This window comes from Paenibacillus oleatilyticus, assembly GCF_018998565.1.
GTDB lineage: Bacteria > Bacillota > Bacilli > Paenibacillales > NBRC-103111 > Paenibacillus_G > Paenibacillus_G oleatilyticus.
In genome coordinates this window covers 1-230,686 of record NZ_JAHNZO010000004.1, presented here as the reverse complement: position 1 = coordinate 230,686, position 230,686 = coordinate 1, and the positions used below count along the sequence as shown (strand labels likewise).

The 230,686-nt window shown below is 50.6% G+C and carries 209 protein-coding genes and 4 pseudogenes (1 of these 213 cut by a window edge); 138 read left to right on the top strand and 75 right to left on the bottom strand.

What is annotated here, in order from left to right; all coding sequences use genetic code 11:
* The 8 genes in view from KQX66_RS07395 to KQX66_RS07360 are tightly spaced (at most 40 nt apart) and all read left to right on the top strand, a layout consistent with a single transcriptional unit that may run on beyond the window.
* Positions 1-559: the 3' portion of a carbohydrate ABC transporter permease gene (locus tag KQX66_RS07395; RefSeq protein ID WP_216791526.1), read on the top strand. The gene continues 320 nt to the left of window position 1, outside the view; the window shows 559 of its 879 coding nt (coding positions 321-879); the start codon falls outside the window, past its left edge; it ends in the stop codon at positions 557-559.
* Positions 560-596: 37 nt separating this feature from the next.
* A complete protein-coding gene (locus tag KQX66_RS07390; protein WP_216791524.1) occupies positions 597-2,054 on the top strand; it encodes a hypothetical protein in 1,458 nt (485 codons plus the stop codon).
* Positions 2,051-2,776: a Yip1 family protein gene (locus KQX66_RS07385; RefSeq protein WP_216791522.1), complete on the top strand. Its 726-nt coding sequence runs from the start codon at positions 2,051-2,053 to the stop codon at positions 2,774-2,776. The genes KQX66_RS07390 and KQX66_RS07385 overlap by 4 nt, the downstream gene beginning before the upstream one ends.
* Positions 2,769-4,982: a DUF5696 domain-containing protein gene (locus tag KQX66_RS07380; protein WP_216791520.1), complete on the top strand. Its 2,214-nt coding sequence runs from the start codon at positions 2,769-2,771 to the stop codon at positions 4,980-4,982. Before KQX66_RS07385 ends, KQX66_RS07380 begins: the two co-directional genes overlap by 8 nt.
* A gap of 1 nt (position 4,983) precedes the next feature.
* Positions 4,984-5,886, top strand: coding sequence for a carbohydrate ABC transporter permease (locus KQX66_RS07375; protein ID WP_216791518.1), 903 nt, complete (start codon positions 4,984-4,986; stop codon positions 5,884-5,886).
* An 8-nt stretch (positions 5,887-5,894) separates the two neighbouring features.
* A complete protein-coding gene (locus KQX66_RS07370; RefSeq protein WP_216791516.1) occupies positions 5,895-6,818 on the top strand; it encodes a carbohydrate ABC transporter permease in 924 nt (307 codons plus the stop codon).
* Positions 6,819-6,858: 40 nt separating this feature from the next.
* Complete coding sequence (locus KQX66_RS07365) at positions 6,859-7,878, top strand: Gfo/Idh/MocA family protein (protein WP_216791513.1); 1,020 nt, start codon at positions 6,859-6,861, stop codon at positions 7,876-7,878.
* A 20-nt stretch (positions 7,879-7,898) separates the two neighbouring features.
* Positions 7,899-8,906 carry a Gfo/Idh/MocA family protein gene (locus KQX66_RS07360; RefSeq protein ID WP_216791510.1) on the top strand — a complete coding sequence of 336 codons (1,008 nt, stop codon included), beginning with the start codon at positions 7,899-7,901 and terminating at the stop codon, positions 8,904-8,906.
* Between the two features lie 61 nt (positions 8,907-8,967).
* On the opposite strand, the gene KQX66_RS07355 is transcribed toward KQX66_RS07360, so the two are convergent.
* Positions 8,968-9,864: an AraC family transcriptional regulator gene (locus KQX66_RS07355; protein ID WP_054974225.1), complete on the bottom strand. Its 897-nt coding sequence runs from the start codon at positions 9,862-9,864 to the stop codon at positions 8,968-8,970.
* Between the two features lie 286 nt (positions 9,865-10,150).
* Between KQX66_RS07355 and KQX66_RS07350 the strand changes: the two genes are divergently transcribed.
* Positions 10,151-10,579, top strand: coding sequence for a hypothetical protein (locus KQX66_RS07350; RefSeq protein WP_216791508.1), 429 nt, complete (start codon positions 10,151-10,153; stop codon positions 10,577-10,579).
* Positions 10,580-10,653: 74 nt separating this feature from the next.
* On the opposite strand, the gene KQX66_RS07345 is transcribed toward KQX66_RS07350, so the two are convergent.
* Positions 10,654-12,681, bottom strand: coding sequence for a Kelch repeat-containing protein (locus tag KQX66_RS07345; protein WP_216791506.1), 2,028 nt, complete (start codon positions 12,679-12,681; stop codon positions 10,654-10,656).
* Positions 12,682-12,890: 209 nt separating this feature from the next.
* Between KQX66_RS07345 and KQX66_RS07340 the strand changes: the two genes are divergently transcribed.
* On the top strand, positions 12,891-13,664 hold the full coding sequence (locus tag KQX66_RS07340; RefSeq protein WP_054974221.1) for an RNA ligase family protein: 774 nt from the start codon (positions 12,891-12,893) through the stop codon (positions 13,662-13,664).
* A gap of 41 nt (positions 13,665-13,705) precedes the next feature.
* Complete coding sequence (locus tag KQX66_RS07335) at positions 13,706-14,035, top strand: hypothetical protein (protein WP_216791504.1); 330 nt, start codon at positions 13,706-13,708, stop codon at positions 14,033-14,035.
* Here KQX66_RS07335 and KQX66_RS07330 read toward each other — a convergent pair.
* Positions 14,032-14,562, bottom strand: a complete 531-nt coding sequence (locus tag KQX66_RS07330; protein ID WP_253957009.1) for a hypothetical protein — start codon at positions 14,560-14,562, stop codon at positions 14,032-14,034. The two genes, KQX66_RS07335 and KQX66_RS07330, sit on opposite strands and share 4 nt — an antisense overlap.
* Before the next feature lie 3 nt (positions 14,563-14,565).
* Here KQX66_RS07330 and KQX66_RS37300 point away from each other — a divergent pair, with 3 nt between their 5' ends.
* Positions 14,566-14,727: an EamA family transporter gene (locus KQX66_RS37300; protein ID WP_253957000.1), complete on the top strand. Its 162-nt coding sequence runs from the start codon at positions 14,566-14,568 to the stop codon at positions 14,725-14,727.
* 1 nt (position 14,728) lies between these two features.
* Here KQX66_RS37300 and KQX66_RS07320 read toward each other — a convergent pair whose 3' ends face one another.
* A complete protein-coding gene (locus KQX66_RS07320; protein ID WP_054974219.1) occupies positions 14,729-15,205 on the bottom strand; it encodes a MarR family transcriptional regulator in 477 nt (158 codons plus the stop codon).
* Between the two features lie 287 nt (positions 15,206-15,492).
* Here KQX66_RS07320 and KQX66_RS07315 point away from each other — a divergent pair, with 287 nt between their 5' ends.
* Both KQX66_RS07315 and KQX66_RS07310 read left to right on the top strand, forming a co-directional pair.
* Entirely contained in the window at positions 15,493-15,894 is a 402-nt protein-coding gene (locus KQX66_RS07315) for a RidA family protein (RefSeq protein ID WP_216791500.1), read from the top strand.
* A gap of 24 nt (positions 15,895-15,918) precedes the next feature.
* Positions 15,919-17,415: a monooxygenase gene (locus KQX66_RS07310; protein WP_216791498.1), complete on the top strand. Its 1,497-nt coding sequence runs from the start codon at positions 15,919-15,921 to the stop codon at positions 17,413-17,415.
* Between the two features lie 145 nt (positions 17,416-17,560).
* On the opposite strand, the gene KQX66_RS07305 is transcribed toward KQX66_RS07310, so the two are convergent.
* The 6 genes from KQX66_RS07305 to KQX66_RS07280 form a co-directional block, all read right to left on the bottom strand.
* Entirely contained in the window at positions 17,561-18,304 is a 744-nt protein-coding gene (locus tag KQX66_RS07305) for a stalk domain-containing protein (RefSeq protein WP_216791495.1), read from the bottom strand.
* A 190-nt stretch (positions 18,305-18,494) separates the two neighbouring features.
* Entirely contained in the window at positions 18,495-18,947 is a 453-nt protein-coding gene (locus KQX66_RS07300) for a hypothetical protein (protein ID WP_216791493.1), read from the bottom strand.
* 12 nt (positions 18,948-18,959) lie between these two features.
* Positions 18,960-19,658, bottom strand: coding sequence for an ABC transporter ATP-binding protein (locus KQX66_RS07295; RefSeq protein WP_216791490.1), 699 nt, complete (start codon positions 19,656-19,658; stop codon positions 18,960-18,962).
* The gene (locus KQX66_RS07290) at positions 19,659-20,951 is read right to left on the bottom strand and encodes an ABC transporter permease (protein ID WP_216791487.1); all 1,293 of its coding nucleotides are present in this window, start codon (positions 20,949-20,951) and stop codon (positions 19,659-19,661) included.
* Positions 20,952-20,955: 4 nt separating this feature from the next.
* Positions 20,956-22,080, bottom strand: a complete 1,125-nt coding sequence (locus KQX66_RS07285; protein WP_216791485.1) for an ABC transporter permease — start codon at positions 22,078-22,080, stop codon at positions 20,956-20,958.
* A gap of 160 nt (positions 22,081-22,240) precedes the next feature.
* A complete protein-coding gene (locus KQX66_RS07280) occupies positions 22,241-22,645 on the bottom strand; it encodes a hypothetical protein (protein ID WP_216791482.1) in 405 nt (134 codons plus the stop codon).
* A gap of 1,921 nt (positions 22,646-24,566) precedes the next feature.
* On the opposite strand from KQX66_RS07280, the gene KQX66_RS07275 reads away from it, so the two are divergent.
* Genes KQX66_RS07275 through KQX66_RS07265 form a run of 3 tightly spaced genes read left to right on the top strand, consistent with a single transcriptional unit; the run spans position 24,567 to position 27,398 of the window.
* The gene (locus KQX66_RS07275) at positions 24,567-25,823 is read left to right on the top strand and encodes a sensor histidine kinase (RefSeq protein ID WP_216791479.1); all 1,257 of its coding nucleotides are present in this window, start codon (positions 24,567-24,569) and stop codon (positions 25,821-25,823) included.
* The gene (locus KQX66_RS07270; RefSeq protein ID WP_054972538.1) at positions 25,820-26,446 is read left to right on the top strand and encodes a response regulator transcription factor; all 627 of its coding nucleotides are present in this window, start codon (positions 25,820-25,822) and stop codon (positions 26,444-26,446) included. Before KQX66_RS07275 ends, KQX66_RS07270 begins: the two co-directional genes overlap by 4 nt.
* Before the next feature lie 34 nt (positions 26,447-26,480).
* A complete protein-coding gene (locus KQX66_RS07265; protein WP_216791473.1) occupies positions 26,481-27,398 on the top strand; it encodes a polyprenyl synthetase family protein in 918 nt (305 codons plus the stop codon).
* Positions 27,399-27,574: 176 nt separating this feature from the next.
* Here KQX66_RS07265 and KQX66_RS07260 read toward each other — a convergent pair whose 3' ends face one another.
* Entirely contained in the window at positions 27,575-28,030 is a 456-nt protein-coding gene (locus KQX66_RS07260) for a YflT domain-containing protein (protein WP_216791471.1), read from the bottom strand.
* Positions 28,031-28,288: 258 nt separating this feature from the next.
* Between KQX66_RS07260 and KQX66_RS07255 the strand changes: the two genes are divergently transcribed.
* The 4 genes from KQX66_RS07255 (at position 28,289) to KQX66_RS07240 (ending at position 35,287) form a co-directional block, all read left to right on the top strand.
* The gene (locus tag KQX66_RS07255; RefSeq protein WP_216791469.1) at positions 28,289-29,446 is read left to right on the top strand and encodes a PP2C family protein-serine/threonine phosphatase; all 1,158 of its coding nucleotides are present in this window, start codon (positions 28,289-28,291) and stop codon (positions 29,444-29,446) included.
* A gap of 64 nt (positions 29,447-29,510) precedes the next feature.
* Complete coding sequence (locus KQX66_RS07250) at positions 29,511-33,161, top strand: response regulator (RefSeq protein WP_216791467.1); 3,651 nt, start codon at positions 29,511-29,513, stop codon at positions 33,159-33,161.
* Positions 33,158-34,078: a CheR family methyltransferase gene (locus KQX66_RS07245; RefSeq protein ID WP_253956984.1), complete on the top strand. Its 921-nt coding sequence runs from the start codon at positions 33,158-33,160 to the stop codon at positions 34,076-34,078. The genes KQX66_RS07250 and KQX66_RS07245 overlap by 4 nt, the downstream gene beginning before the upstream one ends.
* 12 nt (positions 34,079-34,090) lie before the next feature.
* On the top strand, positions 34,091-35,287 hold the full coding sequence (locus KQX66_RS07240) for an ATP-binding protein (protein WP_216791465.1): 1,197 nt from the start codon (positions 34,091-34,093) through the stop codon (positions 35,285-35,287).
* A 128-nt stretch (positions 35,288-35,415) separates the two neighbouring features.
* Here the strand turns inward: KQX66_RS07240 and KQX66_RS07235 are convergent, their stop codons facing one another.
* Entirely contained in the window at positions 35,416-36,414 is a 999-nt protein-coding gene (locus tag KQX66_RS07235) for an alpha/beta hydrolase (protein WP_216791462.1), read from the bottom strand.
* A gap of 38 nt (positions 36,415-36,452) precedes the next feature.
* Complete coding sequence (locus KQX66_RS07230; protein WP_216791460.1) at positions 36,453-37,346, bottom strand: MBL fold metallo-hydrolase; 894 nt, start codon at positions 37,344-37,346, stop codon at positions 36,453-36,455.
* A 260-nt stretch (positions 37,347-37,606) separates the two neighbouring features.
* Here KQX66_RS07230 and KQX66_RS07225 point away from each other — a divergent pair, with 260 nt between their 5' ends.
* The 4 genes from KQX66_RS07225 to KQX66_RS07210 all read left to right on the top strand — a co-directional run bounded on the left by KQX66_RS07225 (position 37,607) and on the right by KQX66_RS07210 (position 40,578).
* Positions 37,607-38,152 (top strand): helix-turn-helix domain-containing protein, encoded by a 546-nt coding sequence (locus tag KQX66_RS07225; protein WP_216791458.1) that lies wholly within the window; start codon positions 37,607-37,609, stop codon positions 38,150-38,152.
* Positions 38,153-38,379: 227 nt separating this feature from the next.
* The gene (locus tag KQX66_RS07220; protein ID WP_438804179.1) at positions 38,380-39,558 is read left to right on the top strand and encodes a glucose-1-phosphate adenylyltransferase; all 1,179 of its coding nucleotides are present in this window, start codon (positions 38,380-38,382) and stop codon (positions 39,556-39,558) included.
* Positions 39,559-39,594: 36 nt separating this feature from the next.
* Entirely contained in the window at positions 39,595-39,936 is a 342-nt protein-coding gene (locus tag KQX66_RS07215) for a YflT domain-containing protein (protein ID WP_216791454.1), read from the top strand.
* Between the two features lie 54 nt (positions 39,937-39,990).
* Complete coding sequence (locus KQX66_RS07210; RefSeq protein ID WP_216791452.1) at positions 39,991-40,578, top strand: hypothetical protein; 588 nt, start codon at positions 39,991-39,993, stop codon at positions 40,576-40,578.
* Positions 40,579-40,729: 151 nt separating this feature from the next.
* Here the strand turns inward: KQX66_RS07210 and KQX66_RS07205 are convergent, their stop codons facing one another.
* Positions 40,730-40,891, bottom strand: coding sequence for a hypothetical protein (locus KQX66_RS07205; protein WP_216791449.1), 162 nt, complete (start codon positions 40,889-40,891; stop codon positions 40,730-40,732).
* Positions 40,892-41,058: 167 nt separating this feature from the next.
* On the opposite strand from KQX66_RS07205, the gene KQX66_RS07200 reads away from it, so the two are divergent.
* Together KQX66_RS07200 and KQX66_RS07195 are read left to right on the top strand one after the other, a co-directional pair.
* Positions 41,059-41,394 carry an STAS domain-containing protein gene (locus tag KQX66_RS07200; protein WP_216791446.1) on the top strand — a complete coding sequence of 112 codons (336 nt, stop codon included), beginning with the start codon at positions 41,059-41,061 and terminating at the stop codon, positions 41,392-41,394.
* Positions 41,391-41,855 carry an ATP-binding protein gene (locus KQX66_RS07195; protein WP_216791443.1) on the top strand — a complete coding sequence of 155 codons (465 nt, stop codon included), beginning with the start codon at positions 41,391-41,393 and terminating at the stop codon, positions 41,853-41,855. The genes KQX66_RS07200 and KQX66_RS07195 overlap by 4 nt, the downstream gene beginning before the upstream one ends.
* Before the next feature lie 362 nt (positions 41,856-42,217).
* On the opposite strand, the gene KQX66_RS07190 is transcribed toward KQX66_RS07195, so the two are convergent.
* The 5 genes from KQX66_RS07190 to KQX66_RS07170 all read right to left on the bottom strand — a co-directional run bounded on the left by KQX66_RS07190 (position 42,218) and on the right by KQX66_RS07170 (position 48,175).
* Complete coding sequence (locus KQX66_RS07190; RefSeq protein WP_216791440.1) at positions 42,218-43,180, bottom strand: ABC transporter permease; 963 nt, start codon at positions 43,178-43,180, stop codon at positions 42,218-42,220.
* A gap of 4 nt (positions 43,181-43,184) precedes the next feature.
* The gene (locus KQX66_RS07185) at positions 43,185-44,261 is read right to left on the bottom strand and encodes an ABC transporter permease (protein ID WP_216791437.1); all 1,077 of its coding nucleotides are present in this window, start codon (positions 44,259-44,261) and stop codon (positions 43,185-43,187) included.
* Complete coding sequence (locus tag KQX66_RS07180) at positions 44,254-45,813, bottom strand: ABC transporter ATP-binding protein (protein ID WP_216791434.1); 1,560 nt, start codon at positions 45,811-45,813, stop codon at positions 44,254-44,256. Before KQX66_RS07180 ends, KQX66_RS07185 begins: the two co-directional genes overlap by 8 nt.
* Complete coding sequence (locus tag KQX66_RS07175) at positions 45,810-46,862, bottom strand: BMP family lipoprotein (protein ID WP_216791431.1); 1,053 nt, start codon at positions 46,860-46,862, stop codon at positions 45,810-45,812. Before KQX66_RS07175 ends, KQX66_RS07180 begins: the two co-directional genes overlap by 4 nt.
* A gap of 416 nt (positions 46,863-47,278) precedes the next feature.
* Positions 47,279-48,175 (bottom strand): LysR family transcriptional regulator, encoded by an 897-nt coding sequence (locus KQX66_RS07170; RefSeq protein ID WP_216791429.1) that lies wholly within the window; start codon positions 48,173-48,175, stop codon positions 47,279-47,281.
* Positions 48,176-48,302: 127 nt separating this feature from the next.
* Between KQX66_RS07170 and KQX66_RS07165 the strand changes: the two genes are divergently transcribed.
* Together KQX66_RS07165 and KQX66_RS07160 are read left to right on the top strand one after the other, a co-directional pair.
* Positions 48,303-49,010 (top strand): ankyrin repeat domain-containing protein, encoded by a 708-nt coding sequence (locus KQX66_RS07165; protein WP_216791427.1) that lies wholly within the window; start codon positions 48,303-48,305, stop codon positions 49,008-49,010.
* A gap of 30 nt (positions 49,011-49,040) precedes the next feature.
* Positions 49,041-50,336: a purine/pyrimidine permease gene (locus KQX66_RS07160; RefSeq protein WP_216791425.1), complete on the top strand. Its 1,296-nt coding sequence runs from the start codon at positions 49,041-49,043 to the stop codon at positions 50,334-50,336.
* 73 nt (positions 50,337-50,409) lie between these two features.
* On the opposite strand, the gene KQX66_RS07155 is transcribed toward KQX66_RS07160, so the two are convergent.
* Positions 50,410-50,910, bottom strand: a complete 501-nt coding sequence (locus KQX66_RS07155) for a Dps family protein (protein WP_216791422.1) — start codon at positions 50,908-50,910, stop codon at positions 50,410-50,412.
* A 181-nt stretch (positions 50,911-51,091) separates the two neighbouring features.
* Between KQX66_RS07155 and KQX66_RS07150 the strand changes: the two genes are divergently transcribed.
* From KQX66_RS07150 to KQX66_RS07135, 4 genes are all read left to right on the top strand, one after another.
* Complete coding sequence (locus KQX66_RS07150; protein WP_216791420.1) at positions 51,092-51,571, top strand: DUF948 domain-containing protein; 480 nt, start codon at positions 51,092-51,094, stop codon at positions 51,569-51,571.
* 146 nt (positions 51,572-51,717) lie between these two features.
* Positions 51,718-52,071: an STAS domain-containing protein gene (locus KQX66_RS07145; RefSeq protein ID WP_216791723.1), complete on the top strand. Its 354-nt coding sequence runs from the start codon at positions 51,718-51,720 to the stop codon at positions 52,069-52,071.
* A gap of 27 nt (positions 52,072-52,098) precedes the next feature.
* Positions 52,099-52,548 (top strand): anti-sigma B factor RsbW, encoded by a 450-nt coding sequence (gene rsbW, locus KQX66_RS07140; protein ID WP_216791418.1) that lies wholly within the window; start codon positions 52,099-52,101, stop codon positions 52,546-52,548.
* Positions 52,545-53,333, top strand: a complete 789-nt coding sequence (locus tag KQX66_RS07135) for a sigma-70 family RNA polymerase sigma factor (RefSeq protein WP_216791416.1) — start codon at positions 52,545-52,547, stop codon at positions 53,331-53,333. The genes rsbW and KQX66_RS07135 overlap by 4 nt, the downstream gene beginning before the upstream one ends.
* Before the next feature lie 15 nt (positions 53,334-53,348).
* Here the strand turns inward: KQX66_RS07135 and KQX66_RS07130 are convergent, their stop codons facing one another.
* Complete coding sequence (locus KQX66_RS07130; protein ID WP_216791413.1) at positions 53,349-53,957, bottom strand: pyridoxamine 5'-phosphate oxidase family protein; 609 nt, start codon at positions 53,955-53,957, stop codon at positions 53,349-53,351.
* 223 nt (positions 53,958-54,180) lie between these two features.
* Here KQX66_RS07130 and KQX66_RS07125 point away from each other — a divergent pair, with 223 nt between their 5' ends.
* A complete protein-coding gene (locus tag KQX66_RS07125) occupies positions 54,181-54,498 on the top strand; it encodes a hypothetical protein (RefSeq protein ID WP_216791411.1) in 318 nt (105 codons plus the stop codon).
* A 254-nt stretch (positions 54,499-54,752) separates the two neighbouring features.
* Here the strand turns inward: KQX66_RS07125 and KQX66_RS07120 are convergent, their stop codons facing one another.
* Positions 54,753-55,430, bottom strand: coding sequence for a CPBP family intramembrane glutamic endopeptidase (locus tag KQX66_RS07120; protein ID WP_253956983.1), 678 nt, complete (start codon positions 55,428-55,430; stop codon positions 54,753-54,755).
* Between the two features lie 192 nt (positions 55,431-55,622).
* Here KQX66_RS07120 and KQX66_RS07115 point away from each other — a divergent pair, with 192 nt between their 5' ends.
* Both KQX66_RS07115 and KQX66_RS07110 read left to right on the top strand, forming a co-directional pair.
* Complete coding sequence (locus tag KQX66_RS07115; RefSeq protein ID WP_216791408.1) at positions 55,623-56,237, top strand: helix-turn-helix domain-containing protein; 615 nt, start codon at positions 55,623-55,625, stop codon at positions 56,235-56,237.
* Between the two features lies 1 nt (position 56,238).
* Positions 56,239-56,769, top strand: coding sequence for a cysteine hydrolase family protein (locus KQX66_RS07110; RefSeq protein ID WP_216791406.1), 531 nt, complete (start codon positions 56,239-56,241; stop codon positions 56,767-56,769).
* Positions 56,770-56,869: 100 nt separating this feature from the next.
* On the opposite strand, the gene KQX66_RS07105 is transcribed toward KQX66_RS07110, so the two are convergent.
* From KQX66_RS07105 to KQX66_RS07085, 5 genes are all read right to left on the bottom strand, one after another.
* The gene (locus KQX66_RS07105) at positions 56,870-57,310 is read right to left on the bottom strand and encodes a YtxH domain-containing protein (protein ID WP_216791404.1); all 441 of its coding nucleotides are present in this window, start codon (positions 57,308-57,310) and stop codon (positions 56,870-56,872) included.
* A 58-nt stretch (positions 57,311-57,368) separates the two neighbouring features.
* The gene (locus KQX66_RS07100; protein ID WP_216791402.1) at positions 57,369-57,626 is read right to left on the bottom strand and encodes a GlsB/YeaQ/YmgE family stress response membrane protein; all 258 of its coding nucleotides are present in this window, start codon (positions 57,624-57,626) and stop codon (positions 57,369-57,371) included.
* 108 nt (positions 57,627-57,734) lie between these two features.
* Positions 57,735-59,219, bottom strand: a complete 1,485-nt coding sequence (locus tag KQX66_RS07095; protein WP_216791400.1) for a glycoside hydrolase family 26 protein — start codon at positions 59,217-59,219, stop codon at positions 57,735-57,737.
* Positions 59,216-60,121 (bottom strand): phosphatase PAP2 family protein, encoded by a 906-nt coding sequence (locus KQX66_RS07090; RefSeq protein ID WP_253956982.1) that lies wholly within the window; start codon positions 60,119-60,121, stop codon positions 59,216-59,218. The genes KQX66_RS07095 and KQX66_RS07090 overlap by 4 nt, the downstream gene beginning before the upstream one ends.
* A gap of 20 nt (positions 60,122-60,141) precedes the next feature.
* Positions 60,142-61,593, bottom strand: a complete 1,452-nt coding sequence (locus KQX66_RS07085; protein WP_216791398.1) for an ABC transporter substrate-binding protein — start codon at positions 61,591-61,593, stop codon at positions 60,142-60,144.
* Positions 61,594-61,804: 211 nt separating this feature from the next.
* On the opposite strand from KQX66_RS07085, the gene KQX66_RS07080 reads away from it, so the two are divergent.
* From KQX66_RS07080 to KQX66_RS07065, 4 genes are all read left to right on the top strand, one after another.
* Positions 61,805-62,350 carry an RNA polymerase sigma factor gene (locus tag KQX66_RS07080; protein WP_216791396.1) on the top strand — a complete coding sequence of 182 codons (546 nt, stop codon included), beginning with the start codon at positions 61,805-61,807 and terminating at the stop codon, positions 62,348-62,350.
* The gene (locus KQX66_RS07075) at positions 62,347-63,933 is read left to right on the top strand and encodes an ABC transporter substrate-binding protein (RefSeq protein ID WP_216791394.1); all 1,587 of its coding nucleotides are present in this window, start codon (positions 62,347-62,349) and stop codon (positions 63,931-63,933) included. Before KQX66_RS07080 ends, KQX66_RS07075 begins: the two co-directional genes overlap by 4 nt.
* A 10-nt stretch (positions 63,934-63,943) precedes the next feature.
* Positions 63,944-65,353, top strand: coding sequence for an ABC transporter substrate-binding protein (locus KQX66_RS07070; protein ID WP_216791392.1), 1,410 nt, complete (start codon positions 63,944-63,946; stop codon positions 65,351-65,353).
* A 161-nt stretch (positions 65,354-65,514) separates the two neighbouring features.
* Positions 65,515-67,272 carry an endo-1,4-beta-xylanase gene (locus KQX66_RS07065; RefSeq protein WP_216791390.1) on the top strand — a complete coding sequence of 586 codons (1,758 nt, stop codon included), beginning with the start codon at positions 65,515-65,517 and terminating at the stop codon, positions 67,270-67,272.
* 276 nt (positions 67,273-67,548) lie between these two features.
* Here KQX66_RS07065 and KQX66_RS07060 read toward each other — a convergent pair whose 3' ends face one another.
* Entirely contained in the window at positions 67,549-68,745 is a 1,197-nt protein-coding gene (locus tag KQX66_RS07060) for an alpha/beta hydrolase family protein (RefSeq protein ID WP_216791388.1), read from the bottom strand.
* Positions 68,746-69,056: 311 nt separating this feature from the next.
* On the opposite strand from KQX66_RS07060, the gene KQX66_RS07055 reads away from it, so the two are divergent.
* Entirely contained in the window at positions 69,057-69,593 is a 537-nt protein-coding gene (locus tag KQX66_RS07055) for a PadR family transcriptional regulator (protein ID WP_216791386.1), read from the top strand.
* 37 nt (positions 69,594-69,630) lie between these two features.
* Positions 69,631-70,485 carry a helix-turn-helix domain-containing protein gene (locus KQX66_RS07050; RefSeq protein ID WP_216791384.1) on the top strand — a complete coding sequence of 285 codons (855 nt, stop codon included), beginning with the start codon at positions 69,631-69,633 and terminating at the stop codon, positions 70,483-70,485.
* 65 nt (positions 70,486-70,550) lie between these two features.
* On the opposite strand, the gene KQX66_RS07045 is transcribed toward KQX66_RS07050, so the two are convergent.
* The 3 genes from KQX66_RS07045 to KQX66_RS07035 all read right to left on the bottom strand — a co-directional run bounded on the left by KQX66_RS07045 (position 70,551) and on the right by KQX66_RS07035 (position 73,379).
* Positions 70,551-71,231, bottom strand: coding sequence for a DUF2238 domain-containing protein (locus KQX66_RS07045; RefSeq protein WP_216791382.1), 681 nt, complete (start codon positions 71,229-71,231; stop codon positions 70,551-70,553).
* A gap of 136 nt (positions 71,232-71,367) precedes the next feature.
* Positions 71,368-72,219, bottom strand: coding sequence for a 23S ribosomal RNA methyltransferase Erm (erm, locus tag KQX66_RS07040; protein ID WP_216791380.1), 852 nt, complete (start codon positions 72,217-72,219; stop codon positions 71,368-71,370).
* A gap of 263 nt (positions 72,220-72,482) precedes the next feature.
* Positions 72,483-73,379 (bottom strand): AraC family transcriptional regulator, encoded by an 897-nt coding sequence (locus KQX66_RS07035; protein WP_216791377.1) that lies wholly within the window; start codon positions 73,377-73,379, stop codon positions 72,483-72,485.
* Between the two features lie 116 nt (positions 73,380-73,495).
* Here KQX66_RS07035 and KQX66_RS07030 point away from each other — a divergent pair, with 116 nt between their 5' ends.
* The 3 genes from KQX66_RS07030 (at position 73,496) to KQX66_RS07020 (ending at position 77,985) form a co-directional block, all read left to right on the top strand.
* Positions 73,496-75,997 carry a glycoside hydrolase family 2 protein gene (locus tag KQX66_RS07030; RefSeq protein ID WP_216791374.1) on the top strand — a complete coding sequence of 834 codons (2,502 nt, stop codon included), beginning with the start codon at positions 73,496-73,498 and terminating at the stop codon, positions 75,995-75,997.
* Between the two features lie 22 nt (positions 75,998-76,019).
* A complete protein-coding gene (locus tag KQX66_RS07025) occupies positions 76,020-77,171 on the top strand; it encodes a glycoside hydrolase family 88 protein (protein ID WP_216791372.1) in 1,152 nt (383 codons plus the stop codon).
* A gap of 148 nt (positions 77,172-77,319) precedes the next feature.
* Positions 77,320-77,985 carry a DNA-binding response regulator gene (locus KQX66_RS07020; protein WP_216791370.1) on the top strand — a complete coding sequence of 222 codons (666 nt, stop codon included), beginning with the start codon at positions 77,320-77,322 and terminating at the stop codon, positions 77,983-77,985.
* 296 nt (positions 77,986-78,281) lie between these two features.
* On the opposite strand, the gene KQX66_RS07015 is transcribed toward KQX66_RS07020, so the two are convergent.
* On the bottom strand, positions 78,282-79,223 hold the full coding sequence (locus KQX66_RS07015; protein ID WP_216791368.1) for a helix-turn-helix domain-containing protein: 942 nt from the start codon (positions 79,221-79,223) through the stop codon (positions 78,282-78,284).
* Positions 79,224-79,446: 223 nt separating this feature from the next.
* Between KQX66_RS07015 and KQX66_RS07010 the strand changes: the two genes are divergently transcribed.
* Positions 79,447-80,184 (top strand): ThuA domain-containing protein, encoded by a 738-nt coding sequence (locus KQX66_RS07010; RefSeq protein WP_216791365.1) that lies wholly within the window; start codon positions 79,447-79,449, stop codon positions 80,182-80,184.
* 359 nt (positions 80,185-80,543) lie between these two features.
* On the opposite strand, the gene KQX66_RS07005 is transcribed toward KQX66_RS07010, so the two are convergent.
* Positions 80,544-80,969: a carboxymuconolactone decarboxylase family protein gene (locus tag KQX66_RS07005; protein WP_216791363.1), complete on the bottom strand. Its 426-nt coding sequence runs from the start codon at positions 80,967-80,969 to the stop codon at positions 80,544-80,546.
* A 23-nt stretch (positions 80,970-80,992) separates the two neighbouring features.
* A complete protein-coding gene (locus tag KQX66_RS07000) occupies positions 80,993-82,225 on the bottom strand; it encodes an MFS transporter (RefSeq protein ID WP_216791361.1) in 1,233 nt (410 codons plus the stop codon).
* A gap of 123 nt (positions 82,226-82,348) precedes the next feature.
* On the opposite strand from KQX66_RS07000, the gene KQX66_RS06995 reads away from it, so the two are divergent.
* From KQX66_RS06995 to KQX66_RS06970, 6 genes are all read left to right on the top strand, one after another.
* Positions 82,349-83,227 carry a helix-turn-helix transcriptional regulator gene (locus KQX66_RS06995; RefSeq protein ID WP_216791716.1) on the top strand — a complete coding sequence of 293 codons (879 nt, stop codon included), beginning with the start codon at positions 82,349-82,351 and terminating at the stop codon, positions 83,225-83,227.
* 212 nt (positions 83,228-83,439) lie between these two features.
* Positions 83,440-83,916 (top strand): PH domain-containing protein, encoded by a 477-nt coding sequence (locus tag KQX66_RS06990; RefSeq protein WP_216791359.1) that lies wholly within the window; start codon positions 83,440-83,442, stop codon positions 83,914-83,916.
* Positions 83,903-85,351, top strand: coding sequence for a PH domain-containing protein (locus KQX66_RS06985; protein WP_216791357.1), 1,449 nt, complete (start codon positions 83,903-83,905; stop codon positions 85,349-85,351). The genes KQX66_RS06990 and KQX66_RS06985 overlap by 14 nt, the downstream gene beginning before the upstream one ends.
* 94 nt (positions 85,352-85,445) lie before the next feature.
* Positions 85,446-85,886: an N-acetyltransferase gene (locus tag KQX66_RS06980; RefSeq protein ID WP_216791354.1), complete on the top strand. Its 441-nt coding sequence runs from the start codon at positions 85,446-85,448 to the stop codon at positions 85,884-85,886.
* A gap of 198 nt (positions 85,887-86,084) precedes the next feature.
* A complete protein-coding gene (gene gap / locus KQX66_RS06975; protein ID WP_216791352.1) occupies positions 86,085-87,131 on the top strand; it encodes a type I glyceraldehyde-3-phosphate dehydrogenase in 1,047 nt (348 codons plus the stop codon).
* On the top strand, positions 87,110-87,316 hold the full coding sequence (locus KQX66_RS06970; RefSeq protein ID WP_308647173.1) for a GapA-binding peptide SR1P: 207 nt from the start codon (positions 87,110-87,112) through the stop codon (positions 87,314-87,316). Before gap ends, KQX66_RS06970 begins: the two co-directional genes overlap by 22 nt.
* 146 nt (positions 87,317-87,462) lie before the next feature.
* On the opposite strand, the gene namA is transcribed toward KQX66_RS06970, so the two are convergent.
* Both namA and KQX66_RS06960 read right to left on the bottom strand, forming a co-directional pair.
* Positions 87,463-88,470 carry an NADPH dehydrogenase NamA gene (namA, locus tag KQX66_RS06965; RefSeq protein ID WP_216791350.1) on the bottom strand — a complete coding sequence of 336 codons (1,008 nt, stop codon included), beginning with the start codon at positions 88,468-88,470 and terminating at the stop codon, positions 87,463-87,465.
* 264 nt (positions 88,471-88,734) lie between these two features.
* The gene (locus tag KQX66_RS06960) at positions 88,735-89,286 is read right to left on the bottom strand and encodes a hypothetical protein (RefSeq protein ID WP_216791348.1); all 552 of its coding nucleotides are present in this window, start codon (positions 89,284-89,286) and stop codon (positions 88,735-88,737) included.
* A 285-nt stretch (positions 89,287-89,571) separates the two neighbouring features.
* On the opposite strand from KQX66_RS06960, the gene KQX66_RS06955 reads away from it, so the two are divergent.
* The 4 genes from KQX66_RS06955 (at position 89,572) to rlmD (ending at position 93,384) form a co-directional block, all read left to right on the top strand.
* Positions 89,572-89,862, top strand: a complete 291-nt coding sequence (locus KQX66_RS06955) for a YerC/YecD family TrpR-related protein (RefSeq protein ID WP_010494821.1) — start codon at positions 89,572-89,574, stop codon at positions 89,860-89,862.
* A 154-nt stretch (positions 89,863-90,016) separates the two neighbouring features.
* The gene (locus KQX66_RS06950; RefSeq protein ID WP_216791712.1) at positions 90,017-90,808 is read left to right on the top strand and encodes a sirohydrochlorin chelatase; all 792 of its coding nucleotides are present in this window, start codon (positions 90,017-90,019) and stop codon (positions 90,806-90,808) included.
* A 76-nt stretch (positions 90,809-90,884) separates the two neighbouring features.
* Entirely contained in the window at positions 90,885-91,874 is a 990-nt protein-coding gene (locus KQX66_RS06945) for a diacylglycerol kinase (RefSeq protein ID WP_216791346.1), read from the top strand.
* Positions 91,858-93,384: a 23S rRNA (uracil(1939)-C(5))-methyltransferase RlmD gene (rlmD, locus tag KQX66_RS06940; RefSeq protein WP_216791344.1), complete on the top strand. Its 1,527-nt coding sequence runs from the start codon at positions 91,858-91,860 to the stop codon at positions 93,382-93,384. Before KQX66_RS06945 ends, rlmD begins: the two co-directional genes overlap by 17 nt.
* 248 nt (positions 93,385-93,632) lie before the next feature.
* Here rlmD and KQX66_RS37295 read toward each other — a convergent pair.
* Positions 93,633-93,754 (bottom strand): annotated as a pseudogene (locus tag KQX66_RS37295) (transposase); the annotation flags it as partial.
* A gap of 360 nt (positions 93,755-94,114) precedes the next feature.
* Between KQX66_RS37295 and dndB the strand changes: the two are divergent.
* The 6 genes from dndB (at position 94,115) to KQX66_RS06910 (ending at position 101,155) form a co-directional block, all read left to right on the top strand.
* Complete coding sequence (dndB, locus tag KQX66_RS06935; protein WP_216791710.1) at positions 94,115-95,212, top strand: DNA sulfur modification protein DndB; 1,098 nt, start codon at positions 94,115-94,117, stop codon at positions 95,210-95,212.
* A gap of 23 nt (positions 95,213-95,235) precedes the next feature.
* Positions 95,236-96,597: a DNA phosphorothioation system sulfurtransferase DndC gene (gene dndC, locus KQX66_RS06930; RefSeq protein ID WP_216791707.1), complete on the top strand. Its 1,362-nt coding sequence runs from the start codon at positions 95,236-95,238 to the stop codon at positions 96,595-96,597.
* The gene (gene dndD, locus KQX66_RS06925) at positions 96,594-98,579 is read left to right on the top strand and encodes a DNA sulfur modification protein DndD (protein WP_216791341.1); all 1,986 of its coding nucleotides are present in this window, start codon (positions 96,594-96,596) and stop codon (positions 98,577-98,579) included. The genes dndC and dndD (KQX66_RS06925) overlap by 4 nt, the downstream gene beginning before the upstream one ends.
* Positions 98,563-98,964 (top strand): DndE family protein, encoded by a 402-nt coding sequence (locus KQX66_RS06920; RefSeq protein WP_216791339.1) that lies wholly within the window; start codon positions 98,563-98,565, stop codon positions 98,962-98,964. Before dndD (KQX66_RS06925) ends, KQX66_RS06920 begins: the two co-directional genes overlap by 17 nt.
* Positions 98,948-100,081, top strand: coding sequence for a cysteine desulfurase family protein (locus tag KQX66_RS06915; protein ID WP_216791337.1), 1,134 nt, complete (start codon positions 98,948-98,950; stop codon positions 100,079-100,081). The genes KQX66_RS06920 and KQX66_RS06915 overlap by 17 nt, the downstream gene beginning before the upstream one ends.
* A gap of 66 nt (positions 100,082-100,147) precedes the next feature.
* Positions 100,148-101,155, top strand: coding sequence for a nuclease-related domain-containing protein (locus tag KQX66_RS06910; RefSeq protein ID WP_216791335.1), 1,008 nt, complete (start codon positions 100,148-100,150; stop codon positions 101,153-101,155).
* Here the strand turns inward: KQX66_RS06910 and KQX66_RS06905 are convergent.
* Together KQX66_RS06905 and KQX66_RS06900 are read right to left on the bottom strand one after the other, a co-directional pair.
* Positions 101,152-103,218, bottom strand: a complete 2,067-nt coding sequence (locus tag KQX66_RS06905) for a UvrD-helicase domain-containing protein (protein ID WP_216791333.1) — start codon at positions 103,216-103,218, stop codon at positions 101,152-101,154. The genes KQX66_RS06910 and KQX66_RS06905 overlap by 4 nt on opposite strands.
* Positions 103,215-106,127 (bottom strand): PD-(D/E)XK nuclease family protein, encoded by a 2,913-nt coding sequence (locus KQX66_RS06900; protein ID WP_216791330.1) that lies wholly within the window; start codon positions 106,125-106,127, stop codon positions 103,215-103,217. Before KQX66_RS06900 ends, KQX66_RS06905 begins: the two co-directional genes overlap by 4 nt.
* Positions 106,128-106,234: 107 nt before the next feature.
* Between KQX66_RS06900 and KQX66_RS06895 the strand changes: the two genes are divergently transcribed.
* The 8 genes from KQX66_RS06895 to KQX66_RS06860 all read left to right on the top strand — a co-directional run bounded on the left by KQX66_RS06895 (position 106,235) and on the right by KQX66_RS06860 (position 115,316).
* On the top strand, positions 106,235-106,444 hold the full coding sequence (locus KQX66_RS06895) for a DNA modification system-associated small protein (RefSeq protein ID WP_216791328.1): 210 nt from the start codon (positions 106,235-106,237) through the stop codon (positions 106,442-106,444).
* On the top strand, positions 106,441-108,438 hold the full coding sequence (dndD, locus tag KQX66_RS06890; RefSeq protein WP_216791326.1) for a DNA sulfur modification protein DndD: 1,998 nt from the start codon (positions 106,441-106,443) through the stop codon (positions 108,436-108,438). The genes KQX66_RS06895 and dndD (KQX66_RS06890) overlap by 4 nt, the downstream gene beginning before the upstream one ends.
* Before the next feature lie 12 nt (positions 108,439-108,450).
* The gene (locus KQX66_RS06885) at positions 108,451-108,834 is read left to right on the top strand and encodes a hypothetical protein (RefSeq protein WP_216791324.1); all 384 of its coding nucleotides are present in this window, start codon (positions 108,451-108,453) and stop codon (positions 108,832-108,834) included.
* A 245-nt stretch (positions 108,835-109,079) separates the two neighbouring features.
* A complete protein-coding gene (locus KQX66_RS06880) occupies positions 109,080-110,459 on the top strand; it encodes a DUF4062 domain-containing protein (protein WP_216791322.1) in 1,380 nt (459 codons plus the stop codon).
* 85 nt (positions 110,460-110,544) lie between these two features.
* Positions 110,545-112,656 (top strand): DEAD/DEAH box helicase family protein, encoded by a 2,112-nt coding sequence (locus KQX66_RS06875; protein WP_216791320.1) that lies wholly within the window; start codon positions 110,545-110,547, stop codon positions 112,654-112,656.
* Between the two features lie 18 nt (positions 112,657-112,674).
* Positions 112,675-112,854 carry a hypothetical protein gene (locus KQX66_RS06870; protein WP_216791318.1) on the top strand — a complete coding sequence of 60 codons (180 nt, stop codon included), beginning with the start codon at positions 112,675-112,677 and terminating at the stop codon, positions 112,852-112,854.
* Positions 112,855-112,867: 13 nt separating this feature from the next.
* Complete coding sequence (locus KQX66_RS06865) at positions 112,868-114,880, top strand: AAA family ATPase (protein ID WP_216791316.1); 2,013 nt, start codon at positions 112,868-112,870, stop codon at positions 114,878-114,880.
* The gene (locus KQX66_RS06860; RefSeq protein WP_216791314.1) at positions 114,864-115,316 is read left to right on the top strand and encodes a DNA phosphorothioation-associated protein 4; all 453 of its coding nucleotides are present in this window, start codon (positions 114,864-114,866) and stop codon (positions 115,314-115,316) included. Before KQX66_RS06865 ends, KQX66_RS06860 begins: the two co-directional genes overlap by 17 nt.
* A gap of 559 nt (positions 115,317-115,875) precedes the next feature.
* On the opposite strand, the gene KQX66_RS06855 is transcribed toward KQX66_RS06860, so the two are convergent.
* From KQX66_RS06855 to KQX66_RS06840, 4 genes are all read right to left on the bottom strand, one after another.
* A complete protein-coding gene (locus tag KQX66_RS06855; RefSeq protein ID WP_216791311.1) occupies positions 115,876-116,331 on the bottom strand; it encodes an SMI1/KNR4 family protein in 456 nt (151 codons plus the stop codon).
* Between the two features lie 200 nt (positions 116,332-116,531).
* Positions 116,532-116,759: a hypothetical protein gene (locus tag KQX66_RS06850; protein ID WP_216791309.1), complete on the bottom strand. Its 228-nt coding sequence runs from the start codon at positions 116,757-116,759 to the stop codon at positions 116,532-116,534.
* A gap of 185 nt (positions 116,760-116,944) precedes the next feature.
* Positions 116,945-117,760 carry a sigma-E factor regulatory protein RseB domain-containing protein gene (locus KQX66_RS06845; protein ID WP_216791307.1) on the bottom strand — a complete coding sequence of 272 codons (816 nt, stop codon included), beginning with the start codon at positions 117,758-117,760 and terminating at the stop codon, positions 116,945-116,947.
* Between the two features lie 21 nt (positions 117,761-117,781).
* Positions 117,782-118,309: a hypothetical protein gene (locus KQX66_RS06840; protein ID WP_216791304.1), complete on the bottom strand. Its 528-nt coding sequence runs from the start codon at positions 118,307-118,309 to the stop codon at positions 117,782-117,784.
* A 408-nt stretch (positions 118,310-118,717) separates the two neighbouring features.
* On the opposite strand from KQX66_RS06840, the gene KQX66_RS06835 reads away from it, so the two are divergent.
* From KQX66_RS06835 to KQX66_RS06825, 4 genes are all read left to right on the top strand, one after another.
* The gene (locus KQX66_RS06835; protein ID WP_253956980.1) at positions 118,718-119,989 is read left to right on the top strand and encodes a helix-turn-helix domain-containing protein; all 1,272 of its coding nucleotides are present in this window, start codon (positions 118,718-118,720) and stop codon (positions 119,987-119,989) included.
* A gap of 28 nt (positions 119,990-120,017) precedes the next feature.
* Entirely contained in the window at positions 120,018-120,140 is a 123-nt protein-coding gene (locus KQX66_RS37770; RefSeq protein WP_284439789.1) for a hypothetical protein, read from the top strand.
* 164 nt (positions 120,141-120,304) lie between these two features.
* Positions 120,305-120,523 carry a hypothetical protein gene (locus KQX66_RS06830; protein ID WP_216791302.1) on the top strand — a complete coding sequence of 73 codons (219 nt, stop codon included), beginning with the start codon at positions 120,305-120,307 and terminating at the stop codon, positions 120,521-120,523.
* A gap of 54 nt (positions 120,524-120,577) precedes the next feature.
* Positions 120,578-121,054: an AbrB/MazE/SpoVT family DNA-binding domain-containing protein gene (locus tag KQX66_RS06825; RefSeq protein WP_216791299.1), complete on the top strand. Its 477-nt coding sequence runs from the start codon at positions 120,578-120,580 to the stop codon at positions 121,052-121,054.
* A gap of 126 nt (positions 121,055-121,180) precedes the next feature.
* Here the strand turns inward: KQX66_RS06825 and KQX66_RS06820 are convergent, their stop codons facing one another.
* Positions 121,181-121,630, bottom strand: coding sequence for a hypothetical protein (locus KQX66_RS06820; protein WP_216791297.1), 450 nt, complete (start codon positions 121,628-121,630; stop codon positions 121,181-121,183).
* A 238-nt stretch (positions 121,631-121,868) separates the two neighbouring features.
* On the opposite strand from KQX66_RS06820, the pseudogene KQX66_RS06815 reads away from it, so the two are divergent.
* Positions 121,869-122,207: pseudogene (locus tag KQX66_RS06815) on the top strand (nuclease-related domain-containing protein); the annotation flags it as partial.
* Positions 122,208-122,247: 40 nt separating this feature from the next.
* On the opposite strand, the gene KQX66_RS06810 reads toward KQX66_RS06815, so the two are convergent.
* Positions 122,248-123,392, bottom strand: a protein-coding gene (locus KQX66_RS06810; RefSeq protein ID WP_216791295.1) for an IS3 family transposase whose coding sequence is annotated in 2 segments (ribosomal slippage) — positions 122,248-123,119 and positions 123,119-123,392 — 1,146 coding nt in all. Because the reading frame shifts where the segments join, the coding sequence is not laid out codon by codon here.
* A gap of 97 nt (positions 123,393-123,489) precedes the next feature.
* On the opposite strand from KQX66_RS06810, the pseudogene KQX66_RS06805 reads away from it, so the two are divergent.
* The 6 genes and pseudogenes from KQX66_RS06805 to KQX66_RS06780 form a co-directional block, all read left to right on the top strand.
* Positions 123,490-125,067: pseudogene (locus KQX66_RS06805) on the top strand (DEAD/DEAH box helicase); the annotation flags it as partial.
* A gap of 574 nt (positions 125,068-125,641) precedes the next feature.
* Positions 125,642-126,814 carry a hypothetical protein gene (locus KQX66_RS06800; RefSeq protein ID WP_216791293.1) on the top strand — a complete coding sequence of 391 codons (1,173 nt, stop codon included), beginning with the start codon at positions 125,642-125,644 and terminating at the stop codon, positions 126,812-126,814.
* 62 nt (positions 126,815-126,876) lie between these two features.
* Positions 126,877-127,299, top strand: a complete 423-nt coding sequence (locus KQX66_RS06795) for a hypothetical protein (protein ID WP_216791291.1) — start codon at positions 126,877-126,879, stop codon at positions 127,297-127,299.
* A gap of 198 nt (positions 127,300-127,497) precedes the next feature.
* Positions 127,498-128,318 (top strand): annotated as a pseudogene (locus tag KQX66_RS38680) (transposase); the annotation flags it as partial.
* A 378-nt stretch (positions 128,319-128,696) separates the two neighbouring features.
* Positions 128,697-129,368, top strand: coding sequence for a type A chloramphenicol O-acetyltransferase (catA, locus tag KQX66_RS06785; RefSeq protein WP_216791287.1), 672 nt, complete (start codon positions 128,697-128,699; stop codon positions 129,366-129,368).
* Positions 129,369-129,771: 403 nt separating this feature from the next.
* Entirely contained in the window at positions 129,772-131,859 is a 2,088-nt protein-coding gene (locus KQX66_RS06780) for a TerD family protein (RefSeq protein WP_216791285.1), read from the top strand.
* 163 nt (positions 131,860-132,022) lie between these two features.
* On the opposite strand, the gene KQX66_RS06775 is transcribed toward KQX66_RS06780, so the two are convergent.
* Positions 132,023-133,336: an MFS transporter gene (locus KQX66_RS06775; RefSeq protein ID WP_216791283.1), complete on the bottom strand. Its 1,314-nt coding sequence runs from the start codon at positions 133,334-133,336 to the stop codon at positions 132,023-132,025.
* A gap of 14 nt (positions 133,337-133,350) precedes the next feature.
* Positions 133,351-133,962, bottom strand: coding sequence for a TetR/AcrR family transcriptional regulator (locus tag KQX66_RS06770; RefSeq protein ID WP_216791280.1), 612 nt, complete (start codon positions 133,960-133,962; stop codon positions 133,351-133,353).
* Between the two features lie 176 nt (positions 133,963-134,138).
* On the opposite strand from KQX66_RS06770, the gene KQX66_RS06765 reads away from it, so the two are divergent.
* The 10 genes from KQX66_RS06765 (at position 134,139) to uidA (ending at position 147,124) form a co-directional block, all read left to right on the top strand.
* On the top strand, positions 134,139-134,633 hold the full coding sequence (locus KQX66_RS06765) for a hypothetical protein (protein WP_216791277.1): 495 nt from the start codon (positions 134,139-134,141) through the stop codon (positions 134,631-134,633).
* A gap of 133 nt (positions 134,634-134,766) precedes the next feature.
* Positions 134,767-135,819: a Delta(5) desaturase DesA gene (gene desA, locus KQX66_RS06760; RefSeq protein ID WP_216791275.1), complete on the top strand. Its 1,053-nt coding sequence runs from the start codon at positions 134,767-134,769 to the stop codon at positions 135,817-135,819.
* 30 nt (positions 135,820-135,849) lie between these two features.
* Positions 135,850-136,986, top strand: a complete 1,137-nt coding sequence (locus tag KQX66_RS06755) for a sensor histidine kinase (protein WP_216791273.1) — start codon at positions 135,850-135,852, stop codon at positions 136,984-136,986.
* A complete protein-coding gene (locus KQX66_RS06750; RefSeq protein ID WP_216791270.1) occupies positions 136,983-137,582 on the top strand; it encodes a response regulator transcription factor in 600 nt (199 codons plus the stop codon). The genes KQX66_RS06755 and KQX66_RS06750 overlap by 4 nt, the downstream gene beginning before the upstream one ends.
* A gap of 31 nt (positions 137,583-137,613) precedes the next feature.
* The gene (locus KQX66_RS06745; protein WP_216791268.1) at positions 137,614-138,174 is read left to right on the top strand and encodes an SLOG family protein; all 561 of its coding nucleotides are present in this window, start codon (positions 137,614-137,616) and stop codon (positions 138,172-138,174) included.
* 150 nt (positions 138,175-138,324) lie between these two features.
* Positions 138,325-140,112, top strand: coding sequence for a cache domain-containing sensor histidine kinase (locus KQX66_RS06740; protein ID WP_216791266.1), 1,788 nt, complete (start codon positions 138,325-138,327; stop codon positions 140,110-140,112).
* Between the two features lie 3 nt (positions 140,113-140,115).
* Positions 140,116-141,732: a helix-turn-helix domain-containing protein gene (locus KQX66_RS06735; RefSeq protein ID WP_216791264.1), complete on the top strand. Its 1,617-nt coding sequence runs from the start codon at positions 140,116-140,118 to the stop codon at positions 141,730-141,732.
* A 283-nt stretch (positions 141,733-142,015) separates the two neighbouring features.
* Positions 142,016-144,043 (top strand): CBM96 family carbohydrate-binding protein, encoded by a 2,028-nt coding sequence (locus KQX66_RS06730; protein ID WP_216791262.1) that lies wholly within the window; start codon positions 142,016-142,018, stop codon positions 144,041-144,043.
* A 111-nt stretch (positions 144,044-144,154) separates the two neighbouring features.
* Positions 144,155-145,219: a peptidylprolyl isomerase gene (locus KQX66_RS06725; RefSeq protein WP_216791260.1), complete on the top strand. Its 1,065-nt coding sequence runs from the start codon at positions 144,155-144,157 to the stop codon at positions 145,217-145,219.
* A 138-nt stretch (positions 145,220-145,357) separates the two neighbouring features.
* Entirely contained in the window at positions 145,358-147,124 is a 1,767-nt protein-coding gene (gene uidA / locus KQX66_RS06720) for a beta-glucuronidase (RefSeq protein WP_216791257.1), read from the top strand.
* Between the two features lie 37 nt (positions 147,125-147,161).
* On the opposite strand, the gene KQX66_RS06715 is transcribed toward uidA, so the two are convergent.
* The 5 genes from KQX66_RS06715 to KQX66_RS06695 all read right to left on the bottom strand — a co-directional run bounded on the left by KQX66_RS06715 (position 147,162) and on the right by KQX66_RS06695 (position 153,051).
* Positions 147,162-148,442 carry a transcriptional regulator gene (locus KQX66_RS06715; RefSeq protein WP_216791255.1) on the bottom strand — a complete coding sequence of 427 codons (1,281 nt, stop codon included), beginning with the start codon at positions 148,440-148,442 and terminating at the stop codon, positions 147,162-147,164.
* Positions 148,443-148,512: 70 nt separating this feature from the next.
* The gene (locus KQX66_RS06710) at positions 148,513-149,307 is read right to left on the bottom strand and encodes a serine hydrolase (protein ID WP_216791252.1); all 795 of its coding nucleotides are present in this window, start codon (positions 149,305-149,307) and stop codon (positions 148,513-148,515) included.
* 23 nt (positions 149,308-149,330) lie between these two features.
* Positions 149,331-150,647, bottom strand: a complete 1,317-nt coding sequence (locus KQX66_RS06705; protein ID WP_036689482.1) for an SLC13 family permease — start codon at positions 150,645-150,647, stop codon at positions 149,331-149,333.
* Between the two features lie 24 nt (positions 150,648-150,671).
* Positions 150,672-151,919, bottom strand: coding sequence for a Zn-dependent hydrolase (locus KQX66_RS06700; RefSeq protein WP_216791250.1), 1,248 nt, complete (start codon positions 151,917-151,919; stop codon positions 150,672-150,674).
* Between the two features lie 13 nt (positions 151,920-151,932).
* Entirely contained in the window at positions 151,933-153,051 is a 1,119-nt protein-coding gene (locus tag KQX66_RS06695; RefSeq protein ID WP_216791247.1) for a mandelate racemase/muconate lactonizing enzyme family protein, read from the bottom strand.
* Positions 153,052-153,353: 302 nt separating this feature from the next.
* Here KQX66_RS06695 and KQX66_RS06690 point away from each other — a divergent pair, with 302 nt between their 5' ends.
* The 9 genes from KQX66_RS06690 (at position 153,354) to rbsK (ending at position 163,631) form a co-directional block, all read left to right on the top strand.
* Positions 153,354-154,058: a FadR/GntR family transcriptional regulator gene (locus KQX66_RS06690; protein WP_216791245.1), complete on the top strand. Its 705-nt coding sequence runs from the start codon at positions 153,354-153,356 to the stop codon at positions 154,056-154,058.
* Positions 154,059-154,170: 112 nt separating this feature from the next.
* The gene (locus tag KQX66_RS06685) at positions 154,171-155,538 is read left to right on the top strand and encodes an acyclic terpene utilization AtuA family protein (RefSeq protein WP_216791241.1); all 1,368 of its coding nucleotides are present in this window, start codon (positions 154,171-154,173) and stop codon (positions 155,536-155,538) included.
* A 4-nt stretch (positions 155,539-155,542) separates the two neighbouring features.
* Positions 155,543-155,854 (top strand): DUF4387 domain-containing protein, encoded by a 312-nt coding sequence (locus tag KQX66_RS06680; protein WP_054972102.1) that lies wholly within the window; start codon positions 155,543-155,545, stop codon positions 155,852-155,854.
* 20 nt (positions 155,855-155,874) lie between these two features.
* Entirely contained in the window at positions 155,875-156,777 is a 903-nt protein-coding gene (locus KQX66_RS06675; protein WP_108534966.1) for an ABC transporter permease, read from the top strand.
* Between the two features lie 12 nt (positions 156,778-156,789).
* Positions 156,790-157,674, top strand: a complete 885-nt coding sequence (locus tag KQX66_RS06670) for a carbohydrate ABC transporter permease (RefSeq protein ID WP_010496619.1) — start codon at positions 156,790-156,792, stop codon at positions 157,672-157,674.
* A gap of 30 nt (positions 157,675-157,704) precedes the next feature.
* Positions 157,705-159,156: an extracellular solute-binding protein gene (locus tag KQX66_RS06665; protein WP_216791238.1), complete on the top strand. Its 1,452-nt coding sequence runs from the start codon at positions 157,705-157,707 to the stop codon at positions 159,154-159,156.
* A 58-nt stretch (positions 159,157-159,214) separates the two neighbouring features.
* Positions 159,215-160,375, top strand: a complete 1,161-nt coding sequence (locus KQX66_RS06660) for an ADP-ribosylglycohydrolase family protein (protein ID WP_216791235.1) — start codon at positions 159,215-159,217, stop codon at positions 160,373-160,375.
* Between the two features lie 217 nt (positions 160,376-160,592).
* Positions 160,593-162,698, top strand: coding sequence for an ADP-ribosylglycohydrolase family protein (locus KQX66_RS06655; RefSeq protein ID WP_216791232.1), 2,106 nt, complete (start codon positions 160,593-160,595; stop codon positions 162,696-162,698).
* A gap of 42 nt (positions 162,699-162,740) precedes the next feature.
* Positions 162,741-163,631, top strand: a complete 891-nt coding sequence (gene rbsK, locus KQX66_RS06650; protein ID WP_216791230.1) for a ribokinase — start codon at positions 162,741-162,743, stop codon at positions 163,629-163,631.
* Between the two features lie 50 nt (positions 163,632-163,681).
* Here rbsK and KQX66_RS06645 read toward each other — a convergent pair whose 3' ends face one another.
* A complete protein-coding gene (locus KQX66_RS06645) occupies positions 163,682-165,379 on the bottom strand; it encodes a methyl-accepting chemotaxis protein (protein ID WP_216791227.1) in 1,698 nt (565 codons plus the stop codon).
* 361 nt (positions 165,380-165,740) lie between these two features.
* Here KQX66_RS06645 and essC point away from each other — a divergent pair, with 361 nt between their 5' ends.
* The 7 genes from essC to KQX66_RS06610 all read left to right on the top strand — a co-directional run bounded on the left by essC (position 165,741) and on the right by KQX66_RS06610 (position 173,961).
* A complete protein-coding gene (gene essC, locus KQX66_RS06640; protein WP_216791223.1) occupies positions 165,741-170,360 on the top strand; it encodes a type VII secretion protein EssC in 4,620 nt (1,539 codons plus the stop codon).
* Positions 170,353-170,604: a ubiquitin family protein gene (locus KQX66_RS06635; RefSeq protein WP_216791220.1), complete on the top strand. Its 252-nt coding sequence runs from the start codon at positions 170,353-170,355 to the stop codon at positions 170,602-170,604. The genes essC and KQX66_RS06635 overlap by 8 nt, the downstream gene beginning before the upstream one ends.
* Before the next feature lie 28 nt (positions 170,605-170,632).
* Positions 170,633-170,935: a WXG100 family type VII secretion target gene (locus tag KQX66_RS06630; protein ID WP_010496611.1), complete on the top strand. Its 303-nt coding sequence runs from the start codon at positions 170,633-170,635 to the stop codon at positions 170,933-170,935.
* Between the two features lie 26 nt (positions 170,936-170,961).
* Entirely contained in the window at positions 170,962-171,264 is a 303-nt protein-coding gene (locus tag KQX66_RS06625) for a pore-forming ESAT-6 family protein (RefSeq protein WP_216791218.1), read from the top strand.
* A gap of 81 nt (positions 171,265-171,345) precedes the next feature.
* Entirely contained in the window at positions 171,346-171,537 is a 192-nt protein-coding gene (locus KQX66_RS06620) for a hypothetical protein (protein ID WP_216791216.1), read from the top strand.
* A 52-nt stretch (positions 171,538-171,589) separates the two neighbouring features.
* Positions 171,590-172,372: a hypothetical protein gene (locus KQX66_RS06615; RefSeq protein ID WP_216791214.1), complete on the top strand. Its 783-nt coding sequence runs from the start codon at positions 171,590-171,592 to the stop codon at positions 172,370-172,372.
* Positions 172,373-172,386: 14 nt separating this feature from the next.
* Positions 172,387-173,961: an Mbeg1-like protein gene (locus KQX66_RS06610; protein WP_216791212.1), complete on the top strand. Its 1,575-nt coding sequence runs from the start codon at positions 172,387-172,389 to the stop codon at positions 173,959-173,961.
* Positions 173,962-174,007: 46 nt separating this feature from the next.
* On the opposite strand, the gene KQX66_RS06605 is transcribed toward KQX66_RS06610, so the two are convergent.
* From KQX66_RS06605 to ybiA, 3 genes are all read right to left on the bottom strand, one after another.
* Positions 174,008-174,295: a hypothetical protein gene (locus KQX66_RS06605; RefSeq protein ID WP_216791210.1), complete on the bottom strand. Its 288-nt coding sequence runs from the start codon at positions 174,293-174,295 to the stop codon at positions 174,008-174,010.
* A 108-nt stretch (positions 174,296-174,403) separates the two neighbouring features.
* On the bottom strand, positions 174,404-175,270 hold the full coding sequence (locus KQX66_RS06600) for a TIGR02452 family protein (RefSeq protein WP_216791208.1): 867 nt from the start codon (positions 175,268-175,270) through the stop codon (positions 174,404-174,406).
* A gap of 24 nt (positions 175,271-175,294) precedes the next feature.
* Complete coding sequence (gene ybiA, locus KQX66_RS06595) at positions 175,295-175,786, bottom strand: riboflavin biosynthesis intermediates N-glycosidase (RefSeq protein WP_216791702.1); 492 nt, start codon at positions 175,784-175,786, stop codon at positions 175,295-175,297.
* Positions 175,787-176,309: 523 nt separating this feature from the next.
* Here ybiA and KQX66_RS06590 point away from each other — a divergent pair.
* From KQX66_RS06590 to KQX66_RS06550, 9 genes are all read left to right on the top strand, one after another.
* Complete coding sequence (locus KQX66_RS06590; RefSeq protein WP_216791206.1) at positions 176,310-177,575, top strand: class I SAM-dependent methyltransferase; 1,266 nt, start codon at positions 176,310-176,312, stop codon at positions 177,573-177,575.
* 3 nt (positions 177,576-177,578) lie between these two features.
* Entirely contained in the window at positions 177,579-180,164 is a 2,586-nt protein-coding gene (locus KQX66_RS06585; protein WP_216791204.1) for a metallophosphoesterase, read from the top strand.
* A gap of 153 nt (positions 180,165-180,317) precedes the next feature.
* Complete coding sequence (locus KQX66_RS06580) at positions 180,318-181,196, top strand: Rpn family recombination-promoting nuclease/putative transposase (RefSeq protein WP_216791202.1); 879 nt, start codon at positions 180,318-180,320, stop codon at positions 181,194-181,196.
* Positions 181,197-181,373: 177 nt separating this feature from the next.
* A complete protein-coding gene (locus KQX66_RS06575; protein WP_216791199.1) occupies positions 181,374-181,829 on the top strand; it encodes a DIP1984 family protein in 456 nt (151 codons plus the stop codon).
* Between the two features lie 481 nt (positions 181,830-182,310).
* Positions 182,311-182,529: a hypothetical protein gene (locus KQX66_RS06570; RefSeq protein WP_216791197.1), complete on the top strand. Its 219-nt coding sequence runs from the start codon at positions 182,311-182,313 to the stop codon at positions 182,527-182,529.
* 42 nt (positions 182,530-182,571) lie between these two features.
* On the top strand, positions 182,572-183,687 hold the full coding sequence (locus KQX66_RS06565) for a slipin family protein (protein ID WP_216791195.1): 1,116 nt from the start codon (positions 182,572-182,574) through the stop codon (positions 183,685-183,687).
* 265 nt (positions 183,688-183,952) lie between these two features.
* Positions 183,953-184,675: an amino acid ABC transporter ATP-binding protein gene (locus KQX66_RS06560; RefSeq protein WP_216791192.1), complete on the top strand. Its 723-nt coding sequence runs from the start codon at positions 183,953-183,955 to the stop codon at positions 184,673-184,675.
* A gap of 46 nt (positions 184,676-184,721) precedes the next feature.
* On the top strand, positions 184,722-185,516 hold the full coding sequence (locus KQX66_RS06555) for an ABC transporter substrate-binding protein (protein WP_216791190.1): 795 nt from the start codon (positions 184,722-184,724) through the stop codon (positions 185,514-185,516).
* A 28-nt stretch (positions 185,517-185,544) separates the two neighbouring features.
* Positions 185,545-186,261, top strand: a complete 717-nt coding sequence (locus KQX66_RS06550) for an amino acid ABC transporter permease (protein WP_063188100.1) — start codon at positions 185,545-185,547, stop codon at positions 186,259-186,261.
* On the opposite strand, the gene KQX66_RS06545 is transcribed toward KQX66_RS06550, so the two are convergent.
* Complete coding sequence (locus KQX66_RS06545) at positions 186,228-187,883, bottom strand: PucR family transcriptional regulator (protein WP_216791187.1); 1,656 nt, start codon at positions 187,881-187,883, stop codon at positions 186,228-186,230. The two genes, KQX66_RS06550 and KQX66_RS06545, sit on opposite strands and share 34 nt — an antisense overlap.
* Before the next feature lie 197 nt (positions 187,884-188,080).
* Between KQX66_RS06545 and KQX66_RS06540 the strand changes: the two genes are divergently transcribed.
* The 8 genes from KQX66_RS06540 (at position 188,081) to KQX66_RS06505 (ending at position 197,640) form a co-directional block, all read left to right on the top strand.
* A complete protein-coding gene (locus KQX66_RS06540; RefSeq protein WP_216791185.1) occupies positions 188,081-189,346 on the top strand; it encodes a Glu/Leu/Phe/Val family dehydrogenase in 1,266 nt (421 codons plus the stop codon).
* Between the two features lie 25 nt (positions 189,347-189,371).
* Positions 189,372-190,736, top strand: coding sequence for an aspartate aminotransferase family protein (locus tag KQX66_RS06535; RefSeq protein WP_216791183.1), 1,365 nt, complete (start codon positions 189,372-189,374; stop codon positions 190,734-190,736).
* Positions 190,737-190,754: 18 nt separating this feature from the next.
* Complete coding sequence (locus KQX66_RS06530; protein ID WP_216791180.1) at positions 190,755-191,450, top strand: CoA transferase subunit A; 696 nt, start codon at positions 190,755-190,757, stop codon at positions 191,448-191,450.
* On the top strand, positions 191,435-192,100 hold the full coding sequence (locus KQX66_RS06525) for a CoA transferase subunit B (protein ID WP_216791178.1): 666 nt from the start codon (positions 191,435-191,437) through the stop codon (positions 192,098-192,100). The genes KQX66_RS06530 and KQX66_RS06525 overlap by 16 nt, the downstream gene beginning before the upstream one ends.
* A 15-nt stretch (positions 192,101-192,115) precedes the next feature.
* Complete coding sequence (locus KQX66_RS06520) at positions 192,116-193,300, top strand: thiolase family protein (RefSeq protein WP_216791176.1); 1,185 nt, start codon at positions 192,116-192,118, stop codon at positions 193,298-193,300.
* A 208-nt stretch (positions 193,301-193,508) separates the two neighbouring features.
* A complete protein-coding gene (locus tag KQX66_RS06515) occupies positions 193,509-194,786 on the top strand; it encodes a peptidase (protein ID WP_216791173.1) in 1,278 nt (425 codons plus the stop codon).
* 28 nt (positions 194,787-194,814) lie between these two features.
* Positions 194,815-196,185, top strand: coding sequence for a 4-aminobutyrate--2-oxoglutarate transaminase (gene gabT / locus KQX66_RS06510; RefSeq protein WP_216791171.1), 1,371 nt, complete (start codon positions 194,815-194,817; stop codon positions 196,183-196,185).
* Between the two features lie 30 nt (positions 196,186-196,215).
* Positions 196,216-197,640: an aldehyde dehydrogenase family protein gene (locus KQX66_RS06505; protein WP_216791169.1), complete on the top strand. Its 1,425-nt coding sequence runs from the start codon at positions 196,216-196,218 to the stop codon at positions 197,638-197,640.
* A 268-nt stretch (positions 197,641-197,908) separates the two neighbouring features.
* On the opposite strand, the gene KQX66_RS06500 is transcribed toward KQX66_RS06505, so the two are convergent.
* On the bottom strand, positions 197,909-200,284 hold the full coding sequence (locus KQX66_RS06500; protein ID WP_216791167.1) for a S8 family peptidase: 2,376 nt from the start codon (positions 200,282-200,284) through the stop codon (positions 197,909-197,911).
* Between the two features lies 1 nt (position 200,285).
* Positions 200,286-201,380 carry an AAA family ATPase gene (locus KQX66_RS06495; protein WP_253956990.1) on the bottom strand — a complete coding sequence of 365 codons (1,095 nt, stop codon included), beginning with the start codon at positions 201,378-201,380 and terminating at the stop codon, positions 200,286-200,288.
* A 279-nt stretch (positions 201,381-201,659) separates the two neighbouring features.
* On the opposite strand from KQX66_RS06495, the gene KQX66_RS06490 reads away from it, so the two are divergent.
* Together KQX66_RS06490 and KQX66_RS06485 are read left to right on the top strand one after the other, a co-directional pair.
* Positions 201,660-201,860, top strand: a complete 201-nt coding sequence (locus KQX66_RS06490; protein WP_216791163.1) for a hypothetical protein — start codon at positions 201,660-201,662, stop codon at positions 201,858-201,860.
* The gene (locus KQX66_RS06485) at positions 201,847-202,674 is read left to right on the top strand and encodes a hypothetical protein (protein ID WP_216791161.1); all 828 of its coding nucleotides are present in this window, start codon (positions 201,847-201,849) and stop codon (positions 202,672-202,674) included. The genes KQX66_RS06490 and KQX66_RS06485 overlap by 14 nt, the downstream gene beginning before the upstream one ends.
* Before the next feature lie 181 nt (positions 202,675-202,855).
* Here the strand turns inward: KQX66_RS06485 and KQX66_RS06480 are convergent, their stop codons facing one another.
* Positions 202,856-203,209 (bottom strand): helix-turn-helix domain-containing protein, encoded by a 354-nt coding sequence (locus tag KQX66_RS06480; protein ID WP_127459402.1) that lies wholly within the window; start codon positions 203,207-203,209, stop codon positions 202,856-202,858.
* Positions 203,210-203,497: 288 nt separating this feature from the next.
* Here KQX66_RS06480 and KQX66_RS06475 point away from each other — a divergent pair, with 288 nt between their 5' ends.
* Together KQX66_RS06475 and KQX66_RS06470 are read left to right on the top strand one after the other, a co-directional pair.
* Positions 203,498-203,689: a hypothetical protein gene (locus KQX66_RS06475; RefSeq protein WP_216791158.1), complete on the top strand. Its 192-nt coding sequence runs from the start codon at positions 203,498-203,500 to the stop codon at positions 203,687-203,689.
* Between the two features lie 136 nt (positions 203,690-203,825).
* The gene (locus tag KQX66_RS06470; RefSeq protein WP_216791156.1) at positions 203,826-204,263 is read left to right on the top strand and encodes a hypothetical protein; all 438 of its coding nucleotides are present in this window, start codon (positions 203,826-203,828) and stop codon (positions 204,261-204,263) included.
* A gap of 18 nt (positions 204,264-204,281) precedes the next feature.
* On the opposite strand, the gene KQX66_RS06465 is transcribed toward KQX66_RS06470, so the two are convergent.
* Entirely contained in the window at positions 204,282-204,857 is a 576-nt protein-coding gene (locus KQX66_RS06465; RefSeq protein WP_216791154.1) for a hypothetical protein, read from the bottom strand.
* Positions 204,858-205,059: 202 nt separating this feature from the next.
* Between KQX66_RS06465 and KQX66_RS06460 the strand changes: the two genes are divergently transcribed.
* Genes KQX66_RS06460 through KQX66_RS06450 form a run of 3 tightly spaced genes read left to right on the top strand, consistent with a single transcriptional unit; the run spans position 205,060 to position 209,930 of the window.
* A complete protein-coding gene (locus KQX66_RS06460; RefSeq protein WP_216791151.1) occupies positions 205,060-207,273 on the top strand; it encodes an MrcB family domain-containing protein in 2,214 nt (737 codons plus the stop codon).
* The gene (locus tag KQX66_RS06455) at positions 207,245-209,659 is read left to right on the top strand and encodes a restriction endonuclease-like protein (RefSeq protein WP_216791148.1); all 2,415 of its coding nucleotides are present in this window, start codon (positions 207,245-207,247) and stop codon (positions 209,657-209,659) included. The genes KQX66_RS06460 and KQX66_RS06455 overlap by 29 nt, the downstream gene beginning before the upstream one ends.
* Positions 209,660-209,672: 13 nt before the next feature.
* Complete coding sequence (locus KQX66_RS06450; RefSeq protein WP_216791145.1) at positions 209,673-209,930, top strand: hypothetical protein; 258 nt, start codon at positions 209,673-209,675, stop codon at positions 209,928-209,930.
* Between the two features lie 164 nt (positions 209,931-210,094).
* Here KQX66_RS06450 and ablB read toward each other — a convergent pair whose 3' ends face one another.
* Positions 210,095-210,964, bottom strand: a complete 870-nt coding sequence (gene ablB / locus KQX66_RS06445) for a putative beta-lysine N-acetyltransferase (RefSeq protein ID WP_253956978.1) — start codon at positions 210,962-210,964, stop codon at positions 210,095-210,097.
* A 377-nt stretch (positions 210,965-211,341) separates the two neighbouring features.
* On the opposite strand from ablB, the gene KQX66_RS06440 reads away from it, so the two are divergent.
* Positions 211,342-211,608 (top strand): YokU family protein, encoded by a 267-nt coding sequence (locus tag KQX66_RS06440; RefSeq protein ID WP_216791142.1) that lies wholly within the window; start codon positions 211,342-211,344, stop codon positions 211,606-211,608.
* Positions 211,609-211,910: 302 nt separating this feature from the next.
* On the opposite strand, the gene kamA is transcribed toward KQX66_RS06440, so the two are convergent.
* Together kamA and KQX66_RS06430 are read right to left on the bottom strand one after the other, a co-directional pair.
* Complete coding sequence (gene kamA / locus KQX66_RS06435) at positions 211,911-213,332, bottom strand: lysine 2,3-aminomutase (protein ID WP_216791698.1); 1,422 nt, start codon at positions 213,330-213,332, stop codon at positions 211,911-211,913.
* A 110-nt stretch (positions 213,333-213,442) separates the two neighbouring features.
* Positions 213,443-214,879 (bottom strand): sigma-54 interaction domain-containing protein, encoded by a 1,437-nt coding sequence (locus tag KQX66_RS06430; protein WP_216791140.1) that lies wholly within the window; start codon positions 214,877-214,879, stop codon positions 213,443-213,445.
* A gap of 277 nt (positions 214,880-215,156) precedes the next feature.
* On the opposite strand from KQX66_RS06430, the gene KQX66_RS06425 reads away from it, so the two are divergent.
* Both KQX66_RS06425 and KQX66_RS06420 read left to right on the top strand, forming a co-directional pair.
* Positions 215,157-215,363: a hypothetical protein gene (locus KQX66_RS06425; protein ID WP_216791138.1), complete on the top strand. Its 207-nt coding sequence runs from the start codon at positions 215,157-215,159 to the stop codon at positions 215,361-215,363.
* 55 nt (positions 215,364-215,418) lie between these two features.
* On the top strand, positions 215,419-215,568 hold the full coding sequence (locus KQX66_RS06420; protein ID WP_216791136.1) for a hypothetical protein: 150 nt from the start codon (positions 215,419-215,421) through the stop codon (positions 215,566-215,568).
* A 55-nt stretch (positions 215,569-215,623) separates the two neighbouring features.
* On the opposite strand, the gene KQX66_RS06415 is transcribed toward KQX66_RS06420, so the two are convergent.
* On the bottom strand, positions 215,624-215,917 hold the full coding sequence (locus KQX66_RS06415; protein ID WP_216791133.1) for a DUF5316 domain-containing protein: 294 nt from the start codon (positions 215,915-215,917) through the stop codon (positions 215,624-215,626).
* Positions 215,918-215,961: 44 nt separating this feature from the next.
* The gene (locus KQX66_RS06410; RefSeq protein WP_216791131.1) at positions 215,962-216,624 is read right to left on the bottom strand and encodes a DUF2625 family protein; all 663 of its coding nucleotides are present in this window, start codon (positions 216,622-216,624) and stop codon (positions 215,962-215,964) included.
* A gap of 186 nt (positions 216,625-216,810) precedes the next feature.
* On the opposite strand from KQX66_RS06410, the gene KQX66_RS06405 reads away from it, so the two are divergent.
* Positions 216,811-222,999 (top strand): OmpL47-type beta-barrel domain-containing protein, encoded by a 6,189-nt coding sequence (locus tag KQX66_RS06405; protein ID WP_253956977.1) that lies wholly within the window; start codon positions 216,811-216,813, stop codon positions 222,997-222,999.
* Between the two features lie 64 nt (positions 223,000-223,063).
* Here the strand turns inward: KQX66_RS06405 and KQX66_RS06400 are convergent, their stop codons facing one another.
* Positions 223,064-223,276: a hypothetical protein gene (locus KQX66_RS06400; protein WP_216791129.1), complete on the bottom strand. Its 213-nt coding sequence runs from the start codon at positions 223,274-223,276 to the stop codon at positions 223,064-223,066.
* 345 nt (positions 223,277-223,621) lie between these two features.
* Here KQX66_RS06400 and KQX66_RS06395 point away from each other — a divergent pair, with 345 nt between their 5' ends.
* The gene (locus KQX66_RS06395; protein ID WP_216791693.1) at positions 223,622-223,972 is read left to right on the top strand and encodes a DoxX family protein; all 351 of its coding nucleotides are present in this window, start codon (positions 223,622-223,624) and stop codon (positions 223,970-223,972) included.
* A 103-nt stretch (positions 223,973-224,075) separates the two neighbouring features.
* Here KQX66_RS06395 and KQX66_RS06390 read toward each other — a convergent pair whose 3' ends face one another.
* The 4 genes from KQX66_RS06390 to KQX66_RS06375 form a co-directional block, all read right to left on the bottom strand.
* A complete protein-coding gene (locus KQX66_RS06390) occupies positions 224,076-224,597 on the bottom strand; it encodes a hypothetical protein (protein ID WP_216791126.1) in 522 nt (173 codons plus the stop codon).
* Positions 224,598-224,699: 102 nt separating this feature from the next.
* Positions 224,700-225,044: a hypothetical protein gene (locus tag KQX66_RS06385; RefSeq protein ID WP_216791124.1), complete on the bottom strand. Its 345-nt coding sequence runs from the start codon at positions 225,042-225,044 to the stop codon at positions 224,700-224,702.
* 431 nt (positions 225,045-225,475) lie between these two features.
* Positions 225,476-225,643: a hypothetical protein gene (locus tag KQX66_RS06380; RefSeq protein ID WP_216791122.1), complete on the bottom strand. Its 168-nt coding sequence runs from the start codon at positions 225,641-225,643 to the stop codon at positions 225,476-225,478.
* Between the two features lie 299 nt (positions 225,644-225,942).
* Entirely contained in the window at positions 225,943-226,347 is a 405-nt protein-coding gene (locus KQX66_RS06375; RefSeq protein WP_216791119.1) for a hypothetical protein, read from the bottom strand.
* 188 nt (positions 226,348-226,535) lie between these two features.
* On the opposite strand from KQX66_RS06375, the gene nfi reads away from it, so the two are divergent.
* A complete protein-coding gene (nfi, locus tag KQX66_RS06370) occupies positions 226,536-227,198 on the top strand; it encodes a deoxyribonuclease V (protein ID WP_216791117.1) in 663 nt (220 codons plus the stop codon).
* Positions 227,199-227,277: 79 nt separating this feature from the next.
* Here nfi and KQX66_RS06365 read toward each other — a convergent pair whose 3' ends face one another.
* Genes KQX66_RS06365 through KQX66_RS06355 form a run of 3 tightly spaced genes read right to left on the bottom strand, consistent with a single transcriptional unit; the run spans position 227,278 to position 228,577 of the window.
* A complete protein-coding gene (locus tag KQX66_RS06365) occupies positions 227,278-227,559 on the bottom strand; it encodes a hypothetical protein (RefSeq protein ID WP_216791115.1) in 282 nt (93 codons plus the stop codon).
* Between the two features lie 17 nt (positions 227,560-227,576).
* Positions 227,577-228,038, bottom strand: coding sequence for a DUF2269 family protein (locus KQX66_RS06360; protein ID WP_216791113.1), 462 nt, complete (start codon positions 228,036-228,038; stop codon positions 227,577-227,579).
* A 2-nt stretch (positions 228,039-228,040) separates the two neighbouring features.
* Complete coding sequence (locus KQX66_RS06355) at positions 228,041-228,577, bottom strand: PadR family transcriptional regulator (RefSeq protein ID WP_216791111.1); 537 nt, start codon at positions 228,575-228,577, stop codon at positions 228,041-228,043.
* A 214-nt stretch (positions 228,578-228,791) separates the two neighbouring features.
* Here KQX66_RS06355 and KQX66_RS06350 point away from each other — a divergent pair, with 214 nt between their 5' ends.
* The gene (locus KQX66_RS06350; protein WP_216791109.1) at positions 228,792-229,349 is read left to right on the top strand and encodes an NADPH-dependent FMN reductase; all 558 of its coding nucleotides are present in this window, start codon (positions 228,792-228,794) and stop codon (positions 229,347-229,349) included.
* Between the two features lie 425 nt (positions 229,350-229,774).
* Here KQX66_RS06350 and KQX66_RS06345 read toward each other — a convergent pair whose 3' ends face one another.
* Positions 229,775-230,506 carry an alpha/beta fold hydrolase gene (locus KQX66_RS06345; protein WP_253956975.1) on the bottom strand — a complete coding sequence of 244 codons (732 nt, stop codon included), beginning with the start codon at positions 230,504-230,506 and terminating at the stop codon, positions 229,775-229,777.
* Between the last annotated feature and the right edge of the window lie 180 nt (positions 230,507-230,686).

Genomic DNA, 230,686 nt, shown 5'->3' with positions numbered 1-230,686 from the left:
CGCCTATGCGCTGTCCAAGCACCGGTTCATTGGGAAAAAGTGGATGTTTTCCGTCATTATCGTATCGCTGATGTTCGCCCCGGAGACGGTGCAAATTCCGCGTTATTACGTGATCAGCAAGCTTGGCCTGATCAATACGTATTGGGCGCACATTTTGCCTGTGATCGCGCTACCCGTCATCGTCTTTCTGTTCAAGCAGTTCATCGATCTGCTGCCCGACGAATTGCTGGAAGCGGCTCGGCTGGAGGGAGCAAACGAATTCACCCTGTTCGGCCGGATCATATTGCCGCTGTGCATGCCGGCGGTGGCGACCGCAGGCATTCTCATCTTCCAGTCGACCTGGGGGAACATGGAGACGTCCACGCTGTACGTCGAGGACGAGACGATGAAGACGCTGCCGTTCTTTGTCAGCACGCTGACCAGCGGACTTGCGAACAGCGTGGCGCGTCAAGGGGTAGCGGCTGCGGCGGGGCTGCTCATGTTCCTTCCGAGCTTCGTCCTGTTCCTGCTGCTCCAACGAAAAGTCATTTCGACAATGGCGCATTCGGGATTGAAATGACCGGCTGCGACGTCCGGACGAGGAAAGGGGGAGAGGGATGGCGATGAGAAGGCGGGGGATTCGCTGCTTGACTGCGCTGCTTGCGCTTGTTTCGTTCGGCTTATGGAGCGGTGGGATCGCCAGCGCCGATGTGCAGTACGGCACGTTCATCTACGATTTGGAGGGCCAGGAAATTCCGGTTCAACCGGCTTATGTGCCGGATACGTTCATGCACGGCGGACTGAAAAATCCGGAGGATTTGTACATTGACGCGAACGATCATTTGTTCGTCGCCGATACCGGTAACAACCGAATCGTTCATTTGGACGAACGGGGCCAGACGGTGCGCATCATTCAGCCTGACGGGGACGGGAAGCTGAACGAGCCGAACGGCGTATTCGTGCGTCCCGACGGCATGATCTATGTGGCCGATACGAAGAACGAGCGCATCGCGGTCTTCGACGCCGAAGGGCGGTATATCCGCACGATCCGGCGGCCGCAATCGGCGATATTGCCGCCGAATTTCGTCTACCAGCCGACGAAGCTGGCCGTCGACGAGCGGGGGTACATATATGTTGCGACGCGAAACGGCTATCAAGGGCTGCTGCTGCTCGATCCGGAGGGAGCTTTCGAAGGGTTTTTCGGCGCCAACAAAGTCGACTTCGGCTTGACCGACGCGCTGAAACGGCTCTTTTTCACGAAGGAGCAGCTGCAGAAGGAACTGCTCAAGCTGCCGGGCTCCGTATCGAACGTGTCGATAGGGCCGAACGGTTTGCTGTATACGACCTCCATGCAGGTGACGAAAGGCCAGGTCAAGAAGCTCAACTACGACGGCAAGGACCTGCTCGGTGAAAAAGACTACGGCGTCACGAAGCTGCTCGCCGGACAGCAAAAGCAATTCACCGACGTTGCCGTCGATTCGCTGGGCAACATCACCGCGGTCGATGCGCAGTTCGGCATGTTGTTCCAATATAATTCGAACGGCGATCTGATGTTTGCCTTCGGCTCCAAGGACGAAGGGTTTCGGAAGCTCGGCTTGTTCCAATACCCGTCGGCGCTGGCGATCGATTCGACCGGCAAGCTGTTCGTGCTCGATAGGACGGCGAACGTGATCCAGACGTTCAAGCGGACCGAGTTCGGCGCGCTCGTCCAACAGGCGACCGACCTGTTCATCCAAGGACATTACGAAGAGAGCGCAGGCCCGTGGCGCGAAGTGCTGAACAGGAACAGCAAATATTTCCGCGCCCATCTCGGCTTGGCGAAAGCGTACTACAAGAACGGCGATTACGCGCAGGCGATGCGGGAATTCCGGGCGGGCGGCGATCTTAACGGCTACTCCGACGCTTTCTGGCAAGTACGGCTGCTGTGGATGCAGAAGCATTTTGCGCAGTTGGCCTTCGGCGGCGCCGTGCTGCTGATTGCGGCTGCGCTGGGGCGGAGGCTGAAGAACAAGCTCGGGAACCGGCAGCGCAAGCTGTGGCTTACGCCGCGAAGCATCGAGGGGGAAGAACGATGACCGCGTTACATGTGTCGCCCGATGACAAGCGTCCCGTCTCAGGGTCTGCCGGGCCCGCCAAGTCGCTGCGCTCTTCTCCGTACCTTGCGCAGCTGGCGAAGGACGTGAGGTTTCAATGGAAGCAGGCGCTGCGGGTGCTGAAGCATCCGTTCGACGCGTTCGGGGAGCTGCGCTACCGCAGCGAAGGCAGCTTTCCAGCAGCCGTGCTGCTGCTGATCGCCGCCTTCGCGGTACTGCTGCTCAGCAAGCTGGCGACGTCGTATTTGTTCAACCCGTCGGGCGTCGAGAACGTCAGTCCGCTGACGCTGCTGCTGCAATTCGTCGTGCCGTGGCTGACGTGGGTTGCCGCCAACTATTGGATCGGTTCGATCATGAAAGGGCAGGGCCGATGGACGGAGGTGTTCGTCGGCAGCGCGTATGCGCTTATGCCGTTCCTGCTCCTTTCGCTGCCGCTCGCGCTGCTGTCCAACGTGCTGACGCTGAATGAGAAGGTCGTATACGATTTCGGCAACGGGGTGATGATCGGCTGGACGCTGCTGCTCTTTTTCATCATGGTCAAAGAAATTCACAATTACGATATCGGCGAGACCGCGGTCAACGTCGTGCTGTCGGTGCTTTTCATGTTCGCGATCTGGATTCTGCTGTTCATTCTCGCGGGCTTGACGTTCCAGCTTTACGACTTCGTCGCGCAGATCGTGAAGGAGGTGGCCTACCGTGTTTAGACGCATCGTAACGGGCCTGCTCCTGCTGGCGGCGGTGGCCGGAGCCGCGTATGCGCTCGGCTTCGCAGGGCCCCTCGTCGGCAAGCCGGAGCTGCGGCAGGCGGGTTCGCCGCCCGCGATCAACCCGGCCTCGATTCAGCGGATCGACTACAACCCGGACAGCTACCGGCGAATGGCCGAGGACGGCCGGCTGGAGCTGCTCGTGAACGACGCCGGGCATATCCGGGTCCGGGACAAACAAGGTGATTTCGTCTGGCGAAGCGATCCGGACACGAGGCTGGAGCCGGATTTGAAAGGGCTGTGGAAAAGCAACGCCGATTCTCCGTTCATAGTCGACTATGTCGATGCCGCAAAGCAAAGTACGGGCGTGCTGATCAACACCGCGAACGGGAGCGACGCCAAAACGAGAACGACGATCGCCCCGGTCGAGGGTGGAGCGGAGCTGATGTTCGACCTGCAGACGCTCGGCATCCGCTTCAAGACGGTCGTCCGGTTGAAAAACGGGTACCTGGAGGTGAGCGTGCCGAGCGACCAAATCGCCGAAAGCGCGGGCAAGCAGGTCGTCTCGATCTGGCCGTTCCCGTTCTTCGGCGCGGTCCAGAAGCAGGCGATTCAGCGGGACGGCTACATGCTGGTGCCGCTGCAGATGGGCGCGCTCGTTCCGATGAAGGCGGAGCATCAGCTGCAATCCCGCGTCTCCGCGAAAATTTATGGCAGCGACGACGCGATTCCAGGCCAGCCGGGCACCTATACGATTTTTCCGGCGTTCGGCATGAAGCGGGACGATCATTCGTACCTGGCCGTCATCGAGGAAGGGGAAGCAACGTCGACCGTGCATGCGACGCCCGCCGGGCTGTACACATCGTTCCACTGGATTGCGCCGCAATTCGTGTACCGGAACGAGTATTTCCGCCAGACGAGCAAGCTCGGGGCCGGATATAAGACGGTGGAAAAGATGAGGTCGACGGAAAACCGACGCATTCGCTACTACTTCCAGAACGGCAGCAAAGCCGATTACGCCGGAATGGCGGCCGATTACCGCAGCTACTTGATGGAAACGCAAGGGATGAAAAAAATCGCGCCCGATGCGAACGGACTTCCGCTGTTTGTGACGCTCTACGGCGGCGCCGAGGAAAAAGGCTTGTTCTCGCCGAATTTCGTGCCCGTCACGACGTTCGGGCAGGGGATCGACATTTTAAAAGGGCTGCACGCCTCGGGAATCGGACCAATTCATGTACTGTACAACGGCTGGGCGAAAGGCGGGGACCGCAGCGTCATGCCCGACGTGCCGCCGGCGGAGAAGGGGCTCGGAGGCGACGAAGGGCTACGGGCTTTTGCCCGCGAAGCGCGGAAGCAGGGCGACCGCGTCTACTTGCAAGCCGACTTTACGCGTTCGCGGCTGAACGGCAGCTTCGTTCCGTCCCGCGACGTGATGCGGGACATCAACAACAAGGCGCGGTACGACGAGAGGCTTGGCGAGACCGAATATGTGAATCCCGCATCCGTCGCCCTGCGGTTGTTCGAAGAGCACGTCGGGAGCTATGAGGCACTCGGCATCGACGGCATGTACTTCGAAGGGCTCGGCAGCCTGTACTCGGATTATCGTTCGTCCCACCCTGCGACGCGCGCCGATGCGGCGGAAAGCTACCGCAAGCTGCTCCGGCTCGCCAAGGAGCGTCTTGGCTTCACCGGGGCGGCGGAAGGCAATAGCTACCTCATCGGTCAGCTCGATTTCGTCCAGCGGATGCCGATCGGCGTCAGCTATGATCTGGTCGCCACCAAGGCGGTTCCGTTCCTGCCGATTGCCGTTCATGGTCTGGTCGATTATTCGGGGGAATGGGGCAACTTGCGGGAAACGGGAACGACCGAGTTTTTGCGCTCGATCGAGTTCGGCGCCGTTCCGCACTATTTGCTCACCTACGAAGATCCCGCGCTGCTGCGCCATACGCCGGGAGATTTTATTTACAGCAGCCAATACGACGTGTGGAAGCAGCAGATCGCCTCGGAGTACAAACGCTGGAACGAAGCGCTCGGCCCGGTGCGCGGCCTGTTTATCTCGGGGCACCGCGAGCTGGCCGACGGCGTGTTCGAAACCCGCTACGAGAACGGGACGGCGATTGTCGTCAATTACAACGATACGGCCTATTCGGCGGGCGTCATCACGGTCAAGCCGCGCGAGTTCGCCGTCGTCGGCAAGGAGGGATAAGATGCAGCCTTCGTCTTTCACGCGTCCCAAGCGATCCCGCCTCTCGATCGAGACGCAGCAGGCGATATCCGGTTACTTGTTTCTCATTCCGTGGCTGGCCGGACTCGGGCTGTTCGTCCTGTTCCCGCTCGGCTTCTCGCTTTACATGAGCTTTCAGAAGGTGCGGTTTACCGGGGAGGGGATGAAGTTTGAGTTCAAGGGCTGGGAAAATTATTCGTACGCGTTTTTATCCGACAACACGTTTGTGGCGGCGCTTGTCGGCATGATGAAAAACACGCTGCTCGTCATCCCGATCATCGTGCTCTTTTCGCTGTTTGTGGCGCTTCTGCTCAACTTGAAATTCCGCGGGCGGATGGCGTTCCGCGCCGTCTTCTTCCTTCCGGTTATTTTCAGCACCGGCCAGGTGCTGTCGGAAATTTTCAACCAGAAGGCGGGCAGCCTCGACATGCTGAACAAATACGATATCGCCGGCTTTATCTCGGCTAACGTGCCGACGTTCTGGGCCGATCCGATCCTGACCGTACTGAACTTGTTCGTCGTCATTTTGTGGTATTCCGGCGTACAGATTTTGCTTTATTTGGCCGGTCTTCAGACGATCGGGGCGAGCGTGTACGAGGCTTCGCTCATCGACGGGGCGACCCCTTGGGAGATGCTGTGGAAAATTACGCTGCCCGCGCTGACGCCGTTTATTTTGCTCAACGTCATTTATACGATCGTCGACATGTTTACGGTTCCGCTGCTCAATCCGGTGCTGAATATGATCGTCACGAACATGACGACGGCCAATCTCGGCTACGGCTACGCGAGCGCGCAGGGGTGGATCTATTTCACGGCCGTATTCGTCCTGCTGCTCGCCGTGCTCGGCTTGTCGCGCAAATTCGTTCATTACTCGGGAGAAAGGTAGGGGAGGCCATGGTATGGAGACAGTGGGTGGACCGGACGCGCGTCTTGCTGTTCGGCGACCGGGAGCGCAAGGGGATCATCGTGCTGGCGCTGCTGTACCTCGTCCTGATCGACGTGGCGCTTATGTATTTGACGCCGTTCCTGTATATGCTGTCGACGATGTTCAAGACGACGGCCGATCTGCTCGACCCGACGATCAAGTGGGTGCCGAGCTCGCTGAGTTGGGACAATCTGAAGCTGGCCTGGCAGGGGCTCAAGTTCCCGGACGCGTTGAAAAACTCGCTGATCGTGTCCGGCGGCTCGGCCGTGGGACAGGTGTTCTTCTGCTCGCTTACCGGCTATGCCTTCGCCAGACTGAAGTTTCCGGGCAGAAACACGCTGTTCTTGCTGCTCATTTTCAGCTTCCTCATTCCGCCGCAGACGCTTATCATTCCGCTTTACGTGCTGTTCAAAAATTTGGGCCTGCTCGGCACGCACTGGGGCATCCTGCTGCCCGCGCTGCTCGGGCATGGGGTGCGGGGCGCGCTGTTCGTGATCATTTTCCGCCAGTTTTTCCTGACGCTGCCGAAGGAGCTGGAGGATGCGGCGCTGATCGACGGCGCGGGACCGTTCCGGGTGTACTGGCGGGTCATGATCCCGCTTGCGAAGCCGGCTATCCTGGTCGTGTTTCTGTTCTCATTCGTCTGGCATTGGAACGAGACGTTCGTCACCGGGATGCTGCTTGGCGGCAAAGACGTGCCGCTGTCGCTCAGCCTGTTCAATCTGAACAAGGTGCTGACGGGGATGTACCCGGAAACGGAGGGCAGCTTCGACTTGAACGAAACGGTCCGCATGGCGGCCAGCTTCCTGATCATCATGCCGCCGCTCCTCGTCTACATGATCGCCCAGCGGTGGTTCGTGGAAGGCGTCGAGCGGACGGGGCTCGTGGAATGAGGAAGCGGTGACGCAGTTAAAAAAGGAAAGGAGCTGTCCTATGTCCATCCGATTTGCGTTATACGGTTGCCAGCACGGCCATATCACGACGTTCGTCGACGAGATGATCGCGGAGGGAGCCGAGTGCGCGGGCATTTACGAGCCGGAGCGCAACGCGCTCGCCCGGTCGCTGGCACAGAAGCACGGCATTCCGCTGCTCGACAGCGCAGCGGCGCTGCAGGACGAGTCGATCCGGATCATCGGGTCGTCCGCCGTCAACGGCGACAAAATCGACGTGATCGAATGGTGCGAGCGCCATGGCAAGCATGTCATGCTCGACAAGCCGGCCGTTACCGGAAGAGGCGGCCTTGACAGGCTGGAGGCGGTTGCCGGACGCGGGCGCATCCAGATCGGCTTGCTGTTGACCGAGCGGTTCCGCCCGGCGGTGGCGGCTTTGAAGCGTGAGATCGATGCCGGAACGCTCGGCCGCATCGTCGGCATCACGATGCGCAAGCCGCACCGGCTGCTGCCGGCCACCCGTCACTCCTGGCACTTCTCCAAGGAACGGAACGGCGGCATTATCATCGACCTGTTCGTGCACGACTTCGATCTGCTGCGCTGGCTGACCGGACAGGAGATTGCGTCGGTGAACAGCCTGGTGGGCAAGCATACGTTGCCCGAACACCCGACGTTCTACGATACGGCATGTGCGCAGGTGCTGCTGGACGGCGGCACGATGGCGCAATTGTACACGGACTGGCATACGCCGGAGAGAAGCTGGACGTGGGGCGATTGCCGCCTGTTCGTGACCGGAACGGAAGGCTGCGCGGAGCTGCGCTTAAACGGAGATCCTTCCTGCGATGCGATCGGCGAGCTGTACTACCGGATAACGCACGGGGAGGCTTTCGTCCGCGTGGAGCCGGAGCCCGTAAAGGTTACGATTACGCGCGATTTTCTGAACCGGATCGAAGGGAAGGCGAGCCTCCTGACGCACCGGGACATTATCGCGACGGGCCGGGCTACCGTCCTTGCCGACGAGCATGCGACGCTGATTCATACCGTGAACGATGAATATGAATAATTGAAAAGCGAGGATACGAAATGAGCGATCAACCACGCAAGGTGCGGTTTGCCGTCGTCGGCTGCGGCGGCATATCGTCGAGTCATTTTACCGGCATCGAGCGGGCTCCGGAAGCGGAGCTTGTAGCCGTCTGCGACGTCGATGCAGGCCGGGCGGAGCAGTATGGGGCGAAGTACGGGGTGAAGGCTTACACCGATTACGGAATGCTGCTGGCGGACCCTGACGTCGACGTCGTCTGCTTGTGCACGCCAAGCGGCATGCATGCCGGGCAGACGATTCAGGCGGCCGAGGCGGGCAAGCATATCGTCTGCGAGAAGCCGATGGCCATCCGGCTGTCGGATGCCGAGCGGATGATCGAGGCGTGCGACGTCATCGGCGTGAAGCTGGCGACGATCTTTCCCCGGCGCATGTCGCCCGCTTCGCAGTTCGTCAAGAAGCTGCTGGACGACGGGAAGCTCGGCCGGTTGAGCCTGTGCTCCGGCTACGTCAAGTTTTACCGCGACCAAGCGTACTACGACAGCGCAGGCTGGCGCGGGACGTGGGCGATGGACGGTGGCGGGGCGATGATGAATCAGGGCATCCACACGATCGATTTGCTGCAATGGCTGGCCGGGCCGGTCGATTCGCTGCACGGCTACGCGCGCAATGTCCTGCGGGATATCGAGGTGGAGGACACTGCCGTCGCCTCGCTGCAATTCAAAAGCGGCGCGCTCGGATCGATCGAAGCGACGACAACGGCTTACAATCAGCCCGACCACCGGATCGTCCTTCACGGCGACAAGGGCACGATTGTGTTGACCGGCGACGAGATTACGACGCTTGACGTGATCGGGGAGCGGGTGGACATTCCGAGGTTCGAGCCGTTTGCCGTCATTCCCGACGGTCACGCCGCACAGATCCGAGATATGGCGCTGGCGGTGCTGCACGATCGCGAGCCTATCGTGACCGGCCATGACGGGAAGCATTCGCTGGAGATCATTCTTGGCACGTACGAATCGTATCGGAGCCGCCGCGAAATTTTATTTTAACGGTCCGGCCCTCCTTCCCCGCTTGCTCGATGGGGATGGAGGGCCGTCTGCGTTCGGGCGCTTATTTGACGATCCGGGCGTATCCGGCGGATAGCGTCTTCGCATATTCCGACGGCGTCATGCCGGTCGCTTTCTTGAAGTGGCGGGAGAAGTAATGGACGCTGCTGTAGCCGAGGAGCTCGGAGATTTCGGTTAAATTGTACACGTCTTCGCGGATGTAGGTTTTGGCGCGGTCGATTTTGAGCTGGTTCAAATATTCCATGACGCCGCAGCCGACCCGTTTTTTGAACATAATGCTCATTTGGGTCCGCCCGATGGCGAAGTGGTCGCACAGCATATCCAGCGTCAAATTATCGCCGATATGCTCGTTCATGTAGCCGATCACTTTGTCGGCCATGCCGCTTTCTTGCTTGCTGCGGGGGACGGGGGGCGATTTGATGTCCCGCTCTTCGTGGCTTGCGCGGATCAGGTAGATCAACAGCGTTTCCAGATGCAGCTTGAACAACTGCTCGCTCCCGAACGGGGCGTTATCCCGCGGATACAGGATTCTGCCGCTGCCTGCGGGGCTTGGCCCGAAGGCGTTCCAGCCTTCCTCGATCAGCCGGGCGAGCACCGGACGTATTTTGTCGTCCAGATGGAACAGCTTTTGCTTGAGAAAGAACGACATGGGCTCGGATTCGCATTCGAAGGTGACGATGAAGACGTTCGGGGACACTTTTCCGTTGCTTTTCGGACTGTGGAATTCGTCGGGCTCGTGGAACAGCAGGTCGCCCTGCTTCAAGTTGAAATGGCCGGAATCGGTGTCGATTTCGATCTCGCCCTTGTCCACGTAAAAGATTTCCCAAAAGTCGTGCTTTTCGCCGGCGTACCTGTAGTTTTTGGATAACTCGAAATAGAAGCAGGAAATCAGCTTGCCGATTTGAATTTCTTCGCGAACCTCGTAGCGTGGAAACCGCATCCGAAAACCGCCCCCTCTGTGAAAACGTTATCTTTCCTCCGTATTATCAACATTCAACGTTAACTGTTAAATTCCTGTTTCTTTTCATAAAAGATCCTTTAGCGAATAAAAATGCAAATTCATCGGCCGACGATCGACCATTTGAACCGCTGGCCGCTTGCTTGATACGGCCGCAGCCCGCGTGGTCCCTAGGTTCCTGCGGACCGGACCTTCAGCCGAAGCATGTTCCGCCCTTGAAGCGCATATCTAATGATATAAGACAACTTGTCTGCTAAGGGGGGATACGGTGCTTCAGCGAACAATGAATATCGTTCATAAGAAATCGGTATGGATTTCTATTGTTGTGTTTTTGAATATGCTGCTGGCTCTGCTCATTATGGTGGACAGGAAACATAGCTTTCCTTTTTTATCTGATGGGGCGATGAGCCTGTTAGGCAAAATTGAGGTCGGCGGTGAACCGGCTATCGCTACTACCGGCGCATTCACCGCTTCCGCTTCCGGTTCCTCCATAAACGGAGCCAAGCAATACTCGGTATACACGCAGTGGAAATTAGCCGATCAGTATCAAGATGGAAGCTACTTGGTGGAAGCTTATCGGCAATACGAGATCTATAAAGATCGGAATGGCAAGACGGTCAAAACCGTGCCGACCGAAAACTTCAACTACATCCGCTATTGTCCCGGATGCGAGGTGAAGGGGCTTCCTATGGAGTGAAGACAAAAAAGCGGTTCCGATCCAATCGGGCCGCTTTTTGTCTGCCTCCTGTCGTTCCAGCGGACGGATTTCGCCTAAGTTGTTTTCTTTCCCTGCTTGACGACTTCCTCGACCGACCATGCCACGCACCACGGCCGCTGCTCTTCTTTGCCCTCCGGAATCCAATAGCATGGCTTGGTCTGATTCTCGCCGGGCACCAGCAGGTGCATGCGAAGCACATATTTTTTGACGTCTTCCGGGTGATCGGGTCGTGGGAACGGGAAATTCAATTTCACGCCGACCTTCTCCGACACGTCGGAGCGGTGAGAGAATTCATACTCGTAGGATAGATTGCCGCCGATGTCGAAGATGTTTTTGATGCCCTCCGCAAATTCGGCCGACACTTTGCTGCTCTCAATCTCGACGGCCGAGGTCTTCTTTTGGAAAAAGACGCTGGTCTCGCCCGGGACCCAGGTGACATCGAGCGAAAGGCTGCGCTCGGTGTCGGCATACGGAGCCAAGTCGCCGGAACGGAGAAGGAAGGTCTCGTAATTGTGCGTGTTCGGGTTGTTCACGTAGGTATGGAGAATATCGTGCATGTCAAAATCGACACTAGCCTTCTTCGCATGGAATAAACAGCTCTGAATGCCGAACGGTCTTTCTCCTTTCCAGTCGTACATCTCATAGGTTGTCTTGAAGACATGAGGCGCGAGGTAAATGTAGGTCACGGCATTCTCCCCCGGGACAGGGACGATACTTTTGTCAAACAGGGTGGTCACTTCCGAGGCTTGTGTCGCTTTGTACGAATGCTCGGTGGTGAATTTCAAAGTGGCCTCCACGCCGGCAGGCAGACTGCCGCCCGCTTTGACATACGCGCTGAACTTGAACTGGGTGGAAATCGCCACCTGACTGGTCTCGGTACGGCCATAATAGAAGGTAGACCCGTAGTTGCCGGATTCGCTGCCGTTCCGCACATAGGGCGGAGCGCCTTCCACTACGCCGATCAGAGCCCGGAATTCTTTGCTGACCGTGCCGTCTTCCGTCTTTACATATTTCATCTTGTCCGACTTGTAGCGGCAGAGCACCAGTTGGCTCCTCCCCTGCTGCACGACGCTGTCGTCGTTATAGCACATGTAGAGCCAGATTTCTTGCTGCATCTCGCCCTTATCCCCGAATGGTGCGAAGTATTGCAGGGCACCCATGTATTTCCAGGTCGGGTATTTCGTATGACCGTGCGAACGGGTCATTTTCGGTCCCCATACGCCTGTACGGATGTTGTATTCTTTCTTCTGGTTGTTTTTGTACCCGGCCCAGACGTGAGGTCGGTGCCAGCCATTGATGAACAACTGGATCGCAGGATCTTGGATGCTGTCCTGAACGGTGCCGGTCTCCAAGGCGAGGAAGTCGACAAGTCCGTCGTATTCGTTATGCCGCTGGCTGCTGACCTCCCGCAGCCCGCTGCCTTCGATGTTCGAGTCGATGCTGCAGCGATACACTGCCGTCCACAGATTCGCGTTGGTGGTCACGATGCCGATCATGATGCTGAGGCTGCCGTTTGCGTCATGGTAGGCGCAGGCGCACACGTTCCGAATATTTTTCCAGTTGAGATGGTTCTCGGAACGCCACGTTTTTCCGTCGTTATCGAGGAAAACCACAACCAAAGTGTCCTTGTTGTCCACATGGCGTCCGCCGATGAGATACAGTCGTCCGCCCAATGACACAGCTGCGAATTGCGTGCGCCGATTGAAGGCGAAGCCGATCTGTTCGGCCGTTGTCCACGTCTGGCCGTCCGCCGTTTTCTTGTGCCAGAGGTGGCCGTCCTCCGTCCAAAATACATACAATGCTCCTTGGTGCACGACGCTGGCAATGTTGGAGATTTCACTATGGCCGTTGACGTTGTAGTTTTTCTTATTATGCATCACCGTATTGGCATCGTACGTTTCCAAGCTTTCCTTGCCCTTTTCGTTTTTGAGGATGACGCGGGAGTACACGATACGATCTCCTTGGGTCGTGGATCTTTTGTGATAAAACAAATAAGCGGCGCCATTAAAATACGTTCCGTTGACCCCGTCAAAATCAAGATCGGCTTTTTCGATTCGATGGTTGGCATAAGTATTTGACATCAGGACACCTGTCTTTCGGAAATAGTTAACAGGCATCATAGCACATTTTGGTGGATATGGAAGCTTACTTTAGTTAACATCCGGGACATTTGCCCCGAATTCGCCCATCCCAAAATAAAAATAACAATTTCACCCAAAGGAGACGATAATGAATCTATAGAAACCTTATTATGGTAAAACATACGAGATATTCAGGGGGACAACCATTCATGGACTTAAAGAAAATGAACTCTTTGACGAAATATCCGAGCATTCTTACTTATCATCAATTGGGGGAAAGAGGCCGTTTAACTGACGAATTATCGGAAGGCAGAGGCTTCTCCGAGGCCGACGATGTATTTGTTTACGAAAAAGTGGATGGGGAGAACGCCAGGATCATTTTGTTCAAAAATGGGAACGACATCGATTATCTCATCGGCTCAAGAGAGGAGCTGTTGTTTGCCAAAGGAGACAGGATAGGTAACCCTTACGGGAATATTGCCGAATTTCTGCGCCCGTTGGCCGATCAATTGATTGACCGGATTTGTTCGGACGAGGATTGGGCATTGACCGTCATCTACCAGGAATCGTACGGAGGGAAAACGAAGGCGGCTAAAAACTACACGGAAAATAAGACGCAAGCGTACAGAGTTTTTGACGTGTTTTCATTGGATAAGAAGCAATTGGAGCATCTCCTTACGCTGCCGCAAGAAAAAATAGCGGAATGGCGCGATCATGGAAACCAGCCTTTTTATCATGAGGCGGAGAGGCTCGATTTTGTTAAAACGATGGAGCTGGCGTATGCGCCGCTGTTGACTAGCGTGAAGGGCTCCGCTTTTCCGCAGTCGCTGGAAGAGACGTTTTCATTTTTGAAGCAGTTTGAGCAAACCCAAGTCGGGATCGACGCCAGAGGCAAATCCGAAGGCATTATCGTTCGCACCTCGGACCGCAAGCAGATTAGAAAAATCCGCTTTGAGGATTACGAAAGAACGTTTAGAAAGTGAGCTGCGCGCACCCATATGTCTGAACAGCAAGAAAAAGTGCTATGAACTGGCGGCTATCGAAAAGGACTGGCCGTTTATTCCCGAAACATACGGGTATCAGCCTGTTGAAGGTTTTTCAGGATGCTGGAGAGGCTTTTATGCTCTCTATGAAATGGATGACCGGCGGCTTGTTCTCAATTGGCTTTCGGGAGATGAATGAGATTAGGGGCTTCACGGATTTAAGCTTCCTTGAGCAAAAAGAGCTGATGGCTGTTTTCGTCGTACTCGAACAAGTGGATAAATTATTACAAACTATGACACGGAAGATCGTCCCTGCCGCAAATGATGCGGACAAGGGGCGATCTTTTTGTATGGTGGGGAATATTTTTTAATTTGGCATGGAAAGTGAAAATTCGTCATTGTATGTAGAAATATATAATTTTTTACCGTCATTTTTTTCGAAAACAAATAGTGCCCCTTCGCTCTCTATTCCCGAATAGTTCCATCCTGATAGTTTGAGTCGAATTTTATAACTTTCCGGGAAACCGTCTGTTTGTTGTAACCCGTCTAATCTATAAATATGCATCACTCTTTCAGTTGAAACGATTTTTTCTTTTAAAATTGCCTTGTTAGGTATTGGAATACCGTCTACATTTTTTTGATAGCAGAATGATACCCAATAGAAACATAAAAAACCAATAATTAGTACAAAAGACATAAGAATAAAAAATCTTTTCATGCCAGTCACCTGTTTCCTTAATTGGGTCCATTTTGGCTGCCAATGTGTAGTTTCAGGAATGCATGGCGTTGTCATGGTTGGGAAGCTTTTGGGGAATGCTTGCTGCATTAACCATTTCCACATTCGTTTTTTTGAGTAGTTCTGTTGAAAAAGCAGCCCCCCCCCCCTTTTGTTTTCCATGGCATGCCGCATGTTGGTTCAGGACTCGGAACCATTCCGACAGCATCCGAACTGCTGGTTGTCATTACAATATCCTCTTTAGTGCTAGCTGAACCAATAAGCTTGCCTCAGTGGATGGGAGTGATCATTATTTTAGGCGGGATTGTTAGTAGTAACCTTCGGTAAGTTAGCGATAGAAGTCAACCATATCTCCAAACAGCCGTTTGATAAATTCAAGCTCGCTTTCGTTGTATCTTTCCAAAAATTCGTACATTCTTTGCTTTTCCTTCGTATGGAGCTCATCATGAGCAGCAAATAGCTTTTTGCCGACAGGCGTTAGCCGAAAGTACACTTCCTTTTTGTTATCGTTGAGTTGGGCTTTTCGCACCCAACCTGCCTTTAGTAATTTATTTGCGATCTTGGAGGTATTCCCTTTGCTTAAATTTATCCTTTCCGCGATGGAAGTGACATTGATCGGCTCCTGCTCTCCGATGCACGCAATGGTGTGCAGTTCCGTCATGTTCAATCTGAATTCCGGTTCGATATGCTTCCGGATATCCTCGAGGTATGCTGCAGTTATTCGGGTTTCATATTGCTCTTTTTGCTGAAGAAACTGAACGAAAAATTCATGAATTGCGGTTTTGTTTTTATTGGCAGTATCCATGATTATGCTGACTCCTCGACTCATTTGTTTCATTATAGCATAGATTATTTTCTGAGAAACAAACGGGCATGCTCATATTGGGGTTGACAGGATAAGGAATGACCCAGTACAATAGTATTGTTTCATATGAAACAAAAATTATATATTATTTTTATTTTTTTCTTTATTAACAATTATTAAAAAGAGTTCTAACGAAACAATAATTTTGATGGAGGAGGTTCTACCGGAAACACTTATCCACTTTTCAAGAGAAGATTTATAAATATGGAAATGGAGCATGCTTGCCTATGGAAATCGTGAATCCAAAGACATTGACGGACAAGGTCACATCTGTAATTTCTCATGTCGTGGTAACTACTGCCTCTAAACTGGCCTTCATCTCAGGTCAGGTTTCTGTAGATGAAACAGGAGCATTGGTCGGTTCAGGGGACTATTACGCGCAAGCGATTCAAGTGTTCACCAATCTAAAGTATGCATTGGAAGCCGCACGAGCGGATCCATTGAACATTGCAAAAATGAATATTTTTGTGGTAAACCACAACCCGGAATTGATTTCGATTATTTTTGACGCCGGATTTCATGTGTTTGGCCCTAACTGGCCGAAGACAGCAAGTACCTATATAGGCGTTCAAGCACTAGCTGATCCTGAATGGCTTATCGAAATAGACGCTATCGTGATCTTCCCATAATGTTTAAGAAAAGAGGTTATTTATATGAAATATGAAGTCATCCTTATCGGTGGCGGACCTGTCGGCATGATGTTGGCTGGAGAATTGGCATTAGCCGGTGTAAAGGTCTGCGTCATTGAGCGATTAAAAGAGACAACTCCATATTCACGTGCGCTTACAGTACATCCACGAACCCTTGAAATATTAGATATGCGTGGAGTGAAATCAAAATTAATCGGCAAAGGCCGCTTACTTTCACGAGGGCATTTTGCCGGATTAGAAACTCCTTTGGATTTCTCAGTGTTGGATTCTTCTTCCAATCACACGCTCTTTTTACCGCAGAGTGAGACGGAGAAGGTGCTGGAGGAATGGGCTCTTAGCCTTGGCGCAGAGGTCTGGAGAGAGGTTGAGGCTCTATCTGTGCATCAGGATGAGGGTGGGGTCGACGTTAAGATCGCGGGACCTAATGGAGAAACAACGTTAAGATCAGCTTATGTGGTAGGTACGGACGGAGCCAGAAGTTTGGTTCGCAAACATGCAAATATATCATTTGAAGGTACAGACGCGACCTTCACGGCTATTCTGGGGGATGCCGTTCTATCTGATTTGGCTCCTATGAGTGTCATATCCCGGATTACAGAAAAAGGTTTGGTCAGCATCATGCCGATCAATGATCATATGTATCGGGTCTTAATTATCGATATGGAGAGACGCAACATCTCTAAGGATGAGACCGTTACATTTGAAGAGTTTCGTTCATCGATCATCCGTACGACCGGAAGCGACCTGGGATTGAACGATGTGAAATGGATGTCCCGTTTCGGAAATGCGACGCGGCAAGCGGGACGCTATCGGAATGGTCGATTGTTTTTGGCGGGAGATTCGGCGCACATTCATTTTCCGGCTGGTGGACAGGGAATGAACGTCGGCTTACAAGAAGCGATGAACTTAGGCTGGAAGCTTGCAGGAGCAATCAAAGGCTGGGCTCCGGACTGGCTATTGGACAGTTATCATACCGAACGTTTCCCATGGAATACGGCCTTGCTCCGGAATACCGAGGTCCAAACCCTGCTTCTGGACGTGACTCCTCCCATCACGGAACTGCGAAGGATGCTGGCTAATCTGATTCAGATACCGGAGGCTAATTATCAAATCGCCGCACAAGTTTCCGCAATTGATGTACATTATACTCCAGACGCCGAAGCGCCTCCCCATCCTTTAAACGGGAAACGTTTCAAGGATCTAAGCTTAAAGCTGAAAGACGGGCAATTGATTAACTCCTATCCGTTCCTGCACAAAGGTACTTTTCTTCTGTTGCACTTCCATTTTAACGAACAGAATAGCGGTCAATGGGAAACGTATAGCAACCTTCAAGTTGTACATGCATCTTTGGCTGAGGCAGACGCGGATTGGAACGACGTCCACACGGCACTTATTCGGCCGGATGGACACATTGCCTGGGCGATTTCTCTATCAGATCCGAATCCAATGCAAACAATAAATGAAGGAATCACTCGCTGGTGCGGAAACATTACGGATTAGTAATGCACTGTCCTTTACATCAATGGAATCAAGTCTTGTCCTCAGGTTGGGATAAAACTTGATTCCTTAAATCCCCCTACGTTATGGCTATCTTAGCTTTGAAAACATGCTCTAACACATTTTCTGGATTTCGGTTGTTGTTGGTTCACTGTGGTTCGACTTGTATCGTGATTTCACTTTTCATGATTTTGTCTTTTTTATCCCCATCGATACTAAAATCCGCCGTTACCCTGACCGTATATTTTCCCGGCGATAGCAGCCAAGGCCGCCGCTCTTTCTCCAAAAATTTCTTAATGTCGGGACGTCCTTTTTTATTATAGTTGTAAGATTCTATTACATTTAGAGGGAGAGTGGCTTTATACTCGTTATTTTTCTTGATTTGATCTCTTATTAAAACAGTCTCTATATATTCATCAGAAGAAATTCCTTCCTCGTCCCGAACCGAAAAAAGGATGATGGGGTTCCCATGACCAACGGTGATCTCTTCATCCCCTAAATAAACAAGGGAGCTCCATAGATGAATGATTTCGTTCGATTTGTAGGCTTCTTTTTCACTGTGAAGATTTAGCATAAAATTATCTGCTTGTTTGGATACGCTAATTTCGGCTTTCGTCAAGTTGTTAACGCGCCGATCGATATAAATGTCTTTGTTTGCTTCGTCATAATGAATTTTGCCGCCCATATTTTCGGCAATGTAGCGTAGGGGCACATAAACGGAACCGTTATAGTTGAGAAGCTCAAAAGCTCCGCTCTGCTTATTGGCGGGTTGATTATTGAAGTAGATAGATCCGGGGAATAAATGCGCCTGTATCAAATCGGAACTGCTTGCTGCGGAAGCGGCTGAAATGCAGCTGCCCACGATAAACGCTAAAAGTAACTTTTTCCTCAAATTCACTTCATCTCCTAGTTTATGGGATGCCGAGAAGGCTAAACGGTTACCTGTTAGATGTTTAGGGCCATTGGTATGAAGTAAAGGTGAAAGCCAATCCGGACAGTACAAGATTGTCTGTACTGCAGGAACACTGTCAGGAAAGGCTCCATATTGTAGGAGGAATTACTGAGTGACGATTACAGACCCATCAATTACCTGCTAGCTCTTGATTGTTCCAATTTACTAAGGAGGCAGAATCACTTTGGAAAATCCCTTGATACTTACCCTCAGTTTCGGGAGTAGTAATAAGTTTTATTTTCCAAACTCCTTTCATTGGCGAGGTCTTAAAACTGTTCATATAAGTATGCTCACTGGTTACTTGGTCAAAAAAAACTTTCTCTTCCTTTGGATTCCACACTTCGATAGCTAAATCACCCGAACTTAGCTCAATCAAAAACTTCGTTTGTAAATTTAAGAAAAAAGTATTGTTTACCGAAAATTCCTTTTCGATCACTTTAAATTTTTCGTTGTACTCCGCCTTACTAATTGTCCCTCCCCATTTTCTTTCTATCACATCGTCAATTAATTTATAGAACACGCCAATGCCGCATAAAATCAATACACCTACTACGGATAAAACGATAATAGATTTTTTTGTCACGATTATAATCTCCTATGCTTCTTTTTGGGCTATCGCGGGCTCGTCAAAAGTAATGTTCCCATCTTTCATAAACAACTTTCTATTGGCATATGAGGCCACATGAGAATCATGGGTAATAACAATGATCGTTTTTCCCTCATTGTTCAGAGTGCATAGTATTTCCATAAGTTTATCTGCATTCGTTGAATCAAGAGCCCCGGTAGGTTCATCGGCGAAGATAATTTCTGCTTCTGATGCTAATGCTCTCGCAATAGCTACGCGCTGCTTTTGGCCGCCTGACAAATTCTTTACTTTTTTGTGGAACAAATCCTCTATTCCCAGCTTGCTTAAATATTGCTTCGCCTTCTCCATTTTCTCATGCTTACTCATCTTGCGTTCTGCAAAAGGCAGCGTTACATTATCATAAACACTATAATTATTGAGCAATGCATAATGTTGAAAAATGAAACTCACTACGCGATTACGAATATGAATCAATTGAGAGTCTTTTAAACCAGTTGTGGGTCTGCCCATTATTTTACACTCGCCTCTTGTTGGTGAATCCATACATCCCATAATATTTAATAATGTCGTTTTTCCAGAACCGGACGGTCCTACAATCGCTAAGAAATCCCCCTGTTCGATTGTTAGATTAATATTGTTAAGCGCTGTAAACTTATTTTTATGATTCCCGTATACTTTTGATACGTTAGATAGTTCAATCACTGGCATTTAATTCTCAACTCCGCTTATTAGTTTGTAGGGAGATTCTCTGTACAGTACCCGAATAGGGTATAAAACTGATAAAAAAGTGAGCAATAAGACCAAGATTATTACTTTAGCGAATAATGCGATTCCAAAGAGATCTTTAACCGACGACATATCGGCGATGATTGACGTTGCACTATTATAATAATTCCAGAATACACCAAAGCATGCGCTTAGCAAAATGAGCAAAAATACCTCAATGATGATGGAGCGAGCTATACTAATAATCGATTCTCCGAATACCCTTCTTATACCAAATTCATAAAATCGAATTCGAATAGAAGAAAGGGTGGAAGTAATAATCCCAATCGAGGTGGTAAGCAGAAAAAATACTCCGGCATATAGATTTAATTTAACCAATTCTATTTTGCTTTTTTTGTAAGCATCCAACTCTTCTTTTATAGAGCGTACAATGGGTGAAGGCAGACCAAGTTGAGTCGCTGCTTGCTTTATTTTCTCCGATAATATTTTACGATCGTCTGTATCCTGGACGCTCACAAAAGTACTTTTTTGCAAGGAACTAATAACAAACGGCGAGGAGTTTTTTTGATAATCCAAGAAAGGGGTGACAATTGCTGCATTCAGATCTCTTACCCCCATTGAAATATAATCATTTTTATCGAGCCACTTGCTCTCTCTGTCCATTACGCCTACAACTCGATAATTCAGTTTTTCGCCAAACCAATAAATGGAAAATGTATCTCCGATGTCAAATATACCCTCGTAATCTTGCCCAACCAATACAGGAATCTGCTCATGGTGTTCAGCGGCAAAGTCTTGTTTAGCAAGCGACCGTCCCTTAAGTATTTTGATCTTCGAACTGCTGAATATGGACTCATCGAAATAAACCATATAAGATAGCTTTTCTTTCCCTCTCAATGGACTGTTTTTATATAAAACTTGATTCTTTGCCTCATATAAATCACTATTTTTTAGATCGGATAGAATGAAATAAGCCGTGGAAAATGAACCGTAATTGCTGACTTCATTCATGCCGCTAACTTCTTTTCTTAATTTAAGGTAGCGTTCAATAGACCATGTATTATCACTTGTTAAATCTGGAACGGAGAACGTCAAAGTTTTTTCGAGAGCCAAATTGGAATATTTTTTAATGGTTTCACTTGCATAGTCAGGTATACTTAATTGAATAAAACCATTGCTTATTAAGTAAAACGAAATGACTAACTGAAGCATGATAAAGAGCGTTGCTAACTTGCGTTCCCACAATGACTTCCAGGCAATCTTTATGCTCCTCATCTGATCAAACCTTTCTCATCAACTCAACAGGTTGGATATTCCTCGAACTGATTAATGGGATAATCACGACTAACAGTGAAGTTATGAAGACGAAAGCCGCATGATTAATAATATCCGTTAACGTTATTTTATATGGGTATCCAACCCACTGTTCAATGATAGGGCTCATCCAAATCTGCACAATACAAACCAACAACGAGGAGAAGAGAAATACGACTAACATTTCGCTATAAAATGAAAAAGCAATTGTAGAATTGCTAATGCCAAATGCTTTTTTGATTGCAATTTCAACTCTTCGTTCTTTGATCCAATATACAGCGATATTGACGGCGTTGATCAAAGCCAGCACATATACAGTGATGATAAAAGTAATTTGATTCCCGAGATTACCTAAATGTGTATATGGAGAGGAACCTCTCAGGGAAGAGAAGTCTGCGTTATTGACTTTAAATATCGACACCTGATTTTTTACGGTATCGTAATCTTTTAATAAGCGTGTCTGATCTCCATATAAAACGACAGGGATACTTTTTTGGCTCTGTAGCTTGGATTCCGCTCGCTCAGTCAAACTTGTAATAGGTATAACTATTTTGTGGTCGAGATAAGGCGAGTTGCCTTTATTCGTTCCTATGATTCCCGTAATCTCATATTTCTCATGATCTATTTTGACGTATTGTTTCCCGTTCTCTTTAATGATATAGGGAATAAAAGCTCTTCCTACCATGCATAATTTATCCCCGCGATCCAAGGAACTTTTCCGGATAGATTCTCCTTCTAACAAAGGAAGTTTATTGTATTCATCTGCTTTCCAATATTCAATCATAGGATTGACCATGCCTAGGTCTGTTTCTACGCTAAGTGAATTTATAAGCAGATTACTATTCACACTCATCGTGCTGAACGCTTTGATAATGGCCTTCATGTCTACTTGCTCTTCAAAGTCTAAGGAGAAGGAAATTTTATTGTTAATTTGATATTTGTCCAAGTAGCGCTCGATTTCAACTGCCTTATTGATGGAATATAAAGTAGTTGTAATTAAACCGATGGATAGGCTAATGCTAAAAACCAGTATGAAGAAAGTAAACGGGTATGCTTTAATCTGGCTAAGGACGCGATTCAGTGTGTTCACATTTCCTCCCGAAATTATCCCAAAATAATATTTATACGCACAAATTAACTGTGATACAACGAATTCCTAAGTCGCTGTAATACACAAAATATAGCACCACAATGGTTAACTATGAAAAGTTTACCATTGTGGTGCATATTTCACCCTTCTTACGACCTTATTACCATCTGCTCGTCAGGGATTCGATGGTTCGTACGGTCGCTGTATTATATCGATCAAGAATCTTGTGGTCACTTTGGAAAGCCCATACTCCCCCTTTTGATGCCGATACATGTGCCCAGTTACCATAGTCCGAGCCATGGATTTCATAGGCGGCACTAATATTTTCTGCAGATTTAAGTGTCACCCCAACGACAAGATACTGCCAAGTTTGATTATTTTGCCAATCGGTTCTTGCATTAGCCTTATCATTTTCAAAAACGGAGAAATCTGTAACTAAACTTCCAGTTGCCTTTGCATCTTGATAGGCAAGGTTTATAGCATCGTTAGCAGCATAGGCTGCGGAAGCGATGGTGAGGGTTGCTAGAATGGATAACATTGGGATGGATTTTTTGAAAGTGAACATAGAAAATATTCCTCCTTAAATGATTATAAAATATGTAGAACTAAGGTGAGTGCTTGATACTTAATGTGCTAGGATTTGAATTTCGGATAAGTGAAAGTTAACAGCAATAACTTTACCTTTTGGTCACAGTTTGGTTTTATGGTGCCCTCCTTTCACATCCTACATTGTACAAGTTAATTAAAGTAAAATTTTTGTAATATATGGGAAATTAACTTGGTATCCATTATCCTAGCGAATAACAGAATAGATTGTCAACTATTTTTTGGAAGATGCAGGACTATGAAAAGGGGTGCCACGGTATCTTATGGTTTAGTTATGAACGGATTATTTGAAAAAAGGAGTTGTGGTGGGTTCGATTTAAGAAACGATAGTATGGCGAAGGGAATTAAGAAGAACTTGTCTACAAGAACTGGTTACAAAAAATGGATAGTTTCGTCATATTTATGATTTTCATTTTAATGTAATTGTCGCATTTTATCGAAATAATGCGGAAAATCTAAAAAGAGATTGTATACTAGAAAAGACCTAATATACAATCTCTTATTTATTTGGTAAAATAATACTATAGATTAGGACCATTCAGTAAGAGGTTCTTTTGGTTGTTTCAATTTACCATGAACTATTCGGGCGAATGTTTCAGAAACCGCTAGAGATTCGGCATCAGATAGGAATGAGCATTTCAAGGAAGTGCTTACATTTTTTTGAAAATCGACACCTTTTAACATGTGAACGACATGATGTAACTGCGGCGTTACCCGAATGGTTAGCATGTAGAATATCCCCTTTTATGAGACGATTTTACTAGAGATAGTATATCAAGAAAGTATAATAAAAGTAAGCATCTAGGGAGAATTTTATGAAAAAAAAGATTGCAATATTGCTATTTTTGTCGATTTTTGTTGTATTGCAAGTTTGGTGTACTTACATTACGTTCAAATATCCTTATATCGGAATTTATTTAAAATTAAATCAACAGAATCAATGGGAAATCAAGGAGTTGGATGAGGACGGTGCTAGTGTTAAACTTAATTTAAAAGTGGGAGATATCATCAAACAAGTCGATGGTAGATCCCCGCACGAGAATCCGATGATTTACAAATGGAAAACAATCGAACAGGCTCATGAATTGGTTATATCAAGGGGTGGACTTGAGGATAGAATCATAATTGATTCGCGGAGCGAGCTAACTTTCGATATTATTCCACTGTTCGAAGGATTATTGTGCTTATTTTTGGCTGGTTTACTGTATACGAGGATAAATCATTCCTCTTCGGCACGGTTACTTGCAACTGTTTTTTTAACTTGTGGCATCATTTACATAAACCAAGGCGCTTCTGTTAGAGGGGACGCCATTGGAAAGATTCAAATCACTAGTCTGGTGATGGTATTACCTTTTGTTTTTTTTCATTTCCTAGTGATCTTTTTCAAAGAGAAGGGAAATATACAGTTACCTAAAAAGATAATAAAATACTTATATGCTATAGCTGTGATAGGATTTGGGGTAAGACTTCTAATGCTATATCCTCCAACAGCTTATATGATTCACCGTCATAATGGTACTATGACCTTGTTTTTCTTCATTATTGGATTTCTGTTCAATATAATTGTTTTAACATTTATTTACTTTAAAATTCGAAAAGAAAAATCTTATTTGTCGAGTATTGTTAGAAGTGTATGGTTTTCTCTTTTTCTATCTTTTTTACCTTCAATTTGTTTATCGTTTATTCCGCAAATCCTTACCGGACAGCGATTTATTAATGCCGTTTACACGAGCTGGTTTATCTTATTCTTCCCGATCTCATTCGCGTACTTAATTGCTACGAACCAGTTGTACGACATTGGCTTAGTACTTCGGCGTTTTGCTTTTGCCGCTATGCTTGCGATCATTCCGTCTACTATTTTTACAGGAAGTTTTGTCTTCTTGTTTAAAGACTTAATTGATGCAAGAGAAATTATTTTTATGTTTTTCGGCTCCGTCATCATGCTGTCCACCGTCATGTACTCGGCCGAATACTTCACAACTCGGCTGGAACGGTTCTTGTTCCCGAGGAAGTATGTGCTTCAGACGGCGCTCAAGAAAATTTCCAAGAGTCTCGGAGCCATCTCCAGCTTCCGCGATCTGAAAGAAATTGTCCTCGTGGACATCGTTAAGACGCTCCAGGTAAGGGGCGGTGCGATCGTGTTCCAGTACGAGAACGATACCGAGATCATCGACGAAGGCGAGATCGATACGACGGAGATCAAGGAGATGATCCGCTCATCGACTTGGCTTCACCATCCGATATACACCTGTATCGAGATTAACCGTCATGAAGAATACGCCAGCTACCTCGTCATCACGAGCAACAAAGCGAACACCTTGCTGGGCAAGGAAGAGGTTCAATGGCTCCACTTGATTACTTCCTACCTGGAGGTCAGTCTGGAGAACGTCCACCTGATCCGCAAGCTGACGGCGAAGATGCAGCTGCTGGCGGCGCAGTTGCCCGACGAGCAATCGGCGCAGGATATTCAATGGTTCCGCAAAATCATGTTCGAGCTGCAAGAGGAAGAACGGCTCCGGATTGCGGCCGATCTTCACGATACGACGATGCAGGATTTGTTTTTCCTTAAACGGCGATTCGTGGCACTGCTGGACAAGTATGCGATGAACAAGGAAGACAAGGAGCACTTGAACAACATTATCAATTTCGTAGAAATGATCAACAACAGCTTGCGGCAAAGCTGCTTCGAATTGAATCCGTTCCTGCTGAAGGAGATCGGGCTGATCGAAACCGTACGGACGTATCTGGACAAGGAAGCGTACCATACGCCGTTCGAGATCGAGTTCAAGGAAGAGGGTGCTTCCTCTATCGAATCGAAGGATTTGACGACGAAAAGGCATATTTTCCGCATTATACAAGAGCTGCTTAACAATGCGAAGAAGCATTCGCAGGCTTCGAAAGTATCTTTTGCCATGACAGTGAAGGATCACAGGTTTTGCCTGACTTATGAAGACGACGGCGTCGGGTTTGACAGCACGCAAGTACCTCGCATGGAGATTGGAGCATCTGGGATGGGAGTGGAGCAAATGAGAGGTCGTATCTTGCATTTGAACGGAAAGCTGGAGTGTGATTCACGGCGAGGCGCCGGTGTGAAGTTCTTTATTACGATTCCGGTGCGGGAGGTGATGTCCGTATGAACGAAACGGTCAAAGCTCTCGTGATCGATGATCATCCTCTCGTTGCCCATGCGACGAAGGAATTATTGGAGGACACGGACTGCATTGAAGTGGTCGGTATTGCCAGCAGCGCCGAGGAAGGCCTGGAGCAGATCAAGAAGCACCAGCCGGGGCTCGTTTTTCTGGATTACCAGCTTCCCGATCTGTCGGGGACCGATGTCGCGGCGCAAATCAAGAAGGAATATCCGCACATTCATATTGTGATTTTTACCGGTCACGACTTGACGGGGGCGATGAATCGGCTCATCGAGCTGAAAGTTAGCGGCGTGCTTTCGAAGGAATCCAGCATCAGAACGATCAAGAACATGGTGAACTGCATTCTGGACAACCATACGATGCTGCCGCTGTCGCTGTATCACCAGATTCAATTGAGCGGCTCGCCTTCGTATGAAGATTTGAACGATGAAGAAGTGATGATGATGGGCATGGTCGTCAAAGGGGCTACGCACGATCAGATTGCCGATCACATCCATATGAGCAAACGTACCGTCGATAATTACCTGCGCCGAATCTACGACAAGCTGGGCGCGAAGTCGAGAATGGAAGCGATGGAGAAATTTATTAAGAGCAGGCATTATACGTAGACATTCGATAAGGACAACTAGGGGGACGGGCGGATTGGATCGGGAGACAGTAGAGCATATGTACCGGATGGTAGACGATCATGTGGGCGCGGAGGATCTCAATGCTTTGCTCAAAGCGTTCATCGAGGAGAAGGCGCAGGAACAAGGGTCGTGGTCGAGTATTACACACTGCACCCATGACATGCTGGGAGGAGCTTCGCCGCATATCGGTCGGTTGGCCGCGGCGACGGAATTGATTCTTCTCTGCTTCGATATTGTCGACGACCTGCAGGATCAGGATCACGAGAGCAAGCCATGGATGCAGTGTCCGCCGGCGGTGGCGTTAAATGCGGTGCTCGTCCTACTGACGGGATTCGTCGGAGAGCTCGGCCAATGCGGAGTGACCGGGCGTTCGCTTTATGAGATCAGCAAGATGCTGTCCCGATCGGTCAGCGGACAGCATAAGGACGTCACGAATCAGGTGGTATCCGAGGTTGACGATTATCTCACAATGATTCAGGAGAAATCGGGGTCTCTGTTCCGGTTCGCTTGTCTGATGGGGTACTGTCTGACGGATTGCAGCGAAGAGACGATGGAGCGGATCGACGATCTGGCGGATTGCGTCGGGATGATTCACCAGATCCAGAACGATCTGAAGGACATTGCCCAATTCGATGTGAAGAGCGATTTGCTGCTTCGCAAGCGGACGCTGCCTGTACTGTATCTGCTCAATGTAGATAGCGAAGCGTTTCGCCCGGTGAAGGACTATTATGAAGGAAAAATCACCGCAGACGCTCTTGTACAGGATAAGGAGCAGTATATGCGGCTGATCGTGGATTCCGGCTGCATCGAATATACCAAGATCGTGCAGTCCGTATGCGTTCAAAAAGCTGAGGAGCTATGGACCGATCTCCAGGTCCCGTCCCCGTGGAAGGAAAAGTTCCGGGAGCTCACGTATGCCGCTTTTGCCTAGCGGCCGGTCCTTTTCACCCGGCCCCAAAAAAGATAAAGAAGCACCTTGAGACCCGCAAAAGGATCGAGGTGCTTTTTGGTTTGGGCGGAAACGTTCAGTGCCCGTCGGCCCCGGTCAGGAACGGCTTACCTCAAGCGGGGGGAGCTTCAGGCCTGCCGTGACAGCCGACAAGCGCTCTACACGGTGCCGCCCGGGCCGCCTGGACCCGACATGTAAATGCCGCCCATCGGAGGAATTGCCACGTCCTCGGGGTGCTCGCGGCGGCGGACCAGGTCTTCGTCCGTCCGCTCGAAGGTGCGGGTATCGTCCTCGTACCAGACGAGCACCATAATGCGCCCCTTGTCCAGCTCCTTCTCGTACCGCTCCGCCTCCAGCGCGGAGATGCCGAGCGATTCCATCTTCGCCCGGAGCTGATCGCCGCGGGAGCGGAACAGGTTGGCGAAGGCAGTCGCCATCCCTTCCTCCATCACGCCGATCGTATTCGTATCGGTCAAGCGGCTGAGCCCTTCGGTCCGGTCATCGTCATGCGCCAGCACATAAATTTCATTTAGGGAATGGCCTTCCTCACGAAAGCCCCGAATGGCGCGGATGGCGTACTCTTCACCTTCTACCAGCTTCACTTTTGTCCTCATGAGTCGTCCCTCCTCGAATCGGTTCAGATCATGCGTTCGGACTTCGCCGGGCATGTCTGCCATGGAGTTGGCCAGCCGTCCGGATCGGTCCGGCTTATGCTTCATTAACCCGGATTTTCTGGACCGAAACAATTCTCGGGCTGATTCAAACGTTCCGTTTTCGGTTAATTAAGCTTAAAAAAAAGCTATAATGGTAAGAACGGACCTTTGCCATCGAGGGCAAAGGATGCACACGGACAAGGGAGAGACGAATAAGGTATGAACATTGCCATCGTGGACGACAACCCGGTCAATCTCATTGTGATCGAAAAAATATTGAAAAGCGCAGGATACGACTCGTTCTGGAAAGCCTCTTCGGCGGTGGAAATGATGCAGCGCCTCACCGAGTATGCGGACGGAGGCAAGGTGCCGGTCGACTTGATCCTGATGGATATGATGATGCCGGAGATGGACGGGATCGAAGCGTGCCGTCGCATTCAGCAGGATGAACGCCTCAAGGATATCCCGGTGATTATCGTGACGGCGCTTGGCGATTCCAACAAGCTGGCGGAGGCGATGGAGGCCGGGGCGATGGATTACGTGATGAAGCCGGTGAACAAAATCGAGCTGATCGCGCGGATTCGTTCGGCGCTGCGCCTCAAATACGAGAAGGATTGGCACAAGGAGAACGATGCCCGTATCCGCGAGGAGCTGGAGCTGGCCAGACAAGTGCAGGGCAGCGTGCTCAGCCCGCCCCTCAAGAAGGACCGGCTGGAAATCAGCGCCGCGTATTACCCGTCGTTCGAGCTGGCGGGTGATTTTTACGCATGGTACCGGATTGACGAGGACCGGCACGGCGTCATCATCCTGGACATTATGGGCCACGGGATTTCATCTTCGCTGGTGTGCATGTTCATCTCCTCGGTCATGCAGGACACGATCACACGCTTCGTTTCGCCGGAGTTCGTCGTGACGGAGCTGAACCGGTACATGAACCAGCTCAATCATAAAAATCCGTCGGTCAGCTATTATTTTACGGCGATTTATTTGCTGATCGATACCCAGAGCAAGACAATCGAATATGTGAACGCGGGCCATCCGCCCGGGTTTCTTTTTGAAGAGGGAAAAGCGCCGGTGGCGCTCAATCAGGGAAGCTGCGCCGTCGGCTTCTTCGATCAGATGGAGATTACGAAGAGCATCTTCACCTATGAACAGCCGATCCGGATCGCCTTGTATACGGATGGGCTATTGGAGGCGCTACCGCTGCCGGACGCTTACCCGGAGGACGCAGCGGAGTCGGATCTGCTGGCGCTGCGTCTGCAAAGCTGCATTCATCAGGCGCCAAGCCCCGAATGCCTGGTCGAGACCCTGCTGCCGCAGGATGTAAGGGAGGCGCAGAGCGACGATATTTGCATGGTGCTGATCACCGCTACGTAGATGGCGGCCATGAATAAAGATAATACGAAGAGAGAGAGAAAGGGACGGGAGAGGGAATGAGCTGATGAAGATGAAAACGAAGCTGTTTATGGGATTCGGCATCCTGCTGGTGCTGATTTTTGCTTTGGCGGGCGTCGGCCTGAACCGGCTGACAGGCACGGATTCCAGTATTAAGGAAATTTATGAGAACCGGTACCAGAAGGTGCGGATCAGCACGCAGGTGCGCAATGACGCGGCGGAGCTTGCCAAGGGCATCGTGAATTTGCTCTTGATCGACTCGGACGACAGCGATAAGAAGAATGCCGAAGTCGTCAAGACGGTCAGCGGCAAGGTCATGCAAGGCCTTCAGCAGATTGACAACTTTTCCAAGGAAGGGAAGGAACGGGAGCTGGCCGACGAAGTTCTGCTGCACGGCAAACGCTTCTTGGACTTTAAGGACCAAGTCGTCCGTCTGAACCAAAGCGGCAAACAAGCGGAGGCCAACGCGCTTCGCACGAACGTGGGGATTGAGCTGCAGGATAATTTTACAAGCAGCATGGGCAATTTGACGAATTTCCACAATGAAGCGATGGATGCGGCTATCACGCAGGCGCTGAGTGACAACCAACAGACGTTGACGTATACCGGGCTGCTGACGCTGGTCGGCTTGATGCTGAGCGTGGCGATTGTGCTGTGGATCGTGCTCGGGTTTAGCCGGGGGCTGAACATTCTCTCGGCGATGCTTACGAATTTTGCGAACGGGAAATGGGGGGAAGCGGCTTACCGGGTGCCCATTACGTCCAATGACGAATTCGGCAAGCTTGCGGGTGTGTTCAATCGGCTGGCGGACGATCTGGAGCAAGCAACGGCAAGCGAGCGGGCGCTGCATAGAATGAATGAAGATATGCTGTGGCTGCAAACTCAGATCGCGCATATGTATGCGATGCTGGAGGATTCGCGGAAGGTCGAGGAGATGGCGCAAACGTTCATCGGCGAGCTGGCCCGGATCGTCGGCGCGCAGGACGGGGCGCTCTATGTGCTGAAGCAGACGCCGAACGGCAACAAGCTGGTGCTTGCCGGCACATACGCCCGTTCGGAAAGCACGGCCGCTGCCGAGCTTCCGCTCGGAGAAGGGCTCGTCGGGCAGTGCGCGAAGGACGGCAAGCCCATCACGGTAGAAGGCGTCGCCGGACAATACGGTGCGATCCGCTCCGCCTTCGGCGAGCTGGAGCCGCTGACCCTGACGGTGCAGCCGATCGAGTATGACGACGAAGTGATCGCGGTGTTCGAACTGGTGTCGCTGAAGACGTTCTCGGAGCTGGAGCAGAAGCTGATCAAGCAGACGAGCGAAAACTTGGGCGTGACATTGAACGCCTTAATGGGACGACTGAGGATCGAGGAGCTGCTGCGGATTCATCAGGCGCTGACCGACGAATTGCAGACCCAGTCGGAAGAACTGCTGTCCCAGCAGGATGAGCTCAAGGCTTCCAATGAGAAGCTTGAGGAGCAGACGCGGGCGCTGCGGGTGTCAGAGGAGCAGCTGCAGCGGCAGCAGGAGGAGCTGGAGCAGAGCAATGACGCTCTGGTCCGCAAGACCGCGGAGCTGGAAGAGCAAGTCCGGGAGACGGAGGAGATCAACCGGCAGATCGAGCTGGCCAAGGAGAAGCTGGAGAAGCAGACGCTGGAGCTGGCACTGGCTTCCAGGTACAAGTCGGAATTTTTGGCGAACATGTCGCACGAGCTGCGGACGCCGCTCAACAGCTTGCTGATCCTTTCCCAACTGCTGAAAGAGAACAAGGAGCGTAACTTGACGGGCAAGCAGGTGGAGTACGCCGAGACGATCTACTCGTCCGGCTGCGACTTGCTTAAGCTGATCGACGATGTGCTCGATTTGGCCAAGGTCGAATCCGGCCGCATGGAGCTGCATGAGGAGACGGTCTGCCTGCAGGAGACGGCCGAATCGATGAGAAAAGCGTTCGGACCGCTGGCCCGGTCCAAGGGGCTGTCCTTCGAGGTGGATTTTGGCGGTAAGACGCCGGGACAGATACAAACGGACAGCGGACGGCTGAAGCAAATTTTGAAAAATTTGCTGTCCAACGCCTTCAAGTTCACACATTCCGGGAGCGTTCGCCTCACCATACGGCAGCTCGCGGAACCTCGGCCGATGGTTGCCTTCGAGGTCGAGGATACGGGCATCGGGATTTCTCCCGATAAGCAGCAGCTGATCTTCGAAGCATTCCAACAGGCGGACGGAACAACAAGCCGCAAGTACGGCGGGACGGGACTCGGCCTCTCGATCAGCCGACAGCTGGCTTCGCTGCTCGGCGGAACGATTGAGCTGGAGAGCGAGGAGGGCCGCGGCAGCCGGTTTACGCTGTACTTGCCGCACGACGTGCGGCTGGCGTCCGGCGCGGCCGAAGCGGCGCCAGCCGCTATGCCGCCCTCGGCGGAGGCCCCGGATAGGTGGCCGCTGCCTTCGCCGCTGTCGCTCGCACAAGCGGCCGAAAGCGGCGCAATGCCGGTGACTGCCTTCGCGGACGACCGCGACAGCATTGCGGAAGGCGACCGGGTGCTGCTGATTATCGAGGACGATGCGCATTTTGCCGCGATCCTGCTGGACATGGCAAGGAGCCGGGGCTTCAAGGCGGTCGTCGCGCTGCAGGGGGATAAGGGACTTCAGCTCGCCAAGACCCTTCAGCCGGATGCGATTCTGCTCGATATCCAGCTGCCGGTCATGGACGGCTGGTCCGTGCTCGTGCAGCTCAAGAACGACGCTTCCACCCGCCATATTCCGGTTCATGTCATTTCCGTCGTGGACGAGGTGCATCAGGGACTGTCGATGGGAGCGATCGCCTGGCTGCGCAAGCCTTCCGGCAAAGAGCATTTGGAGCAGGCGTTTACGCATATTTTATCGTTCCTGAACCGCGACCTGCGTAATCTGCTCATTGTCGAACCGGACGAAGAGCAGCGCGAGAGCTTGGTGAACCTGATCGCTCATGACGACGTCCGAATTACGGCCGTCGCGGGCGGCGCGGAGGCGCTTGAGGTGCTGGCGGCGCGGCCGTTCGACTGCATGGTGCTCGATTACGGAATGACGGAGCCGTCCGTCTACGAACTGCTCGACCGGGTCAAAGCGGACGAGGCGCTGCGGCGGCTGCCGATTGTGATTTATACCGGCAAGACGCTCGATAAGAAAGAGCAGCTGCGTTTGAAGAAATATGCGGAATCGATCATCATCAAGGATGTGAAGTCGCCGGAGCGGCTGCTTGACGAGACGTCGCTGTTCCTGCACCGCGTCGAGGAGAACCTGCCGGAAGAGAAGCAGCAGGTGCTTCAGAAGCTGCACAGCATCGAAACGGTATTCAAGGGCAAGAAGGTGCTGCTCGTCGACGACGACATCCGCAACGTGTTCGCACTTTCCAATCTGCTCGAGGGCCTCGGTATGCAGGTAGCGTTCGCCGAGACCGGCAGGCAGGCACTCGATTCGCTGGACCGGGAGCCGGACTTCGATCTCGTGCTGATGGACATCATGATGCCGGAGATGGACGGCTACGAGGCGATGCGCGCCATCCGCGGCGACGAGCGGTTCGACCGGCTGCCGATCATCGCCCTGACGGCCAAGGCGATGAAGGACGACCGCGATAAATGCATTCAAGCCGGAGCCTCCGATTATATTACCAAGCCGGTTCATACCGAGCAGCTTCTCTCGCTTATGCGGGTGTGGTTGTACAAATGAGCGGCGGATTGTACGATCAAAAGTCCGGGGACTTGAGGGTGCTGCGCAAGCTCGGCTCCGTCTATTCGGAGGCGGACGGAGGCCGGGGCACCCGGGAAGAAGAGGAGCGGGAGCGCATCGAGATCGCATTGCTGCTGGAGGGGCTGTACCGGCTGTACGGCTTCGACTTCCGCAATTACGCGTATCCGTCCGTCCGCCGGCGCATCTGGCACCGTGTCTACGCGGAGAAGCTGATCACCGTATCCGGCCTGCAGGAGCGGGTGCTGCACGATCGGAGCTGCGCGGAGCGTCTGGTGGACGATCTGGTCATTCACGTGACCGAGATGTACCGGGACCCGAGCTTGTTCGCGGCGTTCCGGGAGCGGGTCGTGCCGCTGCTGCGGGAGCTGCCTTCCTTCCGTATCTGGCATGCGGGCTGTTCGACGGGGGAGGAGGTATACTCCACCGCCATTTTGCTGTACGAGGAAGGGTTGTACGACCGGGCGCGCATCTATGCGACCGACATTAACGAAGAGGTGCTGCATGTGGCGGAGCGCGCTGCTTACCCGCTCAAGAAAATGCAGGAATATACCAAAAATTACATGCTGTCCGGAGGCAAGGATGCGTTCTCGGGGTATTATGGCGCATCCGGGAATGTAGCCGTGTTTCATCCTTTTTTGCGGGAGCGGATCGTATTTGCGCAGCATAATCTGGTGACGGACCGGTCGTTTAACGAGTTTCACGTCATCTTTTGCCGCAATGTCATGATATATTTCGATTCGATCCTGCAAAACCATGCGCACGATCTGTTCTACGAAAGCTTATGCCCGCAGGGGATTCTCGTCTTGGGGCATAAGGAGTCGATTACGTTTACGAAGCATGCGGGGCATTACGAGACGCTGGATCCGCAGGAGAAAATATTTCGCAAGATTGAATGAGGTGGGGTTTGTATGGATGTGCCGATCCGCATCTTGCTGGTGGACGATCAACCGGAGAACCTGCTTGCGCTTGAGGCGGTGCTGGAGGACCAGAACTATATTCTGGAAAAGGCGACCTCCGGGGAGGAGGCGCTGCGCTGTCTGCTCAGGCACGAATTCGCCGTCATCGTACTCGATGTGCACATGCCGGGGATGGACGGGTTCGAGACGGCCCAGTGGATCAAATCGCGCGAAAAAACGCGGGCGGTGCCGATCATCTTCATCACCGCGGCTCCGGACGAGCAGGATCAGGCGTTCACGGCATACTCCGTCGGAGCGATCGATTATATCGTGAAGCCGTTCGTGCCGCGCACGCTGAAGTCGAAGATCGAAGGGTTCGTCAGCATCTATTTGGCACAAAAAAAGCTGCAGCAGCAAACCGAGCTGCTGAACGAGCGGACCCGGGAGCTGCAGCGGGCGAAGGAAGCGGCCGAGCAGGCGGCCATGGCCAAAGCGAATTTTTTGGCGATGATGAGCCATGAAATCCGGACCCCGCTGAACGGGGTCATCGCCATGGCGGATCTGCTCGTGGAGACAGACCTGAACGCGGAACAGCGCGAGTATGTCGATACGATTCGTCGCAGCGGCGCCGCGCTGCTCTATGTCATCAACGATATTTTGGACCTGTCCAAGATCGAGTCGGGCAAAATGGAGATCAAAGAAGAGCCGCTGAACCTGAGGACGAGCCTGATCGAAACGTACGAGGTGTTCCACGCCGAAAGCCGCAGCAAGTCGCTGGAGCTTACGTACGATGTCGATCCGGCGATCCCCGAGTGCATCATCGGCGACGAATCACGGCTGCGGCAGGTGCTGATCAACCTGGTCGGCAATGCCGTCAAGTTTACCGAGCAGGGCGGCGTGCACGTCTCGGTCGCGGTGCTAAGCTACTCGGAAGAGCAGCTGGAGCTGGAGTTCCGCGTCTCCGATACGGGCATCGGCATCCCGGAGGAGAAGCGCGGCATGCTATTCCAGCCGTTTACGCAGGTGGACTCGTCCTTAACCCGCAAATACGGCGGGACGGGGCTGGGGCTGGCGATCTGCAAAAATCTCGTACAGCTCATGGGCGGCCACATCGCGCTTGCGCCGGGAAGCCGCCGGGGGGCGGAGTTCGTTTTCACCATCCGGGTTAAGGGCTGCGTCGAATACGATTGCATAAGCGTCGTCAAATAAAGGGGATTCACCATCCCGGATGAAAGAGCTCTCCCGCAGATTCCGCATAATAACGGCCCGCGGCAACAAGCCGCAGGCCTTTTGTTAGGCAAGCGATATCATGAAAACTCGCTGTTGTTGAGACTTCCTCATTTCGCCGGTGTGTAGGCTTCATCCAAAAAACCACGGATGGCCTGGAAAGCCTGAAGCCTGTTTTTCTCCAGCATAACCATGTGCGTTCCTTCCCCGATTTCGACCCAGCGGCGATAAGCGGCTCCGGTTAGGGAAGTGAAGAAATGCTGGGCCAGCTCCAGCGGAACGTCGATATCCCACTCTGCATGGACAAGGAGGACAGGAACAGTAATGGCCCCAGGATCGTAGAAAGCATTGCCTGCCGTCCAGTATTCACGGATGTCTAGGATAGGGCCATTGGTCGCCCGGATATATCCGGGATGAACGCTTTGGCTTCCGGGATCGGAAGTAAGCGTTGATTCAACCCATTGTTCAAACCAGCCTTCCGGAATCAAATCGCTGCGCTTATGTTCAGGAGCGGCGCTCAGCCAGCGTTCTTTCATGCCGCCGACAGCGACAAGGCGATACGAGTCAAGCGGGCCGCCGGTATCGATAGGAACCGGTCCGGAGCTTAACCACTGCGGCGCGATAAGCGAAAGCTTGTTAACCTTATCATTGTTCCGGCTCGTATAGGCTCCCGCAACCGTACCTCCCCAAGACATCCCCAAAATATTGACTTTTGATAAATTTCGGCGCTTCAGAACGAAGTCAACCGCAGTGCCAAAATCTCGAACCCCTGTTTCCGTACGGACAAGCGGCGGATTAAGATCAGCGGGCTGCTGCATCTCGGAAGGCCTGGTCGACCCGCCGTAGCCGCGGACATCCACGGCGTAAACGTCATAGCCATGTCTAGCCAGATAGTCCAGGAAAGTGAACCCGTCCAACTCCACGTCATACAGGCTGCCAATCGGATAAGTAGCGCCATGAACCATGACAATCGTTTTTTCGTTAGAGAAGGTATCCATGGAAGCCGGACGTTTATTGCGTATAGATAGCTCGATGCCCGGCGTATCGCTGGGGATAAGCAGATCTTCAGTCAAGATGTCAATTTCGCTGGAAAAACCATGATTTGTCATAAGGTCAACGCCTCTCACAAGTTAAATTGGTAGAAGGATTATACAAAGTCCCATTTGAAACCGTCGCCGCTGCGAATGACATACCCCGCCGCGCTTTCCGGAAAATGCGAGCTGAAATAAATGACTGGGCGATCCGCTATGGACTCCAACACCCGGCGCCGTGAAATACGGGCTTGCTCGGTGAATTCGCAATACATGGAATTCCATTCAGGGTTAAAAACCTGGAACGGGTGGTGCATCACATCAGCGCCAAATAAAGCTTCTTCTCCGCCGGAAGTAAGGCTGATGGACATTTGTCCGATGCTGTGGCCGGGAGTAGGAATGAACTTGAAGATATCGAGAAGTTCTCCACCCTCGGGACCGATGGTTTGCGTTAATCCGGCTTCGACAACAGGAAGGACGCTTTCCTCGTAAACGTTAAAGTTCGCTTCGTTTTCTTTGTTATGGCTCGCCTCGCTGGAATAATATTGCTGCTCCGCGAGAGGGAAAACATAGGTAGCATTCGGAAATGTCGGCACCCATCGTCCGTCAACAAGTTTCGTATTCCAACCGACATGGTCTACGTGCAGATGCGTCAGCAGGACATAGTCCACTTCTTCCGGCGAAACCCCTGTCTCTTGGAGGCGCTCAAGATAAGGCAGCTGAAGATTGGCAAGAGCCGGGTTTAACGGCAAGTTTTTATCGTTTCCAGTAGCTGTATCGATAAGAATCGTATGCTTCGGAGTTTTCACAACCCATGTTCCTATGCTAACGATAAGCTGAGAATTGCCGTCGATCAGACCAGTCGGAAGGCAGTTCCGATTCTTCTCCAGAAACGCCGGATTCCACGATCCGGCGAAATAAATTTCTGGCGAAATACCGCCTAGCACCATTTCGGTGACACGAGTAATGCTAACGTCTCCTACGTGATAGACCTTGGGGATTTTGGTCATTGACAGTACACCTTTCTGTCTTTGGAAATTTCGCTACTACTGAAAATTGTTCTGGGAAGAACGATGAATGAATACCCGGGTGAAAAAATTGGTTAGTCGACCTACATAAAATAGTAAGCCAATCATAGCGAAGAATCAACGTTTTTACACCGTAATTCCGGCTCTGTGAAAGTGCTTGATCAATCGCGTTTTTTTACTTATGATAACAACATAAATTTCGGTGTCAGCGAAATATTTTTCGGAGTTAAGGAGAGGGACATATGAATTCAATCGGCGAAGTCATCCGAAGCACGCGGAAAAAACAAAAATTAACGCTCAAAGAAATAGCAAAAGCAGCAGCCATATCGTTGTCTTTTCTCAGTGAAATCGAGCGCGATAAAGCGAATCCGTCGATTAGCGTTCTGAAGCGCATAGCGAACGCGTTGAACGTAAATTTTACCGATTTGTTTGGTGAGGAAAAGCGAAGCATCGTCGTCAGGAACAACGAACGCAAGCCATTGGTGCATTCGGAGAGTTCGCGGATTACTTGGTATGCCCTTAGTCAAGGTAGCAACAACAAGATGGGGCCGATATGGGGAGTTCTGGAAGAAGGCGCAACCTCCGGCGACATAAGCGTAGGCCATAGCGAGGGTGAGGAATTTCTTTTTATTCATTCCGGATGCTTGGAGTTTGTGCTTGGCAATGAACGTTACATCCTTAACGAAGGAGACAGCATCTATTACGATGCCAGGGTACCTCACAGTTATAAGAATATATGGAAGGGCGAAACGCTGCTGATCGCGGTATCTGCTCCGCCTACCTTTTAACGGGACGAAGGTGGAGATGCTTATGGTCGTGACGTCGCAAAATTTATAAATTTGTTAAAAAATTATAAAACTAAAGATCAAACGATCCGTTCGACTCACCTTGAAAACCGATGGCTCGTGCTATGAAAGCTGCCAGTTTATGTTTCATAGACCGGGCGCCCGGTTAATCATAGGTATCGGACGAAAGCGACGAAACACTAGACCAACAGAGAGGTGCAGGTGAAATGATGAATTCCCAAGCATGTGTAGCTTTGCTGCTTGCCGGCGGGGAAGGCCGTCGGTTGGGCGTATTGACCGCATCCAAAGCGAAACCGGCGGTTCATTTCGGCGGTGCTTACCGGATCATCGATTTTGGCTTAAGCAATTGCAAAAATTCGGGGATTCGCTCGGTTGGTGTCGTGACTCAATATCAAGCGGCGTCCCTGCATGAACATATCGGCAGCGGGGCGGTCTGGTCGAACGCCGCGGACGGCGTAACCTTGCTGCCGCCGCAGGACAGCGAATATACGGGCACGGCGGATGCGGTGTACAAGAATCAAGCGTTCATCCAGCGGCACGAACCAAAGCACGTGTTGATCTTGTCGGGCGATCATATATATCGGATGGATTATCGGCGGATGCTGAAGCAGCATGAGGACAGCGGTGCCGATGCGACGATTGCGGTAACGCCGGTCGCATGGGAGGAAGCCCCCCGCTTCGGCATTATGCGGACGGACAGCCAAGGGCGGGTCGTTGAATTTGCGGAAAAGCCGGCCCAGCCGAAAAGCAATCTCGCGTCAATGGGCATTTATATATTCAAATGGTCTTATTTGAAACGGATGCTGGACAGCGACGCGAGCGATCCGCAGTCCTCCCGGGACTTCGGCAAAGACGTCATACCGGCCATGCTGCGCTCCGGAGGCAAGCTGTACGCACACTCGTACGAAGGGTATTGGCGCGATGTCGGAACCGTAGAGAGCTTGTGGGAAGCGCATATGGATCTGATCGGCGAGCAGCCCCGATTCCGCTGCAGCGAAGCCGCTTGGCCGATGCATACGCCCGCATGCGTAGCCGGACACTCTTACGTCGATCCCGCGGCCCGCGTCACGTATTCGCTGATCGCCGGCAACAGCCATATTTTCGGCCAAGTGGAACGCTCGGTCATCTCGCACGACGTGTACGTCGGGCGGGGCAGCGTGCTCCGCAACTGCATCGTGATGCCGAATGCGCATATCGGACGGGGCGTCTTCGCCCGCAACGCGATCATCGGAGAAGGCGCCGTCCTGATGGACGGGGCCACCGTCGGAAGCTTGTCGAAGTCCTCGATCGCCGTCGTCGGCGACGCGGAAATGGTCATGAAGCCAAGCGACAAAAAGCCGAAAGTGTACATGCCGCTCGGGCAGCTTCAACTGGAGCACGTCCGGTAAGAAGCTTGATTATACGACCTGGAGGAGGCGTTTCCGATGTATCATTCGATCGTAGTAGCCAAGGGAGAGCAGGAAGTGAAGCAGGCGGTCCGCGATTTTCAATCGGCCGGCCGCGGCGTGGATCAGATTCAAATTTTGGCTCATGAGAACGTGCGGACGGAGGAAATGTTTAAGCCCAAGTATACAAGCCGGATCGGGTTCGTCGGAGAAGCGATGGCGCATACGGTAGCGCCGCTGTACAAGTGCGAGGGCATGGCGCTGCGGGAGAAGCTTCTGTCTCTCGGGCTGTCCATGTCGGCGGTCGAATACTACGAGAAGGAGATGGCGAGCGGGCGCATTGTCATTGCCGTCGATGAGAATGACATTTTAAATCAATAACTAAACGTGTGAACTCGATCCGTTGCCTGACACAACACGGGAGAGGTGATTCCAATGAAACGGTTAAGCAAATGGTGGTTGATCGGCGCGGCTGCAATCGGATTGACCGGGGCTTCCTGGAGCTCCGCCGAAGATTCGCCTGCGGCATTGGACAAGCTGTCTCATCCGTCTTCGCTGGCGGCAACGGAACAGACGTTCACCGTAAATACCGCCGTCTATGAAGAAGCCGGAACTGGAGCCGAAATTGGAGGACCTGTCAAATGGCTGCTGGAACGGGTCAACGGGATCTCGGTTACGGACGATCTGAAAACGCTTTACGAAATGAAAGGCAAGCCGAATGCCGAGGAAACCGATCCGCTGTTCAAGGACGAGCGCATCTTCGTATACGATGATTGCCGGATTGGCCTTTACGATCAGTTCGTTCAATACGTCATGGTTCCCGTCCAGGCGGGTACGATCGAGATCGACGGCAAGAAGCTGGAGATGAATGCGGACAAGCTGCGGCAAACGCTCGGCACGCCGGATTGGACGAGCGAGGACGGGATCGTCTACAAGCGGGGCCAGCGGGCGCTCAAGCTGTTCTTGGACGAGCACAACGGGAAGCTGCTGTCCGTTCATTATTTCCATACGGCAACCGATTGACACGGAGGATACGAAGTAATGGAAAACCGCATGCGGGAGAGAGGTCAGGCTTCGGTCTGGCCTTTATTTTGTTGTTCAAGCCCGGAGAGGCTGCCGACACCGCAAAAAAGCGCACGCGGCGGAGCCGGTGCGCGTATCGTAACCGGGCACATTAGAACATGGGCAGGATGTAACGGACCAGGAAATAGAGAAAGCCGAAAAAGATGACGACGTAAGCCGCGTATTTGATGAAGGTGGAAGCGACCATGCCGGAATCCATCCGTTTCTCGACGCTTTTCTTCTCGATGTCCACGCTTTTCATAGGATCATCCATCTTCAATCACTCCTTGTCTGAGCTGAAATTATTGGGTGCCTCGTTAGTGATGATTACCCCGGCTGCTTTTCGGTGAATCAGCAGCTTTCGCTGCGGAGTGCCGTGAAAAACTTCCTGAAATCTGCTATTCTACAAATAATCATGGTTTCAGGGGGAGGTAAAAGCGGATGGACAGAGACGCGCAGAAGTTCCATGTCAAAGTGCTGAATACGCCGGAAGCGAACGTGTTGTTCTTATCCGGCGAGCTTGATTTGAGCACGGCCGAGCAATTCCGTTCCGTCGTGGAGCCGCTGGCGGGTCAGCGGACGGTGCCGCTCAAGCTGAACTTGCGTGAGTTGACTTACATTGACAGCACGGGGATCGGGATTTTCGTCTCCGTGCTTAAGAAACGGCAGCCGGAGGAGGCGTCGTTTGCTGTACAAGAAGTGCCGGCCAAAATCAGGCGGCTGTTCGACATGACCGGATTGTCCCGTTACCTGACGTTTGAAGGGGGCGGACTATGAAGGGGCAAACGGAAGCCGGCTCGAAAACCGTCGTCTTGTGTGTGCCGCTTCGGGCGGACGATCTGGTCACGGTCCGCTTGGCGCTGTATGGCGTGGCTGTCCGGATCGGATTTTCGTACGAAGCGATCGAGGACTTGAAGGTAGCGGTAACCGAAGCGTGCAATTACGCGATCCTGCAAGCCGGAGATAGAGAACCGCTGCCGATGCTGCGGCTGGTGTTCACGCTGAGGGAGACGGGGCTCCAGATCCGGGTTGGAACGGATTCGCCGAATGTTACGTTCGGGGAAGCGCTGTACCCCGTGAAGCTGCCGCAGGAGGGGGCGGAGGCCTTGGAGCGTCTTGGGAACTCGCCGATCGGCCTTTATTTGCTGCAGGCGTTGGTGGATGAGCTACGGGTGGAGCCCGGAGGCGAGGGCGCGTCGGAAGCTATCGTTCTGATCAAACGGCTTACGGCCGGGTGAGCGGGGTTTCCGTTCCGATCATGGAGCGGAGATTCCCAGGCTGCATGGAATGCAGTTGAGAAAGTGGTCTTTTATAAAAATAGAGATGCAAACGGAGGTGGGGTATCCATTGGAGAAGCGATAGCGGCCGCCTTTGTCTTCGGGAAATGTCCGCTGTTAAGCGGCTTCCAATCAAATTTCCCGAGGACAAGAGCGGTCGGAAGTGGATACCCCACCCCTTCGTAACCTCTAAAATCCCCTCAGGCCACTTTCTCAACAAGCTGCCTTGCATGGAATGCAGTCTTAATCGAAAAGCCGCATCCCGGAGGCGCGGATCGCAGCAACGATCACAGCGCGGGGATGCGGCTTTTTCGCGTGCTTGGTCATCGTTTGCCCGGGTCGTACGGCTCGCCGAGCGACGCGGGAGGATAGGCGCGGCCGACGGCGCCCGCCAGCACCAGAATCGTAAGAATGTAGGGGAGCATGTAGATAAACTCCATCGGAATCGCTTGGGAGACCGGGAACAGCTGCACAAAGTTTCGGATCGCCTGCGCGAAGCCGAAGAAGATCGCCGCTCCCAAGGCGCCGAACGGGTGCCATTTGCCGAAAATCATCGCGGCTAGCGCAATGAAGCCCTGCCCCGAAATCGTATTGTGCGAGAAGTTGCTCGTCGTCGTGAGCGTGATCGTCGCGCCGCCGAGCCCGCCCAGCGCGCCGCTCAGCAGCACTCCGATATATCGCATGCGGGTAACGTTCACACCCAGCGTGTCCGCGGCTCCCGGATGCTCGCCGACCGCGCGCAGGCGGAGGCCGAACGGGGTTTTGAACAGCACGTACCAGCCTAGAGCGACGGCAGCCAAGGCCAAATATGTCGTCGGGTAAGCGGTGAATACGCCGTAGCCCAGCAGAGGGACGGACGCCAGTCCGGGAATGGCGACATTGTGAAACACGGCGTTCAGCGTTTCCGTCTGTCCGGAGCCTGCGAACAAAATTTTGACGAGATAGACCGTAAACCCGGCGGCCAGAAAGTTAATGACGACGCCGCTAACGACTTGATCGGCTTTGAAAGTAATTGAGGCGACCGCGTGAATAAGCGAGACGAGCATGCTGATCAGGATGGCCGCCAAGAGGCCGATCCAGGGCGAGCCGTCCGCAAAGCCCGCCTGCTCGGCGTACCAGGCCGCGACCGCAGAGGCGAATGCGCCGGAGATCATCAGGCCCTCCAGGCCGATGTTGACGACGCCGGAGCGTTCGGAGAAGATGCCGCCCATGGCCGTAAAAATAAGCGCGGTCGAGAAGACGAGCGTCGTATGGATCAGCTCGCCGAGTATGCGAAACGCATCCATCCGCTTAGGCCACCTCCCCCGGCTTGCGCCCGGCCCGCAGCGGCTTCAGAAGCCAGCGGATAATCCCGTGCGAGGCCACGAAGAAGATGACGGTGCCGATGATCACGCGGATGATTTCCGGCGGCACGTCCGCGCCGAAGCTCATCCCGGCCGAGCCGTACGTCAGCGTGCCGAACAAGACGGCGGCGAGCACAACGCCGAGCGGATGGTTACCGCCGAGCAGCGCGACGGCGATGCCGTCGAACCCGTAGCCGGGTGATGCGGCGCTGATCACTTGATAGTGGAAGACGCCGAGTACCTCGAACACTCCGGCAAGCCCGGCGAAGACGCCGCCGATAAACATTGCCCGCACGATGCCCGCGTTCACGTTCATCCCGGCGTACTCCGCCGCAGAAGGGCTGTGTCCGACCGCGCGGAGCTCGTAGCCTTGGCGTGTCTTCCACAGGAGGACATAGAACGCGACGGCGGCGAGCAGCGCAATCGGGATGCCGAAATGCAGCCGGGCGTTGCCGAACAGCGCGCTGAGCGCGTTCAGACTGATTGAGGCGGTGTCGTGAATCAGATACGAGCGCTGCTGGCCGGGCTGAAGCAAATAACGGCTGACGATGTAGTTGCCGAGATACAGCGCAATCCAGTTCAGCATGATCGTCGTAATCACCTCATTGACGCCGCGCCGCGCTTTCAGGTACCCGGCGATGCCTCCCCACAATCCCCCGAGCACAGCCCCCGCTACGATGGCAAGCGGCGCATGAAGCCAGAACGGCAGGGTCAGCTTGACGCCGACCCACGTAGCCCCGGTCATGCCCATAATAAATTGTCCTTCGCCCCCGATATTGAACAGACCCGTCCGGAACGCGAAGGCGACCGACAGCCCGGTCAGCAGAAGCGGGGTAATCTCGCGGACGGTCTCCCCGATGCTGTACGGATCGCCGACGACTTTCTCGATCAGCGACGCGTAGGCGGCGAGCGGATTATAGCCGCCGGCCAGCATGATCAGGGCGCCGACCAGCAATCCGAGCACGATGGCGACCAGCGGAACAAGCGCCGATTCCTTGGTCATGACACGAATGGCTTTAGCCATGCTTTTCACCTCCGGAGGTTGAAGGAACCGCCGCTTCCGTTGCGCGTCCGGAACCGGACATCATCAGCCCGAGCTCGCGGTCGGATGTGTGAGCCGGATCGGCTTCCCCGACGATGCGGCCTTCATAGATGACGGCGATGCGGTCGGACAGCTTCAGAATCTCGTCCAGCTCCAGCGAGAGGAGCAATACGGCTTTGCCTTTGTCCCGCTGCTCCAGCAGCCGCTTATGGATGAACTCGATCGCTCCGACATCGAGCCCGCGCGTCGGCTGCGCCGCGATCAGCAGATCCGGGTTCAGATCGATCTCGCGCGCGATGATCGCCTTCTGCTGATTGCCCCCGGACAACGCCCGCGCCGGAGTGCGGAGGCCCGGCGTCCGCACGTCGAATTCCGAGATCAGCCGCTGCGCCTGCCGATCGATCGCGGCATAGCCGAGAAAGCCTCCGCGGTTGTAGGCGGAGGTATAATAAGTCTTGAGCACCATGTTCTCGCTCATGGAAAAGTCCAGCACGAGCCCGCGCTTATGCCGGTCCTCGGGGATGTGCCCGAGCCCCGCCTCCGCGATGTCGCGGGGCGAGCGGTTCGCGATCTCCCGGCCGCCGAGCGCGATGCGACCGCCGTCGATCCCGCGCAGCCCGGTCAGCGCTTCGATCAACTCGCTCTGGCCGTTGCCGTCGACGCCGGCGATGCCGAGAATTTCCCCGGCGCGCACCTCGAAGGTGACACCGCTGAGCACGGACAGGCCGCCAGGCCCCCGGGCGGTCACGTTCTCTACGCTCAGGACCGGCGCACCGATGGCGGCAGGCTTCTTATCGAGCCGGAACGAGACTTCCCGGCCGACCATTTTGGCCGCGAGCTCGTCCGGGTTCGTATCCTTGACGGCGAGCGTATCGATGACCTTGCCGCGGCGGATGACGGTGACGCGATCCGCGATCGCCATAATTTCCTTCAGCTTGTGCGTGATCAGAATGATCGACTTGCCCTCGGCCACCAGCTTGCGCATGATGTCCATCAGCTCGCGAATTTCCTGCGGCGTCAGCACGGCGGTCGGCTCGTCGAAGATGAGGATGTCCGCCCCCCGGTACAGCGTCTTCAGGATTTCGACGCGCTGCTGCATGCCGACGGAGATGTCCCTTACCCGCGCACGCGGATCGACGCGCAGTCCGTATCGGGCGGACAGCTCGGACACTTGACGCGCCGCTTTCCCGTAATCGACCTGAAGTCCCCGCCTCGTCTCCTGACCGAGAATAATATTTTCCGTCACCGTGAACGGCTCCACGAGCTTAAAGTGCTGGTGCACCATGCCGAGACCGAGCTGAATGGCCGTTTTCGGATTGACGATCGCGACTGGTTCGCCGTTGATAAGGATTTCGCCTTCGTCCGGCTGATACAGTCCGAACAAAATGTTCATCAGCGTCGATTTGCCTGCGCCGTTCTCGCCGAGCAGGGCGAGAATCTCGCCTTGACGGAGCGTCAAGCTGATACCGTCGTTGGCAACGATGCCTGGAAACCGCTTGGTGATGCCGCGCATTTCCACTTTCACGCCGCTCATTTTTCGGGAACCTTGATTTCGCCTTTAATGATTTTTTGCTTGTATTCTTCGACCTTCTTGAGCACGTCCTCCGGCACGTTCTTCTTCGACGTGTCCGGCAGGCCGACGCCGTCGTCCTTGAGGCCGAGCACGATCGTTTTGCCGCCCTCGTATTTCCCGGCGATCAGATCGTTCGAGATGCGGTAGACCGCCTGATCGACGCGTTTGATCATCGAGGTCAACGTCACGTCGTCGCCGAACAGCTTCGACTGGTCCTGATCGACGCCGATGACCCATACTTTCTTGCCGGCCTTCAACCGGTCCTTGGCTTCGTTGAACACGCCGCTTCCCGTGGCGCCCGCCGCGTGAAAAATAATATCCGCGCCGTCGTTATAGAGCGTGGAAGCGGCGGCTTTGCCGAGATCGGGCTTGTCGAACGCCCCGGTATAGTTAATCGTCAGCTTGGCGTTCGGATTGACCGCGGCCACGCCGGCCTTGAAGCCGGCTTCGAAGCGCTTGATGACCGGAATGTCCATCCCGCCGATAAAGCCGATTTTGCTCGTCTTGGTCATCAGTCCCGCGACGACGCCGACCAGATAGGAGCCTTCGTTCTCCGCGAATGTCACGGACTCCACGTTCGGCGCGTCGACGACATTGTCGATAATCGCCAGCTTGGCGTTCGGATTTTGCGTCGCTACCGTCTTCATCGCATCGCCGATGATGAAGCCGATGCCCCACGTCAGGTTGAAATTGCCCTTGACCATTTGGGTCAGGTTCGGGATGTATTCCGAATCGCTCTTGCTCTGCAAATATTTCACCTGTGCCCCGGTATCTTTTGCAAGCCGCTGCAGCCCTTCCCAGGCGCTCTGGTTAAAGGAGTTGTCGTTGACCCCGCCGAGATCCGTAACCATGCCGATATTGAACTTCGCGCCCGCCAGCGTGTCGCCGCCCGCCGCCGGCGCGCCGCCGGCTCCCGCGTTGTTAGGCGGCGCGGGCTTCTGACCGCACCCGCCAAGCGTAAGCCCCGCCGCCAACACGCCGGTCAAGCCAAGGGATATCCATCGTTTCATCGTTCATCCGTCCTCCCGTAATGGAATGCCAAATAAGCAAAGCATGGGGTATAGTATTCTCCAAGCTTTGCTTCCTTATGTCATTGCTGGAAAAACGGACGGGTGGCCGAAAAAACATTACCCGCTAGTCCTTACAGGAAAAAGGCGCTTCGCCCGTCAGGGCGATGAGCTTGTTGAGGAAGAGGGCTTTTACAAAAATAGAGATGCAAACGGAGGTGGGGTATCCACTGGAGAAGCGATAGCGGCCGCCTTTGTCTTCGGGAAATGTCCGCTAACAAGCGGCTTCCAATCAAATTTCCCGAGGACCCGGGGTCCCCGCAAAGTATTCGGACTAAGCTTCCCTGATTCAACTTCACTTTGCGGGGTGGGGCAGCGGTCGGAAGTGGATACCCCGCCCCCTCGTAACCTCTATTACCTCAATTGATCACTTTCTCAACACTCTGTTCGCCCGTCAGCTCGATGAAGTTCTGCGCCGCCTTGGACAAGTAATGGTCCTTGAGCCAAATCAGCACGGATGACGAGGCGATATGCGTTCCCGCCAGCTCGTACACCTGCACGTCGAAGCCGCGGTGCAGCCGGAGCACCGATTCCGGCACCAGCGTGGCGGCGAAGTCCGAGGAGACCAGCTCCAGCAGCATCGCGATGTCGGAGCATTCGGACAAGACGTTCGGCTTCACCCCGTGCCGGGCGAACTCCTCCACGATCATCTGGTACACGCCGAGTCCTTCCGTGCTGGGGAGGATCAGCGGCTCCTGCCCGATCTGCTCGAACGAAACCGCCTTCCCTTCCAAGGGGCTGCGGCGCCGGGAGGTGACGTAATAGAATCGTTCTTCCCGCAAATGCCGGATCGAGAAATCGCCGAGGTCCAGCGGAAATCGGACAATCGCCAGCTCGATCGCCCGTTCCTTGACCAGCTTGCAGAGCTGGGCCGATTCGTTCTGTTGAATTTTGTACGTAATTGCCGGAAACTTCTCGCGAAACCTCCGAAGCAGCTCCGGCAGCCTTCCGTCCGATAACGTGTTGACCCCGATGCTGAGCTTGCCGGTCAGTCCGTTTCCGGCTTCTTTGACTTCGATCTGCGACTCCTCGAACAGCTTCGTGATGTGCAAAGCGTGCTTGTACAGCATGCGTCCCGCTTCCGTAAGCTCAAGCTGTCGTCCCTGCCGCTCCAGCAGCGTCACGCCAAGCTCCCGCTCCATCAGATGAAGCTGCTGGCTGAGCGGCGGTTGGGCCATATGAAGCCTTTTGGCCGCCGCCGTAATTTGCCGTTCCTCCGCAATCGCAATGAAATAGCGCAGCTGTCTGATATCCATCCGGAACCACCCGCCTAACTATATGATGATCATATGAAAAATCAATAATATTAATATTTTTCGTATAGTTAAAGCTCATGTTAGCATAAGGAAGCAGAGAAGCAAAATAGGAGGCAGAAGTGGACCGATGCGATGGATATGCTTGGTAATCCCCGTCATGCTGCTGACCGGCTGCCAGGAGTCTGCGAAAGCGCCTGCAACCGGAATTGTTCAAGTCCAACCTAAAGGAGATGTGAGGCAGATGAATGAAGCGCTGATCGCCGCCGCGGAGCGGGGAGATACGAATGAGCTCCGGAGGCTGCTCAAGGCAGGAGCCGATAAAAACGCGAAGGACCCACAGGGCCGCACGCCGATGATGGCGGCGACTTACGCGAACAAGCCGGAGGTGGTGAAGCTGCTGATCGAAGCGGGAGCGGACGTCAATGAACGCGACAACCGGCTGAACAATCCGTTCTTGTACGCCGGTGCCGAAGGCTTGCTGGACATTTTGAAGCTGACCATCGAGGCGGGGGCCGACCCGAAGCTGACGAACCGGTATGGCGGTACTGCGCTCATTCCCGCCGCCGAACGCGCGCACCTGGACGTGATTCAGGAGTTGTTGACACGGACCAAAGTCGATGTCAATCACATTAACAATCTGGGCTGGACGGCGTTGATGGAAGCGGTCGTGCTCGGCAGCGGGGGCGAGAAGCATCAGCAAGCCGTCCGGCTGCTCGTGGAGCATGGGGCGGATGTGAACATCCCAGATAAGGACGGCGTGACGGCGCTTACGCATGCGAAGCAGCGCGGCTTCGGCGAGATCGAACAAATTTTACGGAAAGCGGGGGCGCGCTAGCCCCTTTCTTTACATCCGGGAGGAAACATCATGAGAAAGCTTGCCCTCGGCGGCAGCTTGAGCACCTTGCAGTGGCTTATGTTTTTGCTTGCGAATTCGATTGCTTTGCCGGTCGTCATTGGCGGCATGTTTCATTTACCCCCGGAGGAAATTTCCTCGTTGATGCAGCGGACCTTTCTGATCGTTGGCCTCAGCTCGTTTCTGCAGGGGTGGATCGGCCACCGGTACCCGATTGCCGACGGTCCGGCGGGCTCATGGGTCAGCGTCTTCGTCATCATGGCGGACGTGGCCGTTAAGCAGGGCGGGAGCGCGCAGGACATGCTGCCGCTGCTCGAGGGAGGCATCGCCATCGCCGCTCTGCTGCTGGTCGTTCTAGGTCTGACCGGCTGGGTTCACAAGTTGCTGTTTTTGTTCACCCCGCTTGTCACGGGGACGTTCTTGTTCCTTCTGGCTTTGCAGCTTAGCGGCGTCTTCGTGAAGGGCATGCTCGGACTGCAAGGGGCGGCCGTTCGCCCGGACCCGGCAACGGCGCTGGTGTCCATCGCGATCTTCGGCCTTGTGGTCCTGCTGTCCGTCAAAGGCCGGGGCTGGGTGAAGCAGTACGCCGTGATGATCGGCATCGTCTCCGGCTGGGCCGGTTACGGCCTGCTCGGCCTTAACGCCGGATCGCCGGCCGCCGCCGCTCCGCCGGTTCAACTGCCGGAGCTCTTCGCTTGGGGAGCGCCGCAGTGGGACGCGGGAATCGCGTTGACCGCGGCCCTGTTCACGTTTATCCTGCTGTCCAACACGATCGCCGCCGTAACGGCGGTTCGCGATGCGATGCCGGAGCCCGCCCGGGACCCGAAGCGGACGCTGAACCGCGGCGTCTTCGCAGGGGGCTTGTCCCACGGCATCGCCGCTCTTTTCTCGACGATTGCTGTCGTTCCGCTGCCCGTCACGGCGGGCTTTATCCGCATCACGGAGCAGACGCGTCTGCGCCCGTTTCTCGCCGCGGCGCTGCTGTTCGCGGGGATTTCCTTCGTCCCCGCCGCCGTGCGGGCCGTCGCTATGCTTCCCGGGCCGGTAGCGAGCGCCGCGCTGCTTGCTTCCTTCGTGCAAATGATCGTCATCGCTATGCAGTCGATCTCGAAGGAAGCGCTGGACCTGCGTCGGCTGACAATCTTCGGCATCACGCTGGTATGCAGCGTTGGATTGATGTTCTTGCCTGCGGAGGCTTTTCAGGGGCTGCCGCCGATGCTGGCGTACGTGTTCGGCAACGCGCTGCTGTTGGGAACGATGCTGGTGACGCTGCTTGAGCAGCTGTGGAGACCCGTGAAGACGGAGTGAAGTGAAGGTTCCCATCGCAATGTCTATAAAAATGAGTAAGGACGGAGGTCGTGCGCCTCCGTCCTTGCTGTTTTTATTCGTTTAAATATGCGTTCAGCATCCAGACATGCTTCTCCAGGCGCGTCTTCAGCTCCAGCAGCATATCGTGGGTGCCTTCGTCGCCTTCCTGCTCCGCAAGCTCCATCGCTTCGCCCGTTTCTTCGATCACCATCGAGAAGTCGTCGCGCAGGCACTGCACCATATCGCTTGCCGAGGCGAACGGCTCGTGCTCCTTGATCGTGGCGGCCGCGGCAATCTCCTTCGTCGTCGATACCGGCTGGCCCCCGACCGACAGCAGCCGCTCCGCGAGCTGGTCCATCGTCAGAGCCGCTTCTTCGTACAGCTCTTCGAACTTCACATGCAGCGCATAGAAATTCGGGCCTTTCACATACCAATGATGCTGGTGAATTTTGATATGAAGCACGGCCCAGTTGGCGACCTGTCGATTGAGGAGCGCGTGCAGTCCGCTTTTTTTCGTATCCTTCGCGTTCTTGGTCGTTTTCGTTTCCTTTTCCTTCTCCATTACGTTAGCCATGTTGGTTACCTCCGCTTCGTCATGTATTGTCCTGCCTGTGCCTTCTTACCCCGCCGCAGCGGCAGATGAAACACGACCAGATTTGCTTAGGGCCCCAGGTTTCAAGCAGGACCGTGCCGGGTAAAAACATTCCAAGCTAGGCGCGAACCGCATTCACGAAAGGGTGGAGGAGATGAACGATATGATTATTGAAATCAGTGTGGCCGTCATTGCGCTGGCCTTCGCGGCGTTGGTCGTCTTTTTGATTATGACTCTGCGTTCCTTGTCAACCGTGCTGATGCAGACCAACGAGACGATCCGGGAGCTGCAGCAGCAGGTGAACGGAATCAGCAAAGAAGCGACGGAGGTGCTGCGGCATACGAACGAAGTGACCGTCGATGTCCGCAACAAGCTGCACTCGATCGATTCGGTCGTCTACTCCGTCAAAAATATCGGCGATGCGGTACAGGAGATCACCTCCTCGATCAAGCAAGCCTCGGCCTCGGTAGCGGGGAGCATCCGCACCAAGGCGGTGAAGGAACGGCCGGCAGCCGGAGGCGGACCTGGCAAGGATAAGGTCGCGACGGTCATGCAGGCGGTGCCTGTGGCGATCGAGCTATGGCAGGCGTTCCGCAGCCGTAAGCCGCAAGCGGGGCAGCGGGCTTATCCGCAGCAGACCTGAGCCGGGGTCCGGCCCCAGCCGGCAGAAAATTCCGGCCGCTCTGTTTCAAGCGTCCGCCCCCGGGGTAAATAACATACAAATTCGTAGAATGCAGCACGGCTCTTGGAGCAGACAAGCTGCGAACGGGGAGGAACCACGCGGGTATGATGAATAAACCACAATCGTTTCATGTCGACACGCAACGAACCGAACACGCCAATACCGTTTATTTGCACGGTGAGCTCGATTTATCCAAAGTCGCGGATTTACGCTGCGCACTGGATATGTTCATCGCGGATACGAACCGCAAGCTCGTGCTGAACCTGAACGGCCTGCAATATATTGACAGCACCGGCATCGGTGTGATTGTATCGGTATTAAAAGCCCGAGACGTGCTGAAAGCGCCGTTCGAGGTGCAGGAGATTCCGCCGAAAATCAAGCGGCTGTTCGATCTGACGGGCATCACCCCGTTTTTGCAGCCGAACGAGGCCACCGGGAAGTCCCAAGCACGCGTCCATTAACGGATAGGAAAGGAAAGAAGAGACCGTATGAAACCCGAATCCCATGTTGTTAGTCTCACTGTGCCAGCGGAAGCGGAATTTATCGACTTGGTCCGCTTGACGCTTTACGGCATCAGCTCCAAGCTCGGCTTCTCTTACGAGGAAATCGAGGATATGAAGGTGGCCGTCGCCGAAGCGTGCAATAATGCGGTGGTTCATGCTTATGAACCGGGCAGCCCGGGCCTGATGGAGGTCCGCTTCGAGCGAGTCGAGGACGGGCTCCGCATTGTGATCAAGGATCAGGGACCAAGCTTCGATTATGCGGAGAAGGCGCGGCGGGCCGGATCGCTGCATGATAAATCGCTGAACGACATCCATGTAGGAGGCCTTGGAATTTATTTGATGCAGGCGCTCATGGACGATGTCGAGGTCAAGACGGGCATCGGTACGGAGGTCATCCTGACCAAGCGGGTATGCAGGAGCGAGGAAATGGTATGAAAATTAATTCGGAGCGATTTGCCAATGCGAGTGCCGAGGAGCTCATCGTAAGGTATCAAGAAACCGGCTGCAACGATACGGCTACGGTTCTGCTGCAGCAGTACGAGCCTATGGTCAAGATGGCAGCCGGCAAAATGTCACGCAATCGCCCCGATCTGTTCGAAGACCTGTACCAAGTGGGGCAAATGTCGGTATTGAAGCTGCTGAAGCAGTTCGATCTGTCGATGGGCGTGCAGTTTGAAGCCTATATGATGAAAAGCGTCATCGGCCATATGAAAAATTATTTGCGCGACAAATCGTGGTATGTCCAGGTTCCGAGGCGAATCAAGGAAAAAGGCAATCAGATTCAGCAGGTTGTGGACATGCTTACGGTCAAGCTGGAACGCTCGCCCAATATTGATGAAATCGCCGCGGAGATGGAGCTGTCGGTCGAGGAAACGATCGAAATTCTCGCTGGACGCGATTATTATCACTACGTCTCGCTGGATACTCCACTATCCACGGAAGATAACGGATCCACGATCGGCGATGTGATCGGCAGCCCGAGCGACGCTTATCTGCGGGTCGAGAACCGCCTCGCCTTGCAAGAGGCGCTCGTCCATCTGAAGCCGGAGGAGCAGCAGGTGCTGCATCTCGCCTATGTGGAAGGCCAGTCGCAGCGGACGATTGCGAGTCAGCTCGGCGTTTCGCAGATGAGCGTCTCGCGCATTCAGAAGCGGGCCCTCGACAAGCTGAAAAATTATTTTACCGAGCCGGGAGCCGGGGATATCGGTTTGGGTTCGTAGACTCGCCCTTTGCAGCTAAGGGCGAGTTTTTTCGTTGGCGCCTCGTTCGTCCTCGAAGGGGGCGTATTCGGCGATCCGCCGGCCGAGCGGCGTCGGGATGTCGTCCATGCTGACGGCGTTTTTGCTGCGCCAGTAATCGTTCAGCTCGTCGTCGCGTTTGGCCGCGGCCCACCGCTGCAGCGTATCGCGTTCTCGCTCGTACGTGTAGAAGGGTACGCTGAACCCGCAGGAGGTTTTCACGGCGTGAACGTCGATGCCGATAATTTGCCGGGCCCCGGGAAGCAGCTCGAAGCGGGGCGCCCACGTCTCCCAGTCGGCGGTCCCGGGCAGGATGACGCGGCCCTTTCCGTACAGCCTCAAGATGAGGGGAGGCCCTTCGAACGCAACGAACATCAGCGTAATCCGGCCATTTTCCTCCAAGTGAGCGCTCGTTTCGTTCCCGCTGCCGGTCAGGTCCAAATAACCTACTTCGGTCGGCGAGACGATTCGAAATACATCGTACCCTTTGGGCGAGAGGTTCACATGACCTTCCGCCTGCAGCGGGGCGGACCCGACGAAGAAGAGGCGCTGCTTGCGAATAAATGCCTCATGCTCGGGAAGCAGGGCCGGAAACAGTTTTCCCATAGGCGAGATCTCCTTTTTTTCTTTTGTGTAACAGTATGCGCCCTTGGAGCTTGTATGGGAAATACGTATTGCATATTTCGTTTATAGGGATTGCCTATCGTTGTGCCGGCAGGCGCATCAGACAGGTAGCGGCCGCTTGCGAACGGCCGTTTCAGGCGGACGGGCTGCGGGTAATAAAGCTTAAGCAACACTTCATATTCCCAAGATCAAGGCGGTGAAGATCATGAAGGTCAAACACACCATCAAATGTCATGGAAGCGAAGTGCTGGTTCGCGAGGAAGGCGGAAAGTACCATTTGTCCATTCAGGCTGCAGCTAATCCGTTGGGATTCGGAAACGTTTTGGAAACGTTTTCAGATAAAGAGGAAGCGATCAGGGCGGCGGAGCAATTTTGCAAAATGCTGTCGACGGCCAAAGAGCACGGCTATTACTTGGACAACGGGCATTTTGTCAAGCCGGAGCGCGAGCGTATCCCGGTTGCCTTCTGTTTAAAAGAGCATATCACGGAAGACTTGTGGATCGAGCATCTGAACCGGGGCTAAAGGCCCTAGACAAGCTATCGAGAAGCCTTACAAGTAAAAAATCTCAGACAAATAGAGGTAGGGTATATCCCGTAAGAGTTTACGTCCGCCTTTGGAACCCGTGAAAATACCGCAAATTTTAATCAAGTTCACGGGTTTCAAGAGCGGCTGGAGGGATATACCCTACCGGCATATGCAGAGAATTTCTACGTGAAGCAGGTTTCTCAACACTCTCACCGGGGCTAAGGCCCCGGTTTTGCTTTGTCCGCACAAGGCTAGCTCAGATAAAGAAAATAAATGCACATGATGCCGGCATCCGCGAAGCTGTGGCTTAGAACGGAGCCGGTCAGCGAGGCGTGGCGAAGACGCATCCAACCCCAGAAGAGCCCGGCGGCGAAGACAGGGAGCACCAGCCCGATATTCCAAGGGCGCTCGAAGATCGGCACGATCGACAGCACGTGGTACAGGCTGTAGAACAAGGAGGTCAGAAAGACGGCCATAGAAGGGCGTACTTTACCGTCCGTCAGCTTCCGCAGCACATATCCTCTCCAGTATGTTTCCTCCAGCAGCGGGTTCAGCACCAGCAGCACCAACACCAGCCATATCGTATGCTCCCCGGAAAAATGCCACGCTTGCAGCAGCCCTTTTAGCCGCGGAATATCCAGAAATAACGGATGAAACTGGACGGCAGCGGCAACGATTGCCCCGAAAAACGCCGCGCCCGAGCCGATGCCCAGGAGGATATCGGTCTTTTGCCGCTTCCGTTCGGTTAGCACTTGAGAATCGGCTCGGGCTCCTGTTCGGCGGTGGAGAACGTAGCTTCCTAAGGGAACCAGCAGCAGCCAGCCGTAGAACAAAGCGAACGTAAGCGGGACGCTGTGCATCCCCTGCAGTCCGGCCGCAATCATGACCGTCGGGCCAAGAAATAGCATTGCAAGCTTGAATCGGTCCATAGTTTTCACCCTTCTGTTCCTGTTTCTCCGTTCATCATAAACGGCACCGCTTGGTGATGACGAGTACTAACTTAAGCTAGTACTCCTAAACGATGTCCCGTAGCATTTCGCTTTTCACTGCCGCACTCTACGGAGCGTTTATTGAGAAGGGCAGGATTAGCCGATATTCTATAGTTATAGGGGGTGGACAATGTGGACTGCAATAAAGTGGGAGGACTCATTCTGCGTCTTCGTAAAGAGAAAGACATGACGCAGAAGGACTTGGCTGATCTTATGAATATCAGCGATAAGACGATTTCAAAATGGGAACGCGGATTAGGGTGTCCCGATGTGTCCTTGCTTGGCGAGTTATCCAAAATATTGGGAGTAAATATCGAAAAGCTTTTAACGGGGGAATTAAATCCGAATGAACAGGACAGAGGAAACGTGAATCAAATCAAATTTTACGCATGTCCAAGCTGTGGCAATGTTATGACCAGTACGGGGGCCACAAGCATTTCATGCTGCGGCAGACTATTGAAGGAATTGCTTCCAATGCCGGCGGAGAACGATGAACACAAAATCACCGTTGAGGAGATTGAAGATGATTACTATATTACCATTCAACATGAAATGAGCAGAGATCATCATATCTCCTTTGTCGCTTATATTTCTTATGACAGGCTGCTGTTCATGAAATTGTACCCGGAACAAAACGCAGAATTACGTTTCCCCCAAATGCACGGCGGAACGCTGTATACGTACTGCACCCGCCACGGATTATGGAAACATGAAAAATTGAGAAAGGGAACAAGGAGGGTTACCTGAAGTGAAAAAAGCACTGCTTATTATCGACATGCAGGTTATGCCTTTTGTGTGGAAAGATTACGGCGGAAAAGCGATTTATCAAGAAGAACAACTGCTTGAAAATACAAAGCGCTTGATCGATAAAGCCAGGCAGGAAAATTCACCCGTTTTCTATATCATGTATACCGAGCCGGAAGGTTCTCTAAGATCCGAGAATCAACCGCTATGGCAAGTACATCCACAGATCGCTCCCGCTGCACAAGATCATGTCATCATTAAACATCATGCGGACTCGTTTTTGGAGTCCGAGCTCCATACGCAGCTGCGGGATCATGGTATCGACGCGTTAGTGATGTGTGGCGTTCAAACCGAGTATTGCGTCGATACAACGGTGAAAAGCGCTCATTCGCGAGGCTATCAAGTAGAACTGGTAAAAGATTGCCATAGTACCTACGATTCCGATGAATTGACGGCAGAACAAATTATAAACCATCATCATCGTATCCTTACTCAATTTGCCGCCATGGTTCACTCAAGCGATGTCCGGTTTTAAAATCCGGCCGGGCGCAAAAAACGAACAAACTGTCCCTTCTTCAAACAAGAGACAGTTTGTATCGCAGCAGTTTTTGAACCCGCTTATTTAGGCAATACCGCTATTGCTTCGATGCCGTTGAACCTACCGCGCGGTCGGCTTGATCGATCGCCTTGTGGGAAGTGCTCTGCGCGTTATCGAGGGCACGGTGGCCGGCGGATTGCGCTTTCTCCACCTTATCTTGGGTCACGTCGGCCGCACGGTCAATCACTTGATGGGACGCTTCCGCGACGCGGTCGGTCATGTCGTGCGCTTTGTCCGCCAATTGGCTGCCTTGCTCCCGCACCGCTTCGACGGTTTCGGAAGCTTTCTCCTTGCAGGCGGCCATCAGCTCCTGACCTTTGGTCTGCAAGGTTTGCATGGCGTCCATCAGGTCGCTGCGCAGCTCGCGTCCGGATTTCGGCGCCAGCAAGAGGGCGATCAGCGCCCCGGCGGCGCCTCCGATCAACGTTCCGAGCAGCAGGTTGCTTTTGCTTTCATTGGCTGTATTTGCCGTAGTCATGCTTCATCGCTCCTTTGCATTCGTATTGGAATCCGCTAGAGACGGTGCGACTTGAAGCTTACGCTGTGCGGTTGAGGCCTTTGGCCACGAGACCGAGCAGGAAGACGAACAACGCGGCGCCGATAATCGCAGGTACGATGGCGAAGCCGCCGATGACGGGTCCCCAGGAACCTAGCAGCAGATAGCCAAGCCAAGCCCCGACGAACCCGGCGATCATGGAACCGATGATGCCTCCCGGCATCGCTCCCGGCGCAAGGGCGGAACCGATCGCTCCGATCACAACCGCCATAAGTAAGGTAATCAGCAAGCTTATCATCTTCTTCACGCTCCTTTTGGAAGGTGGACTGACTGGCTTGCCTCTTTTTACCCTTGCAGGGAAGCGATGAAACAAACGGGGCGGCAAGGGACTGCCCAGCCTCCGGGACTACTTATATTCCTGCAAATGCTGACGGAACCGCTCGACCAGCTCCGGCGTTTCGTCCAGCTTATATTTGCGGGCTGGCCGGTCGTCCGGATCGAAATCCGTATGGCTCCACCAGATGGCCGCTTTCAGCTTGGGATATTTTTTGATGTCCCTGAACATATGATCCACCCACTGCGCTTTATCGCCGCCGACCGAGCTGGAGGCAAATTCCGTGATCATCAGCGGCTGTTCGAACCACTTGCTGTATTGGGCGTACAATGGCGCATACAGCTCGTCGAACGTGCTCCACTGCTCGCCCGGGTAATAGGTGCCGGTATTGTACGCGGTCAGCCCGACCACGTCGACGTAGTCGTCGCCCGGATAGTACAGCAGCGGATGATTCCACTGGAATTCGGGCTTGGACGAGTGATTCGGGTTCCATACCCACAGGACGTTATCGACGCCCTGGCTCTGGAAGGTCCGGTAAATATATTTCCAGACCTCCGTATACAGCTCCGGGTCCTTGGAGTTGTGATAGGCGGAATAAGGCACCCAGTCCCCGTTCATCTCGTTGTTCAGCCGGAACAGCAGGGGATGGCCGAACGCCTTGATGTCCTGCGCGTATTTGGAGAAAAACTCGTCATATTTTCCGTTCAAAATGTCGTACATCACGCTGGGGTTCTGTTCGCCGAACCGCATCGTTTGCAGCGTCAATTGGACAAGGCGGTTGTCATCGTAGGCGTTTTTCAAATCGTCCGCCGGAAAGCCCGTCGATAAGGACTTGTACAGGATCAACAGACCGAACTTGTAGTCGAGCTTTTGCTCCAGCGCATGAAGAAGATCCATTTTACCCGGAGCCGACCGCTCGTAAATGCCCCATTTCAGGCCGTCCGTCATAAACAGCTTGCGGTACGCTTCCGCCGTTTCCAGATTGGTTTTGAGCGGCGCCTTCTTCGTCACCGTGCCAAGCTCCGGCTTGTCCCCCTGAGGCGGAATAACCCGGAACGAGTTCACGATCTTCTCGTCATTCGTGATGGGCCGGGCGGACTTGATCGCGATGGTGTATACCTCTTTGTCGTTCTTGACAATTTCCGCGCTGGCATAGTAGGGCTTGTCGTTCTCCACGTGCTTGAGCTTGTCGCGCTCCCATTTCAGCAAGTGGACGGACAGGCCGCCCACCGTCTTGGTTTCGTTCATGGTTACGCGGTGATCCTTCGTATTCTCGATAAACCGGTTGCCGTACCCGATATACGTGGCGGCGTCGGATACGGTACCGTTGAAATTATCGTAATACACGTCGATCTGGGTCGTTTCGTCGAACAAGCGCGTTCGGACCCCGGGCCAGGAACGGTCGACTTTCATTTGCTTCGGATAGCTCAGCTCATATCCGTAAGGCAAATCGGTATACGTCGCCATAGGCTCGGAAACCATGGATCGCGCGATAAAGACGCCGAGCAGAACGGCCAATACGGCGCCGGAAATGACGTGCGTTTTTTTGAGCTTCATCCGGCTCTTCCTTCCGTTGCCGCATAGAGCTTGTTAAACCGGGCGGGGAGGAGCTTGCACCCCCAATAGATGACGGTATCCGCAAGCTTGACGACACCGTAGGCGAACAGCATGCCTGCAATGACATCCAGCACCCAGTGGATTTGCAGATACATCGTCGAGAAGATGATGGCAGAGCAATAAGTTACCATGACGTATTTGAAAATACGGTCCCGCTCGCGCAGCGCCAGCAGCAGCATCGCGAATGAAATCGACGTATGCATGCTCGGGAAGCAGTTCATGACATTCGTCAGCAAATCGTTTTCCGTGGCGAACTGGCGGCCGAGCAAATCGGGCTGTTCTTTCACCCACCACACCTCGCGCAGCAGGATCAAGTGATAGAACGGCAAAATGAGCGGAAATTGCAGCAGATGGCCCGACAAGGCGTAGGACAGCATTTTTTTCACGCTGCGGGTCCAATAGCTGCGCACGATGCAGATCCAGAGCGAGAGCACGAACCCGTAGTTGTAAATCCATACCATGGTTTTATCCAGCCTCGGATGGCTGATCGTCCGGGCCCATGCCGCATCATTGAACGGAATGCTATTCATCATGCTGTCCCAGTTCCAGACATGAAGGTTATTCTGAAACATCCGGTAGGCGATAGACCACCAGATGCCGTTCCCGGTGCCGTAGAAATAATAGAACACCCCGAGAAGCGGAACCCCAACCGCCAAAAATTTCATCCATTCGACGTCAACCTGATCCTTCCGCACCCCAACCAGGCAAATCAAAAGCAGAACCCAGCACTCCAAGGTCCAGCCGCCGACGGTGCCGATGCGCCAAACCAAGTAAATCGATGCTAAAATACCGCACATCGTCCAGTCGATTCCATTTGTCCATCGTCTTGACTTCTCCGACATCGTTTGATTTCCCAATCCGGCTAGCCCTGCCCTTTCTGCTCTGTATTTTTTTGTTCCTGCTTGGCTTTGTTATAAATGTCCTGGCCTTTTTCCTGCATCGTTTTGAGAGCTTCATCGACCGACTTTTTGCTTTCGACGACGGCTTGCACCTCCGCTTGGGCCATTTGGCCGAAGGCAGAGTAGAACGACTCCGGCACCGGGTTCGCGCCTTTCGGATAGCCGTTTCGGACCATTTTCAGCATCGTGAACGGTTCGAGGCTGCGGCCGTCCCGCTCTTTGATGTAGGCCGTTCTGGAGGACAGCTCACCCGGGCTTGAGGAGGACACCGCCTTCGCTACTTCCTCACTGTTGATATATTTGACCAATTCCCAGGCTGCCCGCTGGTTGGGCGAATCGACATGGACGGCAAAAAACTTCGAAATGGACACCGAATCCGAAGCTTCCGGGCTTCTCGGATCGACCGGAACGGTCACGATATCCCAGTTGACCGGTTTGACGTCCTTGAGCGAATCCTTGGCCCGCAGAAGCGTCTCGATATAGTACGATCCCTCGATGGCCATGGCGGCTTTACCGGTGGCGAACAAGTCTTGCTTGAAGATGTCTTCCATCGTCATTCCCGGTTCGATTGGCTTGCTGTCTTTGGCATTATAGATTGCTCCTGATTTTATGGCATCTACGGCCAGGGTCAGCGCCTTTTTCCAGCTGTCGGATTGGAGGGTCACCGTTCCTTTCTCCCGGTCGAGGATGGACAAGCCCAGGGCGGACCCGATCTCCCTCATGTATTCGTATCCGATCGGCTTGCCGCCGTTAAACTGGTAGTACGAGGCCATCCCGTAGATGCGCTGCTCTCCTTGTCCGTTGGTCGGAAAACGCTTGGCGAGCTCGAGCACCTCTTCCCACGTCATCTGGTTTTTCGGTAGCGGCACGCCGTGTTTCTCGAACAGATCCCGGTTATAAAACAGCGCTTTGCTAAAGAAGGAAGGGGCCAGCCCGTACAGCTTGCCGTCGCCCATGGACTTGATTTGTTCGATGACGGTCGGCATCATGTTCTCGACATCGAACTTGTCCTGACGAATGACATCGTCAAGCTGAAGCAGCTTGCCGTCGGTAGCCCATTGCTCGAACAATTCGGGCGTCGGGAGTAAAAGCACGTCGGGTTTTTCTTCCTCAACCAATTTTTGGTATTCCTTCTTCGTGTCTTTTCCCGGTTCGAAGATGTTTTGCATGGAAACCACTTGTACGTCGATGTTCGGGAATTTGGAGGAGAACAAGGTGCCATACAGCTGAGAAAAATAATTTTTGTCGAAAAAAAGCACCTTGATGCTCGCTTTCTCGTCCTTGCTCAGTTCCTTTAACGTTACGGAAGGCTTGACTCCTTCGCCTCCGGCGAGCTTGTCCGAGCTGCATCCTGTCATTGTGGCGGCCAGGGACAAAGCCAGCCCCGCCGGTACCCATTTAGACCATCGTTTCATTTGCGATCCCACCCATTTCCGAAGTGTAGTGACGATGCGTTTTCGTCCCACCTTCTGTTTTTTTTGTTGTCAAGCAGTAGACGGGGGATTCGCGGATTCGTTCCGTTGGGCGTAAATATTTTTTTGAAAGAGGCGGCGAGCTTAAAATTTTTCTTTTAGAAGGGAACCTTTCTTCCGTTGCTTCGTCCAATTCCATGTGAGGTGAACCCGGGTGGCCTTTGAATACTTAAAATCGATGTCCGGCGGCTTGGATAAAAACGCCGTTCTTTCGGACATCATGCTGACGTACGGCGAAGACGTATGGAACTATGCCTTTTTCCTGTCGAAAAACCGGACGTTGGCGGACGATGTGACGCAGGACGTGTTCGTACGGGTGTACGAGCGGTTATATACGTTTCGCGGCGAGGCCAGCATCAAGACATGGCTGCTCGCCATTACCCGCAATCTGGTGCGCGATCATTGGCGGTCGGCGTGGATACGCCGCGTCATTCCTTTCGGCATTCTGCGCCAGGAAGGCCAGGAGCCGTCGGCGGAATCGCAAGTGATCGGCCTGCTTGCCGAGGAGGAAGTGTGGAACACGGTGCTCGGCTTGCCCCACAAGCTGCGCGAGGTGCTGCTACTGCATGCGCACCATCAGCTGTCATACGCGGAGATCGCGAAGCTGCTGAACGTGTCCGAAGGCACGGTTAAATCTAGACTTTCCCGGGCGCGCGCCAAAGTATCGCAGCAGCTCGGCGAGGAGGGAAGAAAGGCATGACGAAACGGCTCGAACCCGAACATTGGGAGAAGCATCTGACCCGGCTGCAGCTCAGACAGGGCGGCTTTTCCAAGGAACTCATGCATAAGGTGAAGGAGCGGGTGGAGACGAAGCAGCCGCCCGTCGTAAGCAAACGCTGGCTCCGCTGGAGTCCCGCGGTGGCGTGCGTGCTTGTGCTGGCGGTCGGATGGACCCAGGCGGACCGGCTGGTCGAGGGACTATCCAAGCTGTCCAAGCCGCTGGAGAAGGCGGCCTTGGAGGCGATGGACCCGAATAAGGAGAAGACGCTGAAAGTTTCGTTTGTTCATGAAACAACGTTCATGATGCAATATGGTAAAGCGTTTACGATCCGTTACCCGAATGTCGCCGTCAAGGTAGGGAAGGGAATCGGAAACGAAACCTCTGCCGGAATCAGGACCAATCTTGAGGAGCAACTGGAAAAAGACAAACCCGACGTGCTGGCGCTGTCGCTGTCCGAATACGCGCAGTTGGCCAAGGAGGGCAAGCTGTACGCGTTGGACGACGTGATCCGGCAGGAGGGCTTCGATCTGCAAAATATACATGACGGTGTTGTCGACAGGCTTCGTACCGAGGGCGGAGGCAAGCTGTACGGGCTCGCGCCGGAATATGACCAGCGCGCGCTCTTCTACAACAAGGAGCTGTTTGACAAATACGGGATCAGCTACCCGAAGAACGGCATGAGCTGGGAGGAGCTGCAGCAGCTCGCTTCCCGGTTTCCGGCGGCCCCGAATGCAAAGGACCGGGTCTACGGTTTGGTCACACGCGCTTATTCCGGTCCATTCGAATTGGTACAACAGGCGGGTCAGGCCAAGGGACTGGGCATCCTCGATTCTTCAGGCAAGCAGGTCACCGTCAATACGCCGGAATGGCAGAAGGCTTGGACGGCCGTGCTGGATGTGGTACGTGGCGGATATATTTATGAGCAACCGCCGCTGGAAAAGTTGTCTACAAGAGAAGATATGTACAGGGCCAATCCGTTCATGACCGGGCAAGCGGCGATGACGCTGCAAAGTTACGGCTTCGTTAAGGATTTGAACGAGGCTTCGTCCAGATACAAGATGTCCTCTGTTCCATGGGATGTCGTGACCGAGCCGACGGACCGGTCCCGGCCGAACGAATCGTCTTCCTTCTCGGTCCGCACGATCTATGCGGTGAATGCGGCCTCCGAGAATCGGAGGGAGGCATGGGAGCTTGTCAAGTTCATCAACAGCGAGGAAATGGCTCGCAAAATGCTTACACAGAATATCGGCAGCGGTTCTTCGCCTTCGCGTTTATCAAGTCTTTCTGCGGTCAAGGGGCAAGAAAAGCTTGTCGAAGCGTTCACAAGCCTTCGTCCGCCGTCGGAGTCGCAAGTGACTCCGGGCGTGCCGGCAGAGTTTTATTCAGCCTTCGAGGAGCTTGCGACGCAGCTCTCCAAGGACGTGTTGAAAGGCAAGAAGACGGTCTCCCAGGCAGCACGGGAGCTTCAAGACAACGGACAGCAGGCGCTGATTCAGGCGAAAAACGCAGCGCAGAAGAAGCCGGTCCAAGCCAAGACGGCGGTGGACGGCAGGACACCATAGGGGGAGAGCCATGAATCGGAGCGGAACGACAAGAACTCGGAGGAACAAGCTGCTGCTCCCCCTGCTGGCGGGCACGCTGGCTTGGAGCGCGGCCGGCTGCAACGATGCGCCGGCTGCGGCCCCGCCGGAACGGACGAAGCTCAAGGTGGCTTATTTCAACCAGGAAGCGTTTGACAGTGAGTACGGCGATTATTTTACGGCCAAATTCCCTGAGCTTGAAGTGGAAGTCGTCGCAACTGATGATACGATGGCCCGCGGCAATAATCCGCAGAAAGAAATGGACAAGCTGCTGGACGAGCAAAAACCGGATCTCATTATTACGAGGTCCGGGGAATATCAGCAGCTCGCGGCGGCGGGCAAGCTGTACGAGTTGGATTCGTTGATCAAGCGGGACAAATTCGATATCGAAAACATGCATCCGGCCGTCATCGATTATTTGCGGACCAAGGGCGGGGGCAAGCTGTACGGGCTTGCCCCTCGATTTTCGACCTCGGTGCTGTACTACAATAAAGGGCTGTTCGACGAGTACAAGGCTCCTTACCCGAAAGATGGCATGACTTGGGACGACCTGTTCGAGCTGGCAGGCAGATTCCGCGGCGCCAAGAACGGGAAGGACCCGATTTACGGACTTCATCAACCGTTTATGAACTCAAGGTTTGGGATGGTCCGGTCGGTGGGGTGGAATGTGGGACTCCGTGAGACGGATGATGAGGGACGTACTGTCACGATCGATACGGAGGCTTGGCAGAAGGTATTCTCACAGATGACGGAAGCCTGGAAGAACGGCGATATGCCCATGATTGGCGGGAAGGACAACCAAGGCGGCCGGGATAAGGAGGATGTCGTTAGTACCGATTTGTTCAGTCAGGGACGGGCGGCGATGACCATAAGCGGACCGTCGCAGATCAGGCGGCTGCAGGAGAGCGGCTCCAAGATCGATTGGCAGATCGTGCAGCCGCCTTCGCTGGACGGCAGAAGCTCGTGGCAGCAGGACGTTTACCTGCATCCGATTTTTGCGATCGGCGCAGGGTCCGGGCAGGTGGACAAGGTTTGGAAGATCGTCCGCTATTTCAACAGTGCGGAAGCGGCCAAAATCGAAACGAAGACGTCCATTTCGCCGCTGACGCCGACCCGCTCGGGCTTCGTCAATACGGTAGACGGCCGCAGCATGGAGCCATTTTACCAAGTGAAGTATGACGATACGCTTGGATCGGGAATAGAAATGAAGCCGAATACCCCCGCGCGTTTTTACTGGGAATTCGATAAGAAGGCGGACGAGCAGATCGAAAGGATTATGACCGGAAAATCGACGGTGCGGCAGGCGCTGCAGCAGCTTCAAAAGGAAGGCCAGCAGGTGCTGGATGAAGCATGGCTGGCGGAGCCTCCGGAATCGGAGACGGGTGAAGGATCGGCAAAATAGCGCTGCCTGCCATCCGTCATCAAAGTAGCAAAGCCCAGCGACTTGTGCGCTGGGCTTTGTTTTGTGCAAAACCATCGTAAAAAAAGACATAGGAAAACCTGGAAGGGCGACTTATAATTGGGTTATTATGACCAATTCATAATAGGGGAAGGGGTTTATTGATGATGACGAGAAGCAAACGAAGCTTCAAGCTCGGCGCAGTATCTTTGCTGCTGCTGCAGCTTCAGCTTGTTTCCGCAATGCCGGGGGCCGCTTCGGCCGAAGCAGCCGATGTGCCGTTGGCTCCTGCTACAATCGATTTGATTCGGGGACACGATTGGACCCGATTTTCGGGGGCAACTGTGGCCGGCGATGAAGTGACTGTTACCGGAATCGGGCGGGCTATCATCCCTTGGGGCAACGATTTGTCGCAGCCGACGGTCAGCAATCCGCCGATCAATTTGCGCGGTCCGGTTTTGAACATATCCGGAGATTTTTCGGTTAGCTTTCAAATCGCCTCCTCCCCCGGTAAAAGCGCGGGACTCCAGCTGTACGGTTCGCTCCCGGTCATCCAGGACGAATGGCGGCAGGAAGGCAAGGCGGTATCGGTTATGTTGAAGAACGGTAAGCTGACGGCCGCCGTCTATAACGGCTCTTCCGCAGTACCGAAGAAAGCGGCTTTCAATTATACATCGGCCGGAACGCTCGATGTCCGGCTGCTGGTCAAGAGTGGCAAGCTCGCGTTTTACGTAAATCAGGCCAAAGTCGGAGAAATGGCGGACCCCGGAGTGTTCGCGGACGGCAAAGTGTATTTCGGCGCCGATGCGGACGTTGGCAGCTCGTTTACGCTCAGGTCGCTGACGGCTCTAGCGGAAGGCAGTGCCTCGGCGGTAACGGTAAGCGATCTCGGGATCGCTGCCGTGCCGCAGAGTGCGGACTCGTTGCGGGCACTGGCGCGGACGAATGCGCCGCACCTGAGCATCGGCACGGCTGCGGCCGTCATCCCGACCATGACGGATTCCGCTTACCGAAGCATTCTGGGACGGGAGTTCAGTATCCTGACTCCGGAAAACGACATGAAGTTTCAGTTCATTCATCCGCAGCGGAACGTCTACGCTTTCGCGGAAGGGGACAGCTTGGTCGAATTCGCGGAACGGAACGGCATGGCCGTACATGGTCATGCGCTGGTCTGGAGCGAGGCGAATCCCCGTTGGCTCACGCAAGGCAACTACAGCGCCACCGAGCTCCAGGCCATCATGGAGGAGCACGTGAAGACGGTGGTCGGACGGTACAAGGGCAGAATCAAGGAGTGGGACGTCATCAACGAACCGCTCAAGGACGAGAAGTTTAACGTCAATTTCGGCTTGCGGGATTCGATCTGGTTCAAGGCGATGGGCGAAAAGTTTCTGGACATCGCGCTGCGTGCCGCTCACGAGGCTGACCCGGATGCCAAGCTGTACATCAACGAGTACGGCTGCGAGGCGGAGGACGACAAAGCGGACGCGCTGTATAAGCTCGTCCAGCGGCTCCAGTCGCGCGGGGTGCCTCTGCACGGCATCGGCTTTCAGGTTCACGAAGATATCGGCAAAGACAGCGACGGGACGTACGATCCCGTATCGGCTAGCGAGTTCAAGCGCACGGCCAAACGGTTTACCGATCTTGGCCTTGAGGTGCGGGTATCGGAGCTGGACGTGAACATGCACGGCAAGGTCACGAACACGCTGCGCAGCAAGCAGGCAGAGTATTTCAAATCGATCCTGGCGCTGACCAAAGCGAATAACCGGTTTACGTCCTACGCCATGTGGGGATTTACCGACCGCTATTCGTCGCTTCAGCCTGAGGGCGAATATAACGTATTCGGCAACGGACTCATCTACGACGAGCATTATGCGCCGAAGCTCCCGTACCGCAAAATAAACGAAGCGCTGCAAAGCCCTTAAGCACGGGCTTCGGCGCTTGTTGAGAAACCCGCTTCGCAGAGAAAACTCTCTGCATACGCCGGTGGGGTATATCCCTCCAGCCGCTCTTGAAACCCGTGAACTTGATTAGAATTTGCGGTATTTTCTCGGGTTTCAAAGGCGAACGTAAACTCTTACGGGACATACCCCACCTCTATTGGTCTGAGATTTCTCTTCAAGGGAGTCTCAACACTCTGAACGCTCTGGATTTTCTCGGAGCGTTTTTTTTGTGGTCGGACGAGAGGATGGCTCCCCGCCTCATTGTTTCAGGCTGCCGAGACCATCCATCACATCGTCCAGCCACTCGAAGACGCGTTGATTAAACAGGAGCAGCGCCCCGAATTGGCAGTGCTCTTCGCCGCCATCTTCCGCCGTGAAGAGCATGAACGTTTTGGGGCAGGTAAGCGCCTCGTACAGCTTCATCGGTTGGCCGGCGAAGAAATGATCGGCCTCGGCTTCGCAGACGAGCATGGGACATTTAATTTTGTCGGCAACGCCCTCCAGCGTGAACGGCTGCGTTTTCTCAATCAGCTCCAGGAACGTCTTCGCCTGGAAGGTGAACCGGCCGTTATCGACAGCCCAGCGGACGCCGGTGTTGTTGTTCATCAGTTCCTGGATAAAGCTTTCCAGCTTGGCCGGTTCATTAAAGTCCACGTTTGCTCCCTTGGGGGCCATTTCGCCGAATTGGAAAGTGAACAAGCCGTCGTTCGCGATACAAGCGGCAAGGCGATGCTCATAGGCTGCGGCCCGCGGCGCCAAAAATCCTCCCAGACTGATGCCCATCAGAGCGATCCGCTGCTTATCCACTTCCGGCCGGGTATGCAAATAATCGACGACCGGCGTGAGCACTTTCTCCCAATCGTGGCGGAACGGAATGCGCTGCAGCCGAATTGTGGCACCTTGTCCCGGCCCTTCGAACGTCAGGCAGTTGTAGCCCCGCTGAAGCGCCGCCGCCGCGCCGCCGAAATAAAGCTCCTCTCCCGTGGAATCGTAGCCGCCGTGAATAATTAAGGTTGGCCGTGGCGCGTCATCCACACGGTAAAAATATCCCGACAAGCTTGTCCCTTCATAAGGAATCTCCACCTGCTCCACAGGCCAATCCATCAGGGGAATCGCTTGATGGAACGTGCTCCGGCTTTTTTCCCACGTTTGGAGCATGCGAGGGTCATCCGGGTTGCCATGCAGGAAAAACTCCGCCGTACGGTAATAGTTGGAAGCCCGCAAGAACGACTCCCGCGCGCTGATCCGCTTGCCCCGCGCCAAGCTTTCGGCAGCTTGGGCATGAACGCGCTCCGCCGTTTTGTACCATTCGGCATACCAGCTCTCAAAATTGCTCTCCTCGATCCGGTAGCCGGTCGCCAGACATTCACCGATATCCGCGCCGCCATAAGGGGCATAGCTCAACGTACGCAGCAGCTCGAAGGAAAAGGTAGGATCTTGAAAAATAAGTTTCATTACAAATTTCTCCTTTGTCATGGTTGATGAGAGTAGATCATTCTATAGGTCAAAATTAACCTAGGTCAAATATAACTCATAAATTTTAATTTGTAAATAAAAAAATAGGTTAATTTTAACCTATAGTGATTGTTGAGGAAGTGAGCTTTTGCAAAAATAGAGAAGCAAACGGAAGTGGATACCCTACCCCAACGTAACCTCTATTATCCCATTTGAACACTTTCTCAACACTCTGAAATAGGTTATTTTTAACCTATCGGACAATGTGGTAATATGGAGAAATCAAGGCCAAATGCAGAGGAGTTGTCTTCATGTCCATTCGTTATGCTTTGCTTTCCTTATTGGCGCGCCAGCCGCTAAGCGGTTACGATATCAAGCAGCAAATGAACGACCGGTTCGGTCCCTTCTGGAAAGTGGGCAGCAATCAGGTGTATCCCGAATTGTCCAAAATGGAAGGAGAAGGCCTGGTCAAGCTGCAAGGCATCGAGCAGCAGGCCAACCGTCCGGCCCGTAAATTGTACGAAATTACGGAAGCCGGCCGGGACGCCCTCATCCAGTGGACGCTCGAATCGGGAGAGCTGGAAAGAATCCGCGACGATTTTTTGTTGAAGGCTTATAATATTTGGCTTGTCGATCCCGAGCGGATGATCGGACGACTCGAGGAAACCAAGAGGCAGCATGAAGAAAGACTGGCGGCGTATGAAAAAAAGGTCGCGGAGCTGGAGACCATGCTGACCACGTCCGACAGCAGGGACCCGATTGCTGCTACCATCTCCGTCGTCGAATTCGGCATTCGATATGAGCGCCTCTATATGGACTGGTGCGATCGACTAATCAAAAAAATGTAGCGCCAAGCAGCATTCCGGCGCGAGGAGCGGCTCTGCGATGGACTCTAATCAGCTTCAACGAATGCGCAGCTATTTGGACAATACGCAAATGACGGTGACGATGGCCTATTACTCCAAGGTGGGGCCGAATTGGCGGAGCATCAACGAGCTGCCGGATGTGAACCGGCTCTATTATATACGTGAAGGGGAAGGGTGGATTCGGCTGCGCGATCGGCTCTACCACCCGAAGCCGGGGCAATTGCTGCTGCTGCCGGCAGGAATGCGGCTATCGTTCGGCCGGCTCGGCGACAACGGCTTCGGCAAATATTGGTGCCATTTTACGGCAACGGTGGGAGACGTGAACCTGTTTCAAATGCTGGAGCTGCCCTACTGCATCGATGTCCGGGACGAAGCGGGGCTTGAGAAGCAGTTCGAGGATTTGATCGGACTGTACAACAATCCGTCGCTGACGGCTCCGCTGCGCATCAAATCGGTGCTGCTGGAGATCGTTTCCGGGTATATGGAAGAAGTGCTGGAGCGGGAGCGGGGGCTGCGGCTTGCGCCGATGTCCGAAACGGGAAAAATCAACACGGTGCTCCACTACGTAGACGAGCATCTGCAGGAACGGATCACGGTTGAAGAGCTGGCGCGGCTCGTACATTTTCACCCCAATTACTTCATGCAATATTTCAAAACGATGCTGGGGCTTTCCCCGATCGCCTACATTAACCGCAAGCGGATGGATAAAGCGAAGGAGCTGCTGTCCGCAACCGAATGGACCGTGACGGATATAGCCGAGAAGATCGGCCTTGAGCTGTACTATTTCTCCCGCGTCTTCAAGAAGCAGACCGGTCTGTCCCCGAGCGAATACCGCAAGCAATTCGCAAGGCGCGGTCCGGCGGCAGAGGAGTAGACGTTGGGGCATCCCTGCAAGCGGGGCGGAAGCCGAAGATTCGGGCCCCGCTGCAGAACGCTGAATCAGGAATGTGAAGGCGCCGTGTGCTTTGTTTTTCGCAGGATGATGGCGAGAGTGATCATGGATAGCAGAGCCCCGGTAAAGCCTAAGCTCATATCCTTCTGCGTATCGAACACATCGCCCTGCAGCCCGACATAGTCGGCTCCGGCTTGTCCGGCCACGAGAGCGGCCCCCATCTCCACGTTTTCGAACAACGCGCTGCAACCGAGCATCGTCATGACCGGAATCCCGTAAGACCAAAAATTGCGCAGACCCGCAGCCCGAGTAAGCAGTTCCCGAAGCGGGTAGGTAAGAAGCAGACCGAACAAGAAGTGCACGACCCGGTCGAAGTAGCTTCTTTGCAGTTGAAACGAAGCTTTCAGCCACTGATCGACCGGCGTGTTCTGATACGTATAGTGAGCCGCGAAGGTATGTGCGCAAAGGAATAGAAAGATCAGCAAATAAGATAGATTCGAGAAGCGGAATGCTTTGTACGTAAACAGCAGGGTGAAAAAAGCCGCAACAACAAGAAGGTTTTCCATCAGCCATTGGATCCGGTCGGTCGGCGAGATCGCCATGACGATCCAAAAGACAACAAAGACAGCGAGCAGCAGATGCAAAATAATGTTGCGGGAAAACGGTATATCAGGGTCCGTCAACCAGTTGGTCCCCGTCCCGCCGCGAACTGCGGATTGTCGAGCCATTGCAGCTTCTCCCTTCGGTGTTTCATGGTGACCGGCTGTTTCCAGCCGGTTCGGACGACGTTCGTAGTATTGGCAAAATTGTAAATGTCATACCTCAATGGGTTCACTTACTCGGTCATTCCGGAAGGGCTGACGCTTACCGCTTGGACAAGCCGCCTGCCTTGGGCCACCGGTATGGCTCGACATAGCGGATCATCGTCTCGAAGACGTCGGCCCACTGCCGCTCGTTCAAGCTGCCGACCGGCACGCTCCGGTCCACCCGCAGCAGCTTGACGAGATGCTTCAGCTGGGCCGGGGTAAACCATGGCCCGAGCGCAGCGTGCAGCGGGGTGCCGGGTACCCGGAGCGCTTGCGTGACGAGCCCCATGAAGCGGGCATGGTCGCTCGGCCGCACGAGCGGCTCCTTTTTGCGGCGTACGGTCAGGATCGCGCATTGCACCCGGGGCGGGGGCGAGAAGCAGTCGGGCGATACCGGCTCGGCGAGCTTCAGATCGAACTGCATGCGCCATCCCAGGATGCGCGCCTGCGTGACCGGATCGGCCGTAAAGCGGCGGGCCGCCCCGAGCTCGACGATCAGCACGCCATGCCGGAACGGGACGGCGGGATGATCCATCAGCCTGCCGAGCACCGCCGTTGTAATGGCAAAAGGAATGTTGGCTATGACCCCGAAAGGCTTGCGGGGAAGCGGCATTTCCAGAAAGTCGGCCTCGATGAGCCGGATGCCTTCCGCTTCTCCGAGCTTGCCGCGGAGCTTCTCGGCGAAACGGGGGTCGTTTTCGATGGCGAGCACCTGCCAGCCTTCTTGGGCGAGCGGAAGCGTCAACGCTCCGGCTCCCGCCCCGATATCCAGCACAAGCGGCTGGGGTGAGAGGCGGGCAAGCTCGATCATGCGGCGGACAAGCGATGTATCGCGAATCAGGTGTTGGCCTGAAAAGTTGGAAGGGGTAAAACGCCCCGCTTGACGGGACGGACGTTTATTTTTTGGCATGACAAATATGCACCTCATTCATTCGTTTTGTGGGAATGAAAAAGGTACAGCACAAATAAACCCGGGCCAGAAGCTTTTTCAGCCGGGATTATGTGTTCTGTACCTCACATTACCGTAAACGCATGAATTGAACGCACATTTGGATGCACATGAAAAAATACCTCGTAATTCATTAAAGTCAAAAGGCTCATGAGCCTTTTTAAAGTATAGCATGGCAGGAAAAGGAACGCCATCCATAAGGCGTGGCACGTTCCATCCAAAGATCAAGGTTTCCGCTTGCTGTCCGCTTCGTACGGTTCCCGTTTGAACCGGTTCGGCGTGAGGCCGACCTGCTTCTTGAACAGCTGGCAAAAATACGAAAAATTGCCAAGCCCGACCGCACGGCCGATGTCCTGCACCGGTTTGTCGGTGGTCCGCAGCAGCCAGCACGCTTGCCGGATGCGACGCGCCGTCAAATATTCGGTGATGCTGCTGCCTACCGATTGCCGGAAGACGGCGGATACGTGATTCGGGGACAAATGAATCTCCTGCGCGAGCCGTTCCAGCTCGAAGGGCTCCATGTAATGCTTTTCGATCCAAGCCATAATTTTCTCGGCGGTAGCCGATGCTTTAGGCAGTGCGGGTCGCTCCGTCAGCGGCGAGCCGGCCGGTTCCGCTGCCGATTTCAAGTGATGCACGAACGCGGTCAGAAACAGCAGTTGCTCTTCCAGCAGCAGCTCGGCATCTTCCTTGGGCGCAAGGCGGGGAAGATGGGAGCGGAGCAGCGCGTCCATGGCGGCGGGGTCCGGCGTCCGGTACACCTGGGGGGCCAGCGGGTCTTTCCACAGTGATTGGAAAAAAGTCCGAAGTCCGGGAAACGGAGTGAGCGTCTCGTCGAGCACGGCAGGCTCGAAGACGAACAAGGAGCGGACATACGGCTGCTTGGGCAGCTCGCCGATCCGGATGCGATGCAGCTGAAACGGCTTGAAGCAAAAGACGGTGCCGGGCGACATCTGGAAGATTTGTTGTTCTACAACGGCCGTTCCTTGCCCCTCATGGACATATAAAAGCTCCATTCCCTGATGCGCGTGGTAGATTTCGACGAACTCGTTCGTCCGGTCTTTGTAAAACGATAGCTGCACGGGATGACGATTCAGGTTCAAGTAGTTCATCTGCTTCATGCGATGACCTCCACCGTAATATAGCAACATTTTATCATAAGAGCGCCAAACTATGCGGGCGTTTTTTTTGTTATGCTGAAAGCATACTTTATTGGCGCGAAAGGGATGGCCTCATAATGATCAAACAGCGGTTAATCGAAGCATGGGAGCATTACCGGGGCAGCCTCGGCGGTCCGTGGGAAGTATGGCGGGCCGACAAGCTCCAGAATCACTACAATGTACCGTGGCACAAAGTGGAGCTGCCGCATACGTACAATGCACTCGACGTCATGGACCCGGACGGCAAATATTATCAGGGGCAGGGCTGGTACCGGACGAAGCTCGCGGTGAACAATCCGTATCCGAACGGGCGGACGCTGCTGCATTTCGAAGGCGCCGGACAGCGTACCGATGTCTATGTGTACACGAGCAAGGTCGGCTCGCATCTCGGAGGCTATGACGAGTTCACGGTCGACATCACTGAGGCAGCGGCCGAAGCGGCGGGCATTGAGCGGTATCAAGGGCTGGTCCCGGTAGCGGTTGCGTGCGACAACAGCCGGGAGCTGGAGACGATTCCGTCGGACGCGAGCGATTTTAACCTGTATGGGGGCATTTACCGGTATTTGAATCTCGTGTATGTGCCTGCCGTGTCGCTTGCCCGGGTTCATGTGGAAGCGGATACGGGCAGTTTGGCGGCGGGGGATGGGAAGCAGAGCTGTACCGTGAAGGTCAGAGCCAAGCTGTACAATCCGAATGCGCAGCGGGAGAGCCTCAAGCTGACGATCCGGCTGACGGACCACGAAGGGGCCGTGCTTGCCGAATCGAGCGTGAGCTGCCTGCCTTGGGAGGGCGAGAAGGAGCTGGCGGTCTACGAGCTGGCCGATCCGCACCTGTGGAGCACGGACGACCCGTACCTGTACGGCTGCACGGTTCGGGCGGAAAGCGTACACGGCGAGACGGAGCTTGCGGAACGATTCGGCGTCCGGTATTTCGAGTTTGTCGATCACGGCCCGTTCAAGCTGAACGGCGAGCGGCTTCTGCTTCGCGGCACGCATCGGCACGAGGATCATGCGGGTGTCGGACCGGCGATGACCGAGGAGATGATCCGCTGCGAGATGCAGCTCATCAAGGAGATAGGCGCGAACTTCATCCGCCTCGGCCATTACCAGCAGTCGCGTATCGTGCTGGAGCTGTGCGATGAGCTGGGCATTCTCGTCTGGGAGGAGATCCCATGGTGCCGCGGCGGTCTTGGCGGCGACAGCTACCGGCAGCAGTGCCGGGACATGCTGACGGCGATGATCGAGCAGCATTACAATCATCCGTCGGTCATTCTGTGGGGCCTAGGCAACGAGAACGATTGGGAGTGCGATTTCGACTATTTCGATCAGGAAGACATCCGCCGGTTCATGAAGGAGCTCCACGATCTGTCGCATAAGCTCGACCCGGGACGGCTGACCGCGATCCGCCGCTGCGAGTTTTGCAAGGACATCGTCGACGTGTATTCGCCTTCCATCTGGGCGGGCTGGTACCGCGGCATTTACACCGATTACGAAGCGAGCTGCCGCTCGGCGTTCGATAATGTGCGCTCATTCTTCCATATGGAGTGGGGCGCGGACAATTTGCCGACCCGGCATGTGGAGAAGACGTACACGGGCTTCGAATTTATTCCCCGCGGCGACGGCACGACGGACGAGCGCGACGGCGATTACCTGCTGACCGGTGGCGAGCCGCGCGTCTCCCGGGACGGCGATTGGTCGGAGACGTATTTTTGCGAAATGATCGACTGGTATTTAAAGTCGCAGGAGCATATGGATTGGCTGACCGGGGCGGCGCAGTGGTCGTTTAAAGATTTTGCGACGCCGGTGCGTCCGGATTCGCCGATTCCGTATTTGAACATGAAGGGGATCGTCGAGCGCGATTTTACGAAAAAAGAAGCTTACTACGTCTTCCAATCGTATTGGGCGACGAAGCCGATGGCCCACATCTACGGGCATTCCATGCCGGTACGCTGGGGCGCTCCGGGCGAGCGGAAGACGATCAAGGTGTATTCCAACTGCGTGGAGGCGGAGCTGTTCCTGAATGGGCGGAGCCTCGGCGTGAAGAAGCGCGATTCGCAAAATTTCCCCGCGGCAGGCTTGCGCTGGGAGACGGTGTTGGAAGCGGGCATGAACCATGTGAAGGTCGTTGCGGTCAAAGACGGCGTCACTGTGGAGGACGAAGTGACTTTCGAATACCAGACGGAAGTCTGGGGCGCTCCTGCGGAGCTGCGGCTGACGGCCGAGCCGCAGGAGGACGGGCGGGTTTATGTGGAAGCACGGGCCTACGATGCCCATGGCGTGTTCTGCCCCGACGCGGCGAGCTTCGTCCGCTTTGGTCTTGCGGGGGACGGCCGGCTGCTGGACGGTCTCGGCACGATCCGCGGTTCGCGGCTGGTTCAGCTCGCCACGGGGCTGGCCGGGATTTACGTCGATCCGCAGGGTGGCTTGCCGGCGGGCATCTCGGTCACGGACTTCGTTACGGCCGGAGGTCCGGCAGCGTCGCTGGTTGGTGGCGGCGGAAAGTCCGGGGCAGAGCATTCACGGGTATCGGTGGTGAGTGCGGCGTGCGAAGGGATGGCTACGGCATTTATTACGATTTGATTCCGGAGGAGGAGTTTCACGCATGACAGCGATCGATACGAGCAAGTGGACGCAGGCGTCCGATCTGAAGGCGGCGCTCCCGGCGATTTGGGACGCTTTGCAGGTGAAGGTGGACCGAATGATCGGGCAGCTTGGAGAAAAATCGCCGCACGTGGCCAAAGCCGACGGTCTGTACGACGATATGCGGCTGGATTGGTGGACGGCCGGCTTCTGGCCGGGCATTCTGTGGATCATGTACGACATGACCGGAAAAGAGCACTACCGGGAAGCCGCATGGCCTTGGGACGAAAAGTTCGAGCAAAAGACGATTCAAGACAACAATTTTCACCACGACGTGGGGTTCCAGTTTCTTCCTAGTTCCGTCATCAAATACAAGCTGACCGGCGACAAGGACGCCAAGCGCCGCGGCTTGCAGGCTGCGAACTTCCTCGCGGGACGGTTTAATCTTGCGGGCAGCTTCCTGCGCGCGTGGAATCAAGATAAGACTGGCTGGTCGATCGTCGATTCGTCGATGAACCTGTCCATCTTGTTCTGGGCGGCACAGGAGATCGGCGATCCCCGCTTTGATCATATCGCCAGAGCGCATGCCGATACGGTAATCGATAAGTTCATCCGCCCGGACGGTTCGGTGAACCATATTCTCAGCTTCGACCCGCAAACGGGCGAGCTGATCGAGCCGCTCGGCGGCCAAGGCCATGGGCCGGACTCGTCCTGGAGCCGCGGCGCTTCGTGGGCGCTGCACGGCATGGCGAACACGTACCGCTACACGGGCGACAAGCGGTATTTGTATGCGGCGCAGCAGGTGGCGCATTACTTCCTGGCCTGCCTGCCGGACGACCACGTGCCGCATTGGGATTTTCGCGCCGCCGACCCGCTCGACGGCGAGCCTCGCGATACGTCGGCGGCGACGTGCGCCGTTTCCGGCCTGATCGAGCTGGGCGCGGTGCTCCCCGGGGTTGAAGGCGCGGTGTATCGCCGCGCAGCGGAGCGCATTCTGCTCTCGCTGACGCAGCATTACGCGACGTGGGACCGTCTCGAGCACGAAGGCATTCTGCTCGAAGGCACGGGCAACAAGCCGGCCGGGCAAAATATCGACGTCTCGTTGATCTACGGAGATTATTATTACGTAGAGGCTATCGCGAAACTGCTTGGCTGGCAGAACCGGATTTTTTAAGCGACGAGGGAGGGGGCTACCTCCGCGTCTTGCTTGTTGGTGCTTGATTCGTTATGATAAGGGATACGAATTGGTTGTGAAGCACACACCGTCCATCTCCGTAATGGGGATCGGGCGGTTTTTTATTTTTCCGGAGGTGGACTGAGGGATGAGATTTCAAGACGCTTACGAAGCTTTTTTGGATGCGCATGTGCAGTCGGCAGCGGGTGAGAGGCTGCGGCGGTTGAAGGAGGGGCTTGGGCATGCGGAGAAGCTTTTTCTGCAGGAAGTGTGGTGGCCGGCTGTCGGACGTTTTGAACACCTGCATCCGGAGTTTGAGGTTCATGACTTCAAGGATGGAACCCGCTACTTGGATTTTGCCTATCTGCGCCCGCCGTTCAAAGTATGCTTCGAAATCGACGGCTACGGTCCGCACAGCCGGGATGCGAGCCGCTGGCAATTTGCCGATCAGCTTGTCCGGCAGAACCATCTGGTGATTGACGATTGGAAGGTGTTTCGCTTTGCTTACGACGATATAAAAGAGAAGCCGAGGCGCTGTCAGCAAATGATCCAGCAGCTGATGGGCAGATGGTTCGGGGACGAGAGTGTGCCGATCGCGTTGACCCTGAAGGAGAAAGAAATTGTGCGATTGCTCGTTCATAAGCAGCGGCGGGTGACCCCTGCGGAAGTGAGCCAGCACTTAGGGGTAAGCGTGCGGTATGCGCGGGAGCTGTTGCAGAGCCTCTTGAAGCGACAGGTGCTTGTGTCGGCTTCGGGCACCTTGCGCGTTCGGGCTTACCTGCTGAATCCGCACGGGAAGCCGATGTTTTTGTAGCGGGAGTAGGTTTCTAGCTGGTTGTTGGGGAATAGAACACTTGAGATGCGCTATTTGTTTCTTTTGGCGGGGCGCCGAAATGTAGCGGAACTGAGATGCTTTATACGTGTCGAAAAATGTGCATGTGGCGCGGACGGAGGCTGATAGAGGAAGTGTACTTCCTCTATTTTCGCAGACACCCCTAGTTCGGAGGGAATAAGTTACTTGAGTTCCTTTATTTTGTACGGGCACTCTTTCGCCATGCGCCGTATGGATGATTCGCTCTGCCCCTCATGCGTCGTAGGCCCGTCCATAGCTTACGCCTGCGGTGCGGCTTCGCTCACGCCGACGCCGGCTTCGCCGCGCATTCGCTGCTTGAACTCTTTCGGCGAGCAGTGATTGTGCCGCTTGAACAGCTTGTAGAACTGGGCCATGTTGGGGATGCCGACCTCGAAGCCGACCTCGACGATGCTCAGATCGCGCGTCAGCAGCAGGCGTTCGGCTTTTTTTACGCGCTTGTAGTTGACGTAATCGACGAAGGAAAGGCCCATGACCTTCTTGAAATACTTGATGAAATAGTGGTAGCTCAGGTTCAGCAGCCCGCACATGTCCTCCACGGCGATTTTCTCGCTCAGATGCCGGTCGACGTAATCGAGCGCCGGGCGGAGCCGGGTCAGCTCGGTTTCCTCCGTGCCGCCGAGCACGCCCGCCGTGTCGCTGCGCATGAGCAGCAGCATCAGCCGCTTGATCGAAGCGCTGATGGCCAGCTCGTAGCCGCGCATCCGGCTTTGGGATTCAGCGAAGATATCCATGATGAGCGCGTACGCTTCCTGCCGCGCTGCATCATGGTCGCGAAAAATATAATTCAGCTTCCACAGCGGCTGCGTCAGCTCCGAGAAGCAGTGCAGGTAAGGCATTGTGCTTTGGTCGAAATGCTGGGATAAATCGACCTGAAATACAATATAGCGAAGCCTCCCCGGATCGAGCTTGGCCGTCCGGTGGAGCTGCGAGGACCCGAGCACGATCAGATCGCCGGGACCGATGACGGTGTACTCGTGCTTCGTCTGGATGCCGAGCCGCCCCTCGATGATGGCTAGAAACTCCACTTCCTTGTGGTAATGCCACCGGCATTTCTCCGAGAGGCCGTGGTAGGGCGAATCCGAGAGAATTTCCCATATTTTTAAGAACAGCAGCGGGTTCTGGTAAATAACCTCCTCCTCGCTGGCCGTTTCCATTGGCATTTCGACGACGGTTTTCATCGCTTCGCAGGCGCACCTCGCTTCAGTGTATACAATAGCGGTAAGCCATTTTTGAATAGATAGGTCTATAGCCTCTCTAGGCACATTCCGCAATTCAGTATATCACGAAACAGACGTCGATGGCAGTTTTGCATACAGACGAAACAGGATTGGGAATATCTTTTTGCAAAGGGATTCACTATACTGTAAGAAAAGCTTCCAATTCCAATGTGGAGGGACTCTCATGAGCCAAAAACTGCGCATTACCGTATGGAATGAATTCCGTCATGAAAAAGAAAGCGAGATCGTGCGTTCCGTATATCCGAATGGCATTCACACGGCAATCGGCGAGGGGCTGGGCGCGGACTTCGAAGTAACCTACGCGACGCTGGACGAGCCGGAGCATGGCTTGACCGAAGAAAAGCTGAACAACACCGACGTGCTGATCTGGTGGGGTCATAAAGCCCACGGCGACGTTCAGGACGAAATCGTAGAGCGCGTCCATCAGCGCGTCCTGCACGGCATGGGGCTGATCGTGCTGCATTCGGGGCATTTTTCGAAAATTTTCAAAAAGCTCATGGGTACCGGCTGCGACCTCAAATGGCGCGAAGCTGACGAGAAGGAGCGCATCTGGGTCGTATCCCCGGGCCATCCGATCGTCGAAGGCATTGGCGAATATATCGAGCTGCCGGCCGAGGAAATGTACGGCGAGCATTTTGACATCCCGCAGCCGGACGAGCTGATTATGGTCAGCTGGTTCGAGGGCGGCGAGGTATTCCGCAGCGGCTGCACGTTCCATCGCGGCCAAGGCAAAATCTTCTACTTCCGTCCGGGTCATGAAACGTACCCGACCTATTACAACGAGCAGGTGCGCCGCGTCATCCGCAACGCCGCCCAATGGGCCGCGCCGACGACGCGCGAGTACCCGAAATACGGCAACCACAAACCGCTCGAAGCGATTAAAGGGAAAGCGAACGCTTAATCTCCCATCGCTTAGCTACAAGAAAAGACCGCCGCGAAAAGCTGGTTTCCAGCCATCGCAGCGGTCTTTTCGTCGTATTCCCATTGTGCAAGGGTGAAAGTGAGACGTATCCCTTTTTCGAAGACGGCAAGAAATTTAACAGAGGTTTGCACGGCACGTAAGTCGTAGCGTCCCTGTCGGTCCTTGCACGTACCTGCCGACCGTCAATCGTAACTTGTCCTAGCTAACCATTCCCGCATGCTGTCGCCTATCCTTGTTCGTTCTCGTCACATCAGCCCACGCTCGGCATACTCATCCTCACTCGCATACGCTTAGGCTCATTCTTATCCACCTTCGCCAGCTCATCCACGTCCGCCTCGTTATTCCGCTGTCTGACTCCCACTACTACCGGCTTCTTTCGCTCTCCTGCTCTCGAACACCTCCTGAGCGACCGAGAAGATCGCGTTCAGCGCGACCGGAAACCCGGCGTAGATGATCATCTGCAAGATCGTTTCCACAATCTCTTCCTCGGTCCAGCCGACGTTAAGCGCCCCATTAATATAAAACCGCAATTGCTGCGTGTTCCCCAGTACCGTCAAGCCCGCGACGGAGGCGAGCAAGCGGGATTTCAAATCCAATCCGGGACGCGAAAACAGCTGTCCGTAATTGAATTCGACGGCCAGCCTTCCCAGATCGGGAGCGGGGGAGTGCTTGAAGCTGTCGACAATCGCTTGATAATTTTCTTTATCGATTTGGGCCAAAATCTCCAAGCCCTTCTGGTATGTTTGTTCGTGCGAAGATGTCATGCGTAAGCTCCTTTTTACTTTTATTATCGTGTTCCAGACTTTTCCTCAGCGGCTCTCGCTCCATCCGCTTGATTGCGCCGGCGTCCGGCCAGTCCGCCGAATGAGGCGGCCGCCATGAGCGCCCCCGTCAGGCACACCATACTCCACTGTCCGTGGCTCCACGCCAGCACCCCGAGATAGGAGCCTGCAGCGCCACCCAGAAAGGTCGAGACCATGTACAAACCGTTCAACCGGCTGCGCGCTGCGGCAGACAGCGCGAAGATCCGCGCTTGGCAGGCGACTTGATTCGCTTGCGTGCCGACGGTGAGCAGGAACGCGCCGAGCAGCAGGATCGGCAGCCGGTTACTCGAAATCGCAAGAAGCAAGAACGAAGCCGCAACGACCAGCAGGCACAGCAGGTTGGCAAACCACGCGCCTTTGCGGTCAATGATGCGTCCGACGACAGGTGAGGCAAACACGCCTCCGAATCCGATCAAGCCCACAATGCCGACGAATTCGCTTCCTAGCGAGTAGGTGGGCGATTTCAGCAGGAACGCCAGGGTGGTCCAAAATACGCTGAACGCGCCAAACACCATGCCTTGACTCAAGCAAGCTTGCCGCAGGACGGATTCCTTCAAAAATAACGGCCCCAAGGATCGCAAAAGCGCTCCGTACGTCAGAGTGGCCGACGGCTTACTTCTCGGGAACTTCCAGCGTACCCACCCGATGAGCAGCAGCATACAGGCAAGCGAAATCCAGTACATTGCCCGCCAGCCGAGCTGGGCGTCTACGATTCCGCTGAGCAGCCGGGCGCCGAAAATGCCGCAGATGAGCCCGATAGCGACCTTTCCCAGCACGTTGCCGCGCTGCCGGACATCGACCAGCTCCGCGGCCCATGGAAAGACGATCTGCGGGACAACGGTCGTCGCCCCGATCAGCAGATGGGCGGCAATCAGCCAGCTTGCGCTCGGCGCCATCGCGGCCAACGCCAAGGCGAGGCTAACGAGACCGAGCAGCGCGATGATCAGCCGTCGCCGCTCCACCCGGTCCCCGAGCGGTACGAGAAACAGGTTGCCAAACGCGTAACCGATCTGAACCAGCGTCGCCACAAGTCCGATCTGCACCTCGGTCGTCTGGAACGTATGCGCCATGCCCACCAGCAGCGTCTGATTGATATACACGTTGGCTACGGTAAAACCGCAAGTCAACGCCATGAGAAACACCAAGCTTCGTGTCAAAGGGGAGCATTGCGTCGTTTCAGCAAAGGAAGCTTTCATCCGAATCACCTCCTTGTGGATGGATTCTTTACAACGTCATGTTATAGGAACTACAATCATCTAAATAGATTCTTGTTTATCCTAGTATTCGGAGTAACGGTTTTGGGAGGAGAAAATCCTGTGATTCGTCAAGATCAGGAGCGCAGAAAGGAACTGGGGGATTTTCTGAAGTCGCGCCGAAGCCGGCTGCTGCCCGCGGATTTCGGATTGCCGACAGGGCCCCGGCGCAAGGCCAAAGGACTGCGGCGCGAAGAGCTGGCCCAGTTGGCCGGGGTAGGCTTGACATGGTATACGTGGCTGGAGCAGGGGAGAGACATCCATGTATCGGCCGAAGTATTGGAAAGCCTCGCCCAGGTGTTTCGTTTGAGCGTGGAGGAGCGGAACCACCTGTTCCTGCTGGCGCATCAGCAGCTGCCACCGGCCCAAGCCGCCATATCCCGCCAAGACAAAGCGCATCCCGTGCTGCAAAATTTCATGGACCATTTTGCCGATTGTCCGGCCTACGTCACCGATCACCGCTGGGACGTCATCGCTTGGAATCAAGCGGCGTGCGTAGTGTTCGGCGATTTTAACCGGATGAATGATAAAGAGCGGAACGCCATCTGGCGCTGCTTTGCTTCGCCTGCGTACCGGGCGCTGCTGGCGGATTGGGAAGACCACGCGCAGCGGCTGCTGGCGCAATTCCGCTCGACCTGCAGCCGGTTCGTCGGCGAACCGTGGTTCAAGGCATTGGTGGAGGAACTGACGGAGCTCAGTCCGGAGTTCCGCACATGGTGGCCGAGACACGACATTTTCGGTACGCGGATCGGAAAAAAGGAAATGCGGCATCCCAAAGCAGGTACGCTGATCATGGAGCATATTACGTTCCAGCTTTACGACGATCCGGATTTGAAGCTGACGCTGTATCGCCCGCTGCCCGACGAGGAGACCGACCGCAAGCTGGCCGGGCTGCTCCAGGAACAGGCGGCGAAGGACGGTCCTGGCACGACCGAATCGGTATGACCAACCGGGGGTGGCCGTAGCTGGGGATGCCCCCGGCGCCATTCACCTAAGCCATGCAACAAAAGCCCGAAACGGCATGCGTAAAGCATGAACCGCGTCGGGTTTTGTCTTTGTCCTTTCAGGATGACGCCAGGGTTGGCCGGTTGCAGAGCGGACGCGTTTGTTCGATAATAAAGCGATAGAGCTTTTTGCCATGTATTGGAGTGAATCGAATGATCGAGCCGCAGGAACAAATTGACCGCAAAGCCATCGTCGTCTGGAGATGGAGCGGATTCATCGCTTCGGTGGTCTCCGCCCTGCTGGCCGCCGTCGTATTTTATCTCGCGCATCGCTTTCATTGGCCCGGGTGGATTCCCGTACTGCTTGCGGCAGGCGTGCTGGCGGAAATCGTCCTGACGGTTCTTGTCATGCCCGAGCTGCGCTGGAAACGGTGGCGTTACGAGGTGCGGGAAGACGAAATTATGCTGCAGCAAGGGGTCATGTTCGTCAAACGGACGCTCGTTCCGATGGTGCGCATCCAGCATGTCGATACGCATCAAGGTCCGCTGCTGCGAGCCTACGGGCTAGCGGGCATTACGTTCGCCACGGCGGCAGGCAGCCATCAGATCCCCGTGCTGACCAGCGAGACGGCGGAAGCGCTGCGCGTGCGGATTGCGGAGCTGGCGAAGGTGTCCCATGAAGACCTCTAGCGTGAAGACCTCTGAGGGAAGGCTCCACCCGTTTGCCGCCGTATTGGTCTCGCTGCAGATCGTCAAAGGACTCATCGTGCCGCTCATCGTGATTTTTCTGTCCAAGCATTCGCGTTCCGGGTCCGGCGGCCCCCTCTATTTTCAGGTCGGTTGGAGCTTGGTCGCGCTAGTAGGCTCCATCGTATGGGGATTTTTGTCCTGGCGCCGGTTCCGGTACGAAGTGTCGGACGAGCAGCTTAAGGTAACGCAGGGCGTATTCGTGCAAAAAAAGACGTTCATCCCGCTGGAGCGTATCCAGTCCGTCGATGTGACGGAAGGGGTGCTGCACCGCTTATTTGGGCTGGTCCGCGTCGAGGTACAGACCACCGGAGGCCAGAAGCCGGAGGCGGTGTTCTCGGCGCTCTCCCGCGGGGACGCCGCGCGGCTGCGGAGCATGCTGGAGCCGGGGAAAGCGCCTCAAGCTCAAGGACAGCCCGGGAACGAGCCTGCCAAGCTGCGGTTGACCTACAAGCTTCCGGCCGGGAGCTTGTTCATCGCCGCGCTGACCACGGGCGGGTTCGGGGTGTCCGTTTCTTTGCTGGCGGCGGTTATGGGCAAGCTTGACGAGCTGTTTCCGGATTTTCATGTGTATCGTTACTTGTGGAATGCGCTCGATGCGGCGATGATCCCTTTGTTTGCACTGGGCATTTTGCTGCTGGCGTGGATGATCGCGGCGATCGCGTCTGTCTTGAAGTTCGCAAACTTTACGATTACGCGCAAAGAAAACAAGCTGCTTCTGACCCGAGGCTTGTTGGAGCGCCGCCAAGTGACCGTTCCGCTCCGCCGCATTCAGGCGATCCGCATCGTCGAGGAGCCGTTGTGGCAGCTATTCGGCTATTCGGCGCTTTATGCCGAAACCGTCGGCTATGGCGCGCAAAAGGGGGAGAACGCGCATTTGTTCCCGCTGCTCCGCAATCGCGAGATCGGCGAATTCGTGAAGCGGATGACACCTCAATTCGAGGTTCCGGCTTCCCTGAAGCATCATGCGCTGCCGCGGCGGGCGTTGTGGTGCTATATGCTGCCTATTCCGCTCGTACTGGCGCTGGGGGCGGCAGCCGCCGGTTTGATCGCCCCATGGGCCTATGCCGGGCTGCTGCTGTGCCCGCTCGTCATGATCTGGCAATGGTGGAGATGCCGGAGCGCAGGCTGGAGCCGGGAAGGCCGGATGCTCGTCCTGCGTTTCCGCCGGTTGGCGAAGACGACGGCGGTCATTCCGCTGTCGCGGGTGCAGTCCGTCAGCGTGGAGATCGGGCCGCTTCAGCGCAGGCTCGGCTTGTCCACTTTGCAGATTGCCGTGGCGTCGGGCGGACGCGGAGCGTTTTTCCGCTTGGCGGGTCTGCCGGAGCAGGAGGCGCGGGAGCTTGCGCGCTGGTATATGGACCGGAACAAGCGTTAGCCGCTTAGCCGATAGGCATTTTCCTAGAAATTGAACGCGCATTGTCGCTATGAGCATGATTCGAAAAACGAACAAGCAGGAGTGAACTGTCCAAATGAGCAGCATCAGACCGAGCAGTCCCCAGGATCTCGATGTATTAGTTGAGCTGTGGCTGCAGGAATCCTTGACCGCCCATCCGTTTATCGATGCGGAATATTGGCGGACGAATGCGGAAGAGATGAAGACGAAGTATTTGCCGATGGCCGATACGATTGTGATCGAGGAAGACGGACAAGTCGCAGGGTTTATTTCTATGGTCGACGACTACCTGGCCGCCTTGTTTATCGACAGTAGGCACCACAAGAAAGGGCTGGGCAAGCAACTGCTCGACCATGTCAAACAAGACCGGACCGCGATCCGGCTGCAGGTGTACCGCGAGAACGAACGCGCTGTCCGCTTCTATGAGAAGCAAGGCTTCCGCATCGAAGAGGAAATGATCGACGAAGCGACGTCGACGGAAGAGTACCGGATGGTATGGATGAGGAATCATAAATAGATTGTTATGAATCGGAAAAGGCTGCCGCGGGCAGTCTTTTTTCTTTTGTCGGCTTGTGGTTGGATTAGGCTTTCCTTGTCGGATTATATGTCGTCACAAAAATGTAATGAAAATATTTATTGTGTACTATTTAATTATATGTTATACATTATATATAGACGTTGCAAAACCAACAGCAAGCTTGGGAGGGGTACCGGAATGACAGGAACAATTGGCGTAAGCGGGATGGGAAGGATCGGCAGATTGCTGGTTCGCCGCGCTTTTGATACGGATGAGAACGGGATGGGCCTGCAAGCGATTAACTCACTATACCCAGCGGGCACGATTGCCCATTTGCTCAAATATGACACCATACATGGAACATGGAAGGCTGATATCCGCGAGGAAGGAAACGATCTGATCATTAACGGTAAGCGCATCCGCATCGTATTCGAGCGCGACCCGGCGGCCATTTCGTGGAAAGACCTCGGCGTGGATCTGGCCATCGACGCGACAGGCAAGTTCAACGACCGGGAAGGCGCTTCGCGGCACCTGACGGCGGGCGCAAGCAAGGTGCTGATTACGGCGCCGGGCAAGCGCATGGACTTGACGGTCGTTATGGGCGTCAACGACGACCGCTACAACGCCAAGGAGCACACGCTGCTGTCGGCCGCGTCCTGCACGACGAACTGCGTCGCTCCGGTGCTGCATGTGCTGGATCAGGCGTTTCAGGTGAAGAACGGCTGGATGACGACCGTTCATTCGTACACGAACGACCAGAAGCACATGGACAATCCGCATTCCGATTTGCGCCGCGCGCGCGCCTGCACGCAGTCGATCATTCCGACGAGCACGGGCGTAGGCAAAGCGCTCATCGACGTGCTGCCGCATCTTGCGCCGCACGTGAACGGCATCTCGGTCCGCGTCCCGACGCCGGACGTTTCGCTGGTCGACCTCACCGTACAGGTGAAGCGGCCGGTTCAGCTGGAGGAAGTGCAGGCGGCGTTCCGCCAAGCTGCGGAAGGCCAGATGGCCCGCTATTTGGGCTACAGCAACGAGCCCCTCGTCTCTTCGGATTTTATCGGCTGCGATCAATCGGCGGTCATTGACGGCCAGTCGTTGATGGTGGCTGGGGATCAGATCAAAGTGCTGGCTTGGTACGATAACGAATGGGCGTATGCGAGCCGGGTAATGGATTTGGCGAAAGTTGTTTCCGAAACCATGAAAAAGGAGAGCGATGAAGCGTGGAAAGAAGCCCTCGTGTAATGGAGAAGGAAGTGCACCTCGGGACGATTCTGTGCAAGCATTGCCATCAAGTCATCGGTACGCAGGATACGCGAAAGGTTACGGTGTATTACAGCGAATGCAGTCATGAGCACTGCATGGACGGCCGGGGACGTTCTCTGGCAGCGGACGGGTTAGCCGGATCGCACACCGTCTTCGAAGCTTGACGCGCCTGTTCGATATAAACAGCCAGATCAATTTAGCAGCATGAGAAAAAAGCCGGACCGGCCCTGCGACGAGCTTACAGCGTCGCGGGAGCCTGCCGGCTTTTTGCGGTTCTTCGGGTTCATGCTGTGACGCGCTGGACTAAGAATTACCAGCCACGCGTATATTGCTTGGGCGGCGTGAGCTCCGCACGCAATTGCTTGGCGGCGTTGCGGGCCCAGAACGGGTCGCGCAGCAGCTCGCGGCCGAGGAAGATCAGGTCGGCGCGGCCGTTCTGCAAAATCTCCTCCGCCTGCTCGGCCTGCGTAATTAAGCCGACGGCTCCGGTCGGCACGTCCGCGCTGCGGCGGATCTGCTCAGCAAACGGAACCTGGTAACCCGGATATACCTTCGGCGGACCGCCGACGACGGCGCCGGAGCTGACGTCGATCAAGTCGACGCCTTGCGCCTTCATCAAACGGGCGTAGTAGACGTAATCTTCCGGCGTGAGGCCATCCGGATGGTAATCGTGCGCGGAGATGCGGACAAGAAGGGGTCCGTCCCATACGGTTTTGACGCTGTCGATGATCTCGCGCAGGAACCGGTAACGGCCGTCGCGGTCTCCGCCGTATTCGTCCTCGCGGCGGTTCGACAGCGGCGACAGGAACTCGTTGATCAGGTACCCGTGGGCGGCATGGATCTCGACGACGTCGAAGTCCGCTTCCTTCGCTCGTGCGGCGGCAGCCTTGAACGCTTCGACGGTCTCGGCGATCTGCTGCGCAGTCATCGCTTCCGGCGTCTTCGACTTGTCGTCGAACGGAATCGCCGACGGCGCGATAATGGGCCCGTCCAGCACGGCCTTGCGCCCGGCATGGGCAAGCTGGATGCCGATATGGGAGCCTTGTCCGTGCACGAGCCCGGTCAGCTCGCGCAAGCCCGGCACCTGATCGTCGCTCCAAATGCCGAGGTCGTAAGGCGAGATGCGCCCCTGAGGCGTGACGGCCGACGCTTCCACGATGATGAGTCCGACTTGGCCCACGGCGCGGGCCGGATAATGGATTTTGTGCCAATCCGTGACGCGGCCGGTTTCATCGAGGCAGGAGTACATACACATCGGCGACATGACAATCCGGTTTTTGAGCGTCAGCTTTTGCAGCGGGTAAGAAGTGAACAGCATGCGATTTCCACATCCTTTGCAATTTTTATCTATACTATGGTTAGTTGGTTACATGATGTATACTACTTATCTTAGTTTAGCAGTAATTCGGCGTGATGGCAAAAGTTTGTGCGCAAGCTTCGAGAAGTATGCGGCGGCTGCAAAGCTTGCGCATAGCGTAGGCACAAACCAAAACCGGCTGCGCCCGAACCGTATTCGTACGGCAGGCACAGCCGGTTTTGATCGTTTCAAGCCTATCGGCCAGCGGGAAATGGGGCCGGGCGGCTATCTGCGTGCCCGTCTGCGGTTCTGCGCGGCTCCCCGGCGTCTGCGCCGTCTCCTGCCTGATCTGTTGCCCCCGCTCTTGGAGGCGGCCGCATCTTTTTTGCCGAAGGAACCGAACAGCACCTTCAGCATCGGGGCGAACTGCTGGACGCTCTGAACCATTTTTTGCATTTTGTTGAAGGTCTCGACAATGCCTTCCACACCGCCGAGCTTGTCGATGACAGCCTTGATCTGCTCGACGTTAAAGCCTCCGCCGCCCCCCGCCGTGTCCGTTGCGCCGCCGCCGCCTCCTCCGAACAGCGAGGAGAGAAGACCGCCGCCTTCCGGTTCGGCCGCCGGCTGCAAAGCCAGCGGGTTACCGCCGCCGAACTCTCCGAAATTCCCGTACGGATTGCCTGCACCCATACCTGCGGCAGGCGTAAGACTGCGCGTAAATACTTGCTGCTGGCCCGGAGCGTACACCCGGGGCGAGGCATGCGGATGCGCGTACGTCACGGCACGTGGATAGGGCGTCATGCCTCGGTTGCCAATCATTTGTCTTGGATAGCTCATCGTTTCACAACCCTTTTATTCATAGTAATGTCGCAAAGTTCACCTTGTCGCACTTTCCTCTATAGGCGGTTTCCTAGTATACTGTATGTGATGGGCGAATGATTGGATTGGACTCCTGTCACGGTTTTTATGATTTTTGCCCAGTTTCGGTTTAGTTCGTCACCGCATAAAAATAGCAACGTTTTGCTAACTTAAAGGGAGGATTTCACTCCCAGATGTCGAAATAGGTTAAGGAATTGGGAATTCATCGATCTTAGCAGACCATCAAGGGGTTGAAAATTTGTAATGCAGCTGAAAAAGTTGAATGATAAAGCGATCGACCAATTATTCGAGGCGATCCTGACGCTCAAGGATATAGAGGAATGCTATGTGTTTTTTGATGACTTGTGCACGGTGAACGAAATCCAGTCGCTGTCGCAGCGGCTGGAGGTCGCCCGCATGCTGCGCAAGGGCAATACCTACAACCAGATTGAGGCGGAGACTGGCGCCAGCACGGCGACGATCTCGCGTGTCAAGCGCTGCTTGAACTACGGCAACGACGGCTACAAAATGACGCTGGAGCGCCTGGGAAGGTAATACGAACATTACCTTTTACCGCGTCCGGACTCGATTACAACGGAGCACTCGAACAAATCCTTCTCGCCGGGCCGGTGGAGTGGGATTTTTCGTGTTCGTACGGCTGGAAGCCAGGCTGCGGGACACGATCTTTTTCACCCGGGAGGGATACGGTGTGGTAAAATACGGTATATTAGTGATAAGTCACGGGTCCCGGAGCGAGTCGTGGGTCCGCTTGGTGGACGAGGCGGTTGGCGCCGTACAGCTCCCTGCAGAAATACCGGTCTTTTCCTCCTTTCTGGAAATTGTCGAAGGACGCCTGATCCAGGACGGCATCACGCACCTGGAGTCGCTCGGCGTGACGAATATCGTTGTCGTTCCGCTCTTCGTCTCGTCCGGCAGCACGCATATCGACGAGATCGCTTATGCGCTTGGCGCCAAGAAAGCGCCGCAGGTGCCGACGGACATGAAACCGTTCGCTATTCGGGCACGCATTCACTTGACGACGCCGATCGACGACGACCCGGTGATTGCCGAGATCGTCTATGCGAAAATCAAAGCGCTGTCAACGGACCCGGAACGCGAAACGGTGCTGCTCGTCGGTCACGGGAGCATCGAGAACGGCTTCCATAAGCGATGGAGGCGGGGACTGGAACGGCTGGCGGAGCGCCTGAAAAGGCTCGGCGGCTTCGACGAAGCGGCTTCGGCGATGCTGCTGCCGAACCAGATTCCGGACCGGATGGAGCATTGGCGGAAGCGCAAGCCGGAGCATACGGTCATTGTGGCGCCGCTGTTCCTGAGCGAGGGGTATTTTACCGAAGAGGTCATCCCGGAGCGGTTGCAGGGTTATTCGTATCGGTACAACGGAGAAGCGCTGCTGCCGCATCCCGGCATTTCCCGGTGGATTGAGCGGCAGATCAAGCCTTTTGTCGATAAGGTGCAGGACGGAACGCGAACGGGGCTTTAGCAGTTTTTTTCGGTCAAACGACCCATGGTCAAAAATGCTTTCATACGATTTCTTATGTGAACGGGTGAGAGAGAGAATGGCACAGCCAGTCAAACGGGCAAGGCTCATATATAATCCGACCTCCGGCCGGGAGGAAATGAAGAAGCGGCTGCCGGAAATATTGCAGCGGCTGGAACGCGGCGGGCTGGAGACGAGCACGCATGCGACGATCGGGGAAGGCGACGCGACGCTCGCGGCGGCGGAGGCGGTGGAGCGGGGGTTCGACATCGTCATCGCGGCCGGAGGGGACGGCACGCTGTACGAGGTGATCAACGGCTTGGCGGAGAAGCCGAACCGTCCGCCGCTCGGGATACTGCCGCTCGGGACGACGAACGATTTTGCCCGGGCGCTGAACATTCCGCGGAACTGGGAAGGCGCGGTGGACGTCATTGTGCGCCAGCACGCGCGGGTGATCGATGTCGGGAAGGTGAACCAGCGCTACTTCATCAACATTGCCGGCGGCGGATCGCTGACCGAGCTGACCTATGAGGTGCCGAGCAAGCTCAAGACGATGATCGGCCAGATGGCCTACTATATGAAAGGGCTGGAGAAGCTGCCGCGGCTCCGCCCGATCGAGCTGTATATCAAGACGGCGGAGGTGGAGATGCACGAGGAAGTGATGCTCTTCCTCATCTCGAACAGCAACTCCGTCGGCGGCTTCGAGCGTCTGGCGCCGGACGCGTCGCTCAGCGACGGTCTGTTCGACGTGCTGATCCTGCGCAAATGCAACCTCGCGGAATTTATCCGCGTCGTCTCGCTGGCGCTGCGCGGCGAACATTTGTCCGATCCGAACCTGATCTACCTGCAAACGAAGCAAATTCAAGTGACGTCCCCCGACTACGTGCAGGTGAACCTGGACGGGGAGCTGGGCGGCACGCTGCCGTGCATTTTCACGAACCTGCCGCAGCATCTGCACATCTTCATCGATGAGACGGGCCAGTCGACGTACAAGTCGCCTCCGATCAACCTGATGAAGCTGCCATGGAAAACGAGACCCGGAGTGGACGAACATGAACAGGAAGAATAAACGACGCCCGGGCGCGCCCGCTGCCGATCTCAGCGGTCTGCCCGTCGCGAAGAACGAAGAATATATCGCCGACATTGTCGGCTTGGGGCATGACGGAGAAGGGGTAGGCCGTGTGAACGGCTTTACCCTTTTTATTCAGGGCGCCCTGCCCGGCGAAAAAGTACGGGCGAAGGTGCTCAAGGTGAAGAAGCAGTACGGCTACGCCAAGCTGCTGGAGATAATTGAAGCGAGCCCCGACCGGATCGACGCGCCCTGTCCGATCTACAAGCAGTGCGGCGGCTGCCAGCTCCAGCACCTGAGCTACGACGCCCAGCTCCGCTGGAAGCGCCAGCTTGTCGTCGACAATCTGGAGCGGATCGGGAAGCTGCGAGTGGCCGGAGCCAAGGCGGAGAGCGGCGTTGCCGAGATGGAGGCTGTGGCGGATGCAGGCGTGGGAGCTGGGAACGGTGGCGCGATGGATGCGGGCATTGTGGTGCATCCGACGCTCGGCATGCGCGACCCGTGGCGCTACCGCAACAAGGCGCAGGTGCCGATCGGCCTCGCGACGGGCGAAGAGGGCGGCTTAATCGGCGGCTTCTATGCGCAGGGTAGCCACCGGATTATCGACATGGAGGCGTGCCTGATCCAGCACGAGAACAACGACGCTGTCGTCGCGGCGGTCAAACGGATCGCCGGCGAGCTCGGCATCCGGCCGTACAACGAGGAGACGGGCAAAGGGCTGCTGCGCCACGTTATCGCCCGCTATGGCTTCAATACGGGCGAGATCATGGTTGTGCTCGTGACGAACGGCCGAGACATTCCGCGTAGGGACGAGCTGGTCGGGCTGATCCGCGAGGCGATCCCGGACGTGCAGAGCATCTGCCAGAACGTCAACCGGCAGCAGACGAACGTGATCTTCGGCGACGAGACGCGGGTGCTCTGGGGCAGCGAGGTCATCTACGATACGATCGGAGATGTCCGCTTCGCGATCTCGGCGCGCTCGTTTTACCAGGTCAATCCGGTTCAGACCGAGGTGCTGTACCGGAAGGCGCTGGACTACGCTGGACTGAGCGGCGAAGAGACCGTGATCGATGCCTACTGCGGCATCGGCACGATCTCGCTCTTCCTCGCGCAGAAGGCCCGCGAGGTGTACGGCGTCGAGATCGTCCCGGAGGCGATCGAGGACGCGAAGCGCAACGCGCTAGTTAACGAGATCCGCAACGTGCGGTTCGAGGTCGGCGGCGCGGAGGTCGTCATCCCCGAGTGGAAGCGTCAGGGCATCGCGCCTGACGTGATCGTCGTCGACCCGCCGCGCAAAGGCTGCGACGCCGCGCTGCTGGAGACGATCCTCGCGATGCGGCCGGAGCGCGTGGTGTATGTCTCGTGCAACCCGTCGACGCTGGCGCGCGACCTGCGCGTGCTGGAGGATGGCGGGTACCACACGGTGGAGGTGCAGCCGGTGGATATGTTTCCGCATACAGTGCATGTGGAGTCGGTTGCTTTGTTGGTGAGGGATGGTACAGATCGCTAAGAATGCAGTGGTGAGTAGTATAGGCGAGATGGATATGTGAAACAGAGGTAAGGGAATTACAAGGTTGACTGATTATTGACGAAATTAATAGATTCAGATTCGAATGACACCTGTTGTTGAGACGGGTGTTTTTGATGTATCCATAAAGCGGATGATATTTATTGCTATGTGGGTTTTATATATAAAGCGCACTTAGGATTATAACCGAACAAGCAAGTGATCAATGGAATGAAGACGAATGTGATAAAACTTGCTGAAAATACATTGTTGATGACGTCGGTCTTCAGCCATTTCCAACCCCCTTCCATCAAGTTTAATTCGGGACTGTGAGTGGGAAAGAGACAAGCTGTAGACGTGGATGTTCCCTTAGAAGATAATTTTATTAGAAAGGCCGACACCTTTCCGAGGAATTATACAGAAAAATCGTTTTAGTATTGCTCCATTTTACCACCTTATTATTGTGCTTCAGTATTTAACTTCTGTAAACCAGATAGCGAACATAAAATATAAAAATCCTTTTGGCACTTTACTAGAGGCAACTTGTTATGATTATGGGATACCACTACTACTCCATTGTAGAATGAGGCGAGTACCCCAAACAAATGAGTGGAAAATTTCTAGCTTTTTTGCATTCTTTGTCCTTAAAGGATGGTTGTAATTGACGAAAAATATCGATTGGTATAATATATAAACTATATATTACGTACGTAGTGAAGGGCGGTCTATGATTGTGAAAGCTACATTTTCATATAGTTTTCCTGCTCTAAGAGGAATACAAGCTGGAAGTGAATTTTATGTCGTAATGTGCCCGTTAAAACTTATACCTAAGATTTTTGTCTTTGATGAAGAGGAAATACCACCAGAATATCGGGCGCAAAGAACGCTAAATCGTTCTAGAGTTCCGGAAATTGCAAGTTACATAATAGATAATCCTAATGATTATGTGTTCAGTTCATTGACAGCATCTGTTGATGGGCAAATGAAATTTCAATCCTATACAGACGACCCAGAGTTCAACAACCTGGGTCGTCTCTCGATCTCTATGGACGCAAGACTATTAATAAATGACGGTCAACATCGCCGCGCGGCCATTGAAGAGGCGTTGAAGGTTTCTCCGGATTTAGGCCAGGAAAACATATCGGTTGTATTCTTTAAGGACGATGGTTTAAAAAAATGTCAGCAAATATTTGCGGATTTAAATCGACATGCCGTAAATACGACTTCGTCTTTAGGTATTTTATATGAACATAGAGACCAACTGGCAAATATGACAAAGGAAATTATTCAACAAATACCTTTGCTCGAGCGTTATACGGATAAAGAAAAGCCATCCTTATCTAAATTGTCACCTAAAATATTCGTATTAAGTAACATCTTTAATACAAACTGTCGAATTCTTAACAAGAAGAAAGGGGACTTTGTTTCGGAACTTGAAAAAGAATTCTTAACCAACTTTTGGTCTGAACTCTGTGATTCTGTTGTTGAATGGCAAAAAGTCATGAAAAAAGAGCTGTCCCCTTCGGAATTGCGCTCAAACTATATTAATGCACACGGTGTATTTTTAGAGGCTATTGGTGTGGTTGGCAGCTATCTATATAATAATCACCCGACAAATTGGCCTACTTATATTAAACGTATCGCGACTATTGATTGGAGTAGGAGCAATTCAGAATGGATGGGGCGCGCGTTTGGGCACACAGGCAGAATAAATAAAAACAATGACACCATTAATTTAACTGCTAACATGATTAAAATGAAGCTTGGTATTCCCTTGGCACAAGCGGAAGAGCAGCAAGAAGAAAAACTGAAAGGGAGTGGAGTAATTTGATTATAGGTTTGAAAAATAACAAAATGATCGAGGAAACGATCTCAAGAATTCAAACAGTTTATTTAATGGATTCATTGCCATGGGTGGTGGGCTTTTCAGGGGGGAAAGATTCTACAGCTTTAACACAGTTAATTTTTCAAGCAATAGCAGCTTTGCCAATTGAAAAGAGACATAAAAAAGTCTACGTTATTTCCTCTGATACATTAGTGGAAACGCCACTGATCATTTCTTCTATTAATAAAGCATTAATGAATATTCAAAATAAAGCACTGGAACTAGAGCTACCAATTGAAACACATAAGGTAAAACCGGAAGTAGAGAATAGTTTTTGGTCATCGATTATTGGCAAAGGTTATCCGTCACCTCGCCAAAAATTCCGTTGGTGTACTGATCGGATGAAAATTGAGCCTGCTAATCGTTTTATTCGCGATAAAGTAGATCAGTTTGGTGAAGTCGTTATGGTTCTAGGGGTTCGCGAGGACGAAAGTGCCACTCGAGCTCAAGTTATTAACTCTCATACCGTTGAAGGGAAAGAGTTAATGAGACATTCCACGTTGTCCAATGCATTCGTGTATGCTCCAATTAAACACTTTACAACAGATGATATATGGAAGTACTTAAGGACGGAAGAATCACCTTGGGGTAGTGATAATCATGCTTTGTATGCCCTATACCAGAACTCTTCTGGTGGAGAGTGTCCATTAATCGTGGACAAGGAAATTAAGGAAAATGCAGGGTCTTGTGGTAATAGCCGTTTTGGTTGTTGGACTTGTACTGTCGTAAGTGAGGATAAAGCATTACGTGGCTTCATTGAAACTGGAGAAGAATGGTTGCGTCCTCTACTCCAGTTCCGCGATTGGTTGTCAAAAATTCGTGATAAAAGAGAATATCGTGAACAGCATCGAATGGATGGCGGGGTTTATTTTGTTGGTCAAGGTGAAGACAAAGAGCTAGGGCTTGGACCATTTACCCTTGAAGCGCGGCAGATGATTTTAAGGAAGCTGCTCGAGACCCAAATGATTGTCCGAAATCCATATGATCCGGAATATAAATTAATACTTGAGGAAGAATTGAAACACATCCGTAGAGTTTGGAGAGATGATGGAGATTGGATGGACACTCTACCTCAAATTTACCGTGAAGTAACTGGTGAAGATTTGGATTGGGAATATGATGATAGAGCAATGTTTGAAGAAGACCAAATTACTGATTTAGAGCTTTTATGTGAAAAGAATAACGTGAGTATGAAGTTATTCAAAAAACTGATCACCGCAGAAAAGAATTTCAGTGGTTATAGAGTACGACGCGGAATTATTCAAGAATTTAATAAAATCCTTAACCAAGACTGGCTACATTATGGAAAGGTAGAAGGGTATAAGGAATGAAATTTAACCGGCTTGTATTAAAAAACATCGGAGCTTTTTATGGAAATAATGATTTTGATCTTTCAACGTTGAATAAGAGACAAAATGTTGTGCTTTTTGGTGGAAAGAATGGTTCCGGTAAAACGACAATACTTGATTCTTTGCGTATCGTTTTGTTTGGGGCATTTGCTTTTGGATTGAAGACCGACTCAGCAGTTTATTTGGATAAAATTGAAGCTAAGCTTAACTCCAAAGCAAAGAAAGATCATCAGGGTTTATTTCAAATTATCCTTGAATTAGAGATGGTAGAAAATTTAAAACGGAATCAATATACTTTAAATCGCGGATGGACTAAACAAAGAAATTCTATAAAAGAATCATTTATGGTATTAAAAAATGGACAACCTCTTCAAGAAAAAGATGTTGAAGTGTTTCAAACTAAATTGAGGGATGAAACTCCTCCACAGTTATTAGAGTTTTGTCTGTTTGATGGGGAAAAGATATCACAAGTCATATCTAAAGAAACTCTTTCATCCTATCTAAATCAAACCGCTAAGGTGATGTTTAACCTTGATTTGTTTGAAAGTTTAGAGGCAGATATAGAAACATACCTGAAGCAAGAAAAAGTATATACATCTCTTTCACAAGACGAGAAGACTTTACTTCAAATTGAACAAGAGAAAAATGCACTGGATGTTAAAAAAGCAGAAGCAATAACTGAACTAGAAGCTTTAGACAAGCTTCTAGATGAAAAAAATTCGCTTCACAGTGAATTAAATAGACAGTTTCATGTGAACGGTGGTCTTGAAAAAAAGGAACGAGACATGTTAGTCAAAAAGATGAGTGACATTGATAATCGAAGACTAAGCATGATGGAAAAGAATAGGGAATTGCTTTCTTCATTATTTCCTTTTGTTTTGGCTCGAGATTTATTGCAATCTGCTACCGTGCAAATGGAGCTGGAAGCTAAAGCAGATTTAAAAAATGAGTTTGTAAAAACTGTTTCGCTTAAGGCATTTAGTGATTTACTTAATCCTGAAAGTAGTTTAGTAGACAATGATATAGCTGAGATCTATAACAAGATTACTGATTTGTTATCAACTGATGAAATCCAGCCGATTCATAAAGCTTCCGTGGTACAAAGAGCAGAAATCTTAGGATTTTATAAGCAAGTTAGTGACTTTGCACCCAAGAGTATACTTGATGATTTTAAACAGAATACAGATCTTATTAAAGAAGTACAAAAAATACGGAAGCAGATTGAAGAGAATGATGCTTCAAGCGATCTGAAAGATCTTTTAGACCGCATGCACGCAATACAAAATGAAATTTCGGCAACACAGTTCAGAAAAGAGCAGATGTTAGTGCTTCTAAACGATCTAACAGAACAGCTTTCTCAAAAGGAACAGCAATATCAGTCCTTAAAAGTAAAAGTGATGGCGTCAAAGAAAATGGGTCACGTTTTCGAAATCGCAAACAAAGTTTCAGAAGTAAGCAAGCTTTTCAGGGACATGCAACTAAGAAAGAAGCTACAGCAGGTAGAATTAGAAGCAGCTAGAATGTTACAAATTATATACCGAAAAGAACTGTTTGTGACGCGAGTAAAGATCAATCCAGAAACATTTCAGTTGAAAATTTTCGATGCTAATCAAGAGGAAATCAATATTGATATTTTGTCAGCAGGTGAAAAGCAGATTCTTCTGTTATCAACAGTATGGGCGATGGCTATGTGTTCCAAAAGGCGTCTTCCCTTCGTCTTCGATACCCTATTGGGTAGACTGGATCAAACACACAAAAAAGCAATTCTTGAACAATTTATTCCACGGTGCGGCGAGCAAGTTATTATTCTTTCAACAGATTCCGAAATTAGTCCAGAGCAATTTTCAGATATCAAAGGTAGTATAGCTCATACGTATACAATTGATTTTGATACCGAGAATGTTAGAGTAAATAAATCAACCAATTACTTTGGTATGGAGAATAATTATGAATTTTCGACTTAATACGTCCAAGGCAACTGCTGAGCGCTTGAAAAATTTACAAGCAACCACAAGGCTTACACCAAATATTTTAGCTCGATACGCAGTAATATTATCCTTAAAGGAATCACAACCTATTTTAACTACAGTAAAAGATAAAAGTGGACTTGAAATTCCACGTAACGTTTTAACAGGACCTTATGATTATCTTTTTAAAGTACTAATCGCTCAACATGAAAATAGAGAGATTACAGATGAAGAGTACTTTCCAGGTCTATTCAACAATCATTTAGAGCGCGGCTGCATATTGTTGCAGAATGAATATAATTATGCTGGTAATTACGAAAAGATGATCATAAACTTACTTGCAAAAATCCCAGAGGTGAATAATCATGATTTACCTGGATAATAGCGCAACAACCAGGCTCGATCCTGAAGTCCTTGAAGCAATGTTGCCCTTTTTGCAGGAAGAGTACGGTAATCCATCTAGTAAGCACTATACACTGGCTCAGAATTCTAAAAAAGCTACTGACGAAGCTAGATTTCATGTTTCACAACTCATGGGCTGTAAACCCGATGAGGTTATTTTCACAAGTGGTTCAACAGAGAGTAACAATATGATTTTAAAAGGTATAATGGACTTTTATAGCGACCAGGGAAGCCACCTGGTCGTTTCCAAGTCCGAGCATTCATCAATATTGGAGACAGCTAAGTTTCTAGAGAAAAAGGGGCACGAAGTAACGTATTTGAATGTAGACAAGTATGGAAGGGTACAAATAGAAGAACTTGAAACCTTGGTTAAAGTTCCTCAAAAGCCGTTACTTGTAAGCATCATTTGGGGGAACAATGAGACCGGTTCTATAAATGACATTAGATATATTGCTGAGCTCTGTATGAAAAACAATATCTTCTTACATACGGATGCAACGCAAGTACTTGGAAAAATTGATGTGAGGGACAGCATAGAAGGGGTTCGTTTTTTTTCTTGTTCAGCTCATAAGCTGCATGGACCCAAAGGAATCGGTGCGAGCATTATTAAGAAAGACGAACTTGGTATTAAAACGCAGATCACACCATTGTTACATGGCGGAGGACAAGAATTTGATTATCGTAGTGGGACAATAAGTACTCATAATATAGTCGGCTTTGGTAAAGCTGCTGAAATAGCTCTTCGAGAAATTGAACAAACTCAAAAGAAGTTGAAGCAGCTCGAGTCTTATTTAATATCCAAACTTAGAGAGAGATTTCACGAAATTATGCACTTGAACAGTGATACTAAAAATAAAATCCCGGGCATAGTTAACGTAAGATTTAACGATGTGGACAATGAATTCCTCATTCAGGAGTTGGGTTCGAAAGTAGCACTATCTACAGGTTCAGCTTGTAGCTCTTCTAAACCTTCTCATGTTTTATTAAGTATGGGTTTAAGTTTGGAGCAAGTTCGCTCATCTGTTCGTATATCACTTTCGAAATATAATACTCTGAATGAAATTGATGAACTCTGTAAAATGCTTGCAGGGGAATAAAATACGAGTATAGGAATTCTTGCAAAAACCTTATGCTCTTATGAAAAGAAAGAAGTTGATCTCATAGTGGCTAGAATCTTTCCAGAGTTTCCTGACGCTAGGACTTCTGGCGAACAGGAATTAATCGACTTCCTTTGTAATACTCTTGACGATACGTGGATAATATTTTATGAACCATTAATTGAGGACATCCGTCCAGACATAGTCCTGTACTCTCCATTTCATGGCATTATTATTATTGAGGTAAAGGATTGGACAAGTCAGACAATAAAATCGTTGGCCCCAGATTATTGGGTTATTACTACTGAAGTAGGGGAAAAGAAGGTGCTTTCTCCTCTTAAGCAAGTGAGCGAGTATGGTTTTAAATTAATTAACTTCTTTTCTAATCATAAAGAAATGATTCATTCTAAGGGGAATAATCTGGGGAAGCTTATTTTCCCCGTTGGGTACCTATGTTTCTTTACTAGATTGTCACCAGCTGAGATAGAAAGTTTAAAAATATCTTCGGTAATGCCCGAAAGATTTGTTCTTTGTAAAGAAGATTTAAACGAAGGTCGTTTTGTTGAGGAAATAGTGGGGCTAGTAACTAAAATATTTCTAATTGACCCACTTCCGATTGAAGTAACTAACAAAGTTAATCAGCTTCTATACCCAGAATACGAGGTTCAAGAAAATAATCAACAAAACTTAATCCAGTATACTCAAAATGCATTTCCTAGTTTGGTTGATGAAGTCTTATTTATTTGTACGGAGCTTCGAGAATGGCAAAGAAAGAATATCAACCAAAAGGTTGTGGTGTATTATGATGCCGATCGTTTCATAAAAAAAAGAAGGATTTCAGAAGAGATAAAGATGATCTTTGAGGATATGGGTTTATTGCTGGCATCAAATGGGGGATTCATAGAGCTGTTGTCATTAGACAATGAGGACACTTTGAAGGGCGATAATGAATGGGCACAAGTTTTTATTATAGACTTTAAACACATACAATGGAACACAAAAAAAGAAGCTTTCTTAGACCAGTTATCTAAGAAAACTCCTAACGGCAACTTTTTTTGTACATACCATTGTTAAATTAATTTCAGCCAATTTTGAAAACAGACTGCAGTCTTAGGACAGTGTTCGTTACCGACGAACACTATTTTTTTTTCTGCTCGTGTTAAGGCTACATACAGTACTCGAAGTTCTTCAGAATATAAATCTTGTTTGTAGTTTTCAACAGTAACGTCATAATTAGGACTGGGCAGTCTAACTGACTTGTCGCCGTAGTAGGGAGTATAACAAAATTCTAGCCCAGTGGCTTTATTATATACTATGGCAGGTTGTAAAACGGATTTACTTAATGTTTCTTCGAGCCTAGGAAGAATAACAATTGGATATTCAAGTCCTTTAGCTTTATGGATCGTAATCAGAGTTACGGAATTAGAATCTTCTCCGGTTGGCATGTCTGACTGTTGTTCTTCCTTATGACTGGCAATCATAGCGTGAAACCAAGTCTGATATTCATATAGTTGAATGTTCTCTCTTACGTTAAGATTTCTAGTAAGTTCTTTTAATTTATTTAAGTTTGCCGCCGACTGAGGCGATGTAACAATGAGCCGTTCCCTAATTTTTGTTAACTGATATATTGAATCAAGAATCTGTGCAGGTGTTCGATTATTGATGCTTTCTTTAATTTCTTCCCAGAATCTATACAACTCATTCTTATTGAAATTGAAATATATTGTTTCTAGCGCTTCTTCTATATTGATATTTTTTTGGGGCTGTAGCAAGAAATTAATTATTTTATACGTATCGACGATTTCCCTTTGGTTGAAAAAATTACCCGCTCCTACTAACTGAAAGGGAATTTGTAATTGAGCCAGTTCATCGGCAAACTCAATCATAGGGTAGTTCTTTCTGAACAAAATTGCAAATTCACTGGGTGATACGCCGCGGTCTATTTCAGATTTAATATACTCAGCAACCAATTTAGGCTGTGATTCTCCCTTTTTTCCTATGATCCAATGGTAAGCTTCCGTTAAAGAAATCGGTTCCTTTGGCTTATGATTAGATTGAAGTGGTTCAGGTTTAAATTGAATCTCAGGATAGTTCTCCTTAATTCTCTTGAAAAGTGAATTCACTAAGATAACGAGTTCCCCTGTTGAACGAAAATTTGTTGAGAGTGTAAGGACATCACCGCTATTTCCGATCCATTTTTCGACTGATTCATAGGAGGCTAAATCTGCACCACGGAATTGATAGATGGATTGTTTGCTATCTCCGACTACAAAGAGTTTAGGACTATTGGGGTCGTTATCACAGAGTTTTCGAATGATTCCCGTTTGGTAAAGAGACGTATCTTGAAATTCATCAACAAATATATACTTGAAAGTACTTTTGACAGAACTTACAACATCAGAATCTCTTGCAAGTAACTTATAACAATATTCTAGAAGGTTGTCAGGATCTAATGATTGCAGGCGTAGTTGTTGGTGATTTTTGTATAGTAGTTCCAATATCTCTACAATTTCCTGTTTAATGTATCGAGAGTTGCCTGTTTCAAGTATAAGGCTTTCTTTTGTAAGTTTGAGTACTTTTTCAATGCTCAGACCCTGTGAACGAATCATATTGTAAGTATCGAGAACCGTTTTCCTTAATTGATGGAAAGGCATAAATCTTTCATGAAAAACTTCCTTATTTTCAGCCAATCTTTGAGTTAACCAAGTTTCGAAAGTACGCTCGAGAGCTTGAATCATGGATGCTTCGGTTACTCTAAAATTTGGTGAATAATCAAAGTCATGAAAGTGAATAGGGCCGGCTATATCAAGAATTGATTTGCAAAATTTATGAATTGTAGAGATCTGGCAAGCATTCAGGTTTTCCAGTTCGTAACGGTACCGTTGCTTAGCATCTTTATTGGGAGCAGATTTCCATTGGTGGTAAAGATAAAGTTTTAACCGTGATAACAGGTTCTCTGTTGCTTTATTTGTGAATGTAATAACCGCCATATCTTTTATACTAAGTTGGGGATCTTCCTCTAAAAGCCTTAGAATGCGGCGACTCAATACTTCAGTTTTTCCTGTTCCTGCACCGGCCTTTACCAAAATAAACTTAGCATTTGATTCTATTGCTGTTTTTTGCTCTGGAGTTATCATATGTCAACCTCACGTTCATGACATAGCTTATTAAAAGTGCAGTATTTACAATGTCCACCTGCATTCTTATCAAACTCGCCTACGGATAGTTTATTTGTTATTTCCGTAAGGATTGTTTGAGCTGTAGCAGCATCATTATAAAAACTTCGTTTGAATCGGTCATACCACTCTTTAGTCTCTTTCATGTGTTCTCTTTCATCGTGGTCGTTGGAAGAAAATGAAAGAATGTCTTTTCGATTAGATATCGAGTATCGATGTATTTCTCCATGATTGTATTGAACCTCAAATTCTTTCGTTGCAGTAAACGTATAATCATCTATTTTGATTTGTTTTTCATGATCAGTAAGGAAAAACTGTAATGTAACATTGTTATTCCCACTTTTTCTATATTCCCTAATATAGGGGTTGTCAAAAACCCAATGCATTAGGGTAGATAAAAAAAAGTCAGTTTGGGATGTGACGTTACTCCATAGCCGATTACTTAATGGAAAGAGGGGGCGAATGTGCTTCTCAGCTTCCATTCGATACTCTTTGGTCTTCTCTAAAAAAAGTTTATGCTGCTTCCCTTGGTCAATCATCTCATGAATCACTTTAGGTTGGCCCAAAACCAGTAGCTCAACTGACTTCTCATATAAACAGGATGAAGCGTAAGATTGCAAATGAAAGAGTTGTGAATACACGTTTTCCTTTTGGTACTTTTTCTGATAATAGAACCGCCGAGGACAATATTTATAAATAGCTATTTCCTCCACGGTAAAATCTCGTTCGTCGAGCATTTTTGGTAATGCTGGGGTATTAATTTCATTATGCGATAACGGCTTTATACTACTTGGACACTTTAATACACGCGATTTGATCAATAGCTCTTCAAGACCAGGTGCTTTTTTGTTTTCAAGCTTATTACCTTCTTCAAGGCCGAAAACCTTAGCAATATCATGTAAATAATGAGCTGGAGTAAGAGCAACACCGTTGTCAATTTGTGAGTAAGATATCGTAAGTTGTGTGTTCGCGGCGCAAAACATCAAATGTATGTGGTACAGAGAACGATTTAGATAAAAATTTTCTAGCTGCTTAGAAGATTGAAGTTTGAAACAAGTCGTATTGCTTATAATTTTGTATTCAATTTCCTTGGTTATTAGCCAATCAAATTTTTTTGGTTCAGGGTAGACGTCTTGCGTAAATCGACAAACATACACATATTCATATCTTTGAAACTCAACGTTATTCGGACCAGTTACTAGAATCTCACGATCAAGAAAGATATCGGAATCATCCTCTTCTACATTGGCCTTTTCCCCCGCCTCAAAATCTTCTTGTTCGGAAAACAATGCAGATATTCTTTCACCAAATTCCATGGCTGTAACGGGGATTCTTTCTTGTGTACCTAACGATTCTGTAATTTTAGTAAGTCGAAGTTGAATAGGTTCTTCAAGTTTAATAAATCGATTATCTTCTTCAAGAAATTTGATAAGCAATCGCACATGTTCTTTAACAGTTCTTGCTGAAATGTTAATCAGAAAATTGCTAATTTCCTCAAGTGCTTGAATAACTTCGAACATATCTTTTAATTCTTTTGGCTCAACACTGTTTATTGGATGATGTGGGTATTTCTCCGGAATGAGTTGATCTTTCGTTGTATTAAGTGCAGCTAATACACTTTTCCAATCTGCAATAGAAATACAGTCTACAAAGAAACTTTCTATTTTCTCAAAAGAATCCGATAATCCTACATTGCATCTTAGTAGGGTGCTACTAATGAAATTTTTAAACATCGCAATATTTAGGTAAGAATCAGTTGACTTACGAATATCAGTGTGGATGTCGTATAAATATTTAATGGCTCTTCCTTGTGTTAAGTGCATGAAAGGTCGTTGTGGTAACCGAACCTTTAAATTGTTTTGCTCAGATATTTCTCTAATTAAAGGTCGTAATTCCATCGCATTTGGCGTCACAATGACCACTTGTCGTGGATTTACTTCTTTGTATTTTACCAGAACGTAAACCTGGCGCATGATGTAGGATAATTCTTCTTCCAAGGTAGCAAACCTTAAGAACGATACGGAGTTATCAAGTTTTGTTTCTTGTGCGTCTCTAAAGATGAGCTTAGGTAACCGATCAATGAAGAAAGAACTTGATCTTGTTTTATCCTGAATCGATTCCCACTCTGTTTTGGGTAAAAAGTTTTGATATATATCTTCTATTGCCTTTGAAGCCGGCTGGTCAGGCGTTGATAAGTCATAAGGCAGAAAGATTGTGATAGGTTTATTTAGTTCAATAAATTTATTTATAATTCGTTGATGTCTAGAGCTAAGTGGGAGAAATGCACCATCTAAAATTAATTCATCGTATATAGATACATCTAATTCATTAATTTTCGTATTAGCCGAAATTCCATAATCAGCTAATTCCCTTAGCTGTAAATCCTCTAGAAATAATTCATATATGTCCAGAGCTTGCTGCCATTTTCTACTGTTATCGAAACTTCGCAGGGTATTTAAGCTAAGTCCGGACAAACTCAGTTCTTCGAATGTGCGTGCTAAGTCATGAATTACAGACTTCCAGCTTAAATTGTTGGTTTCAGGAATCTGATTTATAATTCGTTCCAGAATTACAGTGGCTTCAGACTTAGATAGCGTCGATGAGCTGGAAGCAGAAATAACCATATGCTTTATATACTGGTCAACCTCAAATAATTCGACATATTGTCGTATGCCTTCTTCTATATCAAATTCCTTTGAACTAATCTGCGTTTGGTTAAAAAATGTTCTGAGAAATGAAAAGTAAAATTTTAATCTTCTTCTATATAAAATCATTGTGGGTACAAGATGAAGTGGTTTTTTACCAATCTCAAAACGTGATTTTATATATGTTTCAACATCTTCTGTATTGGGTGAACAAAGGATTTTCAAGGTTTTTCCTCCTAGTAAAATTGGTTCCAATTTACTATAATGAAAATTATACCGTACATAAATGATAATGTATATTTGTTAAATTTCCCCTAGGAGGCTTACAGAAGATGTCGTCATTGCTTAACGAAGAAGATGAACTCTTAGATGAAATATGTAGGAAACATAACATAGAGCCGCGTTACTTGAAAGAATTATTCAGGATTGAAAAAGAATATGCTGATAAGAACATGTCGAAAAGAAGAGGTGTTTTCGACAAAATATCCGACATGGTCATGGATTGGGTTGAGCAAGAGGAAGAGAGGCGTAGCATTCTATGATTTTCAATTATATAACTTTTGAGAATTACAGACCTTATTATGGTACGCAAAAGTTAGAACTTCACAAAAAAAAGGAAGACTTTTCAGCATATGATCAAAATATTACATTGGTTGGTGGATTAAACGGGGCAGGTAAAACTTCACTAATTAATGCTTTTTTTATTTGTTTTTATGGAAGACGAAAGTTCTCTAAAGATGAATATGAAATTATAAAGAATGAAGCAATAAATAGAAGGTACTATCGAGAAGGGGGCAGGGAAAGTAAAATTCAGCTCTCCTTCACCGATCGGACCGGTACATATGTTATTGAAATCACTTTCAAGCAAGATCAAAAGAATGAAATCACTGAAACAAGAAGAATTTTTGTTGCTTCTGGCGACGAACTGCGCGAAGTGACTACTGCGGAAGAAGAATTTAATGAATTTATTGATCAGAGAATTCCAATCGATGTAGCTCCGTTTTTTATATTTGATGCTGAGAAAATAAGGGATTTGGTTGGGGAGCATGATACGAAAGAAACGATTAAAGCCATCCAAAAAATCGTATCTTTAGAATTATATAATCAACTGTATGAGGATTTATTTAGAATTCGCAATCAAGATGAGGCGGCTCTTGCTAAAACGGTAAAAGACGAGGATTTGCAGAAGTTATCCGAGGAACTTCAAAAATGCGCTACAGAACTGGAACTTCTAAAATCAGAAGAAAGACCAGACGAGAAAAAAATTGAGTTTCTTAATGAAGATAAAAATTATTTGAATCAAAAGCGCCGGTTGAAATTAGCCAATAGTAGTGTAACAAAAGGACAAATTAATAGGAAAATAGGAGAACTCGAAAACGAGTTGAAGTTGATTTTTACCACTTTGGAAAGGTTCGGTCGGAACTCACTTCCTAATCTAATTGCCGCGCCAGTGGTTAGGCAACTTCAACAAAGAATAAAGAAGGAACAAAATTATATAAATAGCATGACTAAAAGTGCAGCAATGTTTGCACCATATGATCGGTTTATAAGCCAGATTCTAAATGTAGAAGTTAATCCGCCATTGAATAACGAACAGAAAGAACAATTAAAGGAAAAGGGCAAAAGTGTATGGGCTAAAGTAAATCAAGTTCAAGAAGTAAAAGTTGAACCAATTAATGTTTTACACGTGAACGACCTTTCGCAAAATGAGCTTCAGATGCTTCTAAATTCATCCTTATCAAGTAACGTTGACGTAAAAGGCCTAGTGAGTAAACGAATAAAGATTCAAGGAGAATTACAGAAATTACTCGAGCAACTCAACGATGCACCAGATGTCATAGACACAAAAGAAGAGGACGAAAAGTTAGCGAAAATTTCTGAGGAACTCGGAGCTCTATACGCTGCAAGAAAAACAAGAGGCGAGTCGATTAGAAAACTCCAAGACAGACACCATCAGTTGCTAAATGAGATTACGAGAAAAAGGCAAGCAAAGAGTGAACTCGGTCCCGTTGAACAAAAAATGGAGCTTATGACGCGTCTGATTGGTGCAACAAAAGAATTCATTGACCAGGTTACGATATTAAAAGCAAAGCAATTGAAAAATGAAATTGAGACGATACTTCTAAAACTATTTAGAAAAAGAGACTTGCATAGGGTAGAATTTGATCCTAATGAGTTTGCTCTTAAAATCTACGATGAATTTGGTCGTCAAGTGGACCTAACTTCGCGATCAGAAGGGGAGAAGCAGTTAATCGCTCTTTCGATGATTTGGGCGCTTACTAAAGTCTCTGGAACAAATTTCCCGTTTGTAATCGATACACCGCTTGCGCGGCTGGATAGCATTCACAGAGCAAATTTAGTGAATCGTTACTTTACTAATCTAAGTGATCAGGTAATTATACTGACGACAGATACTGAGATTACAAAGGACTTTGTTGAAGAAATAGAACCGTTTGTGCAGAAATCATATTTGTTGCAGTATGACGATGTGGAGAATTCAACAAAAGTAAGTGAAGGTTATTTTACATTTGAATAGGGGCAGGGGCAAATGGCAAACGGCAGGATGCCTTTATCAATAGAAGGCGAAGAAAAACTAATAACAATAATGAGCGAACTAGAGCTTAATGAAAAAAGGCCGGAAGCCCTTCGGCTGGCTTTTGTAAAAGGTATAGCTTCTCTGGAAAAACCACCTGAGAAGAAAGACCGTAAAACTAGATTTGTTATTCCTGATGGTGTTATTGCGCGCGGCGATGATTACATTTTGTACAAGCACATGATTATCGAGAAGGTGGGGCAGCCACTTGATGCAAAAGCTGTGGATGATTATATGTTGCGTTACATTGAGGAAGGGCTAGACATTATGGCTTCGGAGATTGAGTCATTGTCTAACCTTGATAATTATTTGTTGTTTTTAATTAATAAGCATAGTTAAGGGGCTTCAAATTAAGGACTATTAATCATTATAAATGAATCTCAATAACTTCTGAAATAGGAGATTTTCTAGGGTTAGTGTCCTGTCCTTACTGTAGAGATGAATCAAAAAAACTGGCGTCCCCCCCAATTTGGAGGGGATTTCTGTTCTTGAAGTTTCAGAGTTAATGGATTGATCGATAGTAGTGATTTATATGGTAAATTTGGAGAATAATATTTAATCGATGTACCCTTATTTTTAGAACTTTGAATTTTTATAACTATATATTTAGAAGACAATGTTTTCTGGGAGGTTATATTATTAAAATTTTTATTAGTTCAACAAGCTATGATTTAATTGATCTAAGAGCGCTGGTAGTAGATCGCTTGCAAAAAAGAGGGCATGAGGTTCTTTATCATGAAAGCCCCACGTTTCCTGCAAATTTAGGACTCCACTCGCATGATCAATGCATCAAAGCGATTAAACATTGTGATATCGTTGTTTGTTTAATTGATAGAAGATATGGTGGCCTATATCAAGGTAAGTTTAATTTTAGTATCGAACCTTTTAAAATAAAATCTGACAAAGTTGAACTGGAGATTACTATTCCTGCGGAAAAATTAAGTATCACTTGGTGTGAACTAATCGAGGCATATAACCTTAAAAAACACGTTATAACTTTTGCTCGTCAGAAAACCTTGGATGAAAAACAAACAAGAAGAAAAAATCAAGAACTAGTAAGTTTTCGACCAGCTTATGCTCAGGGAAATGAAGTTTTTGATTTTATAGATTGGATTACAAAGAAACAAGAAAATAACTGGATAGTTCCTTTTGAAAATATCGTAGATTTTGAACAGAAATTAATAACTTGGATAACTGAAGTTGAAAAATCATTTATTTTTAGTTCAAATAATAGGTATGAAAACAGTGGAGAAGACTTTACTGAGTCTTCTATGAAAGTAGCAGATGTCAGTGAAGACTCTATTGAGGTATCAAACGAAGATAGGGGACCTAGTCAAGCAAATAATAAGGATATTTACGGCGAAGAACAAAACATTGAAATTTCTTCTAAATCGATAAGCTCAGATTATGAAAATGAAAATAATAGAGATTTATTTTTTACAGATATAGAAAAAGGATACACAGCTAAGCGTCGCATTACTTTTATTGTTGAAGATAACTCACAAAAGTTTATTGTAAATCTAGTATTAAGTAAACTTAAGCTTAAAAGTGAAATATTTATTTTGTCTATACAGGGTCTTTATAGTGAAATAAAAGATTTTTCTGACTTTATTCGTAATCATGTAGAACAATCAGCTTTAGTATTAACTTTATTGAATAAAGAAAATGCTAATTACCAAGAGAATTTCAGTGAGTCGATAAAAAAATTAACTGTTGATTTATCAGAAAGAGTCTCATTCATAGTTGTTGATCCTCACATTGAAAGTTGGTTCAAAATTGGTTTTTCAGGAGTTTTCCTAGAGGAAACTGTTATTAAGAATAAAGAAACGTTAAGGAATCTGATTCTACATGGTAATGAACCGGATTTCTATAATTTCTTAAAAAGAAATTACAATTTAGAATTAGCTATGGAGAACTCGACAAGTCTTAAGAGTTTTGTAGAACAATTACTTAAATTAAATTAAAATTGGCAGCACTTTTTGTGGAATTTTTTTATGTTTGGTGAATAAGGGGGATGTAGATACTCAGCCCCTAACTTGGGTGATATCAATGAATTTATCCGATCTAAAGATTATTGATGAGTATAGAAGTGATACCGATAATATTATAGATGATTTTTATGTCCCTTGTTTATCAAACAGTATAATTTACAAACGATCTGTAGGGTACTTTACGAGTGGATCCCTTTCGCTAGTAGCTAGAGGAGTATTACAATTACTTAAAAATGGAGGGAGGATGCAACTTATAGCTTCTCCATACCTTTCAGAAGAAGATGTAGAAGCTATTAATCGAGGATATAGAAACAGGGAAGATATAATAAAGGATTCTCTATTAAGACAGCTTGATGGTATTGATGAAACTATCGTAAAAGAGAGATTATCATTTTTAGCAAGATTAATCTCAGAGAATAGGCTTGATATAAAAATTGCCGTGCTTCGAGGTAAACTTGATCGAGGTATTTATCATGAAAAATTGGGTATTTTTCAAGATGGACTAGGAAACTCGGTTGTATTTTCCGGTTCTGCAAATGAAACGGAAGGAGGGCTTCGTTCCAACTTTGAGCAGGTAGACGTTTTTTGTTCCTGGAGACCTGGAGATTATGAAAGAGTCAAAAAAAAGAATAGTAACTTCGCGGAGCTCTGGGATAATAAAACAAATAATTTAGATGTAATTACTTTTAACGATGCTATAAAAAATAGTTTATTAAAGTATGCTACTTATTATAAAGATTATGATCCTGGATTTAGATGTATCTCACTCAATAGTGTAAATGAAACAATAAACACTTGTAAAGAACCAATTGTTCCCTCTTATATTACTCTTCGGAATTATCAAAAAGAAGCAATAAGAGAATGGTTTGCTAAAGATGGATCAGGAATTTTCGAAATGGCTACGGGAACAGGAAAAACGATAACAGCGTTATCTGCAGCAGCAATGTGGTACAAACATACAAGGCAAATTGGTGTGATTATTGTTTGCCCGTATTCACACCTAGTGGAGCAATGGGCAGATGAGACAAAAAAGTTTAATTTTGAACCTATACTTGCATATGAATCTCGTGCTAAATGGGTTGATGAACTGAATCATCAAATATTGTCATATAATTTGGGGAATATAAGATGTTTTTGTGTAATCACTACTAATAAAACATTCTTAACAGAAGAGTTTCAAAAGATACTGGATAAAATATCCAAAGGGGCAATGTTAATTGTTGATGAAGCTCATCACATTGGGGCAAAAGAGGCACTAAATAAACTTCCCGAGCATATTCAATTCAGGCTTGCTCTTTCTGCAACACCTGTAAGGTGGATGGATCCTGAAGGGACAGCTCGATTAAATAGCTATTTTAAACCAGGTGTTATTTATACTTTTGGGCTTAAAGAAGCTATCGGTGAGTTTCTTACTGAATATTATTATTATCCACATATAGTCGAGCTCACAGAGGATGAAATGCAAGATTATCATGACTTATCTAAAGAAATTGCGAGATTGAACATTTTTCAAAGAGACAGTATAGAGATTGATAGTTCTACTAGCGGGAAATTCAGAAATTTATTAATTAAGAGGGCAAAGTTGATAGGTCGTGCAAGGAATAAAACAAAGTTACTTTATAATTTACTAAAAGACAGAAGAGATTCTAAATTTAATTTATTTTATTGTGGTGATGAAAAGGTAGATGGGGTTAGGCAAGTAGAAGAAATCATAAGAATGCTAGGTCAGGACCTGGAGATGAAGGTCCATCCGTTTACTTCGGGTGAATCTACAGATGAAAGAAAAAGGCTTTTATATGAATTTGAAAAAGGTGATGTTCAGGGGTTAGTTGCTATAAGATGTCTTGATGAAGGCGTGGATGTTCCAGCGACGCAAACCGCATATATACTTTCTAGTAGTACAAATCCGAGAGAGTTTATCCAAAGAAGAGGGAGAATATTGAGGAGGCACCCCAATAAAAAGTTTGCGTATATACATGATTTTATTGTTGTCCCCAGAAATCTTTCAGAAGTACAAGAAATCTCTCCCCCAATATTCAACACGGAACGAGCTTTGATTAAAAAAGAGCTAATGAGAGCAAGTGAATTTGCTAATCTCGCTTTTAATAGTGGAGAAGCAAGAGAGGTCTTACTTGAGCTGAAACAAAAATACAATCTCTTATATTTATAGCAGAAAAGAGTGGTATCAATGTCAACAGTATCTGAGAATAAAAAAGAAACAATGAAAAAAATATTTGAAGAACAGCCAGTAGAGGTACAAAAAATTGTACAAGAAGTCATTGATTTAGAGACAAAACATCTTCATGAAGCGAGACCTCGTTTAACTGAGGAGATTGAAAGAATCGTGGTAAATTTTATAAAAAAATAACGGGAGGACTCCTATGTTAATTGAAAGCATTACGTTACAAAACTTCAGACAATTTTATGATAAGCAAATGATATTATTTGCAAAACCGGAGGGAAGTAAGAATGTAACTATAATTCATGGGGAGAATGGTTCGGGAAAGACGGCTCTTCTCAATGCATTTAATTGGTGTTTCTATGATGAAGTTACTTATCAAAGAGAGTCTTTACTTAATGAACGAAAACAGTTAGAGATGAAAATAGGTGAAACTGCTGATATTTCCGTCATTATAAGATTTAAAGAACATAATAGAAAATATACAGTTGCTCGATTTCAAACATGTGAAAAAGCCAACGATAGTGAATACATTATTGTTAATGAATATAGTAATGTTGAATACATTGATGAGGCAGGTAAACCACAAAAATCAGACAATCCCAAAAGAATAGTCGAACAGATAATGCCTAAAACTATGAGTTCATATTTCTTTTTTGATGGAGAAAGAATAGATAATTTGTCAAAAAATGAGAGAGCAGAAGATGTACAAACTGCAATAAAAACGATTATGGGCTTAGAGATGATGGAGCGTGCAAATAAGCATCTTGAGAAAGTACAAAAGAAATTTCGAGATGAGTTAAAAAATCATTCTGCACCAGAAACGCAATTATTAATAACTAAACTTAATTCTATTGAAGAACAAATAAATAATAAAAATATGAATATTGATCAAAAGGAAAGAAATCAACGATCTATTCAAAATCAAATCATTGAAATAGACCAAAAACTTAAAAAACTTGAGGGAGCAAAAGAATTACAAGAGAAAAGGGAAGAACTCGAAAATAACAGAAATGAAGTGAACGAACAAATTGATGGTATTAATAAAGAAATAATAAGTATTTGCAGTGAAAGGGGATACTTGGCCTTTTCCGATAAAGCTATTAATGCAACGAAAGACATACTTGAAGTGAAAAGAAAAAAAGGCGAAATACCGTCAGGCATAAAAAAACAATTTGTGGAAGACTTATTGGAGCGAGAAGTTTGTATTTGTGGAGAAAAGCTTGTACCAGGATCTGAGCATTACGCTATGGTGGAGTCGTGGAAATCAAAAGCGGGAAGTGAAGAACTAGAATCCAGTTATATACAAACATGCGCAAATATCAAAATGCTAGAGGAAAAAAGAACTCAGCTTTTTATTGACTTAAAGCGGTTGGTGAAAGATAAGTCTGCTCTACTTGAACAACTAAAGGATGTTATTGAACAAATTGAAGATATTGGCGATGAGTTTGAAAGAGATAGTGAAGAAATTGGAGATCTCGAGCGTAAACGAAAAGAACTGTCACTTGAATTTAGTGATATAGACCAAGAAATTGGTGGAATTAAAGTACAAGTTAAACAACTAGAGAGTGAAAAACAAGAAGTTGAGTCAGAGCTGAAAAAAAGCAAAGCAATGAATGAAAAGTCGGAATTAGCAAAAAAGAGAATGGATGCTACTGAAGCCTCAATTCAAGTCATTAAGAAAATTTTAAATATTCAAGCAGATTATGTTAGGGAAAGATTACAGGAAAGAATTGGCGAGGTATATGGTAGATTATTACGAAAGGGGTATACAGCAGAACTTGATGAAAGTTATTCAATTAATGTCTATAAGCCTTTTGGTAATGATAGAAAACTAGTAGATATGTCTACTGGGGAAAGGCAAATTACAAGTATTTCGTTTTTGGGGGCTTTGGTTGATATAGCTCGTGAACAGGCAGAGAGAGGGACCAAAAATGATTTATTTAAAGGAGGAATTATACCGATTGTAATGGATTCGCCTTTCGGGTCATTAGATCCAGATCATCAATCCAGGATAGCAGGAGGTATTCCTTCATTGGCTCATCAGATAGTTGTCTTAGTATCTTCCTCCCAATACGCAGGAATTGAGAAGAAAATTAGACCTTATGTTGGAAAGGAATATAAACTCAATTATTTTGATCCTAAAAAAGATGCTTCTTTGAAACATGAATATACTGAACTTGAGGAGGTAAAACAGTATGCCGCGCAGGGTTAAAAGAGCCTCTGACACAGAAGATATATATAAACAACTAACAGAAGGTGACTACAAAGTGTTTAACACTATGAAGGATGTTTTTCTACTTTCTGCTTCTATTGGATTTAAAGAAGAGAAGAATCAGAGTTTTGAAAAAGTAGGGGGAGAAATTCCATGGTCAGTATTTCGAGGAGATACGGACGAATCTATAATTAATAGTATTGCTATTGCTGAAACAAGTGATATGCATGTTCTATTGAGTGATGAAGAGACAATAGACAGAAAACTTAAGATATGTGAAGAGTATGCTAACTATGGAATACGAGTAATTAAACAAAGAATAATAGATAGTCCGGGTGATCCAATTGATAATTTGGTATCCTTAATTATGGAAAACGATACATCAACCGGAGAAGTTAAAAAACCAAGTGATTTTTTAGATAAGTTATTCCAATAACATAATAAAACGAGGAATTGTGCCGAGGAGACTGGCTGCATTATTCTATGCAGCTCACTTGATACCGTAGTTTGTTTATTGCAGTTTAAAAGCTTCTAAAATTAGTTATGTTTTTATTTTACTCTTATAGATTTATTATGAATGGCTTTGTTGACGACTTGTTGACGAACTACGTCAACAAGTAATAAAACTCAAACAAAACGAACAATACGCGTTGGTTAAAACCCTTATAAATCAAGGGTTTTAACCGAATATTACAGAATCCAAACAACCCCCACATGTTCCCGCATACGGTACATATGGATCGTTAGCTTTGTTAATTTCGTATGATACAAATCGCTAAGCTTTGCTCAATATGCTGCATTTAGCCGCGTCATCCATAAATGGATAGGGCGTATCCTGAACCGGGGGAGGGAAAGGTTCTTCCAGCCTCCGTCATCTTCCCCAATCGGATAGTCATTACTTGCGTTAACTGTTTGTTTCAAGAGGGTTTAGGTAAAAACCTGGGCAGATTTGATTCTCCTTTAAGGAAATTAAAGTCGCCATGACCTACTTATTATTAAGAATAAGTTTCAAAATTACAAAACAGATTTCTACCAGGACGATAAAATGATCCGCTTTGTTTTACAAACATGAATTCTTTTACGCCAGCGGCGACTTTATCGAAATCGATCACTAGGATGTCCTGATAAATCCAAGCCACTTGAAGCAGATTTTTTACATCAGGTCTACTATGATATCGTTCAATAACTTCCTGTGTACTGTAAAGCTCAGCCTCGCCACCATACAAATGATGATCAAATAAACTACAACCATTGCAGGTCTCTAGGAAGTTTCGATAATCATCAGGAAGCTTGAAACCTGTTGTTGTTTCTAATAGATTAATTTCTTCATCTGTTGCAGGTGATTTAAAGCTGCATACATGTGGAGCGATTTCTCCATCTGAGTAAGGAAGCAGTATTTTTTCATTACTTTCATCGAGGATTTTCCTTAAAGCTACAATGATGTTACTCATAATAGATTTTCCCCCTTAATAATGATTAAGAGGAACCTTGAGCCTCCATGAAAACAAGTTACTTTTCTGATTTCGGTTCATATTTTTCTTGTTCCAATGGGAGGATTTGTTATCTTAGAATGCACATGCTTAATCATCGTCAACGCTTCGGCTCTTGTAAGTGGATCACCTTTCTTGAATCCCTTTAAAGAGTTATCACTTTACCTTCTATAATGCCGTTGTCCAGAAGGTAATGAATAGAATCCTTTTGGGTAGTTTTTGCCTGTAGCATCTGCAATAATTTTAGCTGCTTGACCACGGGCTAGGCCGATGCCGGAATCCTTATGCTGATGGAAAGGAATAATGATATACCATTGGTAGCTAAAGGCATAATCGACATAAGGATTGTACCATTCTGCAACCTTAGATTTTTTATCAATAAAGTCCAACGGCTTAAAAGTCCTTATTTAGAAGTTATAAATTCATTTTTTCCAACGATTTTTACAGTTTACAAGTATGCTCGGGGTACCCATCTACTATTTTTCTCTAATGTCCCGCTGAATCTGGCAGATGTACCATATTTGCACACAAAAAAGCGCACAACTTTTAAATTAGTCGTGCGCTCTATTTCAATTTACTTCGCGCTTTCTTTAATGTTCGTAAATCCTTTTGTATCATCCGTCCGGTACTTATGTGTTAGGCTTTTATTAAATTCAATATTTAAAACTTCAATTCGACTTGTTTCATTTTGTTGCGCATCGAACGTCAGTAATTTAAGCAGAACCCCTGTTTCAGTATCTACCCAGAGTTTGAATTTGCTTCCAAATTTCTCGGATAGAGTTGATGTCAGTTTACCTTCAATGACTGTCGCATTTCGGTTCAGTATAGTTTCACTTCCAACAATACTATAGTTTTTTTCGTCATCTTTAAGCCAAAATGCAATTTGTTGGGGAAAGGTAACAAGCTGAGCGTCTTGTGCCGTAGCCGGATCGCTTCGATGTACCATATGCTTTTCATTCTTGCTGTCTTTAAATTCACGTACTGCCACTTTTTCATCATTGATTTTGGACTTGTCGTCTTTTGTGTAGGTTTTGTGTTTTACATCGAACTCAATAAGGGTATTCTTATCCGAAATAGATTCTTTTTTGATACCTGCCTTGTCTTTGACCAAAATACGACTGTACGGGTTAGAGCCTTGTTCTACTTCGAAATCAACGGTAATGTTCCTGTTTTTGGTTACGTTTCGGTATGCTCCTTGAACGGTTTGATAATTATCGATGGCATTAAGCATTTTTTCTTTAATCTCTGTTGCTGGTTTAATTATGGTTACTTGTTCCTGAACATGTCCTGCAGTGTCATTAGCTTTAGTAGTAGAAGTGAAATAGAACCCTGCACCTGAAGCAATAGAGATACTAGCAATAACAAGCGCTATTGAGCGGAACTTTTTCATAAGGAAATCAGTCCTCCATTATCAAGGTTTCCATGATTTATTGTTTAAAACTACGTCATCCGCACCCATGCCGCCATAAAAAGAGGATCTCTCCAGGATGAACAAGGAGTTAACTCCCCCTGTATAGGTAGAAGAAAAAGAAGTCCATCCACTTTCAGCATATTCCTGATCAAGCGTTAAATTTAGACCGCCGACTTTATACTTTACAACATCTACAAATTTCTTATTATTGAGGTATACATCAGGACTCAAGGTAAGATCACGTGCGTTTAGGTTCATGCTCCATCCATAAACCGATTTTGTATCCCCTGCAGGAGTATCAGTAGTATTGAGCTGAGCTGTATATGGAACACTGGCCTTCTGACTATTTCCGGGTATGGTGGTCCAATAGTCGCTTTCTTGTGCTTTTGCCAAACACTCAGAATCATTTTGTCCATCACCGCACCAGTACAGAGAGTCTCCGGGACCAGAGGCAATCGCTGGTACAGAAAAGACAGATAGTAAGGCCAACGTTGTAACACCGGCTGACAGTACTTTTTTGAGATTCATTTGAATTTACCTCCCAAAATTATACACATTTTAAAAATAATAATAAAGGGTATTGATTCCTAATATTTAGTTTTTATACATATTCAAATTTTTTTTGTAATGGACATGCCTCCCTAAATAAAATATGAACAATTTGTCGCGACCTCATTGCTCATAACAAAAATAACATAAAATAACAAAATATGGGATAGGAATTAATGTCTATTTTTATTCCGTTTATTACTTTAAAATTCACAAGTAATTGCAGTTATTACCAAATATCACTTATACTTTGTAGAAAATTATCGAATCGTTTATCCCAAGGAAGAGTTAGAGGGGGATAATGATAAACAGTAAATTGTAAGCTAGAACTTACTTTGATATAATTAACCAATGTAAAAATTTTATATAAAAAGGAAGGTATGTATTATGATGGGTATGGATGCTGATTGTCAGAATAAAACCATCGCAGATATCATCTTCCAACTTAGAAAAGAGAAAAACTTGACATATGCTGAACTAGAGGAACTAACAGGTGTGGGTATCACGGTTTTACATAAAATAGAAACTGGAGCAACAAAGCGTCCAGAGTTTAAGACGATTAAGGCCATAGCCACAGCGTTGCCAACACACTATACGGAGATTATAGAATGTTATATTGGGGAAGAAGATCGAGTGGAGACTTTATTCGAAATATTGCGAGAGGTAATCACCCTGAAAGATGACTTTACTTTAGCCCCTGCGGTAGCTTTGCGGTTACTTCAATCACCGCAAAGGAGTACAGAAGATTCTTTGCAACGATTATTTGATTTTACGGAAACGGTATCCGATGCCCCTCTTAAGGCATCTCTTTTCACTGTTATTGTTCAATATTCCAGAGAACACGGAGTACCGTATTACGTTGCTAAGGGGCTGTTGCAAAAATATTTGATTGAGAGGAACGATTTAAAACGGTTAGAGGAAACATTCCAATTGGGTCAAGAAATAACCTATTATGTTGATTTTTTATCGTCTGGGGAGAAAATCATATTTTATTTCAGAATGGCTTTGCACGCATACACCATCAAAAAATACAACGAGTGTATAAAGCTTTGTGAAAAGGGGCTTCCCCTTGAAAAAAAGGATACAGAACTAAAAGCAAGGGTATATCTGTCATTGATTAATTCATTATTGAAACTTAAAAATTATGATGCAGTTGAGAAGCATCTGGATATTTTTGAAAAGATGGAGAATGAATTTGTTGTCATACCCTCTCTACATATCCGAGCTTTGATTAAATCAAGAAAAAAAGAGTACGAAGTAGCTATCCCTATCTTACGAAGATACTTGGATGAATTTAGCCGCGACTATAGAATACACATAGCTGATGAGTTATTAGAAATTTATCTGGAAAATGGTGATTTTGAATCTTTTGCTGAGATATTAGAAAAAGAGCATGAGTTTTTACCTGAACAGCCAAAGACACCTCAAAAGTATTTGGCGCTTGGAAAGTACTTCAGGCATAAAGGATTCTATCAACTTTCCATCGGCTTGATTGATGAAGGTATACAAAGTTACGTAAACTGTATTAAATCATTTGGGCAAGTTAGTGCTTATGAAGAAATAAGCGAATGTATTCGAGAATTGCTAAAAATTCACATAAAGCTGTCGAAATCCCTAGAGCTTAAACATATAATTAAATTGAAGGAGGCATACGAATAGCTTAAAAATATCCTGGAGGTGAAGAGCCGTGAAAAAGCTTGCCCTGTTAGTAGCAATTGCTCTATTTTTTGTTGGCTTTACTATCCCATCAGATCTAATAAAAAGTCCCGTTATAATTGTCCAGTTAAGTGAACCTGATACTGGATTTTAGAATTATTTATAATACATTTGCTATTTGTAAACAGGCATATTCGCCTGTTTTTTATTTTGTTTTATGTTTTTTTTCTTAAAATTCTATAAAGTCCATTTTGAAGGAAAAACCAATATACTTTTCTTGAAACTTTTGATAGAGAATCTTGAGAGGAGAATAGTTGCATGAAATTATCAGCTAGCGGAGGGGAGGTTACGGATTTACCAGTACTCCATATGGACGATGAAGAATTGCAGAAAGAGATGATGGCTCTCCTTAGACGAATGGAAGAAGCTGTACAACAGGGAGAAAGATTGACTGGTGAACATATGATTCGTTTAAGCCAACAATTAGATGCATACGTTTTAATCGCTCAAACTAGGAAGATGAGGTGTATAAGCTAAAGCCATTTTTTAAATATCAGTTCAATTCAATACTGTTCATTTTGAGGTGTATTGATGCAAGAGGGTAGAATGACCGGGATTGTTAGAGTGGTAGACGATTTTGGGAGAATTGTGATCCCCACGGAGGTTAGGCGTGTTTTGAATCTAGAACCCAATGTCAGGACGGAGTATTTCTGTGATGACGAGAGAACGGCGATTATGGTTTATAAATATCGCGCTAAAGAATGCTTGTTTTGTTCAGGCAAGCAGCAAATCATATATTTCAAAAGGTTTTATATTTGTATGCCCTGCATTCAGAGCCTTCCGCCGCTTCAAGTTTTCCTGGAACGATTGGAACGAGAACGGGCAGATGCGGCACAAAAAGCTCTTTTTAAAAAGAAAAAAATGACGGCAAGAAGAAAAGAAACCTTGGATCGTCTGCATCAAGCAATGAAGGAAAACCCGAAAGCTTCGCAAAAGGAGTTAGCCGAGATGTTGGGAATTTCACAAGGATGGGTCAGTCAGTTGCTTAGGAAGCAGAAAGATTCATAAGTGTGCTAACACTTAGATAATTGTTTTTATTCGCCACACCGAATGAAAAAACACATGGCCATTTTGCACCCTTTAGTTGTTACGAAACTCCCGTACATGAATTTTAGAGGTATTTAAAATTGCAATTTACTCTAACTTAATAACAAACCCAGTATCTCCATGTTCATTTTGTTGTTCGTGAGTACTAATAACGACCCATTTCAATGTTTCATCAAACACATAAAAATCTTGCGGAAAAGCACTAAAATTATTGACAAGAAATTGTTTGGAACAATGAATCAACTCATTACGTCCCAACTCCATAATATCTTGAGATATATAGTAGTCCCAGAACAACAGCACATTTTTTGTCTCTATACTATCTAAAACACTTCCAAATTCGTTTGTAGAGAAAGTAGAAAAGTGTCCTTGCTGTTTAAAACAACACCAGAGAAAGTATCCGTCTCCGACATTCACATAATTTTGATAGTATTCAGTGTCAGTGATAATAAATTTCTTAATAAATTGATTTTTCAAGATGTCTTTTTTATGTTTTGGAACTCTCTGAAGTTGATTCATTAATATTCCTTTATCCATAAGGGTACCCCCTTCATATTTGGAAAAAAAGGGCATAGGTTACCATGCCCTCTTCCATTAATTAATTATGCCAGTGATGAGCCTTCATTTGTACCTTTGAACGAACTGAATGCCAATTTCAAGTGAATCAGTCCATTAAATGGGAGAGTCGATAAAATTGTCATATTCTGTATTCATTTTGCGGCTATTTAGTACTATAATAGTACGAGTAGGTATTCCGTACTAGGAGAGACAGAATATGGCTTATATGGTGCCGGATACGATCCCAAGAAGGGCAACCGCTGGCGAACGTATTTTGTTTGAGAGTTTGAAAGATCATTTACCGAGCGACTATATCGTTTATTATGAACCTGAAATTCGGGGACGAAGGCCCGACTTTGTGATTATCGGACCTGATCTGGGTCTTGTTATCCTTGAAGTTAAGGATTATACCAAAAGTACCTTATACCAAGTGAACCATGATGAATGGACACTACGCAACACAGCCGGCGAGCTGATCACAACGAAAAGTCCGCTCAAGCAGGCTCGGGATAACGCTCGGATCATAGAAAACTACTTAAAGAAGGATAACGGACTGACCCCCGTTTGTGAGACAGGGATCAAAACACCTTACAAGTCTAAGCGGCCAGTCGCCGAAAATCTATCGGTGACTGGTTATTTAGTTTCGTTTGAATGCGAATTGAGTTATAGTAAGTAATGTAGTCTCGAACGGTCTGTTCAACGATTGCCGTCGTTGTACAGGTGAAACCTTCGAGATAGAACGTTTCAGACTTTAGCGTGGAATGAAACGATTCGATGCGGGCATTATCAGCGGGCGTCCCCTTACGGGACATGCTCATGGTAATGCCTTTTCCTTTCACGGCTTCCTGGTAGGCCCAGGACGTGTACACACTGCCTTGATCGCTATGGAGCATTGCGCCCGGTAGGTCTGGCAGTTGATTTAGCGTGTCCAGAACAAATGCCGTATCTTGCTTGTCTGCTATACTGTAAGCCACAATCTCCCCGTTAAACAAGTCTAAAATACTCGAGAGGTATAACGTTTTTCCTCCAAACGTCAAGTACGTAATATCGGTGACCAGTTTTTGCATCGGCGCATCGGCTTGAAATTGACGTTTCAGCAGGTGCTCCGCGGTGTGGGCTGGCTGTCCGGCGAGTTTACGTTTCTTTACCTTGACGCGACATTGTAGCCCTTCACGCTGCATAATCCGTTGCACACGTTTATGATTGATGGTCTGTTCCTTTCGAAGTAACGCAGTGATCTTTCGGTAGCCGTAGCGAAATTTATGCTGTTTACAGAGATTCCGAATGCGCTCTACCTCAGGTTCCGTATGCTTTGCCCCATATGCTGCTTTCCATCGATAATACGTCGCACGGGGAATCCCTAGCCATGCACAAGCTTGGGACACACTGACTTCCCCTCGAATGGACTCCATCCATGGGATCACGATTTCTGGCGACACCTCCTTTCCAGTTCCTTGTACTTTTTTAACACGTCCAGTTGTTGCTTCAGAAACCGGTTCTCAGCTTTCAATTTTTCGATTTCCGACGGATACTCAGGGCCTTTACCGTAGCTATACTGTTTACCAACAGGCTGCTCCAATCGATGACTTTCCCCACTACGATACCATCTCATCCAAGTCTTAAGTTGAGTCCTGTTTCGTATGTTCAGCTGCTCCATTACATCTTTTACTGGAATTCCTGCCAATCTCATCTCAATGGCTTTCATCTTCACTTCCATCGGGTAACTGACTCTGGTTGCCAAAGCAAAAACACCTCCAAGGTTGTCTCCATATCTTATGACATGGTCGCATTCTCTTGAAGGTGTTTTATTTTGTCTCACGTCTGGGGGTCAGTCCCATAAGAACCTCGTTCAAGAGACGGGTTTTTATTTAAAGTTTCCATACGGCTTCGGGACCGTCTTTACACGGATGAAGTAAGAGGATTTTATTAAATTGGATCTATACCGAGTGATAGAACCTCAATTTGTACTATGCAGAGATGAAATCGATCCAGATGAGGATGGGTTTTCTCCTGACATTTTAAGGGATAAGATTCATGAGATGTTCACCGTGTGGACTACCAGAAAGACCATTCTCACGGATGAAGATATTCAGGCAATTCGCTTCCACTTGTTTCCCGAAGTGCGGATCAGCGCGGAGTATAGGACTCCTATCCAACATCAGGATCAGCTGCTTCTTTCCCTGCATAACATCAAAACGATGGACCTTCATCAAGAAAATATGGCAAAGCAAATCGGCGATAAGCACCGACTCATACGGGGAGTGGCTGGCAGTGGTAAAACGCTAGTCCTTGCCAGCCGCGCTAAAATGCTGGCCAAGGCTCATCCGGATTGGAAGATTCTTGTTCTCTGTTATGGCATTCCGTTATCCCGAAGTCTGAAGCAAATGATTGAGCAAAAATTGGACGAACCGGATGACTTGATGGATTTAATCAACGCAGAAGCAACGAATCCGATCAAAGCATCGAAGATTGAGGTATTCAACTTTCATGAGTGGCTTAGAAACAGCTTGCACATGAAAGATAGCGATATCCCCGCCTTGCTTGATAAGCTGAATAAGAACGAGGCAATCGTTCCCGCTTATGATGCGATCTTGATTGATGAGGGCCAAGATTTCGAGCCTGATTGGCTGAAGCTGTTAAGTCTCTGCTTGAACCCGGATACCCAGTCTTTGCTCTTAGTTGAAGATCGCGCACAGTCGATTTTTAAAAGAAAAACAAGTCTGGCTCAGGATATCGGTCTTGATTTTCGTGGACGTTCTAAAATTCTTTCTATTAATTACCGCAATACGGCGCAGATTGTTCAATTTGCCTGGGACTTTTATCAAGAACACTCCCAGTTAAAGAACAAAGTTCAAGACGGCTCCATAGAAGGCGTAGAAATTATTCCTCCTCAATCCACGAAGAGGAAGGGTCCGGAACCGATGATTAAAGGCTTTCGGGATATTCAAGAGGAAATGAACTTTGTTTCCAAGTCGATTATCTATCTGCATCAACAGAAAAACATACCTTTTGAAGATATAGCCATTTTATATCGAGTGAAGAACAGCCATCGGATTTCCTACATCGAAGAAATTAAACATAGCCTGAACGAGCACGAATTACCCTTCACATGGATTACAGAGAATGCAGAGTCAAAACGTAATTTTATTCGCAATGAACGTACCATTAAGATATCGACCATAGATAGCGCAAAAGGTCTCGATTTCCGTGCTGTTTTTATTATCAATATCGAAAATATGCCGTTTTCGCTAGAGGAGGTTGAAGAGAGGGAAGTTTCTCTTTTCTATATTGGAATGACACGTGCCTTGGAGTGGTTGTTCTTGAGCTACAGCGGCGAATCCAAATTCACCCAATACTTGGACGAGGTTTCGAGGAAAAGAAAAGAGCAGCCATCCTCTCATAAGCAATTTGGATAATATGGAGATGAAAATAGGCACCCTTGAGGTGCCCTTTTTATAGACAGGTGCTGGATAATTGCTTTTTATCAGAATCGTAAAATAGCTATAATGGGAAAGAAACCCTTTAAGCTTTCAATTTATATCGGCTCAGTTGATAAGCGGGTAGATGTTCATCTTCACGTTTTATGAATTTCATTCGCCCCCTTATAGCTATTTTAAATTGATCTTTAAGTATCTCTGCTCCAGTGCAAGTACAGATAATCCCTCAATATTCCACTAAATTAGTCTCGTCTCTCCTCCCCCACACTTTCAGAAATAATGTCGCAGCCAACGAAGATGCTACCATATAATTTTTTTAGTTAATAATATCTATTATAATCATACAGCTATCAGAGATTTTAATAACAAAATTTGTTACTTTATACTTATATTGATTTATATCTAGATCTGATATAATCGGTAAGTGTAATGGATATATATTCCATAAAAGGATGTGATTTGTGACGGTTTTGCGCGAATGCGTCGTTCGTCCAACCTAGTCAGATTCTCAGAAATGTATGTTCAAATTAATCCTAAAGGAGAGATTGTATCGATGTTCAAAAGATTTGCAGCTCTTACTCTAGTAGGTGGGCTTTTTGTTGCAATGAGTTCAAACGCTCTTGCTACCGAAAACATAACTGGAAAAACTTCACCCGGCTCAACAATTCCTGCTGATGTAAAAGCGAAGTTGGACCGCAAAGGTGTCAAAGGAGATATCTTTATCGATGCTAGTGTTTCAGCATCAGATAAAGAAAAGCTCTCTAAAGTCATGGCAACCTTAGACAAGGAAGATCGCGAGAATGTTCTTTTCATTGATCAAGACGGGAGTGTGATTGCCAATAGATCGGAAATAGTTGAAGAGTTTAGAAAGCAAAACAAAGATAAATTCGATTCAAACGGAAAATTGAAAATGAAGGACGAAAAGCCACTTAAGGAAACAAAACCAGACGATAAATGTAAGATTGATGCTACTAATCTCATGACAATAGCTGGCACCGGTTGGAAAAACGCTGAATCTAACTGTGGAACTACTGATAGAACTGGCCCCTATCGTCGCGTTATCTCAGACAAGGGATATTCTCGTTTCCACACTAATATATATCTTCCATCTAAGGCCAGTGGCCTTTATATCAACCCTAATTCAACAAAGGGAGATACAGCTCATATTTACACAGGAGCGACTGATAAGGATGGGGATAGCATAGATATTGGGCTGCAATATAATAATCCTACCGGGAATAACTTTCCGTGGGACGATACATGGGCCATGTTCCTTCGCGGTGCAGGAAATGTCAACGTGCCAACATACGCTAACTTCCAACCGGGACAGTGGGTGGTAATGAAGTTTTATGTACCTTCCGACAATTCCGTTGCTTTAAATGTTACCGGATACGATACTACCGGGGTAATAAGATCCTCTACGATCACAGGTACAATGGGTTGGTTTAGTGACTTTAAGGCGGATGGAACAGGAATGAACATTAAAAAAGTGACATCAATGGCGCAAATCTCTCCAGATGATTTGACAACGGGATCTCAACTTGGCTCGACAACAACACCGGTAAAATGGGAAAATGGCAGAATTGGAAAGGGGAATGATTCAAATTCCCTTGCTCCGATGACAGTAGGATGGTTTTGTGGTTATAATATAAATAATGTTCTTGTTGATTTCACAGACCATAACAATGAGCATGTTGTTGTCGGGACCAGAACTTTTACCCCTTAACCATCTTAACTATCTCCAAGTAATAGGCGGTCTGTGGCCTAGCCTTGGTAGGAGTGGGTTTGATGCGATTGAAAAAACGTTATTACATCGGCCTTGCCGCACTTTTGATTCTCTCGGCACTTATCTTCTACAAGTATTACTATGTGAATCCTAACGCAGATCATAACATCGAACAAAAGGATCTATTAAATTCTTTTTACAGTGCTTTCAGAACGAAAGATTACGGGGCGATAGCGGATCTTATGTCAAATCACAATCCACAAATGGTGATTACCGTAAGGATTTGGTACGGCGAGGTAACCAGCTTTCAGATAAAAGAAATTCGGAGAACTTCTGCTACGGAGAAAAAAGCAGTGGTATCTGTAACAAGCCGCCGGAATAACGCACAGCATGTCAACACGGATTACCTTAAACTTATAAAAGGTATAGACGGTTGGAAAATTAGCTCGTATGAATCCGACCTTGATTACAAATTGCCTGGTTAGTATCCGCATATATATCGAAGTGGCAGACAAAAAAAGAGTGTCTCAAAAGCCATGTTAAATGGCTGAGGGACACCCTCTTTTTCATTTAGTGCAACAAAAAGAAACCGTTCCTTTGTAAAATGGAAGTGCGATCAACCATTGCAAAAGGAGACGGTTTCTTTGTACATTCAATATAGCATGGATTAACTTTGCTTGCCAATGGATTTAGAAGAGGACCTTCCTGCAAATCAGCTCGTTCGCGTGGTAAAGGCCGTCGTCAATCGTCTCGACGACATCTTCGACGCGGCTTACCCTAGAGGCAGATGAGATAGCTATCACCCCAAGATGCTCACCAAAATCATCATTTACGCCTGCACGCAGCGCATCTATTCTTCTGGCCAAATAGCCAAGGCCGTCCACCAAAACGTCATGTCCATGTGATTGCAGGCAGACAAAGACCAGACTTCCGCACTATCAACCGGGTTAGCTCCGAGCGAATGAAAACTGCGCTGGAGACCGTGTTTGCCGCAGTTCTTCAATTTCCGGTGGTATTACGTTTGTTTGGGGGAAGGTTGTCTTGAAGCAGAAGCCCAGCTCCAGGAGAAAGTCAGGACCTTGTTTGTCGCCATTGAGGAAGCCGAGAAGCAAGAAGAAGGAAAGCACGGGGGAAGGATCTTCTTCCTCACCTTCATAAGTATGAGACTTATGAAGCGATTTTAGGCACGAGAAACAGCTACAGCAAAACGGACCATGACGCCACGTTTATACGAATGAAAGAAGACCACATGCGAAACGACCAGCTCAAGCCGGGCTATAATGTGCAGAGCCCTTATCTCGAAAAAGTATACAAGTTACCAATCACTGTCATCGCTGATGTGGGCTATGGCGGCGAAGAGAGTTATGACTACTTGGAGCAGAACGAAGTCGAATCCATCGTCAAAGACAGCACTTATCACCACGAAAAGAGCAAGGCATGGCAAAAAGACATTAGCAAGATCGATAACTGGACCTATAACAGCGAACAAGGTACGTGGACATGCGCGGCAGGACAAACGCTCCATTTCCGCAAAGTGAGCAAGGAGAAAACGGAAAGTGGGTACGAAGGCTCTCGTGTTTACCCATTCCTCTTCATATTTTTACCGGCTGTTGACTCGACAGGGAATCTATGTAGTTTGTTGGCGGCGGTAGTGATGAATATCGGATATCAAGTCACCTTTCCGATGGTATTGAACTGGTACTTTCTATTTCAATTATTAAAACCCTTTTCCATCCATCGAATATAGGGATATACTTAGGGTATGGGCATCGAACTCCTGCATTGGGGAGCCCTAAGGCGAGGAAGGGAATGGTTATTATGAAACGAGCAAGCGAGTTAGCCTCCTAAAATACGCAATTTACTATTTTAGGAGGTTATCCAATTGAACTTTACGGTAATCGATATGGACAAATGGGAAAGACGGGCGTACTTCGAGCATTTTATAAATGTCTCCAGATGTACGTTCAGCATAACGGCCAACTTGAACATTACCCAATTGCTCCCAGTCCTTCGGGCAAAAGGTCTCAAGCTTTATCCTGCGTTTCTTTATATGGTTACAAAAACGGTAAATGCGCATCGCGAATTCCGGGTTTGTTTCAATAATGAAGGGGAGTTGGGGTGTTGGGAAAAGATGCTGCCCAGCTTTACCTTTTTTCATAAAGATGACAAAACGTTTTCTACCATGTGGACCGATTTTTCGAACGACTTCGATGTGTTTTATCAAAACTATCTGGATGATATGAACAGGTATGGCGAAGTGAAGGGCTTATCTGCAAAAGGAAATGAGCCGCCGAATACGGTTAATATTTCATGTATTCCATGGGTGAGCTTTACCGGGTTCAATCTGAATATTTATACGGATGGACGGTATTTGCTGCCGATTACGACATGTGGCAAATATTTTGAACAAGCCGGTGAAATTTTGCTGCCTGTTTCTTTGCAGGTTCATCATGCGGTTTGCGACGGATACCATGCCGGTGTTTTTATAAATGTATTGCAGGAGATGACTAATAATTGCGAGCAATGGTTACGCTCTGATCCTGTTACTTTGTAAGACGAATGACTAACATTCCAGCTACGTTAAGAGGGGCGAACCCCCTCTTTTTATTGTACCTTCCGCAACAATTTTATCTATCCCCAGCTCCCCAACCCCACTATCGTAATACTTTCACCCTGTTCGGGTACTCCAAACTATGGAATAATCATCTTCAGGAAGCGAACGCCACAAGGCGCGCAGCTTCCGGGAAAATCTCTTCAGGCTATCGCCATCCTTCCTTCTACACTCATTGGACATTAGGGTGGCGGCTCTCCTGAAGCGATTGACCACCATCAGGCTATCGCATCTCTTCCTTTTACCTAACCCTGATATTAGAGATGCGAATTTCCTGATGACGATCCATCCGTTATGGAGAGGAGGCATCCGGGCGTCGTATTTTCATACTTCCCGGAGTCTTATAATGAAAAACGTCATTTACCTGAGAAGAAACCGAAAAGTCATCGTCCAACCCGGCCGTCATGCTCTTCCCGATAAATATATGGCAACGGCCTTGAAAAATATCGAGTACCTGGGCTTTACGTTCTCCAAACCGTTAATGGAAGTCCTTCGCACCCTGTCCATCGAAGAGTTCACGGCGTTCTACCACCAGCTTGTGGCGGACTTGAAATCGCTTCTGGGAGCGAATGTGAACTTCAAGCCGATGTACCCCAATTTTCCCGAGCAAGTGATGCTGCTCAGCCAAGCCGAGCTGTATCTGCACGCCATCTATCACTACCTCACCCTCGAGCTGCCCGAGCACAAGGCCCTTGAGAGACTCCCGCTGCTGGATCAAGTGGATCTGAAAATCATCGATCTGGGAAGCGCGGAACATTTCGATCAAACGATCCGCAATCTCATCTCGGCGAACGGCTCGATTTCCGAGCAAGACAAGGAAGATATCGAGTGGGTCATCGCAGCCTACGACGATCTGGGCGCCGTGCTGCCGGACGAGATTCCTTTGAAGGAAAATGTGGGCTTTGTGGTCGGTGCGCTGCTGAAGTACAATAAGGCCGGACTTGACCTCGTCGGAAAATACGTGAAGGCGGCAACGGATGTGCTGCGCTTGGCTGTTGCACTCTCAGATGGGGATGTTAGTCTGGCGGCGAACACGAAGTTCCGCAAATTCAAGCGTGCCGAACGGCGCTTGCTTCTGGGGCTGCTGGACCGGTGCGGCAATATCGTCGAAGATATGCTGCGCTATAAGCATCGTTGGATACGTCTTGGAGAAATTTTGCACCCTGCCGAATACAAAAACCGGTATGCTCGCTGCCAAGAGGCTTTCGACATTCTCCGCAACGATAAACCGTACGAAACGTTCGGCGGAAAAGTGGAGCTTGCGCTTCGCCGGAAGGACACGCTGCTCGCGTCAGCTTTGCTGAAAACGCGCGCGGGTGAATTCGCCAGACGGTTGGATCATCTGTTGCGGCTCTCTGAAGACGCCTTGCAAGTGATTGACCAATTCGCCGAGGTCGCCGATCAGGCATCTACGCCGGTGCTGCTTCAGGTCATGGCTCATTTTAGCCATCGACAGGAAATGCGCGAGCTGCGCACCTTTTTCCCAAAAGGAAATGTGGCGAAGGCCATGGCCATTCCGAATATACTGCCGGGTATTCATCCGGATGCTTGCGAAGCGGTGGTCGACACATGCAGACGTACCTTAATCCGCCGCTTCTCGGAGCTCCCGCCGCTAGGAGACGTGTATATCGACGAAAGCTTGAAGCAGTATTTGATGCCGTTCTCGCAGCGGTCGGCCAGCAAAGCGCTGCGTACGATCGTGCGAGGCAGCCGGGTTCGGATGCCGGAGGGGGATACGATCCGCTTTTTCCTCTGGTGGAAGGAAGGGATGGTCAACGGCAAGCATACGGGGCGCGTCGATATCGACTTGTCGGCGGTGATGTATGATAAGAATTGGCAGTACGTCGAGCATATTTCGTACACGAATCTGAGGTCCGACAAATACAAAGCCGCGCATAGCGGAGATATTACATCGGCTCCCCAAGGCGCTTGTGAGTTCATCGATCTGCATATTCCCTCGATCGTCCGGTATGGCGGTCGATTCATCGTCGCCTCGCTGAATTCGTTCACAGAGCAGCCCTATTGCAACTTGCCGGAATGCTATGCCGGTTGGATGATGCGGCAGTCCCCGAAGACCGGGGAGGTATTCGAACCTTCGACCGTAGCCGATAAGATCGATCTCACCGCAGATACCCAGATCGCCATTCCGGTCATTCTGGATCTGGTGGAACGAACCGTGATCTGGACGGATTTGGCTTTGAAGAAGCATCCGTACTACTATAACAATGTCGAGGGCAATCAAAAAGGGATGGTCCTGATGGGAAAAGCCATGACCACGCTGACGAAGCTGACCCTGTATGATTTGTTCACGCTGCACGCAACGGCCAGAGGTCGCATGGTAGAGCGTGCGGACGAAGCCGAAACGGTTTTTGCGGTGGATCGAGGCGTTACGCCTTATGATATTGGCACCATCATGTCGGAATTCGTGGTTTGACAGGATGTACATTGAAACGCCTTAAGGGGCGTTTCTTTTTTACAGAACGAGGGACAACAGCATCGCATACTAGAAGCCGATGAAGCGTCAGGCGCAGATAGCCCGAATGCCGCATCGGCTTTTTCCCGTGCGCCTGCCTTGGCCGGATCACGGTCCCCGCCGCTCAGCCAGACACATCGGCTGCTCTTGCTTCCCCGGCTGCGTCTGACTCCAGCGCTTGGATTTTCTTCACCCGCCCGATCAACAGACCAAGGATGGACACCAGCAGCCCGGAAAGAACGAACAGTAAGCCGATCCCTCTGCCTTGCCCGGTCCCGATGAGCTGCCCGACCGTTTGGCTCAGCGCCCCGTCCGGAAGAAGCAGCGGGTTAAACACGTGATCCGATAAGAAGCCCGCCGACCCGAAGGCTAGGATGAAGCCCACTTGCGAGATGGCGTAAACCATGGACCATACTCTGCCCTGGTTTTCATTATCTACATTCGTCCGGATAAGCACCTCCAGACTAGTATTCACAAACGGAAGCGTGACGAAAAAGAGGAACCCGAACACGATAATCATCGCAACGGCCGGGAACAGACCCATCAAGGCATAGAATAGACCGGCCAGCGCAAGAAACAGGGAGAGGAGGAACACCTTGCTTCGTTTTAAGCCGAATACGCCGATCAGCAGGCTGCTTACCAGCATTCCGGTTGCGGATAAGGAAAGGGCGATCCCCAAGGTCCTCGAATCGGACAAGGCCAGCACCATCGGCCCGAACAGCGATTGAAGCAGCCCGATATAAAAGCAAACCATGGAGGTTAGCACAACCAGCCATAGAATTCCTTTCCGGGAGAGGAGATAGCGGAAGGAGTCGGCCAGATCCCGAAAAAAATCCCCGTTTTCCTGCTTTCGCGGGGCAGCCTCGCGCTTCGCAATCACCAGCACGGCGGCAACGGCGATCAGGAAAGTCATGATATCGAGGATGAGAACCAGCTTAATATCAAAATAACTGACAAGGAACCCGGCAATCATCGGAGAGATGAGATATTGCGCCGATCCCGCCAACTGAATAAGCCCGCTGGCTTGGGAATACAGCTCTTCCGACACCAGATCGGAGACGGCGGCTTTATACGCGGGGGTCTGAATCGCTGTGGATACCGAGCTTAAGGCGACTCCCAAATAAATGTGCCACAGGTCCACATTTCCGGACATCATGACGAACAAAATGAACAAGATACCCGCGATCGACCCGGCATCTCCCAGAATCATCATCTTCTTGCGGTCGAACCGGTCGGCAAGCACCCCGGTGAACGGAAGCATAAGAAACGACGGCAAAAAATTGAAAAGAATGATCAACGAATAGTCCATGGCCGACTGGGTCTTCTGAAACACAAAGACCCCCAGCGCAAAAGCCGTCAGTCCGCTCCCGATCGCCGAGAAGAGCTGCCCCGCCCAAACGATAAGAAATTTTCGAAACGCTGCGTCCCGGATGTTCATTTCCGCACCCCCGCCTAAATAAATGAAAAGGAGCCCCGCTTCGCGCCTAAGGACCTCTCGATCATCGCCTGCATGGACTTAAGCCGTCTCGTCTGCTCCTCTTGATTCCAGTGGAAGAGGCCGGACTCCAGCAGAAATTGCGACCCCGCAAGAAGAAATTGGACGGTTTCCAGCGGATACTCCACATCAAACAGGGCTTCTTGTTTGCCTTGTTCGATAACTTGGGCCAATACCGGCGAAATTTTCACGATAATTTCGATGTTAACCCGCTCGTGAAGCTCCCGGTTCTCGGGCCGGTGCAGCCCTTCCATCAACTCGCTTTCGTTGACCGCAAGCTGATGCTGTCCCCGCAGCATCTGGCGCAGCTTATCCATCACGCCCATCGCAGGGTTGTCAGCGATTTGTTGATAGGCTTCGCAAAGCTGGTCGACCAGTTCGTGAACAAGCGCATCCAGAATTTGTTCCTTCGATTTAAAGTAGTAATAAAAAGTCCCTTTCGCCACGCCGACCTTCTGGATGATCGCCTCCACGGTTGTGCTCGCATAGCCGTGATGTCGAAACAGTTCACCGGCCACCGTCAGAATCTCTTGTCGCCGCGTCTTCGGATCTTTAACAATTCGTTTCATACGAATACCTCCTATAGACTGACCGTCAGTCTATAGGTTATACTACCATATGACTGACCGTCGGTCTATAGAGATTTTAGGAGCTGTTTTCCAATTATCGCATCCTTCTTACGAAAAAGGATCGGTTGTCCCGCTGTCGAATCTATATTCATCATCTTGGAGAGAAGGAATATCACATGAGCAATTATCCTATCGATGTCAACAATTTTCATGAGACTTTACTGCGTTTAAAAGGAATGGTCAGCGTAGAAAGCCACGTGGAGAATTTGGAGCCGATCGACCGCGAAATGCTGTCCCTGTCCGATTATGCCCACCTGCCCCACGCCACTTTAAGGCGCACTAACGGCGGACTGGAAAACGAGGTGTTCCTCCAGTTTGAATTTGAGATCGAACGATCTGAAGAAGGCTTGGTCGCCCTGGAGTTTATTTCGTGGTTTATCAGGGACCAGGCAAGGGGCGGGAATACGATCCAATTGCGTCCTTTTGCTTTTCCGCCGGAAACGCCGTACGGAAGGCAGCTCGGAACGACCTTGAAATTCCATATCGATTTGTTTATCGATGAAGTCGTCGATACGCTCGAACCGGCATTTGCGAGAATCCGAGCGATGGACGCTTCCCTTAATCTGGCGATACGGCTATATCAGATTCCAGTTAAACCCAGTGATATATGACGATTGTCATACCCTCGATCTGACGTTTATGACTACAGGCTGCCGGACGCTTTCTCTATAATAGAGGATAGAAAACCTGCGTCCGACGTTCTATAACGTTCCCCGCGCGTCCTATCGAGGAGGAAATAAACGAATGCACCAAGCGAATATAGCTCATCTTAAAAAGAACGTCGGTCCCTTTGAGAAAACCGATACGAAATCAAGCCTATGGCAGCTTGTGAACACGTTGGTACCGCTGGTGCTGCTCTGGTATGCGGCCTATGCCAGCTTGTCCGTTTCTTACTGGTTGACGCTTCCTCTCACCATCGTGGCCGGCGGCTTTGTGGTCCGGACTTTTATTATTTTCCATGACTGTTGTCACCAATCGTTCTTCAAAAGCCGGCTCGCTAATGATATACTCGGAAATATCACGGGTGTGATGACGCTATGTCCGTATGAGCAGTGGAAAAACAGCCATTCGATTCATCATGCCACAAGCAGCAACCTCGATAAGCGCGGCGTCGGGGACATCTGGATTCTCACCGTGGACGAATACGTTGCCGCTCCGCTATGGAGACGGATCGCTTACCGGATTTACCGGAATCCGCTGTCGATGTTCGTCGTCGGCCCGGTCTACGTGTTTCTGCTTCAATACCGCTTTAACCGCAAGGGAGCGAGACGCAAAGAGCGGATCAACACTTACGTAACGAATCTGGCGATCGTCGCTCTGTATGCGCTGCTGATCTGGGTGATCGGTTGGCAGGCTTTTGTGCTGGTTCAAGGCCCGGTCTTTTTCGTCTCCGGCTTGCTTGGCATCTGGATGTTTTACGTGCAGCATCAATTCGAGGAATCCTACTTCGAGAATGAGGACCAGTGGAGCTACGTGAAAGCGGCCGTAGAAGGGAGCTCTTATTACAAGCTTCCGAAGCTGCTGCAGTGGATCACCGGAAACATCGGGTTTCATCACGTGCATCATCTGAGTCCGAAGGTGCCGAACTATAATCTGGAGAAGGCGCATGAGGCCACGCCCGAGCTGCAGAAGGTTACGACGCTTACGATTGGCACCAGCTTGCAGTCGCTTCGTTTCCACTTGTGGGACGAGGAGCGCAAAAACTTTGTAGGCTTTAAAGACATCAAGCCTTTGCTCCGCAAGCCGGCGGCGGCCAGCCAGGTGAAAAGCCCCAGTCCGAGCTTGCAAGGAAAATAAAAGCCTGTTTCAAAAGACAAGGGTGACGCCATGCGCAAGTGGATTCAAATTATTCACAAAAATACGGGACTCAGCCCCTATGTATGGGTCGTCTTTTATATTCTTCCGTTTTATTTCATTTTCAGCTCTTCATCGACTTATAAAGTGGTCGTCGGCATTACGATGATTATCGGCTTTTTTATATGCTATGTGCTTACTTTTGTATCCAAAGGATGGCTGGTGTACTTCTGGACCAGCGTGCAGATCGGCATTTCCATTACGATGAGCCTGCTGTTCGGCTATGTGTATTTCTCGCTCTTTCTGGCGTTTTTTATCGGCAATATCCAGCATCGGGTCGGATTTTTTACGCTGTATTCCATTCATCTGGTCAGCACGCTGGTCTCGATCAATTACGGCTTCGTAACGCAAAATCCGGTCATTATTACGCAGCTGCCGTTTGTGCTGGTCAGCTTGATCGGCGTCATTCTGCTGCCGGTGAACACATACAACCGGAATAAGCGGGAGAAGCTGCAGGACGAGCTCGAGGTGGCGAACAGGAAAGTTTCCGAGCTCGTCAAGCTGAAGGAACGCCAAAGAATCGCCCGCGACCTGCACGACACGCTCGGCCAGAAGCTGTCGCTTATCGGCCTCAAGAGCGATCTGGCCGGGAAATTGATCGGCAAAAACCCGAGCCGCGCCCAAGCCGAGCTGAATGACATTCATCAGACCGCCAGAAGCGCGCTGAAGGAAGTGCGGGAGATGGTCACCCAGATGCGCGGCACGCGGCTGGAGGATGAAGTATTTCGGGTCAAGCAGATGCTGAAAGCGGCGCAGATCGATTTTATTCTGGAGGGCAGCCCGAAGCTGACCAACACCTCGCTGCTGAACGAAAATGTGGTCAGTATGTGCGTGAAGGAAGCTGTTACCAATATTGTCAAACATAGCGGCGCATCCACATGCTGGATTACCATCACGCCGTCGCGGACGGAGCTCGTGGTCCGGGTGCAGGATGACGGCTGCGGTCTGGCGGAGCATCCGGACTGCTTGCGGGGCAACGGGCTGGGAGGCATGAAGGAGCGCCTCGAATTCGTGAACGGGAGCCTGGAAATCGGTCCGGGTCCGGGAACGATGATCGTGATGAAAGTGCCGAATGTCTTCAAACAACCGGAAAAGGAGGCGGGGGAATGATTCGCATTGTCATTGCCGAGGATCAGCGGCTGCTGTTGGGCGCGCTGGCTTCCTTGCTCGATCTGGAGGAGGACATGACGGTTGTCGGACGGGCCAACCATGGCGAGGATGCGGTCAAGCTGGTCCGCCTTCATAAGCCGGATATTTGCATCATGGACATCGAGATGCCCGGGAAGAGCGGGCTGGAAGCGGCCGAGGAGCTGAAGGGCTGCGGCTGCAAGGTGATCATCCTGACGACGTTTGCCCGCTACGGCTATTTCGAGCGCGCGCTGAAGGCCGGGGTGCATGGGTATTTGCTGAAAGACAGCCCCAGCGAAGAACTGGCGGATTCGATCCGCAGCGTCATGGCCGGTCGGCGCATCTACGCCTCGGAGCTGGTCGATGAGGAGGCCGGGGAGGAGAATCCGCTGACCGAGCGGGAGCAGGAAGTGCTGCACCTGATCGCCGACGGCAAGAATACAAAGGAAATTGCCAGTCAGCTCTATATTACCACCGGCACCGTCCGCAACTACATTTCCGTCATTCTGGATAAGCTCGGCGTCAGCAACCGGATCGAGGCGATCATGCGGTTTAAGGAAAAAGGATGGTTTAAATAACCGCTGCACAAGTCACAAGGAGGCTGGTACCGTGAAAAGCTTGCTTGTAACGGGCTACAAGGCGTCGGAGCTTGGGATATTTTCGCTGAAGCATCCCGGCATCGGGATTATTAAGAAGGCGCTGAAAAGCCGGTTCGCCGCGTTGCTGGACGAAGGGCTCGAATGGGTGATCGTCAGCGGCCAATGGGGCGTGGAGCTGTGGGCGGCCGAGGCGGCGCTCGAGATGAAGTCGCAAGGCTACGAGCTGAAGCTCGCCGTCATTACCCCGTTCCTGGAGCAGGAGGAGAACTGGAGCGAAGAGAAAAAGGCCGCTTACCAGCAGGTGATGGCGGGCGCGGACTATGTGAATAGCGTCACGAAAAGCAAATATAGCGGGCCGTGGCAGTTTCGCGCGCGGGATCAATTTTTACTGCGCAATTCCGACGGTCTGCTGCTAGTCTACGACGACGAGAACGAGGGCTCGCCGAAATTCCTTCGGGAGGAAGCGCTGCGTCTGGCGGATCAGGAGTATTATCCGATCCACAGCATCACGGCGTACGATCTGCAAAGCGCGGCCGAGGAAGAGGCGCTGCTTCATCAATATGACGAATAAGACGCCAAGTCGATCTTTTTTGCGGCTTGGCGTTTTTTGTGCTGCCGCGGGCAACGAGAAACGGTCTGCTACCTTCCAAGCTATGGTAAGATGAAGGCAAGGAGGACGAATGTTCTCCTTTTCACCTTCGGCTCGGGGAGGAGCTTCCCTATGCGGACTTGGATTCAATCGCTCTCGCTGCGCGGCAAGCTGATGGCGGGCATCATCGTGTGCTTATTGCTGCCGGCCGTCGTTTCTTTTTTTGTCTCCAACTGGTTTACGCAGGACGTGATGAAGGAGCAAGTCACCCGCAATTCGCAAGAATCATTGAAAATTGTAGACCAGTACGTGGCGAATCAACTAGATCGGATGCTGTATATTTTGACCCTGCTGCAATTCGATCCGGATTTGCATTTATTCGTTGCCGAGCTCGGCCGGATGGACCCGGTCCGCCAGCCGTACGAAATCGTTCAAACCAAGCTGAAGCTGAACAAAAGGCTGGACGCGATTCTCGCTTCCTTCGATCCGCTGTATTTGACGATTCTTTTGCCGAATGGAGACTATTGGGCCAACTACAGCAGCTTTGACTTCGACCCGAAGCAGTTGTTCGGTAAGCCGTGGTACCAAGAAACGAGCGAATTGACGCATTATCAGACCCGCTGGGTTGGTGGGGAACCGAACTATGTGCCGAATCCAGACGGCGTCCGCCACCCTTACGTCCTTACGCTCGCCAAGCCTATTCGCTCCGGCGACCAGCTCAGAGCGGTGGCTGTCGTCAGTCTGGATGCGGCCGCTTTGCAAAAGCTGTTTTCAAGCTCGAAGAAGGAAGAGACGCTTCTCATTACGGATCGGGAAGGCAGGATCGTATTCGACAAGGAGATGGAGCGCATCGGCACGCTGTTTCCGTTTCGCGATCAATTGCCCGCCGAAGGACAGGCCAGCTTGATCGAGGTCGACGGCGAAGCCAACCTTCTCATCGCGGAAGCGCTCAATCCGTATTGGCAGCTCGTGAGCATGAGCCCTTATAAGCAGGCGTCCAAGCCGATCCAGGCGATTCGGCGCATCGATTTTCTCGTTCAAACGCTGTGCTTAATTGTGTTCGCCGGAGTACTGCTCTATTTGACAGGCGCTTTGACCACCCCCATTCGAAGGCTGGCGCAGACCGTTATCCGGATTGAATCCGGGCATCTGGGCGAACGATCCGGTATCCGGGGCCGGGACGAGGTAGGCCGGCTGGGCTTTGTCTTCGACCGGATGCTGGACCGGATCGAGACGATGGTCCACAGCATCATCCGTGAGCAAGAGCATAAACGAAAGGCGGAGCTGGCCATGCTTCAGGCTCAGATCAATCCGCATTTTTTATTTAATATTTTGAATTCGATCCGCATGAGAATTTTGCTTCGCGGCGACGCGGAAAATGCCGATCTCATCAGTTCTTTGTCTTCATTGCTCAGAATGACGATTAACCGCAACAATGAGTTCATCAGCTTGCATGAAGAAATCGAAATGATTGAGCAGTATGTCCGGCTGATTAATGTCCGGCTCGGCGATCGGCTTCATCTCAAGCTGACGGTCGCTTCGGATGCCGTGCTGGCGGAAGTGCCCCGGTTTGTGCTGCAGCCGATCATCGAGAACGCTTATCTGCACGGATTTGCCCGCAAAGGAGGAACGATCACGATTCGTGCGCACCTGCTGGCAGACGGACATCTGAACATCGTGATTGCGGATTCCGGCGTCGGGATCTCGAAGGAACGGCTGGAAAAGCTTCGCGCAGATCTGCAGGGGGAGGGCGAAGCGAAGGAACGGGCGTCCGCGGGATTGTCGGGCATCGGATTGCGGAACGTATACGAACGTCTTCGGCTCATTTATAAGGAGCATTGTTCTTTTGTCATGGATTCCGAGCCGGGGCAAGGCACGACCATTACTTTGGTCATTCCGCAGCAGCGAGAGGAGGAGTAAAGGATGTACACCGTCTTTGTTGTCGACGACGATCTGCCGGTTTTGCACTATTTGAAGGAGGCGCTGCCATGGGAAGCGGTTCGATGCCGGCTGGGCGGCTGCTTTCAAGACCCTGAGGAAGCGCTCTCCGCTGCCGGGGCATCGCAGGTGGATATTCTGGTGACGGACATCGGGATGCCGGGAATGGACGGGATGGCGCTGATCCGGGCGATGCGCTTATTACATCCGAAGCTAAAAGTCGTCATTCTCTCGTGTCACGACGAATTCGATTACGCCCAACAAGCGCTCAAGCTTCATGTCACCGATTATGTGCTGAAAGAAACGATGACGGCCGGGCTGATCGGGGACTTGTTGAAGCAGATGAGTGGGGCGCTTGATGCGGAGAGAAGCTCCGAAGCCGCGAAGCGGGACATGGAAGCGAAGGTGAAGCAGAACGACAGCTTGCTTCGGCAGGCCTTCATGTTCCAGACCATTCAGAGCCCCCTGCTCAACGTCCAAGAATGGGAGCGGCGCGCGCAGGAGTACGGGATCGACTTTTCCCGAGGGGAGCGGGTGCCTGTGCTGGCCTTTCCCGATCGTCCCCGGGAAGCGGTCGCGCGGTTTCGTACCCCCGAGCTGCTGCGGGATACGGCCGAGAATATATTGACGGAAGCGCTCGGTACCGGAGCCTGCGAGGTGTTCCCTTATCAGCAGGGGGAGCTGCTGCTGTTGTTTCCCTTCTCCTCCGAACATCGTATCGGGAGCTGGAAGCGGGTCGACGAGATGCTTCGTACCCAGCAGAAGTGCCTGCTTCAATACGCGAAAGTGTCTTATTCGTTCATGATCGGGCTGCCTTGCAAGGAGCCGCTCCGTCTTAAGGAAAACCTCGCGGCGCTCGTCGGACTAGGAAAGGAACGGTTTTACATGCCGCACGGATCGGTCGGACGAATGGAGCAGGCTCTGCCCGTCGCAGGCTTGGGGGACGAGCTGTTAGCTCAGTATGTGCCGGCTTTGGAGGATTTCCGGCAGCTTGTGCTGCAAGAGAAAACGGACTCGATCGCCGCAACCGTCGGTCAATGGATGGGAGTTATGCGTGAAAACCGGTTTCACCCTGTGGAAGTGAAGGAATGGATGCTCAAAATCGTGCTGGAGATCCGCTTGCGGCTGAAATCTCTTCAGATGAACCAAACGAGCTTTTCCTCAGGGCTTCTGCATCATGACGTCATGGAGCTGACCAGCCTGCAGGAGCTGGGCGAGTGGCTGCAGCATTTCCTGAACCAGGCCGTGGAGTGTGCCGGAAGGATCAGAAAGGAATCGAAGCGCCGCGAGGTGCTGGAATGCCAGCGGTTTGTCGCGAGCAAGTGGCAGGAACGGGTCGGCCTTGAGGAGGCGGCCGCGCATTTGCACCTCCATCCCAACTATTTGAGCCGGCTGTTTAAACGTGAAACGGGAGAAAATTTTGTCGAGTTCGTCACCCGAACCAAGATGGAGAAAGCGCAGGAGCTTCTGGAACGGACCGACAAAACCGTCGAAGAGATCGCCGCCATGCTCTCGTACGAGAACAAAAATTATTTTACGAAGCTGTTCAAGGCCCATACCGGAGCTTTGCCGAGTTTGTACCGTTCGTCCAAGAAACGATGAGACCGCCATCATACGTCCGGTCTCGAAGCCAATGGATTAAAAAATGAGTAAAAGTGGTGTAAATCGTGCCTGTTCGGGGAGGGCCATGCCCAATACTATGGGGTTAGCGGACAGAAACGGAGGGATGAAAAATGAGTGCGCTTTCTTGAGCATAGTGTTCGCTGACCGCAGGAAATTATTTTAGACGAAAGGCGGGTAATATTTTATCATGAGCCTTCCCCGTAAAAGATCTAGCTTTGCTGTCCTCCTTATCATAGCCATGCTACTTAACATAGCAGGGGTATTGTACGTCGCTCCCGAGCCTGCACATGCGGCCGGAACGACTTATTATGTGGATTCGGCGGGCGGAAACGACACGAATCCCGGAACAAGCTCTGCTGCGCCATGGGCGACTTTAGCCAAAGTCAACGGCACAACGTTTCAGCCCGGCGACAAAATTTTGTTCAAGTCGGGCGGCGTCTGGACCGGCCAGTTATGGCCGAAGGGATCGGGAGCAAGCGGGAATCCGATTGTGATCGATAGCTACGGAACCGGCGCCAAGCCGATTATTAACGGAGCAGGCACGAGCTATCCCGCGAACACATCGGGCGCCGTCATGCTGTATAACCAAGAATATTGGGAAATTAACAACCTTGAGGTGACCAATTTCAGTTCTTCCATTGTGTCCTCAAGGGCCGGTATTCTGGTGTACAACAATCAATCGGGCTTGAAAAATCATATTTATGTGAAAAATTGCTACGTTCACGATGTGAATTCGGATGTGAACGGCAACAAAAACAGCGGCGGAATCATCTTCTTCGGCACGCATATCGACAAAGACGGGAAAGCTACGGTAGGCTTGCAGGCCGGATTTAACGATGTGCTGGTGGAGAACAACCACGTCGCCAATGTAACCAAGGAAGGGATCCGCACGAAATCGGATGCGGGCAACGGCTATCCGAAGATCAGCACGAATGTCGTATTCCGGGGCAACTTCGTCGAAGAGGTATGGGGAGACGGCATGGTGTTGGCGGAGGTGCTGTCCGGCGCCTTGGCCGAATACAACACGGTGAAAAACCACAGCAAAACGTCTTCCGGCAATTACGCGGGCCTATGGACGCACTATACGACGGGAGCCGTCGTCCAGTTCAACGAAGTGTACGGCGGAAGCGGCGGCAACAACGACGGGGAAGCCTTCGATTCGGACAACAACTGTATCGGAGACGTGTTCCAGTATAATTACAGCCACAATAATTCCGGCGGGCTTGTGTTAGTCATGCCCAGCGCAAGCAATTTGAAGTTCAGGTACAACATCAGCGAAAACGACGGTTACCGTTCAGGTCAGGAAATCTTTTTCTATCACAGCACCAATGCAGGAAACGAAATTTACAACAATACCATTTATGTGGGACCTAACGTGACGACCCAAGTTTTTGATAACGATTCCAATATGGTCAAGTTTTATAACAATATCATTAAAGCGGACGGAACGATTACGAAGTTCGCGGAGAAGGCATGGAGCACATCAGCGGTATTCAAAAACAACAGCTTTTACCCGGCAACCATCGACGATATCAACGGCCCGGCGTCTCATCCCGGTTTAATAACGGCCGATCCGCAGCTCGTCAACCCCGGGGCTGGAGAAATGAATATCAATATGAACGATCCGAACCGGTTGAGTGGTTACAAGCTTCAGCCGACTTCGCCGCTCATTAACAGCGGGGTCTTTGTGGCGAATAACGGCGGCAGAGATTTCTGGGGCACGGCTCTGTACAACGGCAATCCAGATATCGGCGCCTTCGAGTATGCGTCGGGCGGTCCGATCCAGCCTTCGGTAAGCTATGAGCCAACTGCCGATTCCTATGTAAGGGACGGGGCTTACGCAGGCACGAATTACGGCACAGAGGCGACGATGATGATTAAAGCCGATGCGTCCGGATATGCCAGAAAAGCTTATGTCAAGTTCAATTACGGAACCTTTGGCGGTTCAAGCGCAGCTTCTGCCAAAGTGAAGGTGTATGTCCCGGCCGTCAATACGGACGCTTCAAGAACGGTGAAATTATACGGCACCGCGGATAAAAGCTGGAGCGAGACGGGCATCACCTGGAACAACGCCCCGGCGGGCACGACGCTCCTCGGCAGCGCCGTCATGAGCAATACCGTTGGGACATGGTATGAATTCGATGTGACAAACTATGTGAACAGCCAGATGTCGGACAAGCTCGTGTCGTTCTTGCTGGTGAACGAAGGCGCGGCCAGCTCGAAAGGAGACGTTTCTTTCAATACCAAAGAGGCTGCGAGCAATAAGCCGCAGCTCGTATTAACGCAATAACCTCCCTTACTTCGAGGGATTGTCAGGATCATTGGGAAATAGCAGAAGCCTTGGATGACGGATTGACGGAGTCTCTGCTATTTCCTTGATGATTTTTAGGAGGCTTTTCACATGAAGAAACGAATGCTACTTGTCATAGTACCGCTTGCTGCTTTGGTTGTAATATTGTTCTTCTTGCTCGGACAGCGGTCCGGCCGAGATGCTTATGCAGAGGTTTTGAGGATCAACGGGGAACCTGTTGTTTTGGGCGAATATGAGATGGTTCTAAAAGATCGCGTAGCGGAAGTGTATGGATATTTTCATGAAAAATACGGCGCGCAAGATAGTGCGGAATTTTGGACGAAAAGCTTCAACGGTGAAATTCCATTGGAGATGGCGAAGAAAAAAACGCTGGAAAAGCTTAAAATCATAAAGACAGAGCAGCTTCTGGCCAAGCAATACGGACTGACGGACGATGTCAGCTACAGAACCTTTAAAGAGAGTCTGGCCGAAGAAAACAAAAGAAGAGCAGAGGCTGTGAAGAAGGGCCAGCCTATATTCGGCCCCCGCGAGTATAGCGAGATCGCCTATTTCAATCAAACTCACGATAAGATCAAACGGCAGCTTCTTGACTATGCTGCGAACCATGAAGCTCGGGCCGCGAGCGAGGCGCTGCATGCCACCTACGAAAGCATGCGAAAAAAAGGAGAGCTGAAGAAGCCTGACCGTATTCGTACGCAAGTCGTTGAATTGGCTTTTGGGAGCGGGGACAGTTCCGGTTCCTTAACAAGAAGCGCTGCGATGGAGACGATGAACGGCATCCGATCCGGGCTGGCAAGCGGCAAGGAGGCCGATGCGGTTATCCGGCAGCTTGGGGCAAATGCGTCGGTGAAGGAAAGAACATTCGACGAATCGACCTATGCTGTAGATAGCAGCGAGGAAGACGAAAAGGTGTTCGCTGCTGTCCGAAAGCTGAAGCCGGGCGAAGTCAGCGAACGATTCGAAACGGCCGGATCGGTATTTGTCCTTCAATGTACGGAGCGCACACCGGGCAGGGATCTCCGATTTGAAGATGTCCAGGAGCGGCTGAAATGGAAATACGCCGAAGAGCAGTTGGGCAAACAGGTAACCGAGACGGCGGAAAATGCGAATATCGTCATCCATCACAAGGTGTATGACGAGATCGCCGTACGTTAGCTTGCTTCCGCGTGCCAATAAGTCAAAATAGTGTACACATCCGGTAAAAATCATGCAAATCATTCGCAGGCGCTCCGTGCTATCATGTTTCGTAGGACTGCAACCAGAGATGATCGAAGACGGAGGGAGCCACTACGTATGCTGTATCCACAATCAAATAGTTCCAGAGCGATGATTTCGCTCGACGGATTTTGGAAGTTTGCACCGGATGTTAACGACGACGGGGAACAACGGGGATGGCCGCTTCAATTGCCGGCCGACAGGGAAATCGGGGTCCCGGCCAGCTGGAACGAGCAATTTCAGGATTTGATGTACTTTTTCGGCTCGGGCTGGTATGAGCGGGAGATAGAGCTTTCCAGACAGCTTCGCTCGGAACGGATCTGGCTGCGCGTCGGCTCGGCCAATTACTTGTCGACCGTGTGGGTCAACGGAGCGGAAGTCGGCCGGCATGAAGGCGCGCACCTTCCGTTCGTGTTCGAGATTACCGACCATGTCCGGTGGGACGGCCCGAACCGGATTATGATCCGGGTGGACGCTGCCATCGCGGCCGACCGTCTTCCGCCGGGAGACGTGGAGGATGAGCAGATCGTCGGATTCAAAGGACAATATCCGAACAATTACTACGACTTTTTCCCTTACGGCGGCATTCATCGTTCGGTGACGCTGTTTACGACTCCGATGTCCTTTGTCAGCGACATTCGGATTACAACGGAGATCGACGGTACGGAGGGCAAAGTCAAAGCTCATGTCGGTCTAAGCGAAGGCTTCGAAGGAGCTTGCACCGTTAGCATACGTGGCACGCAATGCCGTTCGTCCGTGGAAATTGGAGCGGCCGGGCCTTCGGTTGATGTTGACTTCACCGTTCCAGCGGCCAGACTGTGGTGTCCGGAGGACCCCTTCCTGTACGAATTGGAGGTCCGCTTGACGGACGGGGATGAACAAGTGATCGATCAGTACGTGCAAACGTTCGGCATCCGGACCGTGTCGATTCGGGGCACCGAGCTTTTGCTGAACGGCAAACCGGTATTTCTCACCGGCTTCGGCATGCACGAGGACTTCCCGGTACTGGGCAAAGGCATCTCTCCCGCGGTCATCGCCAAAGATTTCAACCTGCTGAGCTGGATCGGAGCGAACTCGGTCCGCACGTCGCATTATCCGTACAGCGACGAGTTTTTGAGCTATGCGGATAAGCACGGCCTGTTGGTTATCGGCGAAACGCCTTTCGTCGGCTTCGTCCGCAGCCATTATCAAGGAACGGCCATCCTGAATAAAGCGAAACGGGTGATCACGGAAATGATCGAACGCGATGTCAACCACCCGTGCGTTATCGCCTGGAGCTTGGCGAACGAAGGAGATACGTTGGCCCCGGAGGCGGATGCGTTCTATGAAGCGCTGTACAGCCATGCGAAATCGCTGGACGATACGCGGCCGATTACGATTGTCAATTGCGTCGATGTGGAGAAGGACGTCGCGCTGAAGCATTACGACTTTGTCAGCCTTAACCGGTATCACGGCTGGTACGAGCAGGCCGGCCGGTTGGACGAAGGCTGCCGCATCCTGAGCGAGAAGCTGGACCGCTGCTACGAGGTTCTCGGCAAGCCGGTGATCGTGACGGAGTTCGGAGCGGATGCGGTCGCCGGTGTGCATGTGGACCCGCCGGAGGTGTTTTCCGAGGAATACCAGGCGGAGATGGTTACCCGGCAGTATGAAATCATCCGGCAAAAACCATACACGATCGGAGCTCACGTATGGTCGTTCGCCGATTTCAAGACAAGCCAGACCCCTTCGCGGGTCGTTGTTAACCGCAAGGGCGTGTTCACGCGCGACCGCCAGCCGAAGCTTTCGGCGCACAAGCTGAAGGCGCTTTGGGGCGGGGGATCGTCAAAAAAGCCAAGCCGAACTTAGTTCGGGCTTGGCTTTTTTTTGCCAGCGATATCAAGGGTCACAGCAAAATTTTATACAAGGCCCGCGGTCTGCCCTTCTGGTACGGCTGCTCCTCGCCCGATATTTCGGCATAGCCGCTATCGACCAGCTTCTTCAATAGGCGTTCGGCGCTCCGTTTGCTTAATTGCAGATAGTCGGCCAGATCGGACGCCGAAAAAATCCGGTTGTGACGCAGATGGATAAAATCGATGATTTTGGTAATGCTGGAAACGCTGATCCCGGTTTGCTTGGCAACCGTAAGGATGTGCTCATCATCGCTTTGAAGCTGAAAGGTTTTGGTTGTTTTATGATGTAACGGCCCGATGACCTTTTTATTCTCGGTAACGATGTACGCGCCGTGGCCCGCATGCTTCTTGGCATGATATAAGCCGATTTGGGCGTGCTCTTCCGATTCGAGCGCCGTGACGCCGAAACCGAAGCCGAAGCGGATGATGGTCTGCGTGAACGGTTTCAACTGATCTAGAATAGGAAATACGTGGTAATTCCCGGTGATTTGTCGGATGCCGCCTCTCGTTCCGTAAATCATAAACGTGCGGTCGTCGATGCGTTTCACCGAAGCATTCATCTTTTTCCCCAAGTCCAGCAGCAGCTCATGCAGCTTGGCATGCAGTTCCGTATCCGCGGCCTGCGCTTCATCAGGATAGTCGATTTGAACGATGCCCGCGGCAATCTGGGACGCTTGGCTTAACAGCAGTTCTCCCTTGGCGACGGCGTGCTGAAGCGTGTCTAGAATATTTTTTTTCGGAATGATCATGCGAAAGCTGGGGATGCCTAATTGTTCCAGCTTTTTATGCACGGATTGGACGGAGGTCAATACAAAATCGACGTTTCCGGCCTTCCATTGCTCGTGATGAAACTTTACAATCTCGTCGGTACGATAATGCTCGTGCTCTTTGATATAAATCCGGGCGGCGTCGATATTCAGCTCGTCCAACACATGCAGGACGACTTCTTGGTAAGGGATATCGATCGATAACCGGTCCGGATGAATGCAGAGCGTGTCCCTGATGTAATAGAGCGAGACGGTAAACACCAGCTCGTCCAGCGGGATATAAACGGCGGGAATCCCACGTTTCTCAATCTCGTCCTTAGCGAAAAAATACGGAAAAGGGCCCGTGAAAAACAGGACGTCGTCATTTTGCGCCATCTTGACCAGCTTGGCGCTCTCTTCCGGCTTGTCATAAATGAGCGAGCGGATTTGCACGTTGGCATGGCTGTTTAAGCGGAGTACTTTATCCGCCATTTTTTCAGACCCGATAACGGCAATTTTGATCACCATGCCCCATCCTCCAAATCGTATCGCCATTTAGTCAAAACACCCCTGAGAATTCCAGGGGCTTAAGAATGAACTATTCGTTTAAATAATCAAAAACGGCCTTCCCAATTGTTGATATTACCTGCTGCGCGGGAAGATTGTCAACCAGATCGGTGGTGAGGACGGCGATGTAGGCGGTTTTCCCGTTCACCTGAAGGATGCCCGCATCATGCTCCGTTCCGGGCAGCTCGCCCGTTTTGTGGGCAAGCACCGGCTTGTCCAACGAAAAGCCGCCGATCATCCGGGCAGGCAATTTCGCATTAAACTGCTGATTCCGCAGCAACTGCAGCGCGGCGTCTTTAGCCTCTTGCTTCAAGGTGCTTCCGTCGACGATTTCTTTGAGGAAAATAATCATATCGCGGGCGGAGGTGAAGTTGTCTTTCCCGTTCCGCTTGGCTTGGAAATCGAGCATTTTCCGGCCCAGAACGGTTGCGCCGCATCCCAGACCGGCTGATAGCTTGTTCACGGTCTCCATGCCGATCAGATCGATAATCTTATTCGTCGCGGTATTGTCCGAAACGATAATCATTAAGGCCATGAGATCCTGCAAAGACAGGCGCAGCGCGCCGGATAATTGATGAATCACGCCTGTTCCGCCCACGCGCTCCCCGGAAGGAACGGCATAAGGCTGATGCAGATCCAGCCTGCCTTCTTGCGCTTGCCGATAGGCTTCCAGCAGAATGGGAATTTTAATCAAGCTGGCGGAAGGGAACGGCTCGTCCGCATGGATGCGAATTTGCCCCTCGGCCGTGTCGACGGCAATTCCCGCTTTGCCTTCTACCGAAGAGGCGGCTTGGCGTATGGTGGCTTCAAGCTGGTTAAAGTTCATAGCGATCATCACTTTCCATTTAGTTATAAGAAGAGCGCGCGCACGACAATGAATAAAAAGACGGCGGCAGTCACGACGACACCGAAAACGATTACATTTTTCAGGTCTTTGGAACGGGCCAATCCCATAGAGCCGAGCGCATCCCCGGTCGGGTACAAGAAGAACGGCATTTGCGAGCCGACCAAGAGAGCGAGCACCCAGACCGGCATCGGAATAGCCAGATCCGTGACGGTAGGGAGGAACATCTTATGCATGAGAATAGAATGCGCTACCGCGGCTCCCGGAATACCGGTGATGTTCACGAGTGTGCTCAAAATGATCATCGTCGTTTGTCCGCCGTGCTCTACGTAAGGAAGCAGCAAATTTTTGAGGGCTTCGAAGCCGCCCATTTTTTCAGTGAAGTAGATGAAGGGTGTAAACAAGATAAACTGGATAAAGATCCACAGAAGCGGTTTGGCACCTTCGACAAAGGTATCGGCAATTTGATTGGGAGTAAGCCTTCCGACGAGTCCGGTAATCAGCGCCGTTAATAAGATGACGACGATGGTAAACGTAGACCCTCCTTTGATCGCAATTCCGTAGGCAATGGAACCGAGCAAGGTGATGAGAAAGGCGACGGTAGCCTGGGTCGTAATTTTTCGCGTCCTGGCATCGGGCTGTTCTTCTTGCTGGAACGCGCTGATGTCGTCATCGGAATACGGATGCAAAAGCAGAGTCTTCTTCAGGATTCGCTTGCTGTAGACAAAGGTGACGACCCATATAATGACGGCGACAGGAAGTCCTGCATGGAGAAGCACCTGGGGATAGGTTAAGCCTGTCAGCTCCATTAAGGTTACCATAGGCGGAGTGAAAGGTCCAAGCAACAACCCGGCTGCGGCCGCGCCGTGGAACAGGATGGCCACGACGCTGGAGGACAGGCCGGCTGCAGCTACCACAGGGATCAGGACGGGAGCGACGATTGCGTTGGCCCCGGCCAGCGTACCTAACAGAGCGGCCAGCAGGGAGGAAGCGATCATGGTGCTGATCATCGCTTTGTTCGGCGTGTTGATCCCGACTTTGTTCATGATAAAGCGTACGATGTTGCGGGCGACGCCTGTCTTTTCGGCGATTTTCCCCAAGCCGCCGCCGGCCAAGATGACAAGGCCGATATAGGCGATAAAATCGGCCATCCCGTTTTTGCCGATGACGGTAGCGACGTCCATTAAGCTGGCGCCGCTCATGAGGGCACCCACGATGATGGAGGTGCCAATGGCCGCAATAGGGTTCCATCGGATGAAAATTAAACCGATAAATAAGAGCAGGGGAACCAATCCGAGAAGAGAAGGGCTTTGGATCATCATAAAAAACCTCCCTTGATGTATGTGTTAACCCAGGTGTCGATCGGCCTTCAAGACGGCGTCCAGCATGACGTTTCCGGCAATTTCAATATCTTCCCATGTGCTGTATTCTTCCGGGCAATGGCTTTTTCCATTCGGGCTTTTGACAAAGATCATGGCGGCCTTGCAAATATCGGCCATATGGCTGGCGTCGTGTCCGGCCATGCTCGCGAGCCGCAGGAAGGGTGCGTCTCTGTCGCTTGCCGCTTGTTCGATCAGAGCGACGACCTCTTCGTCCAATCGGACGGGGGCTTGATCGAGGATGTTCAGCTCTTTGATTTGGACCCGGCGCTTGCTTTCCACGTGCTTCCATGCTTGTTTAATGGCTGCAACGACGCGCCTGATGTCTTCGCGGGTTTCTCCCCGCACCTCAAGAATAAATTCCACCTTACCGGGGATAATATTGGCCGCATTCGGAATCACATCCAGCTTTCCGACCGTGCACACCGTGTCCCCTTCATCGTTCCGGGCGGCGTTCTCGGCCATCAGGATCAATTCCGCGGCCGCCGTCAGCGCATCACAGCGATGCTCCATCATGGTGGTGCCGGAATGATTGGCTTCGCCGATCACTGTAATCTTGTCGCGGTAAATTCCGACAATTTTGTCTACGGACGCCACTGGCATGTTTTTTGCTGCCAAGCGCTTGCCTTGCTCAATGTGCAGCTCAATATAGGCTTTTTTATCTTTTTGAAGCGTTTTCATTTCCGGGAATTTGTCAAGTCCTCCGCCGGCTTGAAGGAAAGCCTCTGCCAACCGATAGCCTTGCGAATCTGTAACCTCTTTCAAATGATCAGGTGAAAGCTTCCCCGTAAAACAGCGGCTTCCCATCGTGGAAAGGTTAAAGTCGTTCGGCTCTTCGGCGGTAAACGAAACGATCTCCAGATCGTGGTCGAGGCTGACCTTATGGTCCATGATCGTCCGGATAATTTCCTTGGCCAGCAATACGCCTAAAGCGCCGTCGTATTTTCCGCCGTTCGGAACGGTGTCCAGATGAGAGCCGATCACAAGGGCTCCTTGTTTTTGCCCGTTTCCTTTCAGCGTGCCCCAAATGTTGGCTGCCCCGTCGATCGTCACCGTCAGCCCCATCGCTTCGAGCTGCCGCACGAATATTTCCCGAACTTCGAAATCGGCCGGGCAAAAGCTCGGCCTGGTCATACCTCCGTTCGCATCGCGTCCGAATTGCGCATACTTGTCCAGGTCCTGCTGCAAACGCTCCATCGAAATGTTCAACGCCATCACCTCTTCGTTTTCATTGTTGTTTTAGCAAGTCTGTCCGGACGTCAATTCCCAATCCGGGTTTGGCTGTGACGCGCATGTGCCCCTCGGCCACAAATTGTTGAATCGGTGTTTTCAAGAGATCGTGCTCGTGCAGATACGCTCCGCAGATGAAATCGCTCGGATACGTGACGACGGGCGTGCCGGTTACAAAGTGAGCGCTTGCGGCAATGCCGATGCCTAATTCCAGATTGCTGCCGACCGTGCACGTCATTCCGGCGGCTTCCGCCATCGCGGCGATTTTTTTCGATTGATAGATGCCCCCGACTTTACAAACCTTCAGATTGATCACATCGGCGATCCCGAGCTTAATGGCGGTCATGGCGTCTTCCGGTCCGAATACGGCTTCGTCGATCATGATCGGCGTCTTCACTTTATCGCGAATTTCTTTTACCCCAAGCATGTTCCATTTTCGGACCGGCTGCTCGACGCATTCTACTTCGCCGGTTTCCTCGATTTCACGAATTACCCGGATGGCGGTCGGGACGTCGTACCCTTGATTGGCATCGAGGCGCAGCTTGGCCGGTTTGCCGGAATCTGCAATGGCTTTGCGGATCAGGCTGACGAGCTCGATGTCTCTCTTCGGATCTCTGCCGACTTTGATTTTGACGACGCCGAAGCCTTCGTGGATTCGCTTCATCGCTTCCTCGTAAGCATCCCGGTTGCTTTTGATGCCTACGACGTACGTTAACGGGACGGATTCGCGCGCGGTTCCGCCAATTAATTTATACAGCGGCTGATTCAAGGTTTGGCCCCACGCATCGTGGAGGGCGATGTCGATCGCCGATTTCGCGGCGGAATTCCCGTAAATGGCTTGATTCATTTTCGCATGCGCGCACGCAATCTCGTCAACCGGCAATCCGATCAGAGGCGGAGCCAGATACCGATCGTTCACCAATTTGACCGTTTCCGCGGTTTCTCCCATAAATGCCGGAGAAGGGGAGGATTCGCCGTACCCGCGAATACCGCTCTCCAGAATCACCTCGACAATAGCGTGCTGTCTTGTTGTTGCCGAATACAGGGAAATTTCCCAGGTATGGATCAGCGGAACCTCGACAATGTGCGTAATAATTTGTTTGATGGCATTAGACATGCAGATTAAGCCTCCAATCCGATTTGTGCAAAGAGTCTTTTTCATGAAATGTCGTTATATATTCGCTAATTTGCAGTGAGTTGTCTATATATACCAAAAACCTCCTTTTATGGTTTGTCGCTATATTGACGTTAATTCGTAATTCGAATATACTCCAGCCGTCCGATTGTTGTCAATGATTGATTTTTGGAGCCGTTAAACTTTTCTTGACACGCCTAATTATTGCGCTTAGTATAAAGGTGTGGGCAATTGGATGATCCAATTATCCGAAAGTAACGTTATTCGTGGAAAGGTAACGGACAATGACCATTAAGAAAATAAAATACCACCGGGTCTATGAAGATGTCATTGAGCAGATTGAAAATATCATCCTCGAAGGCAACCTTGCTCCGGGGGACGTACTGCCAACGGAGCGGGAGCTGGCCCAGGCGTTCGGCATCAGCCGCGGTACGCTGCGCGAAGCTTTCCGCATTCTGGAGCGGGAGGGACTGATCGAAACCCGTCCGGGAGGCGGCCGTTTCCTCAGCAAAAACCTGACGAAGGCGGAAGATACGAAGCGCATCCTCGAAAATATCGAGCGGGCGACGATTATCGAGCTGCTGGAGGCAAGGGAAATTTTCGAGACGGGAATTGTGGAATTGGCGGCAATGCGGGCGACCGAACAGGATATTGCGGAAATTGAAAGCGCTCTTGAGCGCTGGGGGACGATCGACAGCAGCTCCGACGATCCCGTCAATCCCGATCAGGCGTTCCATCTCTCGATCGCCAAAGCGACGCACAATGTTGTGCTGGTGAATCTGATCGATCTGCATATGGATCTTTTGCAGAAAACGCTGACCAAGACGGTCGATATCCCCGGTCGCAAAAGCGAAGTGTACAAGGAGCATTACGCCATTCTTCAAGCGATCAAGGAAAAAGATCCGGCGAAAGCCAAAGCGGCGCTCCTGCACCATCTCCAGCAGGTGAAGCAAAATGTTTCTTCGAACAAAACGGAGTCAAATGGATGATCAGCATCCTTTTGACGTTTAAATTGGACCACCCAATTACCCAATATCCAAAATTTGTGTGAGTTGGTGGAAAACAGATAATCATCGTTAGCGGATAGGGCGGAGGAGTCATATGGCAAAGGACGAGTTCAAAATTTTGGCCCCTTGCGGGATGCTGGGCTACGGGTTTCCGAAGTCCTCCTTTATGAACGGGATGGCTTACAGCCCGGATGCGATCGTGGTGGACGCCGGCTCTACCGACGCGGGACCTCATAAATTAGGCGCAGGCACGGCGATTGTCAGCAAGCAGGCCTGCAAGAAGGATCTCGAAATCATCATTACCGAGGGTGTCAAAGCAGGCATTCCGATCATCATCGGATCGGCTGGAGGAAGCGGTGCCAAGGTTCATGTGGAATGGACCCGGTCGATCGTCCTGGAGATTCTGGAAGAGCGCGGGATTCGCGGCATCAAGGTAGCGACCATCTGGGCGGACATTCCCCACGAGGTGGTGGCGGCGAAGCTGGAGGCAGGCAAGTGCGAGCCGCTGGGCCTGACCGTTGCGCCGCTGACGCCGGAACGGCTTGCGGCAACCGACCGCATCGTGGCGCAGATGGGGCACGAACCGATCGTTGCGGCGCTGGAGGAAGCGGCGGACATTATTATTTGCGGCCGCGCGTACGACCCGTCGCCTTTTGCGGCTGTCGCCATGCACCATGGCTACGATACGGCGCTTGCTTACCATCTCGGCAAAATTCTGGAGTGCGCTGCACTGTCCGCCGAGCCGGGAACGACGAAGGATTGCATGCTCGGCACCTTGAAAGCGGATTCGTTTATCGTGCAGCCGCTGAATGAGAACCGTAAATGTACGGCGGTGTCGGTGGCGGCGCACACGTTTTATGAGAAGGACCACCCGTACATTTTGCACGGGCCGGGCTTGGTGCTCAATCTGGAGCATTGCGTTTTTATGGAGCTTGGGGACGGCAGCGTCGAAGTGCGCGGCAGTCGAATCGCCGAAACTCCGGTGTACAAGATCAAGCTGGAAGGCGCGATGAAGGTGGCTTACCGCACGTTTGTCGTCGCAGGAGTCCGCGATCCGCTGCTGATTGCGAAAATCGAAGAAGTCGAAGAGCTCGTCAAGCAGCAGGTGCGCGACTATTACAGCGAGGTATCGCCGGACGACTACAAGATCCATTTTATCAACTACGGCCTCGACGGCGTGTTGGGCGAGCTGGAGCCGCAGCGTAAGCCGGCGCATGAGCTGGGAATCGTGTTCGAGGTCGTCGCCAAGACGCAGGAGCTGGCCAATGCGGTATGCAGCTCGGTGAGATCGACCTTTCTGCATTACGGGTACGAAGGAAGAAAAGCGACCGCGGGGAATTTGGCGTTTCCGTTTGCGCCCAGCGATGTGCCGTTCGGCGCGGTATACGAGTTTTCCGTTTACCACCTGATGGAAGTCTCGGACGGATTCGAAATGTTCCGGACCGATTATGAAGAGGTGTAAAACTATGAAGCTATTCGATGCGGCGGCCGTCCTGCGCAGCAAAAACAGCGGCCCCTTTGAAATAACGGTTGACGTGCTGTTCGACGATCCGTCCGTTTATTACAAAATCAAAGAGCAAGGCCTGATCAATAAAGAGCTCGTATCGCGGCTCTACAATATTGAGCAGCATAACATTACGCAGATCGTCTTCTTCGATCAGGCGCTCGGATTCAAAATAACGTTTGCGAGAAAAGTTTCGTCAGGCACCTTCCTGGACCGGGACGTGTACGGGGCGCAGCAGCACGCGCCGCTGATGGAACTGGAGATCAACTTGTGATCCGTCAGGAGGTGTAACGGATGAAAGCGTATTCGAAGCTGAATCGAATATGGGCCGATAAAGTGCTCTATCTCATGCTTCTCCCGTGTCTCGCGTATTTCGTCATTTTCCATGTATGGCCGATTATCGGCATGAAGCTGGCCTTTTACGAATACCGCATTCTTGGAGACAACGTGTACGTCGGGTTCAAATATTTCCGCGAGCTGTTCAGCACGCCCATCTTTTCCAATGTACTGGCCAATACTTTAATCATTAGCGCGATGAAAATGTTCCTTATTTTTCCGATTCCGATCCTGTTCGCGCTGATGCTCAACGAGTTCGCGAACGGTAAATTCCGCAAGGCGGTGCAGGTCGTTTCGTACTTGCCCCACTTTCTGTCGTGGGTCGTCATTGCGGGCGTTTGGTTCGAATTTCTGTCCCCGTCTACGGGGGCAGTGAACGATCTGATCAAGGCGCTCGGCTTTCCGCCTCAAGATTTCCTGACGGATAAAGGAAGCATCCGGTGGGTGCTGATTGCCAGCGAAGGCTGGCGCAGTATCGGCTGGGACTCGATTATTTTTCTGGCCGCGATCATGGGCGTCAGCCCCAGCTTGTACGAAGCGGCTTATGTGGATGGAGCGTCGCGCTGGCACATTGTCACCCGAGTCGTGCTGCCGCATCTGTACGTTCCGATGGTCACGATTTTCATCCTGAATGTCGGCTTCATTATGAATGCGGGACTTGATCAGGTATTGAACTTCACCAACGATTCCGTCAACAGCCAGATCGACATTATCGATACGTACGTCTACCGTGTCGGCTTGATCAACGGGCAATATTCGTTCGCTACAGCGGCCAACCTGTTCAAGAGCCTGATTGGCGTCGTGCTCGTGCTGTCCACTCATTTCATATCGAAGAAATTGACCTCGAAAGGCGCATGGTAAGGGGGAGCCAAGATGGTTGGCAAAAAAATAACCGTTTTCAAACTGTTGATCGGGCTGATGCTGACGCTTCTGACGCTGACGATGTTCGTGCCGATCGTGAACATATTTGCCAGAGCGTTATCGCATCCGGACCGGGTTAATCAGCTGAAAGGCTACGATCTGCTGCCCAAGGGGTTCTCGCTGATCAATTTTCAAGTCGTTCTCGGCAATCCGATTGTCGGCAAGGCGCTGATGAATTCACTGTTTATTACTATCGTAGGCACTTGCTTATGCATCTTTTTTACAACGATTGCGGCCTATGTCTTAACGCGAAAAAACTTGGTCGGCAAAACTCCGATTATGATTTTTCTGATCATCATCATGATCTTCGAGCCGGGGATCGTTCAGGAATATATGGTCATGAAGGATCTGCATCTGCTCGACAGCTTATGGTCGATGGTGCTGTACCGGATGATCAACGTGTACTACTTGATTATTATGATGCGTTTTCTGGAGGAAATTCCGGAGTCCTTGCTGGAAGCGGCCAGAATCGACGGCGCCGGGCACATGACCTTGTTTATCCGTATCGTTATGCCGCTGGCGCGCATACCGCTGCTGACGATCGGGATGTTCTACGCGATTGCAAAGTGGAACGAATTTTTCAAATCCAGCATTTTCTTGTCCAGCCGCGAGAATACGGTGCTGCAAGTGCTGCTTAGACAATTCGTTGTGGAGCGGGACACTTCGACGCTGGTCGGCGCAGCGAATTTGCTCAAGAACAACAATATCGCGCAGCTTGATTTCTCATCGCTGAAAGCGGCTACAATCGTCATTGCCATGATTCCGATTCTTATGCTCTATCCTATTATTCTCAAGTATTATACCAGCGGAGTAATGGATGGCGGCGTCAAAGAATAAACAACACAAGACATTGGGGAGGAAATAGAAATGAGAAAAGTGTTCACCCTGCTCGCAGCAAGCTTGCTGGTCATCTCCACCGCGTGCAGCTCCGGCAATTCGACAGCTCCGGGCGGTTCGGCCGCGGCGCCGTCCGGCGACCAGCCGGTCACGATTACGATCGTCGACAAGGACCTGCAGCCCGACGATCCATTGCTCAAAGGCATCGAAGCAGGTATGAAGGCCGAAGGCAAAAACGTGAAGCTGCAGCTCGTTCCCGTGCAGAGCGGCACCTACTCCGAGAAGCTGGGCCTGCTGCTGCAAAGCGGCAACATTCCCGATCTGATTTATTTCCAAGGCGGCGACTACCAATTCGCGGTCACCCAAAAAATTCTGGAAGATTTGACGCCGTACATCGAAAAATCGACGCACGTGAAAGCGTCCATGAACCCGTACAACCAGGAAAGAACGAAAAACTATCCGTATCTGGTATGGCTGTCTCCGACGAGCAGCTCGGTTCCGGTCGTGCGCCAGGATTGGTTTGACAAGACGGCCTCGGGCAAGGAGCTGCTCGTTAACCCGACCGTGGACAACTACTACAACTTCTTCAAAGAGCTGAAAGATAAGAACGGCGCGAAATTCGCGTATACGACAGCCGGTACGCTCGACGAGCTTGACGCCACATTTGGGCAAGCATTCGGACTGACTTCCACTTGGCTGAAGGGCGAGGACGGCAAGTACGCGTTCGGCAAAACGACCTCCTTCGAGAAAGACAAGCTGGAGTTTTATGCGAAGCTGTACAAGGACGGCCTGCTTGATCCCGAGTTCTTGACTAAAAAATGGGATACGAAGGAAAAAGCGTTCTACGACGGTCAAGCTGGGGTTATTGCAGGAACGCAAGGGAAAGTTATCGACCTGTACAACACGAAATCGACGTCTCAGAACGGAGCCACTGCAAAGGTAATGCCTCTGCCGCCGGCAAAAGGGAAAGGCCAAGGGTACACTCCGGTTGACGTGAGCAAGGAGAGCCGTGGCTTCGCGATTGCCAAAACGGCCAAAAATAAAGAGATGGCCTTCGCCGTCTTGGAGTATCTGGCCAGCCCGAAAGGTCAACTGCTGGATAAGCTCGGCATCGAAGGCAATCAATATACCGTCGTCGACAACAAAATCAAGCTGACGGCCAAATCGGCCGAATGGTATCCGCGGTTCGTCGAGTCGACCGTGAACTTCAAGCCGGAGTTCGATCCGTCGACGCCGTACCTGTCCGAGCCGGCGGCGAAATCGCTGGATATGATGTCCAAGCTGTCCAAAAAAGATAACAGCTTCATCATTCCTGCGGAGCTCGCAGCTAAATGGGACGCCTGCAACGCGCTATACAAAGAATTTGCCGCCAACGTGGTGACGGGCAAGAAAACGATCGCGGATTTCGATCAGTTCGTGCAAGCCTGGAACGCCGCAGGCGGCAAGGAAATGACGGATTACGCCAACCAAACAATAAAATAAACGGCCGGTCAAGTGCGGGGCGGAGGCCTCGCACTTCCTGCGGAGGGGAGAGGAACCGATGCTGTCTTTTGCGGATCGGGTGAAAGGCGTCGTCTTCGGAACGGCGTATGGCGATGCGATGGGCGCGGTCGTGGAGAAAATGACCTACGGTCAAATTAAAGAAAAATACGGCCGTGTCGAAACGACGAAGACGAAATGGTGGAAAGCGGATTGGCCGGAAACGTCGCGGCTCGGCCGAATGCGCGGTCAGGGGATCGTAACGGACGACACGCTCATGACGCTGGCGCTGATGAACGTGTACTGCACGGAGCGCCGGCATCTGGACGCCTACGATATGGCGAACGAATTTGTGAAGGAAATTGCCTTCCGACCTAGATATATTCCGGAGTTCGGCCGTGAGGCGCTTATTTTGGACCGGTTGTTTTATCCGGAGAAGCATATTTTCAACCGGCACGTGCTTGCGAACTGCGAGCCCCGCGAGGGCGGTTACGGCAATATGGTCAACTGCGGAGCGGCCATGTACATCGCTCCCGTCGGCATCGTGAACGCCTGCAACCCGAAGGGGGCGTACGACGAAGCGATTTTGTTCGCCTCCGGCCATCAAATCAGCTACGGGCTGGAAGCGGCGGGTGTGATGGCCTCCTGCGTCGCCAAAGCGTTCGAGCCGGGCGTCACGGTCCATGATGTGGCGGAAACCGCGGTGTATTACGCCAAGGACGGCACGAAGCGGGCCATTTACGCGCTTTGCGAGAAGGCCCTGCTCCTGCAAGCGGATAAAGCGGACCGGGACAAGGTCGTCCATGCTTTACACGAAGTGATGGCGGTCTACTCTCCGATGCGCGACGACGTTAACCGGAGCATTGATAAAGTCGGCATCCCTTCCAATCATTACACGCCAAGCCGGTTGTTCTCCATCGAGGAGCTGCCGCTGGCGCTGGCGTACATGGTCCTGCACGACGGCGATTTTCTGGAGGCGGTCAAGGACGGCGTAAGCTCCGGCCGCGATACGGATTCGATCGGCGTCATGATCGGCGCGATTCTGGGCGCGATGCAGGGCGTCCGGGCCATCCCGGACGCCGAGATCGTGGTGTTGGAAGAAGTGAATAAGCAGGATATGGCGGGAAGCTGCGACCGGTTTATCGAAGCGGCCGCGGCGATTATTCAAGAGGATCTGGAATTGAACAGCAAGCGGCAGAAGTTTTTGGAAGTCCAGAAGTGATCATTACAATAATAGAGAAACATACGAGAGGCGGGGTATCGACTGGAGGAGCGATAGCGTTCGCCTTTGTCCGCGGGAAATGTCCGCTGTAAGCGGCTTCCAATCCAAATTTCCTGCGGACAAGAGTGACCGGAAGTGGATACCCTGCCCCCACGTAACATCTATTATCGAATTTGACTCCTTCCAGGCTCATTATTTTAAAGGCGGTGCACGGAACATGATTCCTTCGAATTATTTAGAGAAAGTTTACGCAGGTTATTTGGGCATGAATATCGGCATAAGGCTGGGCGCGCCGGTGGAGCCGACGATCTGGACCTATGAGCGGATCAAAAATACGTACGGCGAGATTACGGACTACGTGAAGGAATTCAAAAACTTCGCTGCCGATGACGACGCGAACGGTCCGTACTATTTTCTGCGGGCCTTGTATGACGACGCGGTCGACCGCGATATTACCCCGAACGACGTGGCTCGCGCTTGGCTGAACTACGCCCGTGAAGGCATCGGGATGTTCTGGTGGGGCGGCTATGGCGTCAGCACGGAGCATACGGCGTACATCAACCTGAAAAAAGGAATTCCGGCCCCGCAATCCGGCTCCATCGAGCAGAACGGGCTTATTATCGCCGAGCAGATCGGCGGGCAAATTTTCATCGATACGTGGGGCTTGGTCAATCCCTGCAATCCGAAAAAAGCCGCCGATTTCGGCGAAGCTGCGGCCCGCGTATCGCACGACGGCGAAGGGGTGCTGGGCGCGAGATTTTTCTGCGCGGCGATCTCCAAAGCGTTCGAAACATCGGATATCCGTGAGATTATCGAAGCGGGGCTCGCTCAAATTCCGGCGGATTCCCTCTATGCGCGAGTGTCGAGAGCGGTGCTGGAATTCCACGCGCAGCAGCCGGACGACTTCCGGGCTTGCCGAGATATGCTCGAAAGAGACTGGGGCTACGAAAAATATACCGGCGTGTGCCATATTATTCCAAATGCTGGTGTCTGCGTGCTGTCGATGATATACGGTCAGGGCGACTTCAACCGGACGGTGGAAATCGCCACGATGTGCGGCTGGGATACCGATTGCAATGCGGGCAACGTCGGCACCGTGCTCGGCGTCGCATGCGGCCTGGAAGGCATCGCGGACAAGTACCGCAAGCCGATCAATGACTCCATCGTGATGTCGGGTATCTCCGGCTACCTGAACATTTTGGATATTCCTACGTATGCCAAGGAATTGACGATTTTGGGTTACCGTCTGGCGAAGGAGCCGTGCCCGCAGGAAATCGTCGACAGCTTTACGGAACGGGACATTTATTTTGATTTCGAGCTCCCGGGGTCGACGCACAATATCCGGGTATCCGATCCGTTCTTCTGCCAGGCACGGCACTCGACGGAGAAAGCTTTCCGCGGAACCGGCTCGCTCGAAGTTATCTTTGACCGCATGACCCGCGGCGAGAAGTCGAAAGTCTTTTATAAGCCCTACTACACCCGCGCCGACTTCAGCGACGAGCGGTATTCGCCGACGTTTGCGCCGAGAGCGTATTCGGGTCAGAAAGTATCGATGAACATTTATCTGGATCAATGGGGCGGCAACGAAACGATGGGCATTGCTCCTTACGTCCGGTTGCACAAAAGCAAGAAGGAGCTCGTCCAAGGCTATGTCAAGCTCGTAAATCAAGAGTGGATAGAGGTGGAGTTCGTCATCCCGGATTCGGAAGGCGAGCTGATCGACGAGGTCGGCATCGTGCTCGAATCGTATTCGACGCGCAAGCCGAAAAGCCTGGGCCGCATCTTTATCGACGAATTCCGGATTTCCGGCAAAGCGGACTACACGATCGATTTCCGCAAACAGTCGGGCGATTTTGGCTGCGTGACGCCGTTTGCCCATAATCACGGCGCCTGGAGTCTGGTGGACGGCTCGATGTATCTGATGACCGCCGAGCCTAGCGAAGCGTATACGGGGAACTATTTTGCCACGGATTATTCCGTAACCTTGGACCTGAATCCGCAAATCGGCGATTCGCACCTGGTGGCGGTTCGCGCCCAAGGAGCGATGCGCGGGTATCACGCGGGCTTTGACGGCAAAGATCAAGTCTCCCTCTACCTGAACGATTTCGGTTATACTAAACTGACCGGAGCCAGCTACCCATGGCAGTTTGGTCAGAACTATGAATTCAAGGTGACGGTGCAAGGGCAGGTCATCACGCTGTTCATCAACGGGGAGCAAGTCCTGCAGCATACGGACGGTACGTTCGGCTACGGCATGTACGGAGTCAGCACCCTTGGCGCGGCGAGAGCCTACTACAGCAATATCCGGGTCACGGAGCTCTAGAAGTCCGGTCCGGTGAATTTGTAACGAAGAGGGCGGAATCCGATGAAAATTATGGTTGTTGGCAGTGCAAATATGGATATGGTCATGCGGACGAGCCGTCTTCCCGAAATCGGGGAGACGATGCGGGGCGACGGATTTTTCCTCGCTCCCGGCGGCAAAGGGGCCAATCAAGCGGTCGCTTGCGCCAAGATGGGCGCCGAAACGTGGTTTATGGGGAAGGTGGGCGACGATATTTTCGGCCAGTCCCTAATTGATCGGCTTAGCGGCTTCGGTGTGCGCACGGACTTCCTCAAGGGCGAGCAGAACGTGACGACGGGCGTGGCCGCCATCACCGTATGCAACGGAAACAACAGCATCATTCTCGACGGCGGAGCCAACAGCGAAGTCTCTCCCGGATATATTCGAGGGTACCAGCAGGAGCTGCTTTCGGCTGCGGCCGTCATGCTGCAGCTGGAAATTCCGATGGAGACGGTTTACGAGGTTATTCGTTTGGTGAAAGGCCAAGTGCCGATTTTCCTGAATCCGGCGCCTGCGGTTCCGATCGAGGATGCAGTTTTGCAGGGCGTGGATTATTTTACGCCGAACGAAATCGAATGCCGCATCTACACGGGTGTCGAGATCCGGAGCACCGACGATGCTTTGGAGGCATTGAATAAGCTGCGGGCCAAAGGGATTCGTTATCCGCTCATTACGCTCGGAGAAAAGGGCATCGTGTATTATAACGGAACGGAGAACGTCTACAAGGAAGCGCGCAAGGTTGAAGCCATCGACACGACGGCGGCCGGGGACACGTTCTCCGGTACGCTGGCCGCGATGATCATCGCCGGCAAAAGCATGGACGAAGCGGTGGATATTGCCCAGCGCGCCTCGTCCATTGCGGTGACCCGTTTGGGAGCGCAGGATGCGATCCCTATGTTGTCGGAAGTATTATAGGTTGGCCTAAGCACTTGCTTGCAAAAGCAGGTGCTTTTTTGCGAACAGCCCTACAGCCGGAAGCGGCGGATACTCTCGCGAAGCTCTCCCGCAAGCAGTGTCAGCGACTCGGCGCTGCCGGAGATGCGTTCCATCGATGCGAACTGCTCGTTGGAAGCGGCGGCGACGCTTTCCGTGCTGTCGCTGGAGGTCTGGGCGATCATCGCCGTGGACGTGACCGAGGCGGTAATCTGCTCGGTGGTCGCCGCCATTTCTTCCGCCGTGGCGGACACTTCCTGAATATGTCCGTTCAACTGCTCGATCGAAGCGGCGATGTCCCGGAAGCTGCGGCCGGAGTCGCTCACCAGATGAATGCCTGCCGTGACCTGCTCCGTAACCTCGCGGATCGCTCCGGCCGTTTCTTTCGTTTCCTCTTGAATCAAGCGGATGCGCTGGGTAATGTCCTTGGCGGCCGCTTCGGATTGGGTGGCCAGCTTCTTCACCTCGGCGGCGACGACCGCGAAGCCTTTGCCGCTTTCTCCGGCTCTTGCCGCTTCAATCGAAGCGTTCAAGGCCAGCAAATTCGTCTGATAAGCGATTTCGGAGATCAATTTCACAATCCCTCCGATTTCGTCGGATCGTTTGCTCAACCGTTCCATGCGTTCCGAGGTCTGCGTGGTTGTTGTGGAAATGGCGTTCATCTGCTCTTCCGCTTCGTCCATCGACTCCGTGCCTTTCACCGCATTGGCGGCTGTCGTTTGGAACTGCTCCGCCATGTCCGAGGTTGCCTCCGAAATCCGGCCGATCCCTGCGGCCATTTCTTCCATGACGACGGCGGTTTCTTTCGAGGTCGTCAGCTGTGCCTGCGCTCCTCCGGCTACCTGACGGGAGGCGTCGGCAATCTGCTGCGCGGCGATCGTTGTTTGGCTGGCATCGGCCGCCAGCGAATCGGCCAACTGCGTGACCTGGTGCGAAGCTTCCGAAGAGCGGCTGATCGCCGTATGAAGCTCGCGGACCATGCGGTTCAGAGCGTCGGCCAACTGGCCGATTTCATCGCGGCTTTTCACGGACAGCGGCGGAACGGTCAGGTCGCCGTCTGCGACCCGTACGATACTGCCGGTAACCAGACGCAGCGGGCGGGCAATCAGGAGGAGGAACAACGTGCTGATTCCGAACGCGACAGCCACGCTGATCCCGAGAATGACATATACCCAGATCAGGCTATCCTTATATGCTTTTTTTGCTTCCAGTGCGGAGGTTTCAGCCTGCTTGTGGTTCCATTCGACCAGACTGGTCAAATGCTTTTGCATTTCGTCGAAAATACGGTGGCCGGCATCGATCAGGATCATGGCTTGCTGGGGGTTGCTGCGGCTGGTGACTAACGTTCTTTGCGTGTTCTTTTTGAATTCGTCCCAACTTCCCTTGAAGGAAGCAAAGTTGCTTCGTTCTTCGTCGGCCGTGATCTGGGACTCGTACTGCTGCACGGTCGATTCGACCAAGGCGTAGCTTGTGCCGATTTCATCCTCGAGGGTTTTGCGCGCCGCAGCATCGGTACTGTCTTTGTGGCGGAACACCAGGTTAAGCACATGCTCTGTCTCAAAATAAATCCGGTTGATTTCTTTCACCTTAGGCATCGAGTTTTCGGTAACCTGCTCAACGCGGTTTTGGATAAACATCATTCGGTTTAAAGCAAGAACGGCGGTGATGGTAGTAAGAAGCAACATGGTAATGAATCCCAAAGCAAGCTTTCTACTGACAGTCCAGCGCATCGTACGAGCCCCCTCGGCTATGCTATTTTTATATTGGATATGCTTTTCAGAATAAAATCAATTCGACAATCCATTGGTAAATTCCTTCTTATTCCAGCCCGTTTCGCAGCCGTTACGTCGTTTTTTTGTATAAAGTTTCTATTAATTTCTGTGACATCCAGCGTATTGATATGTTTGTCGAATAAAAATCCCTATTGCAGATTTTGGGAGAAAATGATACTATACAACCAATGATCGAAAGCGGAAGCACCGCCTTATTCATGTGTATTTGGCCATGGATAGGGCGGTTTTTTTGTGCTCTGAAATAGAAAATTTTGTAATATTTCATCCGATCATCTGTTCGTAAGAAGGAGAGTGACCCATGCAGCTATCCTTGCTAAAGGAAAATGAAATCCATACATGCGTGCTGCCTGACAAGAAGTCCGGGCAGTATTGGGTCACTCAAACGGACCTTCTGGGGTATGAGGAACGGGTGATCGGGGTCGAAGGCGTGGACGGCCAATGGATTCTCAAGTCGAATCAGCATGCGGTCATCCTGGATGCCGGGAGCCGCAAAATAAAGGAGCTTGCCGTCGAGCCCCTGACCATCTATAGCATCCTTCTGAAGAAAACGGATGAAATTGCGATTTTGTTCGCCGAACCGGTGTCTGCCGACCGTAAAGTATTCCAAAGGTTCAGCTTGCCCGGTAGAGGGAAAATAAAGATCGGTCGAGCGGACGGCTGCGAGATCAGGTACGCGAACAGGTATACGTCCTCCGTTCATGCGGAGCTGTTCATTTCCGAAACGTCGATCGCCATTCGGGATACGGGCAGCTCGAACGGAACGTTTGTGAACGGGAAGCGGACGACGGAGCAGATCCTTAAATTCGGAGATACGATCTATATCATCGGCTTGAAGATCATTGTCGGCAGCGGATTCATTGCCATGAATAATCCGGACGGCCAGGTGAGCTGTAATCCTAATGTTCTTAGACCATGCGTTAAACCATATCCTGGGGTCCCGAATACGGAGGATGAAATCGACGAAGAGGTACCGGAAGGCGATTTGTTTTACCGTTCTCCAAGGTTTATCAGGGAAATCGACCGTGTCGAGATCAAGATCGACGCTCCGCCGCCCCAGGTGAATCTGGAACAAACTCCGCTTATGCTCATGCTCGGTCCGTCCATTACGATGGGCATGGCCTCCTTGTTCACAGGGCTTTATTCTCTGCATAATGCACTGCAATCCAACGGCAAAATCATGAATGCGATGCCTACCCTTGTCATGTCCTTCAGCGTCCTGCTGGGTACGATTCTATGGCCCGTTTTGACGAGACGCCACGAAGCTAAGAAGAGACTCAAGCAGGAGAGAATTCGGCGAGAAAAATACAAGCGTTATATTCAAGAGGTTCGAGAGAGGATAAGGGATGTTGGAGAAAGCCAGCGCCAGGTCCTGCATGAAAATCTGATTACCCTTGAGGAGTGCGTTTCGCGAATCAAGCTGCGCAAGCGTACCTTATGGGAGCGGACCCGCAGACAAAACGATTTTTTGAAGGTTCGCCTTGGATTGGGCAATGTGCCGCTCCAGGTTGTGCTGAAATTTCCGGAGAGAAGATTTTCCCTCGAAGACGACGGGCTTCAAGAGGAGCTGTATCGGCTCATGGAGGAGCCGAAAATGCTGGAGCAGGTTCCTATACCGTTTTCGCTAACGGAGGATTGGATTAGCGGGATGATCGGCACGAGAGTTGAAGTTGTCGATGCGGTCAAAGGGTTAATCGTCCAGCTTGCGGCGCTCCATAGTTATGATGAATTAAAGCTTGTTTTTATCTATGACAAGAAGGAAGGGAAAACGTGGGAGTTCGTAAAATGGCTGCCTCACGTTTGGAGCGACGATAAGTCCATTCGCTTTATTGCGACGGAGCCGGGTGAGGTAAAGGAGCTTTCCGTCTTTTTCGAAAAAGAAATCGCCCGAAGAGAGAACATAGCTGCGGAGGAAGAGCTTAAGGAGGTCGTGCCGCACTACGTCATCTTCGCAATCGATAAGAGCCTGGCCGGCAAGGCGGAGATGATGAATGGTATCAGGAAGCACAAAAATAATATAGGCCTTAGCGTGATCCATCTGTATGACGAGTTGAAAAACTTGCCCAAAGAGTGCTCGCTTGTCGTGGATTTTGAGGGAAGTCATTCGAAAATATATGACAAGGACGACACCTCCGGGAAGCATATTGCGTTTCAGCCTCATCCGTATATTATTCAGGACGAGCTCCGGCTTGCCGTGCAATTGGCCAATATTCAACTGGATACTTCGGGAGCGGGTTATGAACTGCCTGCCATGCTGACATTTCTGGACTTGTTCGAGGTAGGCAAGGTCGAGCATCTGAATGCGCTGACGAGGTGGCGGGATCATGATCCTACCTTGTCGCTCCAAACCCCGATCGGGGTGGATACGACCGGTGAACGGTTTTACCTGGACTTGCATGAGAAATATCATGGTCCGCATGGCTTGATTGCGGGGATGACTGGCTCCGGGAAAAGCGAATTGATTATGACGTTCATTCTTTCGCTCGCCGTGAACTATCATCCGCATGAGGTCGCTTTTATTCTGATCGACTACAAAGGCGGCGGTATGGCCGGTGCCTTTGCGAATTTGCCTCATCTGGCGGGAACGATTACGAACTTAGACGGCGCGGCGGTTAAGCGGTCGTTGATTTCCATCCAAAGCGAGCTAAAGCGAAGACAAGCGATCTTTAGCGAAACGAGCAAGCGGTTGAACATGAGCAACATGGACATCTACAAGTATCAGAGGCTGTGCCGGGACGGGAAAGTCATGGAGCCGCTGCAGCACTTGTTTATCGTTTCGGACGAGTTCGCGGAATTGAAGACACAGCAGCCTGAATTCATGGAGCAGCTGGTTAGCGCAGCACGTATCGGCAGAAGCTTGGGCATTCATTTGATCTTGGCAACCCAGAAACCATCCGGAGTGGTGGATGATCAGATTTGGAGCAACAGCAAGTTTCGCATTTGTCTTAAGGTGCAAGAGAAGGCCGATAGTATGGACGTGATCAAAAGGCCGGATGCGGCCGAGCTATCCGTCACTGGGAGGTTCTATGTCCAGATTGGCTTCAACGAGCTGTTTGAGCTTGGTCAATCCGCTTGGGGAGGGTCGCCTTATTATCCGACAGATCGGATTGAGAAAGCCAGGGATGAGAGCGTGACCGTCATCGACAACCTGGGACGTATCGTGAAACAAGTTAAAATCGATAAGCGCAAGGCACAGTTTCATAACCCGACCAAGCAACTGGACGAGGTGAACCGCTACTTGGCGGCCATCGCCACGGAAGAACGCATCAGCGTCCGTCCCCTCTGGCTGGACCCGCTTCCGGAATTCATTTTTCTTGACGAGCTCAGAGAGAGTCATCAGGCTTCGCAACAAGGCCACGGTGTACTAAATCCCGTGATCGGCCAAGTGGACGATCCTGCCAACCAGCGGCAGTTTACGATGACATTTCCACTGTCCAAGGAAGGAAATGCGGTGATTTACGGTGCGGCAGGAAGCGGGAAAACGACCTTTTTGACCACGTTGCTGTACTCGCTGATGGAGGAGCATACGCCGTCCGAGCTCCATGTATATATTTTGGATTTCGCTTCCGAGACCTTGCGTGCCTTCGCCAAAGCGCCGCATGTGGGCGATGTCGTGCTCTCGCACGAAGTGGAGAAAATCAATAATTTGTTCAAGATGCTGTATCAAGAGACCGCGGATCGGAAAAAGCGGTTCGCAGATTATGGCGGCGATTACCAGTCCTACATGAGATCGGCACAGACTGCCGTTCCTTCCATTGTCGTTGTCGTTCATAACTACTCGGCGTTCGCGGAGCTGTTCGAAGAAAAGGAAGAAGCGACGGCCTATTTAACGAGGGAAGGCTTGAAGTATGGGATTTACTTTATCTTGTCCGCGTTGAATACGGGCGCGGTCCGATACCGGGTTTTGCAAAATTTTAAACAATTGTATGCGCTGCAGCTTAACGATGCCGCCGACTATTCCAGCGTGCTCGGCAATGTGGAAGGTGTCTACCCTTCCAAGTTCAAGGGGAGAGGCATTATGAAATCCGATCGGGTATATGAATTTCAAATCGCGCACACACATCGCGATGTGGAAAACCGCTTCGAGCATATTCGCAAATATGGAGAAGAGTACGCCGCTGGATGGACAGAGCCGGTCGCAAAAAGAATTCCGATTCTGCCCGAGCTCATTGATGTGAATTTCTTGATGGACGAGATCAAGTACGGCAAGGCCGGGAAAATTCCGGTGGGCGTGGAGAAGGACAGTCTACAGCCGGCTTGCTTTCACTTTGGCCAGCATTACATCCAGCTTGTGCTGTCTCAAAATAACGACAATGCGGGCTTTATCCAAGGGCTGGCCGAGGTCCTGTCGGCTAAAGCGGAAGCCGAAGTTGCCGTCATCGATCCGGACAACAAGCTGGTGGATGACGAGTTCAAAACCTATACCCATTATGGAAATCCAACGAATTGGGACCAAGTTGTTGCACAGTTATTTAGCACCCTCGTCCATCGTAACAATACGTACAAGGATGCGATGGCCGCCGGCGAACCGGCTCCGGTTTTTGCCAAACAGACTTGGATCGTTCACTCCCTGACAAGTTTGAACTCGCGAATCTCCGAGGATTCCAAGGATAAGCTCCGGGTTCTTCTGGAGAAAGGCGAGACGACGTATCAAGTGAACTTCATTATCTGTGAACGCGTCTCGGTGATTTCGTCCATTTCCTATGAACCTTGGTTTAAGGCAAAAGTGGTCCTCAACGAGGGGATTTGGCTGGAGAACGGCATAGCGGATCAATACCAGCTCAAGATCGGGAAGCTCACAAGCGAGCTGTACCAGGATATTGGAGACGACTTCGGCTATATCGTGACGAACGGAAAGCCGGTCCTCATGAAGCTGTTGACATCGCCCTTGCATCTCAAGGAGGATGATTCCGATGGATAAAATACTGGTTGAAGTATTTGTACCGGCTTTAACCCGGACCTATGACGTATATATCCCCCTCACGACCAAGCTTTGGGAGGTCGAGACGTTATTAACCGGTGCGATTGCCGAGTTATCCAATGGTTATTTTGCTCCAACCCGCGATACGGTTTTGTGTGAGAGAATAACCGGGTCCGTTTTGGATATTGGCATGTCAGCTCACGAATCGGGGCTTCATAACGGTTCCCGGCTGATGTTAATATAAAACCTTTATTACCGAGAGGAGAATTTGCATGGCAAGAAAAATTGTCGTAGATCCCGCTAAGCTGGAAGCCGCAGCTAAAAACATGGATGGGCATGCCGCCGAGTATCAGCGTTTGTACGATCAACTGTTTAACGAAGTTAAGGCCATGGGCAATGCTTGGAAGGGGCAGGATAACATCGCTTATACGACGCAAATCGAAGGATTCCGAGACGATTTTGAAAATATGAAAAAGCTGATGGAGCAATATTCCGAGTTCTTAAAGCATAGCGCCCAAACGTATCGGACAACGCAAACTGAAATTGCGAACTCTGCCAAAAAATTAGCGAACTAATTATCCCTTTAAGGAGGCCAATCACTATGTCTATCGAAGGAATCAGCATATCTACCGCCGAGGTAACGCAAACCGCGGCAACGATCCGAACACTGAGCGGCAGCTTGACCGCCAAGCTCGAAGAGATCAAGAAAGAAATGAACGGCTTGACGAGCTCTTGGGATAGCGATGCCTCCCGAACGATCCAGGACAAATTCAACGCGAATGCCCAAAAGTTTAGCGATTATCGGGCGGTTGTGGACTCTTATGCGGCGTTTTTGGATAATACGGTTTCGAACTACGATGCAACCGAAACGACCATTAACAGCAACGCCAGCCAATTTAAGTAGGATCTGATCCGTATGGAGGGTGACAGGAAGTTCCTGTCGCTCTCCGTCGTCTACAATTCAGGAATACAAAGAGGGATGCACATGAATGCGGCAGCAGATAGGGAAGCAACCGCCATTATTGAAGAACTCAACCGAATTAGACGGGAGTTGGAAGGCGTAGCGCTGGAATTAAAAGGATTGAAGGGAATTGGCGTCGATTATTGCTCCAGAAGATTGACACAAATTTCAAGTGAGTACAGCGAGGTCGTTCAAATGTTGTATCGATTGAGATAATGGGAGACAATCCGGCTTCAATTTTGTTTTCATGGAGGGTACGGAGCGGGAAATGAATTTTAATGGAAGGCTGGTGCTTCGAATCGTGATGCTACTTTCGCTTGTAACGCTTATGGGTTGCGGTCAGAAGTACAAGGATGCGGAATACAAAATGTCGCAGTATTTAAATGAAAAGTATGGCGAAGAGTTCGTGGTTGAAAACGTCGGAGGCGGATATGGGTCAGGGATATTTTCAACCGATACGATCAAAGCGGAGGCGTATCCCCCAAATTCCCCACGGCATCGGTTTAGAGCCGAAATCACGAAAGATTTTAGCAAAGTATGGGACAACTATATGAACATGATTATGGCCGACAAGTTCGATGAAAAGATGATCAAAGTATCTCAAGAAGTTTTTGAGCAGAAGGACATCTGGGTCAAGACGCATCTGGATTCGGGCGGCCTATCTTTTCCGGCGCGCGATTTGAATAACAAAAACATCAGTTTCGAAGAGTATTTTAAGGCCGAAAAGATTAATGGACTAGCCGTCGATCTGTTTATTAAAAGCGAACCCGATATCGACAAGGAACGCCAAGCGGAAAAAGTAGACCAATTGGTAGATAGAATATTGGCCTTTGAAGAATTTAAGCATGGGTTTATTTCGGTATTTTATTTAAAACCGTCCGCTTTCGAGCATGTTAGCACGGAGTTTTATACGGTGGGCGAAGCACTTCATTATTACACTCGGAAAGAAATGAGTTATACGCATACGTTTGCCAAAATTTTCGATGCAAAAAAGGTGTATTCCGTCCAAGAGATTTTGAGTCATTTTGACTGGGAGTATAAGGAGTCATAAGGAAGGGGGATACAATGACCACGGCCATTACCGAAGCGGATAAAGCGATACTTTCAGAACTGGTGTACTTGAATATAAAAAATCATTCGGATTTAAACAAAAGTTTGCTTTCCGGGGCGCTTACCGTAGGTGAACTCGTAAATACCTACAAATACGTTCTGGAATCATCATTTCATGATGTTGAGGGCCATTTTAAAACAAAAGAACAGTTTGAAGGCTTTAAACACGCAATTGAAAGTTTATCTCAGGATTCTTCGAGATATTATCATTGGAAAATCAGCCATATCGATGACGATAATGCGGCAACAGGGTTCGTGGCGTACACGTTCGAGCCGGAGCCCGGGCAAGCGGTGTTTGCCTTTCGAGGAAGCGAAGATATCACAAAAAAGGAGTTTCGGAACGATTGGAAAAACAATGCGTCGACTTCGTATGAAGAGGAAAGCGTCCAGCAGCATAAAGCCAGAATGTACATGGAATCACAAGCGAAGCTGTACAACAACATCACGGTAACGGGTCATTCTCTCGGGGGGAACCTTGCACTATATGCAACCCTGACGGCACCTGCGGAAATTCAGGGAAAAATAGTCAACTGTGCTACGTTTAACGCTCCTGGCTTTAACAAGGAATTTACCATTACCTATCAACATTCAATCCAACATATGAGGGGTAAAATTCAGGAATTTCAGAACCGATACGATTCCGTGTCTTCCTTATTCTACAATCCGACAAAACCGATCATGATCGAAACTTCAGCCAAAAAAGGAACGCTGCCTGATTTATTCAATATGGATCATCATGCCCTTAAGCATCTTGTGAACGACAATGGTACTTTAACAAGGGATAAGATCCAAAGCAAAAATTTTGAATATCGAATGCTGTCCAATCTTACGCAAGGGATTCAAAAGCTGCCTAACCCGATGCTGTACGAAACGGTGGAGCTCATTTTTGGCGTGTGGAACGGCGATATTGATACAGTTCAGCTACTGAAGACGGCAGGTGCTTTAGCGGTCACCAACGTTCCCCAAACCATGATTACCGTAGGAGCGATGCTCAAAGCTGTAGAAATTACGTTTGTAGCCACTGCTTTTGTAACAGCTGCCCAGATTGCAGCCGAAGTAGTGGATGAGAAGATCGTTCAGTTCAAAGCGTGGGTGACGCGCAAGTTCGACGATTTGTTTGAACAGGCCGGACTTGGAGCCGTCCTGAAAGAGAGGTTTCACGACTTTAAGCAGCGGGTATATGCTGAAGTGCATGATATCGTCAGCAGGGTTTCGAGGTTCGTCAAGGATTCTTGGCATACGTGGAAACCATCCGGCATACAGCATGAGGATATTCGCGTGAACATGATGGAGCTCAGAAATTTAGCTTCCCGCTTACAAGCGGTTCAGAATCAGATCGTCCATGTGGACCGCAGACTTGATACGCTGGCAAGTCTTGTAGACTGGCAGCAGCGCATATCGGTAACGTGGATCGACTACAAGGTGGGCTATAACCAGGATTTGAGAAGATGCATTGAATATTTGCACCGTGCGGCAGACGAGCTTGAACAAAGCGAGCGCACGATCACGCAAAAAGCGTATGCGTTTTAGAACGTATGGGGCAAAGCGCCGACACTTCCCGAGCCGACGCTTTTGCTTATTTTCTTCTATAAAGCTTGAACCAGTCTAGAATGACTTCTTTGCGCGACATTTGTTTGTCCCGGGGCCACGAAGAAGTTTCCCATTCATGGATGGCCTGCTGCCGGGTTTTGAAAAAGCGGTAGTCACAAATGTTCCAAGAGCAAAATAGTTTTCGGTACCATTTTCCATTCTGCATGTCACCGGCATAACGGCGCACCGCTTTGCTGGCCTGCTGCTTAGCCCAACGTGTACCGGGTGTGTAGTGATCGTTCCATACGGGGGATTTTTTTACACTTCGGCTCAATAACCTCTAACCTCCTTCTGGGAAGTTAGAGGCCGTCCAATGTTTTCATCCATTCACCCCATTTAATGGTATCTTTCCTATATAAACGATCATGCATGAAAAAAGTTGCTATGGCTCCAATGCCGTTTTGAATTCGTTCAACGTCCGCTTGTCTGCCGAGTTATCCAGGATGGCAAATACGATTTTATCAAACCAGGCGGCGCGACCTTCGTTGATGAGCGCTTGCTTGAAAAGGCGCGCGACATCCTTCGGGTCATTGCGGAAGACGCCGCAACCATAGGCACCAAGAATAATGGCGCGCTGTCCGTGGGCAGCTGCAACCGCTAAAATGAAACGAATCCGCTCCAGCATGACCGTATCGATCTTTGCCGTATTTTCCGGTTCGCGCTCCCGTACAACCCCGGCATTCACCGCGGGAGCGGTGATCATGGAAACCAGGTAAGGCGCTGGCAAGAGGCTGCCACGATCCTCCCGGAATACCGGCACTTTTGGAGAGTAGATCATATAGTCGGAATAAAAGCAGGTTTTGAGGCTCCGGTTATGGTCGTACATTTGAGTCATCTGAGAAATGCACGGATACAAGGCGGAAGAGCGGGCCAGGCTTTCTTCCTGCGCCTGACTTCCCCCGAGGAAGCCTCCTCCGGGATTTTTGGCGGAAGCGAAATTCAGACAGACGGTTTCCGTAATCCCTTCTTGCGCTACGAGCCGTTGCGCCGCAGCCAAGGTCGATTCGTTCGTCACCTCAATGCGAGACAGGTTCCCTGCTATGCGACCGCTCAAGGCACTTGCTTCCTTCAACATATTCGGCAGCTGATCGGGCGCATAGAGGACGGACTTCGCAACGGCCGTCTCCACTTCGTCCCGGATTGTTATTTGCGTCCCGGAGGGGCTGGTGTAGAAGCCCTGCTCCAAAATGTCCAAGGTTTCTTTGGCGATCTTGGATCTGATTTCTCTGTTATGGGTAGATGTGTTCATCTTTGTTCACTCCGTTCATTCGGTTCAGGTTGCTTCTTGATTTTCCTTCAACAAATTTTCGCGCAGCTGCGTCAAAATGTGTCCCAGTGCATTTTTGCCCTGCCAGGTTCTTCGGTTTTGAATCCTCGGATCGTCTTCGGATAGCCCTACTCCCCAAATCCGGTCCGTAGGACTCGCTTCGACCAAGGTTGTTCCTTTCGTCTTAAGCAGTTGCTCCAGCAGGTGCGGATTCTGCGTAAATTTCGCATAGTTGCCGTCATAAACGAATTTCTTTCCGTAATTGTCCCATTGATCCTTGTCAAAGCTCCGGACCAAGCGGCCCAGCTTTTTTTGCTCCGGAGGCGTTGTGGCCTGCATTATTTTAGCTGCTGTCTCTTGATCTCCGAAAAGGATCGCTTTTTGATACATCATGTACTGCTCCGCGCAGTTGAACTCGACCCCATCTACGACAAACCGGGAAGGATGCCATTGGGAAAAAGGGGATTCGGTGCGGTAAAAAAACGTAAATTTCTCTATCATCATCAGCTCTCGCTTTCATTTAAATTTGACGGTTACGGCATCGCAGGCTTTAGGAAATACCGTTACTTTCATTGCTTCGATAACAGGGGAGAAGCCATGCATTAACGCCTATGATATTTGCTAATTGATAATATCATAATGACATTATATAACGATGACGGCACCTCGTGTCAATATCAAGTCGAAAAAATGTTAAAACCTAGAGATTTTCTTGACAAAATATGGACTGCCGCGTATGATTTCACTAACTATTGTCGAAGGAGGTCGGATGAGGGTGTTTAAGAATCAAAAGTTTTATTACAGTTCCAATAACGGCCAGTGCAATACATTTCATCAACAGCATATGCAACAGTGTACCCTCATCGGCCTTACCGGTCTGTCTTATAAGTGAAGCTTTATGCCGACTTCAAGCAAGTTGACATCAGGCTCGTTTAGCGAATCCGGCCATGGACCTCTGAGTCCGTGGTCTTTTTGTGTTTAACTCGACCGGTCACAATTTCATTCCAAGGGGAAGATGCAGATGGCGATCATTCAAGTGAGATCCACGAACCCGAAGCTTTCGTTTATTATCAAAAAAAATCCGGAGTCCGGCATGATTCTTCGGTCGATCCGCAAGGGGATAGCTTACGGCTGGTACACGGACGACTTTACCTACAACGTGTATTTTAAGGATGCCGACAATGAGATTTCCTATAAGCAGCATGAGCATGAGGATTTTGAATATTTGAACGTATCCCGCTATAACACGCCGTTGTTTCCGCTGAATGCGCTGAACGAATTTTTCACCGCACCGCTGAAAGCGCAGGACGAGCGGGACGTCGAAGGCTATGAGCATTCGTTCCATATCAACATGATTCATATCGAGCTGGTGCGGTATATCGAGTTTTTTGAGAAGCATCTGACCGATTTTACGTTTGAGCTCAAGCATCACGCTCACAAAAGCTACTCGCTCACGATTACGACGCGCAAAAGCCTCCATCATCTGCTGCATGTCGTGAGCGTGCTGTGTTTGTTCCTGTCCATGTTCGGCAACGAAAACATCGATATTTCCGACAGCATTCTGGACAAATACATCAAGAGCATTCAAGCGATTGACGCGCCGTTCTATATCCGCAGCTTGTTTGTCCGGAATTTCTTGTCCTCCAGGGACCGGTTCAAAAAATACAAAGGCGAGCTTGAGAAAACAAGCCGGTACGCCATCCGGTTCGATTACGGAGGTACTGCCCTTCAACGGAGAAACTATATCGCCGGCGCCCTGCCTTTTAATAAATCGATCCTGGACGTTGGCTGTGGAGAAGGCTTCTATGCGCTTCCTTTTGCCGCGAAGATCGAAGGCAGCTACTACGCAATCGATATCGACGAGCAACTGCTGGAATCCGTCAGCCGCAAGGCGCAAGCGCGAGAGATCGATAACCTGATCACGTTTCGTTCGATCGATCATTTTTTGGAGGAATACAACGGCGAGCAGGTCGATGTCATCCTGACGGAGGTTATCGAGCATATGAGTCAGGACGAGGCGAAGGCGTTGATTCAACGGATCTGCAAGCAGGTGGATTTCGAGCATTTTATTATTACGACGCCGAATTCGGACTTCAATCCGTTCTACGAATTGAGCGGGTTTCGGCACGACGACCACAAGTGGGAGATGGGGGAACAGGAATTCCAAGAATGGTTTCTGGAGATCATCCGGGAAACGGGCCTGCACCATGAATTCGTCTCCGTCGGAGACGGAGTCAACAGCATCCAGACGACGCAAGGCGTCATTCTCAAGAAAAAGGGGGCCTAGCCAATGGAGATCCAAACGAGGGTTCATACCATTTTTATGATGATCGGATCGACGGAATGCGGGAAAACGACGTTCGCCAACGAAGTGCTGATTCCCGGGCTGCGGTTCGAGGACGAGTCCAAACATTTTAAAAGCAACATCCAATACCTTTCTTCCGACAGTATTCGCCAAGAGGTTCTTGGTTTTGCCTACGATAAATACGACCAATTGATGCTGGAGGCGAGCGGGCAGGCGTTTCATCTGTTGTTCGAGAAGCTGAAGATGGTAACCTCGTATCCCGTCAACGCGGAATTCGTGATCGTGGATACGACCGGATTGTCGGAGGACTTCCGGGCGAAGGTTCGCGAGATTGCCCATGAGAATAACTATAATCTGGAGGTCATTCTGTTCGATTACCGCAAGCGGGAGGATTATTACGCCTCCGAGCGGTCGAAGAAGCTGATCACCAGCCACATTAACCGGCTGCGCAAAGACGTTCTCGGTTCGCTGGCTAAGGAAAAGTACGCCAAAATTCATAAGGTGCGCGCCAAAGATTTTTATTCGGTAACAGAGCAGCGGGCTAATCCCGATTACAGAGTTGTCATTGAAGATCAAGAGGAGTACTTGTCGACCATTCTCCCGCAGGATCAAAAGGTCATCATTGTCGGAGACGTTCACGAGTGCGTCGATGCGCTGCAAGGTCTGCTGCTGAGCTACGGCTACCGGATCGAAGCGGGAAAGCTGATCGTAACGGACAAAGTGCGGAATACGAAGGTGCTGTTAGCCGGGGACTGGATCGATAAAGGAAAGCGTACCAAAGAGATCGTCGAGTTTTTGTACGATAATCAGGAGCATTTCTTGTTCGTTCTCGGGAACCATGAGAATTTCGTGTATAAATATTTGCGGGGCGAAATTCAGGGGGCCGATTCGGAGCTGCTTCGGACGTATTTCGACTCGACGGAAGTGCTGCGGAATGATGCGGAGCTGCTGGAGAAGTTCAATCATCTTGTTTCTATCTCGAAGCCGTTTTACTGGTCGGTCGGCATGAAAGGAGCGTCCTTCTACGTGACCCATGCGCCGTGCCGGAACAAATATATCGGGAAGCTGGATGCGAATTCGATGCGTCATCAGCGCAGCTTCCGTATCAACCGGGAGGCACCGCTGGAGGAGCAGTTGGCTTTTCTTAACGAGGAGGCAGCGAAAAATCATCCGTACCACGTGTTCGGGCACATTGCGGCGAAGCAGGCATTCCGGATCAAAAGCAAGCTTCACCTCGATACGGGATGCGTGCATGGGAACGCGCTGACTTCGGTCAGCATTTCGTTCAAGCCTTTCTTTAAAGCCTACAAGTCCGGGCAAGCGGTCATGACGGACGAGCTTCCGACTTTGTTCCGGGAAGAGAGAAAGGTTTCCGTACAGGAATTGGGCGATGAGGAAATTCGCAGACTGCGCTATGTGTCGCGCAATAAGATTAACTTTATCTCGGGAACGATGTCCCCGGCCGATAAGGATGTGGCTGCGGGTGAGCTGGAGTCGTTGCAGCGAGGCTTGGATTATTTTGCCGAGCGGGGAGTCCGTCAAGTGGTGATGCAGCCGAAATATATGGGCTCCCGGTGCAACATTTATTTGCATAAGGACCGGGCGCAATGTTTTGCTGTCAGCCGGAACGGGTACAAGATCAACCAAGTGGATCTGACAGGCATCTACGATGGGTTGCTGCAAAAATTCGGCGGATATATGGAGAAGAACGGTGTCTCTATGATGCTTTTGGACGGGGAGCTGCTGCCATGGAAGGCGCTCGGGGACGGACTCATCGAGCGGCAGTTCAAGCCGATCGGGAAGGCATTGGAGAGCGAGTTGGATTTTCTGAAGCGCAGCGGTTTTGAACAAGCTTTCGGTAAGCTGACGGAGGAGTACCGCGCCAGCGGGTTTGAAAAGGACCAATTCCACCTCTCCAAATCCGCCTTGAGCGACAAATACGGGGCAAGCGTGTATCAAAATTATAAATATGTCCATGACATTTTGGAAACCTACGTGCCGCTGGAGGAGCATGCGGCCGCTTATGAAACATACAAGAAGCAGCTGGAGCTGTATGCGGAGGACGGGGAGCTGGAGTACAAGCCTTTTGCCTTGTTGAAAGTGGTGTATGACAGCGGCGAGGAGCAGCTGCCGGATTGGAGCACGTCGGACATGTACCGTTTTCTGTCGGACGACGAGTTTGTTGTGCTGGACTTGTCCGAGCCGGAAAGCCGTGAGCAGGCGGAGCAGTTCTTCGCGACGCTGACTATCGGGAATCATATGGAAGGCGTCGTGATCAAGCCGGAGGTCTTCGAAGACCGGTCGGTGCCGTATATGAAGGTCCGCAATCCGGAGTATTTATCGATTATCTACGGATACGATTACCGGTTCCCGCATAAGTACGGCAAGCTGATGAAGCAGAAAAACATTCACTCGAAGCTTCGCACTTCGATGAACGAATATCGGCTCGGTAGCCAAATGCTCGCTGTACGATTCGACGAAATCGCGCCGGACCATGGGACGTATAAACAAATCGTCGCCAATCTGCTGTTTGAAGTGGCCCGGGAGAAAGAAATCGATCCCAGGCTGTGAGGGAAGGAGCCGGCTCTGGCAAGCTTGCGTGATGGCGGGTTATAAGGCATTCCTCGGGGTTCGTAGGCTGCTTATCCGTCTATATTGTGCCTCTTTTGTGGTATAATGTGAGTAGAAAACTGGGGCGTAGAGCAAGCCATTGGAGCTGAGAAAATGACCGAACTGTTGGAACCGTCCGTTGATTTCGTGTTTAAACAGATCTTCGGCAGCGAAGAAAACAAAGACGAAGTGCTGTTGAACTTTCTGAATGAAGCGCTGCGGGAAACCGAGCCGAAGCCGTTCGTCAGCCTGACCTTGCTTAATCCGCAGTTGGATAAAAATGCGCTGACCGACAAGCAGGCCATTCTGGATGTCCGCGCTCAGAATGAGGATGGCAAACAGGTGAATCTGGAAATCCAGGTCAGCAATAAATACGACATGCCGAAGCGCAGCTTATATTACGCGGCGAAGATGTACGAGGAGCAGTTGGGAGAAGGCCAGTTCTACAAAAGCTTGAAGAAGGTCATCTCGATCAATATCTTGACGTTCAATCAAATTCCGAACGATCAGTTTCACAACATCTATCACCTGCGTGAAGATCATACGAGCGAGCTGTTGCTCGACGATATCGAAATTCATTTTATGGAGCTGCCGAAGCTTAGTTTGAAGCCGCATAAGATGGACGATCGGCTGGTGAATTGGCTGATGTTCATAGACGGCGCACCCCGAGAGCGATGGGAGGAACTAGCCATGGATACACCAGGGCTGAAAAAAGCGATGACGACGCTGGAATTTTTAAGCCAGAATAAAGAAGCTCGAGCGTTGTATGAGATGCGGAAAAAGGCGCTGCTTGACGAGCAATCTGCGCTAGACTATGCGGAATCGCGGGGCAGGGCGGAAGGAAGGCTTGAGGGCAAATTGGAAGGGAAGGTAGAAAGAGACAAGGAGATTGCGGCAAGTATGCTGCAGAAAGGCTTGCCTGCCTCTCTGATTGCCGAAGTAACGGGCTTATCGGAAATGGAGATCGAAGCGTTGAATAAAAAGCTGCATTAGAATCGAGTATTTATTTTGCTTAATGACAAGATCGGAGCGGCCTGCTCCGGTCTTTTTTCTTTGTTATGCAAAACTTTCCACTCGTCGTAATACTTTCGCCATGTTCGTTTCGCCGCAAATCAGCGAAGATAGGATACACAAGGCGCTGCCATCCTAAAGATTAAAAAGGTGATAACGATGAAATTAGCCGAAGCTTTAATGAATAGAGCCGATTGCCAAAAGCGCATCGAACAATTGAAAGTCCGCTTGAACCGCAGTGCGAAGGTGCAGGAAGGAGAGCACCCGCCGGAGAATCCGACGAATTTGTTCCAAGAAATGAACGACACGCTGCAAGAGCTGGAGTCGTTGATGACCGCGATCAACCGGACGAACGCCCAAACGGTGCTGCATGACAGAGTTACCCTTGCCGATGCTTTGGCGAAGCGGGATATTCTAGGGATTCGCCGAACGATGATCCAAGAGGTCATTAATGCCGCGGCCGTGAAGCAGGACCGGTACAGCAGGTCGGAAGTAAAATTCATTCCAACGGTCCACATTGCCGAGTTGCAAAAGCAGGTCGATCAGTACTCCAAAGCTTACCGGGAGCTGGATACCGGCATTCAGGAAATGAACTGGAAAACCGAGCTGTTGTAAGCAACGATCATCCGTGTTAGTTTGGTAGCCTTTTGTCTGAAGGCGAGCACCACCCGCCAACTGGGCAAGTTGGACTCCCTGGTGGATGTGAGGGGCCATGTCCGGCAGGTTCGATTCCTGCATCATATGATTCAAGCCCAGAACATCTTACAAGAGTACCCTTTCTTGTGATTGTAACGACCGGGTGCTGGTTCAGACAAAGTGGCGAGGGTGGGAACGGGGAACTAACGGTGATACGCGTCTGAGACGCTCTATCATACATTTAGGTTGATGTACGGAAGGCGTACCGAGGCAGGGATTTCCTGCAATCCCGCAGTGCCCGCGCATCCTATGCGCCGGTATCCTGTAAGGCTGATCCGGCATGAATCTGCCATTATTTTGGGTTCGAATCCCAAATCGTGTGGGACGATTACGCTCCGTGGGGAGCACTCGACTTCAATCGAGCGAAAATGACATGCTGTGACCTTCAAAGGTACCCTCAGTGGCTTCCACAGCACACTGCGTCCGGGCTTTGCAATCCGCGGATACCGGACGGAGCAACCGGAAATGCAACTGCCAAGAAGACGGCGAACAGGAGAAAGGCTGCAATGGAGCCGATCCGAAGTTCGTCAGCTTCGAAGCCGGAAGCTCCGGCTCCTCCGTTCTTAAGCGGGATTCCGTCAGGGGCGCAGGAGGGTTCCTTTCGCAGGTCACCAACTAAGGAAAGGCAGCTTAGGTATGAGCTGTTGAAGGAGGATTTACCATGTTTAAAAAAGTAACCATTCAAACCGACGAGCGTGGCTTGCTGTTCCGCAAAGGAAGCTACGATAAATATTTGCAGCCCGGCACGTACCGCCTGTCGCCTTTTTCCGAAGAGACGGTCGTGATTCTGGATATCACGAAGCCTTTTGCGGTGGAGGGGAAAGACTTGCAACTCTTCCTTCACGATGACCAACTCTTGCGGGAGCTGGATGTCATCGAAGTGCAGGACCACGAATATGTGCTGCATTACGAGGACGGCAAATTCGCCGCAATGCTGACGGCTGGGCGCTATGTGTTCTGGAACATTTTGAAGAAACACGCTTATGTCCGTGTGGACATTCGCCAGCCCGAGCTGCCTGCGGAGGTCGATCTGGCGGTCCGGCCCAGACTGATGGCGTATTGCCAGACGTTTGAGGTGGCGAGCTACGAATCGGGCGTGCTGTTCTATAACCATGTGATGCAAAAAGAGCTCAAGCCCGGCAAATATTATTTTTGGAAAGGGCCTACCGCCGTCGCCGTGAAGACCGTTGACCTGCGCCAGCAGCAAATGGACATGACCGGTCAGGAAATGATGACCGAGGACAAAGTAACCTTGCGGCTCAATTTTGTCTGCCAGTACAAAATCGTGAACCCTCTGCGCGCGCTCGAGATCAAATCGTTCGAGGACCAGATGTATATCCAGTTGCAGCTCATTTTGCGGGAATATATCGGCACCCTGAAGCTGGACGATCTGCTGAAAATGAAGCAGGAAATCGCGGCGTTCGTGCTGTCCCGGTTGAACGAGAAGAGCGAGGATTACGGCGTCGCCTTCGTATCGGCCGGCGTGAAGGATATTATCCTGCCCGGCGATATCAAGGACATCTTGAACACAGTGCTACTGGCCGAGAAAAAGGCTCAGGCCAACCTGATCACGCGCCGCGAGGAAACGGCATCGACGCGCAGCCTGCTCAATACCGCCAAGCTGATGGACGAGAACCAGACGCTGTACCGGTTGAAGGAGCTGGAGTTCCTCGAAAAAATATGCGAGAAGATCGGCACGATCTCGCTCACCGGCGGCGGCAACCTGCTGGAGCAGCTGAACTCGCTGCTGGGAGACAGAAGCACAGGGAAAGCATAATCGATAGGTTTATCAGCGGGTCGCCTCGGCGGCCCTCTTTTTTTGCTCCTTTCCAACGGTTTCCACAGCTTTCGGTCCGCGAAATCGGGTATGATTTATATACATGGCGTATAAAAAGCGGGAAGCTTTTTTCGTTCTATCGGCGAATAGATTGTAAGCGGTTTCTATATTATTATTTAACCAGGTAAACTTTTGGGGACAAGCTGCAAGACGAAAAGAATGCGCTTTCTTCGCAACATAGACTATCCCGCAAGGAGGTTAATCCATGATTCAAGTTAACACCTTGGTCAAGTCATTCGGCTCCGTTAACGTCCTGAAAGGCATTAATTTAAATGTACAGGAAAAAGAAGTCGTCGTCTTGCTCGGCGCAAGCGGCTCGGGCAAAAGCACGCTGCTGCGCTGTCTGAACTTCCTCGAAATTTATGACGACGGGGAAATTTATATTTTCGGCGAGAAGCGCGACCCTCACAAGTCGAACCTGAATCAGATCCGGCAAGAGGTCGGCATGGTGTTTCAGCATTTTAATTTGTTTCCCCATAAAACGGTACTGGAGAACGTGATCGAAGCTCCGATCCATGTGAAGAAGCTCAAAAAGAAAACGGCCATCGACACCGCCTACGACTTGCTGGACAAGGTGGGGCTGAAGGATAAGGCGCATGACTATCCCGGCATGCTGTCCGGCGGGCAGAAGCAGCGCGTCGCCATCGCCCGAGCGCTCGCCATGGCGCCGAGAGTGATGCTGTTCGACGAGCCGACTTCGGCTCTGGACCCCGAGCTTGTCGGCGAGGTGCTCCAAGTGATGAAGCAGCTCGCCAAGGAAGGTATGACGATGATCGTCGTCACCCATGAGATGGGCTTCGCCCGCGAGGTAGCCGACCGGGTCGTCTTCATGAGCGACGGAAAAATATTGGAGGAAGCCCATCCCGAACAATTTTTTGTCCAGCCGCAAACAGAGCGGGCCCAGCAGTTTTTGCGCAGCATCCTTTAATAAAAAGCAACGCAGCCTAAGACCAACTTACAGGAGGGACTTGTTTATGAAAAAAGGGTTGATCGTTTCCTTGTTGTCGATGCTGGTAGGGGCTATGCTGCTCGCCGGCTGTGCTTCGACAGGCAATACCCCGTCTGCCGACGGTAAAGATTCCGGACAATTGAAAGCGTTTCATTTTGCAATGAGTGGGCTGTACAAGCCTTTCAATTACAAGGAAAACGGCAATCTGGTCGGCTTTGACGTCGAATTCGGGAGCGAGCTGGCCAAGAAAATGGGTGTGAAGGCCGAGCCGGTCACGAACCCGTGGGAAACGATCATTCCCGGTCTTCTCTCGAAGAAATACGATGCGATTCTGGGCAGTATGGCAATTACGCCGGAACGGCAGAAGACGGTCAACTTCACGACGCCTTACTACCGGTCGGGCGCACAAATTTTCGTCGCCAAGACGAACGAGACGATTAAATCCGCGAACGATCTGAAAGGCAAGAAGATCGGCGTGCTCAAGGCAAGCTTGTTCAAAGGTTTGGCTGCCGAACGGACGGATGCGGGCAACATTACCGAATACGACAGCGATCTGACGGCGCTGCTGGACCTGCCGACGGGACGGGTGGACGCGGTCATTACGGACGATTTGGTCGGCTTCCGCATGATCAAGGAAAGCGCCACGGCAATCAAGGCCGTAGGGGAGCCGCTGACGATGCAGGAAATGGGAATCGCGGTCCGCAAGGAAGACCAGGCTCTGCTGGATCAATTGAACAAGGCCATCGACGAAATGGTGAAGGATGGGACGTACGACAAGCTGAGCGAGAAGTGGTTCGGCAAAAATATTTTGCAAAAGTAACGAAACGAAATTCAGATGAGGTGACCCGATGATCGAAATCTTGCTGTCCAGTTACGACGTGTTTCTGAAAGCGACCTGGCTGACCGTTCGCATAACGTTTGTTTCTCTTCTGCTTGGAAGCGTCATCGGACTGGTATTTGCCTTTTTCCGGCTGTCGAAGAGCCGCGTCTTGAACGCCGTAGCGAAATTCTACATTACGCTGATCCGTGGCACGCCGCTCATTATCCAGATCGCTGTACTATACTTTGGCATATCCAACATCATTTTGCTGTCGCAATTTTGGGCGGGGGTGTTCGCGCTGGCGATTCACGGCGGTGCTTACATCGCGGAAATTTTCCGCGGCGCGATTCAATCGATCGACCGCGGTCAGATGGAAGCGGCCCGCTCGCTCGGGATGACGTATCCGCAGGCGATGCGCAGAATTATTTTGCCGCAGGCGTTCAAAATCGCCATTCCTCCGCTTGGCAACCAGTTCATTCTGGGACTGAAGGAATCGTCGCTTGTCGCTTACGTCGGGATGTCCGATTTGTGGGGAGCGGCGTTAAGCGAAGCGGCCTCGAATTTCAAGCAGCTCGAAACGTACGTGGTGGCAGGCTTGTATTATTTGGCCCTGGTTATGCTCTTTACGTTTGTGGTAGGTAAGCTGGAAGCGAGACTCGATGTCAACGCGAAAGCGAAAAGCAGGGAAGCGAGCGCCAAGCCGCGCGCCCGCTATAGTTCCTCGGAAGAAACGGTCAGCTTGTAGGCCATGATCGCAATTTCCAGCTTCAAACGGTCCTCCGACGATTGAAGATTGCGCCGGGTTTTCTTCTCGATCTGGTTCAGCCGGTATTTCAGCGTATGGCGGTGAATGAACAGCTCGGCCGCCGTCACATGAAGGCTCTGGTTATGGTACAAGTACGTTTCCAGCGTTTGAAGCAGGTCGGCCCCTTGGCGCTTGTTCTGCATCAAGGCTCCGAGCTGCTCCTCGGCAAACTGCCGCAAGTCCATGCCGAGCTCCTGCATCTGGATCAGGAAGTGGTACAGCCCCAGATCGTCATAGTGGACGACGGACTTCGGCTTGTGCAGCAGCTTGGCGAAGACGAGAGCCCGGTGCGCTTCCTGTGCGCTTTTGGCCAGGTCGGCCAGATCGGCGTAGCTTTTGCCGATGCCGATCCGCAGCGGGTAATCAGGGTAGAACGAGCTCCATTTGTCGGCGATATCCCGCACGGCCAGAAGCGAAGCTTCCTCTGCGGCTTCGGGAGCCGTCCCTTTGCTTCCCGTTCCCATGAGGACGATGCAGCCGTCCAGCCGGTTGCGCAGCAGAAACTGGCGGTTATGCTTGCTCATCGTCTGGTTCACGACCTGATACAGCCGGTCCAGCATATCGTCAAGCGTACGGCGTTCGAGGTCGGGCGGAAGGTTCTCCACCTTGATTTGCAGCACGGCCTGACTCCCGCTCGGATCGAAGCCCAGTTTTTTCCCGCGCTCGATCACTTCGGCTTTATTGGTAAAATTTTTGCTTAACACTTGGTCGAGAAATTCGCCTTGAAAACGGATTTCCGTATCTAAAATCGCTTTATGCCGCAGGAATTCAATCGCATACACGGTGGCCGCATGCTCGACCGCGATCTGGTCAATGTCTTTCCAGCGTTCTTTATCCTTGATGGCCGCAATCCAGCCGTAGTTCGTCTGATTCGCCATGACCGGATAGAGCGAAATGGTGTATTCGCTTTCATGATTATTTACGTGAAGAAGTTGCTGCTCAAAAGGCGGCTGCAACGGCTCGGAAAAGAGCTGGAGCCGATCCTGATCGGTTCGGCGAACCGCGTCATGAACGATCCGATCCGAGACGATGGAGGTATCCGCATCGAACAGCACGATGCTGCCGTCCGTCAGCCGTGACAGCGTTTCGGTGATCGCCTGGATGCCTTGGTTGTCCAGGACCAGACGGGTAAATTCCTTGTGGATGTTGATCGAATGCTCGAACATGCGGAATTGGTTGTTGACGATCTGCTCCAGAATTGCCTTGGTAATGACCGAAAAGTTGATATCCGTCGGGATTTCCAGCAGCGGAAGGGCGGAGCGGTTCGCAATGTCGATGAACGATTGGGGAATTTCGCGCAAGTAAAAGCCGGTGTACATCGCAACGCCGGACAGCTTCTTGTTGGACAGCAGCTTGTGGAACTGGCTGCGTTTCTCTTCGCTTTCCATCAGGCCGAAGCCGGTCGTAATCAGGAACTCGCCTTCCTGCAGCCGGTCGATGTCTTCGATGACTTCGACGATCGTGACCCATTTGATGATATTGTTCATGCCGTCGAATCCAGCGACCAATTTCGTCTTCGACATCACGGGCAGCTGGATCGCTTCTTGAATGCTAATTCCCATAGGAATGATCCTCTTTTCTGTGCGGATTGGCTTGAGTCAGTTATATCACGGCCCGTCATTTCGGGCAAGCTGGAATTTATACCTGATGTATAAAAAAGCGCGCTCATTTTGGATTCGTCGGTCGAATAGATCGAGCGCTTTAGCTGGTTTAAACTACAAGTAATCGCAGCCATAACGCAGAGGCCGGGGGTGGAACGATGGCAGTCGATACGGTTCGGCAAACGGAACAACCAAACGTCTTGGAGCGAACGCAGCAGCTCATCAAGAAGGCGCTGGAGCATATGGGCTGCGCGGAATCGTTCTATGGTCTGTTGAAGCGGCCCCTTCGCTTGATGACGGTTTGCATTCCCATACGTATGGACGACGGCTCCGTCCGGGTATTCACGGGCTACCGGGCTCAGCATAACGATGCCGTGGGACCGACCAAGGGCGGCATTCGGTTGCATCCTGCGGTAATGCCGGAGGAAATAACCGCTTTGTCGATGGAGATGAGCATCCAATGCGGTCTGACCGACCTCCCGTACGGCGGGGGCATGGGAGGCATCGAGTGCGATCCGCGCACGATGTCCGCTGCCGAGCTGGAGCGGCTGAGCCGCGGGTATGTTCGGGCGATCAGCCAGATCGTCGGCCCGACGAAGGATATCCTGGCCCCGGATATGTACACGAATGCGCAAATGATGGCTTGGATGATGGACGAGTACAGCCGTCTCCGCGAATTCGACTCGCCCGGCTTTATTGCCGACAAGCCGCTCGTGCTGGGCGGTTCGGCGGGCAGGGAGTCCTCGATGGCCAAAGGCGTGACGATCGTGCTGCGTGAAGCGGCGAAGGCGGCCGGCGTGGAGCTTAGAGGCGCCAAGGTGATCGTTCAAGGATTCGGTCATGCCGGAGGCTATCTGGCCAAATTTCTGCACGACGCCGGAGCGAAGATCGTAGGGATTGCGGATGCCGGCGGCGCTCTGTACCACCCGGACGGCCTCGATGTCGATTATTTGCTGGAAAAACGGGATGCGTACGGCGCGGTCACCCACCTGTTCGCAAGCGCTATTTCCAACCGGGAGTTGCTTGTGCAAGCTTGCGACATTCTCATCCTGACGGCCACTGAAAACCAGATTACAGAAGAGAACGCGGCCGACATTCAAGCGAAAATCGTCATCGAGGCGGCAAATGGGCCGACCACCGCGAAAGCTACGGAAATTCTCACCTCCCGAGGCGTGCTGCTCGTCCCCGACGTGCTGGCGAGCGCAGGCGGTGTTGTCGCTTCATACTTCGAGCGGGTTCAAAACAACCAGGGCTGCCATTGGTCCGAAGCGGAAGTTTATCGGAAGCTGGACCGCGTTTTGGTCAACGCTTTTCGCACGGTCCATCGGATCGCGCTGGAAAGCAAGGTGGACATGAGGCTGGCCGCCTATATGGCAGGCCTCCGCAAAATGGCGGAAGCCATGCGCTGGAGAGGCTGGGTTTAACACAAGCGTAAAGAGGGGAACCGACATGACGGATACACATTTGATCAAGCCGATTCTGGACTACGACTACCCTACAGTGGCCAGCGGACAAGGAATTTATCTCTATGACACGGACGGCAAAACGTATATCGACGGCTGCTCCGGCGCGGTGACGGCGAGCATCGGCCACGGGGTGCCGGAAATCGTCGAGGCGATGAAGGCGCAGGCGGAAAAAGTATCGTTCGCCTACCGTGCGCAGTTTACGAGCGAGCCAGCCGAAGAGCTTGCACGCCGGTTAAGCGAATGGTCGGGGGGGCGCTGGAACTGGTCCTTTTTCGTCAACAGCGGCTCGGAAGCGACGGAGACGGCGATGAAGATCGCGATCCAGCATTGGCAGGAGAAAGGCCGCGACCGCAAAAACCGCTTCATCTCCCGCTGGATGAGCTATCACGGCATTACGATGGGCGCTTTGTCCATGTCCGGCAATATTTTGCGGCGCAAGCGGTTCATTCCGCTGCTCGAAGATTATCCGTCCGTCTCCGCGCCGTACTGCTACCGCTGTCCGCTGAAGGAAGCGCATCCCGGCTGCGGCATGAAATGCGCGCAGGAGCTGGAAACGTCGATTCTGCGCATCGGGCCCGAGCATATCGCCGGATTTATCGCTGAGCCGATCATCGGCGCTTCGGGAGGGGCGGTGACGCCGCCGGAGGGCTATTATCAGGAGATCAAGCGCATCTGCGACAAATACGATATTCTGTTCATCGCGGACGAGGTGATGACGGGGCTCGGCAGAACCGGCAAGAAGTTCGGGATCGAGCATTGGGAGGTCACTCCGGACATCGTCGCCTTGGGCAAAGGCATGAGCGCAGGCTACACGCCAATGGCGGCGACGCTGGTCAGCGATAAAGTGATGGAGCCGATTCTGAAAGGGTCCAAGTCGATCATGGCGGGCCATACGTACAGCGCCAATCCGCAATCCGCCGCCGTCTGTCTGGCCGTGCTGGACTATATGGAAAAGCACGATCTGGTTCGCGCGGCCGAAGTGAACGGCGAGTATCTGCTGGGCAAGCTGCAGGAGATGGCCAAGCGGCTGGATATCGTAGGCGACGTGCGGGGCAAAGGGATGCTGCTCGGACTGGAGTTCGTGCCGGATGTGCGGACGAAGGGAATTTTCCCGCTATCGCTCGGCGTGACGGCACGGGTCATCAAGCGCGCTTTTGACAAAGGACTGCTCGTGTACCCGGCATCGGGAGGCATCGACGGAGCAGCCGGAGACGCGATTATCGTCTCACCGCCATTAATTATTACCCCAGAACAAATTGATAGCCTAGTAAGCATATTGGAAAAAAGTATTTTCGAAGTGCAAGAGGAACTTCGGGCGGAAGGCCATTTGAATAAAGCGGCGGTATAGGAGGAAGGGGGAAAACGCATGGAGCTTGTAAAAAAGCGAAGCAAGGTCGCCGGGCTGGAGGACGCGCTTCAGCATATACGCGACGGGATGACCCTGATGTACGGGGGCTTCGGAGGCGTGGGCAATCCTCCGTCCTTGTGCCAAGGCATATTAGATAAAGGCGTGCGCGATCTTGTTCTGATCGGCAACGACTGCGCGTTCCCGGATATCGGCATCGGGCGGCTGATCACGGCGGGCCGGGCCAGAAAAGTCATTGTCTCGCATATCGGCTCCAATCCGAACGCCGGCCGGTTCATGAACGAGGGCGCGCTTGAGGTCGAGTTCAGCCCGCAAGGGACGCTGGCCGAGCGCATCCGCGCCGGGGGCGTCGGCTTGGGCGGCATCTTCGTCGATGTCGGCATCGGCACGATTGCCGAAGAGGGCAAGCAGCAGATCGTATTGGACGGCAAGCCGTATTTGATCGAAACGGCGCTGACCGCCGAGGTCAGCATCGTGCACGCGCAGAAGGCCGACCCGTACGGCAACTTGATTTATGACAAAAGCGCCCGCAATTTCAATCCGCTTGTCGCGATGGCCGGAGATTACACTATTGCCGAGGTCGACGAAATCGTGCCGCTCGGCGAGCTGGACCCGGAATGCATCGTCACCCCGGGGATTTATGTCGATATGGTCATACCGAGTCAAGGAGTGAACTGGACATGGGCGTGGGAGTAGAAGACAGCCGTTACCGGATCGCCCGGCGGGCGGCGCAGGAGATTCAAGACGGGATGCTCGTGAACCTCGGCATCGGGATTCCGACCTTGGTGGCTAATTATGTGCCGCCGGAGATTCAAGTGTTTTTTCACGCGGAAAACGGCATCCTGGGCACAGGACCGAGCCCGGCCAAGGGGAGTGAAGATCCCGCGCTGTGCAATGCCGGAGGCTTTCCGGTGACCATCGTGCCGGGCGCATCGTATTTCGACAGCGCGACGGCGTTCGGGATTATCCGCCGCGGCTATGTCGACATCACGATTCTGGGCGCGCTCGAAGTGAGCCAACACGGGGATTTGGCGAACTGGATCGTTCCCGGCAAACGGGTGCCCGGGATGGGCGGAGCGATGGAGCTGGCGCAAAAGTCGCGCAAGGTCATCGTCCTGATGAACCATACGAACAAGCAGGGCGAGTCGAAAATATTGAAGCAGTGCTCGCTGCCTTTAACCGCGCCGCGCTGCGTGGATATGGTCATTACCGAAATGGCCGTGATGGAAGTGACGGACGAGGGACTCGTTTTGCGGGAAGTGATGGCCCCCTTCACAGCAGAAGACGTCATCCGGCAGACGGAAGCGGAGTTGATCGTTCCGTCCGTCGTGTCCACGATTCAATAAGGGAGGCAATCCGTGATGAATGAAGTCGTTATCGCGGCAGGGGTCCGCACGGCGGTCGGAGCCTTCGGCAAGTCGCTGCGGGATGTGCCCGCTACCGAGCTGGGACGTCAAGTGCTGACGGGCTTGATGGCGAGAACGGCGCTGCCGAAGGAAGAGGTGGGCGAAATCATTTTCGGCCACGGTTATGTGCACGGCGGGGGGCTCAATTCGGCCCGAATCAGCTCACAGCGGGCCGGCTTTCCGCTTACGGTGCCGGGTCACGTCGTCATCAAAGCGTGCGGCTCGGGCCTCAAGGCGATCACAAGCGCAGCGTTGGCGATTGCGGCGGGGCAAGAGGAAGCCGTCATTGCGGGCGGCGTGGAAAGCATGAGCAATGTGCCTTACTTGGTTCGAAACCGCTGGGGCACGAAGTTCGGCCATGTCGCAATGGAGGACGCGCTGCTCGCCGACGGGCTGACCTGCTCGTTGGGGAATGAGCATATGGGCATGACCGCGGAGCGATTGGCTGAGCAGTACGGCATTTCACGGGAAGAGCAGGACCGGTTTGCCTTCGAAAGCCACCGCAAGGCGGCCGACGCGGTCCGCAGCGGACGGTTCAAGGACGAAATCGTGCCGCTGGAGCTGCAGGAACGGCAAGGCGTCCGGCTCTTCGACAGCGACGAGTCGCTGCGGGAAGATATCGAGCTGGCGAAGCTCGCCAAGCTGCCCGCCGTCTTCAAGCCAGACGGCACGATCACCGCGGGCAACGCCTGCCCGATGAACGACGGCGCAGCCGCCGTGCTGCTCCTGTCCCGGAGCAAAGCGGAGAGGGCGGGCATCCAGCCGCTGCTCAAGGTCAAAGCGTTCGCCAGCGCCGGCGTCGATCCGGGCGTGATGGGCATCGGGCCGGTGCCCGCCGTCCATAAGGCGCTGCGCAAGGCCGGGCTGACGCTCGACGACATCGGGCTGATCGAGCTGAACGAGGCGTTCGCCGCGCAGGCGCTGGCCGTCATCCGCGAGCTGAAGCTGAGCCCGGAGCGGGTGAATGTGAACGGCGGCGCGATTGCGTTGGGGCATCCGGTAGGCGCTACCGGAGCGAAGCTGACCGTGACGCTGATGCACGAAATGCTGCGGTCCGGCGTGAAGTACGGCATGGTGACGCTGTGCATGGCCGGCGGCATGGGCATTGCGGTGATCTACGAGAACGTGAGTGAGGCGTAGAGGGTTTCGAATTTTTAGATGTTCGGTGAAAAAAGGAGCGGAGCGAGCGGAATCATTCTGGAGAAGCGCAGCGGTCGCCTTTGTCTCCGGATTCTAACCTCTAAAGGGGTTATTGAATGAAAGAATCCGGGGACAAGAGGGATTGGAAGAATGATCCGCGCGCGCAGCACCCTCCTTTTCACCTTACTTCCGCACAAGGAGGAGAAACATGTCAGAGCTCCAAGCACGGATTAAGCAGTGGATGTGCACGCACAGCGAGGAAGGCATTGCCTTCCTGCAGCGGCTGGTGCAGGTGCCAAGCACGCAGGGCCATGAGGCGGCGGCGCAGGCTTTGGTCGCCGAGAAGCTGCAGCAGATGGGCTTAGAGGTCGACGTATGGGAGCTGGACGGGGAGGCTTTGAAGAAGCATCCGTACTTTTGCTCCTCGCGGCCGAATTTCGATAACTGTCCGAATGTCGTCGGCATTCTGCGCGGTTCCGGCGGCGGGAAGTCGATCATTCTGAACGGCCATATCGACGTTGTCCCGGAGGGGGAGCGCGAGCAGTGGTCGGACGATCCGTACAGTGGCGCGATCCGGGACGGCAGGATGTACGGCCGCGGCGTCACGGATATGAAAGGCGGCAATGTCTCCCTGCTGCTGGCGATCGAAGCGCTGCAAGGACTGGGCCTCCGATTGAAAGGCGACGTCATCTTTCAGAGCGTCGTCGAGGAGGAAAGCGGCGGAGCCGGTACGCTCGCGACCGTGATGCGGGGTTACCAGGCCGACGCGGCGATCATCCCGGAGCCGACGAATATGCGTATTTTTCCGAAGCAGCAGGGCTCGATGTGGTTCCGCATTCAAGTGAAGGGCCGGGCGGCCCACGGCGGCACCCGGTATGAGGGAGTCAGCGCCATCGAGAAAAGCATGCTCGTCATCCGTCACATTCAAGCGCTGGAGGAACGGCGCAACGCCCGGATCACCGATCCGCTGTATCAAAATACGCCGATTCCGATCCCGATCAACATCGGGGTCATCCAAGGCGGCAACTGGCCGTCCTCGGTTCCCGACCTCGTCCGTTTGGAAGGCCGGATGGGCGTCTCGCCCGAGGAGACGATTGAGGAAGCGAAGCTGGAGATGGAGCAGTGGCTAGAGCGGCTTGCCGAGCAGGACCCGTGGTTCAAGGAGCACGCTCCCGTGTTGGAATGGTTCGGCGCCCGCTGGATTCCCGGGTCGATGGACATGGAGCATGAGCTCATGCACACCTTGGCGGAGCAGTACCGCAAGGTCGCCGGGGCGGAGCCGGTCATCGAAGCGTCACCGTGGGGAACGGATGGCGGTCTGTTGACCCAAGCGGGTAAGACGCCTGCTATCGTGTTCGGGCCGGGAGTGACAGAGGTCGCTCATTACCCGAACGAATATATCGAGCTGGACAAAGTGACGGAAGCGGCGGAAATCATTGCTTTGACGCTTATCCAATGGTGCGGACTGGACGAAACGAACGGTTAATTTTTCAAGCCGAAAGGGGAACAAACCTATGACAGCCCAACGAAAATTCGTATCGGTTGCAGCCGAATTGCCGGGAGCGAAGACAAAAGCGCTTCTGGAACGCAGACAGCAAACGGTATCCAAGGGAGTAGGCAACAACCATCCTTTGTTTGTCGAGAGCGCGCAGGGGGCGCTGCTGTACGATGTGGACGGCAACGTGTTCCTGGACTTCGTCGGCGCGATCGGCACCATCAACGCGGGCCACAGCCCGGCCGAAGTCGTAGACGCCATCAAGGCGCAGGCGGAAAAATACATTCATACGTGCTTCCATGTCGGAATGTATGAGCCTTATGTGGCGTTGTCGGAAAAGCTTGCAGAGATCACCCCGGGTGATTTTGCGAAAAAAGCCGTGCTCTTAAACAGCGGCGCGGAGGCGGTCGAGAACGCGGTGAAGATCGCCCGGAAATATACGGGCAAAACGGGTATCGTCTCGTTCACCCGTGGCTTCCACGGCCGGACCCTGCTCGGCATGTCTTTGACAAGCAAAGTAAAGCCGTACAAATATCAAATGGGGCCGTATGCCCCGGCGATTTATAAAGCGCCATTCCCTTATCCGTACCAACGTCCTGCGTCGATGACCGAAGAAGAGTATGGGGAGTTTTGCCTGAAGCAGTTCGAGGACTTCCTGCTGACCGAGGTCGCCCCGGAAGAGCTGGCGGCCGTCATCATGGAGCCGGTGCAAGGCGAGGGAGGCTTCATCGTCCCGCCAAAATCGTTCGTGCAGGGCGTCTTTCAGATTTGCAAGAAGCATGGTATCTTGTTTATTGCCGATGAAATTCAGACCGGCTTCGGCCGGACCGGAGAAATGTTCGCCTCGACGCTGTTCGAGATCGAACCGGATCTTATCACGCTTTCCAAATCGATCGCCGCAGGTCTTCCGATCAGCGCCGTCGTGGGCAAAGCGGAGATTATGGACGCCCCGAACCCGGGCGAAATCGGCGGAACCTATGGCGGTAGCCCGCTCGGCTGCGCGGCGGCTTTGGCCGTGATCGAGATGATGCAGCGCGAAGATCTGCCGGGAAAATCGCGCGTCATCGGCGACACGATCCGCAGTCATTTCCACAAGCTGCGGGATGAGTTTAAAATCATCGGAGACGTTCGCGGACTGGGTGCGATGTGCGCCGTGGAGTTTGTTGATCCGGACACCGGCAAGCCGGCGAAAGAGTTCGTTGCAGCTTTGCTGCAAGCTTGTTACCGAAAAGGAGTGGTCCTGCTCGGCGCAGGAGTCCACAGCAATATTGTCCGTTTCTTGACCCCGCTGGTCATCACGGAGGAGCAACTGCAAGAAGGGCTCGACATTATCAGCGAGGCCATGGCGGAGCTGAGCGCCGTATCGGCCGGCGTGGGCAAGGCGGACTGATCGTATCGCATAAGGAGGCGGATTTACTTCATGAAAAAGCATGCATTCATCGATGGAACCTGGGTTGAGACGAAAAATTACACCCCGCTGTACTCGCCGTACTCCAAGGAAAAGCTGGCCGACATCGCTTCGGCTGATCTCGCGGAGACCGAGCAGGCGATCGAAGCGGCGGTCCGCTGCAAGCCGGTTATGCGAAGCATGCCGGCCCATCAACGGGCCCGGATTCTGGAAACCGTGTCCCGCCTGCTGGAACAGCGCCGCGAAGAAGCGGCCCGCCTCATTGCGCTGGAAGCCGCCAAGCCGATCAAAGCCGCGCTGATCGAGGTGGACCGCACGATCCAGACGTATAAGCTGGCTGGCGAGGAAGCGAAGCGAATCCACGGCGAGACGTTGGCGATGGACGCCGTTCCCGGAGGGGAAGGCCGCTTCGCTTATACCGTAAGAGAGCCGCTGGGCGTGGTTGGGGCGGTCACCCCGTTCAACTTTCCGATGAATCTGGTCGCCCACAAGCTGGGTCCGGCCATTGCCGCGGGCAATACCGTCGTCTTGAAGCCTGCGGGCCAGACGCCGTTATCCGCGTTTTTCATCGCGGAGCTGTTCATGGAAGCCGGACTTCCCGCCGGTGCGCTGAACGTCGTCACCGGCGCTGGCAGAGTCATCGGCGACAAAATCGTCGAGGACCCCCGCGTCGATGTCATCACGTTCACGGGAAGCCCGTCCGTCGGCAAAAGCATCCGCGCGAAAGCCGGATTGAAGCGCGTCACGCTGGAGCTGGGCTCCAACTCCGCGGTAATCGTGGACAGCGACGCCCGGATCGATTCCATTATTGCGCGCTGTGTCACAGGCGCTTTCTCGTTCCAAGGGCAAGTCTGCATCTCCTTGCAGCGGGTGTATGTGCTGGAGGACAGGTATGACGAATTTGTCGAAAAATTCGTCGCAGCGGCCAAACAGCTCAAGCTTGGAGACCCGCTGGATGCCGAAACGGACGTGTCCGCGATGATCTCCGAACGCGAAACGGAGCGGGCCGTGGCATGGATTCAGGAAGCCGCGCAGCAGGGGGCAACCGTTGCGCTGGGCGGAACGGCCGAAGGCGGAATTCTCGCGCCGACGGTGCTGCTGAACGTTCCTCCTGACGCGCAAGTGTCCTGCAAGGAAGTGTTTGCTCCGATTGTGCTGATCAACAAGGTTAGCTCGGTGGAGGAAGCGGTGGATTGGGTCAACCATTCCATCTACGGACTCCAGGCCGGGATTTATACCGACAACCTGCACACCGCTATGAACGCGATCGATAAGCTGCATGTCGGCGGGGTTATGATCAACGACATTCCGACTTTCCGGCTGGATCACATGCCCTACGGCGGCGTCAAAGAAAGCGGCGTCGGACGCGAAGGCATCAAGTATGCGGTAGAGGAATTGACGGAGCTGAAGCTCGTGGTGTTTAACCGGAGCCGGTAGGTGGGGAGTAGAGCTTTTGAATGACAGGGGATATTGATATTTCCTTTAAGGGGCTGCTGCGTGCAGTCCTTTTTGTTAATACTGGAAAGTAACCTTAAGAGAGTAGAGTCATAATAATAAACTGTTTGTAAAGTTATCGGGAACAGGAAGTGAAGCTTATTTTATTTAGTCTACTGGCGATTCCTTAGTTTGGGTGTCGCGATTAATTGAGGAGTATGGGCTGCCTCAAAATTCTCGAATTTTTGGACAGCCCAATCAAAAAAAAGAATTAGCCCCCGTCCAAGTTGATATCAATGTCTTGTCTGAGCTTGATATTTCTGTGTAAAAAGTTATTAGATTGTAATAATTGAGAAACCTCTTGATAAACAAATTTCTGTTTAAAAGGATCACGAATGGTTATGATAATGCAAAATTCTTGCGAAAGATCCATACGTTTTTCTTCCCCTTGTTTTTCAATGTAGTCTCGATACAATCCTTCTAATTTTAAAAACCACTTTTTGGAAGACTGAGCATGCTTCTCTTTTTTTGTTGGTGTTAATTTGGAAATATCAACAGCATATTTCTTAATTGGATAAAATTTTCCAGAATATTGAACAAGAATCTGTTCAGTTTTCGAGAATTGATGTTGGAATTCTAAAGGTCGTTTCTTACTGTAATTACTTGATAGTAATAAATTATGTTGTCCTTCTCTACCGATAGGATTTTTAACAGTCCGTTTTGATGTATCTCTTGTTTTTTTTTGGTCATAAGTTCCAAAGTAAATATCAATATTTGATTGACAATATTCAGGTCCCTGTCCTTCTGATAAAATTGGCGTATTAACAAGGGTTAAAAATACTTGGCCGTAATAATAGCCATTTTGATCAATCAATGACTCTGGATATGGAAAATCGAGGATTTCAATAAATTCACCTTTATTTAAGTTATCCCTTAATATCAAAGTAATTTCATGAGGATTATTATAAAGAATTTCATCTGCTGAACTAGGCAAGCCAAATCCGAATTGATTTATTTTTTCATTCATATCTAAATCAACTTCATAAGGATATTTTGCAGAATGGATTGTTAAGGCTTTGAGTAATACAGGATCAAATTCTTCCCTTAGTTTATGATGAATATCTGCGACTATTGCGGCAACCCTAGGGGTTGAAAAGCTTGTTCCGATGTCTTTTCTTAAGGTACCATCTTTATTTAACGAGTGAACACCATTTATAATCAGTTTACCGTTATCTACTCCACAATTCCCTCCGTAATGGACGAGATCCGGCTTAATAATATTTGCTGGCCCCGGCCCAATTCTGCTAAAAGGAGATAGATGGTTATAAGGAGATAAATCATTTTTTAATTGAGAATGAGCTATTGACCCCACTGTTAATGCTCTTATTGAATCAGCTCCACGAGCAATTTTACTTACCGGCATGCTGTTCAAAAAATTATTGCAATTACCGGCTGATTTAATTATAAGAACATCGTTTTCATCTTGAATACTATCCAGCGCAGCACCAAAGTCGGAAAATTCGGAATTCTTAATTTCGACTTTACTGCCTAGTGACATATTCCATATTTTTATTGTATGGCAATATTTTTCAATTACTTCTCGAATGTTATCTACTAACTCAGCTTCAGTTACACTTTCCAATTTAGGATTTGGATAAACAGTAGCATCAAAAAGTCTACAGCCTTCAGCAAAAGTTAGTTTTTTTCCCTCCAATATGTCGCCAAAACTAGCTATTCCAGCAACAAAAGTACCGTGTGATGGATCAATTAAATTTTGTGGGTAGCTTGTATGCCTTCCTACTATCCAAGAATTGAGTTGAGGAATATTAGCTATCCCAGAATCCAGTACTCCGATAACGGGATACTCAGTATCTTTTTTAGGTGCTGGTATATTTACCATCTCTTCAACAAAGAGGCTATCTTCTGTAATGTCATATATTGGCATAGGTTCAATGCTCATTATTCCATTAAAATCGTCAATTTCGAATAATGCCTCTATAGAATCTATCGAGATTTGAAAAATAGTATTATTATTTGTGTATCTGACAGTTCTATCTAATTTTATTTTGATGTTATCAGTGAGTAATTTTTGAAAGACCTGAAGAACATGAGTGTTAATTTGGTAGTTATCATAGTTTAGCAATTTTACTTTTATAATATACTTCCCATCTTTTTGAGGTGTTATATTATCTAAGCTGATGTTTGGTTCAAATGCCTCTATATTTTTAACTCCTGAAATAACTTTTGGATTTTTATCATAATGATACAAATTTGTGCTTATTTCCAATAACTCGGAAGGATTATCTATTCTTATTAGTAACTCTTGATTTTCGGTAAAACCTATAGTCCTATTTTGCTTTTTTAATTGAAAAAACTGAGTCAAATCTGCTCTATGTGTTTTAGCCAAAGCATTATCAATAATTTTTGCTTTAATTAAAGTTGGCACACTACTATACTTATTAAATTTTTGTTGAATTCTCTTTTGGGCTGTACTTAGTTCATTAAGTAGTAAATCAGATTTGTTTTTTAGTTCCCAGCCACTTAAAACCCACTTAGGGAGTTCATCGTTTCCTCCACCCTCGGTTAAACGTTCATCAATGTCCCCTCTTTTTTCAAATATTTTTATAGGTAAATTTTTTTCTCGCATTTTACCACTCCTCACCATATAGTGTTTTGCGAACCTGTCGTAATGAAATGCCTAAAGTCTTAGAAATTTCAGCTTGTGTTACACCGTTTTCATTTAGAAAACTAATCATAGTAATTTGATCCTCTTTTAATCCTTTAAATAAGTAAATTTGGTAAATAAACAAGGGATAAGTAATAATTCTTTCTTGAGCAATGACTGCTGCCTTTAAAGTGTTATAACAAAATATTTTAATATCTGAAGGTGACAGGCCATGCAATAACGAAGACACCTTAGATATTTTTTTTATGTCGTTAATAAAATCGCATTCAAAATTTTTTAAGAATAATTTTAAAAGAGATTGTATTTCTGTTTCAGTTGGCCTAGGTATTTCAATCACAGTTGAGAACCTTCTCCATACTGCTGGGTCAAGCAGTTTTTCATGGTTTGTTGCTGCGATTAAAATGTTATTTTGATTAAAGCTATCTATATTTTGTAACAAACTATTAACTATTCGTTTCAGTTCTCCGACTTCATTTCCATCATCTCTTGATTTGGCAATTGCATCGAATTCATCTAGAAATAATATACACGGTCGTTCTTGGGCATATTCAAATATTCTCCGAATGTTTTTAGCGGTATTGCCAAGTAGCGACGATACAATTGCATCAAGTTTTGCAGTAATTAAAGGTAATCCTGTTTGTTGGGATATATAATGTGCAATACTTGTTTTTCCACAACCCGGTGGCCCGTAAAGCAGCAGAGATTCAGGTAAATCTATTCCTAATTTTATAAATTCTCCTCTATGTTTGAGCGATGAGACATAGGTCTCAACTTTTTCTTTTGTTAAGCCGGGGAGTATTATTTCATCTTTGGGTGCACTCGTTATTGAGATATCCACCATGTCAAGCCGACTATCTTGGTCAACAGGCTTGGACATGAATTCATCCAAGTAAACTGGGTGAACGGTTTTTTTGTCTAATAAATCTTTAATTCTGTCGGCAAATTTACCCTCTCCTTCCTCACGTAATTTTTCTGTAAGTAGTTGAGCATAGCTTTGAACTTTTTCACGATTCTTTTCTAAACCACCTTCAATGATTTTTAATAATTCAGTTCGCATTTTCAAATTAATCTACTCCTTTTTGGTGTATAACAGAGGTGCAATTTCTGAAATAATAATAACACTTTACAATATAATTTGCACGATATATTATAAAATTATAACGGATATATATTTTTTTGTAACGATTCTTCGGAACTAAATTTTATTAAGGAAGGGAGAGATTAAAGTCAAAGCAAGCGATGTGAATTTTTTTATAAAAACAAATATAGACACCACGAAATAAAGCACTTGAGTAATATAGTGGAAATTGTCTTGAGGGAAAATGGAGGAAAAAATATGGATAATTTACTTAATCCCTCTACTTTTATTGGGGCATTGTTAGTAGGGGTTTTAGCAAGTTTAATTGTGGCATTCTTGCCTATTGATAAGAAGAAAAAGGCTGTATCGAACAATAATTCAATAAAGCAAGTTGGTGATAAAAATGTTGCTATTCAAAATTCAAAATTGGAGGTAATAATAACTGATGAAGAACGATAGCGAGGAAAATAAAACACAACTTCAGCAAAATGGTGATAATAATATTTCGTTTCAAAATTCAACAATAAACATTATCGTCAAAAAATTAAACGATAGAATGAATCCTCAAAAAAGCACCGGTTTAAAAACCAATGATGATGTTGCAAGTAAAATGTTTATTGGAGCTTTGGTTGCTAGTTTAATCATGGCTGGGTATTTAATGTATCAACACGAGCTTTTTCTTTATGGCTGGGTGACAGTGGTTTTTTTCTGGGGACTTGCAATATTAAGGATACTCAAGTTGAAAAAAAACAGTGTATATCGTAATCTGAATTTCGAAAACCGACTGTCTTTAAATGCATCAATGTCCTTTTGGTTAGCTATTGGTGGAGTGATGTATTTCCTTGATAATCCCTTATATCAGCCTATACAAGCATCAGAAGTCAAAATGTACATAGTGAAGGAAGGTTTCTCTGGCATCCTTTCCCGGATCATTGAAACTTATATTGAGCATCCGTCAATTATTATAAGTTTTGTTTTGCAGAGCCTTTCTTATATTACACTAGCTTTAATTGCAGTTTTTCTAATTTTAGATTATATGAGTTTTTCTATCACAATTTTATCGGGTAGGTTACAACAAAATTCGTTAGCATATAAGATAGTCGCATGGTTTGGAACAAAAATGGAGAAATTTAAGATTAATAAGTCGGCGGTTGTGAGCTTTTCTTTAATAATCATCATAGCTTTTCTTTCAGGAAGTGGCATATTTACAATGGTAGTTGAACATGCACAGCAAGTAAATACTGAAATACTTACCTCTTATTATAAACCATAAAAATAATATTAAAAATGACACAAGACCTTCTTGCCAGAGGCTTGTGTCATTTTTAATATTATGAGGTTCTTTTCCTTGTACCATTCGTTATTTCATTTACTACTTTTATGGATCAATGCAGGAATATTTTGATTCAAGTAGAGTAGAGTCAGTATATTCGACTCACTTTTGTAATAGTTTTTCATTTAGATTCAATAGACTTAAAAATTTCCTTCGTTATCCGATGTATCATTTTTACATCGTCAATACGCTTGCTTTTTAAGAAATTGTAATGAACCTCTAAGGCATCTGTTAACTCAAGACTGGCTTGGTCCACATTAAGTTCGCTGAAATCAAACAAATCGCTTGGTAGAATATCAAGAGCTTGGATTATTTTTTCAAGGGAGTCTAATGACGCGTTTCGATCACCACGTTCAACGTCACTTAGATATGTGTGTTGAATCTGGGCTTTTTCACTTAACTCTTCTTGTGTGAGCCCCTTTAATTTGCGAATGAATCTTATTCTTTCACCAATTAATTTTCTAAGGTTTGACACGGTACCACCTCAATATAAGCGTAAGAGAGTTTTACTTAAATTGGAATATAACTATAAGTGTATTAATTTGATAATTTAACTTATAAGTGTTATATTCAATTTGAGTTGTTATCTTATGATTTATTGAAAAGGTGGTATTTATGTATTCAAATTAAAAATCTTGTAGATGTGTATGTTGATTAGGTGTAAGAAAAAGCCAGAGGTTTAAGTCTTAAGCCCCAAAATATGAGGTTGTCTTGTTAATCGAGGAATTGCTGTTCTACTTTGAATAGGAATGGGGATATCATCATGAGTGTCTCAAAAATCCGAGTGTTGCTTCCGGACGATAAGTGCATTGAAAAACAAGTCAGCAATTTAGCGGAGTTCTTGCCTTTAATTAGAATGGTGAATGTCGTTTCATATGAAGCTGCGAGCTATAGAATCGCTCGTATTGAATTAATTATTGACGAGGATATATGGCTTCTGGTCATTCTTGAGTAATCAAAATTATTAACGACTCTGAATGTACGAAAAAACTCAAAGTTAGAGGCATAGTGATACGAGGAATTTTTTTGAAGAATTTGTTTTATTTTTCGAGAAGCTAAGTATTTAAAAATAATTCAGGAAGGAAAGATAAATGTCTATCTCTGAATATAACTTGTTATCGGATATTCAATATTGGCATGAAAGTTCTCAGGGGAATATGGAGATGGCTGTGCTATTCCTGCATCATGGAATGCACGAGGAGTGTTTCTCTTTTGCTGGTATGGCAGTGGAAGCTATGCTCAGAGCGTTCTATATTAAGATTAACGGCCAACTTGTACATGCTCAGCCTTCATACGAAATCTTAATAAAAACGCTCCGATCATGCGGCGAGGTGGATTTGGATACGGAGCTATTTTTAATTGCCGTTCTCTTTCTTTCCAGAAACTATGATAGTTTAATCTTAAATCCACCGATTGAGGAACACATCCGAAAAATTTTAATTAAAACCGATAGAATTCTACATCATTTATCGACAAAGGTAGTAGAGGACGCTGGGGCCTTGTATCGATATGTTCTTGTTAGGATTTAATGGTTTCTCCCACATCTGCTAATCCTCCCTATCCTCTAAGATCTGGTCAATAATTAATAAGTGCTGTGTGATTCGTTTCTTCCGATGAAGTCTAAACGAATGTTGTATAAGGGAGATTATAAACAAGGATATTACAAATGTAGAGATGAAATTAGAAATTTCAAAGATCATAGAAAATAAATCATTGATTTTGCTCCCATCAGATGAAGGAGCATTCTTGCTTAGAATCGAGAGTAGATTATTTGAGGTAGAAAAAATAATACCCAAGAAAAAAGTACCTACAGGTAAAATGAATCTGATGAAAAGATCAATAGCAATTTGAAAATAAGTCGCATCATTATCGCGGGATTTAAGCAGTATACGTATTTCTTTTAGTACATGACTTTCAATACGACTGTATGCATAGTAGGTTTGATGAAAATTTTGATTTCTTACTCTCTTTTTAGCTCTGCCGCGAGCTTGATTCCATTCTCCAAAATAAGCTCTAAGTGGACGCTCAAGGTCGGCAAGAAGTTTTGCTAATATGATAGTTTCCACAAGTAAGAACAAGCTACAAATTATCAGTGAAATCGTAATGATTGAAGTTTGACCCATGGTTGACCTCCAAAAACGGAAGAAGATACATGCACTATACTAAAGGACTTTGGTTCTAATAATTTTACATAGATACAGGAAAATGTAAATATCTGTCGAATATATCTGAAGAGCGGAAAAACCGCTCTTTTTCTATATCGTTTTATAATGCGTTAACGTTTAATCAGAATTGAATTAAAGCTAGTAATTATGGAGGAACATGATGCCGCTACCGAATGAACTCTCAACCATATTTCGTAGTAAGCAAAAGTCATACAATATGGTTTTGATTCTTGCAATGTTAGAGGAGTATAACAATATCCGAATCAAAAGCTTTTCTTTACAACGAATTTCAGAGTTGTTTTTATCCCATTTGCGACAAAGGGAAGCAGAGGGGAAGCGAGTAGATGCACCTCCAAAAAAATTAGCTTTAAGGTGGTCTGATGTAACAACGAACCAATTAAAATCATTAATTAATACCCCGATTCAAGCTCTATCCTCAGTAATTGATGTGCATGATCAAAAACAGAGTATTTCATTTAAGCCTTCAATCTGGGAAAAGCTTGACGAAAACGGGATAGAAGACTTGCGTAATTATGCTTTAACAGAAATTGAAAATTACTATAACAATTTTAATAACCATGTCGCAATTAGAGAGCACCTCGAACAAGTCATGCGGGGCTATATTTCTGCTAAAACGCAGCCTTTCTCAGGGCATCAATTAGGAACGTTATTTAGAAAAACGATCCCGGAACAATTAAAACGTCTCCCATTTATCGATGAGCATTATAAAATTCAGGGCTCTATTGGACAAGGAAACTGGGCTAACATCCCATGGATAGCAATCCTAGATAAGCGGATTACGGAAACTACCCAACGTGGAGAATATGTTGTTTATCTGTTCGCAGAGGATATGAGCTGTGTTTACTTAACTCTAGCACAAGGTGTTACAGGTCCAGGGGAAAAAGGAAAAAAAGAAAGCCACGAGTACTTGCGTCAAAAAGTAAAGCAAATGCGGGAACTATTATCCCTCGACCATTTTCAAAAAGACGAGAATATTCATCTCACGACTAGTGGCATTGGACGGGATTATCAGGTATCTACGGTTGCATATGTGCGTTATGATCGAGATCAAGTGCCAGATGATGAACAATTGATATCTGACCTTGAGAATTTGATTGAGAATTATAAATATTATGTCGACACCATCGAGAAATCAGGTACAGAAGTAGAAGCCGACATGATTGAGATAGGAGCAGAATCTTTGGATCCGTTGTCTGTGAAAGAGCGTGTACAAACCATCCAAACCTACATCCGGCACAAAGGCTTCCAATTTCCCGAGCATCTCATCGAGAACTTCTACCTATCTCTCAAAACGAAGCCGTTCGTCATTCTCGCGGGCGTCTCGGGAACGGGCAAAACGAAGCTGGTCAAGCTGTTCGCCGAGGCGCTTGGAGCAACAAGCGTTAATCACCAGTTCACCTTAATTCCGGTGCGGCCGGATTGGAGCGATCCTTCCGATCTGCTTGGTTATAAGGACTTGTCCGGTGCTTTTCGCCCCGGTCGGTTGACGGAGGTTCTGTTAGAAGCGACCAAGCCGAGCAATCGGCATAAGCCTTATTTTATTTGCCTGGACGAAATGAATTTGGCGCGTGTGGAGCATTATTTCAGCGACTTGTTAAGTGTGCTGGAGACCCAGGAATGGCGCGATGGCCGTATCGTGACGGCTTCGTTAATCGGGAAAGAATCGCTTACGACGGACCAAGATCAGCAGACCTTCGGAAATATGTATTTGCCGGATAACGTGTACCTCGTCGGGACGGTCAATATGGACGAGACCACGCATCCGTTCAGCAAGAAGGTATTGGACCGAGCCAATACGATTGAATTCAACTACATTAACCTGGCTCAGTACCCGGACGAAGTGCTGGTCGACGATGACGAACTGGCGACGCAGGTTCCCAACAGCTTTTTGCGAAGCGATTATTTGCAACTGGTCGATGTATATGGAGAGTACCGAGGCCTCGTACACCGGACGACGGAGAAATTGGTGAAGATCAATACGATACTCGAAGAGATTCATTCCCATGTCGGATTCCGTATACGGGATGCGATTTGCTTTTATCTGATATACAACGAGCGCTTCCAACTGCTGAGCGAGGATGCTGCGCTGGATATGCAGCTTTTGCAAAAGATTTTGCCTCGGGTTCAAGGGAGCGGAAGCTCGGTGAAGCGAGCACTGCTGCAATTGATGGAGGTAGCGTTGGATAAGAGCCTGCCGATTCAGAAGATGATGGATGACCCGACGGAGTCCAATTTCAAGTGGAACGCCGGATCATCGTCCGAGTCCGTGAAATACCCGCAAAGCGCGCGAAAAATAGCCTTTATGCTGCGGAGGTTGGAGGAAGATGGATTCACCTCATACTGGCTCTCTTAATCAGAGTGTAGAGCTTCTGCGCGTGGAGACGAATCTGTTCGATCTCTATATCAAAGGCAAGCCGTTTCACCCGACCGTGGAGACGCTACAGCTTCATCGTAGCGAGGGGGAGGAATGGGTGACCGCTCATTTTCACGTAGCTGCTCCGTCTGCGTCGGTAGCTATCGAGTCGATGGCCGTCTTTTCGCTGGTAACGAAGGAGCTGGTGCCGTGGGGCCAAGGAGATCGAGGCTATCCGATCTTTTTCGAGACTCAGTCTTATGTGCTGGTCATCGAGAAGAAGCAGGAGGTCGAGCTGACCTTCTACCATGAGAACGTTCATTTACGTGAAGCGGTGAAGCCTCTGGGCAAGAGCCAAAAGATTCTATCTGGCATTCTCAATTTCCAGAACGAAGTCGGGCATACCGAGCTGGAGCTGCGCGTGCATGGGCAGACGGTGATGCAGCTTCAGCTGGAGATTTTTCCAGCCAAGATGGATTACAAGCGCGACTACGAGATGATCCTCAAGGACGTGAACGAGCAGATATATAATCTGTCCTTTGACTTCTTGCGGAAGACGTATCACCTGACGGGGCTCAGGGAGACAAAGAATCAGAGTTTGACGGAGTTTTTCACGATCCTCCAGCACGTGTTCGCGCAGCTTGTGCAAGCCGTGGAGCGGATCAAGCTGGCGCCTCATACCCAGCTTCAAGTGGACAAACGAGTTGTCAACGCGGCGCGAGTGAAGAAAGCGGGCAAAGAAAACGTCGCATTTCTGGCGAAGCGGCCTCATTTGCTCCTTCCGGACGAGCGGATCGGGTTTATTCCCGTGCAAGGGCAGCGGATGGTCCCGAGCCATGTACTGGAGACGAAGCGGCAGGTGCACTATAACACGCCCGAAAATCGGTTCGTGCGTTGGGTGCTATTGCGCATCCAGCAGAAGCTGAAAGGGCTGAAAAAGCGCCTGTCCGAAAAAGGCCGCGACCGTGATCCGCAGTTGTTGAAGCGTCTAGAGCTCATGCAGACACAGCTTCAGCGGGTGCTGGCGCATGATTTTCTAAACGTAGGCGATATGACGCATATGTCCGTTTCGTTAGTGCTTCAGATGGCGCCGGGGTACCGAGAGGTATACCGTTATTACCTGATGCTGATGAAGGGCTTGTCGATCCAGAGCGATTTGTTCCGTCTGTCCATGAAGGACTTGGCGAAGCTCTATGAATACTGGTGTTTCCTGAAAATCCACCATCTGCTGAGCAAGAAGTACGAATTGTTGAACCAGGACATCATTCGAGTGGACCGGACGGGCTTGTTTGTGACTTTGGATAAAACGCAGCAAGCGAAGATGGAATACCGTAACCCGAGCAACAGGGAAGTTTTTACGTTGTTCTATAATGCTTTGCCGAGCGGAGATACGAGCCCGACCTTGGCTCAGCAGCCGGACAATGTCTTAACGCTTAAGAAGAACGACGCTGCTGCGGAGTATAAATATATTTTTGACGCGAAATACCGCTTGAACCCGGCTTACGAAGGCACGTCCTATTACAAAAAGTATCGGATGCCCGGGCCAGAAGAGGACGACATCAATACGATGCACCGTTACCGGGACGCCATTGTGTATATGGACAAGCAGGAGCACGAATATGAGCGCAGTATGTTCGGGGCTTATGTGCTGTTTCCGTACCCCGACGAAGAACGGTTTCAGGAGCATAAGTTATACAAAAGCATTGAGTTGATTAACGTAGGGGCGTTCCCGTTTTTGCCGAATGCGACTTCGTTGATGGAGCGGTTTTTGGATGAAATTATTATGGACAGCCCGGAAAAAGCCTACGAACGCTCCACTAGGCCGCGGGGAACGAAACAGTATTACCAGGATCATCTTGCCGGGAAGAATGTGCTGGTGGGCTCGTTAAGGGAGGTTTCGCAGCTAGAGGTAGCTCGGAAGCATCGCTTTTACCATGTGCCGTTGGAGAATATTTCGGATCATAAAATTTTGAGTCAGATCGAGTATGTTGCCGTCTGTCAGTCTCGAAAGAAGTTCGGGCCGGAGGGGGAGACGGGGATCCGTTGGTACGGAAAGGTCGTGGATTGGAAGGTGCTCCGGAGGAAGGAGATCACCGAGAGGCCTGCGAGACAAGGAACGGAAGAGCAGTTGTACGTGAAGTTTACCGTGGAGGAATGGTTGCGGCGGGAGAAGCCGATTGAACTCGGCGGACACAGGATTTATAGGTTGCTGTATACGTCGAAATACTTGTTCGATCGGGCGTTGAACATTGCGGAGTTGAAGCTGGATAGCGCGGCGCATTTGAAGGAGTGGCGCGAGAAGCGGAGGAAGGGGCAGGTTCACGTGAGGCTGGATAACGAGCATGTGGACTTGGCGCAATCGGTGCTGGGGATGGAGCTTAGGTGAGGGGGGATACGGTATGAGATGGTCGGAAGTTTGTAGCCGTTACCCTAGCAGATTTGTTTTGGTGGAAGCCCTTAAGGCCATATCGAGCAATCGCATGCGTACAATTGAAGAAATGACAGTTGTGGAAGAATACGATAACCCTGTGCTGGCTTGGGCGGGGTATAAACGTCACCGCAAGGAAAATCCAGAACGCGAGTTATATGTATTTCATACTAGCAAACAGGAGATTGAAGTGATTGAGGGATACTTTAAAGCTATTTACAGAGCATGATGATACTTAGAATGATCACGATTTATTCAGGGGCAGGCAGGAGAGATCGGGAATGCCTATCCGTAAATGTACCGTCATCAGTAGGCTTTCCGTAATCCCTCGGGCTTGGTTATAAGCTGAATGCTCGAATTTCACAAAACGTGAAAGGGAAGGCCTAGCTTCCGCTAAGTCCTTCCCTCCCCGAGGTCTTTCACCCATAGATTCATATCCTCGAATTTGTCGTAAATCTCGACGCTTTTCGTCAGTCGGCCGTAGTAACGGTACCCCATCTGCCCGAGGGCGGCATTCATGCCGAACGAAAGGGCTCTCGCCAGCGAATAGGCGCAATAGATGCTCCTGCTGCGCAGTTCTTCCTCCAGAGCATAAATGAGCACTCTCATCAGCCCGAGCTTGCGGTAAGCGGGAAGTGTGGCGCAATCCGTAATTTCCGCATTGCGGTACGCTTCGTTGATTTCCGCCGAGGCGGCGCTGATCAGCAGGCCCGCTTGTTCCAAGATATAAAAGACGGTTCCCTCCCGGATGACCTTCTCGACGTACCAGGTCTGGCTCATGGGAGTCGGATATGTTTGAAATACTTGGCCGTATAAAACGGCAAGCGCCTCGGCATCTTCCGGCTGGGCGATGCGCAGCGTACAGTCTGCGGGGATCTGCGGGCGTTCCGGCTTCAAAGGGAGCTGAAGTACTTGCCCCAAAATCTGATCCTCCTCGATCCAATAATCGCTGGTCCGGCGCTCCAGATCGAAGTAGACGGCCATACAGTAGGCGTCCCTGCCATGAAAGTAGGCCTTATAAATCCCTTCGAGCATACAGCCTTTGGATAAAAAGGCAGGCCAATCTTCTTCGCGCGACTTGACGAAGGCTTTGGTTAACGCGTGCTGGCCGGCAAGCTCGCACATACGCCCGTAAATAGCATCGATATTTCCCCGGTAATCGTCCACCCGTATCCTTTTGTTAAAAAAGTCGAGGCAAACATGCATCTCGTAATCGCATCCCTGCTCGACTTGATTCGTATAGTAAGCTTGTTCTTCCAGCATGTTTTTCCTCCTCAAAGTTTTCCGCAGGAAAACTGACTTCGTAAGCATTGGCTGAGCTTTCCGCAGGAAAGCTACTTCGTAAGCATGAGCATAGCACTCCGCAAGAAAGCTACTTCACAAATATGCCCCACCCGGGCGGTTCCTCCCTAAGTTTAAAGCAAAAACAGGGCCAATGCGAGAGAGGATCGCGTCTATTCTCCCGGCGGACAAAAAGTTTTGCTGCAAAATGATGGAAAAGTGCAAAAGATTTTGCGGTGCTTTATGCTTTTCATCCGGTCTATAAGGTTGCTTCGTCCCTAATCCTAAGTTGGCATCAACTTTGCTTATATACCATATGGTAAAAATGATGACAACCTGGAGAAGGGAGAGAACGAACGATGAAATGTATGTGGTGCGATGCGGAACCTATCCGCGAGAGCGTAAAAGATTGCTATTGGGTTGCGCCGGACGGGAAAACGGCGGTGCAGATTCTGGATGCACCGGCGCTGGATTGTCCTAACTGCGGACAATACGTGACCGAAAGCATGTCGCAGCGAATCGAAGAGGCGCTTTATTTGAACGATTTCTCCGCACTAGGAAGCAAGTTCCGTTACGACGAGTTGATGAACGCCCCGCGAATCAACAAATTTTCGAGCAAGGGTTGACCCGGGGGGCATTTGCTGCCCGCGCAGCCCGAATAAAGCCCTCGACGGCCCCTAGGGGGATCCGCGAGGGCTGATCCGCTTGTCTGGACGTTTTGCGCCAGAGGGTGATCACCCACCGTACTACAACAAAACGCGTTCCGGGAGGCTGGTGCGTGGAGGAGCTCCGGAGGCCTTGACGAAAAACAACGACCGGTGCAACATCCTCACCACACAGCCCTTCCGCGCGCCAAAATCCTTGCACAGCCCCCGCCTACCTGGCGCCTTAAGGGTGAGCCACCAAAACTCCCCCTATCGCCAACGCCTCACGCTTCCGCGCTCGAAGTATCCTCCTTCTGCTTCACCGCTTTGATCAGCTTCTCCTTCATTTCATCCCGCTTTTGCCGACGGTCTTTCAGTGAGGTGTGCTCGGAAGCTTCCTCGTACGATTTTCTGCGGCCGATGCGGTGCAAGTTTTCCGGCACCAGGTTGAATTTTTCATCCTTCATGAGGGCGATAATTCCCGTGCTTGCCGGTGCTTGCTGGATGCCGTAAATTTCGTTGAAGTATTCGTCGGCGCGGCCCGGGATATAATTTTTCGGCTCCGGGTATCCAACGATAACGCCTTCATAGTTGCGCAGGATGACTTTGTCCTGGCTTTGCGAGATCAGATAGTTCGGCTGCAGCGCGATTTTACCGCCGCCTCCGGGGGCGTCGACGACGAAGGTCGGGACGGCATAGCCCGAAGTATGGCCGCGCAGCGCCTCGATAATCTCCAGCCCTTTGGACACGGGCGCGCGGAAATGGCCGATGCCTTCGGACAAATCGCATTGGTAAATATAGTAAGGGCGGACGCGGATTTTGACCAGCTCGTGCATGAGCTTTTTCATAATATGCGTGCTGTCGTTAATGCCCGCCAGAATGACCGCCTGATTCCCCAGCGGAACGCCCGCGTTGGCCAGCATTTCGCAAGCCTGCTTCGCCTCGGCCGTAATTTCCAGAGGATGATTGAAATGCGTGTTCAGCCATACCGGATGGTATTTTTTCAGGATGTTGCACAGGTTTTCCGTAATGCGCTGCGGGAAGACGACCGGAGCCCGCGTGCCGATCCGGATAATCTCGACGTGGGGGATCGCCCGCAAATTTTTCAATATATATTCCACAATGTTGTCGTTGATGAGCAAGCCGTCGCCCCCGGACAGGAGCACATCGCGGACTTCCGGCGTGCGGCGGATGTAGTCGATGGCATCGTCCAGCTGCTTTTTGGGCACTCCCATGCCCACTTGGCCCGAGAAGCGGCGGCGCGTACAGTACCGGCAGTACATGGAGCATTGGTTTGTGACCAGGAACAGCACCCGGTCCGGATAACGGTGGGTTAAGCCCGGCGTCGGGGAATCTTCGTCCTCGTGGAGCGGGTCCTCCAGGTCGTATTTTGTCTTCAGCAGCTCGGCGGAGATCGGCACCGACTGCATGCGGATCGGGCAGCGGGGATCGTCCGGGTGCATAAGCGAAGCGTAATACGGCGTTATATTCAATGGAATCGTTTGCGTCGAAATGCGCACGCCTTCCTCTTCCTCGGGAGTTAAATTCACGACTTGCTTCAACTCGTCCAAGGTGCGGATCGTGTGCGTCAACTGCCACAGCCAATCGTTCCACTGTTCCTCCGTCACATCTTTCCACAGTTCGACGTCTTTCCAATGCCTTTTGCTGCTGAGAGGGGGAACGTTTGCTTTGCTTTGCGGGTCCATCATCGGTACGCTCATCCAGAGCACCTCCATCAATCGTTTTCGCTAATTTAACAAGCAAAAAACGTGCCAATATTGGGAGATGCTGGGCCCGCGCCGATAAAATTCCTCCTCTACGGCTTCCTCGCGATCCCGTACCGGTTCAGCTTGTACTGCAAAGCCTGCCGCTTGATGCCCAACGCTTGCGCGGCAAGGCTGATGTTATACCCGTGACGCTTGAGCGCGTCGACGATCGCCTCCCGCTCCATCTGCTTCATCCGGTCCGTTAATTTCCCTGCCGGAAAAGCGGTAAGGTCCGGCTTTCGCAGAGCGGGAACCGGCACGGGACAGGGAGCCTCCCTCAGATTCGCGGGCAGGTGATGCTCCTCAATGATCTCCTCTTCCGGCTCGATCATATTGAAGGCGGATTCGATCGCATGCCCCAATTCGCGGACGTTACCGGGCCAGGCGTAGGCCATGAACCGCTGCATGGCGGACGGAGCCAGTCCCGTAATTTTCATGCCAAACATCGGATTGAACTTCTCGATAAAATGCTGCGCAAGCAGCGGAATGTCCTCCTGCCTGCGCAGCAGCGGAGGAAGCTGCAGATTGACGACATTGAGCCGGAAAAAGAGGTCGTGCCGCAAAATGCCCTTGTCCAGCGCTTCCTGCGGCTCCATGTTCATCGCTGCGACGATTCTGACGTTCACCTGCTGCTCCGTCGTCGCTCCGATTCGCCGCACGATGCCGTCCTGCAGCACCCGCAGCAGCTTGGCCTGAAGCAGCAGGTCCAAGCTATTGATCTCGTCCAGAAACAGCGTGCCGCCGCTGGCCTGCTCGAACAAGCCCGCACGGTCCACCGCTCCGGTGAACGCGCCTCGGGTCGTGCCGAACATGATGCCCTCCATCAGGTCGCCGGGTACGGCGGCGCAGTTCTGCGCGATGAACGGATGATTGCGGCGGACGCTCGCATTGTGCATGCTCTGGGCGAACAACTCCTTGCCCGTGCCCGTAGCCCCGCAGATGAAGACAGGGGAGCTGGTGCGTGAAGCTTTTTTGGCCGTAGAAACCGCTTCCAGAAACGCCGGGCTCTCTCCGATTAAGTCGCTGAAATGATAGCGGGCCGCGCCCGTTTTTTTGCCGTCCTTCTGCTTGGCTTGGTACAGCTGGTGGCGCAGGTCCAGAATCTGGTCGTGAAGCTGGACGATGCTCGTAATGTCCTTGGCGACCTCCAGGGCGCCCGTGAGCTGACCGTTATCGAAGAGCGGATACGTGCGGTTGATGGTCGTAATGCGTTTGCCCGTGACGTTGACGTAGGTTTGTATTTTTTCGGGCACCTCTTGCCCGGTCTGCAGTACCTTGGCCAGCGTGCTCGTTTCGTGGGTTAAGGAAGGGTAGACGTGAAAAATATTTTTATGCAGCACCTGCTTCCGCGCAAGGCCGTCGATCTCCGCCATTTTGTCGTTATAAAAGACGGTCGTGCCCTCCCGGTTCACCAGATGGACACCCACGTCGACCATATTTAATATTTTCTCGAAATATTGGGACCCGAATTCGTTCGGATCGGACATCAGGATCACCGCCTCCGGAATAATCTCTCAACTAAAAAAATATGACATGTCGAATAAGAAAAGAACACCGGCCTCCTCGCGCGAATAAGGTACGGAACTATTCTACTTGATAAACACAATTAAGGCAAAAATTTGAAATGTTAAAAGAGTCGTCGGAGCATGGAATTTTGCACCCCGCGAAAGCTTGGCGAAAAAAAATTTGCGCCGCCGGGAACCAAACGGAGAGCGCCAACACTCTAATGGGGTGTATGGAATATGCGTGAGAGGAAGATGTACAATGAAACCTTATAAAATCCTGATCGCAATAACGGTTGCGGCGGCCGGCTTATTTATGGCTTCGATTCCGGCGGCGCAGGTGCCGCAGAAGGCTTTTGCAGCAGAACAGTTGATCGGAAAGCCGATGACGGAGCTCGATCCGAAGACAGTGGAAGGGGCACGTCAGGCGATGCAGGAGCTGTGGCATTACCGGGCCGCTTCCCGGTAATCAGGAGGGGTTAATAAGTCTTGTCCAGAACGGAAAGGCGTTGGAGCGCAAAAGCTTGAAGCTCGTCGGGAAGAACGGAGAGGCCTATTCGTACGTACAAGAGTTCTCGCCGCTGGATCAAGAGCAGCCCGTTCGTCTGACGACCTATGCGATGCCGCAAATCGAATTTTATAAGGAACTTGAAATGCGGATCCCGATTCGCTGATGGGTTTAAAGCCGTGCGGTCCTTGGTTGAAGGACTTGCACGGCTTTTTTTCGATTTACAGCGAACTGAAATATACGACGGCGGCCAGGAGCAGGTTGGGGAATCCGATCATAAAACAATACGTTGCCCACTTCCCTCTGGCTGCCCTATCATTGGCGGTACTGATCCAATAGTTAGCCCTCGCCCGATCACCGCTTACGTTGGAACCGGTAAGGATGGCCGCCGCTCCCGTAAAAATCAGCCCGAATATCCCGGCATACGTATAAAATATGGCAGGGTCTTGCAAAAACATAGCGGTCAGTGCGACAACGAGCAAGCAGCCCAGCCCAAGGATGAAGGAGTTTCTCACAAGCGATCACGCCCCATTTTCGATGAAATCGGTGTAGACCTTTCTCATTTAAGTTTACTATCGTTTACAGAAATTTTCCATAGTTCCTCGATCGGAACGACGGATCTGGCGCGATGGGTAACGGGGCCGCCGTCCGCCCACAAGAACGGATAAATCGACACTCCCTGATTTCCATCGATAGGCCAAATCTCTTCCGCCCAGCCTTCCCACCGAAAAGTCTCATAAAATTTTTGCACATCGCCAAAGCAAGCCCAATATAAAAAATCCGAAAACCCTATATCCAGGCTTTCCCACTCCAAGGTATCGGGAGCAAAATAAAATACATCTCCCGGTTTGCCCTCGAAGGCCCCGCCGTTCAGCGCAAAAAAGCCGCCTACTACGTCGTCGGCGATCAAGAACGATGAGGGGAATCTCGTGCTTTTTCCATCGGCGCCGATTTCATTCCACGTGATCAAATTCCTCGGCAGCCGTCGACTGCCGGAACCTAAGATGCGCAGCCAACCGTTCTCGATGAGGATGCCGCCCGTATAATACGCAACTATCCCCAATGCGGATCGGGTCGTCACTTGCAGTTGATGCAGCACTTCCGCGGCTTCGTGCGGATTCGCGGGTAAAATCTCGACGGTGTTGGTCGCTTTGGCAACCCAATCCTGCACTTCCAGCCATGTCGATTCCGTTTCGTCAATCAGTTCATCCAACGATTTCATGGATAGCACCTCATTTCATAAGGACCTCTCTTCATCCAAAAATTATACAACAACACGATCTCGATAAAAAATTTAACGGTTCGGAGTTAACCAAAGTTAATATCCTTCGGTTATTCCATTTGGTACTCTAGATGTAACTATTTGGACCAAAAGGAACAAGGAACTTTTGAAGGAGTGAATTCGAGTTTGATCCATATCACGTTACGGAGACTGTTCTGGAGCGCAGTCTTTTTCATGAGCGTGCTTGCAGGGGGAGGGCAGCTTGCGCATGCGGCAGTCATGATGGAACAATTGCCGGATTCGGCGAACTTGCCGGAAAATATTTCGGGCGTTACGTCCAGTGCGGTGCAGTCCGGCAACCGCATCATGGTGACCGGGGGACAAAAGGCAAATTCATCTACTTTTGCGCGGTATTCTTATACATTCAACCCGACGGATCGGTCCTGGACTTCGCTTGCGCCGCCCTTGCAGCTTTCTTATCACAAGCAAAGCATGCTGAAGGACGGAAGAGTGCTTGTCACAGGCGGGTCGAAGTTCGTCCCGGGGACAGGATACGTTTACAATAACGTGGCCAAAATTTACAGCCCCTACTCCAATACCTGGTCTGATGGCGCGTCATTGCCGGTAGGGAGTATATTCGGAAACACCCAAGGCACCTTGCTGGACGGCCGGGTGCTTATCGTAGGCGGTGCGAACGAGATTTGGTCGGGAGCGGACCGCAGCACGATGTATAATCAGGCCTATGTATACGATCCGGGTATGAATCGTTGGGAGGAAGCGGCTCCTTATCCTTATCCCATTTACGATGCCGCACAGAGCACGCTAAAGGATGGACGCGTTCTCGTTACCGGCGGGCAGAGCCATTACGTCTACCGCTTCGATGGTTATTTGTACGATCCATCGAATAATACGTGGACCAAGGCGGGGAATCTGCCGTTTGAAGGCGACACGTTTTTCCGCCATGCCCAGGTGACGCTGCCGAACGGCAAAGTGCTGGTGATGGGAAAAAAGTATTTCTATATATACGATCCGGCGACGAACCAATGGACAAAGGATACGGCTACGATTCGACAGCTTACCAATGCCCAACTGTCGGTATTCGGGAATGATGTGTATGCTATAGGCGGATATGACGAGAATTGGGAAACCAATGTGAACGTATATAAGCTCACGTTTGATTTTACGCCGCCTACGGCACCGGCGATTAGCGGCCCGGGCCCCGAGTGGAGCACACAAGACGTAACGGCGGTGATCACGCCGGGCACGGATGCGGACTCCGGGGTCGCCCGTACGGAGTACAGCTTGTCCGGGGCGACGACACTCGGCTGGACGCCTTACAACGATGGAGACAAGATAATCATTACGAATGACGGACAAACCACGATTAGCGCAAGAACGATAGACCTCTCAGGCAATATAAGCCCAATCGCGACGGCCGTCGTCAAAATCGATCGCACGGCGCCGACGCAGCCGGTAGTCAAGCTTTCGGCAGCGTCATGGACGGCCTCCGATGTCGCGGTAACGATTACGTCCGGAACCGATAACGGTGGGTCCGGCGTGAATCGTACGGAGTTCAGCTTATCCGGCGCGACGACGCTGGCTTGGACGACGTATACCGGTCTGGTGACGATCACGGCCGAGGGCCAAACGACGGTAAGTGCGCGAACGATCGACAACGCAGGGAACATCAGCAGCGTCGGGACTGCCGTGGTGTCCATTGATAAGACGGCGCCGACTGCTCCGGCGGTTACTCCGGCGACCTCGCAATGGACCTCTGCGGCAAACGTCGCGGTGACGATCACAGAGGGAACGGACAGCGGAGGCTCGGGCGTGAACCGTACGGAGTACCGCTTGACGGGAGCGACGACGTTGGGGTGGACGACATACACCGGGTCATTGTCGATTACGGCCGAGGGCCAAACGACGGTGAGTGCAAGAACGGTAGACCATGCGGGGAATACGAGCGTTATCGCCTCGACCGTCGTAAAAATCGACCGGACAGCCCCGACGGCGCCATCCTTTAGCGCATCCGCAGGTTCATGGACCGACTCGGATGTCACGGTGACGATCACGGGAGGAACGGATAGCGGCGGCTCGGGCGTGAACCGAACGGAATACAGCTTGACGGGAGCGACGACGCTCGCATGGACGGCCTATACAGGCCCAGTGACGATTACCGCCGAGGGTCAAACGACGGTGAGTACGAGAACGGTGGATAATGTCGGAAATGTGAGCGTTACCGCCTCGACCGTCGTAAAAATCGATCGGACAGCCCCGACAGGGCCGACCCTTAGCGCATCCGCAGGTTCTTGGACGAATTCAGACGTCACGGTAACGATCACCGGAGGAACGGACAGCGGCGGCTCGGGCGTGAATCGAACGGAATACAGCTTGTCAGGAGCGACGACGCTCGCATGGACGGCCTATACGGGCCCGGTGATGATTACCGCCGAAGGTCAAACGACAGTGAGCGCGAGAACGGTGGACAATGTCGGAAATATGAGCTCGACCAACACCGTTGTTGTGAAGGTGGATAAAACAGCGCCGACCGTACCGACCGTAAGTCCGGCGACCTTGCAATGGACCTCCACGCCGAACGTGGCTGTGACGATCACAGGAGGGACGGACAGCGGGGGCTCGGGAGTGAAGCGAACGGAGTACAGCCTGACGGGAGCGACAACGCTCGCATGGACGACGTACACAGGTCCGGTGGCGATTACGGCTGAAGGCCAGACGACGGTAAGTGCGAGGACGATAGATAATGCGGGGAATATAAGCGTTATTGCCTCGGCCGTCGTGAAAATCGACCGGACGGCACCAACGGCTCCTGCCCTTAGTTCATCCGCCGGTTCTTGGACGAATGCGGACGTCACGGTAACGATCGCAGGAGGAACGGATAGCGGGGGCTCGGGCGTGAACCGAACGGAATACAGCTTGTCAGGAGCGACGACGCTCGCGTGGACGGCCTATGCGGGCCCGGTGACGATTACGGCCGAAGGCCAGACGACGGTGAGCGCAAGGACGATAGACAATGCGGGGAATACCAGCGTTATTGCCTGGACCGTCGTTCGCATCGACCGGACGCCTCCGGTGGCCCCTATCATCACGGCGCCATTGGCGGGAGCAGTTCTTCCGAACAACAAGCCGACGGTAACCGGAACGGCTGAAGCGAATGCGACCGTGAACGTCACGTTGGACGGTGGGGCGAGCTTGCCCGTGACCGCGGACGGAAGCGGCCGATGGTCGTATACTCCGGCCGCCGCGCTGGCGGATGGCATCCACAAAGTCAAGGCGGTTGCGAAAGACGCCGCAGGCAACGAAAGTCCGGCTTCCGCGGAAATATCGTTTACCATAGATACGCAGCCTCCGGCACCGCCGGTGATCGGTACACCGGTCAACGGCGGTTGGATCAACAGCCGTCGGCCGGTCATTACCGGTCAGGCGGAAGCGGGCGCGACCGTAGCGTTGTATTTGGACGCGGCTCCGGCCGGCACGACGACTGCAGACGGCAGCGGCACGTGGACGTACCTGTGGCCTACGGATTTGGCTGACGGTGCGCACAGCCTGAAAGCTACCGCAGCGGATGCGGCGGGGAATGTCAGCCAGGCGTCCGCCGTGGTCTCTTTCACTGTAGATACGAAAGCTCCGGCAGCCCCGGTCATCCTTACACCAGCCGACGGGGCCATTACAGGCAGCAACCGGCCGATGATCTCCGGGACCGCCGAAGCGGGGGCAGTTCTTATTATTGATTTGGATGGAACCGAGACGGCAGCAGGGACGGCAAATGCCGGAGGCAACTGGTCTTATTCGCTACCGGACGCTCTGACGGATGGCAGGCATGCGGTCAAAGTATGGGCGAAGGATGCGGCAGGAAATATTAGTCCCGCGTCCGCCACCGTGCATTTTACGGTAGATACGCAAGCTCCGGCGGCTCCGGTCATCCTTGCTCCGGCCGATGGTACGGCGACGAAACAAAGCAAGCCGGTTATTCGAGGGACTGCAGAAGCCAATGCCACCGTCCATGTGGTCGTAAACGGAAGTCCGGCAGGCACTGTGATGGCGAATGCTGGAGGCAATTGGACCTTTATTCCGCCTATCGTATTCGTCGATGGCATCTATACGGTTAGGGCGACGGCAGCGGATGCCGCCGGCAATATGAGCCCGCCATCCGCGGAGATCAGGTTCACGGTAGATACGTTGGCCCCTCCGGCGCCTGTCGTGACAAGCCCGGCTAACGGCGCTGTGACGAACCGGTCGAAGTCGGCTATCGCGGGCACGGCGGAAGCCAGTGTCACGGTGAGCGTGTACGTGGACGAAGTGCCGCTGGCGGAAACGGCGGCCGACGCGGGAGGCAAGTGGAGCTACACGCTGACGGATAGTCTGGCTGTAGGTACGCATGCCGTGAAGGCGCAGGCGACGGATGCGGCCGGCAATACGGGACCGTTTTCCGCGAGCCATACGTTCACGGTCGTATCGGACAATGCATTGCTGCACACCTTGCAGCTTAGCGGCGTGACGTTGAATGAAACGGTCACCGGGACGACTTACCGGTACACGGCCCAAGTTCCGTATTCGGTGACGGCAACTACGGTGACTGCCGTGCCTGTCGACGGGAACGCCTCGGTTCTGGTGCTTCAAGACGGCGAAGCCGTCTCGGGGCCGCTTCGGCTCCGTGTCGGAGCCCAGACGATCACGATTCAGGTGACGGCCCAGGACGGAACGACGGTTCAGCTCTACAACGTGCTGGTGACGAGATTGCCCTCCAGCGAAGTGCAATTGAGCGAGCTGACGTTGAGTCACGCGGCTCTGGCTCCGGAATTCCAAGGTGGGACGACGCGCTATACGGCGACCGTCACGAATGACGTCTACGCGCTGACGGTGCGGGCAAAGGCGGCGAGCAGCGAAGCCTCGATACGTATTAACGGGCAATCTTTTACAAGCGGAGAGGCGGTCCTGCCTGTGGAGCTTCAGGTGGGGGCCAATCCGATAACGGTCGCGGTGACCGCGCAAGACGGAGTCACGACGCAGTCGTATACGGTGATGGTACATCGGAAGCCGAGCTCCAATGTCCTCTTAAACGGGCTCCTGTTATCTGAAGGAACTTTGAGCCCGGCATTCGATAGCGGCATTGTTCATTATGAAGCGGCTGTCGAGCATGGGGTGACGAGCATGACGGTGACGGCATCGGTCTATGACCGGAATGCGCTGCTGACCGTTAACGGCAGAGAAGCGGCAAGTCATCAGCCATCCCAACCGGTCGAGCTTCAGGTTGGTGTCAACCGCCTCACGATTATGGTAACTGCCCAAGACCGCGTCAGCACGCAGGCCTACACGGTGGAGGTCACCCGCAAGGCAAGCACGAGCGCCGGCTTAACCGGTCTAAGGCTGACCGATGCGGCGCTGTCTCCGGCATTTGACAGTGAAATCACCGCATACGAAGCGAGCGTAGGCCATTCGCTCGACAGTACGACAGTGACGGCGTCGGTCTATGACCCGAACGCTCGGATCTCGATCAACGGCAAGGTGACGCTTAGCGGGGAAGCATCTGCGCCGATTGCCTTGCAGGTTGGGGCAACAACGATTCGGATTACGGTAACGGCGCCGGACGGGCAAACTGTGCGGACGTATACGGTGCGCGTTCATCGGGAGGCTGCCCCGGAGCAGCCGTCGGACTCTTCCTCCGGGGGGAATGCGGGGGGAGGCGGCCCGGCTCCTGTCGAGGAGCCTAAAGTGCCGCAGAAGCCGGCAGTGCCCAACCAACAGCCCGCTGTACCCGATAAGCCTGCCGGTTCTTCGGCAGCTTGCGTCCCGGTGGCGAAGGTGCGGTTTACCGATATGTCCGGACATTGGGCGGAGTCATCGGTTTCGGATGCCTCCGGCTGCGGCATCGTCGATGGGTTCGAGGACGGAACGTTCCGGGCGAACGACCCGGTCACCCGGGTCCAGTTCATCGCGATGCTGGTCCGGACTAAGGGATTCGACAAGTCGGGGTCGACCGTTCCTGCGTCGGCAGCCTTCGTGGATCAGGAAGCCATCCCGTCTTGGGCCGCCGAAGCTGTGTCGATGGCCGTACAGCGCGGGATCGTTGACGGGTATGAGGACGGAAGTTTCCGTCCGGATGCGCAAGTGACGCGGGCCGAGATGACCGCGATGACGGCTCGCGCCTCTAACTTGCAAGCAGGGCCCGAAGCGGAGCTCTCGATGTTTGCGGACGAGGCGGATATTCCCGACTGGGCCAAGGGCTATATTGCCGCCGCCCGGCAGCACGGGTTCATTCAAGGGCGGGAGAATGGGCGCTTTGCGCCGCAAGAGCATACGACACGGGCGGAAGCGGCCGTACTTCTGCTGCGGTGGGCTCGTTCGGCGGATCAATGAGCAGAAAGTAAAGAACGCAAACCTGGCAAGGTTGGAATCGCCGGGTTTGCGTTTTTTTTGCCGGTTAGAGAGGTTCGTCGTTCAAATAGCTGGCATCTCGTAAAGAGGTCGTCAGCCACTGCTTCAATTGCCGTTGGTGCGGTGTTATTTCGTTGCCTGGCATGTCCTGCTCGAAAATCGCATTTTGGTCAGCCCATATTTTCGCAAATACGATGCGTCTCGCTTCATAAAACGGGCATTTGCCGTTGATCTGAATACCGTGTTCGGTCGGATACACTTCGGAATAGTTACTTCCACCACTTTATTAATCGGCGAATCGAAAATATTACTTGAAAGTAACGTTATTTTTGAGTAATATTTATAATTGATATTGGTTGTGCGATTTTTTGTGTTTCACGAAACGAAAGTGAGCACGATTGTTACACGAGCTGGGTTGACTCAACCCGCCTTACACCTAATGTAGAAGCCCAGACGTTCCCAAGCGGGTATTGATAGCGTAGAATACGTTAATCTGCATCGGGCTTTTCCTGGCACCGGAGAGATCTAATCAAGAGAACTTATTGTATGGCATGCTTGCAAATGAAGGTGCCTATGCACAACATTTTCAAAGGAGTGAAGTCAAATCATAGCTAAAGTCTTGCAAGTGATTCTGGCCGTTTTTATTTTTACAGGGGGCATTATAAAACTGTTACGTGTTCCGTTTCAGGTTGAGCATTGGCAGCACTACCAATACCCATTGTGGTTCATGTCAGTAACCGGATTTCTTGAACTGATTGGAGGTATCATGCTGATTGCCGGTATCCGGAACCGACGGTTGGCTATTGGGGCAGGCGCATTATTGGTAATTCTCTTGTTAGGAGCGATTCATGCCCATATTTTTCGGGCAAATCAACCGGTTGCAACCACCATTCCTGCATGGGTCTGTTTGATTTTGTCGATCATGGTCATTATCCGGAACCTGAAAAAAGTATAATTAGCACGATAAAAGGACAGCTGCGAAAGCTGTCCTTGTCTGTTAACGATTCGTTTTCATAAACAAATAAGAGAACTTCGAGGCGACATACCGATCTATATAACTATAAATCATACTTATCTATTTTTTTCAGGCTCTTAAAATCGGATTCTTGGTTTACTTTGGAAGCATAAATCAAAGGGCTTTCCAGGATTGACAGTTCAAAGACTTCAGCCTCTCTGCATGTAATAAAGTGCCCTAAATCTCTTATCATTTCTCTCTTATCGAATTTGCTAAAATCTACACTCGGGACTGAAACGATTATAAACTGATTTAGCCTTCTATTCATTGAAATAAAAGTATTAAAATCAAATGCCGCTTGAGTAAACCCCTCAGGTAATGAGTAGATAGATACGGTTTCAATACTCTCCCCGTTCTCTAATGCCTTTTTTAAATTTCTTTCTGTTCGTTTCATTGTGCTTAACTTTCCTGATTTAAAGCTATCTCCGATAATACCCAAATGGGTCGAAGGATATCCTAACCCTTCATTTAGTTTCAAGGAATATTGATACCAGTCCCATATGTCGTTTTCCCGATCCTCGATGGAACCATACAGAACAATAGATGTCATCAATTTATCTCGCAAAGTATCGCCTCTTCTGTAAAAGTTGTAAATTTATTTCCAGTCATCCGTGCGTACAACCAATTTGAGAAATCTTTATACAGTATTAGGGTCCCCCATTTCTCTTTATTCGTTGTCTTCTTCTCCTAAAATGTCATCTATTCTTTCTCTATCTTCTGCAATTTGTCGTGCCATTTTAAAGCTATTCATAAAGTATTCAAGCGGTAACTCTTCTTTGTAATCTTCGTCATGTTCCAAAAGTTTGAAGTTCGCTTTATGTTTAATTAAATCTTCGACAAAATCTTTCATTTTTTTCCTCTCATTAATATTGACATAATCAACTTCCATAAGAGGATTGATATTACTAATACGAGTTTTAATCTCTAATAGGCCTAAACCTGTATGTTTCTTGATAGTCATTAACAAATGATTATCCCTTTCAGATAGAAGTGTTATATTGATTCTAGTCATAGACAATTCTTCCTTCTTTTTTTATATAAAATGCAAGTAAGAAAGGGAGTTTTTATATTAATTCCATTTTCCTTTATGATTTCTAGTCAGATTTAAAACTTCAATACCAAAATTCAAGCCGTAGTCATCAGCATCATAAATACTCTCATACATTCGTCCAATATATTCATCAGGACTCATATAATCTTCTGGAATAGCACCACCTATTTTTGATGAAAATACCTATCCTCTTCCTCATCACTATAAATTCCAAGACCAATCTCTAATACATCTGGTTCTAGCCCTTCTTCATAGTATATGATACGCTCTTTTAATCGATTAATAGGAGTGCCTTCATTATTACTATTCAATTCTGCACCAATTGGTACTTCTATAATGATTGGAATATCTTCTTCATTAACATCTTGATATATCTGCCAACATAAAACCCCTTAAATATTGGGAAACTTCTCCTTATCGCAATAGATTTGCATTACAAATCCATATTGTTCATCTTCGAAATAAATAGGGAATTTTTCAGGTTTATGAGTTGGTACCCCTCCAATTTTATCAAGGTAAATATTTTTTTCATCTCCTGGAACACGTTCCCTCGTTTTCATAATACCCGCTTCATTTTTGCCTCCCAAAACATCATTATAATCTACGGAAAATAGCTTCTCTGCTAATGTTCTTCCAATAATTTCATTTTATCATATCGTCCGTCAATAAAAAGTAAATCCTGTACTTCTCTAATACGCGGAAAGCGCCCCTTCCGCCTCGGCGATGGCACTTTCCTTCATCATTGTCTGCTGGGCGTTTCCCACCCGCCAGTTTGCCAAGTTTTTTAGTGTTTGATTTGATGGTTTATTGTTTGCAAGAAAGAATCACATTTATTAGTCTCAATTGTATATTATCCAGTCTATTTCCACCCCCTCCATTTCCATACATTATACCTTGCTACCCAAGGTGATTTTTGTACTATTAAATTTTCAGTATTAATTTTTCCTTTTGTCCAAAAACCGGAAAAACCTGTCCCTTGTGGAGAAATATCTTGTGAAAACACAGCTTCGACTTGAAATTTTAGTTGATTAGCATTAAATGTGGGTCTGAATCTCGCTCGTATTGGTTGTGCGATTCCATTAAAAATGTGCATTCCGGAAAAATCTAATAGTTGAGAACTCATTTCCTGATCATCCACAAAAATAGAACATCTATATGTTAGTTTTCCAATGTCATTATCTAGCTGTTTAAGAATAGGGGAAATCGAATTTATTAACACAGCCTCAATTACCTCATTAGTAGGAAGTAACTCTCCTGAACTCATAAATAACCTCTTTTCATTATGATAACTGGTGTATAGTTGATATCATCAAGATGGCTGCCCCAGTCAACGTGACAAGAATTTAGTTCGTTCGATTTAAACGTCCCCTTGACGTCTAATCGGTTATAATAACTTAAGGAATATTTTACTGCAAACCGATTGGAATTTTTAAACTTCTTGGGGGCTCGATCATGGAACCGATCTTAAAGCATGCATGGAATTTATCTGAAATGGATGCAGTCAAACTGCAACAAGAGTTATCTTTAAAAATGATAAGGGAAGATCAACTTGCTGAAGTTAATTATATTGCTGGAGTGGACGTAGCGTATAGTGAACACAGCGACAAATTAATTGCTGCGATCGTTATTTTAGAAGCAAGTTCATTACATATCATAAAATCGGTTGTGGTGGAAGACACGGTTCATTTTCCTTATGTCCCCGGTTTGTTTTCATTCAGGGAGATCCCGCCGCTGCTTAAAGCATTCGAGCAAATAAAGACCCCTCCTCAGCTCATCGTCTGCGACGGTCAGGGAATGGCTCACCCCAGACGATTTGGATTAGCGAGTCATTTGGGAGTTCTATTCGACATTCCTACCATTGGATGCGGAAAGACGAAGTTATTAGGGGAGTTCCAAGACCCTGAAGTAAAAAGAGGTTCCTCTTCTCCATTAGTTGATCATGGCGAGGTGATCGGGGCCGTGTTAAGAACTCAGGATAACGTTAAACCTAATTTCGTGTCTATAGGCCATCGCATTTCCTTAGCCACGGCTTGCGAATGGATCTTAAAGCTCTCCCCGAAATATCGTTTGCCGGAAACAACGCGGCAAGCCGATCAACTTGTGAATAAGTTTTAGCCGGTCTTCAAAGAGAAGAGGAATAAACGAAAGGGCGGATTTCCGCCCTATAAAAACTGTTACCCTATCATATTAGAACTCATACGAATTGTATGTTTGAACCTTTCTTTATCCTCTCTATGTCCACCCTTTCTCTAATATTTAACCCAATAAGAGGAAAATTGGCAATGGAAAAAGACACACTAACATCCTTAATCTCAAATTCAAAGCTTGTCCCGTCTACATTTCTTACGGCTATCTTGGAACCAATCAAGTTCTTTAATTTTGTAATTTTATAAGGATCCGTTTCATCTACACTAATCTTTAGCACCACACCTCGGTTTGGCAGATCAATAACGTCTTCTAACCTCATGATCTCCATAAGATCCGCTTCCTCTCTCAAAACGGCTTAACCAGCATCAAGTACAGCACAACCAGCGGGATGATGATGACCAGCGTGCCGAACACATCCCATGTGCGGGAAGCTTTCCGATACGCAGCGGTAAGCGTGCCTTCCGCTTCGGCGATGACGCTTTGCTTCATCATTGTCCGTTGGGCCGGAATGAGGAGAATGCCCCAGATTAAGCCGCTTAGCACAAACAAGCCTTCCGACGCGGTCATCCAGTTTAGCTCCGCGAGCGAGTACCCGTTCAAGGCGGCCATGATATGGCCTGTTGCGAGCAGCAGGATGACGCCGGGCAGCGTAAACCAGTAGTCGGCGTGCATCACATTGCGCGCCACCCGCCGGATATGGGCCAGATCTTGACCGCGCTCCGCCGACAGCTTCCAAAACGCCGCCGTAATAATGTTGCCGAGGAACAGCACAGCCCCAAGCACGTGCAAAAAAATTAACGCTCCCATGTTCACTTCTCCTCCTCATGATGATTCAGCATTGCCGCGCATTCCAGCAGGGCATCGATTTTGGCCTGGTGATAACGAATGCCGATGGTAAGAGAAAGCAACTGATGCTTGGGCATCTGCTGATGATACTGATCATGCATCCCTTGAAGGATGCTCAGCTTCGATTCGTGCTGCTTGCGGCTTTGCCCGATCCAATCCAGCATTTCGCCCTCATCCATTTTCCCGCCAAAAAACAGCCTCATGCACACATCGGAACGTACGTTATCTTCCTCGACCGGTTGCTCGTAATATTGAGCCAGAACCGCCCGCCCGGCCTCCGTGATGGAATATTCGTTTTTGTTCGGGCGGTCCTCCTGTATAATCGTGCGTTTCTCGATACAGCCTTCCTTTTCCAAGTTTTTGAGCGTCGGATAGACGCTGCCGTAGCTTCCTTCGAAGAAAAAGGAGATCGGTCCTTCAAAATTTTTTTTGATTTCGTACCCGGTCATCGGCCGCTTGCTTAATAGGGCAAGGGCCACATACTTGGCCTGCAGCTGCATCGGCGCAGCCTCCTTTGGTTATATAATCATTATTTATATTCATAATGTTAATATAAATGCGGCACGGCGATTTGTCCAGTTTTTTCTTGCTGCATGAAAAAGTCCCTGAGATCTTGATGACCAGGGTGCTGATGTTCGTTTATGGCCCCATTGACTGTGACATTAATGATATGGTTTATAATGCGGATACCGAATGGAAAAGAGGGTGGACTGGATGAAACAACGAAGTCTAGTAGTGCTAGGGATATCCGGAAGTCTGCGCGAGCAATCGTCTAATACACGGCTGCTCTCGATCATCGGAGGAATGATGCCCGCCGGTATGGAGTTTCGTATGTATCAAGGGCTTGCGAGTTTACCGCATTTCAGTCCGGACTTAGACGGTGACGAAGCTCAAGGGCATGAGGCGGTGCGCGAATGGCGGGAGGAGCTGCGAGCGGCGAATGCGGTCGTGATCTGTACGCCGGAATATGCGCGAGGAGTGCCAGGCACGCTCAAGAACGCGCTGGACTGGGTCGTATCCTCGGGCGAGTTCATGAACATGCCGACGGCGGTCGTAAGCGCGTCTCCGCATCCGGATGGCGGCGCTACGGCACTGCAATCGCTGACACTAACGCTGAAGATGATGAGCGCAGCTATCCCGGACGAAGCGTCGCTTGCCGTTCCGTTCGTTAGCAAGATGATCGGACCGGATGGCAGCGTGACGGATACGAACACCTTGTCATCGCTGCTCAATCTGGTTCGGGCGCTGTCGCAGGCCATTCCGGAGAAATAATTTGTTATGGACTGACGGGGCAGTCGGTGAACAAATCCAGCATGAAACGCATCACATGCCGCCGACTTCCCGCAGTACCCACCTCGACAAAGCCGAACTCTTTAAATTGCGGAACAAATCCCATAAAACGATAGCTTGGGGAATCGGGCGATAAGTCGAGCGCGGAGCGATGGAGCACCATGCTACAGGCTCGTCGCCCGCATATCCCAAGATACCCTACGGGAACATGTTCTTGAACCATGTTCCGGATTGCAGCTTTTTTGAGTACCTTCGTTTTCCGATCTTCAGGTTTCCCGCGCCAAACCGTACACCAGCAATTCTTTGGTCCGCCCCGACGTTCAAAAAGCTTCTCAAAATCCGGCCAACGACCTTGATCGACTTCAAAGAAATCCAGCTTTACAAAAGATCTGAAATATCCATTACCTTTATGACCTCACATTTATTATGAATTCCTCTAAAATAGCTCTTAACCCATCCGGATCGCTAAGCATGGGCAGGTGCCCTGTGTTCAGACTTCGTACCCATTGGGGGGGAAGGTTCGAAATCATTTTATTTTGCAAAGAGGGGCTGAACTCCTTGTCTTGGGTTAGCTTTACATATAACGTTGGAACCGTCGGCAGGGATACCTTGATTCGGTCCGTATATACGCGTATGGCCTCGGGTGTGAATCCATTGATGATCTCCGTAGTTTGTTCTGCTGAAAGATCGCTGCACAATCCAGCACGAATTGCCGATTCCGGCGGCTTCGTACCGATGATTCGCATGATCGTTGAGATTAGCATTCTTTGGGGGAATGGCAGCACGGACAAAAAGGAACCGTCGTTTTTCGGAATCGCTGCCCCTACCGAGATATAGCCTGCTAAACGATCGTTCCATTCGGATGCAAGCCGAAGACCGATCACTCCTCCAAGCGAATGCGCCACGATAACGAACCTCCGAGGTCCCCATTCGTCTACTTGTCTTTTTACATAAGTAACATAATCGTCCAAAGAAAGCTTTTTCCGCGATTCCATCGAATCTTTTCTTCGAGGATAAGTGGCCATCAGATGAGGATAATCAAGTCCATCCACAACTTTGCTCCAGATACGGTTATCCAGTCCTGCTCCGCTAAGGAAAACGAAACCTATCTTTTCTTGAGTGCCTTCTTGAATGGACATCTTCTTTTCCTCCATTGCCGGTTAAGATGATTACAAGTTAAATGTAGCATTTAAATACGACAAATTATGGCTTATTTATATGATAAGATAAAAATAATCACTGGAGGAGCCATTCCTGTAATGAAGTAATTTGAGCTTTGAACAAAAAAAGCGCCTCTTGTATACTGGGAAACGTTCCGA

Coding starts and splice junctions, on each gene's coding strand:
- KQX66_RS07390 (WP_216791524.1), top strand. CDS start 597: ATGGCGATGAGAAGGCGGGGGATTCGCTGCTTGACTGCGCTGCTTGCG.
- KQX66_RS07385 (WP_216791522.1), top strand. CDS start 2,051: ATGACCGCGTTACATGTGTCGCCCGATGACAAGCGTCCCGTCTCAGGG.
- KQX66_RS07375 (WP_216791518.1), top strand. CDS start 4,984: ATGCAGCCTTCGTCTTTCACGCGTCCCAAGCGATCCCGCCTCTCGATC.
- KQX66_RS07370 (WP_216791516.1), top strand. CDS start 5,895: ATGGTATGGAGACAGTGGGTGGACCGGACGCGCGTCTTGCTGTTCGGC.
- KQX66_RS07365 (WP_216791513.1), top strand. CDS start 6,859: ATGTCCATCCGATTTGCGTTATACGGTTGCCAGCACGGCCATATCACG.
- KQX66_RS07360 (WP_216791510.1), top strand. CDS start 7,899: ATGAGCGATCAACCACGCAAGGTGCGGTTTGCCGTCGTCGGCTGCGGC.
- KQX66_RS07355 (WP_054974225.1), bottom strand. CDS start 9,864: ATGCGGTTTCCACGCTACGAGGTTCGCGAAGAAATTCAAATCGGCAAG.
- KQX66_RS07345 (WP_216791506.1), bottom strand. CDS start 12,681: ATGTCAAATACTTATGCCAACCATCGAATCGAAAAAGCCGATCTTGAT.
- KQX66_RS07340 (WP_054974221.1), top strand. CDS start 12,891: ATGGACTTAAAGAAAATGAACTCTTTGACGAAATATCCGAGCATTCTT.
- KQX66_RS07335 (WP_216791504.1), top strand. CDS start 13,706: ATGAACTGGCGGCTATCGAAAAGGACTGGCCGTTTATTCCCGAAACAT.
- KQX66_RS07330 (WP_253957009.1), bottom strand. CDS start 14,562: ATGGAAAACAAAAGGGGGGGGGGGCTGCTTTTTCAACAGAACTACTCA.
- KQX66_RS37300 (WP_253957000.1), top strand. CDS start 14,566: ATGCCGCATGTTGGTTCAGGACTCGGAACCATTCCGACAGCATCCGAA.
- KQX66_RS07320 (WP_054974219.1), bottom strand. CDS start 15,205: ATGGATACTGCCAATAAAAACAAAACCGCAATTCATGAATTTTTCGTT.
- KQX66_RS07315 (WP_216791500.1), top strand. CDS start 15,493: ATGGAAATCGTGAATCCAAAGACATTGACGGACAAGGTCACATCTGTA.
- KQX66_RS07310 (WP_216791498.1), top strand. CDS start 15,919: ATGAAATATGAAGTCATCCTTATCGGTGGCGGACCTGTCGGCATGATG.
- KQX66_RS07295 (WP_216791490.1), bottom strand. CDS start 19,658: ATGCCAGTGATTGAACTATCTAACGTATCAAAAGTATACGGGAATCAT.
- KQX66_RS07290 (WP_216791487.1), bottom strand. CDS start 20,951: ATGAGGAGCATAAAGATTGCCTGGAAGTCATTGTGGGAACGCAAGTTA.
- KQX66_RS07280 (WP_216791482.1), bottom strand. CDS start 22,645: ATGTTCACTTTCAAAAAATCCATCCCAATGTTATCCATTCTAGCAACC.
- KQX66_RS07270 (WP_054972538.1), top strand. CDS start 25,820: ATGAACGAAACGGTCAAAGCTCTCGTGATCGATGATCATCCTCTCGTT.
- KQX66_RS07260 (WP_216791471.1), bottom strand. CDS start 28,030: ATGAGGACAAAAGTGAAGCTGGTAGAAGGTGAAGAGTACGCCATCCGC.
- KQX66_RS07255 (WP_216791469.1), top strand. CDS start 28,289: ATGAACATTGCCATCGTGGACGACAACCCGGTCAATCTCATTGTGATC.
- KQX66_RS07250 (WP_216791467.1), top strand. CDS start 29,511: ATGAAGATGAAAACGAAGCTGTTTATGGGATTCGGCATCCTGCTGGTG.
- KQX66_RS07245 (WP_253956984.1), top strand. CDS start 33,158: ATGAGCGGCGGATTGTACGATCAAAAGTCCGGGGACTTGAGGGTGCTG.
- KQX66_RS07240 (WP_216791465.1), top strand. CDS start 34,091: ATGGATGTGCCGATCCGCATCTTGCTGGTGGACGATCAACCGGAGAAC.
- KQX66_RS07235 (WP_216791462.1), bottom strand. CDS start 36,414: ATGACAAATCATGGTTTTTCCAGCGAAATTGACATCTTGACTGAAGAT.
- KQX66_RS07230 (WP_216791460.1), bottom strand. CDS start 37,346: ATGACCAAAATCCCCAAGGTCTATCACGTAGGAGACGTTAGCATTACT.
- KQX66_RS07225 (WP_216791458.1), top strand. CDS start 37,607: ATGAATTCAATCGGCGAAGTCATCCGAAGCACGCGGAAAAAACAAAAA.
- KQX66_RS07220 (WP_438804179.1), top strand. CDS start 38,380: ATGAATTCCCAAGCATGTGTAGCTTTGCTGCTTGCCGGCGGGGAAGGC.
- KQX66_RS07215 (WP_216791454.1), top strand. CDS start 39,595: ATGTATCATTCGATCGTAGTAGCCAAGGGAGAGCAGGAAGTGAAGCAG.
- KQX66_RS07210 (WP_216791452.1), top strand. CDS start 39,991: ATGAAACGGTTAAGCAAATGGTGGTTGATCGGCGCGGCTGCAATCGGA.
- KQX66_RS07205 (WP_216791449.1), bottom strand. CDS start 40,891: ATGGATGATCCTATGAAAAGCGTGGACATCGAGAAGAAAAGCGTCGAG.
- KQX66_RS07200 (WP_216791446.1), top strand. CDS start 41,059: ATGGACAGAGACGCGCAGAAGTTCCATGTCAAAGTGCTGAATACGCCG.
- KQX66_RS07195 (WP_216791443.1), top strand. CDS start 41,391: ATGAAGGGGCAAACGGAAGCCGGCTCGAAAACCGTCGTCTTGTGTGTG.
- KQX66_RS07190 (WP_216791440.1), bottom strand. CDS start 43,180: ATGGATGCGTTTCGCATACTCGGCGAGCTGATCCATACGACGCTCGTC.
- KQX66_RS07185 (WP_216791437.1), bottom strand. CDS start 44,261: ATGGCTAAAGCCATTCGTGTCATGACCAAGGAATCGGCGCTTGTTCCG.
- KQX66_RS07180 (WP_216791434.1), bottom strand. CDS start 45,813: ATGAGCGGCGTGAAAGTGGAAATGCGCGGCATCACCAAGCGGTTTCCA.
- KQX66_RS07175 (WP_216791431.1), bottom strand. CDS start 46,862: ATGAAACGATGGATATCCCTTGGCTTGACCGGCGTGTTGGCGGCGGGG.
- KQX66_RS07170 (WP_216791429.1), bottom strand. CDS start 48,175: ATGGATATCAGACAGCTGCGCTATTTCATTGCGATTGCGGAGGAACGG.
- KQX66_RS07165 (WP_216791427.1), top strand. CDS start 48,303: ATGCGATGGATATGCTTGGTAATCCCCGTCATGCTGCTGACCGGCTGC.
- KQX66_RS07160 (WP_216791425.1), top strand. CDS start 49,041: ATGAGAAAGCTTGCCCTCGGCGGCAGCTTGAGCACCTTGCAGTGGCTT.
- KQX66_RS07155 (WP_216791422.1), bottom strand. CDS start 50,910: ATGGCTAACGTAATGGAGAAGGAAAAGGAAACGAAAACGACCAAGAAC.
- KQX66_RS07150 (WP_216791420.1), top strand. CDS start 51,092: ATGATTATTGAAATCAGTGTGGCCGTCATTGCGCTGGCCTTCGCGGCG.
- KQX66_RS07145 (WP_216791723.1), top strand. CDS start 51,718: ATGAATAAACCACAATCGTTTCATGTCGACACGCAACGAACCGAACAC.
- rsbW (WP_216791418.1), top strand. CDS start 52,099: ATGAAACCCGAATCCCATGTTGTTAGTCTCACTGTGCCAGCGGAAGCG.
- KQX66_RS07135 (WP_216791416.1), top strand. CDS start 52,545: ATGAAAATTAATTCGGAGCGATTTGCCAATGCGAGTGCCGAGGAGCTC.
- KQX66_RS07130 (WP_216791413.1), bottom strand. CDS start 53,957: ATGGGAAAACTGTTTCCGGCCCTGCTTCCCGAGCATGAGGCATTTATT.
- KQX66_RS07125 (WP_216791411.1), top strand. CDS start 54,181: ATGAAGGTCAAACACACCATCAAATGTCATGGAAGCGAAGTGCTGGTT.
- KQX66_RS07120 (WP_253956983.1), bottom strand. CDS start 55,430: ATGGACCGATTCAAGCTTGCAATGCTATTTCTTGGCCCGACGGTCATG.
- KQX66_RS07105 (WP_216791404.1), bottom strand. CDS start 57,310: ATGACTACGGCAAATACAGCCAATGAAAGCAAAAGCAACCTGCTGCTC.
- KQX66_RS07100 (WP_216791402.1), bottom strand. CDS start 57,626: ATGATAAGCTTGCTGATTACCTTACTTATGGCGGTTGTGATCGGAGCG.
- KQX66_RS07095 (WP_216791400.1), bottom strand. CDS start 59,219: ATGAAGCTCAAAAAAACGCACGTCATTTCCGGCGCCGTATTGGCCGTT.
- KQX66_RS07090 (WP_253956982.1), bottom strand. CDS start 60,121: ATGTCGGAGAAGTCAAGACGATGGACAAATGGAATCGACTGGACGATG.
- KQX66_RS07085 (WP_216791398.1), bottom strand. CDS start 61,593: ATGAAACGATGGTCTAAATGGGTACCGGCGGGGCTGGCTTTGTCCCTG.
- KQX66_RS07075 (WP_216791394.1), top strand. CDS start 62,347: ATGACGAAACGGCTCGAACCCGAACATTGGGAGAAGCATCTGACCCGG.
- KQX66_RS07070 (WP_216791392.1), top strand. CDS start 63,944: ATGAATCGGAGCGGAACGACAAGAACTCGGAGGAACAAGCTGCTGCTC.
- KQX66_RS07065 (WP_216791390.1), top strand. CDS start 65,515: ATGATGACGAGAAGCAAACGAAGCTTCAAGCTCGGCGCAGTATCTTTG.
- KQX66_RS07060 (WP_216791388.1), bottom strand. CDS start 68,745: ATGAAACTTATTTTTCAAGATCCTACCTTTTCCTTCGAGCTGCTGCGT.
- KQX66_RS07055 (WP_216791386.1), top strand. CDS start 69,057: ATGTCCATTCGTTATGCTTTGCTTTCCTTATTGGCGCGCCAGCCGCTA.
- KQX66_RS07050 (WP_216791384.1), top strand. CDS start 69,631: ATGGACTCTAATCAGCTTCAACGAATGCGCAGCTATTTGGACAATACG.
- KQX66_RS07045 (WP_216791382.1), bottom strand. CDS start 71,231: ATGGCTCGACAATCCGCAGTTCGCGGCGGGACGGGGACCAACTGGTTG.
- erm (WP_216791380.1), bottom strand. CDS start 72,219: ATGCCAAAAAATAAACGTCCGTCCCGTCAAGCGGGGCGTTTTACCCCT.
- KQX66_RS07035 (WP_216791377.1), bottom strand. CDS start 73,379: ATGAAGCAGATGAACTACTTGAACCTGAATCGTCATCCCGTGCAGCTA.
- KQX66_RS07030 (WP_216791374.1), top strand. CDS start 73,496: ATGATCAAACAGCGGTTAATCGAAGCATGGGAGCATTACCGGGGCAGC.
- KQX66_RS07025 (WP_216791372.1), top strand. CDS start 76,020: ATGACAGCGATCGATACGAGCAAGTGGACGCAGGCGTCCGATCTGAAG.
- KQX66_RS07020 (WP_216791370.1), top strand. CDS start 77,320: ATGAGATTTCAAGACGCTTACGAAGCTTTTTTGGATGCGCATGTGCAG.
- KQX66_RS07015 (WP_216791368.1), bottom strand. CDS start 79,223: ATGAAAACCGTCGTCGAAATGCCAATGGAAACGGCCAGCGAGGAGGAG.
- KQX66_RS07010 (WP_216791365.1), top strand. CDS start 79,447: ATGAGCCAAAAACTGCGCATTACCGTATGGAATGAATTCCGTCATGAA.
- KQX66_RS07005 (WP_216791363.1), bottom strand. CDS start 80,969: ATGACATCTTCGCACGAACAAACATACCAGAAGGGCTTGGAGATTTTG.
- KQX66_RS07000 (WP_216791361.1), bottom strand. CDS start 82,225: ATGAAAGCTTCCTTTGCTGAAACGACGCAATGCTCCCCTTTGACACGA.
- KQX66_RS06990 (WP_216791359.1), top strand. CDS start 83,440: ATGATCGAGCCGCAGGAACAAATTGACCGCAAAGCCATCGTCGTCTGG.
- KQX66_RS06985 (WP_216791357.1), top strand. CDS start 83,903: ATGAAGACCTCTAGCGTGAAGACCTCTGAGGGAAGGCTCCACCCGTTT.
- KQX66_RS06980 (WP_216791354.1), top strand. CDS start 85,446: ATGAGCAGCATCAGACCGAGCAGTCCCCAGGATCTCGATGTATTAGTT.
- gap (WP_216791352.1), top strand. CDS start 86,085: ATGACAGGAACAATTGGCGTAAGCGGGATGGGAAGGATCGGCAGATTG.
- namA (WP_216791350.1), bottom strand. CDS start 88,470: ATGCTGTTCACTTCTTACCCGCTGCAAAAGCTGACGCTCAAAAACCGG.
- KQX66_RS06960 (WP_216791348.1), bottom strand. CDS start 89,286: ATGAGCTATCCAAGACAAATGATTGGCAACCGAGGCATGACGCCCTAT.
- KQX66_RS06955 (WP_010494821.1), top strand. CDS start 89,572: ATGCAGCTGAAAAAGTTGAATGATAAAGCGATCGACCAATTATTCGAG.
- KQX66_RS06945 (WP_216791346.1), top strand. CDS start 90,885: ATGGCACAGCCAGTCAAACGGGCAAGGCTCATATATAATCCGACCTCC.
- rlmD (WP_216791344.1), top strand. CDS start 91,858: ATGAACAGGAAGAATAAACGACGCCCGGGCGCGCCCGCTGCCGATCTC.
- dndC (WP_216791707.1), top strand. CDS start 95,236: ATGATCGAGGAAACGATCTCAAGAATTCAAACAGTTTATTTAATGGAT.
- dndD (WP_216791341.1), top strand. CDS start 96,594: ATGAAATTTAACCGGCTTGTATTAAAAAACATCGGAGCTTTTTATGGA.
- KQX66_RS06920 (WP_216791339.1), top strand. CDS start 98,563: ATGAATTTTCGACTTAATACGTCCAAGGCAACTGCTGAGCGCTTGAAA.
- KQX66_RS06915 (WP_216791337.1), top strand. CDS start 98,948: ATGATTTACCTGGATAATAGCGCAACAACCAGGCTCGATCCTGAAGTC.
- KQX66_RS06905 (WP_216791333.1), bottom strand. CDS start 103,218: ATGATAACTCCAGAGCAAAAAACAGCAATAGAATCAAATGCTAAGTTT.
- KQX66_RS06895 (WP_216791328.1), top strand. CDS start 106,235: ATGTCGTCATTGCTTAACGAAGAAGATGAACTCTTAGATGAAATATGT.
- dndD (WP_216791326.1), top strand. CDS start 106,441: ATGATTTTCAATTATATAACTTTTGAGAATTACAGACCTTATTATGGT.
- KQX66_RS06885 (WP_216791324.1), top strand. CDS start 108,451: ATGGCAAACGGCAGGATGCCTTTATCAATAGAAGGCGAAGAAAAACTA.
- KQX66_RS06875 (WP_216791320.1), top strand. CDS start 110,545: ATGAATTTATCCGATCTAAAGATTATTGATGAGTATAGAAGTGATACC.
- KQX66_RS06870 (WP_216791318.1), top strand. CDS start 112,675: ATGTCAACAGTATCTGAGAATAAAAAAGAAACAATGAAAAAAATATTT.
- KQX66_RS06865 (WP_216791316.1), top strand. CDS start 112,868: ATGTTAATTGAAAGCATTACGTTACAAAACTTCAGACAATTTTATGAT.
- KQX66_RS06860 (WP_216791314.1), top strand. CDS start 114,864: ATGCCGCGCAGGGTTAAAAGAGCCTCTGACACAGAAGATATATATAAA.
- KQX66_RS06855 (WP_216791311.1), bottom strand. CDS start 116,331: ATGAGTAACATCATTGTAGCTTTAAGGAAAATCCTCGATGAAAGTAAT.
- KQX66_RS06845 (WP_216791307.1), bottom strand. CDS start 117,760: ATGAAAAAGTTCCGCTCAATAGCGCTTGTTATTGCTAGTATCTCTATT.
- KQX66_RS06840 (WP_216791304.1), bottom strand. CDS start 118,309: ATGAATCTCAAAAAAGTACTGTCAGCCGGTGTTACAACGTTGGCCTTA.
- KQX66_RS06835 (WP_253956980.1), top strand. CDS start 118,718: ATGATGGGTATGGATGCTGATTGTCAGAATAAAACCATCGCAGATATC.
- KQX66_RS06830 (WP_216791302.1), top strand. CDS start 120,305: ATGAAATTATCAGCTAGCGGAGGGGAGGTTACGGATTTACCAGTACTC.
- KQX66_RS06825 (WP_216791299.1), top strand. CDS start 120,578: ATGCAAGAGGGTAGAATGACCGGGATTGTTAGAGTGGTAGACGATTTT.
- KQX66_RS06820 (WP_216791297.1), bottom strand. CDS start 121,630: ATGGATAAAGGAATATTAATGAATCAACTTCAGAGAGTTCCAAAACAT.
- KQX66_RS06800 (WP_216791293.1), top strand. CDS start 125,642: ATGTTCAAAAGATTTGCAGCTCTTACTCTAGTAGGTGGGCTTTTTGTT.
- KQX66_RS06795 (WP_216791291.1), top strand. CDS start 126,877: ATGCGATTGAAAAAACGTTATTACATCGGCCTTGCCGCACTTTTGATT.
- KQX66_RS06780 (WP_216791285.1), top strand. CDS start 129,772: ATGAAAAACGTCATTTACCTGAGAAGAAACCGAAAAGTCATCGTCCAA.
- KQX66_RS06775 (WP_216791283.1), bottom strand. CDS start 133,336: ATGAACATCCGGGACGCAGCGTTTCGAAAATTTCTTATCGTTTGGGCG.
- KQX66_RS06770 (WP_216791280.1), bottom strand. CDS start 133,962: ATGAAACGAATTGTTAAAGATCCGAAGACGCGGCGACAAGAGATTCTG.
- KQX66_RS06765 (WP_216791277.1), top strand. CDS start 134,139: ATGAGCAATTATCCTATCGATGTCAACAATTTTCATGAGACTTTACTG.
- desA (WP_216791275.1), top strand. CDS start 134,767: ATGCACCAAGCGAATATAGCTCATCTTAAAAAGAACGTCGGTCCCTTT.
- KQX66_RS06755 (WP_216791273.1), top strand. CDS start 135,850: ATGCGCAAGTGGATTCAAATTATTCACAAAAATACGGGACTCAGCCCC.
- KQX66_RS06750 (WP_216791270.1), top strand. CDS start 136,983: ATGATTCGCATTGTCATTGCCGAGGATCAGCGGCTGCTGTTGGGCGCG.
- KQX66_RS06740 (WP_216791266.1), top strand. CDS start 138,325: ATGCGGACTTGGATTCAATCGCTCTCGCTGCGCGGCAAGCTGATGGCG.
- KQX66_RS06735 (WP_216791264.1), top strand. CDS start 140,116: ATGTACACCGTCTTTGTTGTCGACGACGATCTGCCGGTTTTGCACTAT.
- KQX66_RS06725 (WP_216791260.1), top strand. CDS start 144,155: ATGAAGAAACGAATGCTACTTGTCATAGTACCGCTTGCTGCTTTGGTT.
- uidA (WP_216791257.1), top strand. CDS start 145,358: ATGCTGTATCCACAATCAAATAGTTCCAGAGCGATGATTTCGCTCGAC.
- KQX66_RS06715 (WP_216791255.1), bottom strand. CDS start 148,442: ATGGTGATCAAAATTGCCGTTATCGGGTCTGAAAAAATGGCGGATAAA.
- KQX66_RS06710 (WP_216791252.1), bottom strand. CDS start 149,307: ATGAACTTTAACCAGCTTGAAGCCACCATACGCCAAGCCGCCTCTTCG.
- KQX66_RS06705 (WP_036689482.1), bottom strand. CDS start 150,647: ATGATGATCCAAAGCCCTTCTCTTCTCGGATTGGTTCCCCTGCTCTTA.
- KQX66_RS06700 (WP_216791250.1), bottom strand. CDS start 151,919: ATGGCGTTGAACATTTCGATGGAGCGTTTGCAGCAGGACCTGGACAAG.
- KQX66_RS06695 (WP_216791247.1), bottom strand. CDS start 153,051: ATGTCTAATGCCATCAAACAAATTATTACGCACATTGTCGAGGTTCCG.
- KQX66_RS06690 (WP_216791245.1), top strand. CDS start 153,354: ATGACCATTAAGAAAATAAAATACCACCGGGTCTATGAAGATGTCATT.
- KQX66_RS06685 (WP_216791241.1), top strand. CDS start 154,171: ATGGCAAAGGACGAGTTCAAAATTTTGGCCCCTTGCGGGATGCTGGGC.
- KQX66_RS06680 (WP_054972102.1), top strand. CDS start 155,543: ATGAAGCTATTCGATGCGGCGGCCGTCCTGCGCAGCAAAAACAGCGGC.
- KQX66_RS06675 (WP_108534966.1), top strand. CDS start 155,875: ATGAAAGCGTATTCGAAGCTGAATCGAATATGGGCCGATAAAGTGCTC.
- KQX66_RS06670 (WP_010496619.1), top strand. CDS start 156,790: ATGGTTGGCAAAAAAATAACCGTTTTCAAACTGTTGATCGGGCTGATG.
- KQX66_RS06665 (WP_216791238.1), top strand. CDS start 157,705: ATGAGAAAAGTGTTCACCCTGCTCGCAGCAAGCTTGCTGGTCATCTCC.
- KQX66_RS06660 (WP_216791235.1), top strand. CDS start 159,215: ATGCTGTCTTTTGCGGATCGGGTGAAAGGCGTCGTCTTCGGAACGGCG.
- KQX66_RS06655 (WP_216791232.1), top strand. CDS start 160,593: ATGATTCCTTCGAATTATTTAGAGAAAGTTTACGCAGGTTATTTGGGC.
- rbsK (WP_216791230.1), top strand. CDS start 162,741: ATGAAAATTATGGTTGTTGGCAGTGCAAATATGGATATGGTCATGCGG.
- KQX66_RS06645 (WP_216791227.1), bottom strand. CDS start 165,379: ATGCGCTGGACTGTCAGTAGAAAGCTTGCTTTGGGATTCATTACCATG.
- essC (WP_216791223.1), top strand. CDS start 165,741: ATGCAGCTATCCTTGCTAAAGGAAAATGAAATCCATACATGCGTGCTG.
- KQX66_RS06635 (WP_216791220.1), top strand. CDS start 170,353: ATGGATAAAATACTGGTTGAAGTATTTGTACCGGCTTTAACCCGGACC.
- KQX66_RS06630 (WP_010496611.1), top strand. CDS start 170,633: ATGGCAAGAAAAATTGTCGTAGATCCCGCTAAGCTGGAAGCCGCAGCT.
- KQX66_RS06625 (WP_216791218.1), top strand. CDS start 170,962: ATGTCTATCGAAGGAATCAGCATATCTACCGCCGAGGTAACGCAAACC.
- KQX66_RS06620 (WP_216791216.1), top strand. CDS start 171,346: ATGAATGCGGCAGCAGATAGGGAAGCAACCGCCATTATTGAAGAACTC.
- KQX66_RS06615 (WP_216791214.1), top strand. CDS start 171,590: ATGAATTTTAATGGAAGGCTGGTGCTTCGAATCGTGATGCTACTTTCG.
- KQX66_RS06610 (WP_216791212.1), top strand. CDS start 172,387: ATGACCACGGCCATTACCGAAGCGGATAAAGCGATACTTTCAGAACTG.
- KQX66_RS06600 (WP_216791208.1), bottom strand. CDS start 175,270: ATGAACACATCTACCCATAACAGAGAAATCAGATCCAAGATCGCCAAA.
- KQX66_RS06590 (WP_216791206.1), top strand. CDS start 176,310: ATGGCGATCATTCAAGTGAGATCCACGAACCCGAAGCTTTCGTTTATT.
- KQX66_RS06585 (WP_216791204.1), top strand. CDS start 177,579: ATGGAGATCCAAACGAGGGTTCATACCATTTTTATGATGATCGGATCG.
- KQX66_RS06580 (WP_216791202.1), top strand. CDS start 180,318: ATGACCGAACTGTTGGAACCGTCCGTTGATTTCGTGTTTAAACAGATC.
- KQX66_RS06575 (WP_216791199.1), top strand. CDS start 181,374: ATGAAATTAGCCGAAGCTTTAATGAATAGAGCCGATTGCCAAAAGCGC.
- KQX66_RS06565 (WP_216791195.1), top strand. CDS start 182,572: ATGTTTAAAAAAGTAACCATTCAAACCGACGAGCGTGGCTTGCTGTTC.
- KQX66_RS06560 (WP_216791192.1), top strand. CDS start 183,953: ATGATTCAAGTTAACACCTTGGTCAAGTCATTCGGCTCCGTTAACGTC.
- KQX66_RS06555 (WP_216791190.1), top strand. CDS start 184,722: ATGAAAAAAGGGTTGATCGTTTCCTTGTTGTCGATGCTGGTAGGGGCT.
- KQX66_RS06550 (WP_063188100.1), top strand. CDS start 185,545: ATGATCGAAATCTTGCTGTCCAGTTACGACGTGTTTCTGAAAGCGACC.
- KQX66_RS06545 (WP_216791187.1), bottom strand. CDS start 187,883: ATGGGAATTAGCATTCAAGAAGCGATCCAGCTGCCCGTGATGTCGAAG.
- KQX66_RS06540 (WP_216791185.1), top strand. CDS start 188,081: ATGGCAGTCGATACGGTTCGGCAAACGGAACAACCAAACGTCTTGGAG.
- KQX66_RS06535 (WP_216791183.1), top strand. CDS start 189,372: ATGACGGATACACATTTGATCAAGCCGATTCTGGACTACGACTACCCT.
- KQX66_RS06530 (WP_216791180.1), top strand. CDS start 190,755: ATGGAGCTTGTAAAAAAGCGAAGCAAGGTCGCCGGGCTGGAGGACGCG.
- KQX66_RS06525 (WP_216791178.1), top strand. CDS start 191,435: ATGGGCGTGGGAGTAGAAGACAGCCGTTACCGGATCGCCCGGCGGGCG.
- KQX66_RS06520 (WP_216791176.1), top strand. CDS start 192,116: ATGAATGAAGTCGTTATCGCGGCAGGGGTCCGCACGGCGGTCGGAGCC.
- KQX66_RS06515 (WP_216791173.1), top strand. CDS start 193,509: ATGTCAGAGCTCCAAGCACGGATTAAGCAGTGGATGTGCACGCACAGC.
- gabT (WP_216791171.1), top strand. CDS start 194,815: ATGACAGCCCAACGAAAATTCGTATCGGTTGCAGCCGAATTGCCGGGA.
- KQX66_RS06505 (WP_216791169.1), top strand. CDS start 196,216: ATGAAAAAGCATGCATTCATCGATGGAACCTGGGTTGAGACGAAAAAT.
- KQX66_RS06500 (WP_216791167.1), bottom strand. CDS start 200,284: ATGCGAGAAAAAAATTTACCTATAAAAATATTTGAAAAAAGAGGGGAC.
- KQX66_RS06495 (WP_253956990.1), bottom strand. CDS start 201,380: ATGCGAACTGAATTATTAAAAATCATTGAAGGTGGTTTAGAAAAGAAT.
- KQX66_RS06490 (WP_216791163.1), top strand. CDS start 201,660: ATGGATAATTTACTTAATCCCTCTACTTTTATTGGGGCATTGTTAGTA.
- KQX66_RS06485 (WP_216791161.1), top strand. CDS start 201,847: ATGAAGAACGATAGCGAGGAAAATAAAACACAACTTCAGCAAAATGGT.
- KQX66_RS06475 (WP_216791158.1), top strand. CDS start 203,498: ATGAGTGTCTCAAAAATCCGAGTGTTGCTTCCGGACGATAAGTGCATT.
- KQX66_RS06470 (WP_216791156.1), top strand. CDS start 203,826: ATGTCTATCTCTGAATATAACTTGTTATCGGATATTCAATATTGGCAT.
- KQX66_RS06465 (WP_216791154.1), bottom strand. CDS start 204,857: ATGGGTCAAACTTCAATCATTACGATTTCACTGATAATTTGTAGCTTG.
- KQX66_RS06460 (WP_216791151.1), top strand. CDS start 205,060: ATGCCGCTACCGAATGAACTCTCAACCATATTTCGTAGTAAGCAAAAG.
- KQX66_RS06455 (WP_216791148.1), top strand. CDS start 207,245: ATGGATTCACCTCATACTGGCTCTCTTAATCAGAGTGTAGAGCTTCTG.
- KQX66_RS06450 (WP_216791145.1), top strand. CDS start 209,673: ATGAGATGGTCGGAAGTTTGTAGCCGTTACCCTAGCAGATTTGTTTTG.
- ablB (WP_253956978.1), bottom strand. CDS start 210,964: ATGCTGGAAGAACAAGCTTACTATACGAATCAAGTCGAGCAGGGATGC.
- KQX66_RS06440 (WP_216791142.1), top strand. CDS start 211,342: ATGAAATGTATGTGGTGCGATGCGGAACCTATCCGCGAGAGCGTAAAA.
- kamA (WP_216791698.1), bottom strand. CDS start 213,332: ATGGACCCGCAAAGCAAAGCAAACGTTCCCCCTCTCAGCAGCAAAAGG.
- KQX66_RS06430 (WP_216791140.1), bottom strand. CDS start 214,879: ATGTCCGATCCGAACGAATTCGGGTCCCAATATTTCGAGAAAATATTA.
- KQX66_RS06425 (WP_216791138.1), top strand. CDS start 215,157: ATGAAACCTTATAAAATCCTGATCGCAATAACGGTTGCGGCGGCCGGC.
- KQX66_RS06410 (WP_216791131.1), bottom strand. CDS start 216,624: ATGAAATCGTTGGATGAACTGATTGACGAAACGGAATCGACATGGCTG.
- KQX66_RS06385 (WP_216791124.1), bottom strand. CDS start 225,044: ATGACTAGAATCAATATAACACTTCTATCTGAAAGGGATAATCATTTG.
- KQX66_RS06380 (WP_216791122.1), bottom strand. CDS start 225,643: ATGAAAACGAGGGAACGTGTTCCAGGAGATGAAAAAAATATTTACCTT.
- KQX66_RS06375 (WP_216791119.1), bottom strand. CDS start 226,347: ATGAGTTCAGGAGAGTTACTTCCTACTAATGAGGTAATTGAGGCTGTG.
- nfi (WP_216791117.1), top strand. CDS start 226,536: ATGGAACCGATCTTAAAGCATGCATGGAATTTATCTGAAATGGATGCA.
- KQX66_RS06365 (WP_216791115.1), bottom strand. CDS start 227,559: ATGGAGATCATGAGGTTAGAAGACGTTATTGATCTGCCAAACCGAGGT.
- KQX66_RS06360 (WP_216791113.1), bottom strand. CDS start 228,038: ATGGGAGCGTTAATTTTTTTGCACGTGCTTGGGGCTGTGCTGTTCCTC.
- KQX66_RS06355 (WP_216791111.1), bottom strand. CDS start 228,577: ATGCAGCTGCAGGCCAAGTATGTGGCCCTTGCCCTATTAAGCAAGCGG.
- KQX66_RS06350 (WP_216791109.1), top strand. CDS start 228,792: ATGAAACAACGAAGTCTAGTAGTGCTAGGGATATCCGGAAGTCTGCGC.
- KQX66_RS06345 (WP_253956975.1), bottom strand. CDS start 230,506: ATGTCCATTCAAGAAGGCACTCAAGAAAAGATAGGTTTCGTTTTCCTT.